The sequence below is a fragment of the Gemmatimonadales bacterium genome (genome assembly GCA_036279355.1).
In the GTDB taxonomy this organism is placed as follows: Bacteria; Gemmatimonadota; Gemmatimonadetes; order Gemmatimonadales; family GWC2-71-9; genus DASQPE01.
Genome location: DASUJH010000020.1, coordinates 56522 through 268066 on the forward strand (window position 1 = coordinate 56522; position 211545 = coordinate 268066).

Sequence of the window (211545 nt, forward strand, 5' to 3'; positions counted from 1 at the left end):
TGATGCCGCACACGAGCCCCAGCGCCGGCATGCTGGCCGACTTGCCGTGCGGAATGGCGACGCCGAAGCCGATGCCGGTGCTCAGCACGTCTTCACGCTCGAGCACGGCCCGCACGACGTCTTCATACGTCCCGCCCGAGCACGCGACCAGATGCTTCGCGAGCTCAGCGATCGCCGCGTTCTTCGCCTCGGCCGCGAGCGGGACAAGCACGCGCTCCGGGGTGACCAGGTCGCTCAGGAGCACGGGGCCGCCGGTTCGGGCATGGTCAAACGTAACCGCCGCCAATCCACGCGACAAGCCATTCGCTTTCATGCATTTAGGTCTGCTTCGCTTGTCCAGATTCTCAAGCGCGGCATCGGGCGTCGTGCGGTTGGCCGCGGGGTTATTTTGTCTCCACGATGGCCAGGTTCAACGCTCGCACCGGCCCTGCAGCCGGACAAGGCACGAGTTTGCTCGACCTCACTCCGAGGGCGGCACTCGCACGCCTCGAAGCATGGGCGGCGGAGCAGGGCCTTCCCGCGTATCGCGCGCGTCAGGTCCACCGGCGGCTCTGGGTGCAGCCGGTCGCGCGCTGGGCCGACGCGAGCGACCTGCCGCTGGCACTTCGCGACGCGCTCGAGCGCGAGCTCCCTCTCCCGCGGCTCGCGCTCGATGCGACACAGCTCTCGGCGGACGGCACCCGGAAGTTTCTCTGGCGCTTGGGCGACGGCGAGGCGGTCGAGACGGTGCTCATCCCCTCCGGCGGGCGCCGGACGCTCTGCATCTCTTCGCAGGCGGGCTGTGCGCTCGGTTGCGTCTTCTGCGCGACGGGCCGGATGGGCTTCCGCCGCAACCTGACCCCGTTCGAGATCGCGGGGCAGGCGCGCGAGATCGCGCTCGCCGATCCGGAAGACCGGCCGACCAACGTGGTGTTCATGGGCATGGGTGAGCCGCTGCTCAACTGGCCGGCGGTGAGCGATGCGCTCACGATCCTCAACGACTCCGAGGGGCTCGGCATCGGCGCTCGCCACATCACCGTGTCGACGGTTGGCATCGTGCCCGGCATGGAGGCACTCGCGCGCCGGCCGGAGCAGTTCCGCCTCGCCATCTCGCTCCACGCGCCGACGCCCGAGCGCCGCCGCGCACTCATGCCGATCGAGAAGAAGTACGACCTGGAGGCAGTGTTGAAGGCGGCTGCGGCATTCCGGAAGCGGATCACGTTCGAGTACGTGCTCATCGCCGGGCGGAACGACACCGATCGGGATGCGGACGCGCTCGCCGCCCTGGCACGCCGCCTCGGTGCACTGGTGAACCTTCTTCCGCTGCATCCGGGCGGTGCACCGGACCTGGCGCCCGCCACCACCGAGCGGATGCGCCGCTTCGCGGATCGGCTGCGCAACCAGGGCATCGAGGCCACCGTGCGGCGGAGCCGCGGGCTCGACATCGACGCCGCCTGCGGCCAGCTCCGCGTTGCCACCGAGCGCCGCCGAAGTCGCGCGGGCGATCTGGCCGCCGCTACCCCGTCGCCCCGAACCCAGCCGCCACACAGTTGATCGAGAGCAGGAGTTGCTGGAGCGCGTCGGCGCGCTCTTCCTCGCTCTCGGCCGCGCGGTAACGCCGCAGCAACTCGATCTGTAGCCGACTCGCCTGATTGATGGCGGGAAGCCGGCGCGCCAGCTTCCGCAGGAAGCGGGGGAACCGCTCGGCGAGCGCCTTCCCTTCAGTCACCCGCAACACAGCCTCCACGGTGCGGTGGTACTCCTCTTCCACCATCGCGAACACGGTATCGCGAACCGCGGCGTCCGGCTGCAGGCCCGCGAACTCGCGGGCGATGTCGAGGTCCACCTGCGTCAGCGTCTTCTCCACCTCGTCCGCAGTCAGTCGGAAAAGCCGCGAATCGCGGAACATCCGCCGGAGCAACGCCTCGCCCCGCGCGCCGCGCACCTCCAGAAACGTCTGGAGCCCGCTCCCCATACCGAACCACCCGGGGATGAGATGGCGATTCTGGGACCACGCGAAGACCCACGGGATGGCCCTGAGATCGGCCAGTGACTGTGCGCCGAATCGACGCGCCGGCCGCGAGCCGAGGTTGAGCAGCGAGATCTCCTCCAGCGGGCTCGCGACCTGGTAGTACTGCAAGAGCATCGGGTGCTCGACGAAGCGCCGGTACGCGGCCATCGAGGCTCCGGCGATCGCCTCCATCGCCTCGTCAAACTCGCCCACGGGGACGAGCGCCTGCTCGCGCGCCGACACGAGCGAGTGCTCCAGCACGGCCGAAGAAAGCAGCTCGAGCTGGTAGGCCGCCGTGCCGCGGTTGGCGTACTTGAACGAGACGACCTCGCCCTGCTCGGTGATGCGGAGCCGCCCATCGATCGAGCCGGCGGGTTGCGCCGCGATGGCGCGGCCGGTGGGCGCGCCGCCCCGGCTCACCGACCCGCCGCGGCCATGGAAGAACGCGATGGGGACGCCCAGCTCCTCCCCCAGCCGGGTCAGCTTGAGCTGCGCCTTGTACAGCTCCCAGTTGGCAGCGAAGAACCCCCCGTCCTTGTTCGAGTCGGAGTAGCCGATCATCACCTCCTGGACGCCGTCCTGCTCGCGCAAGCTCCGGCGGACGACCGGGATGTTGATCAGCTCGCGCATCATCGCGGGCGCGCGGCGGAGATCGTCGATGGTCTCGAACAGCGGCACGATCGGCAGCGTGCACCGCTCGATGCTCGCCGTGTCCGGAAAAAGGCCGCCTTCCTTGGCCAGCAGGTACGCGCCAAGGATGTCGCTTACGGAATGGGTCATGCTCAGCACAAACGCGCCGAACGCCTCGCGGTCGAGCTTGTCGCGCAGTTCGGAGACGAGCCGGAACAGACCGATCGTCTCCGCCGCTTCGGGCGGAAGCGCGGAAAGGCGCAGCTCCTCGTACCGCGGGCGGGCCAGCTCGGCCTGCACCCACCGTCCCCATTCGGGCGAGTGGGGATCCGGCGCGACATCGGCGCTCTCGCCGGTGCGGAGCCGCCAGAGCGCCGCGAGCGCCTTGTTGAGCTTGGTGGTGTTCTCCCGCACGTCGAGCCGCACCGTGCTGAAGCGGAAGACCTCGATCTCCCGGCGCACCGGCCGGACGATGGAGGCCGCGAGCGCCGTGTCCGTCGCCCCGGCCAGCCCGCGCTCGAGCGCCCGGAGATCCGCCGCCAGCTCGTCAGCCGTCGCGTAGCCGCCCGCGGCGGGCGAAAGATCGTACCGTTCGGCCGCCTCGAGCGTCACGTCGAGCCGGCGGATGACGCACGAGAGAAACTGCCGGAACACCTCGCCCGGATTGCGCGCCGCGATGCCCACGCCATCGCCGCTCGCCTCGAGCATCCGGTCGAGCGCCTGGCGGAAGTCATCGGGCACCGTAACCGCGCGCTCGCTGATGCTGAGCACCCGGATGAGGTCCGCCAGGCGCTGGCGGTAGCGCCTGAGCGCGGCAAGCCGATACTCGCCCAGCGACCCGCGGGTGACGTCGTTGGTGACGAACGGGTTGCCGTCGCGGTCGCCGCCCACCCAACTGCCGAACTGGAGGAACGGCGGCACGTCGAGCGCCGCGTCCGGATAAGCCTGCGCCAGCGCGCGCTCCAGCTTGGCGATGAGCGCCGGGACCGCCTCGAACAGCGTTTCGTTGAAGAAGTGGAGTGCCCAGTAGACCTCCTGCTCCACGGTCGGCTTCTCCAGGCGCAGCTCGCCCGTCATCCAGAGCAGCTCGATTTCGTTCCGGATCGACCGAACGAGCTGCGTACGCTCGCGCGGCGTCCAGCGCGGCGATTCCAGCTCGACCAGCAGCCGGTAGATTCGCCGGTGCTTCTCCAGCACGGTGACCCGCTTGGCCTCGGTCGGATGCGCGGTGAGCACCGGGCGCACCCGCAGCTTGCCGAGCAGCGCCTTCCACTCTGCCGGGGTAACCGACGCGGTCGCCGCCTCAGTCACGACCTGCGGCAGCGCGCCGCGCAGCTCTTCGATGCCGCGCTCGGCCTCCACCTGCCGCCGCCGGCGCATGGCGGCGTTCTGCTCCGCGATGCTCAGGAGCTGAAGCCAGATCCCGAGAACCTGCAGCGCGCGCGCCTGCAGCTCGGGCGGACACCGATCCAGCTCGCCGGCGAGCACGGGCTCGAGCTCGGGTTCGCGGCTCCGGACGACATCGAGCAGCTGGCCCAGGAGCAGGTCCGCCACCTCGGTAGCGTACGCCGCCGCATTCTCCGCGGCGGGGTATGCGGACGGCGGAAGCTCGGTGACGAGATACGGCGATTCGGACGAAATGCGGGACGTCACACGACGCGATCGCGAAGCGGCGCTCCGGAGAAGAAGAGCCTGAGGTTTTCGAATGCGCGCATGCCCATGGCCACCCGGGTCTCCTCGGTGGCGCTGCCCAGGTGCGGCAGCAGGACGACGTTTTCCATCGTGAGAAGCGCCGGGGTCACCTGCGGCTCGCGCTCGAAGACGTCGAGGCCGGCGCCGGCGATGATGCCCGCGCGAAGCGCGTCCACCAGCGCCGCCTCGTCCACCACATCGCCGCGGGCGGTGTTGATGAGGTAGGCGCCCCGCTGCATGCGCGCGAAGCGCGCCGCGTTCATGAGATGGCGGGTCTCGGGTGTGGCCGGGCAGTGGAGCGAGACGAAGTCGGCCTCGGCCAGCACGTCCTCCACGGTGGCGCGCCGTTGGGCGCCAAGCGCGGCGGCCTCCGCATCCGATGGCGGATAGGGATCGGTGAAGAGCACCCGCATCCCGAAGCCGTGGTGCGCACGGCGCGCCACCGCGCGCGCGATCCGACCCATGCCGATCAGTCCCAGGGTCTTGCCCGTCACCATGCGACCCTGGAGATGGGTGGGCCGCCAGCCGGTCCAGCGCCCGCTGCGCACTTCGCGCTCGCCCTCGCCCGCACGCCGCGCGGTCATGAGCAGCAGCGTCATGGCCAGGTCGGCCGTCGCGTCGGTGAGCACGTCGGGCGTGTTCGAGACCGCGATGCCGCGCGCTTTGGCCGCCTGCACGTCGATGTTGTTGAACCCGACGCCATAGTTCGCGATGAGCCTGGTGCGGAGCGGATCGGCCGCGAGTACCTCGGCAGTGAGCTTGTCGGTAACCGTCGGCAGCAAGGCGTCCGCGCCTCTCAGCGCGTCCGCCAGGTCGGCCGAGCTCAAGGGTCGGTCCTCCGGGTTCAGGCGCGCGTCGAACTCGCGGGTGAGCGCCTCCTCGACGGCGCCAGGGAGATGTCGGGTGACGACGACAACCGGCCGGCCGGTCACGTGCCCACCGCCACCCGCTTGGCCTTGGCCGAGAGCACCCGCGCCGCGGTTGCACCCAGATCGCCGGGGCTCTGCGCCACCGTGATGCCCGCCTCCTTCATGATCTCGACCTTCTCAGCCGCGCTCTCGCCGAACGCGCGGATGATGGCGCCGGCGTGGCCCATGCGCCGTCCCTTTGGCGCGGAGAGCCCAGCCACGTAGCCGATGACCGGTTTGCTCATCCCTTCGCGGTAATACTTCGCAGCCTCCGCCTCCTGCGGGCCGCCGATTTCGCCGATCATCATCACGGCTTCGGTCTCGGGGTCTTGCTCGAAGAGCTTGAGCATGTCGACGAACGAGCTGCCGTTGATCGGATCGCCGCCGATCCCGACGCTGGTGGAGACTCCGATGCCGAGCGCCTTCATCTGCGAGGCGGCCTCGTACCCGAGGGTGCCCGAGCGGGTCACGAGCCCGACCCCGCCGCGCTGATAGATGTGTCCCGGCATGATGCCGAGCATCGCCTTGCCGGGGCTGATGATGCCGGCGCAGTTGGGCCCCACCAGCACGGGGCGCCGCTCGCGGGCATACCGGTAGAGGTACCGCTTCACCATCATCATGTCCTGCGCCGGAATGCCGTCGGTGATGGCACAGATGAGCCGCACGCCGGCGTCGGCCGCCTCCATGATCGCGTCGGCACAGAACGCCGCGGGCACGAAGATGAGCGTCGCCTTGGCGCCCGTCCCCTGCACCGCATCCTTCACGGTATTGAACACCGGCCGGTCGAGGTGCCGGGTGCCGCCTTTGCCGGGAGTGACACCGCCCACGAGGTTCGTGCCGTAGGCAAGCATTTCCTTCCCATGGAAGGTGCCCTTGTCGCCCGTGAAGCCCTGAATGATGGCGGGCGTCTTTTCGTCGATGAGAATGCTCATGGCTTTCCGTTCCCGGCCTTGGCGCCCGAGGTCTTGAGGACGGCCACGGCGTTCTCGGCCGCCTCGGTGAGGGTATCTGCGGTGGTGAGCGTGAGGCCGCTCTGCTCCAGGATGCGGCGGCCTTCCTCCACGTTGGTGCCCGCCAGCCGGACCACGATAGGCACCGGCGGCTTGAGCTCGCGCACGGCGTTCACCACGCCCTGGGCCACCCAATCGCACCGGTTGATGCCGGCGAAGATGTTCACCAGGATCGCCTTCACCTTGGGGTCGGCGAGCACCAGCCGGAACGCGTTGCACACCTTCTCCGGCGAGGCGCCGCCGCCCACGTCGAGGAAGTTGGCGGGCTGGCTGCCCGCGTGCTGGATGAGATCCATCGTCGCCATGGCGAGCCCCGCGCCGTTCACGATGCAGCCGATCTCCCCGTCGAGCGCGACGTAGTTGATCCCGTACTCGGCCGCCTGCGACTCGCGCGGGTCTTCCTCCGCGTAGTCACGGAGCTCGCTCACATTGGGCCGGCGGAAAAGCGCGTTGTCGTCGAAGGTCATCTTCGCGTCCAGCGCCAGGAGCTGCCCATCCTTGGTGAGCACGAGCGGATTCACCTCGACCATCGTCGCGTCGAGGTCGCGGAAGGCGCGATAACAGCCGAGCAGCGTGGTGACACCGCGGGTCACCTGCGCCGGGTCCAGCCCGAGCGCAAACGCGATCTCGCGCGCCTGGAACGCCGTCATGCCGACCGCGGGCTCGACCACGGAGCGCACGATGGCGTTCGGCGTGGTTCCGGCAATCTCCTCGATCTCCATGCCCCCCTGCGGCGCTGCGACGATCATCACCCGCTCGCTCTTCCGGTCCAGCACGAAGCCGATGTACAGCTCGCGCTCGATCGGCACCGCGGCCTCGACGTAGAGCCGGTGCACGACGCGGCCCTCCGGCCCCGTCTGGTGGGTGACGAGGCGCCGCCCGAGCAGCCCCTTGGCCGCCTGGCGCACCTCGTCCTCGCTGGTGCAGACCTTGATGCCGCCCGCCTTGCCGCGCGCGCCCGAGTGGATCTGCGCCTTCACCGCCCAGCGGGATCCGCCCACCTCGGAGGCGCGATACACCGCCTGCTCGGGGCTGTAGGCAACGCCGCCACGCGGAATGGGGACGCCGAAGCTCGCCAGCAGTTCCTTGGCCTGATACTCGTGGATATCCACCAGTTCCTCTCCTTGCGAAGCCGGCGCCTAGCGGCCGGCGGCTACCGGTTTGTCCGCGATCGCCTCGGCCATGCGCACCACGTTTTCCGCCATGCGGGCCGAGGCGGCATCGATCATCTTGCCGTCGAGCTGCGCGGCGCCCTTCCGTTCCCGCGCCGCCGCGTCGAGCGCGTCGAGAATCCGCCGCGCGCGATCCACTTCCGCCGCAGGCGGCGAGAAGACGTCGTTGGCGAGTCCGATCTGCGAGGGGTGGATAGCCCACTTGCCCTCGAAGCCGAGCGCGGCGCCGCGCCTGGCCGCCGCGAGGAATGCATCGGGATCCCTGAAGTCGCCGAAGGGACCATCGATCGGGCGGAGCCCATACGCGCGGCACGCGACCAGCATGCGGGAGAGCCCGTACTGCCACTGGTCGCCGGGATAATCCGGGTTGAGCCCCCCGATGTTCACGGTGCGGGCGCGGCAGCTCGCGGCGTAATCCGCAACGCCGAAGTGCATCGCCTCGAGCCGGCCGCGTCCGGCCGCGATCGCCTCGACATGAGCCATGCCGAGCGTCGTCTCGATCAGCACCTCGATGCCGATCCGGTGCGGGATGCCCCTGGCCGCCTCGATCTGGGTGAGCAGCGCGTCCACCAGATATACGTCCGCGGGCACGCCGACCTTGGGAATGAGCACGAGGTCGAGCCGGTGCCCCGCCTGCTCGATCACATCCACCACGTCGCGGTACATGTAGTGCGTGTCGAGCCCGTTGATGCGCACGCTCACCGTCTTGCCGTGGCCACGCCAATCGAGCTCGAGCAGGGCCGCGATGACGTTCCGGCGCGCCTGCTCCTTGTCGGCGGGAGCGACCGCGTCTTCCAGGTCCAGAAAGACGACGTCGGCCTCGCTGGCGAGCGCCTTCGGGAACATGCCTGGGTTGGACCCGGGGACCGCCAACGTACTTCGCTGGAGGCGCGGGGTGGCCGGCTCGTAACGGGTATGGCTCATCGAGCCACCGCCGTCGCGGGCCGCGAGGGGGCCGCGCCGGCCGACGCATCGGGCGAGCGCGGCGCCTGCTCCTTCTTGAGCGCCGGCGCGGTGCTGCGCCAGTACTCTTCCGCCGCCGCGACGCCGCTGCCCGGCGTCAGCTTGATGCCCACGTCGCGCATCGCCATTTCAGCACCGGCGAGGGCACCCAGGAGCATGAGCTCGTTGAGGTCGCCCAGATGCCCGATGCGGAAGAGCTTGCCGCCCATGCGCGCGAGGCCGGCGCCGAGCGCCAGGTCGTAGCGGCGGTACGCGACATCGATGACCTCGGCGCCGTTCACGCCTTGTGGCACCATCACGGCGCTCACCGTGTCGGAGTACCATCGGGGTTCCTTGGCGCAGAGCGAGAGGCCCCATGCCTTGACCGCGGCACGGGTCCCTTCGGCCAGCCGGTGATGGCGCGCAAAGACGCTTTCCAGCCCTTCCTCGAACAGAATGGCGAGCGACTCGCGCAGGCCGTAGAGGAGCGGCAGCGATGGCGTGTACGGGAAATAGCCGGTCGCGTTGGCCTTGATCATGTCGGTGAAATCGAAGAAGACCCGATTGAGCTTGGCGGTCTCGGTGCGGGTCATCGCCTTCGGGCTGGCGCAGAGGATGCCGAGGCCGGCCGGCAGCATGAGGCCTTTCTGCGAACCGGTGATGGCGAGGTCGACGCCCCACTCGTCCATCCTGAAGTCGATGCTGCCGATCGAGCTCACGCCGTCGATGTAGAGCAACGCCGGGTGCTTGGCGCGGTCCATCGCCTTTCGGACCGCCGCGACGTCGCTCGTCACGCCGGTGGCGGTTTCGTTGTGGACCACCATCACGCCCTTGAACTCGTGCGCCTTGTCGCGGGTGAGCGCCTCCTCGATCTTCTCGACCGGCGCGCCTTCGCCCCACTCGACGTCGATCACCTCGACGTTGAGGCCGAGCCGCTGGGCCATGTCGATCCAGAGATAGCTGAACTGCCCGTAGCGGGCCGCGAGCACCCGGTCGCCGGGCGACAGGGTGTTGCAGAGCGCGGCTTCCCAGGCGCCGGTCCCGCTCGCGGGGAAGATGAACGCGCGGGCGGAGTCCGTCTTGAAGACCTTCTTTACGTCGCGGAGCACCGGCGTCGCAAGCGCGGGAAAGTCCGGTGAGCGATGATCCTCCATCGCCCGGTGCATCGCGCGGAGAATGCGGTCGGGGGTATTGGTGGGACCCGGCACGAAGAGGAAGTTACGACCCGGCATCTCTCGACCTCGACTCAAGGGGATGAAAAAGAATGACCGTGCGGGAGCGGTTGCTCTCGCCCGTCATGTGCCCGATTAAGCTTGCAACGCCATGTATATTGTGCAAGCACTGCCGTTTGCACCAGCCTCCACTCCACCACTCGGCAGGACTCGTGACGCCGATCGATCTCGACCGCGCTCGCCGCCGCGCCCTCCTCGAGGATCTGTACGCCGCCGCCGTCGCTGCCGCGGCGCCCGGCCCGGCGGTGCGCCGCGCCGTCGATCGCCTGCTCGGCCAGCACCTGCCCGGCGAACGCCACGGCGCGCCTGAGCCCGGCAGGAGCATCTGGCTGCTCGCGCTCGGCAAGGCGGCGCTGCCGATGGCGGACGCGGCGGTCGCCGCGCTCCGAGCCCACGGGCTCGAACCTGCCGGCGGCCTCGCTGTGCCGCCGGCACCGGGCGCTACTCCGCACGCGTCCATGGCGGTGACACCCGGCGACCACCCGGAGCCCGGCGCGAATTCGCTCGCCGCCGCCGATGCGCTGGCGCTCGTCGCCCGGCAGGTAGCGCCGGAAGACGAAGCATGGGTGCTGCTCTCCGGTGGCGCCACCAGCCTGCTCGGCGCTCCGGTGGAGGGCATCGCACCCGGCGAGCTCTCCGCCCTCTACGGCCTCCTGCTCGGGTCGGGCCTCGATATCGCCGCGATGAATCGCATCCGCAAGCGATTCTCCCGCTGGGGCGGCGGCCGGCTCGCCGCGGCCCTCGCGCCGGCGCGGGTACGCGTGCTCGTGGTCTCCGATGTAATCGGCGATGATCTCGCGTCGATTGCCTCGGGCCCCTGCGTCCCCGACCCGACGACGGCCGCCGAGGTCCGCGCCGCGCTCGAATCCGCGCGCCTCTGGCACCGGATGCCGGCCTCGCTTCGATTCGGCGTGGAGGCCACCGAGCGGGGGCAGGCGGGCGAGACCCCCAAGCCGGATCACCCCGCCTTCGCCGCGGTCGAGACGCAGCTCATCGTGAGCAATCGCCTCGCGCTCGAGGCCGCATCGGCGCGCGCCGTCCAGCTGGGCCTGACACCGTCCATCATGCGGCCCGCGCTCGCAGGCGAGGCCGCGGACGCCGGGCGCGTGATTGCCGCCACACTCCAGGCGTACGGCCTAAGCTACCGCGCGGGTCCCCCGACGCAACCGAACGCGTTCAAACCGGCCTGTCTCATCTGGGGGGGTGAAACGACGGTGACGCTCGGCGCTGGTGCCGGACTCGGCGGCCGCTCCCAGGAACTGGCGCTCGCCGCGGCAGAGGTGCTCCACGACGGCGCGGGCGCGCAGGGACCGATGATCCTCGCGGCCGGCACCGATGGCCGGGACGGCCCCACCGACGCTGCGGGCGCGGTGGTAGACGGAGATACCTGGGAGGCGATCCGCGAGACCGGCCGAGACCCGGCGCGCGACCTCGCGCGCCACGACGCCTATCCCGCGCTCGATGCGGCGGGCGCGTTGCTTCGGCCCGGCCTCACCGGCACGAACGTGATGGACGTGGTGTTCGGATTGGCGTAGCTAGGGGTGCAGTGGGCCCCGCGGCTGGTAGTCCTCGCCCACAATCACGCTCACGTCCACCCGGCGAAGCGTATCCGTCCGGAGCAGCACCTTCCCTGCACCGAGCGCACCGGCCACCCGCGCGCCGGCTTTGACCGAGCCCCGCCGCACCAGCACGAGCGAGCTGTCCACCCGTCCCGCCGAATCGGTGGTGCCGAAGAAGACCACGTCGAGCCCGTGCCGGCGCAGCGCCCGGGTGGCCGCGCGGGCGAGACCCGGGCGGTTCGTGCCGTTCAACACCTCGACCAGAACGCGATCATCGGCGGGAGGAACCGGAAAGGCATGGCTGGCAGCCTGCTCGGTGCGGGGACGCAACGCGGCGAGCGCCGCGGCGGTGGCGACGAGCGCGCCGGCGGCAATCAGCGCGACGGCGAGGTGGCGACGAGCGAGTTCCAAAACCGGATGGTGGGTTCGAGGAGTTGCCAGCCCGAGGCGACCTGGTGCGCGAGCCGCCGGCGCGCCACCTCGCGGAGCACGGCGGCCGGCGCCGTGGGAAACCGATTCGCGAGCTCCGCCCTCGCCTCGCGGTCGAACGCGCGCCCTGGCTCGAGAAAGTCGGCGCAGTAGAGCGCCCGCCCGACCATGTCCCACTCCGCGAGCCCAATCGAGTGATACCGGACCGCGTCGAGCACACCGCGGTCCAGCTCTCCATCCGCCTTGGCGTGCGCGGCGCTCGCCGGACCGTGCTTGAGCTCGGCGGGGCCCGGCGTGCCCGGCGCCCAGCGGTCGAGCTCCGCCGGCGGCGCGTCCCGCAGCGCATCGTGCAACCACACGGCCCGAAGCCACCGGTGGCGCTCCGAGTCGGGGACCCCCATCGCCTCCGTCCAGCCGGCCACCAGCTCGGCCACGCGCCCAATATGCCCCAGGCGCTCAGGTGTGCAAACGGCCCACGAAGGTAGCGTGGGCCGCAGGCCGGGCTGGGGGGCGGGAGCCAAGGTCACCGAGCGGACGGGCCGTCAGCTCTCCGCTCGGAGCGGCGGGCGCACGATGCGATTGCGCTCGTCAACGAACACGACGCGCGGCATGTGCCGCGCAGCCTCCGCCTCGCTGAAGCTGCCGTAGGCAATGAGGATCACGAGGTCGCCGGGCAGCCCGAGCCGCGCGGCCGCGCCGTTCAGCTGAACGGCCCCCGATCCTCGCGGGCCCGGGATCACGTACGTCGAGAAGCGGGTGCCGTTGTTCACGTTGACCACCTGAATCTCCTCGTAGGTCGCGAGATCGGCGGCCTCGAGCAACTCCTCGTCCACCGTGAGCGATCCCTCGTAGTGCAGATCGGACGCGGTGATCGCGGCGCGGTGGATCTTGGATTTCATCAGACGGCGCAACATCATCGATAGCCCTCGTGCAGAATCACATTGTCGATGAGCCGGGTGGCGCCGATCCGCACGGCCGCCGCCACGATCGTGCCCGGCTCGGCCACCTCCACCGGCCGCATCGCCTCCGGCTCCGCGACGGCAATATAGTCGACCCTGATCTCGGGTGAAGCAGCCAGCACCCCCTGCACGGTCGCCGTGAGCGCGGACGCCGAGCGCTCGCCGTGGCTCCAGGCATCGCGCGCGGCGAAGAGGGCCCGCGGCAACGCGACCGCCTCGCGCCGCGTCTCGGCGCTCAGGAACACGTTGCGGCTGCTCATCGCGAGCCCGTCGACCTCGCGCACCGTGGGCACCACCGCGATCGCGAGGTGCCAATCCAGATCCCGGACCATCCGTCGCACCAGCGTCACCTGCTGGATGTCCTTCTGGCCGAAGCACGCCACGTCGGGCTGCGCCAGGTGGAAGAGCTTGGCGACCACCGTGAGCACGCCGATGAAGTGGCCCGGCCGCACCGTGCCCTCCCAGCGCAACGCGGCCTCGCCCGGCACGACATGGACCTCGAACCCCGGCGGATAGAGCGCATCCGCGCTCGGCGCAAAGAGCACATCCACCCCGCGGGCCCGGGCCATCGCCTCGTCCCGTTCCAGCTTGCGGGGGTACCGCGCAAGGTCCTCGCCGGGCGCGAACTGAAGCGGGTTCACGAAGAGGCTCAGCACCACGACGTCGGCGCGACGCCGCGCCTCGTCCACCAGCGCGAGGTGGCCCTCGTGCAGCGCACCCATCGTCGGCACCAGCGCGATGCGGCGTCCCGCGGCGCGCTCCGCCTCCACCCGGGCCCGAAGAGCGGATGGCGCGCTCAGCGTGTCCACGCGGAGCCCCGCCTACTCGAAGCTGTGCTCGGGGCCGGGATAGCTGCCCTCGTGCACCTCCGCGGCGAACTGTCGCGCCGCAGCGCGCACCGTCTCGCCAAGCGAGGCGTAGCGCTTGAGAAACTTGGGATTGAACGCCTCGTTGAGACCCAGCATGTCGTGCAGCACGAGCACCTGGCCATCGCACCCGCCCCCGGCGCCGATGCCGACGGTGGGCACGGTGAGGCTCCCGGAGATCCGCGCGGCCACCGTGGCCGGCACCAGCTCCAGCACGACACCGAACGCGCCCGCCGTCTCCAGCGCCCGGGCGTCCTCCAGCATGCGCGCCGCGTGCTCCGGATCGCGGCCCTGCACGCGATAGCCTCCGAGCGCGTGGACGGATTGCGGAAGGAGGCCGAGGTGGCCCAGCACCGGGACGCCCCGCTCGACCAGCGCCCGCACCGTCGGAACCATCGGCGCGCCGCCTTCCAGCTTGACCGCCTGCGCGCCGCTGGCCTGCAGCACGCGGCCGGCGTTCCGGATCGCGTCCTCGATCGAGACCTGATAGCTCAGAAACGGCAGATCCACGACGACGAGCGACCCCGGGCTTCCGCGCCGCACCGCGTCCGCGTGGTAGATCAGTTGCTCGAGCGTGGCACCCAGCGTCGAATCGTGTCCGGCCACGACCTGCTGCACCGAGTCGCCCACCAGCAGCACGTCGACTTCAGGCCCGATGAGCCGCGCAAAGGCCGCGTCGTAGCAGGTGAGCATGGCGATCCTGCGGCGGTCGGCCTTCATCGCCACGAGGTCGAGCACGGTCCGGGGGCGGCGATCAGGGCTCATGCGACCTCAGCTCCGAGAGTTCCCGCCGCCAGAAGTCGCGGTCGGCCAGTCCGGGGTGTGGCACGGTGAGCGCCCCATCGGCGATATGGCGCTCGCCGAAGCATACGATATCGAGGTCCAGCGTGCGGGGAGCCCAGCGCTCCCCGCGCACCCGCCCGCGCTCCCGCTCGATGCGCTGGCATTCCGCGAGCAGCTCGTGGGGCGCGAGTGCCGTCTCGAGCAGCACCATCTGGTTCAGGTACGCGGGCTGCGCCATCCCGCCGAGCGGCGCCGTCTCTTCGGCGCGTGACGCAGCGACGAGCGTGGTGTCCGTGAGCCGCCCGAGCGCCGCACGCGCCGCGGCGAGGTGAGCGGCGCGGTCGCCGAGGTTGCTGCCGAGCGCCACGTAGACTCGCTCGCGCGGCGCGGCCATGCTACGCGCCCACGCTACGCGCCCACGGCGAAGTGGCGCGAGATGCCTTGCAGGTGCGCGGCCACCGACTCGAGCTCGCCAATGGCGCGCTCCAGGTCCACCTGGCCGCGCTCGGCTTCGCTCGCCTGCGCGGCCAGCGCGTCGCTCCGCTCGCGCGCGCGCGACGATTCCGCCGCCACCCGCTCGATGCGCGCGCGCAGCTCGTCGCAGGCGCTCTGCTGCCGCTCCGCCCCCGTGGCGATCTGCTCCGCGCGTGCGCCGGCTTCGCCGGTAGCCTGGAGGATGGCCTCGAGCGCGGCGGCGGCGGCGCTGCCCAGCTCCTCGACGTCGGCCACCGCGCCCTGCCCTTCGGCCATCTGCGCGGAGACGGTCCCCACCTGCGACGCCATCGCCGCAAGCAGCGCCGCGCTCTCCCGGGTCGCATCCAGGGTCTGCGCGGCGAGCTGCCGCACCTCGTCGGCGACCACGGCAAAGCCGCGGCCGTCGCGCCCCGCGCGCGCCGCCTCGATGGCCGCATTGAGCGCGATCAGGTTGGTGAGGTCCGCGATCTCGCGGATGCTGCCGAGAAATCCGGTGACCCGCTGGGCGACGTCACCCAGCGCGCCGACCTGCGCCGAGCTCGCGCCGACGAACCGCTTGAGCTCGACGAGGCGCGCCACGGCGGTCGCGATCACGGCGCGGTTCTCACCGGCCACCGCGGTCGCGCGGCGGCTCGCCTCGGCGGAGCGCCGGCCCTCGTCCGCCATCCCGTGCGAGAGCGCGGCGAGCGCGGTCGTGGCCTCGAGGCCGCTCGCGGCGAAGGCGCTCTGCTCGGCGATCCCGTCCCGCATGGCAAGGGACGCCGCGGCGAGCGCGGCCGCCGTGGTCCGGAGCGACTCGGTGACCCGGGCGAGCTCCGCGATCTGGTTACCGATCTGGTCGACGGTGCTCACCAGCGGGCGGCGGAGCTCCGCGATATGGATCGCGGTGGCGACATGGCCGGCGAGCGTGCCCATCGTGAGCAGGTCGCGCTCGCCGTAGGTCCGCTGCTTGTGGTGCTCCACCTCGAGGGTCCCCAGCGTTTCGTCGCCGAACCGGATCGGATAGACGATCAGGCTCCGCACGCTCGGCACGTTCCCGATGACGCGCTGGTCTCGCTGGGTGTCGCGCACCAGCACGGGATCGCCGCCGGCCAGCACCTTACGCCGGAGCTGCTCCAGCGCGGGCGGCGGCTCCCCGCGCGCGGGCCGGCCGAACTCGCCGCGGTGGGTGAGCGCGGGCCCACCCTCCTCCATGCGGTAGATCCGGAAATCGCCCCAGTCGAGCAGCCGGTGCGCCAGCCGCTCGATCTGGGCGAGCGTATCGGCCAGTCGCAGGTTGCCGAGCATCGTTCGCTCGAGCTGGTGGACCTTGTTGAGGTCCTCCGCCGAGATCGCCTCTTCGACGATGCGTCGCGTGAGCACGCCGAGTGCGAGCAGCACGAGCCCCGCCGCGAGCCACCCGGGCGGATCGAGCAAATGCAGCGCGGCGATCAGCACCACGACGGCGATGAGCGTGAGCAGGTAGGAGATGATTTCCCACCGCAGGATCAACAGTTGCTCCGCCGTCTCCAGCTTGTCCCGCACCAGCAGCGTGAAGTAGAAGAGCGCCCGGCTGGTGAAGAAATACATGCTGACGAACGCGCAGGCCGCGGGCAGGAAGTCGAGCGACAGATCGACCACCCCCGTCGCGCGGTACACCACGGCATAGAAGCCGAATGCCGCGATGAAGGCGAGCACTTCGCGCCCCGCGTTGACCCACCCCGCGCGCCACGGCTTCCGGAGAATGGCCACGTCCGCCATGAGCGTTCCGACGCCGAGCCCGAGGGTCGCCGGCCCGGCGCCCAGGGCGAGCCCGCCGACCAGGGCTGCAACGCCGGTCTGCGTCAGGTAGGAATACTTGCTCAGCCGGATCGGGCGGGCGCGCACCACGACGACGAGCGCGGCGATCGCGAGCACCGCGAGGGGCGCCTGGAGCCAGTGCGGATCGGTCGCGAGGACGAGTACGGCGATGACGGTGCCCCCCCAGGACAGCCAGGCGGCGTACCGGGTCACGAGGCGTGCGATGCCGATCCTCATGAAACCCGCTCCCGCGCATCGATCGCCTCGCGCAGCGAGTGGAGCAGCGCCGCTGCCGAGCGCACCCCGCCGCGGCCCAGCGCGTCGACCAGCGCGCTTCCCACCACGACGCCGTCGGCGAGGGCCGCCACGGTGCTCGCCTGCGCCGGCGTCGAGATCCCGAAGCCCACCGCGACCGGCAGCGTCGTGGCACTCCGCACGCGCGCGATGGAGGCGGGCAACTCGGCGGCGAGCGCGTCGCTCGCGCCCGTCACGCCGAGGCGGCCCACGAGGTACACGAACCCCGCCGCGCCCGCCACCGCGTCGGCGAGGCGCTCGGCGCGCGTGGTGGGCGCCACGAGGCGAATGAGGTCGAGCGGGCTTCGCCGCACCACGCCCTCGATGCCCGGATCGCTGCCCGCGGGAAGGTCGGTGAGGAGGAGGCCCGCGACGCCCAGCGCGTCGGCATCACGCAGGAGTCGCTCGACTCCGTAGCGCAGCACCGGGTTCACGTAGCTGAAGAGCACGACGGGCCGCTCGAGCCCCGCCTCGGCAATGAGGTCGAGCGTCTTCGGTAGCGTCATGCCCTGCGCGAGGGCCTCGAACGTCGATCGCTGGATGGTGGGCCCGTCGGCGAGCGGGTCGCTGAACGGCACACCCACCTCGATGACGTCGGCGCACTCGGCCGCCGCTCTGAGTGCGGCGACGCTCGCCGCAGGCGTGGGGTGGCCGGCGGTGAGATACGGGATGAGCGCCGTGCGGCCGTCGGCGCGCAACGCCGCCCACGCGGCATCGAGACGGGAGTCAGACAAAGTAGTCGCCGACGGTAATGCCGTAGCGGGCGGGCGTCGTGACCTTGACGATCGAGCGCACATAGGCGCCCCCCGCGGTCCGCTCGGCCAGGTTGACCGGCTGGCCCGGCGGCGGTACCGCCGCGCCGTCCGCCGAAACGGCGATCCGCGCGAGCGGCCGGTTGAGCGCGGTGCCCTCGGGGTTGGACGCGGCGACAAGCGCCACCTCGAACGTGTCGAGGATTACGCACGTGCCCACCGGGTAGATGCCGATGAGATTGATCAGCGCCTTCACCAGCACCGTGTCGTAGCCGCGACGCGGGTTCTCCCACATTTCGCGGAGCACCTGGTCGGGCTCGATGGGGACGGTCTGATAGCTGCGCCGCGTGGTGGCCGCATCGAAGCCGTCCGCCACCGCCACGATGCGCGAGAAGAGGCTCAGCTCTCGGTTCCGAATGGCGCGGGGATAGCCCGAGAGATCGCTCTTCATGTGGTGCTCGTACGCCACCAGGATCGATCGGTACGGAATCTCCTCGTAGCCGCGCAGGCCGAAGAGCGTGAGCGCGCCGAGCCAGGGGTGCGCCTGCATCACGTGCCATTCGCGGTCGTCGAGACCGCTGGTCTTGTTGAGGATGTCGATCGGAACCCGCGCCTTGCCGACGTCGTGCAGCAGCGCCGTCATGCCAAGATCGTAGAGCTGCAGCCGGGAAAAGCCGAGCTTCTTGCCCAGCGCGATGGCGAAGATGCACACGTTCACCGAGTGGGTGAAGGTGTACTCGTCGTAGTCGCGGATGGTGGTGAGACCCATGAGCGAGGTCTCGTTGTTGAGCACCTGGTCCACGATCATCTGGACCGCGCGCTTGACCCGCTTCACGCTGGTGGTGCGGCCCAGCCGGACGCCGGTGATCACGTCCTTGGTGACCGCCACGCCCTGCGAGTAGGTGCGGCGCGCCACCTGCCGCGACTCCTCCGACTCCTGCAGGCCCTCCTGGTGCGGCAGCGCGCGGTCAAGCGTGAGGTTGGTCACGCCGCCCGCCGCGAGGCGCTGTTGCAGCTCGGCGAGCTGGTCCTCGCTCGCCACCCGGCCGCCCAGGCTGAGCAGCAGGCTCAGGAAGACCTGCCACTCGCGGCGCTCGATGTCGCGGCCGACCCGGAGCGCGCCGATCTCGAACGCGCGGAAAAGCGCGAGCAGGTGGCTGAACGACGCGTAGTTATCGAGCTCGAGGCGGAGCCGGGTGGCGTTGACGAAGATGAAATCGCCGGCGAGCCGTACCTCGAGCTCACCCTCGGAGGCGATCAGCGCTTCCGCCGAGGCCTGGAGATCGTACAGCGCCTTCTGTACGGTGGCGTTCTCGACCGGGTAGAGCTTGAGGCTGCGTAGCGCCGCATAGAGCTCGAGGAGCAGGCCGCGCCCCGCCTGGCGCAGCCGCGCCTCGGTCGAGGCGTCCGGGGCGCGGGCGGTGCCGCCGTCCGGTTGGGTCACGCCGCCGGCTCGCGCAGCGCGCGGTTCACCGCGTTGCGCACCACGAGGTCCTTGTCGTCCGCGGCGCGGAGCAGGATGTCGCGGGCCTCGGGGCCGCGCATGCGGCCGAGCGCGATGGCGGCGCAGGCGCGGGTTTCCGCCGGCTCCTTGCGCTTGAGCAGCCCGCGCGGCAGCAGAAGCCCCGCGAGCGCGGGCAGCGCCGGCGGCCCGGCAATCGCGCCGTAGGCCTCGAAGAACGCCATCTTTTCGGTCAGGTCCATGTCCTTGACGCCCCGCCCGAGCACGACGGTCTCGACCCGGCGGAGCGCGCCCTTGTAGCCGCGCGCGGCGATGGTCCGGACCGCGGCGAGGCGGACGCCGCGATCGGCATCCTCGACGGCGCGATCGATGTGGATGAGCGCGCCCGGGCTCGCGATCTCGGCCAGCGCCTGCACCGCCGCGAGGCGCACCGCGGGGTCGGCGTGCCCGACCGTCTCGCCGAGGCCCGGCACGGCCTGCTGCACGCGGAGTCGCCCGCAGAGCGCGATCGTGGCGGGGAGCGTTTCGTCGCCGCCCTCGCGCAGCAGACGCAGCACCTCAGTCGGGTGCTGCGTGGCGAGGCGGTCGATGGCCTGCTCCAGGAGCGCGCGCACCGGCGCCGCGCCGAGCTTCGGCACCGCGCCCAAGAGCGTGGCGACCGCCTCGGGGCGCAGCTCACGCAGCACCTCGACCACGTCGTCATCGCCTGCCGCGGGCGCCGCCTCGTCGAGCGCCTGGACGAGTTGCGCCACGATCGCCGGCTGACTCAACTGGGTCTCGAAGTTGTGCAGCCGCTGTCGGTGCTCCGCCGAAAGTTCGGCCGCGCGAGATGCCGCGAGCCGCGTCTCGCGCATCACCGTCGCGACCGTTCGGAACTCGCCCTTGTTGAGCAGGTTGGGGAACAGCATGTCGAGCACGTCCAGTATTTCAGACCGAGCCGCGGCATTGGATTGCAGCTCGAACAGATCGAAGAGGCTGGTGAGCGCCTGCAGCCGGACGTCGCGCGCGTACTCCCGCTCCACCTCGCGGGAGATGTAGTTGATCTCCGCCTCATCCAGGAAGTAGAGCGTCGAGTCGAAATCGTCGATGTCCACCATGCCCTTGGGGCGCGGGGGCGCCTCTTCCCGCACCTGCTCCCGCCGCACCTCCGGCGGCGGCGGCTCGGCGGCGCCCGCGCTTTCCATCGACGCCGCGAGCGCATCGCCCTCGCCGAGGAAGTCGATGAACTGCCCGTGGATGTACTGGAACTCCTGCTCCCACAGCAGCGTCATCAGGTCGTCGCCGGCGTCGGGCGAGAGAAAGCGCACGCGGTTCATCGTCTCCAGGAAGCGTGGCAATTCCTCCGCCTCGGCGCCGCGGCGGATGGTGAGCACGCGCATGCCGTCCTTGTACAGGAGCCAGGCGAGGCATTCGGACTTGCTCAACTGCTCGTAGACGACCTCCTCCTCCCAGCGGAAGTCGGTCTCGCCCACCGCGAGCACCAGCTCATCCACCGCGGCCCACACCGGCTCGAGCGCGGCCTGAACGTTCTGCACCGCGCGCTGATGGATTGGATTGTTCGGGAGATACATCTGGAAGGCGCGCAATGCCTTCACCAGCGTCTGCAGGAGCTCCGCGACCTGGCTCGGCACCAGGAGCGCGGGCGATGGGACGCCCGCCGTCACCGGGGCCCTCCGAGCAGCGCGGCCGCGTGCGCCACGTCCTTGTCGCCCCGGCCGCTCAGGCAGACGAGCACCGGCTCGTCGGCGCCCCAGCGGCCCCGCTCGCGCATGACCCACGCGAATGCGTGCGCGGTCTCGAGCGCGGGGATGATGCCCTCGAGCCGCGCCACGAGCTGAAACGCGTCGAGCGCCTCGCGGTCGCTGGCGGATTCGTAGCGCACGCGGCCGCTGTCGCGCAACCAACTGTGCTCGGGGCCCACGCCGGGGTAGTCGAGTCCCGCGGACACCGAATGCGCCGGCAGCACCTGGCCGTCCGCGTCCTGGAGGAGATAGCTCAGGCTGCCATGGAGCACGCCCGGGCTCCCGGCACTCAGCGTGGCACTGTGGTGCCCGCTCGCTATTCCCTCTCCGGCCGCCTCGACGCCGACCAGCTCGACCGCGCGGTCGTCGAGGAACGCCGAAAAGATCCCCATCGCGTTGGAGCCCCCGCCGACGCAGGCCACGATCGTCCGCGGCAGCCGGTTCGCGCGCTCCAGGAGTTGCGCCCGCGCCTCGCGTCCGATCACCGCCTGAAAGTCGCGTACCATGCGCGGGTAGGGATCCGGCCCCACCACGGAGCCGATGATGTAGTGGGTCGTCGGCACGTTCGTGACCCAGTCGCGGAGCGCTTCGTTGGTCGCATCCTTGAGCGTGCGCGTCCCCGACTCGACGGGCACTACCGTCGCGCCGAGGAGCTGCATCCGGTAGACGTTGAGCCGCTGGCGCGCGACGTCCTCCGCGCCCATATACACCACGCACTCGAGGCCGAAGCGGGCGCACACCGTCGCGGTGGCAACCCCGTGCTGGCCCGCGCCGGTTTCGGCAATGATGCGCCGCTTCCCCATCCGCCGAGCGAGGAGCGCCTGGCCCACGGTGTTGTTGATCTTGTGCGCGCCGGTGTGATTCAGGTCCTCGCGCTTGAGCCACACCGGCGCACCCACCTCTGCGCTCAAGCGAGGCGCGGCCGAGAGCGGCGTCGGACGTCCCACGTACTCGCGCAGCAGCCCGTCGAGCTCGTCCCAGAACGCACGGTCCGTCCGCAGGCCGTCGTAGAGCGCGGCCAGCTCGTCGAGCGCCGCGACCAGCGTCTCGGGGACATACCGCCCTCCGTACGGCCCGAAGCGGCCGCCGACGGCGCGCTCAGGCGAAGGGGCGAGAGCCACGGGCTGCCTCCACGAAGCGGTCCATCTTAAGCGGGTCCTTGATGCCAGGTTGGATTTCAACCCCGGAACTTACATCCACGATATCGGGCGCCACGAGCCCCACCACCTCGCCCACGAGCTCGGCGGTGAGCCCGCCCGCCAGTACCATGCGGCACCCCGCGAGCGCGGCCCGCGCCGCACGGGCGACCGGCAAGCCGAGCTGTACGCCGCTGCCGCCGTCCGCGTGGGCCACTCGCGGCTCAACGAGCACGGCGTCCGCCTCGGCCGCCAGCCCGTCGAGCGCGGCGAGGTCGACCCACGCCGCAACCCGCGCCACGCGCCAGACGAGGAGCCCTTCGCGCCGGAGACGTGCCGCGTCCGCGACCGTGTGCACCCCATGGAGCTGTACTCCGCTCAGCGCCGCGGCATCCCGCAGTCGAAGAATCTCGTCGCCCGAGGCGGCGCCGACGACGCCGAGGACGGGCCGTCCATCCGCCGCCGCGACGATCGCGCGCGCCGCAGCCGGCGTTACGACGCGCGGTCCGCTTGCAAAGACGACGCCGAGATAGCTCGCGCCGCTCGCCGCTGCCGCCGCCGCATCCTGGGGCCGAGTGAGCCCGCAAATCTTCACTTCGACGCTCATGCCGCTCATCCCGGTGCGGCGAGGGTGCGTATCGGAGCGGATGCGCTCACCGCCCACGCCGTGCGATCGCCGTGCACTCAGCCGCGAGCGCCGCCGGGTCCGCTGCCGCCGAGAGCGCGGTCCCGATGAGCACCGCGTCCGCGCCGGCCGCCGCGGCGCGCGCGACGTCCGCGGCGGACGCCATGCCGCTCTCCGCCACGGCGACGAGCTCGGCGGGCACCGCCGCGATGAGCGCCCACGCGGCGGCGACATCGATCCGGAAGGTGTCGAGGTCGCGGCTGTTGATGCCGATGACGGTGGCGCCCGCCGCGAGCGCCCTCTCGAGCTCCGCGCGCGTGTGAACTTCGACCAGCGCGTCGAGACCGTGGTCGCCGGCACATCCGATCAGCGCGGCGAGCCGCGCCGCGGGCAGCGCGCGCACGATGAGCAGCACCGCCGCGGCGCCGCGCGCGCGGGCCTCGAGTACCTGCAACTCGTCGATGATGAAATCCTTCCGGAGCACCGGCACTGCCACTCGGCGCGCGACGGCCGCGAGATCGTCGATCGAGCCGCCGAAGAACGGCTCATCGGTGAGCACCGAGATGGCCGATGCGCCGGCCGCCGCATAGCGCTCGGCCCGCTCCGGCGGTTTGAGGTCCTGTCGGATCACGCCGGCCGAGGGCGATCGCCGCTTGACCTCGGCAACGAGCGCTACCCGCGAGCCGCCCCCGAGCGCAGCCCGGAGCGAAGGGGGCGCCGGCGCCCGTCGCGCCGCAGATTCCAGCTCGCCGCCGCGCGCGTGCAGCCCCGGCAAGCCGCGGCGCGTCGTGGCGAGGATCTCGTCGAGCGTGACCGGCATCTTGTCCTTCGGCTGGTGTTCGGGTACTCTTATTCGGGACCTATTCGGCCGCACCAGCACCCGGAGGCGCCGGCATGCCGCTCACCAAGCGTCAGAGCGAAATCCTCACGTACCTGCAAAGCCACATTCGCGCCGAGGGCTTCGCGCCGAGCTTCGAGGAAATCGCCGAGCAGTTCGGCTTTCAATCGCTCGCCACCGTTCATGAACACCTCACCAACCTCGAGCGGAAGGGCTACATCCGCCGCGCTTACAACGAGAGCCGAGCCATCGAGCTGCTCCCGCCCCGCGGCACCACCGTCGCCACCGAGATTCCGCTGCTCGGCAAGGTGGCCGCCGGCACGCCCATCGAGGCGCTGATGCAGCAGGAAACCCTCGCCGTGCCCGACGCCATGCTCCCCCGCCGCGGGCCCAACTTCGCGCTCAAGGTGGCCGGCAATTCGATGGTCGACGAGCACATCCTCGATGGCGACTTCGTCGTGGTGCACGGTAAGCAGTCCGCCGAAAATGGCGAGCTCGTGATCGCGCTCGTGAACGGCGCCGAGGCCACGGTTAAGAAGTTCTACCGCGAGGCCGGCGGTTGGATCCGGCTCCAGCCGGCCAATGCCACGATGCAGCCGCTCCGCTTCCATGAGCGCGACGTGCTGATCCAGGGCGTTGTGGTCGGCGTCATTCGGAAATACTGACGTCGGCCTCGGCGCGCACCGCGGGGGCAGCTTCGCGCAGCCGCTCGAGTGCCGCCGCCCCCCGCCCGTCATCCAGCGCCGCACCCGCACAGCGCACCGCCTCAAGGAACGAGAGCCCCCGCCCCGCCACATAGAGCGCCGCCGCCGCGTTGAGCTGGACGGCGGCGCGCGCCGGATCAATTCCGCCAGCACGGTGCATGGCGCTCCCTCCGCCGCCTCCGAGCAGGCGCTCGATGCGAATCGCATTCTCAGCCGGCACGCCGCCCGCCAAGGGCGTGAGATCATCGCAGGCGAGTCCGAACGCCGCGGGCTCGATCGTCCACTCGGCGACACGCCCGTCCCGCACCTCCCAGACCAGGGTCACACCGCAGGGACTGATTTCGTCCATGCCCACGAGGCCGTGCACCACGAGCGCATGCGCGGCGCCCAGACTGCGGAGGGCTTCGGCCACGAGCGGCGCTCGCGCCCGGTCCGACACGCCGACGACCTGACGCCGCACCCCGCCAGGATTTGCCAGTGGTCCGACGAGATTCATGATCGTGGGAACGCCCAACTCGCCGCGCGTAGGCGCCACGTGCCGCATTGCCGGGTGATAGCTCGGCGCGAACAGAAAGACGAGCCCCACCTCCCGCAGCACCTCCACCGCGCGCGGCGGAGGCAGCATGATTTCGACGCCGAGAGCTTCCAGTACGTCCGCTGAGCCGGAGCGCGAGGTGTAGCTCCGATTGCCATGCTTTGCCACGGGTACCCCGGTGCCGGCCACCACGAAGGCCGCCGCAGTCGACACGTTGATCGTTCCGATGCTGCCGCCGCCGGTACCGCAGGTATCGACCAGCTCGTCGGCGCGGTCGGTCGCGAACGGCACCATCGCGGTGCGCAGCGCACTGGCAGCGCCGGCAATCTCTTCGGCGCATTCGCCCTTGGCGCGAAGACCCATCAGCAGCGCGGCAACCTGCACCGGCGTCGCCTCGCCGCGCATCACGACGCCGAACGCCGCCGCCGTCTCGACGGCCGTGAGCGACGCGCCGGCGGCCAACTGCCGGAGCGCATGGGCCAACGCGGACTTGGCAGGAAATGAGGCCAGGGTCACGACGCGCGCGGGGTCGGGAGGATGAAGGTGGAATCCGACGGAAAATGGTACCCAGCACCAGCGCCTTTTGTCAATTGTGACAACGATTTGCGCGCCTTGCTCGGGGGCCGCTCGGCGGCTAGATTTCGCCCCGATGCTCCAGACCTTCCTCGCGGTGCTGCACTTCGACGGCGGCCGGTTCGTGGGGTGGCAGCGCCAGCCCTCCGGACGCTCGGTGCAGGCGGAAGTGGAGAAGGCCCTGGAGCAGCTCGCCGGCCAGCCGGTTGAAGCGCACGCATCCGGCCGCACCGATGCCGGTGTGCATTCGATCGGCCTCGGCGTCAGCACCACCCTTTCCTCTGGCTGGACTCCCGACGCGCTCCGGCGCGCGCTCAACGCGCTGCTCCCCTCTGATTGCTGGGTCGAATCGGTCGCGCGAATGCAGCCCGGCTTTCACGCCCGGAAGAGTGCCTCCTTCCGCCGCTACCGTTACGACATCGGAACCGACGACGCCAGCCGCTCGCCGTTTCGGCGCCGGTTCGAGTGGGCCCTCGCGCGGCCGCTCGATCTCGACCTGCTGCGCGCAGCCACCGAGCCCATCCGGGGCGAGCACCAATTCGAGGCCTTCGCGGCCAAGGGCGTTCCCAAGCGGCATTACCGCTGCCGCATCCACCTCGCCGAATGGGAACCCCGCGCCGGAGAGCGCGGCGTCCGGCTCCACATTGAGGCGGACCGCTTCCTCCACCACATGGTGCGCATGCTCGTCGGCACGATGGCCGACGTCGGGCGCGGGCGGCGGCCCCCGAACGATATGGCGGCGCTTCTCGAGCGGCACGACAATCTCGATACCAGCCCACCCGCACCTCCGGAGGGACTCTACTTCGCCGCGGCCACGTATCCGGCCGAGTGGTATGCGGAGCCCCAGGAACTCGGCGCCGAAGCGCGGCGCGTGGTCCGCTCCGCATGAGGCGCCGCGTCCTCGCGATCGCAATCGCCGCCGCGGCGGTGCTCGGCACCGCGGCGCGCAGCGCACCAGCGCGGCAAGCGATCGAACAGGCCCAGGCATCGGCCGCCGCGCCGCCCGCGAAGGCCGCGCTCCCGTCGCCTTCCGGGGCCGTCCCGGCGCAGGCCGCCGTCAGCTCGAGCCGGCGAACCGCGCTGGTCGAGGCGACCGAGAGGGTCGCACCGGCGGTCGTGTCCATCCATGGCTTTTCCCGCCAGCGCGTCGCGCCGCGCACCCCGTGGGACATGTTCTTCGTGCCCGAGGGCGCCGAACGCCTCGTGGAGGACTACGGCACCGGCTTCGTGATCCGTCCGAACGGCATCGTCCTCACCAACCAGCACGTGGTCGCCAATACCGATCGCATCGTCGTCACCCTCGCCGACGGCACCGACCTGCCGGCGCGAGTACTGGGCGAGGATCCGGTCACCGACATCGGTGTGCTCAAGGTGGACCGGAACAATCTTGCCACCGCGCCGCTGGGTCGGAGCACCGACCTCATGATCGGCGAATGGGTGGTGGCGCTCGGCAATCCGTTCGCCTATTTGCTGGGGAACGCGGAGCCGACCGTGACCGTCGGCGTCGTGAGCGCTACGGGTCGCAACATCCTGCCGTCGGGCGAGCAGCCGGGGCTCTACCTCGACATGATCCAGACCGACGCCGCGATCAATCCGGGGAACTCCGGCGGCCCGCTCACCAACGCGCTGGGCGAAGTCGTCGGGGTCAACTCGTCGATTTTTTCGAGCAGCGGCGGCTCCATCGGCCTCGGCTTCGCGATTCCGATCGAGCGCGCGCTGGCCGTGGCGGACGAGATCATTCGAACGGGCAAGGTGCGGCGCGCCTGGACCGGCCTTGACGTGGACGGGCCGAGCGGAATGACCAACTGGAAGAGCGTGGGCGGCGTCACCATCGCGTCGGTAGCGCCGGGCGGACCGGCCGCGAGAGCGGGCCTCCGGCCCGGCGACGTGCTGGTCGACGTCAACGGCCGTCGGCTGCGCAACTACCTCAACTGGGAAGCGGTGAAGCTCGACCTCGCTGTGGGCGACACCGTGGCACTCACGGTGCGAAAGGGGGGCGCGACATCGTCGCGCCGGCTCATCACCGACGACCTCCCGACCGTCACCGCCGAGAAGGTCACCGTTCTGCGTGGTCTTCAGCTCGTAACCGTGACGCCCGCGGTGCAAGCCGAGCGTCGCCTGCAGAGCGAGCATGGTGCGCTCATCTTCGGCATCTCGCCCGCCGCGAGTCGGGCCACCGGGCTCGACGAGGGCGACGTGATCGTCGCGGTGAACCGCACGCTCGTTTCGAGCGCGTCCCAAGCGTCGAGCCTGCTGGGCGCGCGTTCCGGCACGCCGGTGCGGGTCTACTTCGAGCGCGACGGGCAGATCAGTTTCACCGACCTGGTGTTCCGATGAGCGACGAGCGCTGGCGCTCCCCGCTCGGCACTCGCTACGCGTCGCCCGCGATGCAGACGCTCTGGGGTGAAGCGCGCCGGGTGGCTCTCTGGCGCCGGCTCTGGCTGGCGCTCGCGGAGAGCGAGCGCGCACTCGGGCTTCCCATCCCCGACGCTGCGCTCGCCGAGATGCGCGCGCACCTGGACGACGCCGACCTCGCCGCCGCCGCGCGCTACGAGCGCCGCTTCCGCCACGACGTGATGGCACATGTTCACGCATTCGGTGACCAGGCGCCGGCCGCGCGGCCGTATATCCACCTCGGTGCCACCAGCGCGTTCGTTACCGATAATGCGGACCTCCTCGTCATGCGCGAGGGGCTCCGGCTCCTGCTCGGGCGATTGCTCGCGGTGCTTGGCGCCCTGGAGGGATTCGCGCGCCGCTACGCCGCGCTGCCCTGCCTTGCCTACACCCACTTCCAGCCGGCGCAGCTCACGACCGTGGGGAAGCGCGCTACGCTCTGGATGCTGGACTTCGCGACGGATGTGGAAGAGGTGGCCCATCGAATCGAGACGATGCGCTTCCGCGGCTGCAAGGGCACGACGGGCACTCAGGCCTCCTTCCTCGAGCTGTTCCGCGGCGACGGTGCCAAGGTGCGCGAGCTGGACCGGTTGGTTACGTCGAAGCTCGGGTTCGCACACACGGTGCCGGTGACGGGGCAGACGTACGGCCGGAAGCAGGACAGCCTCGTGGTGGATGTGCTGAGCGGCGTCGCACAGTCGGCGGCCAAGATGGCCACCGATCTCCGGCTCCTGCAGCATGAGGGCGAAGTGCTGGAGCCGTTCGAGAGCGAGCAGGTCGGCTCCAGCGCCATGGCCTACAAACGGAATCCGATGCGCGCCGAGCGGATCTGCGGGCTCGCGCGGTTCGTCACCGCGCTCCAGGCGAACGCGGCGCAGACCGCGTCGACCCAGTGGCTCGAGCGCACGCTCGATGATAGCGCCAATCGGCGGCTCACGCTCCCGGAGGCCTTTCTTGCGGCCGACGCGATCCTCATCCTGGCGACGAATGTCGCGGCCGGGCTCGAGGTGCGGGAGCCGGTCATCGCCGCCCACGTCGCTGCCCAGATGCCGTTCATGGCGACAGAGCGCTGGCTCATGCTCGGCGTCGGCGCGGGCGGCGATCGCCAGGCACTCCACGAGGTGATCCGCCGGCACAGCCTTCCGGTGGCCGAGGCCATGGGCCGGGGCGAAGCGAACGACCTGCTCGCGCGCCTGGCTGCCGACCCCGCATTCCGCGCGGTGCCGCACGACGCGCTCCGCGCCGAGCTCGACCCCTCGCGCTACGTCGGCCGCGCGCCCGAGCAGGTGGCGGAGTTCCTGGACGAGCACTTGGCACCGCTCCTGGCGCGCGTCCGTGCGCTCGCCGCGGAGGCCGACACGGCGGAGCTGCGGGTATGACGATGCTCGCGCGGAGCGCGCTCCCCCTGCCCCTCCTCCGGCGCGGCAAGGTGCGCGAAGTGTACGAGGTGGACGCCGCCCATCTGCTGCTCGTGGCGAGCGACCGGGTCAGCGCCTTCGACGTCGTGATGGGGGAGACCATCCCGCACAAGGGTGCGGTGCTCACCCAGCTCAGTGCATTCTGGTTCGAGCGACTGGCCGGTGCGCGCACCGCGCCGGCGGTGCGGTCGCACTACGTGACGGCCGGGGCGGCCGAGATTGTGGCGCGCCTGCCGGCACTCGCCGGCCGCAAGTCCGAGCTGGACGGCCGCGCCATGCTGGTGCGCCGGACCACGCCGATCCCGTTCGAGTGCGTGGTGCGCGGGTATCTGTCGGGCTCCGCGTGGGTCGAGTACTCCCATGACGGCACCCTCGCGGGCGAGCCGCTGCCCGCGGGCCTCGTGCAAAGCGCGCGGCTTCCCGAGCCCATCTTCTCGCCTGCCACCAAGGCCAAGTCGGGCCACGATCAGAACGTGACCGCGTCCTTGGTCGCGAGCGCCGTCGGTGCCGAGCTGGCCCGCCGTCTTCGCGACGCCAGCTTTGCCGTATACATGGCCGGTCGCGATCATGCCGCCACGCACGGCATCATCATTGCCGATACCAAGTTCGAATTCGGCGTCGACGCCGGCGGCGAGCTCCTTCTGATCGACGAGGTGCTCACCCCGGACTCGTCGCGCTTCTGGCCCGCCGACGAGTACGAGCCCGGGCGGCCGCAGCGCAGTTTCGACAAGCAGCCGTTGCGCGACTACCTTGCCTCCCTGCGTGCGACCGGCCGCTGGAACGGCGAGGCGCCGGGCCCGCCGCTGCCGCCCGACGTCGTAGACGCCACGAGCCGGCGCTACCTCGAAGCCTTCCGCCGGCTCACCGGCCGGGAGCTCGAGCGCGGTGCGTGAGCGGCGCATGATCCGCATCGCGCCGGAGGGCCGATGGTTCATCGCCGCAGCATGGGCCATCCTGCTCGTGCTCGCGCTCCTCGGCTGGTGGCTCGCGGCGGTGGTGTGGCTGGTCGTCGCGATCTGGGTCGTGGTGTTCTTTCGCGATCCCGAGCGGCGCTGGGCGTCGCGCCCGGACCTGATCGTGGCGCCGGCGGACGGGCGGGTGGTGAGCGTCATTCGGGTCGAGGAGCCGGCCTTTCTCGCGGCGCCGGCGACGAGGATCTCGATCTTCATGAACGTGTTCGACTGCCATGTCAATCGATATCCCACGGATGGCACCGTGACGTATCGCCAGTACAACGCGGGCAAGTTCATGCATGCGGCGGCGGAGAAATCGAGCGCGGACAACGAGCAGTCCTCGATCGGGCTCGCGACGGCGCATGGCCGGCTGCTGGTCCGCCAGATCGCGGGTTGGGTCGCGCGACGCATCGTCACGGACGATCCTGTCGGAACCCCGGTGCACCAGGGGGAGCGCCTCGGGATGATCCGGTTCGGATCGCGGGTCGATGTCTTTTTCCCCGAGGCGGCCGCCACTCCGCTCGTGCAGGTGGGCGACCGCACGCTGGTCGGTGTGACGCCGGTCGCCCGGTGGAACTGATGCCTCGCCGCCCCGGCGGCATCGCGCGGCCCGACATGCGGCGGGTCGTCATCATCATGCCGAGCGCGTTCACGATCGGCAACCTGTTCTTCGGATTCTGGTCGATCATCTCGGCGTTCAACGGCAACTTCCGCTGGGCGGGCTGGTTCATCGTCTTCGCCGGTATCCTCGACATGCTCGACGGCCGGGTGGCGCGGCTCTCCAAAACCCACAGCCGTTTCGGCGCGGAGCTGGATTCGCTGGTCGACGTGATCTCGTTCGGCGTGGCGCCCGCGCTGCTCATGTATTTCCTCGACTTCGCCGCCGGCGGGCGGTTCGCCTGGCTGCTCTCCTTCATCTACGTCTCGGCGGTCGCGTTGCGCCTCGCGCGGTACAACGTGCTCGCGTCTACCAAGTCGGCGACGCCGGGCTGGTTCACCGGCATGCCCTCGCCGTCGGCGGGCATGACGCTCGCCGTGTACTACCCGTTCAGCCAGACGCCCTGGTACCGGGCGTCGCTCGCCTACCTCGACCTGCAGCACCAGGGCCTCGTCGTCCTCATTCTGCTGCTGTCGGTCCTGATGGTGAGCAACGTCAAATATCCGCGCTTCCCCCCAATCGGCATTCGCAGCGCGCGCGGCTGGTTCGGCATCGCGGTGCATGTCGGCATTCTGGTCGGCGGATTGCTTGCGCCCGACGCGTTTCTGTTCCCGCTCGGCCTTGCCTACATGCTCTTCGGCGTGGTGCGCGCGCTGATTCTGGGCCTCATGGAGCGCGGCGACCTCGAAGCGGAAGGCCCCGACGCCGAGCAGACCGCGGTCCCGCCGCCGGCGGGGCTCGAGCCGGTGCAGCGGCCGCGCGAGCGCCGGCGCATGTGGGGCGACCGGCGCGAGGAGCCGAACGAATGACCTACCGCGTGCACGTGCGCGTGATGCCGCGCGACGGATTGCTCGACCCGCAGGGCCTCGCCGTCGAGCATGCGCTCACGGCGCTGGGCTTTGCCGGCGCCGGCGCCGTCCGCGTGGGCCGGGCCATCGAGCTCGACGTCTCGGCAGGGTCGCGCGCGGAGGCCGAGGCTCGTGCCCGGCTCATGTGCGACCGCCTGCTGGCCAACCCGGTCACCGAGGATTACACCGTGGCTGTCGAGGGGGCCTGATGCAGCGGGTCGCCGTCGTTCGGTTTCCCGGCAGCAACTGCGATGACGATACGCTGCGCGGCGCCGAGGCCGGCGGGAGTTCCGCCTATTTCGTGTGGCACCGCGACGCCGACCTCGGCGGCGCCGACGTGGTGGTGCTCCCCGGCGGCTTCAGCTACGGCGACTACCTGCGCTCCGGTGCCATCGCCCGCTTCAGTCCGATCATGGCGGCCGTGCAGCGCCACGCGGCCGAAGGCGGCGCCGTGCTCGGCATCTGCAACGGGTTCCAGATCCTCTGCGAAGCCGGGCTGCTGCCGGGCGCGCTGGTGCGGAACGCCGGCCTCGCCTTCGTCTCGAGGCCTGTCGACCTCAGGGTGGAGCGCTGCGACACGCCGTGCACCTCGGCGTTCCGGACCGGCGAGGTGATCCGGCTTCCCGTCTCCCACGGCGACGGACGCTTCGTCGCGGATGCACCGACGCTCGATGCGCTCGAGGCCGAAGGGCGTGTCGTGCTGCGCTACGTGGCCTGCGTGCCGGGACGGCCGAATCCGAACGGCTCGGCCCGCGACATCGCGGGAATCTGCAATCCGGCGGCCAATGTGGTGGGCATCATGCCGCACCCCGACCGCGCGTGGGACGACGAGAGGATGGGCCAGTCGGACGGCCGCCGGTTCTTTACGTCGATAGCAGCATGGCGCCGGCCGTCCGCCCTGGAAGAGAGCGTGTCATGAGCGTTGACAAACCCAGTCGCAACGAGAACGAATACTTCGTCCGCCGCGAGGCGGAGCTGATCAAGGCGGCGCACGAGCACGAGATCGCCGAGCGTGAGGCGGCCGCGCGCCACTCCCACTTCATGAAGTGCCCGAAGGACGGCTACGATCTCACGACGCAGGAGTTCCATGGCGTGGACATCGAGACCTGCCCGCACTGCGGTGGCGTGTGGCTCGATGCGGAGGACGTGCACACCTATGCGCACCACCGCGAGCCGGACGTCGTGAGCCGCGTGTTCGCCGAGTTTCTCGCCAATCTGCACTTCACCCCGACGCGCGCGGCCGGCGCGCCGGTCAAGAGCAGCACCCGCCGCCGGTGAGCGGCTCAGCCCACGCATCCGCACCGCCGGCCGGGCTCGCGGCCGAACCGTTTCCCGGCGAGCGGCCGATCACGCCGGAGGTCGTGCGCGAGCACAACCTGACCGAGGCCGAGTTCGCGCGAATCATCGCGCTGCTGGGCCGCCAACCGACCCTCACCGAGCTCGGCATTTTCAGCGCCCTCTGGTCCGAGCACTGCTCCTACAAGCACTCCAAGCCCGTGCTCCGGACGTTCCCGACCACTGGCGCGCAGGTCATCCAGGGGCCGGGTGAAAACGCCGGCGTGCTGCGCCTGCCCGATGGCTGGGCGGTGGCCTTCAAGATCGAATCGCACAACCATCCGTCGGCCGTCGAGCCGTACCAGGGCGCGGCCACCGGCGTCGGCGGCATTCTCCGCGACGTGTTCACCATGGGCGCCCGCCCCGTCGCCGTGCTCAACAGCCTGCGCTTCGGGCCGCTCGACGTGCCGCGCAATCGCTATCTCTTCGCTGGCGTCGTGCGCGGCGTGGGCGATTATGGCAATTGCGTCGGCATCCCGACGCTCGGCGGGGAGGTCGCGTTTGCGCCGGGCTACACCGGCAACCCGCTGGTGAACGCGATGTGCGTGGGATTACTGCGGGAGGACGACCTGGTGCGGGCCCGCGCGCACGGGCCGGGCAACCTTCTCCTTACGATCGGGTCCCGCACCGGCCGCGACGGCATTCACGGCGCCAGCTTCGCCTCCGAGGAGCTGTCCGCCGCGAGCGAAGCGCGCCGCCCGCAGGTGCAGGTCGGCGACCCGTTCACCGAGAAGCTCCTGCTCGAGGCCACCCTCGAGTTGATCCGAGCCGATCTCGTCGTCGCCATCCAGGACATGGGTGCGGCCGGGCTCACCAGCTCGTCGGCCGAGATGGCGGCGCGCGGCGGCGTCGGGGTCGAGCTGGATACGAGCCGCGTGCCCACGCGCGAGCCGGGCATGACGCCGTACGAGATCCTGCTCTCCGAATCACAGGAGCGGATGCTTGCGGTGGCCACGCCGGACAAGGTGCCCGCGATCATCGCCATCTGCGCCAAGTGGGAGCTGGAGGCCACCATCATCGGCCGGGTGACGGACGACGGGATCTACCGCGTGCGACACGAGGGCCGGGTCGTCGCCGCGATTCCGGGGCAGCCGCTGGTGGACGACGCGCCGCTCTATTACCCGCAGGCGCGTGAGAGTGAAGCTGCGCGCGCGCGCCGCAGCTCCGCGCCGCAGACTTCGCCGATTACCGATCTGCATGGCGCCCTGCCCCGTTTGCTCGACGACCCGACCATCGCGAGCAAGCGCTGGGTCTTCGAGCAGTACGACTCGACCGTTCAGGCCGCCACGGTGCTCGGGCCCGGCGGCGACGCCGGCGTCCTCAATGTTCCCGGTACCGACTTCGGGCTCGCCGTCGCGGTGGACGGCAACAGCCGGCTCGTGGCGCTCGATCCGTACGAGGGGGGCAAGGCGGCGGTCGCCGAGGCCGCCCGCAATGTTGCCTGTACCGGTGCGCGGCCGCTCGGCATTACCGACTGCCTCAACTTCGGCAACCCTGAAAAGCCCGAAGTGTTCTTCCAGTTTCGTGAGGCATCGCGCGGGATCGCGGATGCGTGCCGCGCGTTCGGTACCCCGGTCACCGGCGGCAACGTGTCGTTCTACAACGAGAGCCCCACTGGCGCCGTGGACCCGACGCCGGTCATCGGCATGGTGGGGTTGCTCGACCGGATCGCCGAGCGCGTGCCCAGCCATTTTCGTCGCGCCGGCGACACGATCGTGCTGCTCGGTACCACCCACGGCGTGCTCGGCGGCTCCGCCTACTGGGCGAGCGTGTACGGCTTCGTGGGCGGCCGGCCGGCGGCGGTGGATCTCGAGGCCGAGCGCCGCCTGCAGGGGCTGCTCGCGGGCGCCGCCGCTCGGTCGCTGCTGCGCTCGGCCCATGACTGTTCCGATGGTGGCCTCGCGGTGGCCCTCGCAGAGGCGGCGATGGGCGGCCCGTACGCGGACGTGTGTTTGGGGGGAACCGTCGATCTCACCGGCTACGCCCCGGATGCCACCGAGGAGGGGCTGCTCTATGGCGAGGATGGCGCCCGCGTCATCGTCACGACAGCTCCGGAACGCGCCGAGGCGCTCCTGGCCCTGGCGGCCCGCCACGGCGTCCCCGCGCGCGCCGTCGGAGCCGTGGGCGAACCCGGGGCCCCGCTGGAACTTCGGGTGGGCGGCCATTTGTTTTCATGGGTCTCTTCCGAGCTACGAAGGATCTACTTTGATGCGATTCCCCGGCGCATGGCTCACGCCGACGTGGATCGCGCGGCGGGGAGCTGACCATGTGCGGGATCTTCGGCGTCTCGGGCGTACCGGAGGCGGCCAAGCTCACCTACCTCGGGCTCTACGCCTTGCAGCACCGGGGACAGGAGAGCGCGGGCATCGTGACGATCGACCGCGAAGGCCACGCCCATTCGCACCGGGGCATGGGCCTCGTCTCGGAGACCTTCGACGATGCCCTGCTGGCCCGACTCATAGGCGATGTCGCCGTGGGGCACACCCGCTACTCCACCACCGGTAGCACGGTTCTCGCCAACGCCCAGCCGTGCATCATGAACACGCGCTGCGGCCCCCTCGCGATCGCCCTCAACGGCAATCTGGTGAACGCGCCGCTCCTCAAGCGCGAGCTGGTCGATCGCGGCGCGATCTTCACTACCTCGACCGACACCGAAGTGCTGGTGCACCTCATCGCGCGCTCGGAGGCGGAGACGGTGGAGGGCCGGATCCGCGACGCGCTGGAGCAGGCCGAAGGGGCCTACAGCCTCATCATGAGCGTCGGCCGCACCATGTACGCGGTGGTTGACAGTCGCGGTTTCCGCCCGCTCGTGCTCGGCCGCCTCGGCTCGGGCGCCATAGTGGCCTCGGAGACCTGCGCGCTCGACCTCGTGGGCGCCACCCTCGTACGCGAGCTCCAGCCCGGCGACTTCCTCCGCATCGACGATGGCGTCGTCACCGAGCTGCCCCGCCTCTCGCCACGGCCGGTGAGCCGGTGCGTGTTCGAGCTGGTGTACTTCGCGCGGCCGGACAGCCGCGTCTTCGGCGAGTCGGTGGATCGGGTGCGGCGCGAGCTCGGGCGCCAGCTCGCCCGGGAGCAGCCGGCCCCCGAAGGCGACGTCGTATTCAGCGTGCCGGACAGCTCGAACGCGATGGCGCTGGGCTTCTCGGAGGAGTCGGGCATCAAGCTCGAGAACGGGCTCATCCGGAACCATTATATCGGGCGGACGTTCATCAACCCGACCCAGGCGATGCGCGTGGCCAAGGTGCGCATCAAGTTCAATCCGGTGCGCGACGTGATTCAGGGCAAGCGCGTCGTGGTGGTGGACGACAGCCTGGTGCGCGGCAATACGAGCCGCGGTCTCGTGCAGATGATCCGCGCGGCGGGCGCGAAGGAGGTGCATCTCCGGCTCGCCTCGCCGCCCATCACCGGGCCATGCCACTACGGGATTGACACGCCCACCCGGGAGGAGCTGATCGGTGCCACGCACTCGGTCGAGGAGATTCGCCAGTTCCTCGGCGTGGATTCGCTCGGCTATCTCTCGCTCGACGGGATGCTCCGTGCAGCCGGCGATGCGGGCGGCTTCTGCCACGCCTGCTTCTCCGGCCAGTATCCCACGCCGATTCCTGAGGACCTGGTGCAGTTGAGGCACGCCTCACCGCTCGTCGCGACACCCGCATGAGCGGGCCGTTCAGCCAGCCGCTGGTCTTTTTTTTCGGCCAGGGGCGCGCCGACGGCACCGCGGCGATGAAGGACATCCTCGGCGGCAAGGGCGCAGGCCTCGCCGAGATGACGAACCTCGGCATTCCAGTCCCGCCCGGATTCACGATCTCCACCTCCGTCTGCCACACCTACCTCGAAAGCCACCAATTCTCCGGGCGCCTGCGGGCGCAAGTCGAACACGATCTGCAGCGGCTCGAGGCGGCCACCGCCCGGCAGTTCGGGGGCGCGACCCAGCCGCTCCTCGTCTCGGTGCGCTCGGGCGCGCCGGTATCCATGCCCGGGATGATGGAGACGATCCTCAACCTCGGCCTCAACGACGCCACCGTGGAAGGGCTCGCGACGCTGAGCGGCAACCCGGCGTTTGCGTGGGACAGCTATCGGCGCTTCGTGCAGATGTACGCCAGCGTCGTGTTCGACATGGCCCGCGCTCCGTTCGAGCAGAGGCTGGAGGAGCGGAAGCGCGACTGCGGCGCCGCCCGTGACATCGATCTCCCGGTCGCGGCGCTGCAAGGCCTTGTCCGGGGGTTCAAGGAGCTCGTGCGGGCCGAAACCGGCCACCCTTTTCCGGACGAACCACTGGCGCAGCTCTGGGGCGCCATCGCCGCGGTCTTCGAGAGCTGGAACACGCGCCGCGCCATCGATTACCGCCGGCTCCACGGGATCGCCGACTCGATGGGCACCGCGGTCAATGTCGTCACCATGGTCTTCGGAAACCTGGGCGAGGACTCGGGCACCGGCGTCGCTTTCACCCGCGATCCCTCCACCGGCGAGCACCGCCTCTACGGCGAATACCTGCTCAACGCGCAGGGCGAGGACGTCGTGTCCGGCACCCGCACCCCCGAGCCGATCGCCACGCTGGCCGAGTGCCTGCCCCACGCCGCCCGCGAGCTCGAGCGCACCGCGCGCACCCTCGAGCGCCACTTCCGCGACGTGCAGGACCTCGAATTCACCATCGAGCATGGGCATCTCTACATGCTGCAGACGCGGCGCGCGCAGCGCTCGGGCGCCGCGGCCGTGCGGATCGCGTGCGACATGGTGGATGAGGGGCTTATCACCCGCGAGGAAGCGGTGGCGCGCATTCCGCCCAACGATCTCGACCAGTTGCTGCACCCGACGATCGACCCCGCCAGCCATCTCGACCTTCTCGCGGTCGGGCTCCCGGCGTCGCCGGGCGCGGCCTGCGGCACGGTGGTTTTCGACGCCGACCGCGCGGAGCAGCTGGGCCGGAGCGGTCAGCCGGTCATCCTCGTTCGCCGCGAGACCTCGCCGGAAGACTTCCACGGCATGGTCATGGCCAAGGCGGTGCTCACCGCGCGTGGCGGCATGACGAGCCATGCCGCCGTCGTCGCGCGCGGCATGGGCAAGCCGTGCGTCGCCGGGGCGCAGACGATCGACGTGGACGAGCGGCTGGGCCGGTTCACCGCGGATGGCCGCGTGGTGCGTGAGGGCGACTGGATCAGCCTCGATGGTGGCACCGGTCAGGTGTTCGGCGGCCAGGCCCGGCTCGTCGAGCCCACGCTGGGCGAGCCGTTCAAGCGGCTCATGGCCTGGGCCGACGACGTGCGCCAGCTCCGCGTCCGTGTCAACGCGGACACCCCGGCCGACGCACACCGCGGTCGCGACTTCGGCGCGGAAGGGATCGGGCTCTGCCGCACCGAGCACATGTTTTTCGACGGCGACCGCCTCATCGCCATGCGCGAGATGATCCTCGCGCAGGACGAGACCGGGCGCCGCCGCGCGCTCGACAAGCTCCTTCCGATGCAGCGCGCCGACTTCGAGGCGATCTTCCGCGCGATGGAGGGCTATCCGGTTACCGTCCGGCTGCTCGACCCGCCGCTGCACGAATTCCTCCCCAAAGAAGACGCCGAGCTCGAAGCGCTTGCCCGCGACCTCGGACGATCCGCCGCGGACCTCCGCCGGATCGTGCATGCGATGCAGGAGGTGAATCCGATGCTCGGCCTGCGCGGCTGCCGGCTGGGCATTCTGCATCCCGAGATCACGGAGATGCAGGCGCGGGCCCTGTTCGAGGCCGCGTGCACCGTCGCCGCCCGCAAAGGCCGCGTGATGCCCGAGATCATGGTGCCGCTTACGGCGACCGTGGTCGAGCTGCGCAAGCAGGCGATCATCCTCCGCCGCGTCGCCGCCGAAGTGTTTCAGGAGCGCCAGATCACCGTGCCCTACCTCGTCGGCACCATGATCGAGCTGCCGCGCGCCGCCATCACGGCCGACGAGATCGCGCTCGAGGCGCAGTTCTTCTCCTTCGGCACCAACGACCTCACGCAGACGACGTGGGGGCTTTCGCGCGACGACGCGGGCCGCTTCCTGCCCCGCTACATCGAAGAGGGCGTGATCGAGAGCGATCCGTTCCAGGAGCTCGATCTGGGCGGGGTCGGCAAGCTCATGCAGATCGCCTCCGAGCTCGGCCGCAAGTCGCGGCCGGACCTCAAGCTCGGCGTCTGTGGCGAGCACGGCGGCACCCCGGCGGCGGTGGCATTCTGCGATCGCCTCGGCATGAATTACGTCTCCTGCTCGCCGTTCCGGGTGCCGATCGCCCGGCTCGCCGCCGCGCAGTCCGCGCTCGCTGAACGTGGCACGATGGACCGAACCCGGGCCACCGTTTAGGCGGGCGCCTCGCTACGCCGCGCCCGCTGCCGGCACCTACGCTCGCGCGAAGATTTCGGTGAGCTCCTGGTGTGCGGCGTTGAAGTCCGGCCGCGGCCCTGGAAAGGTCCGGTCGAGCACGTCGAGATCCTGGACTTCCGACACGATGAAAGTCCGCCACCCAGGCACCTCGCCTGTCCGGCTGAAGCCGGCCGTCTGGTAGCCCATCAGCACCGCCTCGCCCGCGCCGTGGAGCGCCACCATGTGGGGTTCCACCATGCGCCGGAGCCCGTCGTACATGAACGTCACCACCCGATGCTCCTGGGTCGCGCGCACGAGCTGCTCACCGACCTGTTGCTCGCCGATCTGCTGTTCCGCCATGATTGCCTCCCATCCGTGACTTGCCCGGCCGCCACGCGCCGCCTTAATTCTCCCCCCGTCACCCCATCCACACCCGGAGCCCCCGCGAGGACCTCATGGCGCAGCCGGTCGTAGGAATTGTTATGGGGAGCGACTCCGATTGGGCCGTGATGCAGCACGCCGCGCGGCGGCTCACCGATTTCAGCGTGGAACAGGAGCGGCGCGTCATCTCGGCCCATCGGACGCCTGATCTGCTCTACCAGTACGCGACCGAAGCCGAAGGCCGCGGGCTCCGTTGCATCATCGCCGGCGCGGGCGGCGCCGCCCATCTCCCGGGGATGCTCGCCGCCAAGACGGCGCTTCCGGTGCTCGGCGTTCCCATCCCGAGCCGCCACCTGCAAGGGCTCGACTCCCTCCTTTCGATCGTCCAGATGCCGGCCGGCGTGCCGGTCGCCGCCTTTGCCATCGGCGACGCCGGCGCGGTTAACGCCGCGCTCTACGCTGTCGCGATGATCGCCGGCTCCGACCCGGATCTCGCCCGGCGCCTCGCGGCATTTCGGCGGACGCAAACCGAACGCGTGCTCCAGCTCACACTGCCCGACCCGCCATGATCCTGCCCGGCGCCTGGCTCGGCGTCGTGGGTGGCGGGCAGCTCGGTCGCATGTTCACCATCCGGGCCCGCGAGATGGGGTACCATGTCGCCGTGCTCGACCCCCAGCCCGCGAGCCCGGCTGGCGCGGTCGCCGACCGCCAGATCGAGGCCGCGTACGACGACCCAGCCGCGCTCGCTGAACTAGCCCGCCAGTGCGCCGCCGTCACCGTGGAGTTCGAAAACGTGCCGGCTCACGCACTCGACCTGCTCGCCGAGCGCGTGCCGGTCCGGCCGGCGGCGGCGGCCGTCGCAATCACCCAGCACCGGCTCAGCGAGAAGGAATTCATCCGGGCGCACGGCTTCGCGACGGCTGAGTTCGTGCCCCTGCGCGGTTCCGGGGATGTCGAGCCGGCCTTCGCCGCCATCGGCGCGCCGGCGCTCCTCAAGACGAGCCGATTGGGGTACGACGGCAAGGGCCAGACGCCGGTCGATACCCTCGCCGATGCCGTCGCGGCGTTCGACCGATTCGGCCGCGTCGAATGCCTGCTCGAGCGCCGCCTCACGCTGGAACTCGAGCTCTCGGTCGTGCTGGCACGCGGCGCCGATGGCGAGATTCGCGCGTTCCCGCCGGGGGAGAACTGCCACCGCCGCGGGATCCTCGACACCACGCTCGTGCCCGCGCGCGTGCCGGACGCGCTCGCCCGCGAGGCCGAGGCCGCGGCCGCGGGCGTAGCGCGCGCGCTGGACTATGTCGGCGTGTTGGGGGTCGAGCTGTTCGTCGCCGACCGGGGCCGCATTTTCGTGAATGAGATCGCGCCGCGTCCCCACAACAGCGGGCACTTCACGCTCGACGCATGTATCACCGACCAATTTGAGCAGCAGGTACGCGCGCTCGCGGGGCTTCCGCTCGGCGATCCGGGGCTGCTCACGCCGGTGTGCATGGTGAACGTCCTCGGCGACCTCTGGTCCTGCGGGCCGCCGCACTGGGACGCAGCGCTGGCGCTGCCGGGTGTAAAGCTCCATCTCTACGGTAAGACCACGCCGCGGCCCGGGCGCAAAATGGGTCACCTCAACTGCATCGCGCCCGCGCCTGATGAGGCGCTCGCGCTCGCGCGTCGGGCACATGCCGCGCTCACGTCCGCCCACCCGGAGGATGATTGATATGTTGCTGCTCCTGCAGTTCGTGACCGCGTTCACGCTCGCAGGGCCGGCTCCCGCCCCCGCTCCGGCCTGCATCACGATGAATACGAAGAATCTGCCGCTCGCCACCCGGCAGAGTCCGCTCGATTCGGTATCGTTCCCGGTGGGCGGGCACGTCGTGAAGGTGTGCTATGGCCGACCCTCGCTCCGAGGCCGCACGATGATCGGTGGCGACGCCGTTCCCTTTGGCAAGCTCTGGCGCACCGGCGCCAACGAGCCGACGATGGTGCACGCGACCTCCCCGATCGTGATCGCAGGCCTCGCGGTACCCGCGGGGGCGTATTCGCTCTACACGGTACCGGGGCCCGCGGAGTGGGAGGTGATCGTGAATCGCTCGATCACGCAGTGGGGCGAAGAGTCGAACTACACCGACAAGGTGCGGGCACAGGAGGTGGGCCGGGCGCGCGTGCCCGCGGAAAAGACATCGACTCCGGTCGAGACGTTCACGATCCGTCCCGACCCCGGGAGCGGCGATGCCCGCGCGCTGCTGCTGGAGTGGCAGCAGACCCGGGTGCGCATTCCCCTCGCGCCGGCCAAGTGACCGTGCGTCAGCGCCGGGCCACGCTCTCGATGCCGTCGAGCAGCCGATCGATCTCATCCGGCGTGGTGTAGCAGGCGCACCCGGCGCGCACGACGCCGTCGGTTCCGTAGCCGTACCGCTCGACAACGGTCGGCGCGTAGAAGTCGCCGTGGGACACGAACACGCCCCGCGCCGCAAGGGTCCGCGCAACCGCCTCGGACCGATGCCCCGCCACTGCGAACGAGATGGTGGGCGTCCTGGGCTCGGTCGGCGGTGGCCCCAAGCGGCGCACACCGCGAATGCCGCCCAGCCCTTCCCAGAGCCGCTCGATCAGGTGCTGACCCCGCCCGTGGAGCGCAGCAAATGCCGCAGCCAGCCGGTCGCGGCGCGCTCCGTCCTCACCCGCAACTGACGCGAGAAACTCCACCGCAGCCGCGGCACCCACGATTCCCTCGTGATTCTGCGTGCCGGTCTCGAGGTGCTCCGGCGGCTCGGCCGGCGCGGGATCGAGTTTCGGAGGATCCAGGCTCTCGAGGACTGCCCGCCGCCCCCAGAGCACGCCGACGTGCGGACCGTAGAACTTGTACGCCGAGCATGCGAGCAGGTCCACACCCAGCGCGGCCACGTCGAGCAGGACGTGCGGGGCGTAGTGCACGGCATCCATGAAGGTGAGCGCACCAACGTCGCGCGCGAGCCGAGCGGCCGCCGCGATGTCGTTCACCGTTCCAAGCGCGTTCGATGCACCGCCAATCGCCACGAGCCGCGTGCGGGGTCCGAGGAGTCGTTCCAAGGCGCCCGGCACGAGCTGACCCGTTTCCGGATCCAGCGGAACCGACCGGACGGTGATGCCGCGCTCGCCCGCGAGGCGGCGCCAGGGCGCCACGTTGGCATGGTGGTCCAGCTCGGTCACGACCACCTCGTCGCCCGGGCCCCAGCGCGCGGCGAGGGTGCGAGCGAGGTGGAATGTGAGCGTGGTCATGTTCGCGCCAAACGCGATCTCGTCCGGCCGTCCCCCGACGAAGTCCGCCAGCGCGGCTCGGGCCTCGGTGAGCGCCGCGTCGGTCTCCTGGCTTGTGGGGTAGGACCAGTGCGTATTCGCGTTGTGGTTCACGAGGTAGTCGGCCATCGCGGCGACCACGCGCTCGGGGACCTGCGTGCCGCCGGGCCCGTCGAAGTAGGCAACCGCCTTGCCGACGTGCGAGCGGCTCAGCGCCGGGAACTGGATCCGCAGCTCGTCGACGCTCGTGGGCGGCAGTCCGAACACCTCCTGTCCTGACCTCATAAGTCACCTCATCAAGAAGCGCCTAATGTGTCCTGACGTACTAGCTTACCGCATAGACTCGACAAACGTTGGACAGCTTGGATAGCCTTTGGACCCGGCCCGAGCAGCTGGGCAAGAAAAAGCGGGATACCGTTGCCGGCACCCCGCTCCCGATGGAGGCGGAGGGAATCGAACCCTCGTCCGAGTAAGGCTCCAGAACCGCGTCTACGTGCGTAGGCCCGACTTCTTCCCTTTTCTCCGGACCGGCGCCGAGCCGGCCTGCCCGGAGATCAACCTCTTGCCCAACTCGCTCGACGCGGCGAGGTCTCGCGGCGAGCCAGTCCGGCTTTGCGATTCGGCGGAGGCGCTCCGGACGAGCTCCATCCGCCGAAGGTGCGAGAAGCGAGCGTTAGCTCAGCTTACGCAGCCAGTGCCAGTTCTGAGTTGGCAGTTGAAACGTTCCAGACGGTTTCACCAGGGATCTGGACCTGGGCACGCTACGATTCCTTCATCGAACCCGTCGAAGCCAGTCGCCCCCGGGTCGCCCTTAATATAACAGGCCATGTGGTCGGGGCGGCTCAGACGGCCCGCGCCGCGGCCTCGACGCGGTTTCTCCCGCTGCGCTTGGCCGCCTCGAGCGCGCCTGCCGCCTGAGCGCCCAATTGCTCGACGCTCCGGCCCGTCTCGGGGCACGCCGCGACCCCGAACGAGGCGCTGAGCGGCCAGTGGCGGCCCTTCCAGTCCCATGGGGTGGTGCCGAGCTTGATCCGGATCCGCTCGGCGACGCGGAGGGCTAGCTCGAGCGAGGCGTCAGGCAGCCAGACCGCGAACTCCTCGCCGCCGATGCGCGCCGGGGAGTCCGACCCGCGCACCTGCTCCCGGAGAATGCGCGCCAGGTGCAGCAGCACGGCGTCACCAGCCAGCGAACCGAGCGCATCGTTCAGCACGCGGAAGCGGTCGAGGTCCACAAAGATGAGCGCGCCGGTTGTGCCCGCCTCCCCGTCGCCGCGGCAGAGGAGCGCGTCCAGTCCGCGACGATTGAGGAGTCCCGTGAGCGGATCAAGCACGGCCGCGTTGCGGCTCCGGTCTTCCGCGAACGCGGCGGCGAGCCTGGGGCCCGCCTGCGCCAGCGCCTCGATCAGCTCGGCGCGCGCCGCACCACTTGGTTCGGCCCCGGTCGGGATGTGGATGGCGACCGCACCCACGGTCTCCGCGCCGGCCGGTATCGGCACCAGCAGCATCGCCCCCTGCCGTTCGCGGCGATCCGGTACCACATCGCCGAGCGGGTCGTCACTCACGATATGTTGGCCGGCTGCTCCGGTGGCGACCCGCGCGAGTGCGCTGTCCGGCGGGAGTACGGTGTCGGCCAGCCGGCCGTCGCCCCGTCCCGATACCCCCGCCACCCGGACGCCCCCAACCTCTCGCGCGACCACGACCACCTCGGCCCCGAGCGAGCGCTCGAGCTGATAGGCGAGCCTCAGACCCACGCTTGCCGCCGATTCGAACGCTGCCTCATCGCCCTGCGCCTGCGCCGCCGCCACCGCGTCCGGGCGCCGTCGGAGCCCCGTGACGAGCCCGTCGAGATCGTGGCCCACACGCGCGATTGAAGCCGCGTCGGGCGTGCCAGGCAGGAGCACGCCGGCCGCCACACCGCCGGCGGTCCGGAACACCAGCGTGCCACCATCCATCGGCTCGCTCCCGCCCTCGTCGCTGTCGCGGGCCCGCTCGAGGCGGCGGTCCACGCCCGTAATCTGCGCCACCGAGAGGTGCTCCGCGTCCACCACCCGCTCGGCGCGCGGCCCTTCCTCTCCCGGCGGCAGCTCGCTGATCCACACGCCGAGCCCGCCGCTCGCTCTGAGCAGCCAACCAAGCGCAGGGTCGGGGAGGAAGTATGGAGCGACCCCGCCTCTCTTGACCACCGCACGCCCGCGGCCGGTGCGCGGTTCATTATTTCGGGACGGCCCGGAAGCCCGCGCCAGCCGCATCGCCGCCACCCATCCGATGCCGATGCCGGCGATACCCCCGACAGCCGCGGCAGCCGCCGTTCCCGCCGGAAGCACGATCAGCCCCGCAGGATCCGGCACGCGGCCGCGGCCGCGCCGAATCCGTTGTCGATGTTTACCACGGTGATTCCGGCCGCGCATGAATTGAGCATCGCGAGCAGTGCGGCGAGGCCGCCGAACGAAGCGCCGTACCCGATGCTCGTCGGCACCGCGATGACGGGCGCGGCGACGAGCCCTCCCACCACGCTCGGCAGCGCGCCTTCCATTCCCGCCGCCACGAGGATGACGTCGGCCGCGCGGAGCTGATCGCTCGCGGCAAGGAGCCGGTGCAGCCCGGCGACGCCTACGTCCGGCAAGCGCGCCACCCCGTAGCCGAACGCATCGACCGTGACGGCGGCCTCCTCCGCTACCGGGAGATCGCTCGTGCCCGCCGAGACGACAAGCACGGTGCCCGTGCGCGCAAGGGGCCGCGGCTCGGGAGGCAGGTACACGGTGCGGCCCAGTGCGTTCCACTGGAGCCGCGGATGGCGCTCGGCCAGCGCGGCCGCCATCGGCGCGTTGGCGCGAGTGCCGAGAAAGGCGCCGTCCGCCGCGGCCAGCCGATCGCAGATGGCCGTCACCTGCCCGACGGTCTTCCCCGCGCAGAAGACCACCTCCGGCTGCCCCTGCCGGAGTGAGCGGTGGTGGTCGACCTTGGCGAAGTCGAGATCCTCGAACGGAAGGCGGCTGAGCCGGGTGACGGCTGCCGCCGGGGCGAGTCGGCCAGCGGCGACCTCGGCAAGCAGCGATTCGAGCTCGGCGGCGGTCACGCCACCTTGGCGATCGGCTCGAGGTAGCCGAGGAAGATCGCCTCGGCTTGCGCGATGGACTCGACCTGGAACAAGCGCTGGCGCAATTCGCTCGCGCCATGGAGGCCCCGAGTGTACCAGCCGAGGTGCTTGCGAAACTCGACGACGGTGCGCCGGGTGTCCCCCTGCAGGCGGATCGCAAGGCGCGCATGGTCTAGCGCCACGCGGAACCGCTCGGCGGCGGAGGGAGCCGGCGGCTTGGGACGATCGTCAAGCAGCGCGCGCGCATCGCGAAAGAGCCAGGGATTGCCGAATGACGCGCGCCCCACCATCACGCCGGCACACCCCGTGTGGTCCCGCATGCGCACGATGTCCTCCGGGGTCTGGATGTCCCCGTTGCCGATGACCGGGATGTCGAGCGCTTCCACGACGCGCGCGATCTCGTCCCAGTTGGCCGACCCCGAAAACATCTGGGTGCGGGTACGTGCATGGAGCGTGAACGCACGGGCGCCGGCGTCCTGCATCCGCAGAGCGATGCCCACCGGATCGCGCAGCTCGTCGCTCCAGCCGCTCCGCGTCTTCACCGTGACCGGAAGGTGCGTCGCATCGATCACCGCGCGGATAATGCGCGCGACGAGACCAAGATCGCGCAGGCACCCCGAGCCGCCGTTCCGCTTGACGACTTTCTTCACCGGGCAGCCGAAGTTGATGTCGATGAACTCGGGCCCATAGTGCTCGGTCACGAGCCCCGCAGCCTCCGCCATGGCATCCGGATCGGCGCCATAAATCTGAATGCCGATCGGGCGCTCACATGGCTCGAACTCCGCGCCCTCGAGCGTGGTCCGGATGCGGCGGCGGATGGCCTCTGACGACAGAAATTCGGACAGCACCACGTCGGCGCCCATCCGCCGGCAGAGCTGGCGGAACGGCGCCTCCGACACCCCGGCCATCGGAGCGAGGAGGAGGGGGAACGCGACGCCGGGAGCGTAGGGCAACTGCATGGCGTGAACATACTTGCCCGTGTGAAGCCGGGCAACTCGTTTGACAGTGCGCCCTGCGCGCGGGTAGGTTCGTGCGCCATGCGTCTCGGCGACTATTTCACCGATGGATCGGTACGACTCGCGCTCCGGGGTGCGACACCCGATGCGGTGCTTGCCGAGCTGGTGGGGCTGCTGCATCTCGACGACGACGATGCCGCTGAACTGTTGCGCGTGCTCCAACGCCGCGAGAGTCTGGGCTCGACCGGGGTCGGGCACGGCATCGCCATTCCGCACTCTCGCTCGCTCGCGATCGGCCGACTGCGGCTGGCCTACGGGCGCCGTCCCGAGGGCGTGGAGTACGATGCACTCGACGGGCAACCGGTATATCACTTCTTTCTGATCGTGGCGCCGCCCAGCCAAGGCGGTGCCGAGTATCTGCCGGTGCTCGGGCAGATCGCCCGGTTCGTGAAGGAACCCGGCGTGCCCGAGCGCCTCGCGGGGCTTACGCGGCCCGAGGACTTCCTCGCGCTGCTCGACCAGAAGGGAGTCTAGGAATGGCGGAGGCGCGGCACGAGGTGGCGACGCTCGCAGGTGGATGCTTCTGGTGTGTTGAGGCGGTGTTCGAGCGGCTCGAGGGTGTCGAGCGCGTCGTCTCCGGCTACATCGGCGGGCGGACGCCCAACCCCACTTACGAACAGGTTTGCGGCGGCAACACGGGGCATGCCGAAGCGGTGCAGGTCACCTTCGATCCCGACGTGATCGGCTACCGCGAAATCCTCGAGGTCTTCTTCGCCTTTCACGACCCGACAACGCTCGATCGGCAAGGCGCGGATGTGGGCACGCAGTACCGCTCGGCCATCTTCGTCCACTCACCGGAGCAGGCGGCGACAGCCCGCGAGGTCGTGGCCGAGCTCGAGCGGCAGCATGCCTTCCCCGCCCCGATCGTGACCGAGATCGTGCCGGCCGGCACCTTCTATCCGGCCGAGGGCTATCACCAGAGTTACTACGACCAGAATCCGGAGCGGATGTACTGCCAGGCGGTGATCGCGCCGAAAGTCGCCAAGCTCCGGCAGCACTACGCCGGGCGCCTCAAGGCGGCGACTCACTAGCTCGCTCGGCCGCCGCGCGCTCCAGCGCGGCGCGCTGCTGCCGGAGCGCCACCTCGCGACCCCACGCGGCGTGCAGCTCGCCGAGCAGCCAGTCGACGTCGCGCGTGAGGGCCACGACCGGCCCGGATGCATCGGGCGTGTCGCGGAGGGCGTGGGCCCGGTGTTCGATTTCGCGCTCGCGCGGCGCCAACGCCCTGGTCACCTCAGCCCACAGCCGGTCCTCCTGCTCGCGCGAGAGCGGCACCGGCGGAGGCTGGCCGGTGGATTCCCGGCTCAGCACCTCGTCCACCTTGCGCACTGTCTGCTCCGCCGTGTCGCCCACCCAGCTTGCGCCGGACTCGACCAGCGCCGCGAGTCGCGCGGCCGCATCCGCGATCTCCGAGGGCGTCGCCTTCGGGAGGATCGCGCGGACCAGACGCGTCAGGCCATCGGGCATCGCGTCACTCCCACTCGATCGTGGCGGGCGGTTTCGAGCTCACGTCGTAGACGACCCGATTCACACCGGCGACCTCGTTGGCGATCCGATTCGATGCGCGCGCCAGCACATCGGGCGGGAACGGGAACCAGTCCGCCGTCATGCCGTCGCGGCTGGTGACGGCGCGGAGCGCCACCGCCTGGTCGTAGGTGCGGAAGTCGCCCTGCACACCGACGGACCGGATCGGGAGGAGCACAGCGAACGCCTGCCAGATCTCGTCGTAGAGTCCCGCTGCGCGGATTTCCTCGATGTAGATGTGGTCCGCGCGCCGAAGCACGTCGAGGCTCTCGGCCGTGACCTCGCCCAGGATGCGGATGGCGAGCCCGGGGCCCGGAAACGGATGCCGCCCGACCATTTCCTCCGGCAGGCCCAGCTCGCGCCCCACCCGGCGCACCTCGTCCTTGAACAATTCGCGCAGCGGTTCGAGCAGGGTGAACGGCAGCCGCTCGGGCAGGCCACCCACGTTGTGGTGCGTCTTGATCGTGACCGATGGGCCGCCCCGCGGCGAGAGCGACTCGATGACGTCGGGGTAGAGCGTGCCCTGGACGAGATATTTCACATCCGGGCCCACCTGCCGTGCTTCGCGTTCGAACACCTCGATGAACGTGTGCCCGATCCGGCGCCGCTTCTCCTCCGGATCGGTGACACCCGCGAGGCGCGACAGAAACGCGTCAGCGGCGTCGACCACGCGGAGATCGATGCCCAGGTGGCGCCGGAAAGTGCTCTCGACCTGCTCGCGCTCGTGCAGCCGGAGCAGGCCGTGATCCACGAAGATGCATGTCAACCGCTCGCCGACGGCACGGTGCACCAGCACCGCGGCGACCGACGAATCCACGCCGCCCGAGAGCCCGCAGATGACGCGCTCGCCGGGCCGCACCAGCTGCCGGATGCGCTCGACCTCCGTTTCGACGAAGTGGCCGGGGGTCCAGTCGGGCGTACAGCCACAGATGTCGAACAGGAACGTGTCCAGCACCTCGCCGCCGCGCGGCGTATGGGCGACTTCGGGATGGAATTGCACGCCGAAGAGCGGACGGCTCAGGTGCTCGATCCCGGCGATGAGGCAATTCTCGCTCGACGCGGTGACTGTGTAGCCCGGAGGCGGCGCATCGACGTGATCGCCATGACTCATCCACACCGGCGTCTCCTCCTCGACCGCGAACCCGCGAAAGAGCCGCCCGCCTTCGACCCGTACGATGGCGCGGCCGTATTCCCGCCGCTCCGCCGGCACCACCACGCCGCCCGAAAGATGGGCCATGAGCTGCATGCCGTAACAGAGACCGAGGATCGGCACGGCGAGCTCGAGCAGGGCGGCGTCGGCGGTGGGGACGTCCTCGCCGTAGACCGACGCGGGGCCGCCAGAGAGAATGATGCCCTTGGGGCACCAGTCGCGGATCCAGTCCACCGTGCGCGTGGGCGGGTGGATCTCGCAATACACGTGCGCCTCACGCACCCGGCGCGCGATGAGCTGGGTGTACTGGCTGCCGAAATCGATGATGAGAATGCCGCCGCGCGGCCGCGGCGCGGCGGTCATGGTGTGGCCCTCTCGCCGCGCGCGAGATCGGCGATCGTCTCGCGGGGCCGCGCAACCCACCAGCGACCCCCGTCAATGACGACTTCGGGCGGCCGCGGCCGAGCGTTGTAGTTCGAGGCCATCACGAAGCCGTATGCGCCAGCACCGAGCACCGCCACCCGCTCTCCGGTCGCGAGCGCGGGAAGCGTACGATCGACCGCGAGAAAGTCGCCCGTCTCGCAGACCGGGCCCACTACATCCACTCTGTGCGGTGGGCGCCCCGCCGCCTCCAGCTCCACGATCTCGTGGTGCGCCTGATAGAGACTTGGCCGGATGAGGTCGTTCATGCCCGCGTCGAGCACCACGAAATCCCGACCGGCCGAATGCTTGCGATCGACGACTTCGGCGAGCAGCACGCCGGCCGGGCCTACGACGTAGCGGCCGGGCTCGACCACCACGGTGAGCCCGCTCCCTTGGAGCAGCGGCAGTACGGCGCGGGCGTATTGCGCGGGCTCGAGCACCGGCTCGTCGGCGTAACGGACGCCCAACCCGCCGCCCAGATCGATCGTGTCGAGCGCACGGGCACCGAGCGCACGCACGTCGCGCACGAGCGCGAGCAACCGCTCGAGCCCGCGGACGAACGGCGCCGGCTCGCGGATCTGGCTGCCGAGGTGCATGGCGAGCGCTGTGAGCTCGAGCCGTGGGTGCGCCAGCGCGAATTGCGCCGCGCCCGCCACCTGATCGGTGGGAATGCCGAACTTGAGCCCGCTCCGGCCGGTCGCGATGTAGGGATGGGTATCCGCCGTGACGTCTGGATTCACCCGGATCCCGACGGCGACGTCGTGCCGCTCCTCGGCGGCAACGGCCGCCAGACGCTCGACCTCGGACATCGACTCGACGTTGATCTGCCCTACCCCCGCGCGGACCGCCGCGCGCAGCTCCTCGGCGCGCTTGCCCACGCCGCTGAACACGATGCCCCCTGCGGGAAACCCGGCCGCGAGCGCGCGCGCCAGCTCGCCGGCCGAGACGATGTCCGCGCCCGCACCGACGCGCGCGAGCGCGTGCAGCACCGCGAGGTTGCCGTTCGACTTGATCGCGAAGCAAATCCGGTGGGGCACAGCAGACAGTGCCGCATCGAGCGCGGCGTAGCGCTCGCGCACCGCGTCCAGGTTGTAGACGTACGCCGGCGTGCCTACCGTTTCAGCGATCTCGGAGAGCCGTAGTCCCCCCATGGCGAGCGACGGCCCGACGCGGACAAGACCCGCATCGGCGAAGAGCCCGGGCTCCGTCAGTACGCCTTCGCCCACAGCGCCTCCGCTACGCTCGGCCGTCCGCACCACATGCAGGTGGCCGGCGCCTCGGCGGAACGAAACTCCGCGTCAGGCAGCACCCGCACCGTCGCCTTGGTCTGCTCCTTGACCTCGGCTTCGCAATCCGCGCTCCCGCAGAAGCCGCCGTAGGCGAAGCCGCCGGGCCCTTCCATGAACGCGAGGAACTGTTCCTTGGTGGCGCCCCGGATGGTGTGGGCCTCCTGGCGGCGGCGTGCCGCGGCGAGCATGTCGCGCTGCATGCGGTCCATTTCGGCGTGCAGCCGGTCGGCGAGACCGTCAATCGCCAGCGGCTCCTTCTTGCCGCCGGTGCGCCGGGCGAGCAGCACGGTGCCGGCCGCGACGTCGCGCGGGCCCACCTCGAGCCGGAGCGGCACACCGCGCGCTTCCCATTCGTAGTACTTGGCGCCCGGCTTCATCCCTTCGCGCGCGTCGAGATGCACCCGGATGGCCGCCGCGTGCAGCGCGCCGCGCACGCGCTCAGACGTTTCCATTACCGCGGCGCGCTCCTCGTCGGTGCGGTGGATGGGCACGATCACCACCTGGAACTGCGCGAGGCGTGGTGGGCAGACCAGGCCCGTGTCGTCGCCGTGGCTCATGATGAGCGCGCCGACCAGCCGGGTCGACACGCCCCACGAAGTGTTCCAGACGAAGTCGACGTCGCCGCTCGCCGTCTGGTAGGTGACCTCGAAGGCGCGGGCGAAGTTCTGACCCAGATTGTGGCTCGTGCCGGCCTGCAGGGCGCGGTTGTCCTGCATCAGCGCCTCGCAACTGTACGTCCGCACGGCGCCGGCAAAGCGCTCGCTGTCGGTCTTGCGGCCGGTCACCACCGGCATCGCCATCCACTCTTCCATGAACCGGCGATAGACGCCGAGCATCCGGAGCGTCTCCGCTTCGGCATCCTCATCGGTGGCGTGCGCGGTGTGCCCCTCCTGCCAGAGAAACTCGGTGGTGCGCAGAAACAGCCGGGTGCGGAGCTCCCACCGGACCACGTTCGCCCACTGATTGATGAGCAGCGGCAGGTCGCGGTAGCTCTGGATCCACTTGGCATACATCGAGTAGATGATGGTCTCCGACGTGGGCCGCACCACGAGCGGCTCCTCCAGCTCCTTGCCGCCGCCGTGCGTCACCACGGCGGTTTCCGGCGCGAACCCCTCGACGTGCTCCGCTTCGCGCGAGAGAAAGCTCTGCGGAATGAAGAGCGGGAAGTACGCGTTCTGGTGCCCCGTTTCCTTGAACATCGCGTCGAGCGCGCCCTGCATCTGCTCCCAGATCGCGTAGCCGTTCGGCCGGATCACCATGCAGCCGCGGACCGGGCTGTAGTCGGCCAGCTCGGCGCGCATGATCAACTCATTGTACCAGGCGCTGAAGTCGACCGCGCGCGGCGTGAGTGCCTTGGAATCAGCCATGACGTGCGGCGGCGGGTGAACGGTGGATGGCGGACGACCCTGCCGCGAGCTCGGCGACCACCGCCTCGCGGGCCACCGCCCGCTGCGACCGCGCGGCGAGATCCTTGAGCTGCACTTCACCTCGGGCGCGGTCGTCGGGGCCCACAATCACGGCGGCGCGGGCCCGCCGGGCGTCCGCCTGCTTGAGCTGGCGCGCCACCGGCTGGGGCGTGAGCGCATACTCCACGGCGAGTCCCGCGTCACGCAGCTCGTGCGCGAGCGCCAGCACGTCGGGTATGTCGTCCGGCGTGACGGCCGCGACGTACACGTCGATGCCGGCCGCCGGCGCCGGCACGAGACCGCGCTCACGCAACAGCTCAGCCAGCACGACGTCACCCATGCCGAAGCCGAGCGCGGGCAGCTCGACCCCGCCGAGCGCGCCCAGCAAGTCGTCGTAGCGGCCGCCCCCGCAGATGGCGCGCAGGGTGCGGCCGGCGTCGAAAAGCTCGAACACCGTCCCGGTGTAATACGCGAGCCCGCGCACGATCGAAAAGTCGACCTCCACGAAGTCGCCCAGCCCCATTGCCTCGAGCGCGTCGACGGTCCGGCGGAGCGGCGCCAGCTCCGGATGCGAGGCGCCATCTTCGCCCAGCCGGCCGAACTCCGCGGTGACTGCGGGCAACCCCCGCAGCCCGGCGACGCGAAACACGGCGTCGATGGCCGCCGTGGTGAGCCCGGCTGTCGCGAGCTGCACCGCGAGCGCCTCGCGCGGCATCCGCTCGACCTTGTCAATGGCCTGGTATGCCTCGGAGAGTCGTGCCTCGGGCACACCCGCCGCGAGGAGCAGCGCCGCCAGCGGCCGCCGGTCGGAGAGGCGAACGCGCACGTCGCGCGCGGTGAGGCCGAGCGCGCGCATGATGTCGAGCGCGAGCGCCACGATCTCCGCGTCGGCGAGCGGACTTGCCTCGCCGATCAGATCGCAGTTCAACTGGAAATGCTCGCGGAGTCGGCCACGCTGCTGGCGCTCGTAGCGAAAGAGCTGCGGGATCGCGTACCAGCGGATCGGCTTTCGCATCCCGTTGGCGCGTGCGGCCACCATGCGGGCAAGCGTCGGCGTCATCTCAGGCCGGAGCGAGACACGGCGCCCCCCCTTGTCCTCGAACTCGTAGAGCTGCCCCACGATCTCCGCGCCGCTCTTGGCCGTGTAGAGCTCGAGCGGTTCGAGCGGCGGCCCGTCGTACTCCTCGAAACCGTACCGCGCCGCCACCCCGCGCCAAGCGTCGAAGATATGGGTGCGAAGCGCGAGCTCGTCAGGGTAGAAATCGCGGAAACCCGGCAGGCCCTGGAGTTTCATGGGCGGAACAATAAGGGGGGACCGGTGAACGGCAAACGGCGATCATAGCCCGTCGCGGTCGAGCGTGCACATGCCGAGCGCATGCATGACGTCGCCCACCGTGTGAAAGGAGCCGGTGACGAGCACCGTGCCGGCACCCGCCTCCGCCGCCTCGATCGCCTCGCGGAACTCGGGCACCAGGCTCCACGACGCGCGCGCCGGCGGGCGCGATTCGTCGCGCAGCCACTCGCGCAACCACTCGAGGTTCCAGCCGCGGCCGGCGGCAGTCGGCGCCATCGTGAGCACGCCGCGGTCGATGACGCTGTCGAGGAGCACGAGCATTTCCGGCCACGCCTTATCGCCCAGGATCGAGATCAGCGCGTGCAGCGGGCGTGGTGGCCGCAGCTCGCGGAGGGCCGCGACGAGCGCGCGGATACCGTCGGGGTTATGCGCCACGTCGAACAGCCAGCGGCCACGCCGGTCGAGCCGCCCCGGCACTCGCGCGCGCGCGAACCCGGCGGCGAGCGCGTCGGGTGCCGGCCTGTACGGCGCCGGGAGCGCCATGAGAATGCCGTGCGCCACGCCCGCGTTGCGCCGCTGGTGGGCCCCCGCAAGCGCGAGCGGACCATCCCATTCATAGCCGGCCGGGACGACACGGATGTCCGGGCGCGCCCGGCGGTCGAGCGCGGCGACGTGGCACTTCGCCTCGCGCCGGAGCGCATCGACCAGGTGCGGCCGCGTCTCGCCGATCACGAACGGCGCGCCCGGCTTCGCGATGCCCGCCTTTTCCGCGGCGATCCGCTCGAGCGTGTCGCCGAGGTACTTCATGTGGTCCAGCTCGATCTTGGTCACGGCGCTCACCAGCGGCCGGATCACGTTGGTGCTGTCGAGGCGCCCCCCAAGACCGACTTCGACCACGCCGATCTCGGCGCCCCGCGCGGCGAAGTCGGCCATGGCGATCGCGGTCGTTGCCTCGAAAAAGGTGGCGCCGCGGCGCCGAATGAGCGGCTCGAGCTGGCCGGTCCACATCGCGACGGCATCCTCGCTGATGGGCGCGCCGTCAACCCGGACGCGCTCCCGGAAGGACACGAGATGCGGCGAGGTGTAGAGGCCGACGCGCCATCCCGCCGCCGCGAGCGCCGCCGCCACGAGCGTGCAGACGCTCCCCTTTCCATTGGTGCCGCCGATGTGCACCAGCGGCATCACCTCGTGCGGATTGCCGACCGAGGCCAGCAGCGCGCGCGTCGTGGCGAGCCCGAACTTGATCGTCGTCGTCCGGGGGAAAAGAAATTCGAGCGCGCCGGAATACCCGAGCGTCATGGAGCGATCCGCCTGCGGAGTGACGGTAACACGACGCCCCACCCGGCGGCCGCTCAGGTGGGGCGTCGTCCGACTGGTGCGCGCCGAGTGCCTAGGCGATTTCCTCGACCGGCGGACGCTGCCCCTGCATATGCCGGAGAAGTCGGGCAATCGTCTCGCGGAGGGAACCCCGCGGCACCACGTCATCGATCTGGCCATGCTCGAGCAGGAACTCCGCCGTCTGGAAGCCCTCCGGCAACTCCTGCCCGATGGTCTGCTTGATCACGCGCGGGCCGGCAAACCCGATCACGGCACCCGGCTCCGCCAAGATCACGTCGCCCTGCATGGCGAAGGAAGCGGACACGCCGCCGGTGGTCGGGTCCGTCAACACGGAGATGTAGGGAATCCGGGCCCGCGCGAGTTGCGCCAGCGCCGCCGACGTCTTCGCCATCTGCATGAGCGAGACGACGCCCTCCTGCATCCGGGCGCCGCCGGAGGTGGAGACAATGACGAGCGGAATCTTCTTTTCCAGGGAGCGGCGGGCGAGACGGGTGATCTTCTCGCCGACGACGGAGCCCATGGAGCCGCCCATGAACCCGAAGTTCATCACCCCGAGATTGAAGGGCGTGCCCTCGAGGCGTGCTGTGCCGGTGAAAATCGCGTCGCCCGGGCCCGCCTTCTTGCGGGCGGCGGTGAGTCGCTCGACGTAGTGCTCGAAGTTGAGCGGGTCGGCCGATCGGAGGCTGCCATACAGCTCGCGCCACGTGCCGCCGTCGGTCAGCAGCTCGATGTATTCCTCCGCGGTGAAGCGGCGGTGCCGCCCGCACTCGGGGCAGACGCTGAGCGCCTTCTCGAACTTCTCCCGGATATCAACGTGGCCACAGCTGTCGCATTTTTCCCAGGCATCCGCCGGGATCTCAAGGCGATTGCGCTGGGATGTCCGCGGCTTCCGCTCCTTCTTGAACCATGCCATCACGGCCATAGTGGTGATTGGGGTCGGAGGTTAGAGGGGCGCCGGATCCGAGACAGGCAACTAATTTGCCATCACTGACGGGTTCACGCCAGAGCCACGGTGCTAAGTCATTGTGTAGCATCAGCATAGCCGGCCAGCCTGGCATCCCATGCGACCCGGAACGCGAGACCGAGGCAGATGCAACAGATCACAAAGAACGAGCCGCCATACGAGAAAAACGGCAGCGGAATGCCGGTGATCGGCATGATACTGACCGTCATGCCGACGTTTTCGAAGACGTGCGAGAAGAGCAGCCCGAAAATCCCGAACACCGCGAGGCTGCTGAAGGGGTCCGTGGCGCGGCGGGCGATGCGAACCAGGGTGAGCAGGAGTGCCGCAAAGAGCGCGAGCGCTACGGCCACGCCCACGAACCCGAGCTCCTCGCCCACCACCGAAAAGACGAAATCGGTGTGCTGCTCCGGAAGAAATGCGAGCCGCTTCTGCGGGCCCTCGGTGTAGCCGGTCCCGAACCAGCCGCCCGATCCGATCGCGACCTTCGATTGCAGGGCGTGATAACCGGCGCGCTGCGGGTCCACCTCCGGATTGAGAAAGGTGAGCAGCCTGTCCTGCTGGTAAGGTTTGAGTCGATGCCAGAGCGGCAGCGCCACGCCGCCCATGACGGCACTCAGGAACCAGAACGTGAGGCCATCCCACACGTACGGCCGCCACGCGAAGAGCAGTGCCGTAAACCCGATCATCCAGAACGCCCACGTCACGTTGCTGAACGCGAGCAGCAGGCTCATGCCGGGCGACGCGATCAGGAACAGCAGGCGGAAGCGCACGCCCGCCCAGTAGAGCATGCTGAAGAAAATGCCGATGAAGACGAGGGCGCTGCCCAGGTCGGGCTGCTTCATCACGAGGAGGAACGGCACGCCGACGATAATGGCGGGCCCGGCGAGATCGCGGAGCGAGCGCGGGGGCTCGCGCCGGCTCGAGAGATAGCGGGCGAGCATCAGCACCGTGGCCAGCTTGGCAAGCTCGGCCGGCTGGCCGATCTGGCGGCCGCCGACCGTGAGCCAGGAATGCGTGCCGGCCGCCGTGCCGGCGCCGGTGCCCACCGCCAGCACGATCAGGAGCAGCGCGAGGCTGGTGCCGTAGATCGCCGGCGTGAGCCACTCGATCAATCGGGGCGAGATCCGGAAGGTGCCCCACGCGACGAGGAGCCCGATGCCAAACCACACGAACTGGCGCTGCCACACGCCCGCCCCCGCTGTGGGCACGTCGGTCTGCCCGGCCGAGTAGAGGACCAGGAGACCGTACAGCATGAGCCCGAGGCTTTCGGCCGCGAGCGGCCGATCCACCGCGGCGAGTCTCATGGCGGGGGAAGCGGGGACGGCTCGGGCGGCCGTGGCGGCTCGGCCGCGCGAAGCGATTCAGCAGCGGCCTGTGCGGCCGCCGAATCCGGATCGAGCTCGAGCGTGCGCGGGGCGGTGTCCTCCGGCGCCACCACCTTCATCCTGAGCCGTGCCGCAGCCGGCGCCTCGGGGCCGAGGAGATAGCGGCGCAGCACGCGGACGACGTACGGTGCGACGACGGTGCCGTGCTTGGCGAACTCCATGATGCCGCCCACCACAACCTGCGGATGATCGGCCGGCGCGAAGCCGATGAACCAGCCGTGGTCCTCGCCGTGCGGGTTCTGCGCCGTGCCGGTCTTGCCGGCCACGGCCAGATCGGCCTGCCGGCTCGCGCGCGCCGTGCCCGACTGCACGACGGCAATCAACGCCTGCCTGAGCCCGTCGAGCTGGGCGTCCGTGAGACCGAGGGAGTGCGGTTTGGCATCCTCCGGTGGCCGGACGATGTAGGGCGTCACCTCCTTGCCCGCGCCCGCGAGCGCGTCGTAGAACTGCACCATGTTGATCAGCGTCTGGGTGTTCTCGCCCTGGCCGATCGAGAAGTTGAGCGTGGTCGCCGCAGGGCTCCAGTGCCGGGGCCCGTAGAGCCGATCGAAGTAGGCGGTGGTGGCGGGATAAATCGGCGCTACCTCGTTGCGCAGATCGATGCCGCTCTTGGCGCGGAACCCCATCAGCACGCCGTCATCGATGATCGCGTCGAGGCCGAGCTTGAGTCCGAGCTGATAGAAGTAGACGTCGCAGCTCGCCGCGACGGCACCGATGAGGTCGAGCGAGCCGTGGCCTTCCCGCTTCCAGCAGCGGAACACCCGGTTGCCGATGCGCAGGCCACCGCGGCACGGCACGGGCATGTGGGTGTCGAGCCCGATGATGCCGCGCCGGAGCGCCATGGCCGCGATGGCGAGCTTGAACGGCGATGCTGGCGGATAGCGGGTCTGGACCACGCGATTGAGGAGGGGCCGCGCGGGATCGCTGTTGAGCGCGCGCCAGAGTGCGGACGAGATCCCTCCGACAAACGCATTGGGGTCATAGGATGGCGCCGAGTAGAGCGCCAGCACTTCGCCCTTGGTCGAGAGAGCCACCATCCCGCCGCGCACGTCCGGCGGCCAGATGCTATCGATGAACGTCTGAAGGTCGAGGTCGACGGTCGTGTGGATCGGATACCCGGGCGTGGGCTCGAGCGAGGCGGTGCTGGCCTGCTCGCGCACGAGCCGGCCACGGGCGTTCACCTCGACGTAGCGGACGCCGTCGCTGCCGCGCAGGGTGTCATCGTAGGCGAGCTCCAGGCCGGCCTTGCCGACGATCGATCCGAGGTCGGCGCCCGGGTAGCGGTCCTTGTCGAGATCGGCGGCGGTCACCTCCCCGACGTAGCCCACGAGCTGCGCCACCGCCCGTCCCGCCGGGTAGAGGCGCTTGGGCTCGGATTGGATCACGAGCCCGGGGAGCGCGGCGCGGTGCTCCTCCAGGCGGGAGATGGTCGCAAAGCTCGCGTCGCCGAACACGAGCACCGGCTGGTAGCGCGCGGCGGCATACCGGCGCAGCACATCGGCCGCGTCGGCGCTGTCGAGCGGCACGAGCCGCGCGATGCGCTCGAGCACGCCCTGGAGCCCCGCGCGCGAGGGCGCGAGGAGCTTGACCGAGTAGCCGGGCACATTCTCCGCGATGATTCGGCCGTCGCGGTCGTAGATCGCCCCGCGCGGTGGCGGGAGGGGAATCGGGCGCAGCCGATTGGTCTCGGCCTTGAGCTGAAACTTCTCGTGCTGGATGATCTGGGCGTTGAAGAAAGCGCCGAGCAGCACGGCAAAGGCGCCGGTGACGATCCACCGGGCCACCCGGGCGCGTTCGCCCACGCGATACGAGTCGAATCCGTGCACGTCAGGCGTCGAGCCGCACGGCGAACCATTGGCGGAAGCAGAACAGCACGAGGGCGCCGGCCGCGGCGGTGATGATGCCGCGGAGCGGGCTGTAGACGCCGAGGCCGATCAGGAGCTGGCGCGCATCGGCCCCGCTCGCCACCAGCACGATGAAATCGCGCAGCCAGACGCCCACGGCCACGAAGCCGGCGGTGACGAGCAGGTTGTCGAGAAAGAAGACCGCGCGGCCCCAGGCGGCAGCGTAGCCGACGACCGTGTGCGCGAGCGCCGACGCGCCGAAACGCGCCGGCGTCATTGCGTCGGCCACGAGCCCGACCATGAAGCCCGCGACCGCGGCCGCGCCGGGCCCGCTCCGCATGGCGAACACGACGAGCGCAAAGAGCAGGAAGTCGGGGCCGAGGCGCGGGTCGAAGATGCGGGGCCGGACGTAGAAATGCAGCAGCACGAGGGTCGCGATGACCAGCGCAAGCTGGGCCCGGCCGGCACGAGTGCTCATCGCGCGGGCGCGGCTGCCGGCGGGGACGAAGCCGAGGCGGTCAGGCGCGGGTGCGCCGGGGCGGTATTCGGCGCGGAGTCGGCCGGCAGGCTCACGGCGCCGAGCGAGTCGAGCGGAAAGGCATCGGCGACCGAGGCGTCGCGGGGCGCCAGGAGCACCAGCACGTGCGCCGCCGCGCCCGGGATGGCCGCGGCTCGCATCGTATACACTCGCTCCCAACCGACCTGTTCGCGCTCGATGCGCTCCACGGTGCCGATCGGAATCCCCTTGGGGTAAACGCCGCCGAGCCCGGACGAGAGAACGACGGTGCCGGCGGGGATCGAGTCGCGGTAAGGGACGCCGCGGAATTCCAGCGTCGCATCGCTCGCCGTTCCGCCAGGCGCCGCGGCAACGAGCCCGAAGGCATTGGCCGTGGGCGTGAACGCGCTCACCCGGAAATCGGGGTGCGCCCAGGTCATCGCGACGCTCGTGCTCCGGCCCACGCTCGAGATGACGCCGATGAGCCCTTGCGGCGCAACCACGGGATCGAACGGCTCGACGCCCGATGCGCGCCCTACGCTCAGGAGCAGCGTGCGGCCGTCGGTGGCCTGCGCCTGGTGCAGCACTTCGGCCGCGACGTACCGCGTGTGGAGGCGGTGCCCGAGGCCGAGGAGGCGCCGGAGGCGCTCGTTCTCGGCGAGCAGCGACGGCAGCACCTGCGCCGCCATGGCCGCAGAATCACGCTCGACGGTGACGGCGTCGAGCCGCGCGCGACTCGTGCGGCCCTCCTCCGCACGCTCCTCCAGCCACACAAACGGCCACAGGATGCTCTGCCGGAGACCCGTGGCTACCGCGCCGGTCAGCCGGGGGGGCGCGAACAGCGCGGTGAGGGAGAGGACGAGGCAGAGGGCGAAGAGCGCGGTGTCCCGCCGGCTGACGGTGCGGTCGGACGCGGGGAGCATCCTCAGGCGGATAGCACGCTGCGATACTTCTCGTAGTCGTCGAGGATCCGGCCGGTCCCGCGCACGACGCAGGTGAGCGGGTCTTCGTCGACGTGGATCGGCAGCCCCGTCTCCTGCGAGAGCAGGATGTCGAGCCCGCGGATCAGGGCGCCGCCCCCGGTCATCACGATGCCGCGGTCGACGATGTCGCTGGCCAGCTCGGGCGGGGTGATCTCGAGCGCGCGCCGCACCGCGTCCACCACCTGCTGGATCGGCTCCTGCACCGCTTCGCGGATCTCGCTCGAGTGCACGCGGACTGTCTTCGGAATGCCGGAGACCAGATCGCGGCCCTTCACCTCCATCTCGCGCTCGTCGCCCACCGGCGCCGCCGACCCGATCTTGATCTTAATCGCCTCGGCGGTGGGCTCGCCCACCAGGAGGTTGTAGTTCTTTCGCATGAACTGCACGATGGCCTGATCCAATTCATCACCGCCGGTGCGGATCGACGTGTCAGACACGATGCCGGAGAGCGCGATGACCGCGATCTCCGTCGTGCCGCCGCCGATGTCGATCACCATGTTGCCGGTGGGCGTCTCGACCGGCAGCCCGACCCCGATGGCGGCCGCCATCGGTTCGGCCACCATGAGGACCTGCTTGGCGCCGGCCGTCTGGGCCGAATCGCGCACGGCGCGCCGCTCGACCTCGGTGATCCCCGACGGCACGCAGATGATCACCTTCGGCTTTACGCGGAAGACGTGCTTGTCGATGATCGTCTTGAGGAAATACCGCAGCATCTTCTCGGTGACGTCGAAATCCGCGATGACGCCGTCCTTGAGCGGCCGCACCGCGAGGATGCCGTCGGGCGTGCGGCCGAGCATCCGCTTGGCCTCGAGCCCGATGCCCTTGATCTTGCCGGTGCTCTTCTCGATCGCAACGACGGAAGGCTCGTTCAGCACGATGCCCTCGCCCTTGACGTAGACGAGGGTGTTCGCCGTGCCCAGGTCCACCGCGATTTCATTCGCGGGAAGCCAGGAACCCAGGTTAAGCGACGGGAGCTTCATCGAATGGCCATGAGCCACATGGGCGGGAAGGTAAGTGGGAGGGCGAGGGAGACGGTAGTGGAAGGGAGCAAGGCAGGCTTACCGCCTCCCTTACCACCCAGTCAGAGCACGCTCTCGACCTCCAGCAGCGGCAACTTGAACGCCTCAGCCACACCTGGATACACGACCTTTCCCTCGACCACATTGAGACCCTTGCGGAGCGCCGAGTCCGCGCGGCACGCGGCACGCCAGCCATGGCGGGCGAGCTTGAGCGCGTAGGGCAACGTCGCGTTGGTGAGCGCCAGCGTCGACGTGCGCGGCACGCCGCCCGGCATGTTGGCCACGCCGTAGTGCAGGATCCCGTCCACGAAGTACGTCGGATTCTCGTGCGTCGTGGGATGGATGCTCTCGACGCAGCCGCCCTGGTCCACGGCGACATCGACGATCACGGCGCCCGGCTGCATCAACTTGAGGTCGTCCCGCCGAACGAGATGCGGCGCCCGCGCCCCCGGCAGCAGCACGGCACCGATCACGAGATCCGCCCGCGCGGCCACATCGAGCACACTGTGGCGATTGGAGTACCAGGTGTCGCAGTTGGCGGGGAGCACGTCGTCGAGGTAGCGCAACCGGTCGAGCGACACGTCGAGGATCGTCACGTGGGCGCCGAGGCCAGCGGCCATCTTGGCCGCGTTGATGCCGACGGTGCCGCCGCCCAGGATCATTACCTCCGCCGGCGCCACGCCCGGCACGCCGCCCAGGAGAATGCCGCGGCCGCCGTAAATCTTCTCGAGATACTTGGCGCCCGCCTGCACCGCCATGCGGCCGGCGACCTCGGACATCGGGGTGAGCAGCGGCAGCTCCCCCCGCGGGAGCTGCACCGTCTCGTACGCCACCGCGATCGCGCAGGACTGGATTACCGCGCGGGTGAGCCGTTCGTCGGCCGCGAAGTGGAAGTAGGTGTAGAGCACCTGGCCGGGCCGCATGCGCGGCCACTCCGGCTCGATCGGCTCCTTCACCTTCATGATGAGCTCGGCGCGGCCCCACACCTCGGCCGCATCCGGAGCGAGCTGCGCGCCGGCCGCCGCGTAGGCCTCGTCCACGAAGCCGCTCCCCACACCGGCGCCGCGCTCGACGACGACGGTATGGCCCGCGGCCACCAGCGCCTCCGTGCCGGCCGGCACGAGCGCGACCCGGTTCTCATTGGTCTTGATTTCCCTGGGGACTCCGATGAGCATGGCGCCTCGACGACGTCTAGGGTGTCGGTGCGATCACACGATTCCGTCCGGGCCGAGGCGCACGATGCTCTGGCGCTCGGGGGCAAAAAACTCGGCGGCCACTTCGGCTACGCTCGCCGGCGTCACCGCGTCGATTTCGGCCAGCATCTCGTCCAGCGGGCGATAGCGGTCGCCGTGAAGCGTGAACCCGGCAAGGCGGCCCATCCGGCTCGCCGGGCTCTCGAGGGAGAGCATGATCTGGCCCTTGAGCTGCTGCTTGCCGTCGGCGAGCTCGGCCGCCGGAAGGCCCTCACACGCCAGCCGGCCGAATTCGGCCCGGATTGCCTCGACGGCGCGCGCGGCCGTGGCGGGTTGGGTGCCGACGTATACGCCGAGCTGCCCCGCGCTCTGGTAGAACTGCTTGAACGCGAAGACCGCGTAGGCGAGGCCCAGCTCCTCGCGCACGCGCTGGAAGAGACGGCTCGACATCCCCCCGCCGAAGGCGTTTACCAGGATGGCGAGGGCAAAGCGGCGCGGGTCGCGCAGGGGAAAGGTATCGGTGCCGAAGACGATGTGGCTCTGCGCCGTGTCGCGGACTTCCGCACGATCGGCGCCGCGCACCGCCGGGGCACCGGCCACCGCCGGGCGGGCCGGCTCGCGCGTGGCGCCCTCGAACCAGCCCTCGCGCTCGAGGACGGTGAGGAGCTGGTCATGATTCACGTTGCCGGCGGCCGCGATCACGCAATTGCCCGGATAGTAGCCGGCGCGGTGCAGCCGCCGGACGTCCTCCGCGTCGAGCGCGCCGACCGTTTCGGGGGTGCCGAGAATGGAGTAGCCGTACGGGTGGTCCGGCCAGAGCGTTTCGGCGTGCACCTCGAAGACGAGATCGTCCGGTGTATCGAGCACGCCGTTGATCTCTTCGAGGATGACGTTCCGCTCGGGCCCCAGGTCCTTCGGATCGAGCAGCGGCCGGCGGACGAGATCGGTGAGGATTTCGACCGCGAGCGGCAGATCCGCGTCGAGCACGTGGGCCTGGTAGCTCGTGTAGTCGCGGCCGGTATAGGCGTCGAGACCGCCGCCCCGCACCTCGAGTTCGAGCGCCAGCTGCTTGGCCGAGCGCCGCTCGGTGCCCTTGAAGACCATGTGCTCGAGCAGATGGGAGAGCCCCATCTGCCCGCGGGCCTCGTGCGCGCTCGCCGTGCGCACGTAGATCCCGAGCGCCGCCGACCGCACCCCCGGCAGCGCCTCGGTGAGAACGACGAGCCCGTTGGGTGCCGTGGTGCGGCGCAGGCCCTCGTCCAGTTGAACCGTTTCCATGCAGGCAGGCTACTCCCTCGGCAGCAACGCCTTCCGCGAGAGCTTCATCCGGCCGCGCTCGTCCACCTCGAGCAGCTTGACCTGGACCACGTCGCCCTTCTTCACCACGTCCTCGGTCTTCTCGGTGCGGCCGTGCTGCAGCTCGCTGATGTGCAGCAGGCCCTCCACGCCCGGGAGGATCTCAACGAACGCACCGAATGGTGTCGTGCTCTTGACGGGCCCCTCGTAGATCCGCCCGACCTCGGGCTCGGTGACGATGGCCGCGACCATATCGCGCGCCTTCTGCCCGGCCTCGCCGCCCACCGCGGAGATGGTGATGAGCCCGCTGTCGTCCACGCTGATCTTCGCACCGGTGGCGTCCTGGATGCCGCGGATCGTCTTGCCCTTGGGGCCGATCACGTCGCCGATCTTGTCCGGCTTGATCTGCATCGTGATGATGCGCGGGGCGTACGGCGAGAGCTCGGCCCGCGGGCGCGGCAGCGCCTTTTCCATTTCCTTCAGAATGTGCAGCCGGCCCTTCCGCGCCCGCTCCAGCGCCTCCTTCATGATCTCGAGCGTGAGGCCCGCGATCTTGATGTCCATCTGGATCGAGGTAATGCCGCGGGTAGTGCCCGCCACCTTGAAGTCCATATCGCCCAGCGCGTCCTCGGAGCCGAGGATGTCGGTGAGGACGGCGACCTTGTCGCCCTCCTTCACCAGCCCCATGGCCACGCCGGCGCACGGCGCCTGCACCGGCACGCCCGCATCCATGAGCGCGAGGGACCCGGCGCACACCGTCGCCATCGACGAAGAGCCGTTCGATTCCAGGATTTCCGAGACGATGCGGAGGGTGTAAGGAAACTCCTCGTAGTGCGGCAGCAGCGGCTGGAGCGCCCGCTCCGCCAGCGCCCCGTGGCCGATCTCGCGGCGGCTCGTGCCGCGGATCATCTTCACCTCGCCGGTGGAGTACGGCGGGAAATTGTAGTGCAGCATGAACGACTTGGTCGTCTCGCCTGCCACGTCGATGCTGTCGATCCGCTGCTCGTCGTCCGCGGTCCCCAGCGTCGCCGAGGCGAGCGCCTGCGTCTCGCCCCGCTGGAACAGCGCGGAGCCGTGGGTGCGCGGCAGCACGCCCGCCTCGATCGCGATGGGCCGGATCGTGTCCAGGTCCCGCCCGTCCACCCGCTCACCCTTCTCGAGCACCTGCGCCCGCATCACCCGATACTCGATCTCGTCCAGTTCGGCGGCGATATCCCTGGCCTGCTCGGGGAATTCCTCGGCGAGCTTCTGCGCCACCTCATCGCGCAGCGCGCGGACGCCCGTGGCGCGCGCGGCCTTGTCCCGTGCGTTGATGGCGCGAGCCATGGGCGCTTCGGCCAGCGTACGCACCCGCGCGAGGAGCGCCGGATCAGGCTCCGGCTTGGTCCACGCGAGCTTGGTCACGGGGGCCGCGCCGATCACACGCTGCTCCAGCGCGATGAGGTCGCGGATGCCTCGCTGCGCCACCTTGAGCGCCTCGAGCATCTCGGCCTCGGAAATCTCCAGCGCCCCGCCCTCGACCATGTAGATGGCGTCGGCCGACCCGCTCACCACGAGGTCGATGCTCGACGCTTCGAGCTGCTGAAAAGTGGGGTTGAGAATCCAGTTGCCGTCCACCCGCCCCACGCGCACGGCGGCGAGCGGTCCGTTCCAGGGTACGGTCGAGACGCTGAGCGCCACCGAGGCGGCCACGGCGCCGAGGATGTCGGCGTCGTTCGCCTGGTCGGCCGAGAGGACGGTCACGAAAACCTGGACCTCGTTCTTGAACCCTTCCGGAAAGAGCGGGCGGATGCCACGATCGATGAGCCGGCTCGCCAGGATCTCCTTGTCGGAGGGGCGGCCCTCCCGCTTCAAGAACCCGCCGGGGATCTTGCCGGCGGCGTAGGTCTTTTCGCGGTACTCAACGGTGAGGGGGAAGAACGGCAGGGTGGAGATGTTCGGGGAGACGGTCACGGCGGCGAGGACGACCGTTTCGCCGAACTGCACGAGCGCCGATCCGGCGGCCTGTTTGGCCAGGCGTCCCGTTTCGATCGTGAGGGGTCGGCCGGCGAATTCCTGGTTGATCCGATGTACGGTCACAATGGGTTCCGTTTCAGAGCACACCAATGCGGCGAGGGCGCCCCAACGTGCTCGATCGGGACGCCCTCGTGGACCCGCGTGGCTTAATGCCGGAGACCCAGTTCCTCGATGAGCGCGCGATACGTGGCGAGATCGCTGCGCTTGAGGTACTGGAGGAGGCGGCGGCGTGTGCCGACCATCGAGAGCAGGCCGCGGCGCCCGTGGTGATCCTTGGGGTGCGAGCGGAAATGGTCGGTGAGCGAGTTGATCCGCTCGGTGAGCAGCGCCACCTGCACCCGAGCCGACCCCGTGTCGGTCTCGTGCTGGCGATACTTCGTGACCACGCTCTGCTTGTCGAATGGCATGCTGCGGGTGTCCTCGGGCGACTTTCTCGTTTCAGGTCCGTTTCTCTGTCAGCACGAAAACATAACGGCGCCTCGACCCAGCGTAAAGGCCGCCGTGGACGAGACTTCCCAACCCCTCAAAGCAGGCCCAGGAGGCGCCGGATGTCGTTGGAGAAAGCGAGACCCATGAGGAGCACCACCAGCACGAGTCCCACCGCGATGAGCCGCTCGCGGATGCGGAGCGGTACCGGCCGGCGCATCACCCCCTCCGCCACGAGCAGCAGGAACTGGCCGCCGTCGAGCACCGGCACGGGGAGAAGATTGAGCACCGCGAGATTGACGGAGATGAGCGCCATGAACGCGAGGAAGCTATCGAGGCCGAGCCGGGCCACCTCCCCCGCTTGCTGGGCGATGAGGATCGGGCCGCCGAGCGTGCTCGCGGCCACCCGGCGGGTGAGCAGGCCCTGCACCGTGCGCACGAGGAACGTGCTGGCGCTCACCGTCCGTTCGGTTCCGTCGCGGATGGCGCCGAGCGGGCCGAGCGACTGGGTCGAGTCGGCGACGCGAAACGCGATGCCGACCCGCCCTACGGTGCGGGGCTTTCCGTCGAGTCCCACGCCCGGCTCGCTCGACGAGGTCATGGGAATCGAGACGGTGCGGCCGTTCCGGTCGACCGTGAGCGTCACCGGCCGCGCCGGGCTGGTATCGAGGATCGCGAACACGTCGTAGATCTGCGCGGCGGAATGACCGTTGATCGCGATGATCGAATCGCCCGGGCGCACCCCGGCTGCGCCCGCGGGCCGCCCGCTCACCACCGAATCTACGACCGCCGGCCGGTAGGGGAGGAGCGCGCTGGCTGCGCGGATGCGGGCCCCGACCGCGGTGGGGCCGATGGGTAGCGTCACCACCCGCCCGTCGGCGAGCGCGATGCGCACGGTCGACGCATCAGTGCCCTGGATTTTCTCGACCACGTCCTCCCACGTGTGCACCGAGTCACCGCTCACCGCGACGATCCGATCGCCGGGCTCCAGTTGAGCGAGCGGTGCCGCCTGGTCCGTGGCAAGCTCGGGCACGATGTATCCCACGCGCGTCGTGGGAAGGACCGGGCGCCCGTACGCGGCGGCGACGGCTGTATAGAGCACCCAGGCGAAGACCATGTTCATCGCGACGCCCGCCAGGATGACGACCATGCGCTTCCACACCGGCTTCGCCTCGAACACGCGGTCCGGCGGCACCGGGGCGAGGCCCGCCCCGCCCTCCAGCATGGCGCTCGCCGCATCCTCCTCCCGGCTCGCCATCTTCACGTAGCCCCCAAGCGGCAGCCAGGAGATGGAGTATTCGGTTTCGCCGCGCCGAAAGGTGAGCGCCCGGATGGGCGCGCCGAGCCCGAGGGAGAAGCGGTGCACGTAGATCCCGGCCCACTTGGCGGCCACGAAGTGCCCCGCCTCGTGCACGAACACCAGCACGCCCAACACGACGGCCAGGGCGAGAATACTGATGACGACGTTCACGTCTTCCTCACGAGTTGGCGGGCCCGCGCCCTTGCCCACCGATCGGCGCTCCGCAGCGCATCAAGGTCGGCCGCCGGCGCCGGCGCATGTGCGCCGAGCACGGCCTCGATTACGTCGCTGATCCGGCCGAACGGCAGGCAGCCGTCGAGGAAGCCGGCCACCGCCACCTCGTTGGCGGCGTTGAATACCGCCGGCGCCGTGCCCCCCGCGCGCCCCGCCGCGACGCCGCAATGGAAGGCGCGGAACACGTCGCTGCGCACGGGCTCGAAGGTGAGCGGACCGGCTGCCACCGGATCGAATCGCCGTACGCCCCCGTCGGGCAGCCGCGCCGGATGCGTGAGGGCGTACAGGATCGGCAGCTCCATCGAGGGAAACGCGAGCTGCGCGATGATGCTGCCGTCGCAAAACTCGGCGAAGGCGTGCACGATGCTCTGCGGGTGTATCACGACGTCCAGCGCGTCGTACCCGAGCCCGAAAAGATGGTGGGCCTCGATCACCTCGAGCGCCTTGTTGGCGAGCGTGGCACTGTCCACCGTGATCTTCCGCCCCATGCGCCAGGTCGGGTGGTTGAGCGCCTCGGGCACCGTGGCGCGCGCCACGCGCTCGGGCGCCCAGTCGCGGAACGGTCCGCCGGAGCCGGTGAGAATGAGCCGGGCGACACCCCGATCCGAGCCGGCGATGCACTGGAGCACCGCGCTGTGCTCCGAGTCGATCGGCACCAGCTCACCGCCGCCCTGGCGGGCCGCCGCGGTCACGAGATCGCCCGCCATGACGAGCGTCTCCTTGTTGGCGAGCGCGACCCGCTTGCCGGCGCGGAGCGCCGCGAGCGTGGCGTCGAGCCCCGTCACGCCCACCACGGCGTTCACCACCACATCGACTTCGGGATGCAATGCGGCATCGACCAGCACCGACGGCCCCGACGGGAGCCGCGCGTGGCCTTGCCGCTGCGCGAGACCCGCGAAGGCCGGTCGCCACTCCTCCAGCTGCGCCTCGAGTGCCTCCGCGTTCCGTCCGCCGGTGAGCGCCACCACGCGGAAGTGCGCGCGCTGCCGGCTGAGCACGGCGAGCGCGCTCCGCCCGATCGAGCCGGTGGACCCGAGCACCGCGACGCCGCGCACGCCGCGCACGCCGTTCGTGGAAACGCCCTCGTCCATTCCGCCGCCCATCAGCCCACCCCGAACGCGCGGTAGAGCAGCGCGGCAACGGGAATCACGAAGTAGAGCGAGTCGAGCCGATCGAGCACGCCCCCGTGGCCGGGAATGAGGCCGCTCGAGTCCTTCACCCCCGCACCGCGCTTGAAGAGCGATTCGGCCAGGTCGCCCACCTGACCTACGATCGAAAGCACGAATGCGATGAGGAGAAGCACGAAGAGACCAGCCGCGACCCCGACGGCGGGAAACACGGCGAGGGCGAACACCACCGCGACCGCAAGCCCACCGACCACGCCGGCAATCGCCCCCGCGCGGGTCTTGCCGGGGCTGATCCTGGGCGCAAGCTTGGCGCCGCCGAACGCCCGACCGCCGGCCATCGCCGCCGTATCGACGATCCAGGTGACCACGAGCGGAAAGAAGACCAACCAGGTGCCGGCCCATGAGCGAAGGCCGTGGTGCTCGTGCCGCAAGGCCAGCAGGAACGCCGGGAGCGCACCCGCGTAGCCGGCGCCGAACACAGTGACGGCCACCGCGTCGAGTGGCCGCTCGCCCGGGCTGCGGCGGGCGAGCGCCACGACCATGGTCGCGATGAGCCAGACCGCCGCCGCATAGGGCCACGCGCGCGCAACGATGCCGTCGGGTGTTCCGAGCACGAGATAAACGAGGGGCGGCACCGCTGCCGCACCGAGCAGCCCGACGCCGGCGAGCGCGGCCGTGCCGCCGGACCGCGCGAGCCCGTAGAGCTCACGCGTGCCCAGCACGCTCGTCGCCATCACCAACGCCACCAGCACCCATCCGCCGTACCACACGACGAACAACGCGAGCGGGATGGCGGCCGCCGCGAACCCGATCCGCTGCGCCAGATTGCGGTCCATCCGTTCAGACCTCCATGATCTCCGCTTCTTTGGCGTGGATCAGCTGGTCGATCTGCTTCACATGCTCGTCGTGAGCCTTCTGGACCTCTTTCTCGGCCCGGGTCTTGTCGTCCTCCGACGTGTGCTCGAGCTTCTTGAGCCGCATGATCGCGTCGGTGCGCGCGTGTCGCACTGCAATCCGCCCCTCCTCCGCCAGCTTGTGCACCACCTTGACCAGCTCCTTGCGCCGCTCCTGCGACAGCGGCGGCAGCGGAATGCGGATCAGGTTGCCTTGAGTGGACGGATTGAGCCCGAGGTCGGACTCGCGGAGGGCCTTCTCGATGGCGGGTGCGAGCGACTTGTCGAACGGCTGGACCGTGAGCAACCGCGGCTCGGGGGCCGAGACGAGGCCGATCTGGTTGAGCGGGGTCGGCGTGCCGTACGCCTCGACCCGCACGAGGTCGAGCAACGACGTGCTGGCTTTGCCGCTCCGGATGGTGGAGAACTCGCGCTTGGTGCTCTCGACCGCCTTGTGCATCGCCTCGCGGGCGTGCTTCGTCAACTCCTGAATGGTGCTCATCGGACGATGGTCCCGACCCGCTCGCCCTGAAGCACCCGGGCGATGGCGCGGGGCTGGTTGATGTTGAACACGACGATCGGAAGCTGGTTGGCCTTGCAGAGCCCGAACGCATTGCCGTCCATCACGGCGTAGTTGTTGACGATTGCGTCCTGATAGGTGAGCTCGGGGATGAGCGTGGCCGCTGGGTCGCGCCTGGGGTCCGCGGTGTAGATCCCGTCCACGTTCGTCGCCTTGAGGATGACCTCCGCCTCGACCTCGAGCGCGCGCAGCACGCCGGCCGTATCGGTCGAGAAGAACGGATTCCCGGTGCCCGCCGCGAAGATCACGAGACGCCCCTTCTCCAGGTGGCGAATGGCGCGGCGGCGAATGTACGGCTCGGCCACGGATTCCATCCTGATGGCCGTCATGACCCGGGTATCGACGCCGATCTTCTCGAGCACGTCCTGAAACGCAAGCGCGTTGATCACGGTGGCGAGCATGCCCATGTAATCGCCGGTCACGCGGTCGAGCCCCTCGCGGCTGGCGGCAGCGCCCCGGACGATGTTGCCGCCGCCCACCACGAGACAGAGCTTCACGCCGAGGGCATGCACCGCCTTGATCTCCTGGGCAAATGCCTCCACGACACGGTAGTCGATGCCCACGCCCCGTTCACCGCCCAGCGCTTCGCCTGAGAGCTTGAGCAGCGCACGGGAGTAGGCGAGGGCCATCAAACGTCCCCGATGCGGAATCGCGCGAACCGCCGCACCTGCACGGCTTCGCCCAGCGTGCCCGAAGCTTCCTTGATGAGCTGGCCGACGGTGCGGCTGTCGTCCTTCACGTAGGGCTGCTCGACGAGGGTGCGCTCGGCGATGAACTTCTTCACCTTGCCCTCGACGATCTTGGGCCGGATCTGCTCGGGCTTGCCCTCGGCGGCGACCTGTTCCTCCGCGATCCGCCGCTCCCGATCGATGAGCTCCGCCGGAATGTCGTCCGCGGTCACCGCGATCGGGTCGGCCGAGGCGATGTGGAGCGCGAGATCGCGCGCGAGCTGCTGGAACGCGTCCGTCCGGGCGACGAAATCGGTTTCGCAGTCGAGCTCGAGCAGGACGCCCACCTGCTGGTTGTGATGGATGTAACTCACCACGATGCCCTGCGCGGCGCTCCGCCCGGCCCGCTTCTCGGCCTTGGCGATGCCCCGCGCGCGGAGGAGCTCGGCCGCGCGGTCCATGTCGCCGCCGGCCTCCTCCAGGGCCCGCTTGCAGTCCATCATGCCCGCGCTGGTGCGCGCGCGAAGCTCACTCACTTGCTTGGGGGAAATCGTCACGCTTGCCATGGCCGTCAGTGCTCGCTCGATCCTCGGTGATGCCGGGGTCCGCGACGATGATTCGCGGCACCCGGTGGTGAATAGTAAGACCGCCGCTCGCGGCCCGCGCGGACCAGGAGCGGCGGCACGTGCGGCGGTCCGGCCGGAATGTTACACGCCCGCGTCGCCGGCCCCGGCCGGCGCGGGGGTCTCGGCGACACCGCCCATGTCTGTCTTGAGCCGCGCGGCAATGGCCTCGGGCTTGGGCCGCCGCTTGCGACGGGGGCGCCGGCGCCGGCGCTCCGCATCGGCATCGCCTTCGCTCCCCGCGTCGGTGCTGTAGGTTTCCGCCTCGAGGTCCTCGGACGCCTCTCGGATCGGCATCTGCGCCCGCGCCTCGGAGATGACGTCGGCCAGCGCGGCGGTGATGAGCGAGACCGACCGGATGGCGTCGTCGTTGCCGGGAATCGGCACGGTAATCACGTCGGGGTCGGCGTTGGTGTCCACGATGGCCACGACCGGGATGCCGAGCTTGTTTGCCTCGGCGATGGCGATCTTCTCTTTCTTGGCGTCGACGATGAAGAGCGCCCCGGGCAGCCGGCCCATCTGCTTGATGCCTTCGAGATTGCGGGCCAGCTTCTCGCGCTCGCGCTCGAAGAGCAGCTTTTCCTTCTTGGTGTAGTTCTCGAAGTCACCGTCGGCCGCGCCCTGCTCCAGCTCCCGCAGCCGCCGGATCTGCTTCTTCATCGTCTGGAAGTTCGTGAGCGTGCCGCCGAGCCACCGCTCGGTCACGTAGAACGCCCCGCAGCGCTGCGCCTCGATCTGCACGATGGCCTTGAGCTGCTTCTTGGTGCAGACGAAGAGGACCCCCTCGCCCTTGAGCACGATGCTCCGGAGCAGCTCCTGGGCGGCGTGAATCTGCCGCAGCGTTTTCTGGAGATCGATGATGTAGATGCCGGACCGTTCGGCGAAGATGAACCGGCGCATCTTCGGGTTCCAGCGGCGCGTCTGGTGGCCGAAGTGGACGCCCGCCTCGAGCAGGTCCTGCAGTTGCGGCTGTGCCATGCGACGATGCTGTTCCTTCCTCGTAAGGGTTGTTCGTCCACCGCCTTCGTCTCCGGGCTCGACCCCACGGGGCACCCCGAGCGCGGATCCGGCGATGTGCGTAGTGGGGCGCGCTCCGCGCGCCCGCTGGTTTAGCGCTTCGAGAACTGGAAGCGCTTGCGTGCGCCGGGACGGCCCGGCTTCTTGCGCTCGACGGCCCGTGGATCGCGGGTGAGAAATCCGCCGCTGCGCAACTTGGTCCGATGCTGCCCGTCGGCCGAGACCAGGGCCCGCGCCACCGCAAGGCGCAGGGCGCCCGCCTGCCCCGACTGGCCGCCGCCATCCACGTGCGCCCGCACGTCGAAGGCGCCGAGCGTGTCGGTCGCCGTGAACGGCAACTGGATGTGCTGCACCAGTGACGACCGCGGGAAATAGTCTCCCAGGGTCCGGCCATTGATGTCCCACTTGCCCGTGCCGGGCGTGAGATATACGCGGGCGACGCTGGTCTTGCGCCTGCCCACTGCCTGCCACCGAAACGCGGGCGTTGCGGTCATGCGGTCACCTTGGAGCTGCGAATGGGATACGCCTTCGGTTGCTGGGCGGTGTGCGGATGATCGGCGCCGGGATATACCTTGAGCTTGCCCCGGAGCTTTTGCCGGGCGAGCGAGGTCTTGGGCAGCATGCCGAAGACGGCCTTCTCGATGACTCGATCCGGATGCTTGGCGAGGAGGTCCCGCGCCTCGGTGAACCGCTCGTGCCCCATGTATCCGGTGTGGCGGAAGTACACCTTGTTGCTGGCCTTCCGTCCGGTGAGCCGGACCTTGGATGCATTCACCACCACGACGAAGTCGCCGCCGTCCATATGCGGCGTGTAGGTCGGCTTGTGCTTGCCCCGGATGAGCTGCGCCACCACGCTCGCCAACCGGCCGAGCGGAATGCCCTCGGCGTCGACCAGATGCCAATCGTGCTCGATGTCGGCGGGCGTGGCCGTGAAGGTTTTCATCGGTAGCGCGAACCCCGGTGTCGTCAATGCCATAACAAGGTCAATTGCAAAGCGAAACAGACCCGAAAGATAGCGCGAGCCGGCGGAGCGGGTCAAGCCGCGTCAATAGATCTCGACGCGGTAGAGGATGAGGAAAATGAAATAGAGGCCGTAGCAGATGAGGCCGGCGGCCACCACCCCGAGGGCCCAACGACCGTACCGCAGGTCGGCGAGAAACCCGAGGGCCTGGCCCCAGCCGCGGGCCTGAGTCGGGTCGTAGAGCAGTGCCACGCGGATAAGGAAATACCCGATGATCAGGGAGATTACGCCGAGCGCCAGGTAGCCGGCACCACCGATGAGCGCCACGGCGGTGCGGGCGGTGGCCCCCATTTCATCCAGCCGCAGGACGTGCCGAAAGCCGGCGGTGAGGCCGAACCGGATCTGAAGTACTCCCGAGACAACGATGATCACGCCGACAAGCCCCGTGGCCCATCGGCCCACGTGCGGCGTGAGCAGGAGGGCCGCGAGCTCCTGGGGGCTCGTCGTTCCGGCGACTCGATAACCGAAGAGGAGCTGCACCGCCGCGATGCCCAGCGCCGCGTATCCGAGCGCGGTGACGAAAAAGGCGATGCGCTCGGCGAGGGCAGTGAGACTCGTGCCCTTCCGCTCCGGATCGAGCAGCGCCTGGGCCAATTTCCAGAGGGCGTGCGCCCACAGCCCGAGGGCGATCACCGCCAAGATGAACCAGCCGAACGGCTGAGAGAAGAATTCCCGGAGTGCGTCGCCCGGACCGGCGAGGTCGCCGCCGCCGCTCCCGAGCGCGAGCCGGAGAGCAAGCGCGCCGATCATGATGGCGACGAGTCCCTTGGCGGCGAAGCCGAGCTGGGCGACCCGGTTCACGGCGGAGCTCGCCCTGCGCGCTGCGTCCTCGATGGACCGTCTGGTCGACTCGAGGGACATCACCGCACCGATCCGGCCAGCCTCAGTCGAACTCGGCCAGTACCTGGCCCTTTTCGACGGTCTGCCCGGGCTTCACGTGGATGGCCCGCACCACACCGGCCGCGGCGGCACGGAGCTCGTTCTCCATCTTCATGGCTTCGAGCACCAGCACCCCACCACCGGCGGGCACTTCCTGGCCCGGCTCGACGCGCACCCGGACGACGAGGCCCGGCATCGGCGCCTTGAGCACGCCGCCGCGCGCCTGCCGAGTCGCGCCGGTGAGGGCGCGCAGGTGCCGGGCGCGCTCGTCGGTCACTTCGACCTCGAGGCTTTCGCCGTCGGCGCCGAGACGCCAGCGACCGCGCGCGACCGGCTCGACCGCGAGGGTCCGGCGCCGGTCCCCGATGAGCAGTTGACGAAGCGGGGTGCCGGCGACGGCGCTCAGGGTCGCGACGAACATCTCGCCGCCCACGGTGACGCGGTCGCCGTCGACCTCGACCTCGACTTGGCGGCCGCCCAGCTCGACCAGGTACCTCATGTCCGCGAGAGCACCGCCACCGCTTCGACATGGGCGGTTTGGGGAAAGAGATCGAAGGCGTGCACGGAACGAAGCTCGAAGCCGGGGCCCAGGCGCGCCACGTCGCGAGCGAGCGTGGCGGGATCGCACGACACGTACACTACGCGCCGGGGAGCGTGGCGCGCAATCGCGGCGGTGACGCGCGGGTCCATCCCGGTGCGCGGCGGATTGGTGATGACGAGCTCAGGAAGCTCGAGGGCGTCGACCGTGGCTTCGGCGGCAGCAGCGTGCCGCCGCGCCGGTGGGCCGCTGGCCTCGGCATGGGCGACGGCGCGGCGGTCGATCTCCACGCTCTCCACCCGCCCGCCGGCCGCCGCGAGCGCGGCGGTGGTTTCGCCGATGCCGGCGTAGAGGTCCCACACCGCGCGGCCGCGCACGTCGCCGAGCGCCGCGACGGCGTAGGCGCGGGCGCGGTCGCCCATCGCTGGGTGGACCTGCTCGAAGACGGTGACGTGCGGCGACTCGAAACGGCGGCCCGCCACGACCCGCGCCGCGCCGCCTTCCGGGTGCCACCAGATCATGGCCGGCTGCCCGGCGCGCGCCAGCTCGCCGGCGAGCTCGCCGGCGCGGGGCCAGCCATCGCTGCCCCGCACGGCGACTACGAGATGGCGCTCGCCGGCCCGGTCGAGCCGGAGCACGACGCGATCGAGCCGTGGCGGCAGCAAATCGCGCCGCGCCCGCACCGCCTGCCAGAGCTCCATCAATGCGGAATCGGTGATGTGGCACCAGGCGAGATCGAACAGGTCGTCCGGGCGGCCATAGCGGCGGAGCCCGATCCGACGGCCGTCCGCCGCCGCATGCAGCGTCAGCTTGGCGCGATAGCCGAACTGGCTTGGCGAAGGCTCGATCGGCGGGTCCGCCACGTCGAGGCGGCCGAGGCGGCGGAGCGCATCGCCCACGAAGCCGCGGCGGCCCGCGAGCTGGGCGTCGTAGGAGAGATGCTGGAGCTGGCACCCGCCGCATTCATCGACGACGTAGTGGGGGCAGCGAGGTTCGGCCCGGTCCGGGGAAGGTTCGACGAGCTGGTCCAACCGCGCCCGGGCAAACCGGCGCGCCAATCGCACATTGCGCAGCGTTACGAGGTCGCCGGGAGCCGTGCGGGGCACGAACACGGCGCGTCCGTCAGCCAGCGTGCCGACGCCGTCGCCGCCAGCGGCGAGGCGTCGGACGCGCAGCGCAGTCATGGCGAAGCTGGCGCGGATGCCCGCGGCTCCGCGGGCGGCTGGAACTCCGGCTGGCCGAGCTGCCAGAAGAGAAAGGCGTACTCGTCGGCCGTCTCGGCCACGGCCTGCGCTCTGGTCGAGCCGATTCCGTGTCCGGCGTCGTAGTCCACCCGAAGGAGGATCGGCTTGGGGCCGGCGGTTGCCGCCTGGAGGCGAGCCGCCATCTTCGCGACCTGCCACGATGGAACCCGCGGGTCGTTGATGCCGGTGGTGAGCAGCACGGCGGGATAGGAGGTGCCGTCCTTCACGTGGTGATAGGCGCTCATGGCCAGCAGCCCCTTGAACCCGTCCTCGGTTGCGACGCTACCGAACTCGGCGATGTTGGTGGGGCCGTTCACGCCCCGCTCGATGCGCAGCATGTCCGACGCGCCTACGTTGTCGATTGCAGCCCCGAAAAGGTCGGGCCGCTGGGTGATGGCCCCGCCGATCGTGATCCCACCGGCGCTTCCGCCCTGTCCGGCGAGGTGGCGGGGCGAGGTATAGCCCCGGCTGACCAGATACTCGGCGCAGGCGATGAAGTCGCCGATCGTATTCTGCTTGGTGAGCTTCTGCCCCGCCTGGTGCCACGCTTCGCCGTATTCGCCGCCGCCGCGCACGTGCGCCACCGCGTACACGCCGCCTCGCTCGAGCCACGCGAGGAGCAGCGGATTGAAGCCGGGATCGAGCGTGATGCCGTACGAGCCGTACCCCTCGAGCAACGTGGGGTGCGAGCCGTCCATTTCCAGGCCCTTCCGATGTACGATCGAGAGCGGAACCAGCGTGCCGTCGGCGGCGGCGACCTTCACCTCGTGCGATTCGATGTTCGAGTAGTCCACCGGCGATCGAGGCCGGATGCGGGTATCGGTAAAGCGCCGGGTCCGCGGGTCGTAGCGGTACCAGAGCTGCGGCTCGGTCCACGAGGTCAGCTTGACCAGCACGCCGGGCTCGCGCGGATCGGTGATGAACTCTCCGATGGCGCCGTCGAAGGGCAGCGCAACCGGCTCCGGCTTGCCGCCCCATGGCACGCGCACCAGGCGCCCGAGGCCGCCGTCGAGCAACTGCACGTAGAGGCCGTCCTGCGCGGCGCCGAGATTGGTGATCACGGCTTCCGACTCCGGCACGACGACGTCCGCCGTTGCGAGATCCGGCCGGGCGATGCTGGTGCGGACCACCTTGTAGCGCGGCGCGTCCTTGTGGGTCAACAAATAGAGCGCGTCGCCGTGGACGGCGTAGCGGGTGGCGTCGTCGTCGTACCCGGCGAGCTTGTGCCACACGGGCCGGCCTCCCACCACCGCAGCCGCGCGAGCGGCGTAGAGCGTCACCTCGTTCTTGACGAACTGGGTGACGACGCCGAGCACCCACGGGGAGCCCGCGGAATAAGCGGCAAACGGCCCCTCGAGGCTGTCCACCGGCACTGCGCCGACCCCGAACCCGATGAGCGGCACGTCGCGCTCGGCGGAGGTGCCGACGACGTGGCGGTACACCCGGCTCTTGAGGTACGTCTGCGACCGGTCGGCGCCCGGGGCCATCGGCTGGAGCCGGTTGAACAGGAACGACCGGCCATCGGCGAGCCAGCTCGGAGACCCGAACTGCGCGCGGTCGATCTCGTCCGGCAACACTCGCGCGGTGGCGGTCTCAACGACCCGCAGCACCGCCTTTTCCGAGCCGCCGGCCGAGACACCAAACGCCACATGCCGGCCGTCGGGTGCGGGCGCGTAGTAGCTCAGCGAGACGTGCGCCTGGCCGCTCCGAAACCGGTCGGGATCGACGAGCAGGCGCTCGGCACCGGCAAAGCCGCGGCGCACATAGAGGCGGGCCACCTCGTCGCCCTTGGCGATCTTCTGGTAGAACACCTCACCTGATGCGAGCTGCACGTCATAGACGATCGTGCCCGCATCGAGTAACTGTTGCAGGCGCGCGACCAGCGTCGCGCGACTGGGAATCCGATCGAGCACACCGCGGGTATAGACGGCCTGTGCTTTCAACCAGGTGTCGAGCTCGGGGTTCTCGGGGCCTTCCATCCAGCGATACGGGTCGTGGACGGCCACGCCGTAGTAGGTGTCGACCACTTCGCGCACGGGAGCGGCGGGCGGCGCGCCGACGGTCTGGGCTACGAGCGCACGCGACGGCATGCCGAACGCGAGCGCGCCCAGGATGATGGCGGGCGTGGTCAACAGCTTGCGCATGTGAGTACGGTGAGGCACGGTGCGACCCTCGCGAGTGAAGGAGCTGATCGGCGGAGGTCCGGCAGCGGTCACGAAGTCATCCGACCGCATCGAGCCGCGCCTGGCGAGTCCACGCGCTCTGGCCAGACGCGCCGTCCAACGCCGCGGGGCGCCGCGCGTGGCGAACCGCGTCCTCGGCAAGTGCAGCGGCGATGGCCAGCTCGACGTCGCGCGCGGCATCGGCGGCGGGCATGAGCAGATCGGGCCGGCGCTCGAGCAGCTGGATGTCGATATCGCCCCGCGCGAACGCGGGGTCGGAGAGCAGGCGGCGAAGAAACATCTGGTTGGTCGAGATGCCGACGACGACCAATTCATCGAGCGCGCGCCTCATGCGGGAGAGCGCGGCACCCCGGTCTGGTGCCCAGACGATGAGCTTGGCGAGCAGCGAGTCGTAGTAGAGCGTGACTTCGTCGCCGATGCCGACGCCGGCATCCCAGCGCACGCCCGGGCCCGCCGGCACCTGGAGATAGGCGATGCGGCCGGTGGACGGCAGAAAGCCGTTCGCCGGATCTTCGCTCGTGATCCGGCACTCGATGGCCCAGCCGCGCGGCGCGAGCGGACCCTGGGGCACGCGCATCGGGAGCCCGCGCGCAATGCGAAGCTGCTCGCGCACGAGGTCCACCCCGTACACGAGCTCGGTCACGGGGTGCTCCACCTGGATGCGGGTGTTCATTTCCAGGAAGTAGAACGCGCCATCCGAGGCAAGCAGGAACTCGCAGGTACCGGCGCCGCGATAGTTCACGGCACGCGCCGCGGCCACGGCCGCCGCACCCATGGCCGCGCGCAGCGCGGGGGTCACGGCCACCGAAGGCGCCTCCTCAACCACCTTCTGGTGCCTCCGCTGGATCGAGCACTCGCGCTCCCCCAGATGCACGGTGCGCTCGGCGTCGGCCAACACCTGGATCTCGACGTGGCGCGGCGCGACGACGTACTTCTCCAGGTACACGGCGGGGTCGCCGAACGCCTTTGCCGCTTCCGAGCTCGCGGCCTCGAGCGCACCGGCGAGCTCGGACGCTTCCCGCACCACCCGCATCCCACGGCCACCGCCGCCAGCCGCCGCCTTCACCATCACCGGATAGCCGAGGTCGTGCGCCAGCGTGCGCGCGGCCGCCTCATCCGTCACCGGCGCCATGGCGCCGGGCACGGTGGGCACGCCGGCCGCCTGCATACAGCGGCGGGCCGCCGTCTTGTCGCCCATGGCGCGGATGGCCTCGGCCGGCGGGCCGATGAATACGAGACCCGCCGCGTCGACCGCTTCGGCGAACGCGGCGCGCTCGGCCAGAAAGCCGTAGCCCGGATGCACGGCATCGGCGCCCGCACGCGCGGCCGCATCAAGCAGCCGGTCGATGTTGAGATAGCTCTCGGTCGCCGGCGGCGGGCCGATCGGGACGGCGAGATCGGCCGCGCGCACGTAGGGGCTCGTGCGGTCGGCCGCCGAGTACACGGCCACGGCCTCGAGACCGTCCTCGTGACACGCGCGGATGATGCGGAGGGCGATCTCGCCGCGATTGGCAATCAGGACGCGCTTCACAGCGGCAGGTTTCCGTGCTTCTTGGGCGGGTTGCGGTCGCGCTTGGTGGTGAGTGTACGGAGGGCGTCGATGAGCCGCGGCCGGGTGTCGCGCGGATCGATCACGTCGTCGACGTAGCCGCGGCTCGCGGCGGCGTACGGGGTGGCGAACTTGGCGGTGTAGTCGTCGGTGAAGCTGGCGAGCGCCGCCGCCGGATCGGCAGCGCCGGCGATCTCGTCCTTGAACAGAATTTCCACCGCGCCCTTGGCGCCCATGACGGCGATCTCGGCCGTGGGCCATGCGAGATTCACGTCCCCGCGGATGTGTTTGGAGCTCATCACGTCATAGGCGCCACCGTAGGCCTTGCGAGTGATCACGGTGAGCTTGGACACCGTGGCCTCGCAGTAGGCGTAGAGCAGCTGCGCGCCGTGGCGGATGATGCCGCCATGCTCCTGCCCCACGCCGGGCAGGAACCCCGGGACGTCGACGAAGGTGAGCACCGGCATGTTGAAGCAGTCGCAGAACCGGATGAAGCGCGCGGCCTTGCCTGAGGCGCTGATGTCGAGCACGCCGGCGAGCACGGCCGGCTGGTTCGCCACCACGCCCACCGGATGTCCGCCGAGCCGCGCGAAACCGACCACAATGTTGTCGGCGAAGCCGCGGTGCACCTCGAGGAAGTGGCCGTCGTCCACGACCCGGCGCACCACCTCGTGCATGTCGTACGGCGTGCTCGAGCTCGCCGGCACCAGGTCGAGTAACGCGTCGTCACGGCGGTCATCGGGGTCGGCCGTGACGCGGCGCGGCGGGTCGTCGACGTTGTTGAGCGGGAGAAAGCCGACCAGCTCGCGAATGGCGGCGAGGCACTCGGGCTCCGAGTCGCAGGTGAAGTGCGACACGCCCGAAGTGCCGCCGTGCACGTCGGCGCCCCCGAGTTGCTCGAAGGTGACCTCTTCGTGGGTGACCGTCTTCACCACGTTGGGGCCGGTCACGAACATGTAGCTCACGCCGCGCACCATGAAGATGAAGTCGGTGATGGCGGGGCTATACACGGCGCCGCCCGCGCAGGGGCCCAGGATGGCGCTGATCTGCGGCACCACGCCCGAGGCGAGCGTGTTGCGGAGGAAAATGTCGGCGTAGCCGCCGAGCGACGCCACGCCTTCCTGGATTCGGGCGCCGCCCGAATCATTGAGCCCGATGATCGGCGCGCCGTTTCGCACGGCGAGATCCATCACCTTGCAGATTTTTTCCGCGTGCGCCTCGGAGAGCGAGCCACCGAACACGGTGAAGTCCTGGGAGAACGCGTACACCAGCCTGCCATCGATGCGGCCGTAGCCGGTCACCACGCCGTCGCCCGGCACGAGCTGGTCGGCGAGTCCGAAATCCGTGGCGCGATGGGTGACGAACCGATCGAGCTCGACGAAGCTTCCCTCATCGAGCAGCAGGTCGAGCCGCTCGCGCGCGGTGAGCTTGCCCCGCGCGTGCTGGCGCGCGACGCGATCCGCGCCGCCGCCCTCTTGGGCGACCAATTGCCGCTGGTGGAGTTGGTCGAGGAGCTGTCGTGGATCGGGCATGAGCCAATAACATAGCGGCGCGGGGGACCGGCGGTAGGCCTGTGCGCGCGCGGCACGTGCGACCGCGCAATCACTGAGCGCGCGCTGCGAGGGCGCGGCTGCGAGGGCGCGGCTGCGCACGCGCGTTCGAAGGGGCCGCCCGGCCGAAAAATGATGCTGTCGCGCCGCGCGGCGGCGCTACCGTGAGAGGTCCGCCTTTCCGGAGCCCGCGTGACCGGTCCCCTGGTGCGGCACGAACGCGTGAACCTGCTCGCGCGCGGCGTGATTGACGCCGCGGTCGAGGTCCACCGCTGCCTCGGCCCCGGATTGCTCGAGGCGGCGTATGCCGAATGCCTGTGTCACGAGCTGCGCATGCGGGGTCTCGTATTCGATCGCGCACCTTCGCTCCCGCTCCGCTACAAGGGCCACCCGATCGTGTGCGAATGCCGGCACGACCTCGTGGTGGGCGGATGCGTCGTCGTGGAGGTCGAGGCCGGGCACACCGCGGTGCCGCTGCACGCGGCCCGCCTCGCGACTGGGCTCCGGCTCCGTGCACTGCCTCTCGGCCTCCTCATCAACTTCAACGTGCCGGACCTTCGCTCCGGCGTTCTGCGGCTCGCCGGGCCTGCCGCGTGCGTTGTCGGCAGCCGCGTCAGACTCCACTTGGCCGCGGCGGCGCGGGGTTCTGGCGCGGCGCGGGCGACGATATGATAGGGAACCGCGTCACGAAGGAGGCTCATGCATTCGCGGTTCACTGCTGTCGCCGCGGCGCTTATCGCCTCGGCGCTGGTCTCGTTTCGTTCGCTCGCAGCGCAACAGCCGGACACCGCCAGCGGTCTCTCGATCACGGCCAACGTGGGTCTGGTCGACGCAACCGGAAACACCGATCTCACCACCCTCAGCACCATCGAGCGCGCGGATCTCCGGCCGGCGGGCTCACCCTGGCAGCTCACGCAGACGTTCGAGTGGGTGTTTGGCAACGCGAACGGGCAGACCTCGGCGAATCTGCTCAACCTGGGCGGCCGGGCGGCGTACGGCATCTCGTCCCGCATCCAGGTGTTCGTCGGGGTCGCGTACGGACGCGACCGGTTCGGCGGCATCGCGCGGCAATTTGAGGAGCAGGCCGGCGTCACCCTTCTCGCGCTCGATACGCCGGTCAACCGCCTGCAGCTCGAGGCGGGTGGCGCTATCACGCGGCAGCGTACCACGCTCGGCATGGACGATAACTTCGTCGCCCTGCGCGCGGCCGGCGACTACGTCCACTATCTCGCAAAGTCGACCTACCTGGAGCAGAGCGTCGAGCTCCTGCCCGACGTCGACGACGCCGCGGACGTCCGCATCAACTCGACCAGCGCCCTGGTGGCGCCGCTCTCGCAGCGGTTCGCGCTCAAGGTGTCGTACGTAATCCGGTTCGACAACGTGCCGCCGCCCGGCTTCAAGAAGACCGACCGCGTGCTGACATCGGGATTGCAGGTCACCTGGTGAGCTGGACCCCAACTAAAGAAGCGGCAGCCGGATCTCCGGCTGCCGCTTTGCCGTTGGTGGTACACCCGATTGGCTACGCCGGCGGCACCGCCGACTCTTCGTACACCGGCCGCACCGGCGGAATGATCGGCTCGTCGGGGTAGTTGGTCACCATGAGCACGATCCGGTGGTGGATCGGATCCACCTCGAGGACCTTGAGGTCCACCGCCTGGCCCTCTTTCACCGCGTCGCCCGGATTCTCCAGGTTCGCAATGCCGAGCTGCGACATCGGAACGAAGCCCTCGATGTCGTTGCCGATATCCACGACCACGCCCTTGTCCATGAGGCGGAGCACGCGGCCCCGGAGCTCCATGTTGATCGGGTAGGTCTCCCCGATGCGGAGCCAGGGATCGTCCTGCGCCTGCTTCAATCCGAGCGAAATCCGCTTGTTCTCGGCGTCGATGTTGAGGATGACGACGTCGACCGAGTCGCCCTTCTTCACCACCTCGGAGGGGTGCTGCACCCGCTTGGTCCAGCTCATGTCCGAGATGTGGATCAGGCCATCGATGCCGGGCTCGATCTCGACGAACGCGCCGAAGCTCGTCAGGTTGCGCACTTTGCCCTGGAGCCGGGTGCCTACCGGGTACTTGAGGGGCAGCACCATCCACGGGTCCTGCTCGGTCTGCTTCATGCCGAGGGAAATTTTCTCCTCGGCCTCGTCGACCTTGAGCACCACGGCCTCGATGGTCTCGCCGATGGAGACGATCTTCGACGGATGGCGGACGTTGCGGGTCCAGCTCATCTCCGAGATGTGGACCAGCCCCTCGATGCCCGGCTCGATCTCGACGAACGCGCCGTAGTTGGTGATCGACACCACCTTGCCCTGCACCCGCGTCCCCACCGGGTACTTGGCCGCGACATCCTTCCAGGGATACTGCTGGAGCTGCTTCATGCCGAGGCTGATGCGCTCGCGCTGCCAATCGATGTCGAGGATCTTGACCTCGACCTCGCTGCCGATTTGAAGCATTTCGGTGGGGTGGGACACGCGGCCATACGACATGTCGGTGATGTGGAGCAACCCATCCACGCCGCCCAGGTCGATGAACGCGCCAAAGTCGGTGATGTTCTTGACGATGCCCTTCCGGATCTGGCCGACGGCCAGCTCCTTCATCAGGTGCTCGCGCTTGTGGGCGCGCTCGTTCTCCAGGATCACCCGGCGGCTCACCACGATATTCCGCCGCCGCTTGTTGAGCTTGATGATCTTGAACTCGTAGGTGTGACCGAGCAGCTCGTCGATGTTGGGCACGCGGCGAAGCGCGATCTGGCTGCCGGGGAGAAACGCGTCCACGCCCATGAGGTTCACCACGACGCCGCCCTTGATCTTCTTGATGAGCGTGCCCTCGACCGGCTGGTCGCTCTCGTGGGCGACGCGGATCTTCTCCCAGACCCGCATGAAGTCGGCCTTCTTCTTGGAGAGCACGACGGCGCCCTCCTGGTCTTCCAGGTGCTCGAGGAAGACCTCGACCTCTTCACCTTCCTTGGGCGGCTCCTTGAACTCGTCGAGGGCTACCGACCCCTCCGACTTGAACCCCACGTCGAGGATGACGGCGTTCTCGGTGACGCGAAGGACCTTCGACTTGACGATCTCCCCCTCGGCGATCTGCGACATGGTGCCCTCGTACATCGAGAGCATCTGTTCATAGTCCTGCTCGGAGTATTCCTCGTCGTAGAGATCGGGGCGAACGCGGAGGCCGGTTGGCAACGCGATCTGGGTGGGAGTGGTGTCGCGGGCCTGATCGAGCATAGGCAAGTCTGCTGGTCCTTTGAGATGCCGCGCCCAGGGTCGCGGGCTGGGGTCAAGTGCCGCCGCGGCAGAGGCGCCCCGGCGGAAGCCTGCAATGATAGCCGCAGACTCGCTCTGCCGCAAGGCTAAGTGGCCGTCAATCAGGACTTTGGATCGGAAAGGCCGAGTCTCGGGCGGGCCAATGCGACAATCAGGGCCACCTGCTCGCCGAAATCGAGGTTGGTGGTATCGACATCAACGGCGTCGGTGGCACGGCGGAGAGGGGCCACGGCGCGGGTGGAGTCCGCATGGTCGCGAGCGGAAAGGAGAGCCGCCTCGCGTTCCACGTAGCCCGCGCCGGCCGGCAGGCCGCGCTCGGTGAGACGGCGCCCGGCCCGGGCCCGGACCGTGGCCGTGAGATAGACTTTGAGCTCGGCGTCGGGAAAGACGACCGTGCCGATGTCCCGCCCGTCCACCACCACGTGCATGCCGGCGCGCACCATCGCGCGGAGCCGCGAGTTCACCCACTCCCTCACGACCGGCACGGCCGAGATGGCCGAGACGTGCGCCGTCACCTCGGGGCCGCGGATGGCGTCGTCTACAGGCTCGCCCTGAAGGTACGCGGCAAAGCCGTGGCCGTCCGGGTGGAGGCGAAGGCCCCATTCCTCGGCGGTGCGGAGGATCGTTTCAGGATCTACCGCTTCGAGCGGCGGGCCGCCCGCGCGGCCGACGTGTTCGGCCTCGCGAAGCGCGACCAGCGTCACGCCTCGATACAGCGCGCCCGAATCGAGGTGGGCAAACCCGAGCCTCTCGGCCACCGCGCGGGCCGTCGTGGACTTGCCCGACGCCGAGGGGCCGTCGATGGCGATGACGCTCCCGGTCACCTCGACTCCCGCCGGCGAATGCTCCGGAGTGTCTCGGGAAAGCCGGGGAAGCTCACGTCGGCACACGCCAGATCGTCGATCCTCACGCGGGAGCCGGGAAGCGTACCGAGCACGGCGAAGGCCATGGCGAGGCGATGGTCGCCTGCCGTGCGGACGGCGCCGCGGGGCGGTGCCATGCCACCCTCAACCACGAGATCGTCGCCGGCCGCCTCGGCCCGGGCGCCCACCGCGCGCAGATTGGCGGCAATGAGCCCAAGGCGATCGCTCTCCTTGACCCGCAGCTCGCCCACCTCATGAAAGGTCGTGCGGCCCACGGCGCGGGACGCGAGCACCGCCAGGAGCGGGATTTCGTCGATCAGCCCGGGAATCTCCCCCGCTCCGACGTCGGTGGCGCGGAGTGCCGCCGGGCCGGCTATGAGATCGCCCACAGGCTCGTCGAAGGGTTCGGTCACATCGCCGACGCGGACAGCCGCGCCCATGCGGTCGAGCACGCGCAGGTAGCCGGTGCGGGTCGGGTTCTGGCCCACTCCGGCAATCCGGAGCTCGCCAGCCTCGGCGAGAATGGCAGCACCCACCAGAAATGCGGCCGAGGAGGGATCGCCCGGCACTTGCATCTCGAAGGGTTCGATCCGGCCCGTGGGCGCGAACTCGATCCAGCCATCCGGCTCCGCGACGTGATACCCGAAGGCACGCAACAGGCGCTCGGTGTGATCGCGCGACCGGCCATGGGGCTCACGGAGCGCCACTTCGGCTCCGGCCGTGACACCGGCGAGCAGGAGCGCGCTCTTGATCTGCGCGCTCGAGACCGGCATCTCGTAGCGCAGCGGCGCGAGCGGGCCGCCATGCACGGTGAGCGGAAGCCCGTCGCGGCCCTCCAGCTCGGTGAACTCGGCCCCCATCCGGCCGAGCGGATCGGTGACGCGACGCATCGGGCGGCGCCGGAGCGACGCGTCGCCGGTGAGCGTCGTGGCGAAGCGATGCGCGGCGAGAATGCCGAGCAGCAGGCGCGTGGTGGTGCCCGAGTTGCCGCAGTCGAGCGGATCAGTGGCACGGTGAAGACGACCATGGCCGCGCACGCGCACGACGGCGCCCGGCCGGAGCGGCGATATGTCGACACCGAGCGCGCGCAGCACACGGGCGGTGGACCGGGCATCGAGGGATGTAAGCGCACCGCCCACGTAGCTCGCGCCCCGCGCCAGCGCCGCGAGCAGGAGCGCGCGATGGGTGAGGCTCTTGTCACCCGGAACGTGCACCGTGCCGCCGACGATCATCGCTCGAGCCCCCGCCGGAAGTCGGCCGCGACCTGCAGGTATGCGCGGAGCCCGGCAGCGTCGCGGGCCTCGACGAGTCGCCGGAGGCTCGCGAGCTGACCCTCGGCTTCGCCCAGGGCCTCCAGTATCGGCTCCTGGTTCTGCAGGAAAATATCGATCCAGAGATCCGGGCTGCTGGCGGCGAGGCGCGTCGTGTCGCGCGCGCCGCTGCCGAACGACACCGGCCCGAGCCGGCGGTCGGCGAGGAGCTTCGCAAGCAGATACGCGACAGCCTGCGGCAGGTGACTGGTCCATGCGAGCTGCCGGTCGTGCGCGGCGGGATCGATGAGCACGGGCGCCGCCTCGAGCGTATCACGCCAGAAGCCCATGACGCCACGTGCCGCGTTGTCCCCGGCGGCGCTTCCGGACGCGCACACGTAGACGACGCAGCCGCGCAGCCGGTCGGGGCGCGCATGAGCAAACCCGGATCCGTGGGTGCCGGCGAGCGGGTGCGCGCCGGCGAAGCGATCGGCGAGCCCGGCCGCCACCGCGCGGCGGACCACGGCTGCCTTGATGCTGGCCACGTCCGAGAGCAGCGCGCCGGCATCGAGCCGCGGCGCCAACCGGTCAATGAGCTCGAGCGTACTGGCGGGAGGCGTTGCCAGAATCACGAGCGCGGCGCCGCGCGCGGCGCGCTCCGGCGAGTCGGCGAGCTCGGTCACGGCCGCGGCGCGCACCGCGGCCACGCCTTCGCGCCGCTCGGGAGAGTAGCCAACGACTCGGCGTACGCCGGCAAGCCGCGCCTGCCACGCCACCGATCCACCGATCGCGCCGAGGCCGATGACGGCGAGCGACTCAGGGCGCACGGCGGCCGGCATGAGCGGTGGAGAGGCGAGCGCTGTGCATGGTCCGGGGCAAGCGGGAATCGTAGCGTTGTGCGATTGGGTTCTCAACGGCGGCCCCGCCAGCCCGCACGCATCGAGCGCGGACGCGCGCCGCCAACCCGGAGCGTGCGCTTGGCTTAGCCGCATCCGGGGCGGTCGGAACGGAGGCTGTCCATGCTGGCCTGAGTCTTGCCCTTCGGCGCGGTTCAATTTGTGCCCGCGGATCAACTCCATGGCCAGACAGATGACCCGACCCGCTCCCGTCACATCGCCCAAGCAGGCGCTCTACGATGCGGTCGGCGACGTGATGCGCCACCAGGCCGAAGAGCGCGATGCGGAGCAAGCCGCCGAGCGGGTGCGCCGGGAGCGTGGGCCGATCTCGCCCGTGCTGGGCGCCTGCCTGCTCGTCCTGGTATCGGTCGGCGCCTACGTCGCCGTCGAGCGCCCCGCGTGGCTCTTTCCACCGCCGGTGCACGTCGAAAGCCACGCGGAGCTCGAGGCGAGTCTCCGGATCAGTATCGCCTCGGCCGCCCGGCGCGTCGAGCGGTTTCGCGAGCGGCACGGCCGGTTGCCGGCCTCGCTCGGTGAAGCGGGATCAGACGTGAGCGGCGTCCGGTTCCAGCCGGTGGACGGGGGACGATACGTGCTCACCGGCAGCAACGGCGACCTGTCGCTCACGTATCAATCCACCGATTCGCTGGGTGGCTTCGTCGGCGAAAGCTTCCGGACGCTGGCCGAACGAGTGCGCCGGTGAGCGGCCGCAATCGCAGCGGGTTCACCCTGCTCGAACTGCTCGTCGTCATGATCGTGATGGGCATCCTTGCGACGCTTGCCACGTTCCGGTTCACCGACGCGAAGAATCGGGCGATCGCCGCGCAGGCCACGTCCGACATGGAAACGGTGCGCCTCTCGGCGTATAGCCGGTACTACGAAACCGGGGTGTGGCCGAGCGACGCCCCGCCGGGCACGGTGCCGGCCGAGCTCACGCCGTACCTGGTGAACGGGTTCCCGTTCAACCGGCCGGACTACACGCTGCAGTTCGAGAACAACCTGCCCGGGAACACCCCGTACGAGGTGGCTGTCCGGCTCACCACCACGAACCAGCGGCTGCTCAACACGCTCATCAACGGCGTGGGAAAACGGCAGCCCTACATCGTCGAGGGGAACGCGCTCGTCGTGGTACTGGTGGGGCCCGACGGCCAGACCTGACCGCCCGACTCAGTCCTTTCTCAGTATGGCGCGGAGCTGCCGCGCCTCGGCACCCACGGCCGGATACCTCGGGTTCAACCGATCGAGCGTATCGCGCACCACCTCAGCCACGAGCATGTCGCGGACCGGCTTCCGGTCGGCTGGCACCACATACCAGGGGGCCCATGCGGTGTTGGTGAGCCGGAGCGCGTCGGCGTAGGCCCGCACGTAGTCCGTCCAGCGATCTCTCTCCTTCAAGTCGCCTGCGTTGAACTTCCAGTTCTTCTCGGGATCGTCGAGTCGTGCGAGCAGCCGCTCGCGCTGTTCCTCACGCGAGATGTGCAGGCAGAACTTGAGGACCGTGGTACCGGTCTCGGTGAGGTAGCGCTCGAAGCCGTTGATCATGTCGAACCGCGCGCGCCAGACCGGCTCCGGCGCGAGCCGATGCACCCGGACCACGAGCACGTCCTCGTAATGCGAACGGTTGAAGATGCCGATCATGCCCTTGGCGGGTATGGCCAGATGCACCCGCCAGAGGAAGTCGTGCGCCGCCTCGATGGGCGTCGGCACCTTGAAGCTTGTGATCTGGACACCCATCGGATTGAGCGGCCCGAAGACGTGGCGGATGGTGCCGTCCTTGCCGCTCGTGTCGAGCCCCTGCAAGACGATCAGCAGCGCGCGCTTCCCCTCGGCGAAGAGCGCGGTCTGGCGGGCGGCGATCCGGTCGACGATGCCGGCGAGGCGCTTGCGGAGATCCCTCTTCGGGACGTCGGCGAGTGCCGCGGGCGGCGCGGCGGAAGCATCGGTGAGCGCGGGCCGCGCGCCGCGCCGCAGCGGCTTCAGGTGCATCGACCGGTCCGGGCGACGGGTGAGCGGGATGTGCGGCGGCTCAGACGGACGCCCCGCCGAGGAGCAGCGCGACCGGCAAGCTACCCAATGCGGAGGCGACGTCCAGACTGCGCGGCCCGAGCGCGATCCGCTCGCCGGTGAGAGCCGAGAGCCAGGGACCGTCGGGCAGGTCCGGGGGGAGGATGAGGCGAGTGCCGGCCCACCAGTCGGCGGGCGGCGGTGCGTAGGCCGGAGATTGGACCGCTCCGGTGATGAGCCGCGGCACCAGCGTGATTGCCGCGGCTCCCGCTCCGGCGGCGCCGTCCACGTCCCCCGCGGTGCGGCGGAGAAACGCGAACACGTGGCCTGCGCGCGGCCCCGCCGCCGTGAGCGGCTCATAGCCCGCGTCGGCGAAGAGCGCGGGTGCCCACCGGCGTGCCTCCAGCGCGCGCCACGTCACGTGCAACTTGATCCGCCCATCCTCCGGGCCGGCCATCATTTCTCGCAGTAGCCCATCCCGCTCGTCATGCTGCTCGAAGCGCGCCGCGAGCCCATCCAGCAGCCCACGTCGCAGGGCAAAATCCACCGGCCGGCGGTTGTCCGGATCCACCAGCAGAAAGTTCCACAGCTCGTCGCCCTGATAGAGATCGGGGTTGCCGGGTGCGGTGAGCTGGATGAGCGTGCGGGCGAGACCGATCCACATCGCGGGCCGCGCCACCCGGCGCACAAAGTGCACGAGATCCGGCAGGAACGTGCCGGGGCCCTGGTCGGATCGCGAGGGAGAGAGCATGCCCTCGATGTACCGGTCGAGCGCCGCCTCGTATTCCGGGTCCGGCTCGACCCAGCTCGTATGCGTCTTCGCCTCGCGCGCGGCCTTGCGCGCGTAGTCGGCGATGCGACCGCGAAACTCCGCGAGCGCACGGGGGTCGGGTGTGGCCACCGCATCGAATCCGTGCGGCACCGGGGGCAACAGCTCGAGCGGCCACGCGCCGACCAGCGTCTGGTAGAGCAGCCACTCGGTATTGGCGTCGGGCAGGAGCTGGCCCGCCCCCATCGCGCGGAGCGGCCGGTTCCAGCGCCGCCACCGATAGACGCATTCCTCCCACTCCTCCGCGATCTCGGTGAGCACGTCGAGCCGCGCGCGCACGTCGGCGGACCGTTTGGTGTCGTGGGTGGTCGCGACATTCATCGTGCCCGGCCAACAATGGGCGTGGTGCAGGTTCGCGGCGTGGAGCGCCGCGGCGGCACCCGCGACCGGCGAATCGGGGTCGCCGCCCACCTCGTTGCGGGAGAGGAGCGGCACGTATTCGTAGAACGCGGTATCCTCGACGCCCTTTGCCGCGGCCGGACCGCTCACCTGCTGAAAGCGCTGCACGAATCGGCGGCGCAGACCCTCGTGCTCCGGCGTGCGCATGGCGGGCTCGGTGGCGAGCAGCGCGCCTGCGAGCACCGCGAACGCGGCGGCGGATGCTCGCCCGCGCGCACGCGCCGCGGCCAGCGCCTGCTCGAGCAACGCCAGGTCCTCGCCGGCCGGAACCGGATGTCGCTCGTCGATGTACGTCCGGTACACCGGCAGATAGACGATCGTGTCCACGACGGCGCGGGTCAGCTCGTGCACGGGCACCCGCCCGAGCGGGCGGGCGATGGCCGCGAGGCGGTGCAGCCGCTGGGCGAGTCGGCGCACGCCGGCGGACAGTCCGGACTCGAGCACATGGCGCTTGGCTTCGTGCGCCACTGCCGTGAAGCTCGCATGCCGGCGCACGACGCGGCGGTAGTCGCGCTCGATCTGCGCCGCCCCGTCCGCGTCCAGGAAGAGCGCCTCGAGCTCGTTCAGGTTGCGGTATCCGGTGGTGCCCGCCACCGGCCAGTTGTCGCGCAGCCGCTCGCCGGGCGAGAGGATCTTCTCGACGAAGATCGGCGGATGGCCGGGCCCGTAGTCCGGAAAGGCATGCGCAGCGAGGCGCTCGAGGTAGCCGAGCGGATCGAGCAGCCCGTCCGGGTGATCGATCCGGAATCCGTCGACATATCCGCTGCGGCGCCAGTCGAGCACGAGCGCGTGGGTCTGGGTGAAGACCTGCGGGTCCTCCATGTGGAGCGCGACCAGGTCGTTCACGTCGAAGAAGCGGCGATAATTGATCTCACGCGCCGCACGCCGCCAGTAGACCAGGCGATAGCCCTGTGCCTCGAGCAAGCGGACCATGCGCGCGCCGCCCTCGTCTCCCAGTCCCATCCGCGCGGCGGCGCGCTCGATCCGCCGGCGGACCTCGGGGACGAGCGCGCAGAGTTTCCGCAGGCGCCGGAGCCCCTCCCCGCTCTGCCGGCGCCGGCGGGCGCGGGCCCGTGAGCCGCGCGCGGTGCGGCGCGGGAGCCGGCGCAAGAGCGCGATGATGGCCGCAAGCTCGATCGTGCCGCGGTTGGCAGGACCGAGCTCCGCCTCGCAGGCCTCGAGCGCCGGCTCGAGCACGAGCGGAAAGGTGGACGGATCGAGCGGAAAGCTGTGCTCGAAGTACGTGAGCCGGAGCTCACCGCCACGGAGCGCCACCCGCAACTCGCCGCGCTCGATCACACGCGCGCGCAGATCGCCAAGCACCGGGAGCAGGACCCGGCTGTGCAGCGCGCGCTCGCCCACGCGCCACTCGATGTCGAACCAGCGCGCGTACGGCGACGCGGGTCCGTGCGCGAGCACATGCTCCCAGCGCCAGTTCTCGCTGCTCGCGGCCATGTGGTTGGGCACGATGTCGAGCACCAGTCCCATCGCCCGGTCATGCAGCGCGGCCACCAGCGACTCGAGATCGGCCTCTGCGCCGAGCTCCGGGTCGAGCGCGCCGGGGTCGACCACGTCGTAGCCGTGGGCGCTGCCGGCGCGCGCGTGCAGGATGGGCGACGCGTGGATGTGGGTGACGCCGAGCCGGTCGAGGTAGTCCACCAGCGCGGTGGCCGCGGCGAGCGGGAAGTCAGCCTGGAGCTGGAGCCGGTAGGTCGCGAGGATGCGCGACGGTCCCGGCGCGCGGGTCACCCGGCCTCCCCGTGCCGGAGCAGCATGAGCGAATGCGCGATGAGCATCACCGTTCCGCGCTCTGGCCGGCCGGCACGCCCCGTGGTAAGCACCCCGATCCAGCTGCCGGGCCGCTCAAGCTGCGGCACCGCGAATGGGCGTGAGCGCCCCCCGCCGTTTACGAGAAGGAGGACGGTCTCGCCGGTGAAGAGGCGGCCGTGCTCGTCCAGCTCGTCGGTGGCATGGCCCCGGATCAGCATGCCGAGCAGGTGATTGTGCGGATGCTCCCAATCGGCCTGCGCCATCTCCCGCCCGTCGGGGCGGAGCCAGGTGAGGTCGCGCCCGCGGCCGCCGGCCAGCGGCTCGTGCCGAAAGAACGTGCGCCGGCGGAGGACCGGATTGGCGGCGCGAAGGGCAAGCACCCGGCGGGTGAAGGCGATCAGATCGCGCTCGGCGGACGTGAGGGTCCAGTCGACCCACGTGATTGGGTTGTCCTGACAGTAGGCGTTGTTGTTCCCGCGCTGGGTGCGCCCCAGCTCGTCGCCATGGGACAGCATGGGGACGCCCTGCGAGAAGGCGAGCGTCGCGATCAGGCTGCGGGCCACGCGATCGCGCAGCCGCAGGATCTCGGGCGACTCCGTCGGGCCCTCGACGCCCCAGTTGCGACTCAGGTTGTGATCGGTGCCGTCGCGGTTGTCCTCGCCGTTGGCCTCATTGTGCTTGTCCTCGTAGCTCACGAGGTCGCGCAGCGTGAAGCCGTCGTGGCAGGTGATGAAGTTGACGCTGGCCTGGGGGGAGCGCTGACTCGAGGCATAGAGCTCGCTACTGCCGGCCAGCCGGCTCGCCAGCTCGGGCACCTGGCCCGGGTCGCCGCGCCAGAACGCGCGCGTCGTATCCCGATACTTCCCGTTCCACTCGGACCAGCCGATCGGAAAGCGGCCGATCTGGTACCCGCCGGGCCCGAGATCCCATGGCTCGGCGATGAGCTTCACCTGCGCGAGCACCGGATCCTGGCGCACCACGTCGAAGAACTTGCCGAACGGGTTGAAGTCGTCCGCGTCACGGCCAAGGACCGGGGCCAGGTCGAAGCGGAAGCCGTCGACGTGCATCTCCTGCACCCAATAGCGCAGACTATCCATGACGAGCTGCATGGTGCGCGAATGCTGGAGGTTCAAGGTGTTGCCGCACCCGGTGAAATCGACGTAGCGGCGGGGATTGGCCGGATCCAGCCGGTAATAGGCGAGATTGTCGATGCCACGGAAGCAGAGCGTCGGGCCAAGCTCGTTGCCCTCGGCGGTGTGGTTGTAAACCACGTCGAGCAGCACCTCGATTCCGGCGCGGTGGAACCGCTTCACCATGGACTTGAACTCTGCGACCTGCTGGCCCGCCCGCGCCGTGGCGTAGCGCACGTCGGGCGCGAAGTAGCCGATCGGGTTGTAGCCCCAGTAGTTGGTGAGCCCACGCTCGACCAGCGAGCGTTCCGACACGAAGTGCTGGATCGGAAGCAGGTCCACCGCGGTGATGCCGAGTCCGACGAGATGCTCGACGATCGGGTCGGTGGCGAGCCCGAGATAGGTGCCGCGCAGTTGCTCGGGCACATCCGGGTGCCGCATGCTCATGCCTTTCACATGGCACTCGTAGATTACAGTCCGGTTCCATGGCGTGCGGAGGGGCACGTCCTCGCCCCAGCTGAAGGCCGACTCGATCACCGCGCACTTGGGCATGCCACCGGCGCTGTCGCGGCCGTCGGGCACGAGGTCGGTCTCGGACTGGCCGATGACGTAGCCCGAGAGCGCGTCGCTCCAGCGGATCGTGCCCGCGATGGCGCGCGCATAGGGATCGAGCAGCAGCTTGGCCGGATTGAAGCGGTGACCCCGTTCCGGGTCGTACGGACCGTGGATGCGGTAGCCATAGAGCTGGCCCGGCCGCACGTCGGGGAGATAGGCGTGCCAGACCTGGTCGGTACGCTCGAGCAGCCCGATCCGCTGGGTTTCGCGCGCGTCGTCGGGCTCGGCGAAGAGGCAGAGCTCGACGGCGGTCGCGTGCTCGGAGAAGATGGCGAAGTTGGTGCCCTCGCCGTCCCAGTGGGCACCGAGGACGGAGGGCGAACCGGGCCAGACGCGGATCATGCGGGGGGGACGGCGGCGCGGTGTGATCGCGATTTCACGGGGCGGCATGCCTCCGGGCAACACGGGAGGGGTGGCGCATCGCGGGCGGCATCGGCCGAGCGGGAACAACGTAACGCGATGCCCGGGGAGAGACTCGAACTCTCACGCCGCTTGCGCGACCCGGGATTTTAAGTCCCGTGCGTCTGCCGGTTCCGCCACCCGGGCTCGCCCCAATATACTTCCTGCCGTCCCTTGCAAACCTCGCATCCACCGCGCCCGGAGGTAGCACGATGCCTCGGTTGACGATCGTTGCCGCCCTGCTGCTTGCCGCCCCGTGTGCGCCCCTCCCGGCACAGAACAAGGCCGCCAAGCACGACCGCAGCATCATCGCGGCGGACGAGATCGCCGCGGCGCAGGTGAGCAACGCATACGACGCCGTCGCCAGGCTGCGTCCCTACTTCCTGCGCCGGGGCGAGCGCGCGATCACGGCGGGCGGCAGCAACCGCCCTCGTGGAGAACAGATGTACAGCGATGGCGATCCCACGTCCGGCTCGTCGGACAACGTCGGGGTCCGGGTGCTCGTCGACGGCAACGACGTCGGCGGCCCGGAAGAGCTCAAGCGCATGGCCGCGAACACGGTCGGCGAGATCCGCTATATCAGTGGCCCCGACGCTGAGCAGCGCTACGGCTCGCGATTCGCGGCGGGCGCCATCGAAGTCAGATTCAAGTAGCAGCCGTGCGACTTACCCTCCTCACTGCAGCGTTGCTCGCGGCGCCCCTCGCCGCGTGCGGCGCCCAGGGCGCGCCCGGGTCGGCCGCGCCTGAGTCGGCGCCTCCCGCGCCGCTCGCCGCGCTGGCCGAACGCTTCTGGGCGTGGCGCGCCGATGCGCAACCGATCACCGGCGACGACATCCCCCGCATCGACCGCTCGCCCGATTGGTTGCCCGACTGGTCGGGCCCCGCGGTGGCCGCGCGGCGCGATTCGGCGCGCGTGTTCGAGGGCGAATGGCGCCGGATCGATACGGCCGGATGGAGCCGCCACGCGCAGGTCGACTACCGGCTCATGGGCTCGGCGCTCGCGCGGGTGGGATGGGAGCTGGACATCAACCGCGGCTGGCAGCGGAATCCGGTCTTCTACCTGGAGCAGACGATCGGCTCCCTCCATGACCTGCTGCGCGCGCCGCCACCATTCGATTCGGTGCGCACCCGCGCAATTGTGCGCCGGGTCGAGCGCATCCCGCAAACCCTCACCGAAGGCCGAGCCAACCTCACGCAGGCGGTGCGGCCCTTCGCCCAGCTTGCCATCGATGCGTTGGCCGACGTCCGGCCCAGCCTCGAAACGGTCGAGCGCGAGCTGGCACCGCAGCTCACCGGCCCCGATGCGGCGCGCTGGCACGCGGCCGTCGCGGCGGCCATCCCGGCGCTCGAGGCGTATCGGGCATGGCTCCAGCAGCGTGCGCCCACGATGTCGGAGCAGACCGCCGTCGGCCGCGAGGCATACATCGGGTTCCTGCGCCTCGTCGCGGTCGTGCCGTACACGCCGGAACAACTGATCGCGATGGGGCGGCGCGACTGGGAGCGCGCCGCCTCCTTCGAGACCTACGAGCGCGAGCGGAACCGCGGCCTGCCGGAGCTGCCGTTGTACCCCGACGCCGCCGCACAGATGGCGGCCGAAGCGGCCGACGAGGCGCGGGCGCGCCAGTTCGTGAGCGTCCACGGCATTCTCACCGTGCCGGCGTGGCTCGAGCACTACCGCGTGATGCCAATGCCGTCGTACCTGGCGCCGCTCGCGGACTGGGGCGTGGACGACGATCTCACCTCGCCCACGCGACTAGACCAGGACGGCGTGAGCTACCGGCCGCCCCCCTCACCGGCGCTCGGGTACTTCTATCTTGCCTCCGCCAAGGACCCGCGGCCGCTGCTGGTGCACGAGGGCATTCCGGGCCACTACATGCAGCTCGCCCTCTCGGGGAAGAACGACGACCCGCTCCGGCGCCACTACTACGACTCGAACTCGAACGAGGGAATCGGCTTCTACGCGGAAGAGATGATGCTGCAGGCGGGATTCTTCGACGACCGGCCGCGGGTGCGCGAAATCATCTACAACTTCATGCGGCTCCGGGCGCTTCGCGTCGAGGTGGACGTGAAGCTCGCGCTGGGCCAGTTCACCATCGCCGATGGCGCGCGCTACCTCGAGACCATGGTGCCGATGGATCACGCCACCGCGCTCTCGGAGGCCGCCTCGTTCGCGGCGACGCCGGGCCAGGGCATCACCTACGACGTGGGCAAGACCCAGATTCTGGGCTTCCTGGCGGACGCGCGGGCAAAGCAGGGCTCGGCGTTCTCGCTTCGCGCCTTCCACGACTATCTCTGGACGAACGGGAACGTGCCGATCGCGCTCCAGCGGTGGGAGATGCTCGGGCTCGACGACGAGGTCGCGGCGCTCGGGCGCTAGCTCGCGCGCCCGCGCCCGGCGCCGCCACTTCCGGCGCCGCGCAGCATCGCCTGCGCATGGCGGCGCGCCGTGTCGCCGTCGGTGTCGCCCAGCATGCGCGCCAGCTCGGCCACGCGGTCCTCACCGTGGATCGTGGCCACGTCGCTCGTGGCGATTCCGCGGCGCGCCTCCTTCGATACGACGAGATGATGGTCCGCCCGCGCGGCGATCTGCGGCAGGTGCGTGATGACCAGGACCTGGTGGCGCGCCGCAACCTCGGCGAGCGCGCTGCCCACCTGCGCCCCGACCTCGCCACCGATGCCCTGATCCACCTCATCGAACACGAGCGTCGCGATGGCGTCGTGCTTCGCGAGTACGACCTTGAGCGCCAGCATGAGGCGCGACAGCTCGCCGCCGGAGGCCACGCGGGCGAGCGGCTTTGCATCGAGCCCCACGTTGAGCTGCACGGTGAGGACGACCGACTCGGCGCCCAGGCGCTCGGGCGCCGGCAGCGGCGTGAGCTCCACGGCGATCCGCCCACCCGGGAGGCCGAGCCGCGGGAGCAACCGGTTCACGGCGCGCGCGAGCTGATCGGCGCCGGCGCGGCGCCGCGCGGTGAGCGCGGAAGCCGCAGCGGTGAGCCCGGCCTGAGCGGCGGCGCGGCGCGCGGCGAGCGCGCGGAGATCGGTGTCCGCGGTGTCGAGCAGGTCCAGCTCGGCGGCGGCTTCGCGGCCGGTCTCGAGCACGGCCTCGAGCGAGGCGCCGTACTTCTGCATCAGCCGGGACAGCACGTCCCGGCGGCGCTCGATTTCGGCCAGGCGCTCCGGATCTTCGTGCGCAGCGTCGGCGTACGCGCCCGCGGTCCGCGCCAGCTCGCTCAGGTTCGCGTACGCGGCATCGAGCATCTCTCGCCACTCACTCGCGACCGGGTCCAGCCGCTCGAGTGCCGCGAGCGCACGATCCGCGGCCGCCACGCGCTCGAGCGCCGATCCATCGCTTTCCTCCAGCGCCTCGGCGATCTGTCGGGCGTGCTCGCCGATGACGCCGGCCTGGCTCAGGCGGCGGGCTTCGAGCCCAAGCGCCTCGTCTTCTCCGGGCCGGAGCCGCGCCGCGTCGATCTCGCGCACGACGTGGCGCAGGTAGTCCGCCCGCCGCCGCACCTCGTCGCGCCGCGCGGCCAGCTCGCTTTCCTGCCGCGTGAGCTCGGCCAGGGCCGCGTACGCCTCCGCGGTAGCGGCGCGCTCCGCCTCGGCATGCGCGAAGGCATCCAGGATGTCCCGCTGCGCATCCGCGTGCAGGAGCGACTGGGTCTCGTGTTGTCCGTGCAGATCCACCAGCAGGGCGCCCAGTCGCCCAAGCACCGTCGCCGTGGTCGGGCTTCCGTTCACCCACGCGCGCGAGCGCCCTTCGGCCGACACCTCGCGCCGCACGATCACCCGGCCGTCCTCCACGTCGAGCCCCAGCTCCTCGACGCCCCGCCGAGCCGCCGAGTCGAGCGCGTCGAACGCGCCTTCGATGACCGCCTTCGCCGCACCGGGACGCACGCTCGACGGATCGGCACGCTCGCCGAGCAACAGGGCCAGCGCGTCGACCAGCATGGACTTGCCCGCGCCGGTCTCCCCGGTGAGCACGTTGAGGCCGGGGCCGAGCTGAAGCGTCACGTCGGCGATGGTGGCGAGGTCGCGCACGCGCAGCTCCGCAATCACCGCGGCGCACTCCTCACCGCTGCACCTCGCGCTCCGACAGGTCGCCCCAGTGCAGCTTCTGCCGCATGCGCGCGAAGAAGCCGTCATGGCTCAGCCGCACGAGGTGGATCGGCTCGTCGGCCCGGCTCACCCGCACCGATTCGCCGCCCGCGAGCGTGCTCCCGGTCTGGCCGTCGAAAGACACGAGCAGATCGTCGCCCCAGCCGTCGATTGGCTCGACCACGATGGTGTACGAGGCGGGCACCACGAGCGGCCGCACGGCGAGGGTATGCGCGCAGATCGGCGTCACCAGCATCGCCTTGACGCCGGGCACCACGATCGGGCCGCCGGCGCTCAGGCTGTACGCCGTCGAGCCGGTCGGCGTCGCGACCACGATGCCGTCGCCGCTGTACGGCCCGACGTTCTCGCCCTCGATGAAGACGTTGACCCGGATGACGCGCGCCACGCCGCCCTTGTGGATGGCCACGTCGTTGAGCGCCGGCTGCGCAGCGCGCACTTCGCCGTCGCGCGCGAGGATCTGCGCCGTGAGGCCCTGCCGCGGCTCGATGATGTAATCGCCGGAAACGAGCGCCGCGAGCGCCTGGTCGAGCGTGGCGAGCGTGGCGGTGGTGAGAAAGCCGACCCGGCCAAGGTTCACGCCGAGGACGCAGGTGCTTCGCGTCCGGAGCATGCGCGCGCCCCGGAGGAGCGTGCCGTCGCCGCCGAACGTGAGCAGGGCGTGGAGCGGCGGCTCTGTGGGCGCTTCGTCGATGTGCGGCAGCGGGCAGGGCCAGAACGGATCCAGCCGCGCCTCGGTGAAGAGCGTGATCCCCCGTGCCGGCGCCTCGCGCGCAACGTGCGCCAGCACCGCGCCGAGGTCGGCGTAGCGCGGGTTGCCGACGACGCCGACGTTCATGGCCCCCCCGCGGTCATCGCGCCTCGAAACTTTCCTCGTGGTGCAGCGCCGTAACCCGCCGCGCGATCCCTTCCGCCGTGAGCCCGAACGCCTCGAGCTGCTCCGCGCGCGGCGCCTGCTCCACCAGGCGGTCGGGCACGCCGAGCGCCACGACGCGCACCTCCGGATGGGTGGTCTGCAACGTCTCGGCAAGGTAGGCGCCGAACCCGTTCACGACGGTGCCTTCTTCGATCGTCACGAGAATCCGGTAGCGCTGCACCAGCGCCTCGAGCATCGCGTCGTCCATCGGCTTCATGAATCGGCAATTGACGACCGCGCAGTCGAGTCCCTCGCCGGCGAGAATGCCGGCCGCGCCGAGTGCAGACCGCACCATCGTGCCGACGGCGAGCAGGGCCACGTCGCTGCCGGTCCGGAGCTGCTCCCAAGTGCCATAGGGCACTGCCGGCACCTCGGCCACCGGGGCCGGTTCGGCGGGCGCCTTGTCGCGGGGATACCGGGTGCAGAAGGGGCCACCCTCATGCGCGAGCGCCGTCTTGAGCAGGGCGATCAGCTCGTCGCCGTCCTTGGGTGCGGTGACCGTCATCCCCGGAATCGCGAGCATGTACGCGATGTCGTAGAGCCCCATGTGGGTCTGGCCGTCTTCACCCACGAGGCCGGCGCGGTCGAGCGCAAAGATCACCGGGAGCTGCTGCACCGCTACGTCGTGGATCACGTTGTCGTACGCGCGCTGGAGAAACGTGCTGTAGATGGCGCAGACGGGGCGCATCCCTTCCGCGGCGAGCCCCCCGGCAAAGGTCACCGCGTGCCCCTCCGCGATACCCACGTCGAAGAAGCGCGCGGGCCACCGCTTCTCGAATACGCTGGTGCCCGTGCCGCTCGGCATCGCCGCGGTGATAGCGACGAGCTCGGGGTGCTCGGCACCGAGCGCCGTGATCGCGTCGCCGAACACCTGGGTCCAGGTGGGCGGACCGCTCGACTTCTTGCGCGCCTCGCCCGTGACCGGGTCGTAGGCCGCGAGCCCGTGCCACTTCTCCCGGTTCGACTCGGCGAAGGCGAACCCCTTGCCCTTCTCCGTGATGACGTGGACCAGGCGCGGGCCGGTCATTCCGCGCACGAACGCGAGCGTCTGGCAAAGTTTGGTCAGGTCGTGGCCGTCGATGGGTCCGAAGTAGCGGAGCCCCAGCTCCTCGAACAGCATCCCCTGCGAGAAGAGATTCTTGGCGCTCTCCTCCACATTCTTGGCGAAGTCGACGACGCCTTCGCCGAGCACGTTGCCGAGGGCGAAGGTGAGGTGCTTCACGTGCTCGCGCAGCGCGTTGGTGCGCGGGTTGGCCACGATACCGCCGAGCATGCGCGCGATTCCGCCCACGTTGGGAGAAATCGACATGCCATTGTCGTTGAGCACGATGATGACATCGCGCGCCGAGTGCCCCGCGTTGTTCATTCCCTCGTAGGAAAGCCCGCAGGTGAGCGCACCGTCGCCCAGGACGGCGACCACCTTGTGAGTCTGCCCCCGGAGATCGCGCGCCGCCGCCATGCCGAGTGCGGCCGAAACCGCGGTGCCGGCGTGGCCCGCGCCGAATTGGTCATGCGGGCTTTCGGCGCGCTTGAGGAAGCCGGAGATCCCGCCCGGCTGGCGCAGCGTGGGAAATTCCGCGTTGCGGCCGGTGAGCAGCTTCCAGGCGTACGCCTGGTGGCCTACATCCCAGACGATGCGGTCGGCGGGCGAGTCGAACTCGTAGAGCAGCGCAACGGCGAGCTCGACCACGCCGAGACTGGCGCCGATGTGGCCGCCGGTGAGCGAGCAGCACTCGATGAGCCGCTCCCGGATCTCGCGCGCAAGCTGTGGGAGCTGCTCCCGCTTGAGGCGTTTGAGGTCCTCCGGATCCCGGATGCCGGCGAGCAAGGACATGGCTCTTCTCCCCTTACGAGCTTCTCGTGACAATATACTGCGCCAGTGAGGCGAGGGAGCCCGCCGCAAGAGCGCCGTCGACCCCCGCGGCGCTGCTGGCACCGAGGCGCGCGAGCGCCCGCTGCACCAGGGACGCCGCTTCCGCGCGCGCGGCGTCCACGCCAAGCAGGCCGACGTAGGTGGACTTGTTCAGCGCGGCGTCACGCCCCGCGGTCTTGCCCAGCGCGTCGCTCGTACCGGTGGCGTCGAGCACGTCGTCGGCGATCTGAAAGGCGAGACCGATGTCCTCGCCGAATCGGCCGAGCGCCGCGAGCGTGGGCGGCGGCGCGGCGGCGGCGAGGCCGCCGAGCATGCACGCCGCGCGGATGAGCGCGCCGGTCTTGCCGCGATGGATGGCCGTGAGCTCCGCGAGATCGAGCGCCCGCCCCTCCGCCGCGAGGTCGCGCCACTGGCCACCCACCATGCCCTCGATGCCGCCGGCCTCGAACAGCTCGACGGCCATGCGCCCAAGGACTTCCTCTCCGAGCCCCAGCTCATCCGCCGCCTCGGCCAGTACGCACGCGGCGACCGGCACGAGGAGATAGCCCGCCCGGGTCGCGACCGGCACGCCGAAGACGCGGTGCGTGGTCGGGCGACCGCGGCGAAGATCGTCGTCGTCCATGCACGGGAGATCGTCGTGCACCAGTGAGTAGGCGTGCACGGTCTCGGCGGCGGCAGCAACGCCCGCCGGGTCGGAGCGCCCACCCGCCGCCCGATACGCACCCAGGACGAGCGCCGCGCGGACCCGCTTGCCCGGGCTCCGAAGCGCGTACGCCACCGCAGCAGCCCCGGGGCCCGGCGCCATGAGCTCGATGCGCGCGGCCCAGCGCTCGAGCCGTGCGTCGGTCGCGGCGCGGGCCTCGGCGAGCAATGCGGTCGCCGGGTCCGTCGCCACCTCAGCCATCGAGATCGGTGAATCGGAGCGAGCCGTCGGCGTCCTCGAGGACCGTGCGGACGGTGAGCTCGGCCGCGGCGAGGCGGGCCCGCGCCTCGCGCAGGCAGGCGACGCCTTCCTCGAAAAGTGCCAGCGCCGCGTCCAGGTCCAGCTCTTCGATCTCGAGCCGGCGCACGATCACCTCGAGACGCGCCAACTGCTCCGCGAGCGAGGGCGGCGGGGGTGGCGCGGTCACGGCCCTATTCGGCCCGCGCCGCGACATCGCCATCGGCGACGCGCAGGCGGAAGGGCCGGGCCGGCGTGAACTCGGCCCTGCGACGGAGCACGCGGCCGTCGGCGCCGAGCGGCACCGCGTATCCGCGGGCGAGCACGCGCAGCGGGCTCAACGCATCGAGTTGTGCGGCGAGGCGGTCGACGCGGTAGCGCTGGCGCTCGAGCGCCTGCTCCGCCGCCGCTTGCAGCCGATCGCCGGTGCGCGCGAGCCGCTCGGCGGCAAAGCGGGTGCGGCGGTCGAGTCCGGCGCTCATGCGGGCGCTCAGGTCAGCCACCTGGCGCGTGACCTCTCGGGCATCGGCCCACGCGAGCTCCGCTGCCGCGGATGGTGTGGCGGCGCGCACGTCGGCAACGAGATCGGCGAGGGTGACATCGATCTCGTGCCCGACTGCCGAGATGGTGGGGACGCACACCGCTGCGAGGGCGCGGCAGACCCGCTCGTCGTTGAAGGCGGCAAGATCGTCCCGCGCGCCGCCGCCGCGGCCCACGATGCAGAGATCGATATCGTCGAGCCGGTTCACGATGCCGAGGGCCGCCACCAGCTCGTCGGCGGCCCCGTCGCCCTGCACGCGCGAGCCCACCACGACGAGCGCGGCGCCCGGCCACCGCTTGCGGGTAACCGTGATGATGTCGCGGAGCGCCGCGCCATCGAGGCTCGTCACCACGGCGGCGGCTCCGGCGAGCGGCGGTACCGGGCGCTTGCGCGCGCGGTCGAATAATCCATCGGCCGCGAGCGCCATGCGGGTGCGCTCGAGCGCGCGCTGCTGCTCGCCCACCGTCGAGGTCGGGATCATCCGGGTGACGACGAGCTGGAACTCCCCCTTTGCCTCGTACATCCCGGGCGCGCCGTAGGCGAACACCTCGGTGCCGTCCGCGGGCGGGCGCCCCGCGCGGGCCGCGTGTGCCCGCCACATGCAGCAGCGCACCTGCGCCCCCGCGTCCCGCAGGGTGAAGTACCAGTGTCCGCTGCTCCACACGCGGCACTGCACGATCTCGCCCCGGACCCAGAGCGGACCCATCTGGCCCTCGATCAAGCCCTTCACCATCGCGGTGAGATCGCCGACCGATAGAACTTCGTCGGCCGGCGTCGCCGCCGGGATCGGCAGTTGCAGCGTCACGCGGCCCGCTGTTGTTGCTGCTGCTCGAATGCCTGCAGCGTATTCTGGAGCAGCATGGCGATGGTCATCCGGCCCACGCCACCCGGCACCGGCGTGATGGCGGAGGCGACCTCGGCCACCGGCGCGAAGGCCACGTCGCCCACGATGCGGTAGCCCCTGGGCTGGCTCGCGTCCTCCACCCGGTTGATGCCCACGTCGATCACGACGGCCCCGGGGCGCACCATGTCGCGGGTGACGAACTCCGGCTTGCCGATGGCGACGATCAGGATGTCGGCCGAGCGGCAGATGGCGGGGAGGTCGCGCGACTTGGAATGGCAGACGGTGACCGTCGCATCCCCGCCCCGGCCCGGCTGAATGAGGAGATTGGCCATCGGCTTGCCCACGATGTTGGAGCGGCCGACGATCACCACATTGGCGCCCTTCGGGTCGATCCCCGAACGGAGCAGCATCTGCTGCACGCCGTAGGGCGTGGCGGGGCGGAGCGCGGTCGGGTCGCCGATCACGAGCTTTCCGGCATTTACCGGATGGAAACCGTCGACGTCCTTGAGGGGGTTCACCCGATTCAGCACCCGCTCGCCATCGATGTGCTTGGGGAGCGGGAGCTGGACCAGGAAGCCGTTGATCCTGGGGTCGGTGTTGAGCCGGTCCACCACGGCGAGCAGCTCGGCCTCGCTCGCGGTCTCAGGCAGCCGCACGGTCTCCGAGTGCATGCCGGCCTCGTCGCACGCCTTGCCTTTGGAGCGGACGTAGACCTGGCTCGCCGCATTCTCGCCCACGAGCACCACGGCAAGCCCGGGCTGGTGCCCGGCAGCGCGGTGCTTCGCCACGGCCGCGGCGACCTCGGCGCGGATGGCGTCGGCGATGGGAACGCCATCGAGAACGCGGGCGGTCATCGGGCAAAATCCACGGCTCGGGTTTCCCGGATCACCACGACCCGGATCTGACCCGGATACTGCAACTCATTCTCGATGCGGCGGGCAATGGCATCCGAGAGCTGCGCGGCCGCGGCATCGTCCACCCGGTCGGGGGTCACGACGACGCGCACCTCGCGCCCCGCCTGGATCACGTTGCTCTTCTCGACGCCAGGAAATCCATTGGCGATTTCTTCGAGGCGAGTGAGCCGCTTCACGTAGCTCTCGAACGCCTCGCGCCGTGCCCCCGGGCGCGAGCCGCTGATCGCGTCTGCCGCCTGGACCAGCACCGACTCCGTGCTCTCGTGCGGCACGTCGTCGTGGTGGGCCTCGATGCAGTTGATCACGGCGGCGCTCTCACCGTACTTGCGGGCGATCTCGACGCCCAGCTCCACGTGGGTGCCTTCGCTGTCGTGCGTGAGCACCTTGCCCACGTCGTGCAGCAGGCCGCCGCGCTTGGCGAGCGCTACGTCGGCGTGCAGCTCCGCCGCCATCATTCCGGCGAGCCATGCGACTTCCTTCGAGTGGTCGAGGATGTTCTGCCCGTACGACGTACGGTAACGCATCCGGCCGATCATGACGATGAGCTCGGGGTGGAGGCCGTGGATGCCGGTGTCGTACGCCGCCTGCTCGCCGAGCTCGACGAGCTGCACCTCCAGCTCGCGGCGGCACCGGGCGACGATCTCCTCGATCCGGCCCGGGTGGATCCTGCCGTCGGTGATGAGCGCCTCGAGCGCGCGGCGCGCCACCTCTCGTCGGATCGGGTCGAAGCAGGAAACGATGACGGTGTCCGGCGTGTCGTCGATGATCACGTCGACGCCGGTCGCGGTTTCGAACGCGCGGATGTTCCGGCCTTCGCGTCCGATGATCCGGCCCTTCATCTCGTCACTCGGGAGCGCCACGGCCGCCACGGTGCTCTCCGCCGTGTGCTCGGCGGCAATCCGCTGGATCGACATGGCGATGATCCGCTTCGCGTCGCGCTCCGCCGTACGGCGGGCCTGCTCCTTGATGTCGCGCACCAGCGCCGCGGCGCCGGCCCGGGCCTCGTCTTCCACCCGCTGCATGATCTCGCGCCGCGCATCGTCGGCCGTGAGCCCCGCAATCCGCTCGAGCCGGGTGCGCTGCTCCTGAACCAGCCGCTCGCTCTCGGCCTCGCGCCCGCGCAGCTCGTGCTCCCGCGCGGCGAGCGCCTGCTCCTGGACCCGGAGCCCGCGCTCCTGGCCCGCCACCTCCTCCAGCTTCCGCTCGAGCGCGCGGCCGCGGTCTTCCACCCGACGCTCGGCCCGCTCCCATTCCTCGCGACGCCGCGCCACTTCGCGGTCAAGCTCTTCGCGCACCTTGAGCGCGTCCATCTTGCCCGCCATGATGCCGGACTGCCGCGCCGCTTCCGCCTGGCGCTCGGCGTCGCGCTCCGCGTCGCCGCGGAGCCGCGCCGCGTTGGCCTCCGCCGCCGCGACGATCGCGGCCGCTTCGCGCCGCCGCCGATTCACGTGCGCGGCGCCGAGCGCGGCCGCGACCGCGAGCCCCACGACAAGGCCAATCGCGCCGAGCAGCAGCGGGTTCACTCGGCCGCCGCCACCGAGCCGCTGGCGCGGCTCCCTCGTTTGGCCGGCGGGAGCAGCCGCACCAGGTCATCGGCAATGCCGGAGATCCGCTGCGCGATGTCCCGGTCGCCCCGGCGCGCCTGGAACAGTTCGTCGGTGATGGCGAGCGCGGCGAGGATGGCGGCCTTGTGGGTCTCGACGCTCGGCAGCATGTCCCGCACCCGCTTGAGCGCCGCGTCGAGATAGGCCGCGACCTCCCTGGTGTACTCGGGCGGCAGTTCGGAGCGTACGGTGAATTCCTCGCCGCCGATCGTCACCTTGACCGCGTTCTTGGCTCCGGTCACGAGGGCGAGCCTCCCTGCTCGAGAAAGGCGAGCCGCGCGGCAAGCGCGCGCACCCGCTCCTTGGCCGCGTCGATCCGGTCGCGCAGCGCCTGATTCTCCCGCTCCAGCTCGGCCACGCGCTGGCGCGCGCCGCTCAGCTCGGGGCCCTGATACACCCCGCCGCGCGCACGGACCTCCTGCAGCTCCGCCTCCGCCTTGAGCGATCGCCGCCGCCACCCGGCCACCTCGGTGCCCAGGTTGCGCAGCAACTCCTCCAGCTCGGTCAACGCCTTCAAGTCGGGTCGCTCGTAGGTGTAGGCCACGGTCAGTCTCCCGGGGAGGGCATCGAGGCCGCATCGCGCCGCCGCACGCCGAGCCGCTGCTCGAGGACGCCAAGCAACTGCCGCTCGGCCGCATCCACCTCGCTGTCGCGCAGCGTGCGGTCAGCCGCGCGGAAGGTCAACCGGAACGCCACGCTGCGCAACGCGGCTGCCCCCTGCGGCCGGTACTCGTCGCGCACCGCCACGTGCGCCAGCAGCGGATTGCCCACGCCCTCGAGGACGCGGCGCACCGCCTCGGCCGTGACGGTGTCGGGAAGCAACAGCGCGAAATCGCGCGCGGACGACGGGGTGGACGGCAGGCTGCGGAAACGGGTCGGCGCGCGAGCCGTCGGGTCGAGCTCGATCTCGAGCCCGAAGACCGGTGCTGCCCACGGCGGCGCATCCGCCTCGAGCGCCGCGGCGCGCCCCACGACCCGACCATCACCGGCCACCGCAACCCATGAGTCGCCCTCAACTTGTATCGAGGCCACGGGATTTGCCAGAGCGGCTGCGGCCTCGAAGAGACCTTTGAGATCCCAGCGGTCGTAGTCGTCGCGTCCCGTGCCGGTCCAGTGCCTCGGCGCTCGCGCGCCGGTCACGATAGCCGCGACGTGCCGCGACTCGATCGGACGCCCCGCGGCAGCGCGGAACACGGTGCCCACCTCGAAGAGGCGGACGTCGCGGGCGTGGCAAGCCCAGTTGGCTTCCACGGCGCGCACGAGCCCGGGCAGCAGCGCCTGGCGCAGGTGCGCGTCCGTGGCGGAAAGCGGATTGCGGAGCCGCACAGCGTCCGGGCCCCTGTCGGGCACCATGGGCAGACCCATGGTTTCGAGCAGCCCCTGGGCGGCGAGCCCGCGGCGCACGTGCGAGGCGGCCCGCTCGATCGGTGCGTCGGCCAGCGAGCCCACGCGGAAGCGCCGCAGCTCGACGGGGAAGTTGTCGTACCCGTGGAGGCGGGCGATCTCCTCGATGAGGTCGATCTCCTCGCGCAGATCCGGGCGCCACCCGGGCACCTCGACGGCGAGGCGGCCGTCCTCCGGCTTGGCAAGCGCCGTGGCGCCGACGGCGCCGAGATGGCGCTCGATCGCGCTCCAGGGAAGCTCGACGCCCAGCACCTGCGCCACGCGCGCGGGGCGGAGAAAGATGCGCGGCGGATGAGACGGTTCCGGCCAGAGGTCCACGGGCGCGTCGGCCAGGGTGCCGCCCGCCGTTGCGAGCACCAGCTCGATGCAGCGGCGCATCGCTTCGGCGCCGCCCCAGAGATCGACCCCCCGCTCGAAGCGGTAGCTCGCCTCGCTGGCGAGGCCAAGCACCCCACGGGTGCGGCGAATGCGCGCGGGCGTCCACCACGCCGCCTCCAGCAGCACCTCGGTGGTTTCCGCCCGCACCTCCGTCCCGGCGCCACCCATCACCCCCGCGATACCGATCGGCTCCGCGGCGTCGGCGATGATCGTCATCTCGGCGTCGAGCGCGCGGCGCTGGCCATCCAGCGTCACCAGCGCCTCGCCGGGCGACGCGCGCCGCACGGTGAGTGCGGGCCCGGCGACGCGCGCCGCATCGTACGCGTGCATCGGATGGCCCAGCTCGAGCATGACGTAGTTGGTGGCGTCGACCACGTTGTTGATCGCGCGCACGCCCACCGCCTCCAGCCGCTGCGCGAGCCATGAGGGCGACGGCGCGATGCGGACGCCACGGATGAGTGCCGCGTGGAACCGCCGGCAGCCCTCGAGATCTTCGAGAGACACGGACACGCCGCGCTCATTCCGAGCGGCGCCCAGGGAACCCACGGCTCCGACTCGGCGCGCGGGCGGAATGTCGAGCGTCTCGGCGCCGGGCACGAGCGGCAGCCGGAACGGCGTACCGTACGCGGCGGCCAACTCGCGGGCGATGCCCTTGTGGCCCAGCAGGTCCGGGCGGTTCGGGGAGACGTCCACCACCAGCCGATCGTCGCCGATCGGAAGCGCCTCGAGGAGCGCCGTTCCCGGCGCCGCCGCCGTCTCCAGCTCCAGCAGACCGTCGTGATCCTGACCCAGACCCAGCTCGCGCGCCGAGCACAGCATCCCTTCGGACAGCTCGCCGCGGATCCTGGCGCGCTCGAGCCGCATGGGGGCGCCACCCTTGCCGGCCGGCACCGTCGCTCCCACCGGCGCGAACGGATACTTTTTCCCCGCCGTCACGTTCGGCGCGCCGCACACCACGGTGCGCCGCTCCGGCGAGCCGTCGTTCACGACGCAGAGCCGGAGCCGGTCAGCGTTCGGATGCGGGCGCACCGCCTCGACCAGCGCGACGCGAATGTCGCGCAGCCCGCCGCCGAGGGTCTCGATGGCATCGACCGGCGCGCCGAGCATGGCGAGCCGGCTCGCCACGTCCTGCGCCGCCAGCGGGCGCCGCAGGAACTCCTCGAGCCACCGCCGCGACACGTTCACGCGCCGCCCTGCCCCGTGCCCGCGGCCACGAACTGCTCGAGGAACCGCATGTCGCCCTCGTAGAGCAGCCTGATGTCGGGCACGTCGTACCGAAGCAGCGCGATCCGCTGCGGCCCCATGCCGAAGGCGAAGCCGGTGTACCGCTCGGCGTCGAGCCCCGCGTTCCGCAGCACCGCGGGATGCACCATGCCGCAGCCGAGGATCTCCATCCACCCCGTGCCCTTGCAGGTGGGGCAGCCCGCCCCATGGCAGAGCTGGCACTCGACATCCATCTCGGCCGAGGGCTCGGTGAATGGGAAGTACGAGGGCCGGAACCGCACGGCGGTCGAGGACGAGAAGAAACGCTGGGCGAAATGCGCCAGCGTCGCCTTGAGATCCACGAACGAGATGCCGTCGTCCACCGCGAGGCCCTCGATCTGGAGGAACGCCGGTGCGTGCGACGGATCGAACGGATCGTTGCGGTAGACGACGCCGGGCATCACCACCCGGATGGGCGGCGCGCTCGCAAGCATCGTCCGGATCTGGACCGGCGACGTGTGCGTGCGAAGGAGCAGCCGACCGCCCGCCGGCGACTCTTCGACCGGAGGCGCGTCGAGATAGAGCGTATCGTGCAGGTCCATCGCCGGATGGTCTGCCGGGAAATTGAGCGCACCGAAGTTGTACCAGTCGGTCTCGACTTCGGGCCCCACGACGACGGCAAAACCCAGCGCGCGGAAAATGGCGAGGATTTCGTCCACCACGGCGGTGACGGGGTGCTCGGCCCCGATCCAGCGATGGCGCGCGGGCATTGTGAGGTCGGCGGCGGCAGCGGGCGCGGCGCCGGCCGCCAGGGCTGCGCTCCGCGCCGCGATGGCGGCCTCGGCCTCCGCCTTGAGCCGATTCACCGCAGCGCCGTACTGCTTCCGCTCCTCGATCGGGAGCGATGGCAGCGTCTGGAGCAGCCGGTTGAACGCGCCCGCTTTCCGGCCGAGGAGCGAAATCTTCTCGGCCTCGAGCTCGGCGGCGTCGAGGGCGGCGATCCGCTCGAGCCTGGGCACGAGCGCGTCGAGCTCGGGGTGTCGGGACTGGTCGGCCATGGATATCCGAAAATAAGGGTCGCCCGCACCGGTGCGAGCGACCCCGCGTGACGTTGGGGTGGCTGACTGCGGGCGGCAGCCGCCGCCCGGAGCGTGCCCGCTAGACGCCCGCGTGTTCCTGCGTCTTGGCGATCTCCGCGATCCGGCCGAACGCCTCCGGGTCGCGCACCGCGAGGTCGGCCAGCACCTTCCGATTGATCTCGACGCCCGCGCGCCGGAGGCCGGCCATGAGCCGGCTGTAGGTCAGGCCATGGAGGCGGGCGGCGGCGTTGATGCGGGTGATCCAGAGCGCGCGAAACTCGCCCTTCCGCTTGCGCCGGTCGCGGTAGGCGTAGCGCATGCCGCGCTCCACCGTCTCCTTGGCCGACTTGTACAGCTTGCTCCGGGCGCCGCGGGCGCCCTTGGCGGCTTCCATGTACTTCTTCTTGCGCGCGTGATGCGCGACGCCGTTCTTGACACGCGGCATGGTATCCTCAGGCCTGAAGGAGGCGGTTGACGCGGCGAAAGTCCGCGGAGCTCACCAGCGCTTCCTTCTTAAGCTTGTTCTTCCGCTTCCGCGACTTCTTGGTCAGGATGTGCGTGTGGTTGGCATGCCCGCGCAGGAGCTTGCCTGACCCTGTCCTGGTAAACCGCTTCATGGCGGCACGTTTGGTCTTTTGCTTTGGCATCTGCATTCCCGTTGAGAGGGCGGCGCCCTTTACTTTGGCGCGAGAACCATCGTCATGTTGCGCCCTTCGAGCTTGGCGTCACTCTCCACCTTGCCCACGTCCGCCAACTCCGCTGCCACCCTGTCCAGCACCGCCCGGCCCAGCTCCGTGTGCGCCATCTGCCGGCCGCGAAACATCATGGTCACCTTGACCTTGTTGCCGTCGCCCAGGAACTCGCGGGCATGGCGCGTTTTGAAATCGAAGTCGTGGTCGTCGATGCCCGGGCGGTATTTCACTTCCTTGAGCTGGATGACGTGCTGCTTCTTCTTGGCCGCGCGCGCCGCCTTGGCCTCTTCGAACTTGAATTTCCCGTAGTCCATGATCTTGACCACGGGAGGGCGAGCCATCGGCGCCACTTCCACGAGATCGAGGCCGCGCTCCTGCGCCGCCGCGAGGGCCTCGTCCACCGGCATCACCCCCAACTGCTCGCCCCCGGACCCGATGACCCGCACTGGACTGATGCGGATCTGCCGGTTGACACGGACTCTCTTTTCGCGCTCGTTCGTGGACAGTGGCTGAGCCTCCCCGCGTAGTTGACACAGAAAAACGGACGCCCCGTGCACCGGGCGTCCGTAGCATGTATGGAGCGCGACCCGCTGCCGCCGGCGGCGGCCCATCGCGCCATGCCTGGACCCGGTTGCGCCGCGACTACCTCCGCGGGCTCAGGGTGTGGGGCATACGCCCCAGCTTTCAGGACGGCAACCTACCCGCGCCCCCTCGGAGTGTCAACGGACCGGGGCCGTATCGCCGACCGTCGTCACGTCACGCAGTCCGAGACCCCGCGCCCCCGGGTCGAGGCGCGCCGTCGCAACCCGCGGATCGTGCTCGAAGACGAGCAGCCAGTCGCCCGCAAGCGCCTCTGCGTAGAGCGCGCGCTTCGATTCGAGGGTGCGGAGCGGCTCCACGTCGTACCCCATGATCCAGGCGAGCGGGACGTGCGCCGTCGTCGGTACGACGTCACCCAGGAAAATTGCAGTCTCGCCCGCACTCCGCACCACGACCGACTGATGAAATGGCACGTGGCCCGGCGTGACTCTGAGCGAGATGCCGGGCAGAAACCCGGCGTCACCCTCGACCAGTTGCCAGCGTCCTGCCCGGTCCACCGGCTCGAAGTTGTCCGGCAGGTAGCTCGCGCGGTTGCGCTCGTTGGCCAGCCGGGCGAACGCCAGCTCGCCGCGCTGCACGACGTACGTCGCGTTCGGAAATGCCAGGTCCAGCATGCCAGCAGCCGACCGCACGGTATCGCCTCCCGCATGATCGAAGTGCAGATGCGTGTTGAGCACCCAGCGCACCTCATCTGCCGCATGTCCCACCTCGGCCAGCGCATCGTCGAGTTGCGTGCGCCCCAGAACGCCGCGGTTTTCGATCCCGTAGATGCCGCGGAACTTCTCGTCGTCCTTGTCGCCGATACCGGTGTCCACCAGCACGAGGCCGCCGGGATGCTCGATAAGCAGGCAGCGCAGCGCGAGCTGGATGCGATGGCGCGCGTCCGGCGTGGCCCGGCGCTCCCACAGCGGGCGCGGCACCACCCCAAACATCGCGCCGCCATCGAGGCGCTGGATGCCACCTTCGAGCGTGTGGCAGCGCAGCTCGCCGACGGTGAAAGTGTGCGTGAGGCTCACGCGCGGCCTTCCAGGCAGGAATCCCCGCGCGGCTCGGTGGGCATGGCCGCGCGGCGGCGGCGCGGGGCGCGGCTCGAGCGCGCCTCGAGCGCCGCCAGGTCCTGCAGCGTCCGCGCCCCCGCCTCGCGCGCGAGCTCCAGCAGCCGCGCCAGCAGCTGGGCGGTGACCATGGCATCGCCCGCGGCCCGATGGCGGGCGGCATTCGCGAATCCGAAATGGTGCGTGAGGCTGTCGAGCCCGCAGGAACCCACGCCGCGGACGAGCTTTCGCGCGAGCCGGACGGTGCAGAGCCGCGGCCCGTCGAGCGCGAGATCCCGCGCCCGGCGCAGCTCGGCGCCCACAAAGCCCCAGTCGAACCGAGCGTTGTGCGCGACGAACACGCGCCCGCCGAGCGCCGCGAGCACCTGATCCGCAAGCTCGGCGAAGGTCGGCGCGCCGCGCACCATCGCGTCGGTGATGCCCGTGATCGACGCCACCACCGACGGGATCCGCCGCTCCGGATTCACCAGCGACTCGAAGACGACCTCGCGCCGCCTGCCGTGCAGCACGGCGACGGCGATCTCGGTCACCCGGTCGCCCCCCGACGCGCGCATGCCGGTCGTCTCTACGTCCACGACCGCGAAGGCGCACTCCTCCAGCAGTGGCGAGCCCTGCACCTCCGCCACGAGCGCCCAGCGCCCGTCGGCAAGCCGGTGGATGCGCGGATCCGCGCCGAGGAGCGCCACCGCGAGCCGCTCGGCCACGGAGCTCGGCGCGTCCGCGAGACCGAATACCGCCGCGCAGAGCACCGCCGACGTCTCAGGACCTTCGGCGAGCCGATCCAACACCCGCGCGGCCAAGGTGGCGGCCGGATGCGGTGCCAGGCCTGTCATCGGCACGCCGTCCGGCCTCCGCTCAAGGCTCCGCGCGCCGGAGCGGCAGCGTCATGCAACGCGGGCCGCCACCGCCGCGCGCGAGCTCGCTCCCGTCCACCGTCACCACGATGCGCTGCCGCGAATCGATCCAGTCGTCGAACGCAAGGAAGTCGGACGACGGCACCTGGCGGAATCCCGCGCCCTTGAGCGCATCCAGCGTGGCGTAGTTGCGCTTGTAGCTCACGATCATCCCCGGCCGGAGCGCCAGGAAATTACAGGCCGAGCTCCACTGCTCGCGGTCCTGCGCGGTGCGCACGCTCCCGCCCGCGAACACCGGCTCGAGCGGCAGCCCCACCTCGTCGAGCGCCGCGAAAAACGTCGGCATCTCGCGCACCGTGTCCGTCCCCTTCCGCCGGTGCAGGATCGGCAACCGCTCCGGGCCGACGAAGTAAGGCGGGTACACCACGCAAAGGTCGCGATCGACGTGGGTGAAGATCATGTCGAGGTGAATGGCGGTCGGCGCCTTGGGCATGACGACGACGATGACATCGGTGATCGCGCCCCGGGAAAACACCACCTCGCAGAGCTGGTCGAGCGCCGCCGGCGACGTTCGCTCGCTGAACCCCACGACGAGCAGGTCGGGACGGAGCTGGTGGACGTCCCCGCCCTCGAGCGTGTAGTTGCTGCGCTGCTCCTCCGACCCGTCGTAGAGCAGCCCCGCGTTGGAGAGCATCGGATGGAACCGGAAGAGCGCCTTCACCAGCAGCTCTTCGGTCCACCGGACGCCGTAGCGCATTGACCCCACGACCGCGTGCTCGCCGATCACCATGCCGATATCGCGTGGGAAGAAGAGATTGGGCAGCGGCGGCAGGGCGAAGCCGCCTTCGTTGAGCGCCCGCGCGATGGGCCCCGCGGACTCCTCGGTGCCCTCGATCAGCATCCGGACGATCTCTTCCGGCGCGAGCGCGGCGAGCCGCTGCGCGAGGTGGTCGGACGGCACGACGTCGAGCGTCTCCGAGATCAGGAACTCCCGTGCCTCGGGCGCCTCGAGCACCTCGGCCAGGAGCTTTCGCACCTGGTGGATGGTCGCGACCCGGGAGAGCACCGCGGCAAACTGGCGATGCTCCCGCTGCGCTGTTTCGAGATCGATGATGTCGTCGTAGAGAAAATCTTCGCGGGTGCCCGGCGTCACCGCCTGCAGCTCGGGGCCGGGCGTGTGCACCAGCACTGCCTGCAGCGGACCGATCTCGGACGAGACGTGGAGGCAGGACATGCCCACAACGTAAACGAGGCGCTAGCGGTTGGTCAGTGCGTAGCTCAGCGTCTCGAGCTCGAGTGCCAGATTCACTGTCTTCACCACGACGTCATCGGGCACGGCCAGCTGCAGCGGCGCGAAGTTGAGCAGCGCCTTCACACCGAGCCGCACGAGCCGGTCGGTCACCGCCTGGGCGGCGTCGGGGGGTGTCACGACCACCGCCATCTCGACCGGCTGGGCGGTGAGCTCCCGCTCCAGGTCCGCGATGTCCCGCACGGTAAGCCCGTTCCACTGGTGGCCGATCTTGGCCGGATCGACGTCGAAGATCGCGGCGATGTCAAACCCGCGCTGCCGGAACCCGCGATACTGCGCGAGCGCGCCGCCGATCTTCCCCGCCCCGATCATCGCCACGCGATAGCGGCGCTCGAGTCCCAGGATTTCTCGCAGCCGGCCGAGCAACTCCGGCACCGGGTAACCCAGCCCGCGCTTGCCGAACGAGCCGAAGAACGAGAGGTCCTTGCGCACTTGCGCCGACGTGGTGCCGCCGCGCGAGGCGAGCGCCTCGGAGCTGATGGTGGCGAGTCCCTCCTCGTCGAACTCCTCCAGGAACCGCAGGTACAGGGAGAGGCGACGCACCGTGCTCTCCGCGACTTTGCGCATGTCGCCCTATTGTGAAATGTTTCACAACGCTAGCCGCCTCGCCATCCTTCGTCAACGAGCGCCGCGTACAGCGCCGCGAATGCCGCCGGCGAAAGCGTCTCCGGGCGCAGCTCGGCGGCGATGCCGGCGCCCGCCAGAGATGCCGCGACGATTTCCGCTGACCAGCCCGTAAGCTCCCGCAGCCCCCGCACGAGCTGCTTCCGCCGGAGCCCGAACAGGCCGACCACGAGCCGGCGAAACGACGTGCGCGCCGAGTCGGCCACGAGCGGGAATGGGCGTGGGGTGAGCCGCACGAGCATCGAATCCACCTTGGGCCTCGGTGTGAACGCCCCCGCGGGCACGCGAAAGAGCAGCTCCACCGCGGCCACCGCCTGTACCCCCACGCTGAGCGCACCGTACGCGGCGCGCCCGGGCGCGGCCGCCACCCGCTCCGCGACTTCGCGCTGCATGAGGTACACGGCGCGCGCGGGTCGCGGCGGTTCGAGCGCCTTTTCGATGAGCGGCGACGTGATGTTATAGGGGATGTTGCCGGCGACGATCCACCGGCCCCCGTGCCCGGGTCCGGCGAGCGCATGCCAATCCGCAGTCAGCGCGTCGCCTTCCACCACGGCCACGTTCGGCCAGCGGCCCGCGAGCGCCTGAGCGAGTACCACGTCCCGCTCGATTGCCACCACCCGCCCCGCGCGCGCGGCGAGCTGGCCGGTGAGCCCACCCGGGCCCGGTCCGATCTCGAGCACCGTGTCGGCCGGCGTGGCTTCGACCGCGTCGGCGATGCGGGCGAGAATCCGGGGATCGCTGAGAAAATGCTGGCCCAGCCGCTTTTTGGCGCGCACGCGGCGGCTGCTAGAGCCGGAGCAGGAGCAGCGTGCGATCATCCGCCGGTTTGGCGCAGAAGGCGTCGGCCTCGGCGTAGACGGCGTCGAGGATGCGCTCGACCGGCTCGGCGCGGCGGGCGCTCACGAGATCCAGGAGCCGCCGCTCGCCGAACCGCTCGCCCTCCTCGTTTCGCGCGTCGACCAGGCCGTCGGTCCAGAGCACGAGCAGGTCGTTCTCGTTGGACCAGGGGAGCTGCCGGCGCTGGATGTCGCTCGCCGCCGCGAGGCCAATGGGCGGCGCGGTCGCCGCCAGGCGTTCGGGCTGGCCGAAGCGCGGCACCCGGAAGGCGTACGGATGACCCGCGTTGGCGTACGTGAGCCGGCCGGTGAGCGGGTCGAGCACGCCGTAGAACACGGCCACATACATCTCGGTCGTGCGCAGCTCTGTGCCGAGGCTTTCGAGCAGCGCGCTCAGCGTCTCGTCCGGCGTGACGGAAGCCGCGACGTGAATGCCTGCCGCGGCGAGCACGAGCGCCATCACGAGCGCCGCGGAGAAGCCGTGCGACGCCACGTCGCCCAGCATCACGCCCACGCGGCCGCGGCCCAGACGCGTGAAGGTATAAAAGTCGCCGCCCACCGAATCGGCCGGCACGCAGCGCGCGGCCACGTGGGCGTCACCCTGCAGTACCGACGGGTGCGGCAGCAGCTTGAGCTGGAGATCGTGCGCCAGCTCCAGCTCGTGGTGCAGCCGCTGCCGCGCGAGGTCGCGGGCGACGAGCCGCGCGTTTTCCACTGCCGCGCCGATCTGATTGGCAACCGCGCTCACGAGCTTGCGGTCGCCCACGGTGAAGCGGTCGCCCCCGACGCGGTCGGTAAGATTGATGACGCCGACGCACCGGACGCTCCCGCCCGGCGCCGCATAGCTGATCGGCACGCTGAGATACGCATGGCCGCGGTACCCACGCCCGTCGGACGGCTGCTCCAGCTCGGCCGGCGTGGGATCGTGTGCCAGCACCCGGCCTTCGCGGAACACCCGCGCCGCGACCGACCCGGCATCGCCCAGCGGCACGGGCCGCATGCCCGCCGCGTCGAATCCGCGCGCCGCCACGGTGCGGAGAAGCCCTACGGCCTCGTCGTAGACCATGATCGACGCCCGCCGCGCGCCCACGACGGCGCTCACCTCGCGGACGATCGTCTGCGCGGCTTCCTCCAGCCGCGTGGTGCGGCCGAGAATTTCGCTGATGGCATAGAGGAGATCGATCTCTTCGTAGCGGCTCGCCAGCTCGTCCGCCAGGAATGCCCGCTGGCGCTCCGCATCGATAAGCGCGGCGATGATCGGCCCGAGGCGTGCGGCCGCTTCATGGTCCACGCTGAGCTCGAGCCAGTAGCCGGGCGCCTCGGGCACGGCCTCGAGCCGCACCGGGCCCGCCGGTGTCGAGAACGTACCGGCCGTGGGCGGCATCGGCGGCGTCCAGCCCGACGCCGGGCCGCCCGCGAGCGCGAGCCCACGCCCATCGAAGCGCCACAGGCGCACCCGTCCCCCGACGAGCGCGCCCAGACGATCGAGGATGTCGTCGAGCCGCGCTACCGGCGGCGCAGCGTCATGCAGATGGAGTTTCCTTGCTCGTTGAAGGCGAGCTCATCGACGAGCTTTCGGATGAGAAAGAGACCCCGCCCACAGGTGTCGAATACCTGCTCCGGCCGAGTCGGCTCGGGGACCTGCGCGGGATCGAAGCCCTCGCCTTCGTCGGTGACCGTCACCCGGATGATCCCTGGCGACAGCTCGGCTTCGACATCGACCCACTTGGCGGGATCCTGCCCGTTGCCGCAGATCACGGCGTTGGCGAGCGCTTCGGCCAGCACCACCTGCAGCCGGAAGCGCAGCCGGTCGCTCGCCGGCGTGCCCGAGAGGCAGTGGCGCGTCACGAGGCTCACCGCCTGCTCGATGCACGCCACGTCGCTCGGCACCCGAAGCCGGATGCTGGCGCCGAACGCGCCGATGTCGGGCGATGGCGACCGGCGAACGCAGAGCTGCAGAGGAGCGGCCATCGACGGCCCCTCAGAATCCCGCCAACGCCTGGTCGGGCGTGTCGGCGATGGCGAAGAGCGTGTCGAGCTTGGTCAGCTCGAAGAGGGAGCGCAGGTCCTCGTTGAGCCCCGACAACCTGAGCTCGCCGCCCAGCTCACGGGCCCGCTTGGATAACGACACCAGGGCGCCCAGGCCCGAAGAGTCGATGTAGCCCGCACCGCTGAAATCGAGCAGAAACTTGCGGGCGCCTTCGTCCAGCGCGTGGTTCACCAGGTCCTTGAGCTCCTGGCGGTTGCTCACGACGAGCTGGCCCTCGATGCGAATGACGGTCACCCCGTTCGGGCCTTCAGACTCGGCAACGCTCATGCGCCTCTCCGTCAGGTCGGGGTCGGTTCCCGCTGCAGCGCGACCATCGCCGCTACTTCGACAATATCATCGGTGCTCGCCCCGCGGGAGAGGTCGGCCATGGGCCGGCCGAGCCCCTGGAGGATGGGACCGAGGGCGACGGCGCCGGCGAGCTGCTGCACCAGCTTGTAGGCGATGTTGCCGGCATCGAGATCGGGGAACACCAGCACGTTGGCCCGGCCGGCGAGCGGCGAGCCCGGCGCCTTGCGCTGGGCAATCTCGGCCACGAGCGCCGCGTCGCCCTGCAGCTCGCCGTCGGCGAGTATTCCGGGCGCCACCGTGCGGAGCCGGGCCGCCGCCTCGCGTACCCGGTCCACGCGCGGCCCGGCAGCGCTGCCCTTGGTGCTGTAGGAGAGAAAGGCGACCCGTGCCGCATCGCCCACGAGCCGCGGCCGGTCGCGCGCCGCCGCGAGCGCGATCTCGGCCAGCTCGGCGGACGTGGGCTCGGGCACGACGGCGCAGTCGCAGAACGTGAGCACCCGATCGTCGGGCAGCACCATGTAGAACGACGAGCTCGCGATGCTCACGCCCGGCGCCGTACCGAGGGCCCAGAGAGCGGCGCGGATCACCGCCGCGGTGGGCGCCACCGCGCCGGCCACGCAGCCGTCCGCTTCGCCCAGCGCCACGAGACCCGCCGCGAAGTTGAGCGGCTCGGCGGCCAGCTCGAGCGCGTGCACGCCGTCGCGCACGCGGTCGGGGCGGCGGCTGCGGAGATGGGTGGCAACGCGGGAGAGACGCGGGTCGTTGGCGGGATTGACATCCGCGCCGACGAGCACGGGTACGGCGATAGCCTCGGCGCGCATCCGCTCCGCGGCGCGCTGCACCCGCGGGTCGTCGCCTTCGGGGAGCACGAGGCGCACGCCCATACCGGCGGCGCGCCGCAGCAGCTCGCCGCGAAAGCTCACCGGGCCGCCGCTTCCCTGGCGGGGCCGCCGCCCGGCTCACCCGCGTCGCGCGCGAATCTGCGTGCGAGCGCCGCCGCCACCGCGGGATGCACCAGCCCGCTCACATCTCCGCCGAACCGCGCCACCTCACGCACGAGGCTCGAGCTCAGATAGGTGAGATCCACCGCGGGCACCAGGAACACCGTCTCCAGTGACGGGTGAAGCTGCCGGTTCATCAGCGCCATCTGAAACTCGTACTCGAAGTCGCTCACGGCGCGCAGTCCCCGCACCACCATGGTGGCGCCGACCCGTCTTGCATAATCGGCCAGCAAACCGTCGAAGGCCTCGAAGCTCACCCGCGGGTCGCCGCCGCACGCCTCGCGCAGGAGCTGGAGCCGTTCGGCCACGCTGAAGAGCGGCTGCTTGGCGCCGTTCACTGCGACAGCCACGATGAGCCGGTCGCAGAGCGCGAGGCTCCGCCGCACGAGATCCTCGTGCCCGCGCGTCGGAGGGTCGAACGACCCCGGATAGACCGCGATGCGTGTCATGTGCCGAAGCAGAAGGTGAGAGCGGTGTCGCCGTAGCGGCGGGTGTCATCGCCGGCGAGCGGCGCGTCGGCCGAGTGCTCGATGGAAAGGATGCGCGCGAACGGGGTCCGCCGGAAGAGTGCGACCAGCCGCTCGGCCAGATCGCCGGCGTATGGCGGGTCGGCAAACACCATGTCGTACGCGCCGGGCGCAAGGCGAGAGACAAAGCGCAGCGCGTCGCCTCGGCGGATCGTGGCGGCGGATTCAAGCCCGAGCGCAGCGACGTTGGCCCGGAGTGCCGCGAGCGAGGTCGGCGCCAGCTCGACGAAGTCCGCCGACGCCGCGCCGCGCGAGAGCGCCTCGAGACCGAGCGCGCCGCTTCCGGCAAAGAGATCGGCCACCCGCGCGCCGGGGAGCGCCGGCGCCACGATGCTCATCCACGCTTCGCGCACCCGATCGGCGGTGGGCCGCACCCGCGCATCGTTCGGCATCACGAGCCGCCGGCCGCGCAAGCTGCCGCCGACGATGCGCACCTCACCCGGCGCGGTGCGGGGCGAGCGCGCAGATCCGCGCCTGCAGCGTGGTACGCCCCTGCCACTCGTTGGTTTCGAGCCGGAATGCGACGTCCACCGGCCCATCGCCGAGCCCGGCCGCGCGGTCGGCCCAATGGAAGCCGATCGCGGGAAGCTCCGCGTCGCCCGACTGGAGCACGCCCTTGAGATGTCCATTGCCGACCAGGGTTCGGCGGACGAATCGCACGCCGCGCACGCCGTATACCGGCGCCGGATTCCCCGCGCCGCACGGCTCGAGGTAGCGCGCGAGATGCTCCAGCTCCCGCGTCGCCTCGGCCGGCTCGATCTCGAGATCGACCCGCTGCTCGGGCACGAGATCGTCCGGGCCGAGCGCGGCGCGCGCCGCCTCCGCGAAGCGCGTGCGGAAAGCGTCGAGCTGCGCGCGGCGGATGGTCACGCCGGCCGCCATCTGGTGGCCGCCGTAGCGCTCGAGCAGATCGCCGCAGGCGGTGAGCGCGGCGTGCAGGTCGAAGCGCGAGATGCTCCGCCCGGAGCCCTTGCCAATGTCGCCGTCGAATGCGATGAGCAGCGTCGGCCGGCCGAAGCGTTCCACCACGCGCGAGGCGACGATGCCCACGACGCCCGGGTGCCACCCGTCGCCGTGGAGCACGAGGCCGGACTCGAGTCCGGCGTCGACGCGATCCTCGACCTGCTTCAACGCCTCGTCGAGCGTGCGCTGGTCGAGCTGCTGGCGTTCGGCGTTGAGCGCCTCGAGCCGGTGCGCGAGCAGAGCGGCTTCCGCCGGATCATCGGTGAGCAGGAGCCGCAGGCCGTCCACCGCGTCGCCGATGCGGCCGGCCGCGTTGAGCCGGGGTCCGAGGATGTAGCCCAGATGCCCCGTGCGGATCGGCTTGCCGGCGAGCCCGCTCGCGGCAATCAGCGCGCGGACGCCGGGCCAGCGGCTCTCGGCGAGCAGCTTGAGCCCGTGCTTCACGAGGATCCGGTTCTCCCCCACGAGCGGCACCACGTCCGCGACGGTGGCGAGCGCCACGAGGTCGAGCAGGTGAAGCGGCAGCGCGGGCGGGAGCCCGAGTGCAGGGGTGAGCGCCTGCGCGAGCTTGAACGCGAGTCCGGTGCCGCAGAGCATCGCGAGCCCGGAGGTGTCGTCGGCGCGCTGCGGATCGACCACGGCGTCCGCCGGCGGGAGCACGGCGCCCGGAAGATGGTGATCGGTGACGACCACGCGAAGGCCGGCCGCGCGGGCGGCCGCCACCGTATCCACCGCCGTGATGCCGCAGTCGCACGTGATGACGAGGCCGGCGCCCCGTGCGGCCGCTTCCACCAGCCCCGCGGGTCCGAAGTCGTAGCCGTCACGCAGCCGGTGGGGGACGAACGCGCTCGCGTCGGCGCCGGCGGCGCGGAGCACCCGCGTGAGGAGCGCGGCGGCACACTGACCGTCGACGTCGTAGTCGCCGTGGACCAGGATCGGTACTCGGCTCCGCACGGCGTCGCGAATGACCACCACCGCGCGAGCCATGTCGGTGAGCGCGAGCGGATCCGCCAGATCCGTGAGCCGCGGCCGGAGAAAGCGTCGCGCGGCGTCCGGCGTGCCGTACCCGCGCTGCACCAGGATCGCCGCGAGCGGCAGGGGCAGCGACAGTTCGGCGGCGAGCACGCGCATCAGGCCGGGGTCGGGCGGCGGCACCACCACCCATCGAAGCGGATGCGCCGCCAGCACGCTCACGGCTCGGCCGCGTAAAGGATGACGCCGCAGGCCTCGCACGCTTCGAGCAACACGCCCGACCGGATCTGGCTCCGGCGGTTGCGCGGCACCGCCGTAAAGCAGGCGCCGCAGGCATCCCCGTTGAGCGGCACCACCACCGCGCTCGTGCGCGCCCGGCGCAGCCTGTCGTATTGGGTGCGAAGCGGCCGCTCGATCAGGCTGGCGCTCGCCTCGCGCTCGCCCTGCATGGCCGCGCGCTCCCGCTCCACGTCGCTCCGCCGGGCGGCAATGGCGGCGCGCGCGGGCACCTGTTCCTGTTCGAGCCGCACGGCCTTCTCCTGCTGTTCGACCACCTGCGCCTCGAGGGCGGTAACGGTATCGGCCGAGCGAACCCAGTCACCTTCCTCCTTCACCAGCACCGAGCGACCCAGTTCCATCTCCGCCATCAAGGTGGATGCGTCCTTCGGGTTGCGCACGAACTCGAGGCGCTGGCGCCGCCGTTCCTGCAGGGTGCGGAAGCTCTCGATCTTCGATTCCAGCTCGTCGCGCCGGCGGCGGCCCTCGTCGGCGGCGCGGCACGCGGCGTCGATCGCCTCGTGGGCGCGCTGGCGGTCGCGGTCGAGCGCACGCGCCTCGTCATCGATCGCCGCGAGGCGCCGGTCGACTTCGGCAATGGCGGAGTCTTTCGCTTGCAGGTCGAGCAGCTTGGACAGGTCGGGATGCATGAATCTCCTTGCAGAGCGTAAGCGTGATCAGCGCCGCCGCTGGCGCGCCGCACGAACGTACTGACGCTTGGGTGTGAACTCCGGGTAACGCCGATCCAGCTCGTCAAGCCGCCGCTGCTTCTCGCCCGGGTCAGTGAGCTTCGCGATCTCTCGATATTCAGGCCGGGCAGCGAGCGTCTGATGTGCGCGCACGTAGGCCGGGTCCAGGTCGTCCTCGCCGAGTTGCACCGCCAATTTTCGCAGCTCGCTCCAAAGCGCCTCCACCGGCGCGGAAAGGTCCTCCGGCATCTGATCGGCGGCCCCGGCCATATGGCAAAGTGTCTCGAACAGTTCGCGATGCTCCGGCAGCTCGAACAGCTCGGGCGCCACTTCCACACGAGCGCGTTCGCGCCATTCCGCCGAAGCGACGAGCACCTGGAGAAGTTGCCGCTCCGCTGACGCGCCGAACATCCGTGCTCCGCCTGGCCGCGCTGAAAATGGCGCCCCGCGCATCGATGCGTCGCGCGGTGCAGCATCGCGCGGCCAGCCGCCGGGCGCTCCAGGCGCCGCGGCCCGGGGAGGCGCCGCCTTTGCTTCGGCGGCGATTACCTCGCGCGGCACGCCGACCCGCTCAGCAGCTCGGCTCGTATACAACTCGCGCGTCACCGGATCGGCCGCCGCACGGATGGTCGGGAGCAATCGGTCGAGCGCATCGCGCCGGTGCTCCACCCCCTCGAACCATCCTCGCCGCTCAAGCAACTGCACCTTGCGCTCCAGCACATCGATTGCATCGGCCAGAACGGGCTCCAGCGCCTCCGCCCCCCCTGCGCGCACCAGCGAATCGGGATCTTCGCCCGGCGGCAGCGTCGCCACGCGCACGCGGACACCGTGGCGCAGAAGCTCGTCGCCCGCGCGGAACGTGGCGCGGAGGCCGGCGCTGTCGCTGTCGTACAGCAGCACGACCGCGGGTGCCACCCGCCGGGCAAGCGCCGCCTGCTCCGGGGTGAGCCCGGTGCCGAGCGGGGCGACGACGTGCGCGATGCCGGCGAGCGCGAGGCGCAGCACGTCGAAGTAGCCCTCGACCAGCACCAGCGCATCCTCGCGCCGGGCCGCGCCGCGCGCGTCGTGGAGATTGTACAGGAGCCCGCCCTTATGGAAAAGGGCGCTCTCGGGCGAGTTCAGATATTTCGGCTCGCCCAACCCGAGCAGGCGGCCGCCGAATCCGACGACGCGTCCGCGCAAGTCGTGGATCGGAAAGAGGAGCCGGCCCCGAAATCGCGGCACGAAGCTGCCGTCCTCGCGCGCGAAGACGAGGCCGCTCTCGATCAGCACCGCGGGCGAAAGTCCGAGCGCCTGCATCGCCCCGAGAAACGCACTGCTCTTCGGCGCCCAACCGAGGCCGTGCTGGGCCGCGTCGTCGAGCGTCACCTCGCGGCTCGCGAGATAGTCGCGGGCCGGCTTGCCGCCCGCCGCGTCGGCTAGTTGGCGGGTGAACCAGTCGTGCGCGGCGGCCACGGCACCGAACAGCGGCTCGCGCGGATCGGGGCCTCCGCGCCCCTGCTCCGGGATCGCGATGCCGCTCCGCCGCGCCACCTCGCGCACGGCGGTCGGATAGTCCATGCCGAATTTCTTCATGAAGAAGGAGAACACGTCACCGGCGGCGTGGCACACATAGCAGTAATACAGCCCCTTCTTCGGGACCACGGCGAAATTCCGATGGGTGCCGCCGTGGAAAGGGCACGCTCCCCGGTAGTCGGAGCCGGAGCGCTTGAGCTCCACCGACTCCCCGACGATGCCGACGAGATCCGCAGCATCGCGCACCTGCTCGATGATCTCGTCCGGAATCGCGCTCACGCCGTGAACTCCACGATGGTGACCCCAGCCCCCCCCTGATTCCGCGGGGCCAGCGCAAAGTTTGCCACCCGCCGGTCGCCCCGCACGGCGCCGTGCACCCGCTCCCGCAGCACTCCCGTACCCATGCCGTGAATGATGCGAAGAAACGGGTTTGCCGCCAGCACCGCGGCGTCGATCGCGGCGACCGTGGCCGCCACCGCCTCATCTCCGGTCATCCCACGCAAATCGATTTCGAGCGCGGCCTCGACGACCTCGTCGCCGCGCCCGCCGGTGGCACGCGCCGCGTCGCGGGCCACCGCCTCCGCGGCGCGGCGGTCCTCGCGTCCACGGAGCGGCACCACGTGTTGCGGCTCGACGACCATGCGCATCGCTCCCGCGAGGACGACGAGCCGCCCGTCCGCCCGGATCTCCACCACCTCGCCGACCGGCCCCGCGCCGACGCGCACCTGGCCGCCTACCTCGACGCGTGCCACCGCGCCGGCTGGGTCCGACGCCGCCGGGCCCGCACCTTCCTCCAGCGCCGCGAGCGCCTCGCCCTCCGCCTTCACGCGCTCCTCCAGGAGCCGGCGTGCCGCGCGGGCCCGCTCGTCGTCCGCCGCCTCGCGCGCCCGGCCCAACGCCTCCTCGACCCGCTCGCGCGCGTCGAGCAAGAATGCGCGTGCCTGCTCGCGCGCGCGGCGCTCGGTATCGCGCTCCCGGCGCGCCAGCTCCACGGCACGCGCCGTCTGCGCCTCCGCATCCGCTGCCAGCTGCGCGGCGAGCGACTCGGTCTCGGCCCGCAGCGCGGCCAGCTCGGTCTGGGCCGTTTCGAGCGTGCGCGCCCGCGCCTCTACGCTTGCCAGCAGCTCGTCAAGCGCTCGCTCACCCGCGGGTACCCGGCGCTCGGCGTCTGCCAAGACCTCGTCATCGATGCCGAGCCGCCGCGCGATCGCCAGACCGTAGGAACGCCCGGGCACGCCTTTCCGAAGCCGGTAGGTGGGCCGGAGCGTCGCGCCGTCGAATTCGAGCGAGGCGTTGACCACACCCGGCATCTGCGTCGCGAGATGCTTGAGCGCGCCGAGGTGTGTGGTGGCGAGGGTGAGCGTGCCGCGCCGCGTGAGTGCCGCAAGCGTCGCCGCGGCGAGTGCGCCTCCCTCCGCCGGGTCGGTGCCGCTCCCCACCTCGTCGAGCAGCACCAGCGTGGCGTCGTCCGCCTCGTGGAGGATGCGCCTCAGCAGGCTCACGTGCGCGCTGAACGTCGAGAGGCTCGCGGCGATCGACTGCCGATCGCCGATGTCGGCGTAGAACCGGCCGAACACCGGCAACGCGCTCTCCGCGCCCACTGGAGGCAGGATGCCGCTCTGCGCCAGCACGCATGCGAGCGCCACCGCTTTGAGCAGGACCGTCTTGCCGCCGGTGTTGGGACCGCTCACGAGCAGCGTGCGCTCCTCGGCGTTCAATTCGAGATCGAACGGGACCACCGGCTCAGTCCCCGCGAACAGCAGCGGATGCCGGCCGTTCCGGATTGCGAGCGGCGCCGGCGCCGCGGCCACTTCCGGCACCTCGCCCGCCGCGGCCACGGCCCAGCGTGCTCGTGCCACGAGGTCGTCGACCGCGATACACATCTCGTAGGCGTCGCGGATCAAGAGCCGGATCGGGCGAAGGAGTCCCGTGAGGTCGCGCAACACGCGGAGCTCCTCGCGCTCCTCGGCCACGGTCGCCTCGCGCAGCGCGTTGCCCAGCTCGATCGTCTCTGCCGGCTCCACGAAGAGCGTGCCCGCGCTCCCGGATTCGTCGTGCACGATCCCGCCGGGCCGCGCGCGCGAATCGCGCCGGACCGGGATCACGTAGCGCCCGTTGCGCACCGTGACCGCGGCATCGTGCGAGCCGGCGCCGGCATCCAACCCGCGCAGTATGGCCTCCAGCCGGCGGACCAGGCGCTCCCGGGCCGCCTGCACCTCACGTCGCGCCGCGGCGAGTCGCGGACTCGCCGTGTCGAGCAGCGTACCATCGGCATCGAGCGAAAGCTCGAGGCGCCGCACGACGGCGCCGTCGGGAATCGGGCGCAGCAGCGCCGCGGCGCGGGGCGCGCTCTCTGCCACGCGCGACAGGTCCGCGTGCACGAGGCCCGCTGCCGCGAGCGCGCGTCCAATGTCCAGCAACTCGCGGCCGTCCAGCACGCTCCCCTCCACCCGGAGCCGAGCGAGCGCGAGCCCCACGTCCGGCACCGGCTCCGCCGCGAGCGCGTCACCCCGGCGGAAGAGGCCTGCGACCTCCCCCACCCGGGCCAGCTCTTGGCGAATCCACGCGACGTCGTCGGTGGGCCGGCGCGCCCTCACCCGTGCGGCGCCGAGCGGACCCGCGGCGTGCGCCCCGACAAGCTCCAGCACCGCCGCCAGCTCCATCGTCTCCAGCGCCTCGGCCGTTCCGTCGCCGCCCAAAGGCAACGGGGTGCCGGCGACTTCGCTCGCCGGCACCCCGGTATCGACTTCCTGCGTCCCTCGCGCAGTCATCCCGCCTTGAGCTCCTCGCGCACGATGCGGCTGATCACCTGCCCTTCGGCGCGCCCCCTGAACGCCGGCAGCACGACGCCCATCACCCGACCCATGTCAGCCGCGCCGCCCGCGATTGCCGCGCGCACCGCCGAGCGGATTTCTTCCGGATCTACCTCGGGCGGGAGAAACTCCTCGAGCACCGCGATCTGGCCGCGCTCGGCCTCGGCCAAATCGTCGCGCTTGGCCGCCGCGTACTGGTCGGCTGCTTCGCGACGCAGCTTGATGCCCTTCCGGAGCACGTCCGCGACCTCGGCGTCGGTCGGCTCACGTCTCAGGTCGAGCGCGCGGTTCTTGAGGTTGGCCAGAATGGTCCCGAGCACGAGTGTCCGATCCTTCGACTGCGCCTTCCGCGACGCGACGAGCGCCGCCTGCAACCTGTCCGCGAGACTAGCCACGGGCCACGCGCGGTCCCCGCCGGGTCTTCCGCATCGCGGCGCTCAGCTTCCTCTTGCGGCGCTCGCTCGGCTTCTCATAATGGCGGTGCTTGCGGAGGTCGGAGAGGATCCCCGCCTTCTCGCACTTCTTCTTGAACCGCTTGAGCGCGCGCTCGAAGTTTTCGTCGTCGTGGATGATCACTTCGGACATTCAGGTCGTCACCCCTCTCGGGCCCGGGCCGGGCCGGACAAGGTCCAAGGGCGCAAATCTAGACCCCAAGCCAGCTTACGGCAAGACGGCCGGACGTTAACCCGGCGGCCAGGTAAGCTTCCGGCCACCGAGGAGGTGCAGGTGCAGGTGGTTCACGCTCTGGCCTGCATCGGGCCCCGTGTTGGTCACGATTCGATACCCGCCCGCGTCGAGCCCGAGTTCGGTCGCGACCTCTGCCGTGAAGGCGAGGAGTCTGCCCAGCAGTGCGCGGCCCTCGGCACCCTTCGCATCTCGCACCGCGCCAACGTGGCGCGTCGGGATGACGAGGACATGGGTGGGCGCCACCGGGCGCGTGTCGCGAAAGGCGACCGCGTCGTCCGAGCGCTTCACCACGGCGGCATTTATTTCTCCCGATGCGATCTTGCAGAAGATGCAGTCATCCATGTGGCACCCCTCCCGGTGATACCCCACCCACGCGCACGGCGGCGATGTGGGCCGCCACCGCAAGCGCTGCCGTCTCGAACCTGAGCGTCTCTGCGCCGAGGCGGACCGGGCGATACCCCGCCGCACGTGCGGCCGCGCGCTCCGCGTCGGTGAGACCGCCTTCCGGACCGACGATCACGGTGACGGTGCCATCGACACGCGGAGTGGCGGCGCCCTCCGCGTCGGCCAGCCAGCGCGCGCCGCCCGGCGCATCCGACAAGAACGTCGCGAGCGGCAGAGGGGCGTGAATCGCGGGCGCCCATGCCGCGCCGCATTGCTTCACGGCTTCGAGCGCGCGCCGCTCGAGCCGTGTGACGCCCGCAGCCCGGAGCCGGCTCGCCACGGTCATCGCGCGCTCGGTCTCGAGCGGCACGATGTCGGTGACGCCGAGCTCGGTCGCCTTTTCCACCATCCATGCGAAGCGGTCGCGGTCGCCGGCGCCGACCGCAAGTCGGAGCGGCGGCGGCGGGGCCACACGTTCCGCAATGTCAACTTCGACTACGGTCCGGCGCCCCGCGAATCGCAGTGTGCCCTTTGCCACGAGCCCGCGTCCGTCGCGCACATCAACCCGCACATCGCCGTCTGCCCGCCGCACGCGCAGGTGATGCGTTTCGTCCGGGTCCAGCTCGATCGTTAAGCCCGGCGCCGCCGCAGCACCGGCCGCGACGAGCACGATCACGCGAGGCGGGCGGCGACCGCCCACCAGCCGGCGTCGGTCACCTCGGCCTCGGCGCGGAACCCGCGCTCCGCAAGCGCGGGCCGGAACAGCTCGGCCTCGCATGCTTCCATGCCGGCGAAGATTGCGAGTCCGGCCCGGGGGGATCCGCCCGGCGCCAGCGCGGCGGAGACGGCTGGCAGAAGCGCGACGTTTGCGGTGCGCAGAATGTTGGCGACGATCAGATCGGCGGGCCCGAGCAGAGGCGCGAGGTCGCCCGCATCGCCCTCGACGAACCGCGTCCGCCCGGCGACGCCGTTCCGCGCCGCATTCCGCTCCGCGACCTCGTTCGCATCGGGATCACAATCGATGCCGATGGCGGACGCGGCGCCAAGCACGGCCGACGCGATGGCGAGAATGCCGCTTCCGCTCCCCAGGTCGAGCACCCGCGCGCCCGGATCCAGATGCCGATCCAGGAGCGCAAGCGCACTCCGCGTCGATCCGTGCTCTCCGCTGCCGAACGCGCTCTCCGGATCGATCACCACGAGAGGCCGCTCCCCGTTCAGGCCCCGCGCGGAGGGCGCCGAAGCGGCGGCGGCGAGCCATGATGGTGAAACGGTGAGCCGCCCGATCTGCCGGACGCCGAGCCCCTCGCGCCAGCGCGTGCTCCAGTCCACCACGTCGAGCGCCCGCCAGCTCGCCCCGGCGGCGCCTGTCTCCGCGCCGACTTCCGCTGCGAGACGCACCGCCGTGGACTCATCCGCCGCGAACGCCACCATCACGCCGTCGTCGCGTTCCTCGACCGCGTGGCCGGTACGCGCGACCAGCCACGTGCAGACCGCGCCCCGGCGCTCGGGCGCGGTCTGCACGTCCACAGCCCACCAGGTCATGCGCCCAGTGCTTCCTTGAGCTTCGACCAGAACCCCGCCGACCGTTTGGGCGGCTCCCCCTCGAGCTTCGACAGCTCGCGGAAGATCCGGTCCTGCTCGTCCGTGAGTTTTTCCGGTGTCCAGACGTGGACCCGGATCTTGAGATCTCCGACGCCATCGGTCCCGAGCGCCGGCAGTCCTTTGCCTCTGAGCCGAAGGATCGTGTTCGTCTGGATTCCCGCCGGCACCCGGACCCGCTCGTCGCCGTAGGGCGTCGGCACCATGAACTCGGCCCCGAGCGCCGCCTGGGAGAACGACACCGCGAGGTCGTGCACCAGATCGTTCCCCTGCCGCTCGAACCGATCGTCGTTCTTTACGTCGAGCATCACGAGCAGATCGCCGCTCGGCCCGTTGCGGAGGCCGGCGGCGCCCTGGCCACGCAGGGTGAGATAGTTGTTGCCCGAAACGCCTGGTGGAATCTCGACCGTGACGGTCCGGTCGCCCCGGAGCCGCCCCTCGCCGCGGCAATCCTCGCACGCGTCGAGGACCACCTGTCCGTCGCCCGCGCAGGTGGGACAGGGCGATACCGAGACGAACTGCCCGAACATGCTCCGCGCAGCCCGCCGCACCTCACCTGTCCCGCCGCAGGTCGCGCAGGTGCTCGGCCGCGTCCCGGGACGGGCGCCGGTGCCCTCGCAGGTCGCACACCGCTCGAGCGTCTTGAGCCGCACTGCTTTCTTGGCGCCGGTCGCGACTTCGTTGAGCGTCAGCTTGACCGTCACCCGAATGTCCTGCCCCCGCCGCGCCTCGGTACGCTGGCGGCCGCCGAAGATCGAGTCCAGCCCGCCCATCGCGCCGAAGTCGCGCATGAAGATGCTGAGCGCTTCCGCCAGGTCCACATGGTGGAATCCGAACCCGCCGCCCGCGGCACCGCCGACGCCCGCGGGGCCGTAGCGGTCGTAGAGGGCGCGCTTCTCGGGATCGCGCAGCACCTCGTACGCCTCCGCCATTTCCTTGAAGCGAGCTTCGGCGTCGGGCGACCGGTTCCGGTCGGGGTGGTACTCCATCGCAAGCTTTCGGTAGGCCTTCTTGATTTCGGCCTCCGACGCACTGCGCGTCACCCCCAGCAGCTCGTAGTAGTCGCTCACTCCAGCAGTCCTTCCAGCAATCGGCTGGTGTGCTCCACCAGCCCGATGATCTTGTCATATGGCATGCGCGTCGGCCCCATGACGCCGATCACGCCGCGCAGTCCCCCGGCGTCGTATGACGAGGTGACGAGAGTGAACCCGCTGAGCCGGGCGTCGACATTTTCACCGCCGATCGTGATCGAAAGCCCTGCGTTGCGCCGGCCCTCGAGCGCGCGGCGCAGCAGGTCGTGGCGCTCGGTCAATTCAAGCAGTCCCCGCATACCGCTGTTCGAGGCAAACTCCGGCTGCTCGGCCAGCATCTGCGCGCTGCCGAGCAGCACCCGCTCGCCGTTGGCATTGAGATCGAAGATTCCGTCGCGCTCTGCAATGAAGATGTTGAGGAGCTCGCGGCCGCCGGGCGGCGTGTCGGCATCGCGAAGGCGCTCGATCAGCGAGTCGCGCACTTCACGCAGCGTGAGCCCGGCCAGCCGGTCGTTGAGAATCTGCGTGACCCGCTGGATCGAGGCCGCCGGGAGCGACGCCGGCACCTGCACGAAGATCGTGCGCACGATGCCGCCCTGCAGGTTGAACACCAGCAGCAGCCGCTCGGAGGAAACCGCCACCAGCTCCAGCCGATCGAGCACGATGTAGTCGAATGCGGGAGCCACCGCGACGCCGAGCTCCTGCGTCAGAACGCCCAGCACCTGCGCCGCCCGCCGCAGGATCTCCTCCAGCGTGCTCCGCGCGCGCTGGGCCATCTCTTGCCGGATGGTCGCACGCTCTTCATCCGACGGCGGCGCCAGCCGCATGAGCCCATCCACGTACACCCGGTAGGCCCGGTCGGTCGGTACCCGACCGGCGGATGTGTGAGGATGAAAGAGGTATCCCTTATCCTCGAGGTCGCTCATGGTGCCGCGGATGGTGGCCGGAGACACGCCGAGCCCGAACCGGCGGGCAATGGTCTGGCTGCCCGCCGGTTCCGCGGTTTCGATGTACGTTTGCACGACGGCCTCGAGCACCCGGCGCTCGCGCTCGGTCAATTGTTCCGCGGGCGGCATGCGTGAAATCTAGACAGTCCCGCGACCGGTGGGAGTGGCCGCGACGAGCGCATCGAGTCGAAGCCACCCCTCGGCGGTGAGCCGGAGCCGATCGCCTTCGCGCACCGCCCAACCCGCCTCGACCCAAGCCGCCGCGTCGTCGGCTGCGATCCGGTTGGTGCTGATTCCCTCGCGCGTGCGCAGGCCCAGGTATAACTCCTCCAGCCGTACCGCGGCGGGGTCGAGCGACTCCCGACCGGCAACGGCGCTCTCGCCGCGGCCCAGCGCCGCCGCGTAGGCTGCCCACTCGCGCACGTTCCACCACCGCTCCGCGCCGATGCCGCTGTGCGCCGATGGCCCGAGGCCAACATACGGCGCGCGCCGCCAGTATGCACTGTTGTGCCGGGCCCGGTGGCCCGGGCGGCCGGCGCTCGAGACCTCGTAATGATCCCAGCCCCTCGCCACCAGTGTCGAGTGCGCGGCGAGGTACTCGGCCGCGTAACTCTCGTCATCTGTAGGTCGCACCTGGCCGCGCGCCGTCCAGTGGGCGAGCGGCGTGCCGCCCTCGATGGTGAGGCCGTAGAGCGACAGATGATCGGGCGCGAGCGCCAGCGCGGCATCGAGATCGCGGGCCCAGTCGCGCGTGAGCGAGGCCGGCAGGCCGAAGATGAGATCCAGCGAGAGCTCACCGATGCCTTGCCCGCGCAGCACGCCGACCGCATCCGCCACCTGCCCCGCCGTGTGGGTGCGGTGCATCCAACGAAGCACCGCAGAATCGAATGACTGCGCGCCGAGCGAGACCCGCGTGATTCCGGCCTGCCGCCACGCGGCGGCGCGCTCCCGCGTCACATCATCCGGGTTCGCCTCGAGCGTGACCTCGGCGCCGGCATCGAGTCCGCGATCTGCGCGCACGCGAGCGAGGATGCGCGCGACGGCCCCGGGGTCGAGACGCGACGGCGTCCCGCCACCGAAGTAGATCGTCTGAACCCCGGGCGCCTCGGCCCACGCCGAATGCGCCCGGACGCTTTCCCACTCGACGAGCACCGCGTCGGCGTACGCCTCCGACGGTACGGTGCGCCGCACCGCGATGGCGAAGTCGCAGTAGCTGCACCGGCGCGCGCAGAACGGAATGTGAAAGTAGAGGTGCATGAGCGAAGCGGTGGCCCGATCAGACCCGGCGGAAGAGTCCTCCGGACTCCCGCGCGACGACACCCGCGAGCTCGAGCGTCGAAAGCTGCACGAGCAGCTCGGCCACGGGCCGGCGGAGCCGCGCCGCCAGATCGTCGACGTACGCCGGCGCGGCGCCGAGCGACCCAGCGAGCGCGCGCTCGCCCTCGGTGAGCCCATCCGGCAGCGATGGCCGCCCCGGCTCCGTTTCGGGCGGCAGCACGAGCTCGGGCAGGTACTGCATCACGTCCGTGGCTTCGAGCAACGGCGTGGCGCCGTCGCGAATCAGCCGGTTGCAGCCTTCCGACGTGCGGCTCGTGATCGGCCCCGGCACCGCCACGACCTCACGACCCTGATCGAGCGCCGAGCCGGCCGTGATCAGCGCACCCGACCCCACCGCCGCTTCGACCACGACGACCGCGCGCGCCAGACCGCTGATGATGCGGTTGCGCCGCGGAAAGCTCCCAGCGTGCGGTCGCTCGCCCGGCGGAAACTCGGTCAGCAGCAGTCCCGCGGTTGCGACGCTCGCGTACAGCGCCTCGTTGGCGGCCGGATAGACGACACCGAGCCCGTTGCCAAGAACGCCGATCGTGGCACCGCCCGCATCGAGCGCAGCCTGGTGGGCCACAGCATCGAGGCCCCGCGCCATCCCGCTCACGACGACCGCCCCGGCGCGCGCCACGACGCGCGCCACCGCACGGCATACCTCGGCGCCGTACCGGCTGTGATCGCGGCTTCCGACAATCGCGACGGCCGCTCGCGCGAGCAGCTCGATCCGGCCGAGTGCGAAGAGCATGAGCGGCGGTTCGGGAATGTTGCGCAGCGGAAAGGGATACTCCGCGTCGCTGGGTAGAATGGCGCGCCCGCCGAGTCGTGCTGCCGCGGCAAGCGCCGCCTCGCCCAGCTCGGGCCGCTGCCCCGCGATGGCCGTGGCAAGCGCTGGCGACACGCCCGCGATGCGGACCAGCTCGGCGCGCGGCGCTCGTCGCGCCGCGCGAGCGCTCCCGCACGCGCCGAGAAGCGCATGCATCCGTGCCGCACCGACGCCCGGCGTCAGAGCAAGGGCGACGTAGGCGGCGCGCTCGTCTCGGTCCCCGACTCTGCGGTCCGTGCCTCGCTCACGAAGCTCCACAGGCGCTCCTTGAGATTCTCGATCCCGCTTCCGGTGGCGCTGGAGATGGCGAGCGCTCCCGATGCATCCGGTGCCGCAATCTCCGGCAGTGGCGCGCCACCCGGCAGCAGATCCCGCTTGGTGAGCACCACGAGATGCGGTCGCTCGGCGAGCGCCACGCCGTATTGCTCGATCTCGCGCCGGAGTCGGCTGTATGCGTCCTGCGGGTCAGGGCTGTCGAGCGGCAGGAGAAAGGCGAGCACCCGCGTGCGCTCGACGTGCTGCAGAAAGCGGAGCCCGAGGCCCTTGCCCTCGTGCGCGCCTTCAACGATGCCCGGAATGTCCGCCACGACAAACGTGCGATGGTCCGGGAGCGCCGCGACGCCAAGGTTCGGCTCGAGCGTGGTGAACGGGTAGTCGGCAATCTTGGGCCGCGCGGCTGAAAGGACGGAAAGCAAGGTGCTCTTCCCGGCGTTCGGCTCCCCGACCAAGCCGACGTCGGCGATGAGCTTGAGCACCAGTTCGATCTCGCGGTCTTCACCTTCTTCGCCCGGCTCCCATTCGCGCGGCGCCTGGTGCGTGGGCGTGGCGAACCTGGCGTTGCCGCGCCCGCCGCGGCCGCCGCGGGCCACGAGCAGCCGGTCGCCCGCCCGGAGCACTTCGCCGAGGAGCACCCCGTCATCCGCCCGGTGCACCTCGGTGCCCGGCGGCACCGGCAATTCGACGTCCGGCGCGGAGCGCCCCGTCTGCGTCTTGCCCTTGCCGTGCTCGCCCCGCTCGGCGCGCCAGATCGTTCGATAGCGGTAGTCGAGCAGCGTCGTAAGATTGGCATCGCCCCGCACCCAAACGCTCCCGCCTCGGCCGCCGTCGCCGCCGTCGGGTCCGCCCTTCGGCTTGTACTTGAAACGCGCGAACGAGCTTGCCCCCGAGCCTCCCGCCCCCCCGACCACCCGCACCACCGCACGATCGGCGAACACTATTGGCCCGGCCCCCAGCCTTCCCGCACCGTTTGCCAGAGCTGCTTCACCTTCTTCCACTGGTCGAACGAGAGCAGCGGGTTCACGATCGAAAGCGCGCCCTCGATCTGGCCGAAGGTGGCGCCGGCATTGAGCGCGCCGCGGAGATGCGAGTGCAATTGGCGGGGAGTCTCGAGCACCGCCGTTTGCGCTACCGTGCAGAGCTCCCGCCGCATGGGATCGAGTCCGGGACGCGAAAGCGTGCGGCCGTATCCCTCGACGATCATCCACTGATCGAGCGCCGGGTGGAGCGCCCGCACGCTGTCCCGGAGCTTGCGGTAATTCTCACCGTACACGACCGCGCAGCTCTCCTCGCCGCGGCGGCGCCAATCCGCAACATCGCCGTACTCCGATGACGCGTCCTCCGCCGGCACCGGCGCGCCGCCGAGCTTGCGCCAGATCGTGAACGCAACGAGCGCGCGCGGGTAGCCGCACATGAGCACCGACTGCAGCAGCAGCTCCTCGACCCACGGCGCCGGCACCTGCGCTGTCCGCAGCGCACCGATCCGCTCGCGCAGCTCCGGCTCGTACCCCTGCGCGACGGCGGCGGCGAACTGCACCAGGGCGCGGGTTCCAGGATCGAGGCTGTCCTGTTTCGCCATGCAAGCTACTCCGCGGAAGTCACCGGGCCGTACCCCTCGCACGCGGTGCCACGCCCGAAAAACGCAATCCGCCGACCGCGCGGAGCACGCCGACGGCTGCGCCGCGCGTGTTGAGAATTGCCGGACCGGCATGCCCCCCGAGCCCGGCGGGCAGCGGAGCCTGATCGGCTTCCGCGGCTGGCCCGTGTCCGAGCAGCTCGCGCAGCACGGCAATGAGCGCCACCGGCGCAGCGCTGCCGTCGCCGTCTTCCACCTTGAGCGCGAGGCCAAGGCCGAGTCCGGGGAGCGCGGCGCCGTAGACACCGTCGGCACCCGCCTTGGCGAGCACCTCGCCCGGCCACGCGCGCATCACGTCGGTACAGGGCCGCCCCGAGCCCGCGACCACGTCGGGATGGGCCAGCATTGCGGCGCGCACCCGCGCGGCCGCACCGTCGCGCGCCGCACCGAGCCGCGCGTACGCCGTCGCCATGGCGCGAAGCGGCAGGGCAAACGAGATCGCCGTGCAGCCGTCCACGCCGAGCCCGATGCATGCCTGGGCGACATCGGTCCAGCACGATACTGAGGCGAGGATCCGCCGTTGAGCCGGATGCCCGACGCCGGTGTATCCGGCCGAAGGCCACCCATGGTGGCGGCACAGCGCAAGCATGCCTGCGTGCTTGCCCGAGCAGTTGTTCCAGCGCGGCGTCATCGCAATGCCCTCGCGTGCCACCCGATCGGCCACCGCGGGTGAGAGCGGCACGTGGGGACCGCAGGCCAGCTCCTCCTCCCCCACGGCAATGCGCGCGAGCAATCGTTCGGCGAGAGCGAGGTGCAGCGGTTCGCTCGAGTGTGACGCGCAGCAGAGCGCCAGTTCATCGTCGGGTATGTCGAACCGGTCCGCTGCACCGTCGGCCACGAGCGGCATCGCCTGGAACGGCTTCGCGGCCGAGCGCCAGAAGGTCACAAGCGCGGGGTTGCCGGTCGCGGCGACCGTCCGCCCCTGCCCATCGACGACGGCGGCCGACACCCGATGGACCGATTCGACCAGGTCGCCGCGCGTGGACTCGATCCGGAGACCGGACATGCGCGCAATATACTCGGGGGTTGGTTAGCTTATCGGGCGATGCCCTTACACATGAGAGCGCGGTTCCGCGCGACGCCCGTCGCGCGAGCCGCTGTGTGCGCGCTCGCGTGCGTCATCGGGTGCGCCGCGACCCGTCCGGCGGCCGCCCAGGCGTCTCCCTATCTGCCCCTCGACGATTCGCGCGTGCCGCTGCTCGAGCACCTGATCACCCGCGGCGACGTCGACGACCCGTCCCCCATGCTGCGCCCGTTCCGCTTCGCCGACGCGGCCCGTGTGCTCGCCGCGGCCGACACCGCGCCCGCCACCGGCACCGGCGCCGAGATTCACCGGCTGCGCCTCGCCTTCACCGAAGACACGGCCCCATCGCGGTGGGAGGCGGAAGTGAGTGCCGGAGGGCAGGCGTTCACGCAGCGGCGGCGCGACGTCTTTCACCTGGGCGGGAACGGCGGGGTGGAACCGTACGGAGAGATCGGAGCGCGCGGCGCGATCGGACCGGTCGCCTACGCCTCACGCGTTGCCGTCGAGCCGCGGCTATTTGGCGATCCGGATTGGCCCAACGGCCCGCGCCCCGGGCGCGAGCACGAGCACGTCGTTGCCCGGCTTGCCGACGGATACCTGTCCGCGCAGTTCAAGTTCGGGTCGCTCGAGTATGGGCAACTGCTTCGGAATTGGGGGCCGGTCGGGCTACCCGGCATCTCGCTCAGCGACTATGGCTACCAGCGCCAGGGCCTGGCGCTCCACCTCGGTGCCGGCCCGGTGCGGCTCGACGCCATAGCGTCCGACCTCCGCAGCGGGCTCGACAGCACGGGCTCGGTGATCAACCGCTATCTCATCGTCCACCGCCTGGAGGGGCGGCTAACCCACAAATTCCGGCTCGCGCTCTGGGAGGCGATCATCATCGCCGGCCGAGGCCGAGTGCTGGAGACGCCGTTCGCCAATCCACTCTCGCCCAGCGTCCTGGCGAACACGTTTGGCATCGACGACTTGAACAGCAACGACATGATCGGTGCCGATCTGCACTGGCGTGCCGACCGGCGCCTGACGATCGAGGCGCAGCTCGCGCTCGACGACTTTCAGTTCAACAACCGCAATCTCACGCCCGACCGATGGGCATTCACCGTGGGCGCCTCCGGCCCACTGGGCGGCCGGCTGGCCTGGCGCGCCCTTTATACCCAGGTCTCGAGCCTGGCGCTCCGCACCGCCGACTCGACCGAGAATTTCACCGATGCCGGCGTTGGCACCGGTCGGACGTTCACCGACCTGGATCTCGCCCTCGTCTCGGTGAGTGTGCCGGTGGCGGGCAGCTTCCTCGTTTCGCCAGAGCTGGCACTGCTACGCCAGGGTGAGGGGCGCATCAACGATCCCTTTCCCGCGCGGAACGCCGCCGGTGAGGTGACCGTCCCCGGGCTTTTCATCGGCACCGTCGCGCACACCTATCGGGCCGGGCTCCGCGTCTCCGGGCGCCGCGGCCCCTTCGACCTCGCCGCCGATGCCGGCCTCAACCACGTCACCAACGACCAGAATCAGCCCGGCGTCACCGCGAACCGGTTCGTGGCGCACGTGCAGGCGACGCTGGCCTGGCGACGGCGAGGACGGTTCTAGCCGAGACATCCCTCGGCGCATTCGGGCAACCCGCGGCGGCCGCCGCGAGCAGCCTCCCGTCCCGGCTCGCGCGCTCGAGCGCATGATCCACCGAGTAGCACGCGGTGCCTTCATGGCGCTGGTCGTCCACACCGATTGCGGCGCACGGCGCCCCTTCCTGCCAGTTCACGCCCGGAAATGGCCCGAGCACGCCGATATCGGTGCAGCAGCTTCGGGCGTAACCGGTCGTGTCCATCGGCCCGATCGTGAGCGGGCTGGGCGCTCCGTAGCACGCGCCGCCGACGTGCCGTACGCCCGCCGTGTCGACCGCGGAACAGCGCTCACCGGCCGTGACCATGCCGTTGTAGAAGGGGCCGAACCGGCCGGCGGGGGTGCAGCAATATTGAGGATAGCCTGTCTGAGTGTAGGCCGGCGCTTGGGCGTTGAGAGCGACCGGCGTCGCGAGTAGGAGCGAAAGGGGAAGGAAGGCGTAGCGCATGGCACCTCCAACGCAGGTGGCACAACGACGTAGCCCCGCTATCGCGGGGCGACGGCGGGGCCAGCGTGGCGTGACATGGGCGATGAGGGGCTCGAACCCCCGACCTCGCGCATGTGAGGCGCGCGCTCTAACCAGCTGAGCTAATCGCCCGAAGCGAGGAGGCGGCATAGTAACGAGCGGCCGGGAGGCGGGCAAGGCCGACCACGCGGAAACCTTGGTGATGAGGGCTGTTGCCGGCGATCCACATCTGCCGATGCATTGAAGCCCATGTGCTGTGTGGCGATGCATGCTTTTGCGCGCTCGGCGCGCCCGGATAATTCATATAAACGTCTCAGCGATAGCCACTTAGTAATCCGGGCGACAGCGCGTCCGAGGCTGGCCTGTGAGTTGCTTCCAAGCCGCCCGCCGGTCCCGTCCCTCACAGAGGAAGTGTCTATGCGAAGCTGGTCTACTGTCGGAGCGGTCGCCCTGGCCCTCGCGCTTGGCGCGGGGAGCGCGGCCGCGGAAACGGTGCCCATCGGCGGCTCAGGTGCCACCCCGGGGGATTGGCTTTCGGCCTACACGGCCAGCACCCATCTCGGGTCCCTCGGCACCAGCAACGCGCTCTTCAAGCTCGCGGTCCAGGGAAGCGAGACCAGTCGCGACGCCCGCGATGGTGAGGAGCAGTCGGACTCGAGCAAGAGCAAGCTCGGGACCTACGCCATCATTGGCGGCAGTGCCGTCGGCCTCGGCGTCTTCATCGCGGCGGTGTCAGGTGGGTCGGGCGATGCGCTCTCGACTCCGACCAACACGGGCAACAACCCGCCCCCGGGTGACCTGAATCCTCCGGGTGGCACCACCGGCGGAACCAACGGGAACACCGGCGGGATCACCGACCCTCCGTCGGGTGACAATGGCAATCCTGGCGGTGAGTGGACCGACGACAACGGTCCGACCACCGTCACTCCGGAGCCGGCCTCGATGGCGCTGCTCGCAACCGGCCTCGCCGGAATGGGCGGGATTCAGCTCCGCCGCAACCGGAAGCGGACGCTCGACAAGTAGGTTCGCGCAGTTTGGATGGACGGGAGACGCGCCCTCCGCGAGGGGGGCGCGTTTGTTATGACTGCCCGACGGAGTGCCGGGGATGGGCCCTCCAGGATTCGAACCTGGGACCGACGGATTATGAGTCCGCTGCTCTAACCACCTGAGCTAAGGGCCCGAAACTGCGACCGAATCAAAACAGGATCGCTTCGATTTGTCCCGGCGCCCCGGCGCTGCCTACTCCGCCTCACCGCCCCTCCAGGTCCCGCTCGCCGATCACATGCCGGCTGTCGCGGCCCTGTCCAGGATGGAGTCGCGCGTCGTAAAACCGCTCGCCCTTGAGTCTCAGCTCCACGATCAGTGCCTCGAACTCGCGCGGCGCCATCTCGCCCGCCAGACTCGGCACGAGGCCCTTGAGCAGCGTCAGCCGGTCGGCCACCGGCAGGGCGTTAGTCTCGTTCACCAACCGGCGGAGGGCGGGGTGGTCCAGTTCGTCGGTTTCGCGGCTCGTCGTCATGATGCTGTGGTCTCCGGAAGCAATGGGCGAGCGATCCAGCCTGGATTTAGGGGTGTCCGCCGGAGGACCCGGGTGGCGGAGGGCCCGGCTGCGCTGCTTGGTCAAGATACGCGCCGTAGTGCTCGGCCCCGCATTCAGGGCAGAACGTGTGCGAAAATCGGGCTTCGGAATGTTCGCTGATGAAGGGCTCCAGCCGCTCCCAGATATCCCCGTTCCGAATCCGCTTGCAGAAGCCGCAGATGGGGAGCATGCCCTCGAGGACGCGAAGGGTACGCGCCTGCCGGCGCAGGTGCAAAATGAGGAGCGAGACGGCGACAGAACACAGGATGAGAACCGCCGTGTCGAGCACGGCCAGGACGGCCGGCGCGGGCCAACTCCACAGGCGGAAAATGAGCATCCGCAGCGGCGGGAGCGCGATGGCGAGCGGGATACTCCAGCGGCGAGCATCGCTCCACGCGGCCATGGCTGGGGGAATCGCATACAGCATTACGATCGAGTCGAGGTATGGCCCGGTGAAGAAATCGAGGACAAGGATCGCGACGCTTGCGAGCAGCCAATGCGCCGGCGTGAACGGCGATGGCGAGCGCAATGCGAAGCGCCACGGCTTGATGCGAAAACCGTCGGCCAACATGGGCGCTACTGTTTCCTTCCGAGAATCCGCTCGTAGAGCGCCACGTGCCGCTCCGCCATTGCTGTCTGGGTGAACTGTTCCGCCACCCGGCGCTGACCGGCCTGGCCCAAGCGACCGCGCAATCCGCGATCGTGGCCGAGCGTCTCGAGCGCCTGCGCCAGCGCGCCAACGTCCCGGAGCGGCACCTCGAGCCCCGTTGTTCCCGGCACGTTTACCTCGCGGACGGCGCTTGGTAAGGCGGTGGTGATCACCGGCCGGCCCGCCGCCATCGCCTCCAGCACGACGAGCCCGAACATCTCCTCCACCGTGACCGACGGCAGCACCAGAAAGTCCGCATCGGCCATGCGGCGGGGCAAGTCGTCGTCGGGATACTCCCCCCACCAGCGCACCCGGTCGCTCACGGCGAGTGCCTGCGCCAAGGTCCTGAGCCGGGGCATTTCGGGTCCCGTGCCCACGACGTCGAGCTTGAGATCCGGCACTCGCTCGAGCGCACGGAGGAGCACATCCACGCCCTTGTAGGGCACGAGCCGCCCGATGAAGATCGCGCGCGGCGCGGCGTCCGGCGGCGGCGGCGGAACGAACGTCCACCGCCGCTCGTCGATGCCGAACGGGATCACCTCGACTTTTCCCTCGAACCCGGTGAGCTCCCGCGAGAGCGCCACGTGTGCGCGGCTCGGCACCACGACCGCGCGGGCGCGCTTCAGCACGAACCGGATCCACGGGCGATAGATCCCGCGGCGCGCATCGGCGTGATGGGTGACCACGACCGGCGTGCGCCGCGCCCGGAGCAGGCACGCCATGTCGGCCAGCGGATGCGGGTGGTGGACGTGGATGATGTCGGCGCGACGCCAGGCGGCAGTGAGATAGCCCGGCGCCACTTCCTGGGAGCCGAGCGCGCCGAAGGAGTAGGCGCTGGTCAGGCTGGCGCGGCGCCGGCCCGACGCGTCGCGCCGCGGGCCGAGCGTCTGTTGCACGGCGACGACCTCCACCTCGTGTCCCAACGCCGCCGCGCCTTCGGCGAGTCCCTGGACAACGCGCTCCATGCCGCCGGACCGCGGCCAGTAGTATTTGGCGAGATGCAGAATGCGCATGGGCTCCGTGCACCGCTCGGGAATGGCGCGTCGTACCGTCTATATTGCCGGAAGTTCCCCCAAGTTGCCCAGGACTGCACATGGCCGTCAACTCGTGAGCGACGCGAGTCGCGCGGGCGCGCTGCGCGCCGTCGTCGTGGGGCGCGCATACGCCGATCCCGCGGCGCGTGGCAAGCTTCGCGCCCTAACGGGCCTCGGCTGCGCCGTCGGCGCCGTCGTGCCCGCTGAATGGCGCTCCCCTTCCGACGGACGGCTGCACAAGCCCGAGACCGGCGATGACGGGGGTACCCGCATCCTGGCCATCCCGGCGCGCCGCGGGGCGGAATCGCGCTGGGACGGCACTGCTCTTCGGCGCGCGCTCGCGGAGTTTCGACCCGACGTGGTGCAGCTCGAGGAAGAACCGGGAACGCGCGCGGCGGCGCAGGTCAGGCGCGCCGCGGCACGGCTGGGTATTGCGCTGGTGGCGTGCAGCTCGGAAGGCCGGCACCGCATTGCGCGCCCTCTCCAGTCCCGCATGCGCCGCCGCCGTGTGCTGCGGGAGGCGCGAGGCCTCGTGGGGAGTAACCGCCTCGCCCTCGAATCGCTCGCGGATGGCCGCGCGTCCGTTCCGCACTCGGTCATTCCGCCGCTGGGCATCACCCCGCCGCTCACGCCGGTCGCGCCGCCGTCGGAAGGGTCGGACGACCGACTGGTGATCGGCTTCGTCGGCCGCCTGCGCCCTGAGAAAGGGGTCGACCTCCTCCTTCGGGCGGCGGCATGGCTGCGCAGCACCTGGTCGATGGAAATCGTCGGCACCGGGCCGGCCCTGGAGGAGCTTGAGACGCTCGTGACGAGGCTCGGCATCGCGGGGCGCGTCACCTGGCACGGCGCGCTGCCGGCGTCGGCGCTCGCCGAGTGCTGGCGCGGCTTCGATTGCCTCGTGCTTCCGTCCCGCACCACCGAACACTGGATCGAGGACCGGGGCCGCACGGTGCTCGAGGCAATGGCCCACGGCCTCCCGGTGGTGACATCCGATTCCGGCGTGCTTCCCGAGCTCGTGGGCGAGGCGGGCATCGTGGTGCCGGAAGGTGATGTCGATGCGCTCGCCGTCGCGCTCCACCGGCTCCTGGCGCAATCCGCGCTTCGCGCCCGCTTGGGTGCGGACGCGCGGCGCCGCGTGCTGGCGGATTTCAGCGATGCCGCGGTCGCCCGGCGAACGCTCGAGTTCTGGCACGCGGTGCTCGCGCCGCGTGCTTGACGCCGATTCTTCCACGGGTGATTATCTGCACCTCATGCCGATAAACCTGACCCGCCGCCCGCGGCTCGCCCTCGGGTGCGCGCTCGTGTTCGCCGCCCTTCTCACGCGACCGGTGTCGGCGCAGGTTCCCGGACAGATCCCCGGCTTTCCACCCGGCGTCCGCCCCACGCCCGAGCAGGTGCGCGACATCCTGCAATCGCGGCCCGAGCTGGTCCAGCAGCTCCGTGAACGCTTGCAGGCCTCCGGGCTCACACCTGACCAGGTACATGCGAGGCTCCGCGCCGAAGGATATCCGGAGGATCTGCTCGACCCCTACCTCCCCGGCGCCGACACGACCCGATCATTTACCCCGGCGCCCAACACGCTCGACGCCGTGCGGTCGCTCGGCGTGGTTTCCACCGCCGGTATCGATTCGCTGCTCAGACTCGATTCGACCCGCGTTGTTTCCGACTCGGCGCGGCGCGTCGTCGATTCGATTCTCGCGGCACGAGTCGATTCGCTCCGGCTCGACTCCCTCTCGGACACGCTGGCCGCGAGGCGCGGCCTCAAGCTGTTCGGCTACGAGGTGTTCCGCCATTACACCACGGCGTTCGAGCCGGTCCAGGTGGGTCCGGTGGACGAGAACTACCGGCTCGGCCCGGGAGACGTGCTGGTTCTCATCGTGACGGGCGATGTCGAGCGCAGCGAAACGCTGGAGGTGACCCGCGAGGGTTTCGTGGTGATCTCGCAGGTGGGCCAGGTCTACGTCGCCAATCTCACCCTCAAGCAGCTCGAGGACGTGCTCTACACCCGGCTGGGCCGCGTGTACTCGGGCGTGCGGCGCGGACCCAATGCACGCACGAAGTTCTACGTGACCGTGAGTCGCCTCCGCAACATCGAGGTCTACGTCACCGGCGACGTGTTGCGAGCGGGCGCGTACCAGATCTCGGCGTCCGGCACCGTGCTCACGGCATTGTATCAGGCTGGAGGGCCGACCCAGGCCGGCAGCTTCCGCCGGATCGATGTGCGGCGCGGCCCAACGCTCGTCGACTCGGTCGACATCTATGATTACCTCCTCCGCGGCATCAACCACTCGGACGTGCGTCTCCAATCGGGCGATGTGATCTTCGTGCCGCCCCGCGGCGGCTTGGTGAAAGTGACCGGGCGGGTGCTGCGCCCCGCGATCTACGAGATCACGCCGAACGAAACGCTGCGCGACGCAATCGCGGCGGCCGGCGGGTACGAGCCGAATGCAATCCAGGGCAGGGTTCAGATCCACCGCGTCCTCCCACCCGCGGCCCGGGGGCCGGGCGGGCGCGACCGGGTCGTGATCGACGTGACCGACCAGCAAGTGGCGAGCGGGGTGGCGCCGGCCTTTCCGCTCGTGCCGGGCGATTCGATTACGGTGTTCGCTGCGGCGGCGCCCCTTCGCGACTTCGTGAGCGTCCGCGGTGATGTCTACGTCCAGGGGCGAGTCGGATATACCGAGGGCATGAAGCTGAGCGAGGCCATCCGGCTCGCCGGCGGCCCGAAGCCGGATGTTTACCTGGACCGAATCCTCATCTCTCGGATCCGGAGCGATTCGAGCAAAGTGCAGCTCCGCTCCGGCTTCACTGACTCGACCGGCACGATCGCCGATGACATCGTGCTGGAGCGGGAGGACGACATCCAGGTGTTCTCGCGGGCCGCATTCCGCACGGAGCCGTACGTGAGCGTCGTCGGCGCGGTGCGCCGCTCGGGCCGCGTGCCGTACCGCGAAGGAATGACGCTCAGAGATCTCGTGCTCATTGCCGGCGGGCTCACGGAGGACGCCTCGCTCGATCACGCTGAGATTGCGCGGCTCCCCACCGCCCGTCCCACCGGTGCGCTGGCGCAGACGGTCCGGGTGCCGCTCGACTCGAGCTATCTCTTCGGACGAGGCGGCGGGGCACCGGGCGCTCCCGCCGCCGGCCGTGACCCCGCAGCGCCCCCTCTCGAACCGTACGACAACGTGCTCATCCCGCGGCAGCCGGGGTGGGCCTTGCAACGGCTCGTTTATGTCACGGGCGAGGTCAAGTACCCCGGCCGTTACGCGCTCACCAGCAAGACCGAACGGCTTGCCGACGTAATCGCACGCGCGGGCGGGCTCACCGACGAGGCGTACGCGGGCGGCGTCGCGTTCTTCCGTCGGGCCGACCCTTCGTTTCCCGCACCGCCGCGCGCGCCGGTCGAAGCCTCGGAGCGGGTGCAGCCGCTGCCCCCGGGATTCAAGGAGCGGGTGGGCATCGACCTGCCTCAGGTGCTCAAGAACGCGGATGATCGGGACAATCTGATCTTGGCGGCGGGCGACTCGATCGACGTCCCCGAATACGACCCGATCGTGACGGTTGCGGGCGCAGTCAATGCACCTGGACCGGTGGCGTACGCGCCGGGGAAAAACCTCGACTGGTACGTCGATGCGGCCGGCGGCTATGCGCCGACCGGAGACCGGGACCGGGTATACGTCACCCAGCCCGATGGCAAGAAGGGTACGGTGAAGCGGCGTTTTCTCCTGAGCGATACACAGCCGAAACCGGGGCCCGGCGCGTCGATCTACGTGCCGGCAAAGGCGGGCGGGTCCAAGTCCGGCAACGCGGCCGCGGTGCTTGGCGTCGTGGCCTCGCTCATCGCGAGTCTCACGACGATCGTGGTTGTATTGCGGCGCTGAGGCGTGCAGCCGCTCCGATAAGGCAGGGTGCGCCCCGCGCGCGGGCGGCGACTGTTACGCGGCGCCGACCGAGGTGCGTGCAGGTCCCTGCGCGGCGGCGGCATCCGTGAGGGCGGGGGCGTAGTCCGGCACCAAGCGAGTAACGAGCATCCGAAGGTCGTGCTCCGGCGCTCCGCCCTGTGCAGCGTCGATAAGCCGCTCGATCGTCTGAGAGGCGCCAAACGGCACAGTTCGAGTGAGCGCCCGGCGCACTCTCGGATGCGAAGTCGGCACTGTGCGCTCATGATCGAGCAGGATCTGCTCGTCCAGCCGCTCGCCGGGGCGAATGCCGGTGAAGCGGATTTCGATTGGATTGCCGGTGTCACGCCCGTGGAGGCGGATGAGCGCCGCCGCCAGATCAAGAATCCGCACCGGCTCCCCTGCATCGAGCACCAGCACCTCGCCCCCCCGCGCCGCGGCAGCCGCTTCCAGCAGCAGCGTGCTCGCGTCCCGGAGCAGGACGAAGTGGCGCCGCATCTGGGGATGGGTGACGGTCACCGGCCCGCCGCCCGCAATCTGGCTCAAGAACGTAGGCAGCACGCTGCTGCGGCTCCCCAGCACGTTGGAGAGGCGGATGGCGGCGAACCGCCGCCCGTCGTGAGTCGGCACGCCCTGCACCACCAGCTCCGCCACCCGTTTCGCGGCTCCCATCACGCTGGTCGGACGGACGGCCTTGATGGTCGAGATAAGCACAAGATGCTGCGCGCCGTATTCATCGGCGAGGCTCACCACGTTCCGGGTGCCGAGCACGTTGCTCGTCACCGCCTCCCGGATGCTGTCCTCGAGCAACGGCAGGTGCTTGTGGCCCGCGGCATGGAAGACCGAGTGGGGACGGTGCTCTTCGAAGACCTGGCGCATGCGCTCGACGTCACGCACGTCGGCGATGACCGGCTGCACGTCGGCGCTGGGAAACGTCTGCGCGAATTCGCCCAGCAACTCCGCGATCGAGTTTTCGCCGTGCCCGAGAGCGACGATGCGCCTCGGCGCCGCGCGCGCGAGCTGGCGGCAGAGCTCGCTTCCGATCGAGCCACCGGCCCCGGTCACCATCACCGTTTCACCGCACGCGAGCGGACGGATGGCCTCGAGGTCGAGCTCGACGGGCTCCCGCCGCAGCAGGCGTCTCAGGTGCGCCTCCTCGATGGCGCTTGCCGCGGCGCCGGCCACGTGCAGGCGCGGGGCCGCGCGCCGGGCTTCGGCCGCGAGTGCGTGCTGGGGTATGGGGTTCGGCGCGAGCAGATATTCCGGCAGATCGGCGACGCCGAGTCCCCACGGGACGAAGATGAGGTGATGGTCGGGGGTTTCCGACCAGGCCAGGCGGGTACTCAGGAGGACGGTTGCCGTCTGAAACAGGATGGCGAGATCCGTCTTGAGACTGCACGCCTCGGCATATGCAACGCGAAGCCAGGATTTTTCCGGCCGCACCTGGGTTTCGTAATACCCTTCCCAGTCGTCGTGCGCGCTCCCGAGGATCTGCTCCTCGTTGTGAAAGCGGACGGAGGCCCAGTCGGTGATGCCGGGACGGACGTTGAGGGCGCGGCGCTCCCAGTCCGCGTAGCGCGCGACCTCTTCCTCGAACATCGGACGGGGGCCCACGAGGCTCATCTCGCCGCGAAGCACGTTGATGAGCTGGGGCAACTCATCGAGCTTGGTGGCGCGAAGGACGCGGCCGATGCGGGTGATGCGTTCGTCGTTGCAGGTGGTCTTGGGCCCGCCGAGCTGCTCCGCGTCAGCGACCATGGTGCGGAACTTCACCTGATGAAAGCGGCGCCCCTTGTAACCGGAGCGGGCGCCGCGGTAGAGGACGGCGCCCGGTGAATCGAGCAGGACGAGGATCGAAATGATCGCCATGGCCGGCGCAAAGAGGACCAGGCCGATGGCGCTGAAGACGATGTCGAGGATTCGCTTACCGCGCTTGTTGTATACGGGGTGGCGCACCCTGATCCTCTACCGCTGAAGTGTGGTCCGTCGAACATCAGCACACTCGATCGGTGCCGCGAACGATCAAACCCGCCCTGAACCGTCGCTCCCCCCACCCGTCGCTGCCACTTCAGCTGATCGCCTGACCGCGCTCAGTGCACGTCCGCGCCGCCGGCCGGACAGTCTCGGTGCCACAAGTTCGCCGGGGCCAGCCGACCCGCTGTCCCCCATGCAGGCCGGCCGGCGCGTCCCCATACGCCTCGGATGGGGCCGCGCCGAGCCCCGGCGAACGGGCGTAAGTCCCTCTAGTGTCGCAAACTCCGACTTACCCGTCAACTGACTGCAAACCTAAGCGGGCCCGGGACAAGCAGGAAGTATGCTCGCCCGCCCCACCGCTGCGGCCGCTGGCCTAAGCCTCGACACGGGCGAACCTCGACTGCAAATCCGCGTCCCGCCCCGGCAAGAAGCGTGTCAGCGTGAGACGAGGCTAGCGGGCGCCGGCAAGGAATAACCGGCGCATATCGGCCTCGACGGACTCCAGCGTGCCCGACATGAGATAGGTGTTGAAACGTGACGTGCCCGCGGGGAGCCCGAGGCCGTGCAAGGCATTGATCTTGGAGACCGAGCGCGAGGTCGCGTCATATGTGGTTTCGGCCGGCGTCGCGCTCCGCATGTACTGGAATCCCCCGCGGGTCACGGAGCCCCCGTGGTCTGCGCTCACGCCGTAGAGCCCGAACGCTTCACCGCCATCAGGCGTGGCCACGATGAGGCCGCCGAACCCTGAGGGCGGCCGGGTCCCGCCAGTGCGCACCTTGACGTCGAGCAGCGGCGCCAGCGCCTGGTCTCCGGCGTCGTAGCGGTAGAACCGCGAGAGCCGCGCGTTGACGTACACCGCGGGGATCTCGAGGCTCGCCCGGGGCAGCGCCGCCGCCAGGGTGACCACGGTAGTGTACCGGGCGACCGGTCCCATCCCTGCGTAATCGAGCGTGATTTCTTTTCCCAGCTGGGTTCCCCGCCAGACGATCGCGTGCGTCGTGTCGCCGCCGAAGAATTCGGGCTGCCACTCGAGCGGCGCAGCACGGGTGGACTGGGTCGTGGCGGACGAGTTAACCATGGAGAGACACGGCGACCCCTGGCGCGTCGCCGGATCGGGAAGCCAGAGCGGCTCCGAGTGCACGCTCCCCGCCTCGGTCGGATTGCCCCTCGTGAGATCGTGCGCATCCACCACGAACGCCGCCTGGATCTCGCGGCCGTAGTCGCGCACGTTCACAAACTCGGCGCCCTTCCATTTCCACGACCAGAGCGCGCAGCCGGCGACGGGGTTGGACGTGATCGTGACGCCGCCGGCGGAGAGAGCGAGCATCGCGGTATCCCTCGCACCCGGCCCCGCCGGAAGTAATGCCGGCTCGCCGCCGGCGCCCGCCGACGTGAGCCACGACCGCCGTGCGCTCGACCAGCCCAGGTCCGACCGCATCCCGCCGGGCACACCGGTACCGGGCACGCCGGCGCCCGTCGAGCAGGCGAGCGCAAGCAACGCGGCGACCAGCGTACGGCGGCGCGTCACCGGTGCGTCACGCTGATCCGAGACCCGATTTGGCGAGCACGACGAGACCGGCGATCATCGCGGCGACGAGCGCCACCGCGGGCACCTTGAGCAGGAGCCAGCGGGGGTCGGGTCGAGGCGGGACGATCGGCGGGTCCAGCACGGTGAAGACGGGTGTGTCGCGAACCTCGTCCACCCGCGCCTGCTCATAGGACTGAGTAAGAGATTGGTAAAGCTGCTGGTAGAGCTGCACCCGCCGCTGCAGGCGGTCGTGGACGACGCCGAGCAGAGGCGAGTCCTCGAACTGGCGGTTCTTGGCTAGGAACGTTGCCAGGGCCGATTCGGCCGCATCGAGGCTGTCCTTCGCATCCTGCTGGCGCGATTCGGCGAACGCACGCTCTGCCTTTGCGCGCGATTGGCGCCGCGTCGTGTTGAATTCGGTCAGGCTCCGCAGAACGCGGTCGGCCACCGCGTGCGAGAGCGCCGGAAAGCCGGTCACCACCGTGAACTCGACGGTGCCGGTGGCGTCGTCCGTCGTCACGGTCATGTGGTCGCGGAGCTTTCGGAGCGCCTTGTCCTCGCGGATCGCCGGCGTGTCGCCCTTCACGTCGAGTGCCTGCGTCAGCGTGCCGGACCGCCGCTCGTCATCGTCGGTCCATTGGTAGTGGTCGCGGAGCACGGGCGTAAGCACCGAGCGGGCGCGCAGCAGGCTCGCATAGAGCTCGGGCGAATCGGACTGCGCCTCCGCGGGCAGCGCGACACCGAACTGGGCAGCGAGCCCGGCAATATTGCCGAGACCGCCGAACGACCCCTCCGCCTGCTGCGGCATGATGATCGTTTTCGCCGTGAAATCCCGCGGCAGCAGGAGCAGAATCACGAGCGCGATGGCGGCCGACGCAGCCGCGACGAGCAGAATCTGGCGCCACTCCGCGCCGAGCACGCGCAGGGCATCCTGAAGCCGGATTTCTCCCTCGGGGCCGGCGGCGCGGGGCGCGCGCTCGGGCTCGGGGCGCGCGTCGCGCTTCGGGCCGGGGGCCCGCTCAGGCGGCGGTGGGGCCTTGCCGGTGATCAGATCGGATTCAGGCAAGGCGCCATCCATGCGCGCGGAAGAAGGTCACGGCCGATCTCGTGAAGAGGCACACATGCCACCAACCCTTCCTGGCGGCATTGCCGCCGTGGTGCACGATGCGCATGGCCGGCAGATAGGCCAGCGCGCCGTGCTGCCGCATTCTGAGACTCAGGTCGGAATCCTCGAAGTAGAGGAAGAATCGCGGGGAGAAGCCCCCCGCCGCAATGAACGCATCCGATCGGACGAGCAGGAAGCAGCCGCTCGCCAGGAAGTCGGCGCGCACCGGCGTGGCCGCGGCAAAGAGATGTCGCATCTCGTACTGGCCCAGCCGCGCGTCCCAGCGAGCCCGGACGCACCGTGGCGCAAAGCCCCGGAGTGCCAGCACGAGTACGCTCGGATACCGCTTGCAGAGATGGAGCGGCACCCCATGCGGACTCACGGCGCAGGGGGCGGCCAGCACGACGTCGGGATTCTCGCGAAGGAACCGGAGTCCCGCCGCGAGGGCGCCCTCCACCAACTCGACGTCCGGGTTGAGCACGAGGTGGTAGCGGCCGAGGCCGCGTTGGGCCGCGATGTTGTGTCCCCGGCCGTACCCCACGTTGCCATGCCCGCGCAGAAGCGTCCAGGCGAACCATGGAGCGGCGCGCAGCTCTTCCGCGAGAAGGGTGTCGAGCGCAACCGCAGGTGAACCGTTGTCCACCACCACGAGCTGCACCGACGCGACCTCCCGTGCGGCGACCGCGCGCTCGGCCTCGCGGCGGAACGTACGAAGCGTGGTGCGCAACTCGTCGGACGAAGGCCGGTAGACCACGACGCTCGCGCTGAGCGCGGGGGCGGCCCGCTCGTCGGGGGTACCCGCGCCGCTCACCCGTCGGCGCCCCGGGCGGGTGGTGGGCCTGCGACCAGAGATGCCCACTGGATTACGAGGCATCCGATGATCGTCATGCCGACGAAATTGATCATGAGCGGATTCGTAAGCGACGACGCGAGCACGGCAACCAGCGCGCCCGCAAACACGGCGGTGTCGAGCGGCTGCCGCCGCCCCGCGAGCGCCACAGCCGTCGCCATCAGGGCAATGAAAAACGACCAGAACACGAGCGAACCGATGAGCCCCAGCTTGGCGAGAAGCGCGGCCGGCGTGTACTCGTAGCTGAACGGCGCGTGCACGTCGCGCACGTGCTGCACGGCGTACGCGCCGTACCCGTTGCCGAAAATCGGGCTCTTGTCCCACAAATCGAGCAGGTACGGTAGCTGCCGCAGGCGCTCCGACACGCTCACGTCCTGGCTGTTGAACGCCGAAGTCAGCCGGATGGAAACCTGGTCCCAGCCCGCGGCGGCGGCGAGTGCCGTGATGCCGGCCGCACCGACCACCACCCGGCGCACGAGCCGCGCCGGCGCGGGAATGGTGCCGGCGAGGCGGGTCCGAAGCACGAGAAACGTGATCCCGCCAAGACCGGTCGCGAGCCAGAGCCCGCGGGAATAACTCACCAGCAATCCGGCGCTCAGGATGAGGGCGCGGAGCCCGCGCGCCCGCACCTCACCGCGCAGGCTGGGCAGCCAGAAGAGCGCGACCATCTCCCACAGCGTGCAGATCCAGAAGACCCGGTAGAACCCGTCGGGCATGTGCCCGATGTACATCGACTGGTAGCGATAGAGCCATCCCAGGCCAAATCGAATCACGAGCTGTGCGGCGGGCGCCAGGGTGCCGGCGGCCCAGATCACGACCTGCAACGTCGCGAGCACGGTCGCCCCGCCAATCACGATCCGCTGCATCGTGCGCACGGGCGCATCGCCCGCGTCGGTCGCGGCGATGAAGAATACGACCGGCACGAGCACCAGGATGGCGCGGATCTCGGCCAACGCCGTGAAGAGGTCCTCGCCGTGCACCGTCGGGATCGCGGTCGCCCACGCAAGATTGAAAGCGAGAAATCCGAGCACGGCGAGCAGCGCGCGCAGCACGCGGGGGCGAACCCGCCCCCGCCGCAGCGCGAGTAGCGTGAGGCTCAGGACCGTGGCGAAGAAGAGGATGTAGCGGGAGGGCGCGGCGCGGAGGCCCGCCGGGCCGCCCAGGATGGTTTCGACAACGAAGGCCGCGGGGAAGAACCAGAGCACGCGCCGGAGCGGCTGCGCTCGCGTCGCGGCACCGTGCGCGCGGACCGCCGGGGCCGTCGCCGTTTCTGCCGTCATGCGAGCGCCACGCGCCACCAGAAGAGCGCGCGCCGGCTCATGCCTTCGGGCCGCACGCCGAGCCCGGCCACGGTGGCGAGACGCCGGAGGCGGCCTCGCGGGCCGTCGAAGGCGCGCGCGTACTCCCGCACCAGCGCGCGCGCGTCCGCTCGTCCCGACCCCCGCTCGGTGAGGCGCGCCTCGAGCGCCGCGGCCTGTCGGATGCCGCCGCGAAAGATCGCAAGGCGAGCGCTCCACCAGTTTACCGCATCGCTGGCGGCGCGAACCGCCAGCCCCCACTGACCGGGTGCTCCGACGGTGTTCCGCCCGTGTTGCCGGTAGTCGACCAGGGCGTCGGGCTCGAACCTGAGCTCGCCGGCCGCTGCGGCACAGAGCGCGATCCACCAATCGTGCATCACGGCGGATTCGGGAAACGGCGCTGCCAGCAAGGCGAGCGGCCGGTTGAACGCGGCCGCGCACGCCGTCACGAAGTTCTGCGCCAGGAGCGTGCGCAGCGGATCGGCGGATGGTTGGCGAAGGCCCTGGTACCGGAGGAACGAGGGATGGCGGGGGCGCAACTCGGCATCCACGACGCGCAGATCCGAATGGACGAGGATGGGGGTCTCAGAGCCGAGCTCGCGCTCGGCGCCGGCAAGCGCCGCGAGCTGCCGGGCGACTTTGTCGCGGTGCCACACGTCGTCCTGGTCCGCGAGCAGAAAGCGGCGGCCGCCCAGCGCCACACCGCGTTCCAGCAGCACGCCGAAGCTGCCGGCCGGGCCGACGTTGCCGGGCACGTGGTCGGTCACGACGCGCACGCGAGAGTCCGCAGCCGCGGCCTCGGCGAGCAGTGACGGCGTGCCGTCGCGCGACCCGTCGTCACGGACGAGCAGGACCCAATCCGGCTCGGTCTGCGCCACGAGGCTGTCCAGTTGAGGCCGCAGGAACGCGGCGCCGTTGTACGTGCTGAGCAGGATGAGGTTCACGCTGCTCCGGTCCTCTTGCGGCTCATGGATCGATCACACGTCGTCCGGAGCGAGCTCCAGATCCCGGAGAAATCTCCTCCGCAGATACCGCTCCGTGAATTGCTCGGGAAGTCCATACGCGGGCTCGCGCTCGGCGCATGCGGCGAGAAAGGCGCTCAGCACGGGCGAGGAATGCTCGGGGCGAAGATAGTCGGTCAGAAACACCTGTGGTATTTGCCGGCAGAGCCGCCAGAGCGCGCCGGTCGGGCTCGCGGCTGCTAGGATCGGACGACCGGCGGGGATGTACTCGAAGAGCTTGCTCGGCACGGCGGACTCCGAGGCCGAAAGGAGCAGCAGTCCGCTCGCGCGGCGCAAACGGGCCAGGATCGCGGCCCGCGGCACGGGCGCATGGGTACGCACGCTCCAGCCCGCCTCCTCGAATCGCGGGCTCCAAGCCGCGATTTCCGTCACGTCCTCGCCGCTCAGATGACCGACGAGATCGATGCAGGCGGCCCGCCCGCCCTTGCGCGCGGCGAGCCAAAGCGGCTCCAGGAGCAGCCTGGGGTGCTGCGTGCTCCGCGACTGGGTAAACTGGCCGGCATAACAGAGCTCGAGCGTGTTCCGCTCGTCGGCGTGCGCCGCCGATTCGCCAGGGACAGCACCCGGGCCGTCCGGCGGGTACCCATTGGTGAGTAGCCCTACCTTGCCGACCGCGCCGGGATATCGTTGCGCCAACTGCTGCCGCCAGCCCTCCGAGGTCACGAAGATGCGATGCGCCTGCGAGATGATGCGGCGCTCGAGCCGGCGCTCCCGCCACCGGTGGAAGCGCGAGGTTTGCACGAGCGACCGGAGGGGTTCGTCGAGCCAGCCGTCGCGCAGATCGACGACGAGCTTGGCACCCACGCGCGCGGCGAGCGCGGCGGCTCCGACGTGCACCGACTCTGGCGGGCTCGACGCGATCACCCACCGCGCACCGGCCGCGTGCTCGAGGACAGTGGGGTGGCGGGCCGCGCGCCGCGCCCAGAGGATCAACGGATCGGGCGTCAGCACTGCCATTGCCGCGAGCCGGCGAAGGCGATTGGGCCGGCGGCGCCATGCCGGCAGAGGCGGGCCGCCCGGCTCGCGGTAGAGCGACACGGGGTCGCGCATCGAGATCTCCGTGCCCCACGGGGTCTGCTCGACGAAGTCGCGGGACGAGGCGCGCACGAGGACCACGTCCACGCCTTCGCCCTGAAGCCACCGCACGAAGCGCTCCACGCGATAGACCGCGACGTGCGACGGCAATCGCCAGAAAGGCGCGAGTACCACCGCCTTGCCGTTGGGCTGCATCATGCGCCGGGGGAGTCGGCTGCCGCATCGCAGAGCAGCCGTTCCAGTCGTTCGATCTGGCCGGCCAGGTCGAATGCGGCGATCCGCTCGCGGGCGGCCTGCCCCATCCGACACCTGAGCGCCGGGTCGGCCGCGAGCCGCAGCATGTGCGCGCCCATCGCCTGCCAATCACCCTCGTCGCACAGCAATCCGGACGACTCGTGCGCGACCTGCTCGGGAATGCTCGCGTGGCGCGTTGCGACGATGGGGAGACCACTCGCGGCTGCCTCGGCGATTGCGACCGGCCAGCCCTCCATGTCTCCGTTCGACGCCACCATCGAATGCTGCACGAAGACGTCGGCGGCCTCCATGGCCTCACGCACCCGTTGCGGCGGCTCGGAGCCGAGCATCGTGACGCGATTGGCCAGTCCGCCCTGGGCGGCGAGCTCCCGCACGGATGCGAAGAGCTCGCCGCCTCCGATGATGGTAAGATGCGCATCGGCGTCGGCGCGAGCCACGAGCTCGAACGCCCGGAGCGAAAGATCGGGGCGCTTCTTCTCGGTCAGGCGACCGACCATGAGAAATCGGCACGGACTGCGACCGCGCGCCATGGCGGGGAACTCTTCGAGGGGCACCCCATAGGGAATGCGCTCGATCCGATCCCGCTCCGCGCCGAGACGCGTCAGCGCGTCGCGCATGTATTCGGCCACGACCACGAAGCGAGTGACGCGTGGAATCGCAACGCGCAACGACCTGCGGTAGTGGGCGGAGCGCAGCATCGCGGAGAGGTCGACGCCGTGAAAGTGCACCACCAGCGGAATGCGTTCCGCCGCAGCCGCGGGCGCGATGCGTATGCCCGTCGGTCCGTACTGCGCGAGGATCACACTGGGGCGCCGCTGCCCGATCGCGGCGCGAAACCAGGCCATCTCGCCGCGCGTGCTGCCGGGGCGACCCAGCGCAAGGCTCAGGGCGCCGCGCACCCTCCGGCGCCATCGCCCCCCCGGAGGCGCAAACGGAGTCGGCACCTGAGTCACCTCGCACGGACCAGCGGGGAACTGCTCCGCGTCCCGCTCGTTCCAGGTGATGACGCGGACGCGGTGCCTGCGCATGCCGGTGGCCTGGCGGTAGAGCCATACCTCGCTCGCGGCGCCGAACTCGGGACACACGACCCACGCCACGGCTCCTGGCTCGGTGCCGCGCGTCGCAACGGCGCTACCGAGGCCGGGCAATCAGAAAATACCCGAAGGGAAACTGTGCGGCGGTCGAGGTCGACATCCAGCGTCCCGGCTTCGTGCGCACCCACCAGCCGGCAACCGCCTGCGCCGAACCCGCGAGGGAGGGGCCCGCGATCCGCATCCGCAGGAACAGCTTCGAGACGAGATCGACCAGCACCTCGGGCGCGCCGCCAATCGACTCGAGCGCGACCGCCTCCAGGCTGGCGTCGCCGAGCATCCGCTCGAGCGCAAAGCGCGTGTACCGATAATAGTCGTGCGGCTGCTCGTGGATCGGGTACATGAATGGCAGGTTCATCAGCAGCGTCCCCTCCGGGCGCAGCACGCGCCTGATCTCCTCAAGCGCCTGCTGAGGACGGTAGAGATGCTCCATCACGTCAGAGAAGATGATCGTGTCGAAGGATGCATCCGGGAACGGGATCGGCTCGTTCAAGTCGCAGAGTACGTCGGCATGACGCACGTCGTGCTCGGAATCCGCCCAATCCACGCAGGTAATTGTCCCGGCGAAGTGGCGATAGAGTCCGTAGAGCGGCGCCCGGCCACATCCCAGGTCCAGCACGTCGCCGCGGCAGTGGAGCGGGATCGCCGCCGTGTAGCGCGCCGCGATCGCGTCCACCATGAGGCGGGACCCGATGCTCACGATGCGCGGGTCCGCCGCGGCGCGGAGGCGGTCGTCGCGAATGACGTACTTGGTCGGGGTCCACGCGGCGGCACTCAGCATCGGCATGCCACGCGACGCGCTGTCGCGGCCCAGCTCAGGGGCGTGTCGATCACAGCTCGGCGGACGTTGGCGCGATCATCGCCCGCCCCGTGCCCGAGCCTCCCGGCAGGAATCGGCGAAGCTCCGCGTACAGCCCCGGCGTGAGCGCTCGGAGCGCGACGAGGTAAACCAGCACCGCCCCCGCGATCTGAATCGCGAGCACCGCGGCGTCGTTCCAGGGCACGAGCGAGCCGAGCAGGTACATCGGAAGCGTCGCCATGAGCGCGAGAGCCAGCGGAGTCGCGACGGCGCCCAGGTACTCCCGGCCGCAGTCGCCGGCAGTCGGCCGTACGAGCACCGGATATCCGAGCGCACCAAGAACGACCTGCGTCGCGAGGAGCATGACGGCAACGCCGAGCGCTCCCCCATAGCGCACGCCGACGACGAGCGCGGGCACGTTGAGCGCGAGGAGGAGCACGTTCCACCAGAACCCCAGATCCACCCGCCCGCGCGCGAGGAGCAGGCTGCCCTTCAAGTTGCCGATGCAGCGTCCGAGCCCGACGAGGGCGAGCACCTGCACGAGGGGGATGGCGGCGGCCCACTTGGCGCCAAACACGACGACGATGAACCACGGCGCCACTGCGGCGAGCCCGAGCAGGAGCGGCGCGTTGATGGCCGTGACCAGTTCAAGCATCTTCACGAATCCCCGCCGCAGCCGCACCGGCTCGTCCTGCACCCGACAGAAGAGTGGAAACGCCACCTTGGTCACGACCGGATTGATCCGGTTGACCGGCTGCGAGATCAGGTTGAGCGCGAAGCTGTAGAAGCCGAGCGCCTCGGCGCCGAGCATACTCCCCACGAGAAATTGGTCGAGCCGCTGGCCAATGTAGCTGATGGTCCGTTCGCCCATCTGGTAGAGGCCGAACCCGACCAATCCGCGCACGTCGGACCACCGGAAGTGCAACGCCGGGCGATGCAGGCGCAGTCCTTCCGATGCGACGAGCACCGCGCGCGCGACCGCGGTAACGAGCGTGCCGAGCACGAGCGCCCAGACGCCGAGGCCGCCCAGCGCCCCGGCGATCGCGGCGACGGCTCCGCTCGCCGCCCCAAACAGGTCCTGGCGGGCAAGAACGTCGAACCGGAGGTCCCGCTGCAGGATCGCCTCGAACTGTCTGCCGATCGGCTGGATCAGGAACACGATTCCCGTGACCTGCACCAGCGGCACGAGACGCGGCTCGTGGAACAGGGCGCTCGCCAGTGGAGCCGCGAGCCACAGGGCGCCGAATAGCAGCGCGCCAACCAGCATATTCAACCAGTAGAGCGACGAGAGCTGGGCGCGACTGAGGCCCTGGTGGTAGACGATGGCCGCGCTGATGCCGACGTCGGCGTACGCCTGCGTCAGCCCGAGCACGACCACCACCATGCCCATGAGTCCGAAGTCCTCCGGCCGGAGGACGCGCGCCACGACGACGAGTTGCAGCAGCTGTGCGATGATCTGGCCGCCGGCGGCGAAGGCGGTCCACCGGACACCTGATCTGGCTTCGGCGTGGAGGCTCACGCAATCGCCCGCATCACGACAAGGTCCTGCACCCCGATGTTGACCCGATCGACCACCTCGAAGAACTGCCCCCACCGGCGGACGATGTAATCCCAGCCATGGTACGTGTTCTGGTAGAAGTCGGGAAAAATTCGGTGCATCACGCCCGATCTCGCATGATAGAGGCCCGTCTTGTCCAGCTGGTTGCGCTGCACGCGAGGGAGCGCCTCGATCTCACGCTGCGCGTAGATCGAGAGCAGCACGTATGCGCGCGGGCGCGCCACGCGCGCGAGCTCGGCAAGCCATGCCGCGGCGAGGTCCTCGCTCAGGTGGGTGAAAACGGAAATGCTGAAGATGAGATCGAACGAGCCGGCGTCGAACGGCAGCGGCGGTCGCGGGCTTCCCACGAGGAAGTGGCCGAATCGGAGATGCCGCTCGTTCCAGCCGATGCATTCCCGATCGAGGTCCACGCCGGTGTAGGCAAGTTCGGGTCGATGCTTGCGAAACCAGAGCGCAGTGCGCCCGCAGCCGCATCCGAAGTCCAGCACGCGAGCGGCATCCTGTCCCCCGGGGCCGTGCGGGCACGCCGACGCCTCGATGGTGCGGTAGTGCCGCTCACCCTCCTTCAGGAAGGAGGGCAGATCGGGCGAGCCGTGGGTGCGATGGCGGAGATTCGGAGGCGGCGCCACATCGATGCCGTGCGCATCGAGGTATTCCGCGTCGTTCCGGGCGCTGCGGGCGTACGTCGCCGGCATGATGAGATCGTGGTACACCTTCCGCATCGCGAAGTACACGGGAAACGGAAGGATTGCCTTGATTGGGCGTTTGTAGGCGGCGACCAGGTTCATCGGATCTCCAATCCAGCGCCGAGCGACGGACGGCCCGATCCAGCCGGCCACCAGAGAATGTAACGCGACGCCGAAGGCCGCCCCATCCGGACCGCGCGCCGACCCGCGGCCACTGGCGCCTCGGAAGGGCGCTCACTATAATGTGAAATAATTCACAATCGCCGGGCCGCTGCTCCATCTGCCCGGCGTGGTTGTTTGCACCCTTGTGGAGGCCCTCATGGCGACTGTCGCTGCTCCCAGCTCCCCGCACAGCACCTACCCGGCTCACGAGGTCGCCAAGCTCTTTGCGCCGCCCGAGGCCGAGGTCCCGGCCTTGAAGCTCCGCCGCCTCCTCAAGGAGGCTCAGACCCGGAAGAGCTATATCCACACCGCTGGCGCGTACGACGCGTTCACCGCGGCCATCATGACCCGTCTCGGATTCAAGGCGCTCTATGGGAGCGGGTGGCAGCTCGCCGCGACCAAGAGCCTGTACCCCGACATCGGCATCTACTCGTCTCACCAGATGGTCGAGCTGGTGCTCGAGATGAAGAAGGGCATCGAGGGCGCGCGGAATACCTGCTGGTACGATTCGGAGGGCAAGGAGCTGATCGACGCGCCACCCGCGTTCGTCGACATGGAGGCCGGCTTCGGCGGCCCCACCCAGACGTTCACCCTCGCCACCGAGCTCATCCGGGTGGGCACCGCAGGCGTCCACCTCGAGAACCAGGACCCGACCAACCGCACCTGCGGCCACATCGTGAACGTCGGCAAGGCCAAGCGCGACAAGGTGCTGGTGCCCAGGAAGGACTGGCTCGCCAAGCTCAAGGCGATCAAGGCGGCGGCCGAGGTCACTGGCGTCGACGTCGTCATTATCGCGCGCACCGACTCGATCGATGGCGCGCTTCCCGGCCAATCGTCGGGTGGCGTCAAAATGGCGGTCGAAGACGCGTGGGAGGCGGCCGAGCTCGGCGTTGACGTGATCTGGCCGGAGTTCAACAACGCCGACATCGACCAACCCGCCGAATTTTCCGAAGGGGTGCGCAAGCACTACCCCAAACAGATGCTGGGCTTCAATCTGTCGCCGTCGCTCTACTTCGGCCGCGCGAAAAAGGCCGGCAAGCTCATCACCAATCAGCAGCTCGCTGATCTGGGGTTCATCCTGCAGTTCTCGACGCTCTTCAACTTCCGTACGGCGGGCATGGCGCTCGAGAAGGGCCTGCGCAAGTTTCTCCACTCCGGGATAGACGCCCTCGCCGACCTCCAGATCGAGGAAGACGAGATGTCGCCGCCGCCCATCACCAAGATGCACCAGAAGTTTGCCGGGATGAATCGCTGGCTCATCCTGGAACAGGTGCTGAGCGGGAAAGAGTAGCCGTAACGCCGAGGTGCTGCGTGCCACGAGCGGGGGCTTCGGCGTTTGCCGGGGCCCCAGTTCATTGTGGGGCGTTGCCGGTGTACCATCCATGCCTGCCATGCCACTCGACCCCGGGAGCATCGTCGGATGACGCGAGGGATCATCCTGGCCGGAGGTGCGGGCACCCGCCTGCTGCCGGCTACGCGCGTGCTGAGCAAGCAGTTGATCCCGATCTACGACAAGCCGATGATCTACTACCCGCTCACGACGCTGATGCTCGCCGGCATCCGCGACATCCTGCTCATCAGCACGCCGGAGGACCTGCCCCGCTTCGGGGCACTCCTTGGAGACGGCGCGGCGCTCGGCCTCTCGATCCGCTATGCCGAGCAGCCCCGGCCGGAGGGACTCGCGCAGGCGTTCCTCATCGGCGCGGATTTTATCGCCGGCGACCCCGTGGCGCTCATCCTGGGGGACAATCTCTTCTTCGGGCAGGGGATGTCGCAGCAGCTGCAACGGGTGGCGGCGCGCACGTCGGGCGCCACCGTGTTCGCCTACCGCGTGCGCGACCCCGAGCGCTACGGCGTGGTGAGCTTCGACGTGGCCGGACGCGCGGTGAGCATCGAGGAAAAGCCGGCGCAGCCGCGCTCGTCGTACGCCGTCGTGGGCCTCTACTTCTATGATCGCGACGTGGTGCCGCTCGCGCGCGGGCTCCGGCCCTCGTCCCGCGGCGAGCTCGAGATCACCGATCTCAACCGGCTCTACCTCGAGCGCGGCGCACTGAACGTGGAGCTGCTGGGCCGCGGCGTCGCCTGGCTCGACACCGGCACGCACGAGGCGCTGCTGGCGGCGTCGCACTTCGTGAGCGTAGTGGAGGAGCGGCAGGGTTTGAAGATCGGCGCGCCCGAGGAGGCCGCCTATCGGATGGGCTTCATCGATGCGGCCGGTCTGGAGCGTGCCGCCCAGCCGCTCGCGAAGACGCCGTACGGCCAGTACCTGCTCTCGCTCCTGCGCGAGCCCGAGGCGCGCCTGGCGGCCCGATGATCGTCGAGGTGACCGCGCTCCCCGGCGTGCTGCTGCTCGTTCCGCGGGTCTTCGGCGACCCGCGCGGGTACTTTCTCGAATCGTTCAATCGCCGCGTGTTCCAGGAGGCGGGCCTGCCGGTCGAGTTCGTGCAGGACAACCACAGCCGCTCGCGCGCGGGCGTGTTACGCGGGTTGCATTACCAGCTCCCCCACCCGCAGGGCAAGCTGGTCCGCGTCGCGCGCGGGCGCGTCTTCGACGTGGCCGCCGATATCCGGGTAGGCTCGCCGACGTTCGGGCGCTGGGTGGGCGTCGAGCTGAGCGACGAGAACGCGCGGATGCTCTGGGTTCCACCCGGATTCGCGCACGGCTTCTGCGCCCTCTCCGACCCGGCCGACGTGGCGTACAAGTGCACCGAGCTGTATCACCCGGAGGGTGAGCGCGGCGTGCGCTGGGACGACCCGGACCTCGCCATCGAGTGGCCGGTCCACGATCCGCTCCTCTCGCCCAAGGACGCCGCCTACTTGCCGCTCGGCGCCGCGCGCGACGATCTTCCGCGATACGCGGAGCGACACGGCGAGTGATGGCGCGGCGGCACCCGGACGGCACGTGATGCGGATGCTGGTGACCGGCGCGGGCGGCATGCTGGGTCGCGCCGTCTCCGAACGCGCGACGGACAGGGGCTGGAAGGTCGTCGCGCATCCGCGCGCGGCGCTCGACGTGGGCGACCGTGGCGCCGTGCGCCGCGCCGTCGCCGACGCGCGGCCCGACGTGGTGGTGAACGCCGCGGGGTACACTCGAGTCGATGCCGCCGAGTCCGACCCTGCGACCGCGTGGCGAGCCAACGCGGATGGCGCAGCAGCGGTCGCCCAGGCATGCGCGGAGCACGGCGCCGCACTCATCCACCTCTCCACCGACTATGTCTTCGATGGGCGTGCCACGACTCCCTATGCTCCCGACGCGCCGACCAATCCGCTCGGCGTGTACGGCGCCTCGAAGCTCGCGGGCGAGCAGGCCGTGCGCGCGGCGCTCGAGCGCCACGTCATCCTGCGCACCTCGTGGGTGTTCGCGCCCCGCGGCCACAACTTCGTGCTGACGATGGCGCGGCTGGCCCGCGAGCGGGAGGAGCTCCGTATCGTGGCCGACCAGACCGGCGCCCCGACGTCGGCCGGCGATCTGGCGGAGGCCGTGCTCGAGGCCGCGGCACGCGCCGCACGGACGGAACGCGGCGGCGCGCGGGGTGCGGATCAACCCGGGAAAGCTGCGCCCTGGGGCACGCATCACTTCCGCAACGCCGGCCAGACGACGTGGCACGGGCTCGCGTGCGCCGTGGTGGACGGCCTAGCGGGGCGCGCCGGCGTGATCTGCCGACGCGTCGTTCCCATCGCGACCGCCGACTATCCGACGCCGGCCGCACGGCCCGCGTACTCGGTGCTCGACATGACGACCTGGTCCGAAAGGTTCGCGCTGGCGCCGCGGCCCTGGGAAGCGGCGCTCCACGATGTGCTGGCCGAGGTGCCCTGATGCCGGCCCCGCACGTCCCAGGGCGCGTGCTCGTCACCGGCGGCGCCGGTTTCATCGGCAGCAATTTCGTGCGCCACCTGCTCGCGAGCGACGGGTCGGTGCGCGTCGTCACGTTGGATGCGATGACTTACGCGGGCCGCCGTGAGAACCTCGGCGCCGCCGCCGGCGACGCGCGGCACACGCTGCTCGAAGGCGACATCTGCGATGCCGCGCTGGTGCGCGCGCTGTTTGCCGAGCACCGCATTGATACGGTCGTCCATTTCGCGGCCGAGTCGCACGTCGATCGCTCGATCACGGGACCCGCCGCGTTCGTCACCACCAACCTGGTCGGCACGTTTACACTGCTCGAGGCGGCGCGCGACGCGTGGCGCGCCGGCGCACAGGGCGCGCCGCGTTCGGTGCGCTTTCATCACGTGTCGACCGACGAGGTGTTCGGCAGCCTCGGAGAAGCCGATCCCGCGTTCACGGAAGAGACGCCCTACGCGCCCAATTCACCCTATTCCGCGAGCAAAGCCGGGTCCGATCACCTGGTGCGCGCGTACCACCACACCTACGGCCTGCCCGTCACGACGACCAACTGCTCCAACAACTACGGGCCCTGCCAGCACGCGGAGAAGTTCATCCCCACCGTGATCCGTTCATGTCTCGCGGGCGTGCCGGTGCCGGTGTACGGCACGGGGATGAACGTGCGCGACTGGCTCTATGTGGACGATCACTGCCGTGCGGTGGACCTGGTGATGCGCTGCGGCGCACCGGGCGCGCTCTATCTGGTGGGCGGCCGCAACGAGCACCGGAACCTCGACATCGCACGCCTCCTCTGCCGGGTCTTGGCCGAGGCGACGGGGGTGCCGCCGGAGCGCTACCTGGAGCTGATCCGGCTCGTCACCGATCGGCCGGGACACGACTTCCGCTACGCGATTGATGCCGGGCGCCTCACGCGGGAGCTGGGCTGGCAGCCACTGGAGAGCTTCGAGTCGGGGTTACGCAAGACCGTTGCATGGTATCTGCAGAACCCGTGGTGCCTCACTGTCGCAGTGTGATGCCCGCCCGCGCCAGGGTGGCGCACGGGGGGACAAATTGCTCCCTGATCTTTTCTGGCTCTCGTTTTCTCGCCGTACCCGCCCCGGTACGGTCGGTGCACGGCTCTTGCAAGCAGGCCGTCCTAGGGGTCCGCCGAGCGTCCGCACTCTCGGGAGTTGCAATGAAGATCGCAATCATGATGCGTCCCATTGACCACGACAGCGGATTCCGCGCATACGTCGAGGGATTGGTGGATGCCATGCTGCGAATCGACCAGTCCAATCGATACCTGCTGCTCTACCGCACCAAGAAGTGGTTCGGCCGCTTCGCCTCGTTCCCCCAGGCCAGGGAAGTGCTGGTGGACCGGCCCCAGAATACGCTGCTCTGGGACCAGGTCGCGATGCCCTACTGGGCGTGGCGCGAGCGGGCCGACGTCATCTTCAACCCCAAGTTCAGCGTGCCGCTTTTGAGCCCCTGTCCCCCGACCATGGGACTGCAGGAGCCGGCGCCCTGGGTCGAGCCCGAGCACTACGAGCGCCTCGACGTGCTGTACGAGCGGATCATGCTGCCACTCTACTGCCGCCGCGCCGCACACATTTTTCCGATGGCGCACTGGATCCTCGAGGAGAATCGCAAGCACCTCGGCCTGCCCTTCCCGCGCACGACGGTCACGTGGCCGGCGCCGCAGGAGCATCTGCGTCCGGTCACCGACCGCGCCGCGCTCGACGAATTCCGCGCACGTTACCATTTGCCCGAGCAATTCATCGTGGCCGTGACCCGGGTGGACCATCCCGGTCTCGCGGGCTCGACCAGCTTCTATCCCGGCAAGAATCCCCACACGACCCTGCGGGCGTTCCTCGAGATCCGCGACCGGATCCCGCACGGTCTTGTCATTGCCGGACGGCGCGTCCGCGACTACCTGCTGTACATGGGATTCACCGACGCGGATTTCGAGCGGGTGCGGTTCGTCGATTTCATTCCGTTCGACGAGCTGCCGAAGCTCTACAGCCTCGCCGATCTCGGGGTTTTCCCGGCGTTCTACGAGGGGTTCGGGTTTTCGCTGCTGGGTGCGATGGCGTGCGGGTGTCCGGTGATCGCCTCGAAGACGGGCGCCTGCCCCGAGGTCGTTGCCGGTGGCGCGCCGCTGGTGGACCCGCGCGACCCGCACGACGTCGCACGTGTGATGCTCGAGGTGCTGGGCGACCCGGCGCTTCGGCAGCGTATCCGCGCCCGGGGCCTCGCGCGCGCGGCCGAGCTCTCGTGGGAGGAGACCGCCCGGCTTACGCTCAAGGGACTCGCGATGGCTGCGGGGCGTCGGGGAGAGCCGTCGACGCCAAAGCAGGTGCCTCGGGCAGCGCGGGAGCTGGCCGAACACCGCTGAGCGCGTCCGCGGCGGTTGTGGCGCGCCGCTACCCGGTCGCCTGCCGCCGCTCCCCCAATCCGGCGCGCTCCACCTCGCGCCCCTGCTCGCGTAGCCGCTCGGCCTTCCATGTCTCCATCCGCACCGTGATCTCGTGTCGCCCGTCGCGCTGAGCGAGGCCGAGGACTTCGCCGTCGCGGTAGAGCGCGGCCAGACCCGCCCCGTCCGTCATCGGCAGCCGCACGACCACCGTCACCTGCCCCGCGCGCGACAGCTCGCGAAGCCGCGCCTTGAGCGCGGAGAGGCCGTCCGTACGCATCGTCGTGGCCATCACCGCCCCCGGATAGAGCGCGCGAACGCGCAGCGCAAACGCGGTGGGGTCCGCCAGGAGATCGAGCTTGTTGAAGACGGGAATCAGCGGCCGGTCGGCGAGACCGAGCTCGGCCAGCACGCGATCGACCACGTGCATCTGGCCCTCCCAGTCGGGATGGCTCGCGTCCACCACGTGGAGAAGCACGTCGCCCATGCGCGCCTCCTCGAGGGTGGCACGAAAGCTCGCGACCAGGTGGTGCGGCAGCTTGCGGATGAAGCCCACCGTATCGGTGATGCGCGCGCGGATGCCCTCGCCCAGGTCGACCTCACGGGTCAGCGTATCGAGCGTTGCGAACAGGCGATCTTCCACCACGATCTCGTGCTCGCCCGACAGCGCGCGCAGGATGCTCGACTTGCCGGCGTTGGTGTAGCCCACGAGCGCCATGCTCAGCAGCGGGTCGCGCCCCGCGCGCAGATTCTCGCGGTGCCGCTCGACGCCCTGCAGCTTACCCTTGAGCGCGCGGATCCGGCGGCGGATGATCCGCCGGTCGGTCTCTAGCTGGGTCTCCCCCGGGCCGCGGAGCCCGATGCCACCGCGGATCCGCGAGAGGTGAGTCCACATGCGGGTGAGGCGCGGGAGCAGGTATTCGAGCTGCGCCAGCTCGACTTGCAAGCGGGCCTCGTGACTCCGCGCACGGGTGGCGAAGATGTCGAGAATCACCTCGGCGCGATCCATCACCCGCACGTCGAGCTCGCGCTCGAGATTGGCGCCCTGGGCCGGCGCCAGCTCCTCGTCGAAGATGACAAGCGTGGCGCCCGCCTCGGTCACCGCGGCGCGCACCTCCTCCACCTTGCCTTCGCCTATGAGCGTGGCCGGATTGGGGGCCACGACCTGCTGGGAAATCTTGCCCGCCACCTCCGCGCCCGCCGTGTCGACCAGGCGGGCCAGCTCGTCGAGGTGGTCGACGAGGTGACGGGCATCGTTCGAGCCCTTGCGGGGCGCGGCCACCAGGATGGCGCGCTCCACCGGCTCGCGGATGGAAATCAATTCTCGGATAGGGTCCGTGCCTCCATGCTCCAAATATAGGTGGGCCGGGCCGTGAGCCCGGTCACGAATCGCCGGTCGCGTCGGGCGCTCTGCCGCCGCCCGCCTCGCGCTGCCGGGCCCACCACTCGAGCCGCTCGGCGATCTTCTTCTCGTAGCCCATGTCTCCCGGCCGGTAGAGCGTGGTGCCGCGCAGCGCCTCGGGGAGGTATTCCTGCGGCAAGTAACCCGTGGGCGAGTCGTGCGCGTAGCGGTACCCGGCGCCGTAGCCCAGCTCTTTCATGAGGCCCGTCGGCGCATTCCGGATGTGGAGCGGAACCGGCTCCGCGGGTGTCTCGCGGGCCGCCGCGAGCGCCGCGTCGAGCGCCACCTTTGCGCGGTTCGACTTGGGCGCGGTCGCGAGATAGATCGTCATCTCGGCCAGCGGGAGATAGCCCTCGGGCGCGCCGAGCATGTGGAAGGCGTCGCGGGCGGCCACGGCCACGACCAGCGCGTGCGGGTCGGCCAGGCCCACGTCCTCGGCCGCCATCGCGATGGCCCGGCGGAAGAGCGTCATCGGATCTTCGCCGCCGTCGAGCATCCGCGCCATCCAGTAGAGCGCGCCCTGCGGATCGCTGCCCCTGAGCGACTTGTGATAGGCGGAAAGCAGGTTGAAGTGCTCCTCCCCCGCCTTGTCGTAACGAGCAAAGCGGCGCTGCATCGCCTCGCGCGCAACGTCGATCGTAATCCTCCCGCCGGTGCCCACGTGCATCGCCGCCGCCTCGAGCACCGTGAGCGCGCGGCGCGCGTCGCCATCGGCCTCCTCCGCGATGAACTCGAGCGCGTCCGGCTCCGCCGCGAGCCGCATGGCGCCGAGACCGCGCTCGGCGTCGTCGCGGGCGCGACCCAGAAGCACGAGCAGGTCCGCCGGCGTGAGCGGCTCGAGCACGAAGACCCGGGTGCGCGAGAGCAGCGCCCCGTTCACCTCGAAGCTCGGGTTCTCCGTGGTGGCGCCGATCAGCGTGATCGTACCGTCTTCGGCGGCAGGAAGGAGGCTGTCCTGCTGCGCCTTGTTGAGCCGGTGGATCTCGTCCACGAAGAGGATCGTCTGCGCGCCGCCCGCGGTGAGCCGCTCGCGCGCCTCGCCGATGATTTCGCGAATCCGGGGAACGCCTTCGCTCACCGCACTGAATGGCACGAACACCCGCGCCGTGGCGCTCGCGATCAGATGGCCAAGCGTGGTCTTGCCGGTGCCGGGCGGCCCCCAGAAAATGAGCGAGCCCGGCGTCCCGCGTTCGATGATGACGCGGAGCGGCCGGCCCGGCCCGAGGATCTTTTCCTGGCCGGCGAACTCGTTCAGCGTGCGCGGCCGCATGCGCGCCGCGAGCGGTTCGGCGGCGCGCGCGGAGGGAAAGAGAGAGGTTACCGAAGCCGGCGTACGCTTGCGCGGAGGCATGGACGAAAGATAGACAGGCCGCGCCCGGCTCAACGCGGCGTCACCCGAGCCAGAGGCCGATGAGCCAATCGCTCACTGCATACGCGCCGAGTCCACCGAAGAAGGCGAGCGCGATTGCGGCGCCGCGCCGGCTCTGGAACTCGGGTACGAGATTGCTGGCGGCGACGTAGAGCGTGACGCCCGCCGAGAGCGCAAGCCCATGCCGCGCGAGCGGAGCGATGCCTTCGGTCAGGACGACGCCGAGCAGCGTGGCCACGCCGAGCCACACGCCGGACCACACCGCACTTGCCTTGCTCTGCCCGCCCGCGAGCATGATGCTCGCGATGGTGACGCCCTCGGGCAGCTTGTGGACCAACACCGCCAGAAAGAGCAACAGCCCGAGCCGGCCCGAGACGAGAAACCCGCTCGCGATCGCGACGCCGTCGAAGAAGGTGTGGAGCGAGAGGCCGAAGAGCGCGGTGATGCCGGTGAAACCGCTCACGCGGTGCGTCTCTTCGCCGAAATGGAAATGGGGGATGACGACGTGCTGCGCGAGGTGCACGGCGAGATAGCCGGCGAGCACGTACACGGCGCCACGCGGATTGGCCTGGAAGACTACGGGCAGCACGCCAAGCACGGCCACCGCGAGCATGAACCCCGCGCCAAAGGCGATGCCGAGCTCGATGATCGTGAGCTCGCGCCGATGGTGGCGCACCACGGCCATCGCGCCAAGCAGGTTGCCGGCCGCGGCGGCCGCGGCCAGGGCCAATGCGGCCGGCGAGACGGAAATCACTCGGGCGCCGCCGCGATAGTGCGGGCAAGCTCGGTGAGACGCTCGCGCGTATTGAGTGATGGATCGGCAAGCACGCGGTCGAGAAGCCGGTCGAGCACCGCACCGATCCTGGGGCCGGGCGGAATGCCGAGCGCCTGCACGTCCCGACCGTCGATGGCGAGCTGGCCGCGGATGACCGCGTCTCCCCGGGCGCGAATCTCGGCCACGGTCGTGGCCCATGGAGCTTCGCTGCGGTGCCGAAGTCGCCAGATCGCGGTCAGATCATCGGCCGCACCGCCGGGCGCCGCGCCCACGACAGCGAGCCACCGGCGCACCGCCTCGGCTCCGCCGCCCGGCTCGGCCGGGCCGCGCGCGATCGCCTCCGCGCGCGCGATCTCGGCTCGCGAGGCGCGAAGCCGCTCCAGTACGGCCGCAGGGTCGTCGCAGAGAAATGCGGTGAGCAGCACCGGGTCGCGCGGCTCGCGATCTACCTCCGTGCTCGCGTAATCCCCCCCGGGCGGTCGCGCGTAAGCGAGCTCGGGGAGCCAGCGCTGAGCCGCGCCGCTCTCCAGCCACAGCTGGACCAGCCGCGCGACCGAGCGCGCGGTGCGCAGTCCCTTGAACCATTCGTCCCGGACGCGCTCAGCCGAGAGCCGCTCGAGCCCGGGCGCCGCCGCGCGCGCAGCGTCCCACGTCGCCGGCTCGATGCGGAACTCGAACCGCGCTGCGAAACGGAGCGCCCGGAGAATGCGCAGGTAGTCTTCGCGGAATCGCTCGGCAGGCCGGCCAACCGCCCGGATCACACCGGCCGCGAGATCGGCCGCGCCGCCGAACGGATCGCGCCACTCGTGGCGCAGCGGGTGGTATGCGATCGCGTTGATGGTAAAATCGCGGCGCGCGAGGTCCTCCTCGAGCGACACGCCGTAAGCTACCACCGCGTGGCGCCCGTCGGTTTCCACGTCGCGGCGGAAGGTGGTCACCTCGTGCAGCACCCGTTGGCGGTCGAGCACGCCGATGGTGCCGTGTTTGAGCCCGACCGGCACGGTGCGCCGGAAAAGCGCCTGCACTTCTTCCGGGGTCGCGGACGTCGTGAAGTCGACCTCGGCCGCACCAGCGCCCGCGTGCTCGGCATCGATCCGCTCGGCGCGCGCTGCCGTGCCGCTCGGCGCCGCGCCGAGCAATGCGTCTCGCACGGCGCCGCCTACGCACCAGACCTCGAACCCGGCGTCGTGCAGGGTGCGCGCGATCGCGAGGGCCTCGTCGCCCAAATCCAGCCGGTTGGGGAAGGCTCGCGCGGCCACGGGTTCCGCCTCAGTCCGACCCGTAGGGGGCGCGGGCCGAAAGCGCGATCGTGAGCTCCATTCGCGCCTGCGACGGCGTCCTCGGCCCCGCGGGTATGGCGCCGAGCCGCACGAGTTGCGCGCCGCCGCCGTCGAACGCGTACGCGGGCGTCACGACGCCGCGGGGGCAGCGGCTCGAGAGCACCACCGGTTTGCCTTCGTCGAGCCAGCGCCGCATGGCGGGCACCGCGCCGGGCGGCATGTTGCCGCTCCCGAACGCGACGATGACGACACCGTCGTGACCGGGCCGCGCAAGGTCGAGCAGCGCGCCGTCGTCGCCGATCACGAGCGGGAGGAGCGCGACACGAGCGCGCAGCGCCTTGGGGCGCAGAACGCCGCCGGACCTCCTGGTGTCGGGCTGGGCGGCGTAGCGCACCGCGCCCTCCACCACAGTTCCGAGCGGCGCCCCGTGCGGCGCGGCGAACGCCTCGAGCGCCATCGTGTCCACCTTGACCGCCTCGCGCCCTGCAAAGATCCGCCCGGCAAAGACCACCATCGCGCCCCGGCCGGCGCTCGCCGGACTCGCGGCCACCGCTGCGGCATCGGTGAGATTGCGCGGGCCGTCCCACGCCTCGTCGCTCGAGGTGCGCATCGCGCCGGTGACCGCCACGGGCACGGCGGGATCGAGCGTGCGCGCGAGGAGATACGCGGTCTCCTCCAGGATGTCGGTGCCGTGGGTGACGACGACACCGTTTGGGCGCTCGGCCGCGGCCGGATCGGGGCCCTCGACCAGCTCGCGCACGCGCTCCCGGAGCGCCCACAGCCGATCGGGGCCCATATGACACGCGGGCACCCGGGCCCAGTCTTCGACGCGAAACGGCGCGATCCGCTCGAGCCCCGGTGCGAAAGCCACGAGCGCGGCGCCGCCGTGCGCCGGCATGTTGCCGCCCGCGACGGCGTCGCGCCGCATGGAGATCGTGCCGCCGGTGAAGAGCAGATGGATCATCCGCAGAGCACGCTGCCGCCGTTGACGTTGAGGATTTCTCCGGTGATGTGCCGTGCGAGGTCGCTGCAGAGGAACAGGATCGGTCCGGCAACGTCCTCCGGCGTCGCCACCCGGCCGAGGGGAATCGTGGCCGCGATGCGCGCCTCGCCCCCGGCGGCAAAGGCCGGCGCGCACATCTCCGTGTCGACCCAGCCGGGCGCGACGCAGTTCACCGTGATCTCCGGCGCGCACTCCACAGCGAGCGATTTCACGAGCGCGATCATCGCGCCTTTCGTCGCCGCGTAATCGGCGTGATACGGCTCGCCTCGCTGGCCGGCCGTGCTGCCCACGAGCACCACGCGGCCTCCCGCGCGCATGAGCCGGAGCGCCGCGCGCGTGGTGAGAAAAATGGTGTCGAGATTGGCCGCGAGCATCTCGCGCCAGCGCGCGGCCGGCACGTCGCGGAGCGGCACGTCTTCGGGCGGCCAGATGCCCGCGTTGCCGACGAAAATGTCGAGCCCACCGAAGCGCGTCGCCGCCTCGGCTAGGCGGTCGACGACCGCCGAATCCGCCAGATCGCCGCCGAACACGTCGGCCCGGCGGCCGAGCTCGGTAACCTCACCGGCGACGGCGACCGCCTCCGGCGCGCGGGTGCGATAGGTGAGCAGCACGTCGGCGCCGGCCCGGGCAAGGAGCCGCACCGTGGCGCGGCCGATGCCGCGGCCGCCGCCCGTCACGAGCGCGGTCTTGCCCTCGAGATCGATCACGCGCCGCGCCCGCTCACGGGCCCCCCATCACGCGTCGGCCGAGAGCCAGAGGCGGCGGATCCGGTCGAGCAGCGAGGTGCGGATCGGCAGCGGCGGCACATCGTCGGTCAGCTTGTCGGCGAGGATCGCCGCCGGATTCCGCGTGGTGAGCAACTGCGCCTGGGCGGTGCCGCCGTGTTCCTCGAGCATCTGCCAGCCGGCGAGCAGCATGCGGCTGTCGCCGTGGTTGTCGGCGGCGATGATGTCCGCGAGCCCCTCCGAGACGAGCCGGCGCGCGCGGTCGCCGCGGGCCTGGCTCGCGAGCAGCGTCGTCGCGTCCACCTGCATGAGGGCCCCGAGCGTGCGCCACTGCCGCACCGAATCGACAGAGCACGAGCTGTAGCGCTCGGGGTGGGCCAGCACCGGCACGAGTCCGGTGGCCGCGACGTGCCCCAATGCATTGCGCACGGCGTCCGACGAGACGAGCCGGGGGAACTCCACGAGGATGTACCGCGTGCCGCCGAGCCGCACGCCCGGCTGCGCCGCTGCCCTTTCCGAGAGCGGCCGGTCGAGCATCACCTCGGCGCCCCGGTGCAGCCGGGGCGACTCCGGCGCCGCGGCCGACAGCGCGGCAAAGGCGGCGTCGTGGTTGGGCGGCGGCCCGGCGCCGGCGCGGCTGGCCGGCAGATGCGGCGTGAGACACAGGTCCGTGATGCCGTTGTGTGCCATCGCCCGGAGCGTCCGGACCGCCTGCTCCAGCGTCCGGGCCCCGTCGTCCACCGCGGGGAGAAGGTGCGAGTGGAGGTCGATCACGCGCTCGGCGCACTCATGGCGAGGCCCGCCCGAATGAGCCCGTCGGCGAATTGGGCCAGCTCCGCGGGAGCCTGTTGTGCCTGTGCGAGGAGTGCCAGCGTAACGAGCGCGTCGGCGGCGAGGAGATCGAGGGCGGCGGAGCGGTCGCCCGGGTGTGCCAGAACGCGCGCGAGCGCCTCAGATGCCGCATGCGCGAGCAGCGCAGGCAGCGCGCGCGGCTCCGCGGTGCCGCCCGGCTTGCCACCCGCTGCGTTCTCGCTTGCCGCACCGGCAAAGACCCGAATCCGGGCGCCGAGCGGCGCCGGGGCGCGCGCAGAGTGCCGATCGAGCCACGCGCCCAGCGCCGTGGGGGCCGGCTCGCGCGAGCTCACCCGCCGTTCCCGAGCCAGCCCGCGACGAGCGCGGGGGTCGCCTCGCGTGCCGCGCCGAGACGCGAGGGATCGCCCGCGCCGGCGGAGGCGAAGTGCGGCCGGCCACCGCCCCGGCCGCCGCTCACCGCTGCAATGCGATTCACCAGATCTCCCGCCCGATGTCCGCCGCTCACGAGGTCGTCGGTCACGGCAACATGAATTGCGCCGCGGCCGCCGGTGCCGAAGAGCACCAGCACTGCGCGCCGCTTCCCCTCACGGAAGCGGTCGGCCACCTGGCCCAACTCGGTGCGGTCCTCCGATGGCGTCTCGTCGAGCGTCACGGCGACGCCCGACACGTTGAGCGTCTCGCCCGTGGGTGCGGCGCCGTTGGCGCCCTGTTTCATCAAGTCGCTGATGCGCGACTCGAGCCGGGCCCGCTCCTCCAGCAGCTGATCGACCTTGCGCGCAACGTGCTCGGGCTGCGCCTTGAGGCGCTCGGCCACCTGCTCGATCCGGCCTTCCAACTCGCGCAGCGCCGCGTACGCCACCGGACCCGTGACCGCCTCGATGCGGCGCACGCCGGCCGCGACGCCGCCCTGACCCGTGAGCCGGAACAGTCCGATCTGGCCGGTGCTTCGCACGTGGGTGCCGCCGCACAGCTCCATCGACTCGCCCATCTGCACCACGCGCACCCGATCGCCGTACTTCTCCGAGAAGAAGGCCATCGCGCCGAGCGCGATCGCATCGGGGTACGGCATCTCGCGGGTGACGGTGTCCGCGTTGGCCCAGATTTGCTCGTTCACGTCGCGCTCGATGGCGCGCAACAGATCCGGCTCGATCGGGCGCTGGTGGGTGAAGTCGAAGCGCAGCCGGTCGGGCTCGACCAGCGAGCCCGCCTGCCGAGCATGCGCGCCCAGGTGCCGGCGGAGTGCCAGATGCACCAAGTGGGTGGCGCTGTGGTTCCGCTCGATGTCACGGCGGCGGGGTGCATCCACCACCGCCCGCACCACCGACGGTTCGAATTCCTCGGCGAGCGTCCCGCCTATGGCCGTCCCCTTGCCCGGTTCCTTGTGCACTGCGTCGATCGCCAGCGACCAGCCCGGCCCGGCCACCGCGCCGACATCGCTCACCTGACCGCCTGATTCGGCGTAGAACGGGTTTTCCCGGAGCAGCAGCTCGACCCGATCGCCCGCCTGGCGGAAAGCGAGCACGTCGGACTCGGCCTCGGTGCGATCGTAGCCGACGAAGCGCTGCTTGCCGCGCCGCACCGTGCGCCACTTGCCGGGCTCCCGCACGATGATGCCGGGCGCACCGGTCCTGGCGCCCGCCGGACCCGCTTCTGCGAGCCGCGCCGCGCCGTGCGCCGCGCGTGAGCGCTCGCGCTGGGCATCGAGCGCGCGCTCGAATCCATTGAGGTCGACTTCGAGGCCGCGCTCGCCCGCAATGATCTGGGTAAGATCGATCGGAAAACCGAAGGTGTCATACAGCTTGAACGCCTCGTCGCCCGACACCGTCGTGACACCTGACGCGAAGATCTCTTCCAGCCGCCGGAGCCCGCCCTCGATCGTCTCGAGGAAGCGCTGCTCTTCGGCCTCGGTGGTTTCGCGGATGTGCGCCTGCTTCCCCACGAGCTCCGGATAGACCGCGCCCATCTCGCGCACCACGACATCGGTGAGCGGCGCCAGCGTCGGCTCGCGGCGGCCGAGCAGCCACGCATGCCGCACCGCGCGGCGGAGAATGCGGCGGAGCACGTACCCCCGCCCCTCGTTGCCCGGATACACGCCGTCGGCGAGCAGAAAGCTCACCGCGCGGGCGTGGTCGGCCAGTACGCGGTACGACGCGCGGTCGGGGCTCTCCTTGTCGTACGGACGCCCGACCAGCTCGCCGACCCGCGCGATGAGCGGCAGAAAGAGATCGGTGTGGAAATTGTCGTCTTCGCCCTGCATGACCGCGGCGATGCGCTCGAGGCCAGCACCCGTGTCTACCGACGGCCGCGGGAGCGGGGTCAGCGTTCCGTCCGCCGCACGGTCGTACTGCATGAACACGAGGTTCCAGATCTCGAGGAAGCGACCTTCTTCGGCCAGCCGCTCAAACGCTTCACGCGGGATCACCTCGTCATGCCGGGCACGGCCCGCGTCCGGCGTCGACTCGAGATCGACGTAGATCTCGGAGCAGGGCCCGCACGGACCGGTGTCGCCCATCTGCCAGAAGTTGTCTGCGTCGCCGAGGCCATAGATCCGGTGGTCGGGCAGCCCGGCAACCTCGCGCCAGAGCGTGCGCGCCTCCGTATCGGAGTGGTGAACGCTCACGCGGAGCCGCGCGGGCGCAATGCCGAGATACTCGGGGCTCGTAACGAATTCCCACGCGTAGGCGATCGCGTCGCGCTTGAAGTAGTCGCCGAACGAGAAGTTGCCGAGCATCTCGAAGAAGGTGTGGTGCCGCCGGGTGTGGCCCACCTGCTCGAGATCGTTGTGCTTGCCGCCGGCGCGCACGCACTTCTGGCAGGTCGTGGCGCGCACGTAATCGCGCCGCTCCTGGCCCAGGAAAACGCGCTTGAACTGCACCATGCCGGCGTTGGTGAAGAGCAGCGTCGGATCGCTCTTCGGGGCCAGGGACGAAGAAGGCACCTCGCGGTGCCCCCTGGCGACGAAGAAGTCGAGGAAGAGTCGTCGGATCTCGCCGGAGCGCATGGGAGGAATATAGGAAGGCCCCTGCCTCCCGGCCACGAAATGCGGAACCACGCGTCTGCGCACCCGCGAGTATTATCCGGCGACCTCGCGCACCGCATCGAGCGCCTCGCGTCCGCTGAAGCCGCGCCGCGCGAGATAAGCGAGCAGACGCCGCCGGAGCACCGGCCGCGGGAGACCGCCGAGCTGCCCCGCGCGGCGGGCGGCGAGCGCGCGCGGCATGGCCGCGCGATCGGTGTCGGGCGGCCACTCGTCGGCGATAGCGCGATCGATGGTGGCGCGCGCAAGGCCGAGCAGCATGAGATCTCGCGCGATGCGGGCCGGCCCGCGGCCGCGCGCCGCGCGCGTCTGGACGTAATGCGTGGTGAAGCGGACATCGTCCACGAGCCCGGCCGCGGCGGCGCGGTCGAGCGCCGCCTCCACGGCTTCCCGCGGATGCCCGCGGCGCACGAGCCGACGCCCGAGATCGACCCGGGCGTAGGCGCGCCGCTCGAGCGCGCGCACCACGCTCCGGAACGCCGCCTCCGCATCCGCCGCGGCATCGAGCCGCGCCAGCAGCGCCGGGTCGAGCGGGCGATCCAGCGCGAGCCCCGCGGCCACGCTCTCGGGCACTGTGCAGTAGGGCTGGCCGTCCGCATAGACGCGGATGCAGCCCGGGCGCCGCGGGTCGGGCTCGAGCGCGGTGATGCGCTCGGGCCCCGTCATGCTAGTCGTCGCCCTCATCATCCGCCGGGACCGTCACCGCCGGCTTCATGCCGAGGACCTCCTTCACCTTGCCCTCGATCTCGGCCATGAGCGCCGGATTGTCGCGCACGAAGAGCTTGGCGTTCTCGCGGCCCTGGCCGATGCGCTGATCTCCGTAGGAGTACCAGGCGCCCGACTTCTGGATGATGTTGGATTCCGCCGCGAGGTCGACGAGAAGCGCGGTGTGGCTGATGCCCTCGTCGAACATGATATCGAACTCGGCCTGGCGGAACGGCGGCGCCACCTTGTTTTTCACGACCTTGACGCGCACGTGATTGCCGATGACCACCTCGCGCTCCTTGACCGGGCCGATGCGGCGGATGTCGAGCCGGAGCGACGCGTAGAACTTGAGCGCCTTGCCGCCCGTGGTGGTCTCGGGATTGCCGAACATCACGCCGATCTTCTCGCGCAGCTGATTGATGAAGACCACCGACGTGTTCGAGCGGTTGATGGCGCCGGCGAGCTTCCGGAGCGCCTGGCTCATGAGCCGCGCCTGCACGCCCATGACCGAGTCGCCCATCTCGCCCTCGATCTCGGCCTTGGGCACGAGCGCCGCGACCGAATCGATGACCACGAGATCCACGGCGCCCGACCGCACCAGGATGTCGACGATTTCGAGCCCCTGCTCGCCGGTGTCGGGCTGGGAGACGAGCAGGTTCTCGATGTCCACGCCGAGCTTCTTGGCGTAGTCCACGTCGAGGGCGTGCTCCGCGTCCACGTAGGCGGCCACCCCGCCGGCCCGCTGCACGCTGGCAACGAGGTGGAGGCAGAGCGTGGTCTTGCCCGACGCCTCCGGGCCGTAGATCTCGGTGATGCGGCCCCGCGGCACGCCACCGATGCCGGTGGCGGCGTCGAGGTTGATGGCGCCGGTCGGGATGGCGGCCACCCGGACCCGGGGCGCGTCGCCGCCCATGCGCATGATGGAGCCCTTTCCCAGTTGCTTTTCGATTTGGGAGATGGCGAGGCCCAGCGCCTTGCGGCGATCGGACTCGAGGCGGGATTCGTCGGCCATGGTGACCTCGGTCTTAGTGTGACTGCTTTTGCAACACGGAACAAGCGGGGCGAAGATAATGCCGAATACTTCCCGAAACAAGGGTATAAATGTGACTTGTTTTCGGTCACATCAACAACCGAACCTCAAAGCCGCCACGCATCCACCAGGTGCTCCACCGCCATGGCACCCGCCGCATCCTCCACAACCCCGATCACGTCGAATCGATAGATGTCGCGCGGGCGCCCCCATCGAAGACGCCAGCACTCCGCCACCCGGGCCAGGATGGCCCGCTTCCGCCGCCCCACTGCCTCGGCCGGCGCCCCGAAGGCCGCGCCGCGCCGAGTCTTGACTTCGACGAACGCCACGACCCGGCCCTGGCGCGCCACCAAGTCGAGATCGTGCCGGCCCAGACGGAAGCGGTGGGCTTCGATCTCATAGCCGCGGGCGGCGAGGAATGCGAGCGCAACCCGCTCGCCCCGGAGTCCGCGCAGGTGGCGGGGATCGGTCCATTCGGATGGGGGCACGGGGTGCGCGCGCATGGGGGAATGGTAGTGCGCGCCGGACGGGGAGCTGTACCCAATCCGGGCGGGCGCCATCGAAACGACGCGAAGCATGCGATACGCCCGGCTCAGGCCAGACGTTCGGCGCCGCGCATCGCCGCGACCTGGTCGAATCGCGTCCCCGGCTGCCCCTCAACGAAGGGCTTATCGAGCACGATGGCGAGCGAGGCAGGGAGATCGCCTCGCCCCGGCCGCGTCGGCGAGCCGGGCCCGCATCATTCCCCCCGCTCCGCGCCGACGGGATTGCCCTCACCCGATTCCCGCCCCCTGCGCGTCTCACTCTGCACGTGGGCGGGCGCCGCAATGGCCGACAGGAACGCGCGCGCGTCCTGCACGGTCGCGAGCTGCACGTCAGCCACCGTGGGGCCCGCGCCCACATGCACGCTGATGCCGCCTTCCGGCATGGCGGCGAAGAGTTGTTCGTCGGTGCGGTCGTCGCCCATGGCGATCGCGAGCGTGCCTGACGGGAGCGTGCCGAGGACCCGCGCCGCGACTCGCCCTTTGTTGATGCCAGATGGCCGCACCTCGAGCACGCAGGAGCCTTCCAGCAGCTCGACCGAGCCGTCGGGGACGATGCCTCCGATCATCGCGCGGATCACGTGCAAGGCCTCCGCGGCCGCCGCCGGATCGGCGAGTCGATAATGCCAGGCGACACCCACGGTTTTCTGCTCCACGAGCGCGCCCGGCACCCGGACGGCGCAGGTCTCCAGCAGCGACACGATCTCTGCCCTCCGCGGGAGCACGCCGGCGGCCGTGCGCTGCCATTCGCCCCCCTCCGGCGGACGCCACCACAGCCCGTGCTCGGCGTACAGCCCCACGCCCAGATCGCCGAGCCAGGCGGCAAGTGTATCGCGGTCGCGCCCGCTCACGATGTGCACCGTCGTGCGAGGCCGCCGGGCGAGCGCCGACAACAGCGCGCGCAGTTCGCGATCCGGGGTGGCGGCGGCCGGCGTCCGGGCGATGGGCACGAGCGTGCCGTCGTAGTCCAACAGGAGCACCAGCTCGCGCGCGGCACGGGCGCGGGCGATCAGCTGCTGCGCCTGGGCCGCGCCGGCGTGCGGGCCGCCGGGCAGCACGGCGGCGAGCGCCGGCGGGGCCGCGGCGCCCCCCGGCGCGCTCGCCGCGCGCAGCGCCGCGAGGAAGTTTTGCGCCCATCGGTGCACGTCCGACGAGCGCACGGCGTCGCGTAGCGCGCGCATCCGGGCCCGGCGTTCGCCCGGTTCCATGTTGAGCGCGCGGGACAGGGCGCGCGCGGTGCGGTCGATATCGTACGGGTTCACCAGAAGCGCATCGCCCAACTCCGCCGCCGCCCCGGCGAACTCGCTCAGCACGAGGACGCCATCCTCGTCGGTGCGGCTCGCGACGAACTCCTTTGCGACGAGATTCATTCCGTCGCGGAGCGGCGTGACCACCATGACATCGCTCGCGCGGTACAGCGCGATCAGCTCGTCTTCCTCCAGGCTGCGCGCGATGTAATGGATCGGCGTCCAGGTCGGCGTCCCCAAGCTGCCGTTGATTCGACCGACCAGCCCGTCGATCTGCTCGCGGACGCGCCGATACGCCGGCACGTCGCCCCGGCTCGGCACACCGAGCTGTACCAGCCTCACTTCGCCCCGCAGCTCGGGATGCATCTGCAAGAGGCGCTCGAACGCGAGTAACCGGCGCGGGATGCCCTTGGTGTAGTCGAGCCGATCCACGCCGAGGAGGATGCGGCTGCGCTCGGCGCCGAGATACCGCGCGCTGTGCTGCGCCACCGCCGGCGTGCCCGCCACTCGGCAGAATCGCTCGACGTCGATGCCCATCGGGAAGACGCCGAGGCGCACCTCGCGCGATCCGAGCGCGACCCCACCCCGCCGCACGACGTCGCGCTCCACCGAGGCGCCAAGCACCCGGGAGATGGCCGCGGCGAAATTGTCGCGGTAGGCCTTCGTGTGAAATCCGATCAGGTCCGCGCCGAGCAGCCCCCCGAGCACCTCCACCCGTTCGGGGAGCGCGGAGAAGATCTCCGCCGGTGGAAAGGGGATGTGAAGGAAGAAGCCGATCCGCGCGTGCGGGTCCAGGCGGCGGAGGAAGAGCGGCACTCGCATCAGCTGATAGTCGTGGATCCAGACGAGATCGTCCGGCGCGAGCTGGGCGTGGATCGCATCGGCGAAGCGCTCGTTGATGCGCTCGTAGACGCCCCAGGGCCCGGGCCGGAGTGGCAAGCGGTCGATCTGCGAGTGGAAGAGGGGCCAGATGACGCCGTTCGAATAGTCCCGGTAATGCGCCGTCACCTCCTCGCCGGAAAGCGGGACGGGTACGCACCCATGGCGGCGCCAGAGCTCGGCCAGCGCGGGGCCGCCGGCGACCTCGTCCGCCAAGCCGGACCAGCCGAACCAGAGATCGTGCGCCGGATCGTGCACGCCCGTGAGTCCGGTCGCCAGCCCGCCGGCGCTCGGGCGCAGCACGATCCCGCCCGCACCGGCGGCCGCCGCCTCGGCGTCCTCTTGCACCGCGGTAAGCGGCAGTCGATTGGCGGCGATCAGGGTACGCGCCATGGCGGACATCCGGGGTGAGGGCGGCTGAACCTGCCGTCGGGACCTACTCGTCGGCGAAGAAGAATCGGGCGTCGATGTCGTGGGCTTCCATGGCGCCGACCAGGCGCGCGACCGCGGCGTCGATCCGTTCGCGTTCTCCCGCGGGCATCCGCCGGAGCGCGTGGAGCAAGCGACCCTGCGCGGCCTCCGGGGCACGCTCGGCCAGCGTGACGCCGCGCGGCGTGAGTGCCACCCGCACGACGCGGCGGTCGGCGCGGTCGCGGGAGCGGCGCACCAGTCCCCGCGCTTCCAGTCGGTGGAGCAGCGCCGAAAGGCTGCTCTGATGCACCACCAGCACCTGAGCCAATGCGCCGGCCGCGAGCGGTCCCTTGCGCGCGAGCACCTTGAGCGCCCAGAGCTGCGGGCCGGTGAGACCATAGGCCCGCTGCACTTCCTTCGAGTACACCTCCAGGGCTTTGACGATGCGGCGGAGCCCATGCACGATGCGCGCGACGTCCTGTTCGCTGCCGTCACGCGCCACGAGCGCCACTCCGGTGGCATCCGGCGCACCGGGTACTCGCGCTGCGGACTGGCGCGCCGATCCCGCCATAGCCTGCTCCCGGAAATGCTTTGATATCAATGTATAGCGGCGCAGGCCCGCGGCGCCATCCTCATGCCGCACGGCGCCCTTGCCCCCGGCCCCCGTCCGGTCCAAGTTGCGCCGAGGTCGACTACCCCCAATGCCTCCGCTCGTTGCCCCTCCTCGGCGCCTGGCCGCTCTCGCGGCGGTCGCCGCCGCGATCCTCGTCGGCGGCGCCTTGGCACGGCCCACCCGGCGAGTGCCGCCCGTGCAGGTGAGCGGCAGCTCGTCGGCCCATCTGGTCGTGCTGTCGCAGTCAGCCGCAGCGGACGCGCTGGCCCGCGCGTTCGGCGACCAGATCGCCGCGAGCGCACGTCACATCGTGCCGCTCCCGCCCGATTCGGCGGGCGGGCGGAGCGTCAGCGGCGTTCGCTGGCGGCCCGACGGGACCATCCTGCGCGCGACCGACTCGGCGTCCGCCGCGCTTGTGACGCTCGCGGATGGGCCTTCGCCGGCCGGCGGCGCGGCGCGCGCGGCGCGCGCGACGATCGATTCGGCAAACGCGGTGAAGCGGCCGTTCGCACAGCCCGGCACCGGTTGGGTGGTCATCGTCGGGCGGACCGGTCGCGACACCGCGTCGGCCGTGGCATGGAGCGGCGGCACCCGCGGTATTGTGTGCGACGGACGAAGGGTCGAGGCGCTCACCCTGAGCGCCTCGTTCGGTACCGGACTCCTCGGCGCCGGCGTGTTCGATCTTGACGACAACCTGGTGGGCGTCGTGCTGCGCTGCGGCGCCGAGCTCGAGGCGATCACGCCGCGCGCTGTGGCCGGGTTGCTCAAGCGGGGCCGCGAACCCGCTGCCCGCCTCTGGGCGCGCGCCGGGCTGCGGCTCGCGGTGGCTGACTCGGTGCTCGGCGCGTCCGCCCCCGACACTCTCATCGCGGTGGCGGCGCTCCGCCGCGGCGGTCCGCTCGACCTGGCCGGCCTGCGTCCGGGCGACGTGCTGCTCTCGATGGGAGGGCGCCCACCGCCGAAGCTGGACGCCGCGGTGGCTCTACTCGCCGACTCGGACGCGCTGGTGCAGGCGGGATCCCTCACCGTCTCCCGGCGCGGTGTCGACCGGCAGATTCGCATCGGCGCAGCGGCGAGCGGTCTGGCGCCCGAGCCCCTCGGCCTCACGCTCGCCCGCGGCGTGCCGTTGCTCGCCGTGTCTCCCGGGAGCGCGGCGGCGCGCGCGGGGCTCCGGGCGGGCGATCGGCTGCTCGAGGTGGACGGCCGCGCCGTGCGCGCGGAGTCGGACGTCGCCTCGCTCCTTCGCCGCGCCGCGCGGCGGCCGGTGCTGCTCGTCTACGAGCGCGACGGCGTGCTTCGGGGCGCGCCATTCGGCCCGACGCAGTGAGCGGCGCCCGCGAGCGGAGCGCCGGCGCATGAACGCGCTCACTGCCATCGGCGTCATTCTGCTGCTCGCGCTTCTGGCCGGCCACGCCGCCAAGCTCGTTCGCGTGCCCGAGGTGACCGGCTACATCCTGGCCGGGATTCTCGTCGGACCCTCGGCGCTCGGCCTCATTACCCACGAAAACCTGCAGGGACTCAGCGTGTTCAGCGAAATCGCGCTGGGCATGATCCTGTTCTCGATCGGTGCAGTGTTCGATCTCTCCGGCATCGGGCGCCTGGGCCGCGGGGTGCTCCGGCTCACGATCATCGAATCGACCCTGGCTTCCGTCATCGTCGCTGCCGGCGCAAAGATCGCGGGCCAGCCCTGGCCGGTGGCGTTGCTGCTCGGGGCCATTTCGATCGAAACTGCGGCCGCCTCCACCCTGATGGTGATTCGCGAGTACAACGCATCGGGGCCGCTCACCGACACGCTGATCGGTGTCATCGCCATCGACAACATCATCTGTCTGGTCAGCTTCAGCCTGATCGCCGCAGGACTCGACCTACACACGAGCGCGCTTACGGGCCGGGGCGCGCTTGCGGCGTGGGGCACCACGCTCTTCACGCTTGCGTGGCAGCTTGTGGGGTCGGTGGCGCTCGGCTATCTGGTGGGGCTACTGCTCGCGCAGTGGGCCTCGCGCGCGGTGGAGCACGGCGAGACCTTGATCCTGCTCTCCGGCTGCATCCTGCTCACCGTGGGGGTGGCGAGCGCGATCGATCTGTTTCCGCTGGTGGCGAGTCTCGCCGTCGGCGCGACGATGGTGAACCTCACGGACCGGAGCCGCAGCCTTTTCGCCGCAGTTGGGCGCACCGATCCGCCGCTCTACGCAATCTTCTTCGTGATTGCCGGCGCCGATCTCCGGCTCGGGCTGCTCAAATCACTTGGCCTGGTGGGCGTGATCTACGTGGTGGGCCGTGCGGTGGGCAAGCTCACGGGCGTGCGGCTTGCTGCCGGACGGATCGATGCCCCGCCGCACGTACGCGAGCTGCTCGGCTACTCGATGCTCTCGCAGGCGGGGCTCGCCATCGGCCTCGTGCTCACGACCCGCGAGCGTTTCCCCGCCCTCGCGCCCACGATCACCGCGGTCGTGCTGGGGGCGATCACGATCTTCGAGCTGGTCGGCCCGCTGGCCGCGCGCGCGGCGCTCATGCGGGCGAAGGAGACGTATCCGGACGAAGCGGAGGGGGTAGCGGGGTGAGCGCGGCAGCCTAGGCGCAGTACTCGTCCACCTGCTCGATGCCCACCCGCACGTCGCGCGGCTTGCTCCCATTGGCGGGCCCCAGAATCCCGGCGTCCTCGAGCTGGTCCATGATCCGGGCCGCCCGGCCGTAGCCGATGCCGAGCTTGCGCTGCAGGAGCGAGGTAGAGCCACCCTGGTTCTGCACGCAGGCCACGGCCGCCTCCTTGAAGAGCGGGTCGCGGTCGCCGGCCTCGGCGCCGGTGCCGTCGATCTGCCCGTCCGTCTCGCCGTCGGGCACCTCGTCCAGAATGTTGCTCTCGACGGCAGGCACCGCCCCGCGCTCGGCCCGCGCGGCCGCCCACGTGCGGTAGCGCTCCATGATGCGCTCGGATTCCTCGGTCGAGATGTAGGCGCCCTGCAGCCGCATCGGCTCGCTCTTGCCCGGTTCCAGGAAGAGCATGTCGCCCTTGCCCAGCAATGCCTCGGCGCCGTTGCCGTCGAGGATGGTGCGGCTGTCGACCTTCGACGCCACGCGGAAGGCGATCCGGCTCGGAAAGTTCGCCTTGATGAGTCCGGTGATGACGTTCACGCTCGGGCGCTGGGTGGCGAGGATGAGGTGCAACCCCACCGCGCGCGCCTTCTGCGCCAGCCGGGCGAGCGGCGTCTCGACGTCCGCCTGCACGGTCATCATGAGGTCGGCCAGCTCGTCCACCACCACGACGATGAGCGGAAGCTTCCCGCCGGTGTACGCCTCCTCGGCCGGCCCAGGCGGCGGGGTGTCGGGTGCCTCGGCGGCAATGTCGGTGAGCGTGATTCGCCGGGGCGCCGGGGTCCGGAGCGGCCTGCCCTCGAGAAGCTTGCGGTTGAAGTCGGCCGCGTTGCGCGCGCCGTTGGCCTCGAGCAGCGCGTAGCGCCGCTCCATCTCGCCCACCGCCCACTTGAGCACCCGCGCCGCTTCCTTGTTGTTGGTGACGACCGGATGCCGGAGATGGGGCAAGTCCTTGTACATCGACAGCTCGACCATCTTGGGATCGATCATCAGGAAGCGCAGGTCCTCCTTGTGCTGGTACTGGTAGATGAGCGACGTGATGATGGCGTTGATGCCCACCGACTTGCCGGTGCCGGTGGCGCCGGCGATGAGCAGGTGCGGCATCTTCGCGAGATCGGCGATGACGGGGCGCCCCTCGAGGTCGAGGCCGAGGGTGACGGGCAGGAGCCGCTCCTCACCGCTCCACTGCTCGTCCTCCAGCAGCTCGCGCAGCATCACGACCCGCGACTTGGGGTTCGGCACCTCGACGCCCACCATGTCGCGCCCGGGAATCCGCGCCACGCGGATGGAGCGCGCGCTCATCTTGAGGGCGAGGTCGTCGGCGAGCGTCACCAGCCGGATCATCTTGACGCCCGGCCGGAGCCGCACGCCATATTGGGTGACGACCGGACCGGTGGTACGTCCCGCCACGTCGCCTTCGACCTTGAACTCGGCCAGCGTCGCCTCGAGCCGCTCCTGCAAGTCGTCCAGCTCGGCCTCGCCCGCGTCGATGGCCGTGGTGCGCGGCGCGTCGAGCAGGTCGACCTCCCAGACGGGACCGAGATCCTCCGCGCCCGCTCCGCGGCGGGATTCCTGACGCTTGGGCGGCTTCGCCTTGCCACCCTTCGCCTTCGTGGCCGAGTCGCGGGCGGCGGACGCATTTGTGGTTGCCTCGGCGGCGTCGGCGGTGGGGGCCAGCACCTCAGCCGCCAGCGACCGCCTCGACGCACCCGCGCGCGGCGATCGCGCGGCGCCTGCCGGCTTCCGCTCGAGCCGATGCAGCGGATGCCATGCAAACGTCACCAGCGTAAGCGCCGAGAGGGCGAGAAAACCGAGCAGCACCGCGCCCGCCATCCCGACGCGGCCCGCGATGAGCTCGGCGAAGAACCCCGGCACCAGTCCCACGAGGCGAGCCGACAACGCGCGCTGCGCCACGTCGGGATCGAGCTCGGCCGGCGTCACCCGCGCGAACACGCCGGCGAGGTACGGCAGCAGCAGGCTCAGGCCGACAATGAGCACGGCCGCGCGCTTCATGTCGAGACCGCCCAACCGCTCGAACCCGGCGAGCGCGAGGCCGAGGCCCAGCACCGGCAGGCCCACCGCGCCGACGCCGAGCAGTTGCCAGAGCGCGTGTCCGACGGCGCGCCCCACCGGCCCCGTGACCGGCAGGGGCAGCAGCGTGAGTCCCATGAAGAGGCCCACGACGAGCGCGGTGAGCGCTCCGAGACGGCGGCGGGCGTCGGGGGTCATGCGGCGGGTGGGGCGACGGCGGGTGCTGCGACCGTGACCCGCCGTTCGTGGAAGTGCGGCAGCACCGGGTATGCATCCAGCCGCGCGGCGTCGCGGACGTCGTTCTGGAAGCCGAGCCGGATGAGCTCACGTCCTGCGCGGCTCCGGGCGAGGGGCCGCTCCCAGCGCTCGCCGTAGCGGCGGACCAGATCAAGGCTCGCGAGCGCCGCATCGTTCACCCCCCGGCGCGGGGTGCGGCCGCCGAGCGCGCCGGCCGCGAGCCGTCCGGCGGTGTACGCATCGTCGAGCCCGAAGGCGCCCTCGCGGCCCGCGCAGACGATCAGCACGTCGCGTCCCTGGGCCAGCGCGTCGCGGGCGCGTTCGGCCGCGGCGCTGAGATTGGCGGCGGCGGCGAGGTAGACGGCCGCAGCACCCTGCGCCGCGAGCAGCGCTTTGGTTCCGTTCGTCGTCGTAACGATGATTGTCCGCCCGCGCACTGCGTTCTCCGTCATCTCGAGCGGGCTGTTGCCCAGTGCGAATCCAGGAATCCGCACGCAGCGCGTTTCGCCGGCAAGGAGCACGTCCGCGCTGCCGATGGTCTGCGCGAGCCGAAGCGCCTCTTCGGTCGATGCGACCGGAATGATCGCCCTGGCGCCGTGGGTGAGCGCCGCGCACATCGCGGTGGTGGCACGCAGGATGTCGATCACGAACACCACACGGCCCTGCACCTCCTGCGGCGCGAGACCGGCGGGAGAGAACGCGACGTCGAGCCTCATGCGCCGGACTTGAACAGATGCGGCTGGCGCTCGAGGAACCGGGTGTCCACCCGCCCGGCGACGAAATCGGGGTGGCGGATGACGCGGGCGAGGAATGGGATCGTGGTGGTGATGCCCTCGAGGATGAAACTGTCGAGCGCCTGCCCCATCCGGGCGAGCGCCTCCGTGCGGGAATTGCCGTGCACGATGACCTTGGCGAGCAGCGAATCGTAGTACGGCGGCACCGTGTACCCGGCGTAGACATGCGTGTCGACCCGCACGCCGGGCCCGCCCGGCGGATGGTAGGCCGTGATGACCCCGGGAGACGGCTGAAAGTTCCGGTACGGGTCCTCGGCGTTGATGCGGCACTCGATGGCGTGGCCCCGCAGGTGATTGCCGTCGCCGCGGTAGCTGAGCGGCTCGCCGGCCGCGATGCGGATCTGGTCCTTCACGAGGTCGAAGCTCGTGACCATCTCGGTCACCGGGTGCTCGACCTGGATGCGGGTGTTCATCTCCATGAAGTAGAACCGCCCGTCGGTGTCGAGCAGGAACTCGATGGTGCCGGCGCCCTGGTAGCCGATGCGCGAGGCGAGCGCTACCGCCGCCTCGCCCATGCGGCAGCGCAGCTCGGCATCGAGCGCGGGGCTCGGGCTCTCCTCGATCAGCTTCTGGTGGCGGCGCTGCACCGAGCAGTCGCGCTCGCCCAAGTGCACTACGCGGCCCAGGGTGTCGCCCAGCACTTGGAGCTCGATGTGACGCGGATGCTCGAGGTATGTCTCGACATAGACGGCGCCGTTGCCAAACGCCGCCAGCGCCTCGTTCTGCGCCAGGCGGAACAGCTCGACGAACTGCTCGGCGTCGGTGGCGATCCGCATCCCTTTCCCGCCCCCGCCTGCCGTCGCCTTGATGATGACCGGAAAGCCGATCCCCTCGGCAAAGGCGAGCGCTTCGTCCGGCTCGTCAATGGTGCCGGGCGACCCGGGAATCGTGGGCACGCCCGCTTCCTGCGCCAGGCGGCGCGCAGTCGCCTTGTCGCCCATCTGGCGGATCTGATCGCCGGTGGGCCCGATGAAGGTGATGTTAGAGGCCCGGCAGGTATCGGCGAACTCGGCGTTCTCGGCCAGGAAGCCGTAGCCCGGGTGGATGGCGTCGGCGCCGGTGATCTCGGCCGCGGCGATGAGCGCCGGAATCTTGAGGTAGGAGCTGCGCGCGGGGGGCGGGCCGATGCAGACGTCGTCGTCGGCAAACCGCACGTGCAACGCCTCGCGGTCGGCTTCGCTGTATACGGCCACCGTCTGCAAGCCGAGCTCGCGGCAGGCGCGGATGACCCGCAGGGCAATCTCCCCGCGGTTCGCGATCAGCACCTTCCTGAACATCAGGGCGTGAGGTCGAGCGAACGTGCCGCGTCCGGCTCGCCGGTCACCTCGCTGAAGGTCCGGTCGGAGGCCGAGTCCACGCCCGAGACGCGCAGCGCGAACTCGCTCGGGTTCGACGAATAGAAGAGCGCGCTCTCGTACGTGACCATTCCCTCCTTGTACCACTTCATGAGCGATTGGTCGAACGACTGCATCCCGTAGCTCACGGTGCCTTCCGCGATCAGGTCGGGAATGTTGAGCGCCTTCTCAATGTCGCGGATGTTGTCGGCCACCGCCGCCGTATTGATGAGCACCTCTGCCGCGGGCACGCGACCCCGGCCGTCCTTGCGTGGCACCAGCCGCAGACACACCACGGCCGCGAGGGCCGTTGAGAGAAGCGAGCGGATCTCCTGATGCTGGTGCGGCGGATAGAAGGAGATGACGCGGTTGATGGTCTGGGTCGCGTCGGTAGTATGCAGCGTGGAGAAAACGAGGTGGCCGGTGTCCGCCGCCTTGAGCGCCGTGTCGAGCGTTTCCATGTCGCGGATCTCGCCGATCAGGATCACGTCCGGGTCCTGCCGGAGCACGTGGCGCAGCGCGGTGTCGAACGCGAGCGTATCGCTCCCCACTTCGCGCTGCGAGATGTTGGACATCACGTCGCGATGGAGGAATTCGATCGGGTCTTCGATCGTGATGATGTTGCAGCGGCGGTGCTGGTTCACATGGTGGATCATCGCCGCGAGCGCGGTGGACTTGCCGGACCCCGTGATGCCGGTGACCAGCACCAGTCCCCGCGGCTTGAGCGAGATCTCCTCGAGCACCTGAGGCAGGTTGAGCTCCCGGGTGGTCTTCACCTCGTAGGGAATGGCGCGGAAGGCGAACGCCAGCGTGCCCCGCTGCTGGTAGATGTTGGTGCGGAACCGCCCCACGCCCGGGACGCCGATGGCGAAGTCCGCCTCCTTCTTCTCGGCGAACTCCTTCACCTGGCGCGGCGTCATCACCTGCTCGGCCAGGCTCTTCAGGTCCTCCGGGCGGAGCGGCGCCATTTCAAGCGTCGCCAAGTCGCCATTCACCCGCACGGTGGGCGAGCGCCCTACCTTGAGCAGCAGGTCCGACGCGTTGCGCTGCACCATCTGCGCGATGGCCTGCTTGAAGTTGAACGGCGGCGAGGCCGCGCCCGCGGTCGGCTCAGCCATTGGGGTCGACCCTGAAGAGCACCTGTCCGAACTCCACCGGCTGCGCATCGTCCACCGCGACCTCGCGCACGACACCGGCCACCTCGGCTTCGATCTCGTTCATGATCTTCATTGCCTCGATGATGCACACCGTCTGGCCCGGGGTGACGCGGGCGCCCACGCTCACGTACGGTTCGGCGCCGGGCTCCGGCGCGCGATAGAACGTCCCCACCATCGGCGAACGCACTTCCTTGAGCCCGGACGGGGGACTCTGGATCGCTCCGGAACCCTCCGCGCCGCCCCTTGGAAGCGCGGCGGGTGCGGCCGGCGCCGCCGCGTGCGCGACCGGCGGCAACGCAGCGCCCGGCGGGATTCCGGGGATTGCGACGATCGACGGGCCCGCGGCCGCCGCCGTCCGGGTGATCACGACGCCGGTGCCGAACCAGCCCTTCACCTCGATCGACCCGATCTCCGGCGACTCGCGCAGGAGCTGTGCGAGCCGCCGAACGTCCTTCAGGTCGATGGACTTGATGCCCGGGACCGTCTGGAGCAGCTCGGCGAGCTGCTGCATCTCTTGTGGGGTCATAGTCGGGTGCTAGGGATTTGGGGCCGCCGGCTCAGGTCAACTCCACCAGCTGCGTCCGGTTGTCCGACAGGCACTCCGGGCCGTCAGGACCGAGATAGACATCGTCCTCCAGCCGGACGCCACCCCAGCCGGAAAGATAGATCCCCGGCTCGATGGTGACTACGGCGTGCCGGGGCAGTGGCGTGTCTGCCATCGGCGACAGGCGCGGAGCTTCGTGGACCTCGAGCCCGAGCCCATGTCCGAGCGAGTGTCCGAACGCCTCGCCGAACCCGCGCGCGGCGATCGCGTCCCGGGCGAGCGCATCCGCCTCGCGGCCCGTCATCCCCGGCCGGAGGCCCTCCATCGCGCGGCGCTGGGCCGTACGCACCAGCTCGTAGACCGCGCGCTGGCGCTCATCGGCCGGCGCGCCCACCACGATCGTTCGAGTAAGATCGGCGCAGTATCCGTCCACCTGCGCGCCGAAGTCAAGCAGCAGCCACTCGCCGCGCTCGACCGCCCGGGTGCTGCTCCGGGCGTGGGGCAGCGCCGACCGCGGTCCGGAGGCCACGATCGTGGGGAACGGGTGCCACTCGCTCCCCCGCCGCCGGAGCGCTGCTTCCAGCGCGGCCGCGATGTCCAGCTCGCGCTGTCCGGGGCGCACGGTCGGCAGCACTTCGGCAAGCGCGGCCTCGGCCAGCTCGGCCGCGGCGCGGATCGCCGCCACTTCGCCGGGGTCCTTGGCCGCGCGCAGCCCCTCAACCAGGCCGTTGGTGGGCACCGGGCGCCCGCGGGCGCCGTCACCGATCCGCTCGGCATCTCGGAGCGTGAGCGACTCCGCCTCGATGCCCAACGTGGTGAGATCGCCGTCGCCCAGTACGCGATTGAGCCGCTGCCACACGCTTGACGTATCGACCTCGACCAGGGCAGCGGCTCCCACTTCCGCCGGCGCCTGTTCGGCATATCTGAAATCGGTGATCAGAGTGGTATCTGCCGCCCGGACGAGAAGCAGCGCCGCCGATCCGGTGAACCCGGTCAGATATCGGACGTTCGGGAGATGGGTGACGAGCAGCGCGCACAGCCCCTCGCGCTCGAGCACGGCGCGGAGCGCGGCTTGGCGCTCCGGCCGATAGTCATGCCGCACGCAGCCGGCCCACCAGCGCGCGCAAGGCGAGCGGATAGCTCTGCGCGCCGAACCCGGTCACGACGCCGAGCGCAAGATCGCCCAGCAACGAGCGGTGCCGATCAGGCTCATTTCGGGCGAACAGGTTCGACAGATGACACTCGACGAACGGCACGCGCACGGCGAGGAAGGCATCGCGGAGTGCCAGGCTCGTGTGGGTGAACGCGGCCGCGTTGACGACCGCCCCGTCCGCCCTCCCGGCTAGCCGCTGCACGGCCTCCACCAACTCGCCCTCGTGATTGGTCTGCATCCAGTCGACGTCGACGCCGAGCTCGGCCGCCTCGCGCCGGATCAGCCGCTCGACGTCGGCGAACGCGGTCCGGCCGTAGATCTCCGGCTCACGCGTCCCCACCAGGTTGAGGTTGGGGCCGTTGAGGACGGCGATCAACATTCAGCGCTTGAGGCTTTGAAGCCAGGCGTGGAACTGATCGAGGTCGTCATCGCCGGCGCGCGCCGCGCCGGGCCGCGGGGTGCCGCCACTGCGCGCCGGACCGGCGGCTCGCTCGGGTGTCGCGGATGCACGGCCGCCAAAGAAATCGTCGAACGAGACGGCTGCGCCGGCGCCCCTCGCATCGGCCGGGTGAGGAACGGCTGGCGCGCTCGCCGGGGGGGCGTCGCCGAAGAGTGAATCGAGCGAGAGCGGATCGCCTGCGGGCCGCGTGGGCGCGCCCTCGACCGCAGACGACGCCGCCGAATCGACATGCCCCGACGGACGCTCGGCCGGCGCAGCCTGCGACGGCGGCGGGGGCCGGCGCGGCGCCGCCACGTGCGGCGGACGAGCCGCGAGCAGGGCGCGAAACAGCTCAGCCACCGACTGGCCACCGGTCTCGCGCGCGGCGTAGGTCGGGCGATGCTGCTGTGGCGGCGTCTCCCGTTCCGACAGCTCGGCGACGCGTTGGCGGAGGGCGGCGTCGTCCGGTCGCCGGCGCGCAAGCTCGCGGTAGATCACCAGCGCGTCGCCGGCGTGGCCCTGCCGAAGGTAGATCTCCGCCATCGTCTCGGTGATCACGAGCGCCGGTGCGGGTTCCTCGACAAACGCCGCGCTGTCGCCCGCGGCGACCGCGGACGGCGGCGCTGACGAGGGCGCCGCTTCGGGCGCGGTCGCTTCCGGAGCCGCCGCGACGGAAGGCGCCGCTTCCGGCGATGGCGCCTCGGTGCTCGAGCTTTCCACCGCCTGAGCCACTGCGGGCTCCCTATCGGGGCGCGGCTCGCCGTCCGCCTGTTGCTCCTCAACACCCTCGGCGTCGGTGCGCGCATCGGGAGGCGCCGCGCCGAATGCGTCGGCGCTGAGCGCCGTCGGGTCCTGTCCGTACCCGCCGATCAGGTCTTCGACCGCATTCGGCACCTGAAATTCCGATCCGCCGCCCGCGCTGAGCATGATGTCCTCGCTCCGCTCGACCCGCTCGAAAGCGAGATCATCGGAGCCGGCTTGCACCGTGGGTTCGAGCGTCTCCAGCCCCTCGGCCGCGGCGGAGGTCGTCGCGGCCAGCCCGGCGTCGGAGCCCGAAAGCTCGATCTCATTATGCTCGATTTCGGCGTGTTCCACCCCGGGCATGAACGGCTGCGACGACCACCCAGCTGCCGCGGCCATCGGCTCCTCGAGCGCAAGGGGCTCTGCGGCCGATTCCGGCACCGTTCCCTGCGCCTCACTCACCGCGGGCTCGGCCGCGAGCGGCTCAACGGCGGCGGCCTGCTCCGCTCCGGAATCGGCGGGATCGGCCGCGTGGTCGGCCGGCGCGGCCTCGACCGCCGCCGCGCCGGCGGCGAGCGGCTCCAGAGTGCCGCTCGCCTCGGCCGCCGGCGCGCGCGCCTGCGTCCGCAACCGCGCGAGCTGTTCGCGCGCATCGTCGTTGCTACGATCCACGACCAGCACGCGCTCGAGCCATGTCTCGGCTTCGTTGTAGCGCGTCTGGCGCTCCGCGATGTCGGCGAGCGCCCGGAGTGCGATCACATTTTCGCCATCCAGCTCGAGGACATGGTTGAAGGCTTGCTCAGCCGCCGCGAGGTCGTTCAGGTCCCAGTGGCAGCGCCCGAGAACGATGTTGGCGGGGATGTAATCGGGATGGCGTTCGAGCCCCGGTCGCAGAATTTCCAACGCGCGTTCCGGGTCTTTGAGCTTGCGGTGGGCCTCCGCGAGGGGAGCAAAGGTGAGGCCCTGAGGATTCTCTCGCCAACGGCTCTCGAGCTTCGCGATCTCGGTAGTCGACATCCCGGTCCCGGGCTGAGGAGTGGCGGTGGAAACAGAGGGTCTAAGTCGTTGCGGGGCTTACGGTGAGAGTAGCGAGCGGAAGTCGGCCTGTCAACTGGCCGCGGGGCTCGGCGCGCTTGAGGTTCGGCGTTGTGGCGCTTAAGCTTATGCCCCTATGATCAAATGGTTCCGGAGCGGGATCGCGCTCAAGATTGCCGGCGTGGTATTCGCCGGCCTCATGCTCATCTTCATGCTGACGGCGGTGGACTGGAGCAAGCTCACCACCGGGACGTCGGTCGGGTCGGTCAACGGTCACGCGATCGACGCGCGAGTGTACAGCCGCGCCGTGCAGCAGGCCACCGAACAGCGCCAACGGCAGACTCAGCAGAGCCTCGGCATCGACGATGACCGGGCCATCCGCAACGACGTCTGGGAAAAATTCATCACCAACGATCTCTTGCAGTCCGAGTACGCCCGCCGCGGAATTCGGGTCACGAACGACGAGATCTTCGACGCGATCCGGACCCAGCCGCTGCCGGAGTTCTATGAATTGCCCGAGTTCCAGACGGACAGCCAGTTCGACATGGCGAAGTATCAGAAGTGGCTCAGCTCCAGCGTGGCGCAGCAGTTCGTGCCCTCGATGGAAGCGCAGTATCGCGACGAGATCGAGCGCTCCAAGCTTTTCCGGGCGGTCACGGCCGACGTCTTCCTGTCCAACGCCGCGCTCTGGCAGCGCTACCGGGACCTGCACGAAACGGTGACGATCGATCTTGCCGCCATCGTGCCGCGCCAGGTGATTTCCGACTCGGCGGTGTCGGTCACGCCGGCCGAGGTCGAAGCGTACTACAAGGCGCACCAGGCGGAGCTCGCGCAGCCGCGCACCATTTTCACGAGCTATCTCGCGATCCCGCGGCTGCCCGACGCCAGCGACACCGCCGCCGCCCGCGCCCGTGCGGAAGAGCTGCGCAAGGAAATCCAGGGCGGCGCGCCGTTCGCCGATGTCGCCAAACGCGAGTCGGCTGACAGCGCATCGGCCGCGAAGGGCGGCGAGTTGGGCGAGTGGACCCGCGGGCGCTTCGACCCGAAGTTCGACTCGGTGGCGTTCTCGCTGCCGATCGGCGCGCTCTCGGAGCCGGTGCTCACCCGGTTCGGGCTCCACATCATCCAGATCGAAAGCCGCAAGGGGAACAAGGCCAAGGGCCGGCACATCCTCATCCCGATCGAGATTACCGGCGCGCACCGTGACCGGCTGGATGCCGAGGCGGACACGCTCGATCGCCTTGCGGCGGATCGGGTTGACGCCGCCGCGCTCGACACGGCGGCGCGAGCTCTGCACCTCCGCATCGGCACCTCCAAGCCGCTCACCGAGGGCGACAAGATGCGGATCGGCGTGCTTACGCTGCCGGACGCGGGCGCGTGGGCCGAGCGCGCGAAGGTGGGCCAGATCAGTCCCATCATCGAGACGCCGTTTGCGCTCTACCTCTTCCGCGTGGACAGCACCAGGCCGCCGGGCCTGCCCCGGCTGGCCCAGATCCGGGACGAGGTCACCCAGGCCGCGCGCAACCAGAAGAAACTGGGTGGCGCGCGCAAGATCGCGGACGAGTTGGTCCAGCGCATCGACCACGGCGCCACGCTGGCCCAGGCGGCTGACTCAATGAAATTGCCGCACGAGGTGATTGGACCGTTCACGCGGGTGACCTCTCCGGTGCACGATCCGGTGGTTGTGGGAACGGCGTTCGGGCTGGAGAAGGGCAAGCACAGCGGCGTCATCGCCGCCAAGGATGGGCTCTACGTGCTGCGCGTGCTGGACCACGCCAAGGCCGACTCGGCCACGTTCGTAAAGGATCTCGACAAGTTCCGGCAGCAGGCCCAGGTCGAGGCCCGCCAGGAACGGGTGCAGGTCTTCCTCGCGGGCCTTCGCAGCAAGGCGAACATCGTGGACAAGCGCGCCAAGGTCTTGCAGACGGCGCCGGGCGCCGCCGGCCCGGGCGCCTGATCCCGCCTACTGCGAAAGCCGCTTCGGCTCCCCTTGGGCTGTCGTGGGCGGCGCCTGCTGCGCCGCGCTATCGTCGAGCTGCCTCGGCGCGGTGGGCCGCTGGTCGTCCGGCGTGCCGAGCAGCGCTTCCTGGGTGTCGGTCAGACTGCGCTTGAACTCTCGGATCCCTTTGCCGATGGATGATCCGACCTCCGGCAGTCGCTTGGCTCCGAACAGGAGCAGCACGACTACCAGGATGAGCATGATTTCGGTGAAGCCGAGATTTCCCATCGGGAACTCCCCTCAAAAGAGCGATCGCGCGATCAGATAGGCCACCAGTACGCCCACCAGGCTCAGCAGCGATACGTGGAGCCCTACCGGGCCCAGCGTGAAGTTTACCACCAGCAGATCGACCGAGACAGGGCCAAACGTCGGCGTGGCCGTGCTGGTGAAAAAGCTCTTCGCCGCGCTGTCCGGCAGCCATTGTCGAAAGAATGCGGTGAGAAATCCGCCGGCGATGAAGCCGGCCACCAGGACGCCCAGGTAGAATCCCGGCCGATGGGGACCGGTGGCCATCAGCGCCGGCGCTCCAGCACGTAGCTGATGCTCGCGCGGAGCGCCTCGCGGCCGGGCGATTCGGGCAGCGCATCCAGCTCCGCATCGGCGCGCTCGCCCAACGCCTCGGCACGCCCGCGCGCGTACTCGAGGCCGCCGGCGTCGGCCACGGCCGCGATCACCTCCGCGATGAGCGGATCGGGCGGATCGGGCTCGTGGAGGAGCCGGGCCACCGAGCGGCGCGCGCGCTCGTCCATGCGCGGCAGGGCGGCGATGAGCGGCAGCGTGACCTTGTGCTCCCGAAGGTCTGACCCCGTGGGCTTTCCCATCACGGCCTCCTCCTCGGTGTAGTCGAGCAGGTCGTCCACGATCTGGAATGCCATCCCGAGTAACTCGCCGAATCGGCGGAGCGCGTCGCGCTGGGCCGCCGGCGCCCCGAGAGCACCCACCTCGGCGGCGCCGGAGAGGAGCGACGCGGTCTTGGCGCGGATGAGCAGGTCGTACTGCGGCTCGCTGAACGCGAGCGGATCGTGCGCCAGCAGTTGCCGCATCTCGCCCACCGTCATCTCGTTGGTCACCCGGCTCAGTACCCTGAGCGGCTCGAGATCGTCGAGGCGGACCAGCTCGATCACCGCCCTCGAATACAGGTAGTCGCCCATGATGACCGACACCTGATGGCTGAAGAGCGAGTTGAGCGTCGGCATGCCGCGGCGGAGCACGGAGTGGTCCACCGAGTCGTCGTGCACCAGCGTGGCGAGATGGATCAGCTCGATGACGGCCGCGAGCGTGGTAGCGTGGGGCGAGGGAACCGTCGCCGCGTCGGCCAGGAGGAGGATCGTAGGCCGGAACAGCTTGCCCTGCATCCGGAGCAGATGGGAGTTGACCTCGCGGATAAGCTCGAATTCGGCCTCGACGATCCGCCGGAGCTCGCGCTCCACCCGCTCGAGCCCCGGGCGAACGGGGGCCTGCAGCGCCGCGAGCGACGCCGGCGCCACGTGGGAGCTCACGCCCGCGCCACCCGGAGCTGCCGGACGCGGGTGTCGACGTCCATGAAGCGGATATCGACGGCGAGCGCGCGCTCGTACGCAATCAGCGCGTCGGGCGCCCGCCCCAACTCCTCGGCGGCCCGGCCGAGCCAGTAGAGCAGCCCGATCTTCGCGTCGTCCGCGCCATCGAGCGTGTCGACGGCGCGGCGAAGGACGGTTTCGGCGATGGCGAACTGCCCTTTCTCGAAGAAGGCGGTGCCGAGCGCCTCCGAGGTACGGAGCCGCCCCTCCGGCGCGCGGAGCGCCTTCTGGAATTCGGCGATGGCTTCGTCCAGCAGCCCCATCTCCTTGAAGGCGACGCCCAGATCGTAGTGGGCCTGGTAGTCGTCGGCCGCGAGGTTGCGCTCGATGCCGCGCTTGAATTCGGCCAGGGCTTCCTCGAACGCCCGCTGCTCGTCCTCGATCGGCTGGCGGCCCTCGACCCGCATGCGGGTGTCGCGCGGCTTCGCGTGCTCGTCGAGCACGAGCGAGCCCAGATCCACGAATGCACTGCCCGGTTCGGGGCCGGGCGGAGGCGCTGCAACGGCATCGGGCGGCGCGCCGGCCGGAGACGCGGCGGCGCGGCCACCGGCCCGCGCAGAGACCCGCGCATCGAGCGCAGCCAACGCCGAAAGCGCGTGCGCGTTGGCGGCGTCGTGATCGAGCACCCGGCCATAGACCGCTCGCGCCTTCTCGGTGTCGCCCCAGGTCACCAGCACATCGGCGAGGCGGAGGTATGCCTCGATGAGCCGGCCCCGGTCTCCCGAGCGGAACGCCAGCTCTACCAGCTTCTGGTAATGACCCATCACGTCGGGCTCGAGAGCGATGATCCGCTCGACGGTGTCGCTCGCCTGGTCCCACGCTTCGCGCCCCTCGTATCCCTGCGCCGCGATGCGGAACTCGTACACCGCTTCCCCCGTCGCGCCCGACTGCACCAGCGCCTCAGCGAGCGCGCGATGCGGCGCGGGGTCGTCGGGGCGGTCCGCCACCGCACGCTCGAGCGCGACGATGTCGGCGGTGCCGCCGGCCGCTGGCTCGGTCGGCGCGGAAACCGCGGGCTCGTCCGTCGCGGGCACCTCGATGAAAGTCAGATCGACGGCCCCGCCTCCGGCGACGAGCGGCTCGGCCGGAGTCTTACCGGTCGCGCCGAACTCGACCGGCTCGATCCGCTCGAACTCCGCTGCGGTTGCGGGATTGAGCTCGCCGATCGGGTCGGGCGAATCCTGCACCACCGCGGGGTCGAGCCACGGTGTGCCGAGCCCCTCGTGGTCGGGTGCCAGAGGCTCTGAATCGAGCAGCACCGGCTCCGGCTCGAGCCCGGTCGGGTCGAGCACCGTCGCTTCGAATCCGCCCAGCTCCGGCACTGATATGTCGGCCCCGGCGACCATGAGCCCATCGGGCACGAGCGGCTCCAAAGGCGTCTCGTCGACGATCCGGTCCGTCGATCGCACCGGTTCCGACGGCAGCCCGAAACCCGTATCGAGGAACACCAGACCGTTCCCCCGCGACTCGCCGGGCTCGGGCCTGCCACGGGTGTCGGCGTCAGCGGCTGCAGCACCGTGCTCGGCGCGACTGCCGGGGCCACCACCCAGCGCCTCGAGCGAGCTGGAAAGCTTTTCGAGCTGCTCCCGCGCTTCGTCGCTGCGCGATGCCGCGCGGAGCAGCTCGATCAGCATCACTCGGATGTCCTGGCTGCCGGAAAACTGATCGGCAAAGGTCTTCACCGCCGCAAACGCTTCGTCGAGCTGTCCCTGCGCGTTCATCCGCTCGATGAACTCAAGCAGATTCCGCTTGGCCTCGATGACGACGTTCTTGCGGGCGTGCAGCCGCGCCAGGTTGAGGTACGTGACCGTGCGGCCCGGGTTCACCCGGAGAATCTTGCCGCAGAGCGCGATGGCGTTGTTGAAGAAGCCCTGATCCGCGTAGAGGTCGACCGCGCGGTCGTAGTGACGCACGGCGGACGCCGTGTCGCCCACTTTGAGGTAGAGATCGCCGACCCGGTTGTAGAGCGAGAGGTCCGGCGCGGATTCCTTGCCGGCTTCGATCTGCTGAATGGCCTTGAGGTAGACGTCGATGGCCCGCCGCCAGTCCTCCTTCTGCTCAAACTTCCGCGCCGTGTCCTTAAGCTTTTCCAGAGTCATGCGGCTCGGGCTGAAAGAGGAAAAGGGGCGTGGGAATTGAACTTAGAAACATACGAACGGGTCCGGGGAGGGGCAAGCAGAGCGGCCGTCTGGGCCGCGCCCGCCCCTATCCCGGATCGAGCGTGCCCCGAGCGACGGCTGCGGCCAAGCGCTCCAGGTCGGGCCCCGGGGGCCGGTCCTCGCCGAGCGGCGTCACGGGCGGCGTGAGGCGCCGGAGCCGCTCGTAGATGCGTGCCACGCCTTCGCCAGGCGCGAGCGGCTTGAGGAACTCGAGCCCCTGCGCTGCGCACAGCAGCTCTGCCGCGACGACCAGTTGCGCGTTGGTCAGGATCCGCCGCGCCTTCACCGCGGCGGCCATGCCCATCGGCACGAAGTCCTCCTGATTCGCATCCGTCGGGATCGAGCCGATGCTCGCCGGCATGGCGAGCGCACGCGACTCGGCCACCAGCGACGCCGCCGTGATCTGCACCATCATGTAGCCGGAGCTCAGGCCCGGATCACGGGTGAGGAACGCGGGCAGGCCTTGCGAGAGGTCGGGGTTCACCAACCGCTCCACCCGCCGCTCGGCGAGCGCTTGCAGCGTCGTGAGGGCGATCGCCAAGAAATCGAGCGCCTGCGCCACCGGCTGACCGTGAAAGTTGCCGCCGGAGATTACCTCGCCATCCTCGAAGACGAGCGGGTTGTCGGTCGAGGCGTTGAGCTCGATCGTGGCGGTCGCATGGGCAAACCGGATCGCGTCGGCCACGGCGCCGAGCACCTGCGGCGCGCAACGCACGCTGTAGGCGTCCTGCACCCGCGGATCGTTCTCCCGATGGGACTCGCGGATCTCGCTCCGCTCGAGCAGCCGTCGCATGAGCGCCGCGGCGGCGCGCTGGCCCTCGTGCGGCCGGGCATCATGGATCCGCGGGTCGAGCGGCGCCGGGGTGCCGCGGAGCGCTTCGAGACTCATCGCCGCGGCCCCGACCGCCGTTCTCCAGAGCACGCCTGCGTCGTGCACCAGCAGCGCGAGCATCGACGTCTGGGCCTGCGTGCCATTGATGAACGCCAGTCCCTCCTTCGGGGCAAATCGGAACGGCGCAAGCCCGGCGGCGGCCAGCGCGGGTCCGGACGGCTGCCGACTCTGCCCCGGGCCCAGCACCTGCCACTCGCCCATCAGCGCGAGCGCCACGTGGCTGAGCGGTGCCAGATCTCCGCTCGCACCCACGCTCCCCTGCTCCGGCACCACGGGAAGGAGCCCGGCATTGAGCATCGCAACGAGCGCGTCCACCAGCGCGGGCCGCACACCGCTCGTGGGACGGAGCAGCACGTTGGCGCGCAGCAGCATTAGGCCCCGCACCACGTCGGCCGGTAACGGTGCGCCCACGCCCGCGGCGTGGCTCCGGATCAGATTCGCCTGGAGCTGGTCGAGCTGGTCGCCGGGAATTCGGACGTTGGCGAGCTTGCCGAAGCCGGTATTGATGCCGTACATCGTGCGGCCGCTCGCGATGGAGCGCTCCACCACGGCGCGGCTTTGGTCGAGGCGTGCCCGCGCCGGGGGGTCCACGGAAATGCGGACGGCCGGATCGCGGGCCACGCGCACGACATCGTCGAGGCCGAGGGAGCGGCCATCGAGCAGGCAGATTGGGTCCGGCATGGCCCGAATCTCCCCGGGTCCCCGCCCGGGCACAAGGCGGGCGCCGCGCGTCAGTGCGATTTCGCGACGGTGCGTAGCTCCGGGTCGCCGGGATCGGTCTGGAACGACCAGTCCATGATGAGAAAAGTCTGGCCCACGTGCGTCGTCCGCACCGCGCCGAAGCGGGCAAAGGCGTCGGGCCCGGCCATCTGGAAGACGTAGCCGAAACCGGGCAGCGCCTGGAGGCCGCCGCGCGCGAAGCCGCTGACGGGAGCAACGTCGATGCTCGTGAGATCCGCGACCGGCATGCTCGAGTAGAGGGCGACGGTCGTGGTCGGGATCACGGGGGTGAGGAAGAGCGCGCCCGTGCCGTCCCGCTCTACCGAGAAGTCGATCGCGGGGTCCGAGCCGTTGCGCACGAGGCCCAGCTCGGCCGGCTGCACGATGCCATCACCGTTCTGATCGTCCCAGAACCGGAACCCGCTCCCCGCGTCCTGGGCCTGGCGGGCGAAGAGCGCGACATTGCGCGCGTCCGGTCGCGGCGTGTCATTGCGGGGCGCCGAGCGGGCGCTTTCCGCCTGTCCCACGCTCACGGACGACACCGAGAAGCAGAGCGGAACGCCGTTGGCCAGCGCGCCGACGAGGAACTCGGGTGCGACGGTGCTGCCCTCGAACTGCCACTGGGTGCCGCACACCAGGTTGTCGAGGTCGAATCCGGTGCTGTAGATCCGGTAGTTCTGGAACTGGTTCGGGTTGGCGGCGAACGCGTTGTCATCCCACATGAGGGCCACCTGCCCGTCGAGCGAGGTGCTCACGAGGCCGGTCGGCACCGGCGGTGCGGCGCCGTTCGGGCCCGTCCCGCCGTTGTTCGATGAGCACGCCGACGCGACGATCGCTCCGGCAAGAAGCCACCAGCCACGCATAAGCAACTCCTGACCATGAGGGAAGACGGCAGCCGCGCGCCGGATTGCACGGGCCGTGCCAGCCCGCGGCATCAGCGCTCGATGGTCGCCTGGTTGTAGTCGAACTTGAGCTCCGGCAGAGCCACGAGGAAGATCGAAAAGTAGAGCGCCACGTTCCCGTTGGCGTTCCGGGTGAAGTTGAACGCCGCCCGCCAGTCGTGCAGCTCGCGCTGGAGCTGGATGGTGTTCGACTCGAATCGGTGGTCGGTAAGATTATACTGCGCCGCCCACGCAAGCGACCAGAACCGGGTGGGCGAAAACGCGGTGCTGAAGCCGAGATTCTTGGTTGACACCGGATTGGGGTTGAGCGTCGTCGGCCGGGTCCGATTGAGCGTAAAGTGGAACTGGATGGCGAAAGGCTGATGGCTCAGATCGGTCTGATTCGCGCTGAAAAACGTCGTGGTGCGATTGCCCTCACTCTGGTACACCTCCTGACCCGGCGTCACCGGCCCGTACCCCGATTCAGGCGCGTGGCGCCGGCCCAGCCCGAAGATCGAGCCGATCGCGCGGAACGTGCCGCCCGAGAGGGTAAAGTTGGTCTGCAGGCTCGTGAGGAACGGATCGAACGTCGCGGTGTCGCTCGATGCGGCGCCGCGCCAGAGATCGTGGGTGATGAGCAGGCTGAAATTGGGCAGCAGATCGGTGAGGAAGCTGTTGGTGATCGACTGCGTGGTCCAACCGCGGAATCCCGGCTTCTTGGCCTGCTCGAAATCGTAGGAGATCGGGCTCGTGGTGATGGTGAGCAGCCGGAGTTTGCGCGCGCTGGTGCCGCTCGTGTCGCCCGGCGACGGCTTGGTCTTGCCCTCGAACGTATTCGCCATCCCGAAGCTCACCGTCTCGACCGGGTCCACCCGAAGCTGCAGCGGCTGGCCCGGAAGCGCGATGGCCCGCGCGAACTCCTCCGAGACCGTGGCCGCGGGCGAATAGCTGAATGAAATGCTCGGCGCGAAGCTGTGCCGGATACGCTGCAGCGGACCGAAGCCGGGGTAGAACGCGAACAGCGTGGGCGTCGAGCTGAGGGCGAAATTGAGCTTTTTGCCCTGCGCGACGAACGCGCCGCCCGTGTTCCGGTTCCGGACGGCGAACGCCTGCCCCGTCTTGTTCGTGATGTTGACGCTCGGCACCACGCGCCAGCTACGGGGAAAGAGCACTGGCAGCGAGAAGCCGGTCTGCCAGTCGAAGGTGGTGGAGAAGTCGCCGGGGAACACGCGGGAGATGGTGACCGAGTCGCCCGACGCGGGCGCCAGGGGGTCGGGGTTCACGAAGCGAACCGCCTGGCGGCCGGTTGTGCGCTGGTCCACGAAGATCACACTGTTGTCCAGATTGAATGAGCCGATCCGGAACGGCGTCGTGAAGTTGATCGACGTCATCCGGCTCGAGCCGAGCTGCGGTATGGCCTGGATGCCGCCGGCGCCGGCCACCTGGAGGTCGGCGAGCGGCGTGTTGGCGGTGAGGTCGTTCTTGAGCGTGAATCCCGGCGACCAGGTGATGTTGCTCCCGATGTCGAGCGGTTGGGGCGAGATCGTGAGCGCCGGCAGCTCGGTGCTCGAGCTGTTGTTCGAGAGGTCCTGGCGACGGTTACCGCCAAGATTGACCTTACCCCATCGATAGCTCTTGGTGAAATTGAACGAGCTGCTGATCTGCTGCGTGTTCCGCAGCGGGTCGAGCGCGTTGTCCCGCACGACGAACGAGTTGCTCACGTAGTTTGCGTTGAAGTTGAGGCTCGTCGTCAGATTGAACTGCTGCTGGTGACTCCAGCTCAGGTTGGTCGCGGCGCCGCCGCCGTTCTGCAGCTGCCGGCTCACCTCGAAGGAGCCCGACAGGAACCGGTCGAGCACGTTGTAGTTCGTGCTCACGCCGAACTGCACGTACCGATGGGAAAACCAGTCGAGCCGCGCGGTGACGTCGAGGTAGTCGTTCGTGGCCCAGTAATAGCCGATGTTGGAGATCTGGCGGTTGTACGACCGCGATGGCCGGACGATGTCACTGAACCCGAACTGCGGCACCAGAATGCCGGAATGGCGCCCGGGGCGGATATCCTGGTAGATGAAGGGCAGCCAGAGGATCGGCACGTCACGGATGTAGAGCACGATCGAGCGCGCGGCAAGGCTCTTGTCGGCGACCCACTTGATCTTCCGGGCGGCGAAATGATAATGCGGCGTCGGAAGATCGCAGCTCGTGAGCTCGCTCTTCGCCGCGTAGATCCGCCGGGCGCTCGAGTCAGCCGCGACGTTGCCGCGGAGAAACCAGACGGTCGATCCCGTCGAGAACGTGGTGCGCGCGCCCTTGATGATGCCGCGCCGGGTGCACGTGTTGTAGGCGATGCCGCCGCCCACCAGCACCTGCCCCTTGGCGAACAGCTTCGGCTCGCCGGAAGCCTCGAGCACGCAGCTCCCCTGGGTATAGGTGATCGTGTCGGCCTCGAGCGTGATGTCCCGCTGCTCGGCGAGCGCCTTGCCGATGAGCTCGATCCGGTGCTCGTCCGGGTGGAGCACGGCCGAGTCGGCGGCAAAGCGGGTGGCCTTGTAGCCGGAGCGTTGCAGCAACTGCGAAAGCACGGAATCGGGTGTGGGAAACGAGCGCGAGGGCCCGGTGGGGAGCCCCAGTATGCGGGCGGTGGCGGTGTCGAGCGGCTGCGCGGGCCCCACCTGCCCGACGCTGAGACCTCGGCCAGGCTGCGCGCCCGGAATCAACCCGCCAAGGCCGCCGCCGGGCTGCTGCGGCACCTGGGCCCACGCAGCCGAAGCGGCGACCGCCAGCGCGATCACCGCCCCAAGGCCTCCCCGCGTGCGGCCCTTCATTGCGCCGGCAGCGGCGCCGGGCTCAGCGCCCGAGCGCCTTCAGTCGATCGCGCGCGAGCGCGGCTTCATCGGACCGCGGATACTTCTGGATCACCCGCTGATACGCGTCCCGGGCCGCGCCATTGTCTTTCCGGCGCTCCGCGAGGAGGCCCAGGTTGTACAGCGCCGCGGAGGCCCGCGGCGACTGCGGGTGGCTCTGAACGACAAGGTTGTAGTAGTACGCGGCCGAATCCGGATTTTCCGCCGCAAAGCTCTGGCCCATGAAGTAGAGCGCGTCGGGCACCCGCTCGCTGGTTGGATACGACTGGAGCAACTGGCGCAACCCGGTGCGGGCCGTCGCCGTGCTGCCCCGGCGGAGCTGCGCCACCGACGCCTCGTACATCTGGTCGGCCGAGGCAGCCGTCGCGGCGCCGCCGGGGGCAGTCGGCTGGGTGCTGTCGGTCGGGGCGCCCGTTGCGCCCGGCGGGGCGCCGGCCTTCGACGCGGCGATCTGGTCGGCGCGCTGGTCGAGTTGCGTGCGCAGCTCGGTGAGCCGCCGCTGGCTCTGGCCGGTGAGCTCCTGGAGCTGGAGCAACTGCTGCTGCACGTTGTAGAGGTCCTGCTGCGTGTCACCCTTGAGGGTCCGCACCGCCATCCGTGTGGCCTCGAGCGAGTCCATGATCCGCTGTTGCGTTCGGATGATTTCGGAGAGCCGCGCCGCCCGCGCCGAGTCCTGACGCGCGGTCTGCGCGCGGAGCTGCGCCACCTCGTCCTGCACCTGCCGCACGTCGCTCGGAGAGGCGCAGGCCGCTCCGGCGACGATGACGGCAAGCAGCGCCCAACCAGCGCGCATTACTGCGGCGCCACCAGTTGGTCGCCGCCCGCGGTGACCTCGAAGTCGTCGCGGCGATTCTTGGCCCATGCGTCCTCCGTGTGGCCCGGATCGAGCGGCCGCTCTTCGCCGTACGAAACGACGTCGAGGCGCGCACCGTCCACGCCCTTGCTCGTGAGATAGCGTTTGGCGGCCGCCGCACGGCGATTGCCGAGCGCAAGGTTGTACTCGTCGCTGCCGCGCTCGTCGGCGTTGCCCGCGATGCGCAGGGTGAGACCCGGATTCGCGGCGAGGATCGCGGCCTTCCGGTCGAGGTTGGACTGGTCCGCCGGGCGGATGTCGGCCTTGTCAAAGTCGAAGTTGATCGTCGACGTGACGTCGGCCCGAAGCGCCCGCATCCGCTCCATCGCCTCATTCGCCATCCGTGCGGAGTCGGCGTTCGGGCCGGGCGGAGGCGGCGGCGGCGGTGTCGGCGCGGGGGCCGGAGCCGGGGCCGGCTCGGGTGCGGGCTGCTCCGGCGCGGGCTTCTTACCGCAGGCGGCCAGGACACCAGCCGCGACCAGGACGCTCAACAACGAGGAGACGCGCATCGTCACTCCTGCATCAGGGTTTGGGGGCGAGCGCGGCCCCGGCCAGCCGGCGGGACCACGAAGGGAGCCGGGCGCGGCCCGGCGTTTTCAGTTGGCGCACTCGGCCGGTTTCGCTGTCGATCACCCAGAGTTGCCGTTGGCCGCTCCGGTCGGAAACGAAGGCGACGTGTCGTGCGTCGGGCGCCCAGGTCGGATCCTCGTTGCGGCCCGACGACGTGAGCTGCCGCAGATTGCGCCCGGCAACCGTGAGCACGAAGAGCTGGGGGGTGCCCGAAACTTCGCGATGAAAGACTACCGATGACCCATCGGGGGACCATTCGGGCGCGTTCGAGCTCCCGGAGGACCCGAAGTCGAACGGTGCGAACAGCTCCTGATCCGTGCCGTCGGCCGCCATCACGTACACCTGCGGCGGCCCCGATCGGGTGGAGATGAAGGCGATCCGTTGCCCGTCTGGAGAAAAGGTCGGACTTAAGTTGTCCGCGAAGCCCCCCACGGTCAAGCGCTGCGCACAGCAGTGCTTGGCCACGTCGGCGACGAACACGTTCGTCCCCCGCTCGTCGGAATGGGCGTACGCCACCGATCGGCCGTCGGGCGAGAACGCTGGCGTGATGTTGAGCGCCGTCTCGGTGCCGGGCACCTGCACCGCCTCGCCCGTCGCAATCGTCTGCACGAACACGCCGCCGCGCCCGCCGGCAAACCGGGTGTACGCGAAGCTCCGGTTGTCGGGCGACCAGACTGGCGAGAGCGCGGTACGCCCCTCGGGAGTGAGTGGGCGCATGCCAAACCCGTCGCTGTCGACCTGGTAAACCCGGCCGTTCATGACGAGGAGGATGCGCGTCGCCGCGATGCCGGGGATACCGGTTGCCCAACGCGCAACCTCGTCACTCAGCACGTGCACCGCGAGGCGGAAGTTGGCGTCGGACGGCGGCGGCAGCGTGACGCTCGTCTGGTTGCGGAGCGTGGAGCTGGCGACGTCGTGCAGCCGGGCGGTGACCCGGGTGCCTTCGTCCACCAGCTCGAGGGCAAACGTGGCGCCGAGCGTCTTGTACAGCCCGTAGTTGAGCGGACCCGCCGGCGCCGCATCGCCTGCGGTGCCCGGCGTCCCGAGATTGATCATCTCGAACCGATCGCTGAAATCCAGGTCGCGCTGCACGATGGCCCGCACCGAATCGATGCCCGTCCCGGGAACCACCACGAGACCGGGCCGCGTGCCCGGCGTGTAGTTGATCCCCACCCGGACACCTTCCCTCGCCTGCGTCGTGTCCTGCGCGGCGGCGGGGGCAGGGAGCGCAAGCGCTGCCACCCAGCAAGCGGTCACCGCCGCGCCGATGGCCGTCGTGCGTCGCGTTGTCACTCGTGTCATTGAGGCCTTGGCGTGAAGTAGAAATCAACCGGCAGCACGTCCGCCGGATAGCCGTCGGGGAGCGGGCCGAACGCCTTGGCGTTGCCCGCCGCCTCGATCGCGCCCTGGGCGTCGAGGTCAAAGGCGAAGTTGCCGGACGATCGGATGAACTTGATTTCGCGCACCGATCCGTCCCGGAGAATGAGGAAGCTCACCTCCGCCGTGAGCGCCGCGCTCCCGGAGGGGCGCTCCCATCGCCGATACACCTGGCCCACGATGTTGCGCAGGTACTCGGGGTAGGCGAACTCGAGCCCCGGCGTCTTCACCGTCGCCACGTCGGTGCCGGTGCTCGGCGTCTCGCCGGGGAGCGGCGGCTCGGGCGCGCGGGTCTTGGGCGGCGGCTCCTGCTTTTCCTTTGGCGGTTCAGGCGGCGGCTTGGGCTCGAGCTTCGGTGCCTTCACCTTCTTCTCTGGCGCCTTGAGCGGAACCGCCTTTTCCGCGGGGGGCGTAGGAATGGCTTCCGGCGCGGCCCGCTTGAGCTGCGGGTCGGGTGCCGGCGCGGCGACCAGCTCCACCGCATAGGCCGGCGGCAACGCCTCCGGCGGTTTCGCCGCGCCGACGAGCGCGGCGATCAGCGCCGCGTGCAGCGCCGCCGTACCGACCAGCCCCACCGCTACGCCCGGCCGATCCTTCCTGACGGGCGTCCGCGTCCTCACGGTTCCGACTCGTCCGCCGCGACGAGCCCGACGTTCTGCACGCCGGAAGTTCGAATCACGGCGAGCACGCGGACGACATCACCGTACGGGACCCGGGTGTCCGCCTGCAGATACACGCCGCTCGGCTTCCGCGTCGCGACCAGCGCGCGGAAGGTGGTGCGAAAGTCACGGTACGACACCGCCGTGTTGTCCACGTAGATCTTACCGTCGCGGCTCACGGAGATGACCATGCCTTCCTTGGCCGTGAGGGGGCGGGCTTCGGCGCGCGGCAGCTCCACTTCGACGCCGCCCTGCATGATGGGCGCAGCGATCATGAAGATGATCAGCAGCACGAAGGCGACGTCGACCAGCGAGGTGACGTTGATGTCGGCGTTGAGCGGCAGCTCGCCGCGCTGGCTGCCGAGTCCGCCCCCCAGGCTTGCCGCCATTTAGACCAGCCCCTCGCGCGCCATGGTCCCGACCAGCTCGTTGGCAAACCCTTCGAGCTCGCCGGCGAAGAGCCGCACCCGGTTCACGTAGAGGTTGTATGCGATCACCGCCGGGATTGCCGCCGCGAGGCCGGCCACCGTCGTGACCAGCGCCTCCGCCACGCCCGGGGCCACGGCCGAAATGTTGCCCGAGCCACGCGAGGCGATCCCGATGAACGCGTCCATCACACCGAGCACGGTGCCGAGGAGGCCCAGGAGCGGGCTCACCGACCCGATGGTGGCGAGCCATGGCACGAAGTGTCCCATGAGGTCGCGTTCAGCCGCGACCTCCTTCCCGAGCACCATCTTGAGCGCCTCGAGCTGGGTGCCTGTCAACGCATGCTGCTGACCGGCGCGGTCGTCCCGGAGCGCGCCGGGACGCAGCTCGGAGTAGAAGGTCACCGCCTCGCGGAAGAGCCGCGTGTAGGGCGAGGGCGGCTGCTTCATGACCGCGTGATAGGCCTCCTGCAGTCGGGTCGACCGTTCCATTTCGGAGAAGAAACGATCGGCCTGCCGGTTGAGCCGCCGGAACTGCCACCATTTCGCGATGATGATGAACCATGACACCAGCGAGAAGAGCGCGGTGATGGCGAGGACGATCTTCGTTTCCGTGCTCGAGACAAGAACCAGGTCCCACGATGAGCGGGGGATCGAGAGTGGAGCTTGCAGCATCACCGCGGGACCTCCTTGAACCACTCGACGAGTTGCATGAGGCCGTCCTCGAACCGGTATTCGGGCCGCCAGCCGAGCCCCCGGCCCGCCTTGGTCACATCGAGCACGCTCCGGAGCAGCTCACCGGGGCGCGCGGCGGCGAACTCGAGCGGCACCCGCCGCCCCATCACGCCCATCACCGACTCGGCCAGCTCGAGCACGTTGCGCTCGCGCGTGGTGGCGACGTTGAACGCGCGCGCATCGATGCCGTCGCCGGCGGGGACCGGACAGGTGCTCGCGAGCACGTTGGCGCGCGCCACGTCGCGCACGAAGACGTAGTCGCGGGTCTGCAGACCGTCGCCGAACACGGTGAGCGGCTTACCATCGAGAATGCGCGACACGAAGATCGACACCACCCCGGCCTCGGACTTGGGGTCCTGGCGCGGTCCGAACACGTTCGAGTATCGCATCGCGATCCCGTCGAACCCGCGGAGCGCACCGAGCGCGCGCAGGTAGTGCTCGCCGGCAAGCTTGCTCACCCCGTAGGGGGACACCGGCCGCTTGCCGTCGGTTTCGGGCGTCGGAAACACGTTGGTCTCGCCGTACACCACGCCGCCGCTCGACGCGAACACGACCCGGCGCACGCCGCCCTCGCTCGCGCCCTCGAGCAGGTTCACGAAGCCGACGAGATTGATGTGGGCGTCGTACGCGGGGCGGTCCACCGAAATGCGGACGTCGATCTGCGCGGCATGGTGGTTGAGCACGTCGAACCGCCCCTCGGCCAGCGTGCGGCGCGCCTCGGGCGATCGGATGTCGGCGCGGACGAAGCACACCCCCTTCGGCACGTTGCGCTCGTGCCCGCGGGAGAGGTCGTCGAGCACCGTGACCTCCCACCCGTCTGCGAGGTACGCCTCGGCGATGTGCGATCCGATGAACCCGGCACC

195 protein-coding genes, 3 tRNA genes, 1 other RNA gene and 2 pseudogenes (1 of these 201 running past the window's edge) are annotated in these 211545 nt (G+C 70.3%); 40 read left to right on the plus strand and 161 right to left on the minus strand.

All coding sequences use genetic code 11. The features are described 5' to 3' along the window. Positions 1 to 244: the 5' portion of a PTS sugar transporter subunit IIA gene (locus tag VFW66_04580; protein ID HEX5385956.1), read on the minus strand. The gene continues 212 nt to the left of window position 1, outside the view; the window shows 244 of its 456 coding nt (coding positions 1–244); it begins with the start codon at positions 242 to 244; its stop codon lies off the left edge, out of view. 155 nt (positions 245 to 399) lie between these two features. Here VFW66_04580 and rlmN point away from each other — a divergent pair, with 155 nt between their 5' ends. Continuing rightward, complete coding sequence (rlmN, locus tag VFW66_04585; protein ID HEX5385957.1) at positions 400 to 1533, plus strand: 23S rRNA (adenine(2503)-C(2))-methyltransferase RlmN; 1134 nt, start codon at positions 400 to 402, stop codon at positions 1531 to 1533. On the opposite strand, the gene VFW66_04590 is transcribed toward rlmN, so the two are convergent. From VFW66_04590 to VFW66_04615, 6 genes are read right to left on the minus strand one after another with little or no spacing between them, the layout of a single operon-like run. Further along, positions 1496 to 4273: a phosphoenolpyruvate carboxylase gene (locus VFW66_04590; protein HEX5385958.1), complete on the minus strand. Its 2778-nt coding sequence runs from the start codon at positions 4271 to 4273 to the stop codon at positions 1496 to 1498. The genes rlmN and VFW66_04590 overlap by 38 nt on opposite strands. After that, positions 4270 to 5244 (minus strand): D-glycerate dehydrogenase, encoded by a 975-nt coding sequence (locus tag VFW66_04595; protein ID HEX5385959.1) that lies wholly within the window; start codon positions 5242 to 5244, stop codon positions 4270 to 4272. The genes VFW66_04590 and VFW66_04595 overlap by 4 nt, the downstream gene beginning before the upstream one ends. Then, positions 5241 to 6152, minus strand: coding sequence for a succinate--CoA ligase subunit alpha (sucD, locus tag VFW66_04600; protein ID HEX5385960.1), 912 nt, complete (start codon positions 6150 to 6152; stop codon positions 5241 to 5243). The genes VFW66_04595 and sucD overlap by 4 nt, the downstream gene beginning before the upstream one ends. Next, positions 6149 to 7342, minus strand: a complete 1194-nt coding sequence (locus tag VFW66_04605; GenBank protein HEX5385961.1) for a malate--CoA ligase subunit beta — start codon at positions 7340 to 7342, stop codon at positions 6149 to 6151. Before VFW66_04605 ends, sucD begins: the two co-directional genes overlap by 4 nt. Before the next feature lie 27 nt (positions 7343 to 7369). Continuing rightward, positions 7370 to 8326 (minus strand): CoA ester lyase, encoded by a 957-nt coding sequence (locus tag VFW66_04610; GenBank protein ID HEX5385962.1) that lies wholly within the window; start codon positions 8324 to 8326, stop codon positions 7370 to 7372. Continuing rightward, a complete protein-coding gene (locus tag VFW66_04615) occupies positions 8323 to 9576 on the minus strand; it encodes an alanine--glyoxylate aminotransferase family protein (protein ID HEX5385963.1) in 1254 nt (417 codons plus the stop codon). The genes VFW66_04610 and VFW66_04615 overlap by 4 nt, the downstream gene beginning before the upstream one ends. 152 nt (positions 9577 to 9728) lie before the next feature. Between VFW66_04615 and VFW66_04620 the strand changes: the two genes are divergently transcribed. Beyond that, positions 9729 to 11111 carry a DUF4147 domain-containing protein gene (locus tag VFW66_04620; GenBank protein ID HEX5385964.1) on the plus strand — a complete coding sequence of 461 codons (1383 nt, stop codon included), beginning with the start codon at positions 9729 to 9731 and terminating at the stop codon, positions 11109 to 11111. Here the strand turns inward: VFW66_04620 and VFW66_04625 are convergent, their stop codons facing one another. Genes VFW66_04625 through trpC form a run of 13 tightly spaced genes read right to left on the minus strand, consistent with a single transcriptional unit; the run spans position 11112 to position 23256 of the window. Further along, entirely contained in the window at positions 11112 to 11546 is a 435-nt protein-coding gene (locus tag VFW66_04625; protein HEX5385965.1) for a LytR C-terminal domain-containing protein, read from the minus strand. After that, entirely contained in the window at positions 11510 to 12091 is a 582-nt protein-coding gene (locus VFW66_04630) for an HD domain-containing protein (GenBank protein HEX5385966.1), read from the minus strand. The genes VFW66_04625 and VFW66_04630 overlap by 37 nt, the downstream gene beginning before the upstream one ends. A gap of 15 nt (positions 12092 to 12106) precedes the next feature. Beyond that, a complete protein-coding gene (panD, locus tag VFW66_04635) occupies positions 12107 to 12481 on the minus strand; it encodes an aspartate 1-decarboxylase (GenBank protein HEX5385967.1) in 375 nt (124 codons plus the stop codon). Next, complete coding sequence (gene panC, locus VFW66_04640; protein HEX5385968.1) at positions 12478 to 13332, minus strand: pantoate--beta-alanine ligase; 855 nt, start codon at positions 13330 to 13332, stop codon at positions 12478 to 12480. Before panC ends, panD begins: the two co-directional genes overlap by 4 nt. A gap of 12 nt (positions 13333 to 13344) precedes the next feature. Next, the gene (gene panB, locus VFW66_04645) at positions 13345 to 14154 is read right to left on the minus strand and encodes a 3-methyl-2-oxobutanoate hydroxymethyltransferase (protein HEX5385969.1); all 810 of its coding nucleotides are present in this window, start codon (positions 14152 to 14154) and stop codon (positions 13345 to 13347) included. Continuing rightward, positions 14144 to 14566: a 2-amino-4-hydroxy-6-hydroxymethyldihydropteridine diphosphokinase gene (folK, locus tag VFW66_04650; GenBank protein HEX5385970.1), complete on the minus strand. Its 423-nt coding sequence runs from the start codon at positions 14564 to 14566 to the stop codon at positions 14144 to 14146. The genes panB and folK overlap by 11 nt, the downstream gene beginning before the upstream one ends. A gap of 14 nt (positions 14567 to 14580) precedes the next feature. Beyond that, positions 14581 to 16662 (minus strand): methyl-accepting chemotaxis protein, encoded by a 2082-nt coding sequence (locus VFW66_04655; GenBank protein HEX5385971.1) that lies wholly within the window; start codon positions 16660 to 16662, stop codon positions 14581 to 14583. Continuing rightward, positions 16659 to 17453, minus strand: a complete 795-nt coding sequence (trpA, locus tag VFW66_04660) for a tryptophan synthase subunit alpha (protein ID HEX5385972.1) — start codon at positions 17451 to 17453, stop codon at positions 16659 to 16661. Before trpA ends, VFW66_04655 begins: the two co-directional genes overlap by 4 nt. Beyond that, a complete protein-coding gene (locus VFW66_04665) occupies positions 17446 to 18915 on the minus strand; it encodes an HD domain-containing phosphohydrolase (GenBank protein HEX5385973.1) in 1470 nt (489 codons plus the stop codon). Before VFW66_04665 ends, trpA begins: the two co-directional genes overlap by 8 nt. Further along, a complete protein-coding gene (locus tag VFW66_04670) occupies positions 18912 to 20597 on the minus strand; it encodes a HEAT repeat domain-containing protein (protein HEX5385974.1) in 1686 nt (561 codons plus the stop codon). The genes VFW66_04665 and VFW66_04670 overlap by 4 nt, the downstream gene beginning before the upstream one ends. Beyond that, the gene (gene trpB, locus VFW66_04675; protein ID HEX5385975.1) at positions 20594 to 21796 is read right to left on the minus strand and encodes a tryptophan synthase subunit beta; all 1203 of its coding nucleotides are present in this window, start codon (positions 21794 to 21796) and stop codon (positions 20594 to 20596) included. Before trpB ends, VFW66_04670 begins: the two co-directional genes overlap by 4 nt. Beyond that, positions 21774 to 22418, minus strand: a complete 645-nt coding sequence (locus tag VFW66_04680; protein HEX5385976.1) for a hypothetical protein — start codon at positions 22416 to 22418, stop codon at positions 21774 to 21776. The genes trpB and VFW66_04680 overlap by 23 nt, the downstream gene beginning before the upstream one ends. A 46-nt stretch (positions 22419 to 22464) precedes the next feature. Continuing rightward, positions 22465 to 23256: an indole-3-glycerol phosphate synthase TrpC gene (gene trpC / locus VFW66_04685; GenBank protein HEX5385977.1), complete on the minus strand. Its 792-nt coding sequence runs from the start codon at positions 23254 to 23256 to the stop codon at positions 22465 to 22467. Positions 23257 to 23330: 74 nt separating this feature from the next. Here trpC and lexA point away from each other — a divergent pair, with 74 nt between their 5' ends. Then, positions 23331 to 23939 (plus strand): transcriptional repressor LexA, encoded by a 609-nt coding sequence (lexA, locus tag VFW66_04690; GenBank protein HEX5385978.1) that lies wholly within the window; start codon positions 23331 to 23333, stop codon positions 23937 to 23939. On the opposite strand, the gene trpD is transcribed toward lexA, so the two are convergent. Then, complete coding sequence (trpD, locus tag VFW66_04695) at positions 23923 to 25029, minus strand: anthranilate phosphoribosyltransferase (protein HEX5385979.1); 1107 nt, start codon at positions 25027 to 25029, stop codon at positions 23923 to 23925. The two genes, lexA and trpD, sit on opposite strands and share 17 nt — an antisense overlap. Positions 25030 to 25162: 133 nt before the next feature. Between trpD and truA the strand changes: the two genes are divergently transcribed. From truA to ppdK, 12 genes are read left to right on the plus strand one after another with little or no spacing between them, the layout of a single operon-like run. Continuing rightward, positions 25163 to 25975, plus strand: coding sequence for a tRNA pseudouridine(38-40) synthase TruA (truA, locus tag VFW66_04700; protein ID HEX5385980.1), 813 nt, complete (start codon positions 25163 to 25165; stop codon positions 25973 to 25975). Then, positions 25972 to 27423, plus strand: a complete 1452-nt coding sequence (locus tag VFW66_04705; protein HEX5385981.1) for a trypsin-like peptidase domain-containing protein — start codon at positions 25972 to 25974, stop codon at positions 27421 to 27423. The genes truA and VFW66_04705 overlap by 4 nt, the downstream gene beginning before the upstream one ends. Continuing rightward, entirely contained in the window at positions 27420 to 28859 is a 1440-nt protein-coding gene (purB, locus tag VFW66_04710) for an adenylosuccinate lyase (GenBank protein ID HEX5385982.1), read from the plus strand. The genes VFW66_04705 and purB overlap by 4 nt, the downstream gene beginning before the upstream one ends. Next, positions 28856 to 29791, plus strand: coding sequence for a phosphoribosylaminoimidazolesuccinocarboxamide synthase (locus VFW66_04715; protein ID HEX5385983.1), 936 nt, complete (start codon positions 28856 to 28858; stop codon positions 29789 to 29791). Before purB ends, VFW66_04715 begins: the two co-directional genes overlap by 4 nt. A gap of 7 nt (positions 29792 to 29798) precedes the next feature. After that, positions 29799 to 30431, plus strand: a complete 633-nt coding sequence (locus tag VFW66_04720) for a phosphatidylserine decarboxylase family protein (GenBank protein ID HEX5385984.1) — start codon at positions 29799 to 29801, stop codon at positions 30429 to 30431. Then, entirely contained in the window at positions 30431 to 31318 is an 888-nt protein-coding gene (gene pssA / locus VFW66_04725) for a CDP-diacylglycerol--serine O-phosphatidyltransferase (protein ID HEX5385985.1), read from the plus strand. Before VFW66_04720 ends, pssA begins: the two co-directional genes overlap by 1 nt. Further along, positions 31315 to 31566, plus strand: a complete 252-nt coding sequence (purS, locus tag VFW66_04730) for a phosphoribosylformylglycinamidine synthase subunit PurS (protein HEX5385986.1) — start codon at positions 31315 to 31317, stop codon at positions 31564 to 31566. Before pssA ends, purS begins: the two co-directional genes overlap by 4 nt. Further along, entirely contained in the window at positions 31566 to 32276 is a 711-nt protein-coding gene (gene purQ / locus VFW66_04735; GenBank protein ID HEX5385987.1) for a phosphoribosylformylglycinamidine synthase subunit PurQ, read from the plus strand. The genes purS and purQ overlap by 1 nt, the downstream gene beginning before the upstream one ends. After that, a complete protein-coding gene (locus VFW66_04740; GenBank protein HEX5385988.1) occupies positions 32273 to 32635 on the plus strand; it encodes a zf-TFIIB domain-containing protein in 363 nt (120 codons plus the stop codon). Before purQ ends, VFW66_04740 begins: the two co-directional genes overlap by 4 nt. Beyond that, positions 32632 to 34956, plus strand: coding sequence for a phosphoribosylformylglycinamidine synthase subunit PurL (gene purL, locus VFW66_04745; protein ID HEX5385989.1), 2325 nt, complete (start codon positions 32632 to 32634; stop codon positions 34954 to 34956). Before VFW66_04740 ends, purL begins: the two co-directional genes overlap by 4 nt. 2 nt (positions 34957 to 34958) lie before the next feature. Continuing rightward, positions 34959 to 36353, plus strand: a complete 1395-nt coding sequence (gene purF, locus VFW66_04750) for an amidophosphoribosyltransferase (protein HEX5385990.1) — start codon at positions 34959 to 34961, stop codon at positions 36351 to 36353. Then, the gene (ppdK, locus tag VFW66_04755; protein HEX5385991.1) at positions 36350 to 39016 is read left to right on the plus strand and encodes a pyruvate, phosphate dikinase; all 2667 of its coding nucleotides are present in this window, start codon (positions 36350 to 36352) and stop codon (positions 39014 to 39016) included. Before purF ends, ppdK begins: the two co-directional genes overlap by 4 nt. Positions 39017 to 39052: 36 nt before the next feature. Here ppdK and VFW66_04760 read toward each other — a convergent pair whose 3' ends face one another. After that, on the minus strand, positions 39053 to 39376 hold the full coding sequence (locus tag VFW66_04760) for a WYL domain-containing protein (protein HEX5385992.1): 324 nt from the start codon (positions 39374 to 39376) through the stop codon (positions 39053 to 39055). Between the two features lie 95 nt (positions 39377 to 39471). On the opposite strand from VFW66_04760, the gene purE reads away from it, so the two are divergent. The 3 genes from purE to VFW66_04775 are packed head-to-tail and all read left to right on the plus strand — an operon-like array spanning position 39472 to position 41688. Continuing rightward, positions 39472 to 39966, plus strand: a complete 495-nt coding sequence (gene purE / locus VFW66_04765) for a 5-(carboxyamino)imidazole ribonucleotide mutase (protein ID HEX5385993.1) — start codon at positions 39472 to 39474, stop codon at positions 39964 to 39966. Then, complete coding sequence (locus VFW66_04770; GenBank protein ID HEX5385994.1) at positions 39963 to 41108, plus strand: 5-(carboxyamino)imidazole ribonucleotide synthase; 1146 nt, start codon at positions 39963 to 39965, stop codon at positions 41106 to 41108. The genes purE and VFW66_04770 overlap by 4 nt, the downstream gene beginning before the upstream one ends. A gap of 1 nt (position 41109) precedes the next feature. Then, the gene (locus VFW66_04775) at positions 41110 to 41688 is read left to right on the plus strand and encodes a DUF2911 domain-containing protein (protein ID HEX5385995.1); all 579 of its coding nucleotides are present in this window, start codon (positions 41110 to 41112) and stop codon (positions 41686 to 41688) included. Positions 41689 to 41695: 7 nt separating this feature from the next. On the opposite strand, the gene VFW66_04780 is transcribed toward VFW66_04775, so the two are convergent. The 5 genes from VFW66_04780 to dusB form a co-directional block, all read right to left on the minus strand. Next, the gene (locus VFW66_04780; GenBank protein ID HEX5385996.1) at positions 41696 to 42949 is read right to left on the minus strand and encodes a cysteine desulfurase-like protein; all 1254 of its coding nucleotides are present in this window, start codon (positions 42947 to 42949) and stop codon (positions 41696 to 41698) included. A 150-nt stretch (positions 42950 to 43099) separates the two neighbouring features. Further along, positions 43100 to 43466, minus strand: a transfer-messenger RNA (tmRNA) gene (gene ssrA, locus VFW66_04785). Between the two features lie 40 nt (positions 43467 to 43506). Then, entirely contained in the window at positions 43507 to 44847 is a 1341-nt protein-coding gene (locus tag VFW66_04790) for a GGDEF domain-containing protein (protein HEX5385997.1), read from the minus strand. Positions 44848 to 44990: 143 nt separating this feature from the next. Next, positions 44991 to 45740 carry a nickel pincer cofactor biosynthesis protein LarB gene (larB, locus tag VFW66_04795; protein HEX5385998.1) on the minus strand — a complete coding sequence of 250 codons (750 nt, stop codon included), beginning with the start codon at positions 45738 to 45740 and terminating at the stop codon, positions 44991 to 44993. Then, positions 45737 to 46720 (minus strand): tRNA dihydrouridine synthase DusB, encoded by a 984-nt coding sequence (dusB, locus tag VFW66_04800; protein ID HEX5385999.1) that lies wholly within the window; start codon positions 46718 to 46720, stop codon positions 45737 to 45739. The genes larB and dusB overlap by 4 nt, the downstream gene beginning before the upstream one ends. A gap of 78 nt (positions 46721 to 46798) precedes the next feature. Here dusB and VFW66_04805 point away from each other — a divergent pair, with 78 nt between their 5' ends. Then, positions 46799 to 47251 carry a PTS sugar transporter subunit IIA gene (locus tag VFW66_04805; GenBank protein ID HEX5386000.1) on the plus strand — a complete coding sequence of 151 codons (453 nt, stop codon included), beginning with the start codon at positions 46799 to 46801 and terminating at the stop codon, positions 47249 to 47251. Positions 47252 to 47253: 2 nt separating this feature from the next. Beyond that, positions 47254 to 47808: a peptide-methionine (S)-S-oxide reductase MsrA gene (gene msrA / locus VFW66_04810; GenBank protein HEX5386001.1), complete on the plus strand. Its 555-nt coding sequence runs from the start codon at positions 47254 to 47256 to the stop codon at positions 47806 to 47808. Here the strand turns inward: msrA and VFW66_04815 are convergent. The 31 genes from VFW66_04815 to VFW66_04965 form a co-directional block, all read right to left on the minus strand. Further along, the gene (locus VFW66_04815; protein HEX5386002.1) at positions 47789 to 48244 is read right to left on the minus strand and encodes a hypothetical protein; all 456 of its coding nucleotides are present in this window, start codon (positions 48242 to 48244) and stop codon (positions 47789 to 47791) included. The genes msrA and VFW66_04815 overlap by 20 nt on opposite strands. Positions 48245 to 48248: 4 nt before the next feature. Beyond that, entirely contained in the window at positions 48249 to 49814 is a 1566-nt protein-coding gene (gene guaA, locus VFW66_04820) for a glutamine-hydrolyzing GMP synthase (protein HEX5386003.1), read from the minus strand. After that, positions 49811 to 51100, minus strand: a complete 1290-nt coding sequence (gene lysA, locus VFW66_04825) for a diaminopimelate decarboxylase (GenBank protein ID HEX5386004.1) — start codon at positions 51098 to 51100, stop codon at positions 49811 to 49813. The genes guaA and lysA overlap by 4 nt, the downstream gene beginning before the upstream one ends. Beyond that, positions 51082 to 52530 (minus strand): proline--tRNA ligase, encoded by a 1449-nt coding sequence (gene proS / locus VFW66_04830; GenBank protein ID HEX5386005.1) that lies wholly within the window; start codon positions 52528 to 52530, stop codon positions 51082 to 51084. Before proS ends, lysA begins: the two co-directional genes overlap by 19 nt. Continuing rightward, positions 52523 to 53863, minus strand: coding sequence for a histidine--tRNA ligase (gene hisS / locus VFW66_04835; GenBank protein HEX5386006.1), 1341 nt, complete (start codon positions 53861 to 53863; stop codon positions 52523 to 52525). The genes proS and hisS overlap by 8 nt, the downstream gene beginning before the upstream one ends. 42 nt (positions 53864 to 53905) lie before the next feature. Beyond that, positions 53906 to 55162: a Mur ligase family protein gene (locus VFW66_04840; GenBank protein HEX5386007.1), complete on the minus strand. Its 1257-nt coding sequence runs from the start codon at positions 55160 to 55162 to the stop codon at positions 53906 to 53908. A 91-nt stretch (positions 55163 to 55253) separates the two neighbouring features. Beyond that, complete coding sequence (accD, locus tag VFW66_04845) at positions 55254 to 56114, minus strand: acetyl-CoA carboxylase, carboxyltransferase subunit beta (GenBank protein HEX5386008.1); 861 nt, start codon at positions 56112 to 56114, stop codon at positions 55254 to 55256. A gap of 107 nt (positions 56115 to 56221) precedes the next feature. Beyond that, complete coding sequence (rodA, locus tag VFW66_04850; protein HEX5386009.1) at positions 56222 to 57469, minus strand: rod shape-determining protein RodA; 1248 nt, start codon at positions 57467 to 57469, stop codon at positions 56222 to 56224. Beyond that, positions 57466 to 59376 carry a penicillin-binding protein 2 gene (gene mrdA, locus VFW66_04855; GenBank protein HEX5386010.1) on the minus strand — a complete coding sequence of 637 codons (1911 nt, stop codon included), beginning with the start codon at positions 59374 to 59376 and terminating at the stop codon, positions 57466 to 57468. The genes rodA and mrdA overlap by 4 nt, the downstream gene beginning before the upstream one ends. Before the next feature lies 1 nt (position 59377). After that, complete coding sequence (gene mreD / locus VFW66_04860) at positions 59378 to 59872, minus strand: rod shape-determining protein MreD (GenBank protein HEX5386011.1); 495 nt, start codon at positions 59870 to 59872, stop codon at positions 59378 to 59380. Continuing rightward, entirely contained in the window at positions 59869 to 60813 is a 945-nt protein-coding gene (gene mreC / locus VFW66_04865; GenBank protein ID HEX5386012.1) for a rod shape-determining protein MreC, read from the minus strand. The genes mreD and mreC overlap by 4 nt, the downstream gene beginning before the upstream one ends. A gap of 2 nt (positions 60814 to 60815) precedes the next feature. Further along, positions 60816 to 61853: a rod shape-determining protein gene (locus tag VFW66_04870; protein ID HEX5386013.1), complete on the minus strand. Its 1038-nt coding sequence runs from the start codon at positions 61851 to 61853 to the stop codon at positions 60816 to 60818. Between the two features lie 101 nt (positions 61854 to 61954). Further along, the gene (gene ald / locus VFW66_04875; GenBank protein HEX5386014.1) at positions 61955 to 63067 is read right to left on the minus strand and encodes an alanine dehydrogenase; all 1113 of its coding nucleotides are present in this window, start codon (positions 63065 to 63067) and stop codon (positions 61955 to 61957) included. 33 nt (positions 63068 to 63100) lie between these two features. Beyond that, positions 63101 to 64363 (minus strand): pitrilysin family protein, encoded by a 1263-nt coding sequence (locus VFW66_04880; protein ID HEX5386015.1) that lies wholly within the window; start codon positions 64361 to 64363, stop codon positions 63101 to 63103. A gap of 9 nt (positions 64364 to 64372) precedes the next feature. After that, positions 64373 to 66460 (minus strand): polyribonucleotide nucleotidyltransferase, encoded by a 2088-nt coding sequence (pnp, locus tag VFW66_04885; GenBank protein ID HEX5386016.1) that lies wholly within the window; start codon positions 66458 to 66460, stop codon positions 64373 to 64375. A gap of 83 nt (positions 66461 to 66543) precedes the next feature. Next, positions 66544 to 66804, minus strand: coding sequence for a 30S ribosomal protein S15 (gene rpsO / locus VFW66_04890; GenBank protein ID HEX5386017.1), 261 nt, complete (start codon positions 66802 to 66804; stop codon positions 66544 to 66546). 116 nt (positions 66805 to 66920) lie between these two features. Beyond that, positions 66921 to 68294: an RIP metalloprotease RseP gene (rseP, locus tag VFW66_04895; GenBank protein HEX5386018.1), complete on the minus strand. Its 1374-nt coding sequence runs from the start codon at positions 68292 to 68294 to the stop codon at positions 66921 to 66923. Beyond that, positions 68291 to 69448 carry a 1-deoxy-D-xylulose-5-phosphate reductoisomerase gene (gene dxr / locus VFW66_04900; GenBank protein HEX5386019.1) on the minus strand — a complete coding sequence of 386 codons (1158 nt, stop codon included), beginning with the start codon at positions 69446 to 69448 and terminating at the stop codon, positions 68291 to 68293. Before dxr ends, rseP begins: the two co-directional genes overlap by 4 nt. An 11-nt stretch (positions 69449 to 69459) precedes the next feature. Next, positions 69460 to 70320: a phosphatidate cytidylyltransferase gene (locus VFW66_04905; protein ID HEX5386020.1), complete on the minus strand. Its 861-nt coding sequence runs from the start codon at positions 70318 to 70320 to the stop codon at positions 69460 to 69462. A gap of 4 nt (positions 70321 to 70324) precedes the next feature. Further along, positions 70325 to 70879 (minus strand): ribosome recycling factor, encoded by a 555-nt coding sequence (frr, locus tag VFW66_04910; protein HEX5386021.1) that lies wholly within the window; start codon positions 70877 to 70879, stop codon positions 70325 to 70327. Beyond that, positions 70876 to 71586 (minus strand): UMP kinase, encoded by a 711-nt coding sequence (gene pyrH / locus VFW66_04915; GenBank protein ID HEX5386022.1) that lies wholly within the window; start codon positions 71584 to 71586, stop codon positions 70876 to 70878. The genes frr and pyrH overlap by 4 nt, the downstream gene beginning before the upstream one ends. Further along, the gene (tsf, locus tag VFW66_04920) at positions 71586 to 72191 is read right to left on the minus strand and encodes a translation elongation factor Ts (GenBank protein ID HEX5386023.1); all 606 of its coding nucleotides are present in this window, start codon (positions 72189 to 72191) and stop codon (positions 71586 to 71588) included. Before tsf ends, pyrH begins: the two co-directional genes overlap by 1 nt. Before the next feature lie 141 nt (positions 72192 to 72332). Then, positions 72333 to 73226 carry a 30S ribosomal protein S2 gene (gene rpsB, locus VFW66_04925; protein HEX5386024.1) on the minus strand — a complete coding sequence of 298 codons (894 nt, stop codon included), beginning with the start codon at positions 73224 to 73226 and terminating at the stop codon, positions 72333 to 72335. A 131-nt stretch (positions 73227 to 73357) separates the two neighbouring features. Then, on the minus strand, positions 73358 to 73759 hold the full coding sequence (gene rpsI / locus VFW66_04930) for a 30S ribosomal protein S9 (protein ID HEX5386025.1): 402 nt from the start codon (positions 73757 to 73759) through the stop codon (positions 73358 to 73360). Continuing rightward, positions 73756 to 74208, minus strand: a complete 453-nt coding sequence (gene rplM, locus VFW66_04935; protein HEX5386026.1) for a 50S ribosomal protein L13 — start codon at positions 74206 to 74208, stop codon at positions 73756 to 73758. The genes rpsI and rplM overlap by 4 nt, the downstream gene beginning before the upstream one ends. Before the next feature lie 102 nt (positions 74209 to 74310). Then, the gene (locus VFW66_04940; protein HEX5386027.1) at positions 74311 to 75087 is read right to left on the minus strand and encodes a DUF1206 domain-containing protein; all 777 of its coding nucleotides are present in this window, start codon (positions 75085 to 75087) and stop codon (positions 74311 to 74313) included. Positions 75088 to 75169: 82 nt separating this feature from the next. Next, positions 75170 to 75664, minus strand: a complete 495-nt coding sequence (locus VFW66_04945) for a biotin/lipoyl-containing protein (protein ID HEX5386028.1) — start codon at positions 75662 to 75664, stop codon at positions 75170 to 75172. Beyond that, positions 75661 to 76887, minus strand: coding sequence for a hypothetical protein (locus VFW66_04950; protein HEX5386029.1), 1227 nt, complete (start codon positions 76885 to 76887; stop codon positions 75661 to 75663). The genes VFW66_04945 and VFW66_04950 overlap by 4 nt, the downstream gene beginning before the upstream one ends. Continuing rightward, positions 76884 to 79091, minus strand: coding sequence for a prolyl oligopeptidase family serine peptidase (locus VFW66_04955; GenBank protein ID HEX5386030.1), 2208 nt, complete (start codon positions 79089 to 79091; stop codon positions 76884 to 76886). Before VFW66_04955 ends, VFW66_04950 begins: the two co-directional genes overlap by 4 nt. Positions 79092 to 79167: 76 nt before the next feature. Beyond that, the gene (locus tag VFW66_04960) at positions 79168 to 80661 is read right to left on the minus strand and encodes an acetyl-CoA carboxylase biotin carboxylase subunit (GenBank protein ID HEX5386031.1); all 1494 of its coding nucleotides are present in this window, start codon (positions 80659 to 80661) and stop codon (positions 79168 to 79170) included. Further along, entirely contained in the window at positions 80658 to 82211 is a 1554-nt protein-coding gene (locus VFW66_04965) for an acyl-CoA carboxylase subunit beta (GenBank protein HEX5386032.1), read from the minus strand. Before VFW66_04965 ends, VFW66_04960 begins: the two co-directional genes overlap by 4 nt. A 210-nt stretch (positions 82212 to 82421) precedes the next feature. Between VFW66_04965 and VFW66_04970 the strand changes: the two genes are divergently transcribed. Together VFW66_04970 and VFW66_04975 are read left to right on the plus strand one after the other, a co-directional pair. After that, a complete protein-coding gene (locus tag VFW66_04970; protein ID HEX5386033.1) occupies positions 82422 to 82901 on the plus strand; it encodes a GxxExxY protein in 480 nt (159 codons plus the stop codon). Between the two features lie 27 nt (positions 82902 to 82928). Then, the gene (locus VFW66_04975) at positions 82929 to 83675 is read left to right on the plus strand and encodes a DUF481 domain-containing protein (protein ID HEX5386034.1); all 747 of its coding nucleotides are present in this window, start codon (positions 82929 to 82931) and stop codon (positions 83673 to 83675) included. A 73-nt stretch (positions 83676 to 83748) separates the two neighbouring features. Here VFW66_04975 and VFW66_04980 read toward each other — a convergent pair whose 3' ends face one another. The 4 genes from VFW66_04980 to VFW66_04995 form a co-directional block, all read right to left on the minus strand. Next, a complete protein-coding gene (locus tag VFW66_04980) occupies positions 83749 to 85458 on the minus strand; it encodes a 30S ribosomal protein S1 (GenBank protein ID HEX5386035.1) in 1710 nt (569 codons plus the stop codon). A gap of 140 nt (positions 85459 to 85598) precedes the next feature. Further along, positions 85599 to 86321, minus strand: coding sequence for a (d)CMP kinase (gene cmk, locus VFW66_04985; protein ID HEX5386036.1), 723 nt, complete (start codon positions 86319 to 86321; stop codon positions 85599 to 85601). Further along, positions 86318 to 87592 (minus strand): 3-phosphoshikimate 1-carboxyvinyltransferase, encoded by a 1275-nt coding sequence (gene aroA, locus VFW66_04990; protein HEX5386037.1) that lies wholly within the window; start codon positions 87590 to 87592, stop codon positions 86318 to 86320. Before aroA ends, cmk begins: the two co-directional genes overlap by 4 nt. After that, positions 87589 to 88449, minus strand: coding sequence for a prephenate dehydrogenase (locus tag VFW66_04995; protein ID HEX5386038.1), 861 nt, complete (start codon positions 88447 to 88449; stop codon positions 87589 to 87591). The genes aroA and VFW66_04995 overlap by 4 nt, the downstream gene beginning before the upstream one ends. A 238-nt stretch (positions 88450 to 88687) precedes the next feature. On the opposite strand from VFW66_04995, the gene VFW66_05000 reads away from it, so the two are divergent. Then, a complete protein-coding gene (locus tag VFW66_05000; protein ID HEX5386039.1) occupies positions 88688 to 89209 on the plus strand; it encodes a hypothetical protein in 522 nt (173 codons plus the stop codon). Beyond that, positions 89206 to 89664: a type II secretion system protein gene (locus VFW66_05005; protein ID HEX5386040.1), complete on the plus strand. Its 459-nt coding sequence runs from the start codon at positions 89206 to 89208 to the stop codon at positions 89662 to 89664. Before VFW66_05000 ends, VFW66_05005 begins: the two co-directional genes overlap by 4 nt. Positions 89665 to 89673: 9 nt before the next feature. Here VFW66_05005 and VFW66_05010 read toward each other — a convergent pair whose 3' ends face one another. The 4 genes from VFW66_05010 to VFW66_05025 all read right to left on the minus strand — a co-directional run bounded on the left by VFW66_05010 (position 89674) and on the right by VFW66_05025 (position 95799). Further along, positions 89674 to 90492: a PPK2 family polyphosphate kinase gene (locus VFW66_05010; GenBank protein HEX5386041.1), complete on the minus strand. Its 819-nt coding sequence runs from the start codon at positions 90490 to 90492 to the stop codon at positions 89674 to 89676. A gap of 40 nt (positions 90493 to 90532) precedes the next feature. Then, entirely contained in the window at positions 90533 to 93487 is a 2955-nt protein-coding gene (gene treY, locus VFW66_05015) for a malto-oligosyltrehalose synthase (protein HEX5386042.1), read from the minus strand. Further along, the gene (glgX, locus tag VFW66_05020; GenBank protein ID HEX5386043.1) at positions 93484 to 95595 is read right to left on the minus strand and encodes a glycogen debranching protein GlgX; all 2112 of its coding nucleotides are present in this window, start codon (positions 95593 to 95595) and stop codon (positions 93484 to 93486) included. Before glgX ends, treY begins: the two co-directional genes overlap by 4 nt. A 118-nt stretch (positions 95596 to 95713) precedes the next feature. Beyond that, positions 95714 to 95799, minus strand: a tRNA-Leu gene (locus VFW66_05025). A 65-nt stretch (positions 95800 to 95864) separates the two neighbouring features. On the opposite strand from VFW66_05025, the gene VFW66_05030 reads away from it, so the two are divergent. Together VFW66_05030 and VFW66_05035 are read left to right on the plus strand one after the other, a co-directional pair. Further along, positions 95865 to 96305 carry a hypothetical protein gene (locus VFW66_05030; protein ID HEX5386044.1) on the plus strand — a complete coding sequence of 147 codons (441 nt, stop codon included), beginning with the start codon at positions 95865 to 95867 and terminating at the stop codon, positions 96303 to 96305. 5 nt (positions 96306 to 96310) lie between these two features. Then, on the plus strand, positions 96311 to 98029 hold the full coding sequence (locus VFW66_05035; GenBank protein ID HEX5386045.1) for a DUF885 family protein: 1719 nt from the start codon (positions 96311 to 96313) through the stop codon (positions 98027 to 98029). Here the strand turns inward: VFW66_05035 and recN are convergent. The 42 genes from recN to VFW66_05245 form a co-directional block, all read right to left on the minus strand. After that, positions 98026 to 99714, minus strand: coding sequence for a DNA repair protein RecN (recN, locus tag VFW66_05040; GenBank protein ID HEX5386046.1), 1689 nt, complete (start codon positions 99712 to 99714; stop codon positions 98026 to 98028). The two genes, VFW66_05035 and recN, sit on opposite strands and share 4 nt — an antisense overlap. A gap of 13 nt (positions 99715 to 99727) precedes the next feature. Continuing rightward, a complete protein-coding gene (locus tag VFW66_05045; GenBank protein ID HEX5386047.1) occupies positions 99728 to 100609 on the minus strand; it encodes an NAD(+)/NADH kinase in 882 nt (293 codons plus the stop codon). 13 nt (positions 100610 to 100622) lie between these two features. Continuing rightward, positions 100623 to 102521, minus strand: coding sequence for a 1-deoxy-D-xylulose-5-phosphate synthase (gene dxs, locus VFW66_05050; GenBank protein HEX5386048.1), 1899 nt, complete (start codon positions 102519 to 102521; stop codon positions 100623 to 100625). A gap of 13 nt (positions 102522 to 102534) precedes the next feature. Then, positions 102535 to 103464: a polyprenyl synthetase family protein gene (locus VFW66_05055; protein ID HEX5386049.1), complete on the minus strand. Its 930-nt coding sequence runs from the start codon at positions 103462 to 103464 to the stop codon at positions 102535 to 102537. Next, positions 103457 to 103690: an exodeoxyribonuclease VII small subunit gene (xseB, locus tag VFW66_05060; protein HEX5386050.1), complete on the minus strand. Its 234-nt coding sequence runs from the start codon at positions 103688 to 103690 to the stop codon at positions 103457 to 103459. The genes VFW66_05055 and xseB overlap by 8 nt, the downstream gene beginning before the upstream one ends. 4 nt (positions 103691 to 103694) lie before the next feature. Next, positions 103695 to 104846: an exodeoxyribonuclease VII large subunit gene (xseA, locus tag VFW66_05065; protein ID HEX5386051.1), complete on the minus strand. Its 1152-nt coding sequence runs from the start codon at positions 104844 to 104846 to the stop codon at positions 103695 to 103697. Next, positions 104843 to 105739, minus strand: a complete 897-nt coding sequence (gene folD / locus VFW66_05070) for a bifunctional methylenetetrahydrofolate dehydrogenase/methenyltetrahydrofolate cyclohydrolase FolD (protein HEX5386052.1) — start codon at positions 105737 to 105739, stop codon at positions 104843 to 104845. Before folD ends, xseA begins: the two co-directional genes overlap by 4 nt. Beyond that, the gene (gene rny / locus VFW66_05075) at positions 105736 to 107322 is read right to left on the minus strand and encodes a ribonuclease Y (GenBank protein ID HEX5386053.1); all 1587 of its coding nucleotides are present in this window, start codon (positions 107320 to 107322) and stop codon (positions 105736 to 105738) included. The genes folD and rny overlap by 4 nt, the downstream gene beginning before the upstream one ends. Continuing rightward, positions 107319 to 107645 carry a cell division protein ZapA gene (locus VFW66_05080; protein ID HEX5386054.1) on the minus strand — a complete coding sequence of 109 codons (327 nt, stop codon included), beginning with the start codon at positions 107643 to 107645 and terminating at the stop codon, positions 107319 to 107321. Before VFW66_05080 ends, rny begins: the two co-directional genes overlap by 4 nt. Continuing rightward, positions 107642 to 107947, minus strand: a complete 306-nt coding sequence (locus tag VFW66_05085; protein ID HEX5386055.1) for a hypothetical protein — start codon at positions 107945 to 107947, stop codon at positions 107642 to 107644. The genes VFW66_05080 and VFW66_05085 overlap by 4 nt, the downstream gene beginning before the upstream one ends. 2 nt (positions 107948 to 107949) lie before the next feature. Then, entirely contained in the window at positions 107950 to 110370 is a 2421-nt protein-coding gene (gene pheT / locus VFW66_05090) for a phenylalanine--tRNA ligase subunit beta (GenBank protein HEX5386056.1), read from the minus strand. Then, positions 110367 to 111446 (minus strand): phenylalanine--tRNA ligase subunit alpha, encoded by a 1080-nt coding sequence (gene pheS / locus VFW66_05095; GenBank protein HEX5386057.1) that lies wholly within the window; start codon positions 111444 to 111446, stop codon positions 110367 to 110369. The genes pheT and pheS overlap by 4 nt, the downstream gene beginning before the upstream one ends. A gap of 100 nt (positions 111447 to 111546) precedes the next feature. Continuing rightward, the gene (gene rplT, locus VFW66_05100) at positions 111547 to 111912 is read right to left on the minus strand and encodes a 50S ribosomal protein L20 (GenBank protein HEX5386058.1); all 366 of its coding nucleotides are present in this window, start codon (positions 111910 to 111912) and stop codon (positions 111547 to 111549) included. A gap of 7 nt (positions 111913 to 111919) precedes the next feature. Beyond that, positions 111920 to 112114 carry a 50S ribosomal protein L35 gene (gene rpmI / locus VFW66_05105; GenBank protein HEX5386059.1) on the minus strand — a complete coding sequence of 65 codons (195 nt, stop codon included), beginning with the start codon at positions 112112 to 112114 and terminating at the stop codon, positions 111920 to 111922. 29 nt (positions 112115 to 112143) lie between these two features. Next, the gene (infC, locus tag VFW66_05110) at positions 112144 to 112605 is read right to left on the minus strand and encodes a translation initiation factor IF-3 (protein ID HEX5386060.1); all 462 of its coding nucleotides are present in this window, start codon (positions 112603 to 112605) and stop codon (positions 112144 to 112146) included. 273 nt (positions 112606 to 112878) lie between these two features. Next, positions 112879 to 113775 carry an MBL fold metallo-hydrolase gene (locus VFW66_05115; protein HEX5386061.1) on the minus strand — a complete coding sequence of 299 codons (897 nt, stop codon included), beginning with the start codon at positions 113773 to 113775 and terminating at the stop codon, positions 112879 to 112881. Continuing rightward, complete coding sequence (locus VFW66_05120) at positions 113772 to 114647, minus strand: 3'-5' exonuclease (GenBank protein ID HEX5386062.1); 876 nt, start codon at positions 114645 to 114647, stop codon at positions 113772 to 113774. Before VFW66_05120 ends, VFW66_05115 begins: the two co-directional genes overlap by 4 nt. Before the next feature lie 22 nt (positions 114648 to 114669). After that, the gene (locus tag VFW66_05125) at positions 114670 to 115902 is read right to left on the minus strand and encodes an arginine deiminase family protein (GenBank protein ID HEX5386063.1); all 1233 of its coding nucleotides are present in this window, start codon (positions 115900 to 115902) and stop codon (positions 114670 to 114672) included. A gap of 21 nt (positions 115903 to 115923) precedes the next feature. Next, positions 115924 to 116544 carry a redox-sensing transcriptional repressor Rex gene (locus VFW66_05130; protein ID HEX5386064.1) on the minus strand — a complete coding sequence of 207 codons (621 nt, stop codon included), beginning with the start codon at positions 116542 to 116544 and terminating at the stop codon, positions 115924 to 115926. Positions 116545 to 116573: 29 nt separating this feature from the next. Further along, a complete protein-coding gene (gene rsmA / locus VFW66_05135; GenBank protein HEX5386065.1) occupies positions 116574 to 117377 on the minus strand; it encodes a 16S rRNA (adenine(1518)-N(6)/adenine(1519)-N(6))-dimethyltransferase RsmA in 804 nt (267 codons plus the stop codon). Positions 117378 to 117387: 10 nt separating this feature from the next. Further along, entirely contained in the window at positions 117388 to 118893 is a 1506-nt protein-coding gene (locus VFW66_05140) for a SpoIIE family protein phosphatase (GenBank protein ID HEX5386066.1), read from the minus strand. Positions 118894 to 118943: 50 nt separating this feature from the next. Then, positions 118944 to 119408 carry an ATP-binding protein gene (locus VFW66_05145; GenBank protein ID HEX5386067.1) on the minus strand — a complete coding sequence of 155 codons (465 nt, stop codon included), beginning with the start codon at positions 119406 to 119408 and terminating at the stop codon, positions 118944 to 118946. Positions 119409 to 119418: 10 nt separating this feature from the next. Further along, positions 119419 to 119754 (minus strand): STAS domain-containing protein, encoded by a 336-nt coding sequence (locus VFW66_05150; protein ID HEX5386068.1) that lies wholly within the window; start codon positions 119752 to 119754, stop codon positions 119419 to 119421. Between the two features lie 11 nt (positions 119755 to 119765). Beyond that, positions 119766 to 120698: a phosphate acyltransferase gene (locus VFW66_05155; protein ID HEX5386069.1), complete on the minus strand. Its 933-nt coding sequence runs from the start codon at positions 120696 to 120698 to the stop codon at positions 119766 to 119768. Next, positions 120695 to 121225 carry a pantetheine-phosphate adenylyltransferase gene (coaD, locus tag VFW66_05160; GenBank protein HEX5386070.1) on the minus strand — a complete coding sequence of 177 codons (531 nt, stop codon included), beginning with the start codon at positions 121223 to 121225 and terminating at the stop codon, positions 120695 to 120697. Before coaD ends, VFW66_05155 begins: the two co-directional genes overlap by 4 nt. Then, on the minus strand, positions 121222 to 121737 hold the full coding sequence (gene rsmD / locus VFW66_05165; protein ID HEX5386071.1) for a 16S rRNA (guanine(966)-N(2))-methyltransferase RsmD: 516 nt from the start codon (positions 121735 to 121737) through the stop codon (positions 121222 to 121224). The genes coaD and rsmD overlap by 4 nt, the downstream gene beginning before the upstream one ends. Position 121738: 1 nt before the next feature. Continuing rightward, positions 121739 to 123460 (minus strand): single-stranded-DNA-specific exonuclease RecJ, encoded by a 1722-nt coding sequence (gene recJ, locus VFW66_05170; protein HEX5386072.1) that lies wholly within the window; start codon positions 123458 to 123460, stop codon positions 121739 to 121741. Further along, the gene (locus VFW66_05175; protein ID HEX5386073.1) at positions 123457 to 124164 is read right to left on the minus strand and encodes a hypothetical protein; all 708 of its coding nucleotides are present in this window, start codon (positions 124162 to 124164) and stop codon (positions 123457 to 123459) included. The genes recJ and VFW66_05175 overlap by 4 nt, the downstream gene beginning before the upstream one ends. Before the next feature lie 27 nt (positions 124165 to 124191). Continuing rightward, on the minus strand, positions 124192 to 125997 hold the full coding sequence (gene dnaG / locus VFW66_05180; protein HEX5386074.1) for a DNA primase: 1806 nt from the start codon (positions 125995 to 125997) through the stop codon (positions 124192 to 124194). Further along, complete coding sequence (locus VFW66_05185) at positions 125994 to 128489, minus strand: Smr/MutS family protein (protein HEX5386075.1); 2496 nt, start codon at positions 128487 to 128489, stop codon at positions 125994 to 125996. The genes dnaG and VFW66_05185 overlap by 4 nt, the downstream gene beginning before the upstream one ends. Beyond that, on the minus strand, positions 128486 to 128926 hold the full coding sequence (locus VFW66_05190) for a GatB/YqeY domain-containing protein (protein HEX5386076.1): 441 nt from the start codon (positions 128924 to 128926) through the stop codon (positions 128486 to 128488). Before VFW66_05190 ends, VFW66_05185 begins: the two co-directional genes overlap by 4 nt. After that, entirely contained in the window at positions 128919 to 129116 is a 198-nt protein-coding gene (gene rpsU / locus VFW66_05195) for a 30S ribosomal protein S21 (GenBank protein ID HEX5386077.1), read from the minus strand. Before rpsU ends, VFW66_05190 begins: the two co-directional genes overlap by 8 nt. 96 nt (positions 129117 to 129212) lie before the next feature. Beyond that, positions 129213 to 129560 carry a histidine triad nucleotide-binding protein gene (locus tag VFW66_05200; GenBank protein HEX5386078.1) on the minus strand — a complete coding sequence of 116 codons (348 nt, stop codon included), beginning with the start codon at positions 129558 to 129560 and terminating at the stop codon, positions 129213 to 129215. After that, complete coding sequence (locus VFW66_05205) at positions 129553 to 130278, minus strand: RsmE family RNA methyltransferase (protein HEX5386079.1); 726 nt, start codon at positions 130276 to 130278, stop codon at positions 129553 to 129555. Before VFW66_05205 ends, VFW66_05200 begins: the two co-directional genes overlap by 8 nt. Next, positions 130275 to 131144 carry a 50S ribosomal protein L11 methyltransferase gene (locus VFW66_05210; protein ID HEX5386080.1) on the minus strand — a complete coding sequence of 290 codons (870 nt, stop codon included), beginning with the start codon at positions 131142 to 131144 and terminating at the stop codon, positions 130275 to 130277. Before VFW66_05210 ends, VFW66_05205 begins: the two co-directional genes overlap by 4 nt. Beyond that, complete coding sequence (gene dnaJ, locus VFW66_05215) at positions 131141 to 132271, minus strand: molecular chaperone DnaJ (GenBank protein ID HEX5386081.1); 1131 nt, start codon at positions 132269 to 132271, stop codon at positions 131141 to 131143. The genes VFW66_05210 and dnaJ overlap by 4 nt, the downstream gene beginning before the upstream one ends. Further along, positions 132268 to 133308, minus strand: coding sequence for a heat-inducible transcriptional repressor HrcA (gene hrcA, locus VFW66_05220; protein HEX5386082.1), 1041 nt, complete (start codon positions 133306 to 133308; stop codon positions 132268 to 132270). Before hrcA ends, dnaJ begins: the two co-directional genes overlap by 4 nt. Before the next feature lie 9 nt (positions 133309 to 133317). After that, positions 133318 to 134436, minus strand: coding sequence for a radical SAM family heme chaperone HemW (gene hemW, locus VFW66_05225; GenBank protein HEX5386083.1), 1119 nt, complete (start codon positions 134434 to 134436; stop codon positions 133318 to 133320). Positions 134437 to 134455: 19 nt separating this feature from the next. Beyond that, on the minus strand, positions 134456 to 135484 hold the full coding sequence (gene dprA / locus VFW66_05230) for a DNA-processing protein DprA (GenBank protein ID HEX5386084.1): 1029 nt from the start codon (positions 135482 to 135484) through the stop codon (positions 134456 to 134458). A gap of 23 nt (positions 135485 to 135507) precedes the next feature. Beyond that, positions 135508 to 136542 (minus strand): GTPase ObgE, encoded by a 1035-nt coding sequence (gene obgE / locus VFW66_05235; GenBank protein ID HEX5386085.1) that lies wholly within the window; start codon positions 136540 to 136542, stop codon positions 135508 to 135510. Continuing rightward, a complete protein-coding gene (locus VFW66_05240; GenBank protein HEX5386086.1) occupies positions 136542 to 137183 on the minus strand; it encodes a carboxymuconolactone decarboxylase family protein in 642 nt (213 codons plus the stop codon). Before VFW66_05240 ends, obgE begins: the two co-directional genes overlap by 1 nt. A gap of 19 nt (positions 137184 to 137202) precedes the next feature. After that, positions 137203 to 138246: an asparaginase gene (locus tag VFW66_05245; GenBank protein ID HEX5386087.1), complete on the minus strand. Its 1044-nt coding sequence runs from the start codon at positions 138244 to 138246 to the stop codon at positions 137203 to 137205. Between the two features lie 51 nt (positions 138247 to 138297). On the opposite strand from VFW66_05245, the gene VFW66_05250 reads away from it, so the two are divergent. Next, on the plus strand, positions 138298 to 139848 hold the full coding sequence (locus tag VFW66_05250; protein HEX5386088.1) for a hypothetical protein: 1551 nt from the start codon (positions 138298 to 138300) through the stop codon (positions 139846 to 139848). Here VFW66_05250 and VFW66_05255 read toward each other — a convergent pair. Beyond that, positions 139781 to 140326 (minus strand): hypothetical protein, encoded by a 546-nt coding sequence (locus VFW66_05255; GenBank protein ID HEX5386089.1) that lies wholly within the window; start codon positions 140324 to 140326, stop codon positions 139781 to 139783. The two genes, VFW66_05250 and VFW66_05255, sit on opposite strands and share 68 nt — an antisense overlap. A gap of 76 nt (positions 140327 to 140402) precedes the next feature. Next, positions 140403 to 140476: transfer RNA gene (locus VFW66_05260), tRNA-Val, on the minus strand. Between the two features lie 285 nt (positions 140477 to 140761). On the opposite strand from VFW66_05260, the gene VFW66_05265 reads away from it, so the two are divergent. Then, positions 140762 to 141367 (plus strand): PEP-CTERM sorting domain-containing protein, encoded by a 606-nt coding sequence (locus tag VFW66_05265; GenBank protein ID HEX5386090.1) that lies wholly within the window; start codon positions 140762 to 140764, stop codon positions 141365 to 141367. An 83-nt stretch (positions 141368 to 141450) separates the two neighbouring features. On the opposite strand, the gene VFW66_05270 is transcribed toward VFW66_05265, so the two are convergent. From VFW66_05270 to VFW66_05285, 4 genes are all read right to left on the minus strand, one after another. After that, a tRNA-Ile gene (locus tag VFW66_05270) sits at positions 141451 to 141524 on the minus strand. Between the two features lie 69 nt (positions 141525 to 141593). After that, entirely contained in the window at positions 141594 to 141863 is a 270-nt protein-coding gene (locus VFW66_05275; GenBank protein HEX5386091.1) for a hypothetical protein, read from the minus strand. A 46-nt stretch (positions 141864 to 141909) separates the two neighbouring features. Next, positions 141910 to 142494 (minus strand): hypothetical protein, encoded by a 585-nt coding sequence (locus tag VFW66_05280; protein ID HEX5386092.1) that lies wholly within the window; start codon positions 142492 to 142494, stop codon positions 141910 to 141912. A 5-nt stretch (positions 142495 to 142499) separates the two neighbouring features. Beyond that, positions 142500 to 143585: a glycosyltransferase gene (locus VFW66_05285; protein ID HEX5386093.1), complete on the minus strand. Its 1086-nt coding sequence runs from the start codon at positions 143583 to 143585 to the stop codon at positions 142500 to 142502. A gap of 94 nt (positions 143586 to 143679) precedes the next feature. Here VFW66_05285 and VFW66_05290 point away from each other — a divergent pair, with 94 nt between their 5' ends. Both VFW66_05290 and VFW66_05295 read left to right on the plus strand, forming a co-directional pair. Continuing rightward, positions 143680 to 144822, plus strand: a complete 1143-nt coding sequence (locus VFW66_05290; protein ID HEX5386094.1) for a glycosyltransferase — start codon at positions 143680 to 143682, stop codon at positions 144820 to 144822. 34 nt (positions 144823 to 144856) lie between these two features. Beyond that, entirely contained in the window at positions 144857 to 147487 is a 2631-nt protein-coding gene (locus VFW66_05295; GenBank protein ID HEX5386095.1) for an SLBB domain-containing protein, read from the plus strand. Positions 147488 to 147541: 54 nt separating this feature from the next. Here VFW66_05295 and VFW66_05300 read toward each other — a convergent pair whose 3' ends face one another. The 11 genes from VFW66_05300 to VFW66_05350 form a co-directional block, all read right to left on the minus strand. Next, positions 147542 to 149461, minus strand: coding sequence for an SDR family NAD(P)-dependent oxidoreductase (locus tag VFW66_05300; protein ID HEX5386096.1), 1920 nt, complete (start codon positions 149459 to 149461; stop codon positions 147542 to 147544). A gap of 469 nt (positions 149462 to 149930) precedes the next feature. Continuing rightward, positions 149931 to 151007 (minus strand): hypothetical protein, encoded by a 1077-nt coding sequence (locus VFW66_05305; protein HEX5386097.1) that lies wholly within the window; start codon positions 151005 to 151007, stop codon positions 149931 to 149933. A gap of 7 nt (positions 151008 to 151014) precedes the next feature. Then, positions 151015 to 152073 carry a Wzz/FepE/Etk N-terminal domain-containing protein gene (locus tag VFW66_05310; protein ID HEX5386098.1) on the minus strand — a complete coding sequence of 353 codons (1059 nt, stop codon included), beginning with the start codon at positions 152071 to 152073 and terminating at the stop codon, positions 151015 to 151017. Further along, positions 152066 to 152923, minus strand: a complete 858-nt coding sequence (locus VFW66_05315; protein HEX5386099.1) for a glycosyltransferase family 2 protein — start codon at positions 152921 to 152923, stop codon at positions 152066 to 152068. The genes VFW66_05310 and VFW66_05315 overlap by 8 nt, the downstream gene beginning before the upstream one ends. Beyond that, the gene (locus VFW66_05320; protein ID HEX5386100.1) at positions 152920 to 154242 is read right to left on the minus strand and encodes an O-antigen ligase family protein; all 1323 of its coding nucleotides are present in this window, start codon (positions 154240 to 154242) and stop codon (positions 152920 to 152922) included. Before VFW66_05320 ends, VFW66_05315 begins: the two co-directional genes overlap by 4 nt. Continuing rightward, positions 154239 to 155204, minus strand: coding sequence for a glycosyltransferase family 2 protein (locus tag VFW66_05325; protein ID HEX5386101.1), 966 nt, complete (start codon positions 155202 to 155204; stop codon positions 154239 to 154241). The genes VFW66_05320 and VFW66_05325 overlap by 4 nt, the downstream gene beginning before the upstream one ends. A gap of 33 nt (positions 155205 to 155237) precedes the next feature. After that, positions 155238 to 156515 (minus strand): glycosyltransferase, encoded by a 1278-nt coding sequence (locus tag VFW66_05330; GenBank protein ID HEX5386102.1) that lies wholly within the window; start codon positions 156513 to 156515, stop codon positions 155238 to 155240. Continuing rightward, positions 156512 to 157669 (minus strand): glycosyltransferase family 4 protein, encoded by a 1158-nt coding sequence (locus VFW66_05335; protein HEX5386103.1) that lies wholly within the window; start codon positions 157667 to 157669, stop codon positions 156512 to 156514. The genes VFW66_05330 and VFW66_05335 overlap by 4 nt, the downstream gene beginning before the upstream one ends. Before the next feature lie 34 nt (positions 157670 to 157703). Then, positions 157704 to 158450 carry a class I SAM-dependent methyltransferase gene (locus VFW66_05340; GenBank protein ID HEX5386104.1) on the minus strand — a complete coding sequence of 249 codons (747 nt, stop codon included), beginning with the start codon at positions 158448 to 158450 and terminating at the stop codon, positions 157704 to 157706. Between the two features lie 43 nt (positions 158451 to 158493). Beyond that, complete coding sequence (locus VFW66_05345) at positions 158494 to 159981, minus strand: MOP flippase family protein (protein HEX5386105.1); 1488 nt, start codon at positions 159979 to 159981, stop codon at positions 158494 to 158496. After that, a complete protein-coding gene (locus tag VFW66_05350) occupies positions 159978 to 160808 on the minus strand; it encodes a class I SAM-dependent methyltransferase (GenBank protein HEX5386106.1) in 831 nt (276 codons plus the stop codon). Before VFW66_05350 ends, VFW66_05345 begins: the two co-directional genes overlap by 4 nt. 217 nt (positions 160809 to 161025) lie before the next feature. Between VFW66_05350 and VFW66_05355 the strand changes: the two genes are divergently transcribed. From VFW66_05355 to VFW66_05380, 6 genes are all read left to right on the plus strand, one after another. Continuing rightward, a complete protein-coding gene (locus VFW66_05355; GenBank protein ID HEX5386107.1) occupies positions 161026 to 162159 on the plus strand; it encodes an isocitrate lyase/phosphoenolpyruvate mutase family protein in 1134 nt (377 codons plus the stop codon). A 129-nt stretch (positions 162160 to 162288) separates the two neighbouring features. Beyond that, on the plus strand, positions 162289 to 163182 hold the full coding sequence (rfbA, locus tag VFW66_05360) for a glucose-1-phosphate thymidylyltransferase RfbA (protein ID HEX5386108.1): 894 nt from the start codon (positions 162289 to 162291) through the stop codon (positions 163180 to 163182). After that, positions 163179 to 163745 carry a dTDP-4-dehydrorhamnose 3,5-epimerase gene (gene rfbC / locus VFW66_05365; GenBank protein HEX5386109.1) on the plus strand — a complete coding sequence of 189 codons (567 nt, stop codon included), beginning with the start codon at positions 163179 to 163181 and terminating at the stop codon, positions 163743 to 163745. The genes rfbA and rfbC overlap by 4 nt, the downstream gene beginning before the upstream one ends. Before the next feature lie 28 nt (positions 163746 to 163773). Continuing rightward, a complete protein-coding gene (rfbD, locus tag VFW66_05370; protein ID HEX5386110.1) occupies positions 163774 to 164685 on the plus strand; it encodes a dTDP-4-dehydrorhamnose reductase in 912 nt (303 codons plus the stop codon). Beyond that, a complete protein-coding gene (gene rfbB / locus VFW66_05375; GenBank protein HEX5386111.1) occupies positions 164685 to 165725 on the plus strand; it encodes a dTDP-glucose 4,6-dehydratase in 1041 nt (346 codons plus the stop codon). Before rfbD ends, rfbB begins: the two co-directional genes overlap by 1 nt. A 176-nt stretch (positions 165726 to 165901) precedes the next feature. Next, positions 165902 to 167086: a glycosyltransferase family 1 protein gene (locus VFW66_05380; protein ID HEX5386112.1), complete on the plus strand. Its 1185-nt coding sequence runs from the start codon at positions 165902 to 165904 to the stop codon at positions 167084 to 167086. 28 nt (positions 167087 to 167114) lie between these two features. On the opposite strand, the gene hflX is transcribed toward VFW66_05380, so the two are convergent. The 14 genes from hflX to VFW66_05450 all read right to left on the minus strand — a co-directional run bounded on the left by hflX (position 167115) and on the right by VFW66_05450 (position 182893). Next, positions 167115 to 168425 (minus strand): GTPase HflX, encoded by a 1311-nt coding sequence (hflX, locus tag VFW66_05385; protein HEX5386113.1) that lies wholly within the window; start codon positions 168423 to 168425, stop codon positions 167115 to 167117. Positions 168426 to 168486: 61 nt separating this feature from the next. Continuing rightward, positions 168487 to 169857 (minus strand): replication-associated recombination protein A, encoded by a 1371-nt coding sequence (locus VFW66_05390; GenBank protein ID HEX5386114.1) that lies wholly within the window; start codon positions 169855 to 169857, stop codon positions 168487 to 168489. A gap of 40 nt (positions 169858 to 169897) precedes the next feature. After that, the gene (locus tag VFW66_05395; protein ID HEX5386115.1) at positions 169898 to 170629 is read right to left on the minus strand and encodes a ZIP family metal transporter; all 732 of its coding nucleotides are present in this window, start codon (positions 170627 to 170629) and stop codon (positions 169898 to 169900) included. Next, complete coding sequence (locus tag VFW66_05400; protein HEX5386116.1) at positions 170626 to 171909, minus strand: CCA tRNA nucleotidyltransferase; 1284 nt, start codon at positions 171907 to 171909, stop codon at positions 170626 to 170628. Before VFW66_05400 ends, VFW66_05395 begins: the two co-directional genes overlap by 4 nt. Positions 171910 to 171919: 10 nt before the next feature. After that, positions 171920 to 172894 (minus strand): asparaginase, encoded by a 975-nt coding sequence (locus tag VFW66_05405; GenBank protein ID HEX5386117.1) that lies wholly within the window; start codon positions 172892 to 172894, stop codon positions 171920 to 171922. After that, positions 172891 to 173640: an SDR family NAD(P)-dependent oxidoreductase gene (locus VFW66_05410; GenBank protein HEX5386118.1), complete on the minus strand. Its 750-nt coding sequence runs from the start codon at positions 173638 to 173640 to the stop codon at positions 172891 to 172893. Before VFW66_05410 ends, VFW66_05405 begins: the two co-directional genes overlap by 4 nt. Positions 173641 to 173667: 27 nt before the next feature. Next, positions 173668 to 174432, minus strand: coding sequence for a CpsB/CapC family capsule biosynthesis tyrosine phosphatase (locus VFW66_05415; GenBank protein HEX5386119.1), 765 nt, complete (start codon positions 174430 to 174432; stop codon positions 173668 to 173670). Further along, the gene (locus VFW66_05420; GenBank protein HEX5386120.1) at positions 174429 to 174803 is read right to left on the minus strand and encodes a hypothetical protein; all 375 of its coding nucleotides are present in this window, start codon (positions 174801 to 174803) and stop codon (positions 174429 to 174431) included. Before VFW66_05420 ends, VFW66_05415 begins: the two co-directional genes overlap by 4 nt. Further along, positions 174800 to 177472 carry an alanine--tRNA ligase gene (alaS, locus tag VFW66_05425; protein HEX5386121.1) on the minus strand — a complete coding sequence of 891 codons (2673 nt, stop codon included), beginning with the start codon at positions 177470 to 177472 and terminating at the stop codon, positions 174800 to 174802. Before alaS ends, VFW66_05420 begins: the two co-directional genes overlap by 4 nt. 72 nt (positions 177473 to 177544) lie before the next feature. Next, positions 177545 to 178174: a regulatory protein RecX gene (locus tag VFW66_05430; GenBank protein HEX5386122.1), complete on the minus strand. Its 630-nt coding sequence runs from the start codon at positions 178172 to 178174 to the stop codon at positions 177545 to 177547. Position 178175: 1 nt separating this feature from the next. After that, positions 178176 to 179225 (minus strand): recombinase RecA, encoded by a 1050-nt coding sequence (gene recA, locus VFW66_05435; protein HEX5386123.1) that lies wholly within the window; start codon positions 179223 to 179225, stop codon positions 178176 to 178178. 125 nt (positions 179226 to 179350) lie between these two features. Continuing rightward, complete coding sequence (locus tag VFW66_05440) at positions 179351 to 179746, minus strand: YraN family protein (GenBank protein HEX5386124.1); 396 nt, start codon at positions 179744 to 179746, stop codon at positions 179351 to 179353. Positions 179747 to 179982: 236 nt separating this feature from the next. Beyond that, positions 179983 to 182304 carry a bifunctional alpha,alpha-trehalose-phosphate synthase (UDP-forming)/trehalose-phosphatase gene (locus VFW66_05445; protein ID HEX5386125.1) on the minus strand — a complete coding sequence of 774 codons (2322 nt, stop codon included), beginning with the start codon at positions 182302 to 182304 and terminating at the stop codon, positions 179983 to 179985. Positions 182305 to 182347: 43 nt separating this feature from the next. Further along, on the minus strand, positions 182348 to 182893 hold the full coding sequence (locus VFW66_05450; GenBank protein ID HEX5386126.1) for a MarR family transcriptional regulator: 546 nt from the start codon (positions 182891 to 182893) through the stop codon (positions 182348 to 182350). A gap of 130 nt (positions 182894 to 183023) precedes the next feature. On the opposite strand from VFW66_05450, the pseudogene VFW66_05455 reads away from it, so the two are divergent. The 3 genes and pseudogenes from VFW66_05455 (at position 183024) to VFW66_05465 (ending at position 185496) form a co-directional block, all read left to right on the plus strand. After that, a pseudogene (locus VFW66_05455) lies at positions 183024 to 183920 on the plus strand (S1C family serine protease). A gap of 21 nt (positions 183921 to 183941) precedes the next feature. Beyond that, positions 183942 to 184262: a PDZ domain-containing protein gene (locus VFW66_05460; GenBank protein HEX5386127.1), complete on the plus strand. Its 321-nt coding sequence runs from the start codon at positions 183942 to 183944 to the stop codon at positions 184260 to 184262. A 28-nt stretch (positions 184263 to 184290) separates the two neighbouring features. Further along, positions 184291 to 185496 carry a cation:proton antiporter gene (locus VFW66_05465; protein ID HEX5386128.1) on the plus strand — a complete coding sequence of 402 codons (1206 nt, stop codon included), beginning with the start codon at positions 184291 to 184293 and terminating at the stop codon, positions 185494 to 185496. A gap of 10 nt (positions 185497 to 185506) precedes the next feature. Here VFW66_05465 and VFW66_05470 read toward each other — a convergent pair whose 3' ends face one another. Genes VFW66_05470 through VFW66_05505 form a run of 8 tightly spaced genes read right to left on the minus strand, consistent with a single transcriptional unit; the run spans position 185507 to position 194974 of the window. Further along, positions 185507 to 187756 (minus strand): DNA translocase FtsK, encoded by a 2250-nt coding sequence (locus tag VFW66_05470; protein ID HEX5386129.1) that lies wholly within the window; start codon positions 187754 to 187756, stop codon positions 185507 to 185509. Then, complete coding sequence (locus VFW66_05475) at positions 187753 to 188511, minus strand: 2-phosphosulfolactate phosphatase (protein ID HEX5386130.1); 759 nt, start codon at positions 188509 to 188511, stop codon at positions 187753 to 187755. The genes VFW66_05470 and VFW66_05475 overlap by 4 nt, the downstream gene beginning before the upstream one ends. Further along, positions 188508 to 189866, minus strand: a complete 1359-nt coding sequence (gene accC, locus VFW66_05480; GenBank protein ID HEX5386131.1) for an acetyl-CoA carboxylase biotin carboxylase subunit — start codon at positions 189864 to 189866, stop codon at positions 188508 to 188510. Before accC ends, VFW66_05475 begins: the two co-directional genes overlap by 4 nt. Continuing rightward, positions 189866 to 191041: a PilT/PilU family type 4a pilus ATPase gene (locus VFW66_05485; protein ID HEX5386132.1), complete on the minus strand. Its 1176-nt coding sequence runs from the start codon at positions 191039 to 191041 to the stop codon at positions 189866 to 189868. Before VFW66_05485 ends, accC begins: the two co-directional genes overlap by 1 nt. Then, positions 191034 to 191606: an acetyl-CoA carboxylase biotin carboxyl carrier protein gene (gene accB / locus VFW66_05490; protein HEX5386133.1), complete on the minus strand. Its 573-nt coding sequence runs from the start codon at positions 191604 to 191606 to the stop codon at positions 191034 to 191036. The genes VFW66_05485 and accB overlap by 8 nt, the downstream gene beginning before the upstream one ends. Before the next feature lie 31 nt (positions 191607 to 191637). Continuing rightward, positions 191638 to 192726: an aminopeptidase P family protein gene (locus VFW66_05495; protein HEX5386134.1), complete on the minus strand. Its 1089-nt coding sequence runs from the start codon at positions 192724 to 192726 to the stop codon at positions 191638 to 191640. After that, positions 192716 to 193156, minus strand: a complete 441-nt coding sequence (locus tag VFW66_05500; GenBank protein HEX5386135.1) for a type II 3-dehydroquinate dehydratase — start codon at positions 193154 to 193156, stop codon at positions 192716 to 192718. The genes VFW66_05495 and VFW66_05500 overlap by 11 nt, the downstream gene beginning before the upstream one ends. Beyond that, positions 193157 to 194974, minus strand: a complete 1818-nt coding sequence (locus VFW66_05505) for a tetratricopeptide repeat protein (protein ID HEX5386136.1) — start codon at positions 194972 to 194974, stop codon at positions 193157 to 193159. A gap of 154 nt (positions 194975 to 195128) precedes the next feature. On the opposite strand from VFW66_05505, the gene VFW66_05510 reads away from it, so the two are divergent. Next, complete coding sequence (locus VFW66_05510; GenBank protein ID HEX5386137.1) at positions 195129 to 196949, plus strand: peptidylprolyl isomerase; 1821 nt, start codon at positions 195129 to 195131, stop codon at positions 196947 to 196949. A gap of 123 nt (positions 196950 to 197072) precedes the next feature. Here the strand turns inward: VFW66_05510 and VFW66_05515 are convergent. The 14 genes and pseudogenes from VFW66_05515 to VFW66_05580 all read right to left on the minus strand — a co-directional run. After that, positions 197073 to 197219 (minus strand): annotated as a pseudogene (locus VFW66_05515) (twin-arginine translocase TatA/TatE family subunit). 12 nt (positions 197220 to 197231) lie between these two features. Further along, positions 197232 to 197504, minus strand: coding sequence for a DUF4321 domain-containing protein (locus VFW66_05520; protein ID HEX5386138.1), 273 nt, complete (start codon positions 197502 to 197504; stop codon positions 197232 to 197234). After that, positions 197504 to 198490 (minus strand): polyprenyl synthetase family protein, encoded by a 987-nt coding sequence (locus VFW66_05525; protein HEX5386139.1) that lies wholly within the window; start codon positions 198488 to 198490, stop codon positions 197504 to 197506. Before VFW66_05525 ends, VFW66_05520 begins: the two co-directional genes overlap by 1 nt. Then, on the minus strand, positions 198487 to 200649 hold the full coding sequence (locus tag VFW66_05530) for a tetratricopeptide repeat protein (protein ID HEX5386140.1): 2163 nt from the start codon (positions 200647 to 200649) through the stop codon (positions 198487 to 198489). The genes VFW66_05525 and VFW66_05530 overlap by 4 nt, the downstream gene beginning before the upstream one ends. A gap of 106 nt (positions 200650 to 200755) precedes the next feature. Next, positions 200756 to 202282, minus strand: coding sequence for a histidine ammonia-lyase (gene hutH / locus VFW66_05535; protein ID HEX5386141.1), 1527 nt, complete (start codon positions 202280 to 202282; stop codon positions 200756 to 200758). A 50-nt stretch (positions 202283 to 202332) separates the two neighbouring features. Continuing rightward, on the minus strand, positions 202333 to 203184 hold the full coding sequence (locus tag VFW66_05540; GenBank protein ID HEX5386142.1) for a hypothetical protein: 852 nt from the start codon (positions 203182 to 203184) through the stop codon (positions 202333 to 202335). A 71-nt stretch (positions 203185 to 203255) separates the two neighbouring features. After that, positions 203256 to 205991: a putative LPS assembly protein LptD gene (locus VFW66_05545; GenBank protein HEX5386143.1), complete on the minus strand. Its 2736-nt coding sequence runs from the start codon at positions 205989 to 205991 to the stop codon at positions 203256 to 203258. 55 nt (positions 205992 to 206046) lie between these two features. Continuing rightward, positions 206047 to 206856, minus strand: a complete 810-nt coding sequence (locus VFW66_05550) for a tetratricopeptide repeat protein (GenBank protein ID HEX5386144.1) — start codon at positions 206854 to 206856, stop codon at positions 206047 to 206049. Then, on the minus strand, positions 206856 to 207425 hold the full coding sequence (pal, locus tag VFW66_05555) for a peptidoglycan-associated lipoprotein Pal (GenBank protein ID HEX5386145.1): 570 nt from the start codon (positions 207423 to 207425) through the stop codon (positions 206856 to 206858). Before pal ends, VFW66_05550 begins: the two co-directional genes overlap by 1 nt. A 13-nt stretch (positions 207426 to 207438) precedes the next feature. Then, positions 207439 to 208788: a hypothetical protein gene (locus VFW66_05560; GenBank protein ID HEX5386146.1), complete on the minus strand. Its 1350-nt coding sequence runs from the start codon at positions 208786 to 208788 to the stop codon at positions 207439 to 207441. After that, the gene (locus tag VFW66_05565) at positions 208785 to 209483 is read right to left on the minus strand and encodes a TonB C-terminal domain-containing protein (protein ID HEX5386147.1); all 699 of its coding nucleotides are present in this window, start codon (positions 209481 to 209483) and stop codon (positions 208785 to 208787) included. Before VFW66_05565 ends, VFW66_05560 begins: the two co-directional genes overlap by 4 nt. Next, positions 209480 to 209911, minus strand: coding sequence for a biopolymer transporter ExbD (locus tag VFW66_05570; GenBank protein HEX5386148.1), 432 nt, complete (start codon positions 209909 to 209911; stop codon positions 209480 to 209482). Before VFW66_05570 ends, VFW66_05565 begins: the two co-directional genes overlap by 4 nt. Then, positions 209912 to 210622 (minus strand): MotA/TolQ/ExbB proton channel family protein, encoded by a 711-nt coding sequence (locus tag VFW66_05575; GenBank protein ID HEX5386149.1) that lies wholly within the window; start codon positions 210620 to 210622, stop codon positions 209912 to 209914. Then, positions 210622 to 211545, minus strand: a 924-nt coding sequence (locus tag VFW66_05580; GenBank protein ID HEX5386150.1) for an NAD-dependent epimerase/dehydratase family protein, incomplete at its 5' end; no start/stop codon positions are given. The genes VFW66_05575 and VFW66_05580, both read right to left, overlap by 1 nt.

Coding starts and splice junctions, on each gene's coding strand:
- rfbD (HEX5386110.1), top strand. CDS start 163,774: ATGCGGATGCTGGTGACCGGCGCGGGCGGCATGCTGGGTCGCGCCGTC.
- VFW66_05450 (HEX5386126.1), bottom strand. CDS start 182,893: ATGGCGGGATCGGCGCGCCAGTCCGCAGCGCGAGTACCCGGTGCGCCG.
- VFW66_04945 (HEX5386028.1), bottom strand. CDS start 75,664: ATGAGGTACCTGGTCGAGCTGGGCGGCCGCCAAGTCGAGGTCGAGGTC.
- sucD (HEX5385960.1), bottom strand. CDS start 6,152: ATGAGCATTCTCATCGACGAAAAGACGCCCGCCATCATTCAGGGCTTC.
- purS (HEX5385986.1), top strand. CDS start 31,315: ATGACCTACCGCGTGCACGTGCGCGTGATGCCGCGCGACGGATTGCTC.
- VFW66_04705 (HEX5385981.1), top strand. CDS start 25,972: ATGAGGCGCCGCGTCCTCGCGATCGCAATCGCCGCCGCGGCGGTGCTC.
- VFW66_05405 (HEX5386117.1), bottom strand. CDS start 172,894: ATGATCCATCTGCTCTTCACCGGCGGCACGATCTCCATGCGGCGCGAC.
- VFW66_05295 (HEX5386095.1), top strand. CDS start 144,857: ATGCCGATAAACCTGACCCGCCGCCCGCGGCTCGCCCTCGGGTGCGCG.
- VFW66_05285 (HEX5386093.1), bottom strand. CDS start 143,585: ATGCGCATTCTGCATCTCGCCAAATACTACTGGCCGCGGTCCGGCGGC.
- VFW66_04775 (HEX5385995.1), top strand. CDS start 41,110: ATGTTGCTGCTCCTGCAGTTCGTGACCGCGTTCACGCTCGCAGGGCCG.
- VFW66_05320 (HEX5386100.1), bottom strand. CDS start 154,242: ATGACGGCAGAAACGGCGACGGCCCCGGCGGTCCGCGCGCACGGTGCC.
- rpsI (HEX5386025.1), bottom strand. CDS start 73,759: ATGACCGCAACGCCCGCGTTTCGGTGGCAGGCAGTGGGCAGGCGCAAG.
- VFW66_05560 (HEX5386146.1), bottom strand. CDS start 208,788: ATGACACGAGTGACAACGCGACGCACGACGGCCATCGGCGCGGCGGTG.
- rpmI (HEX5386059.1), bottom strand. CDS start 112,114: ATGCCAAAGCAAAAGACCAAACGTGCCGCCATGAAGCGGTTTACCAGG.
- mreC (HEX5386012.1), bottom strand. CDS start 60,813: ATGCTCCCCGCGTCCGACCGCACCGTCAGCCGGCGGGACACCGCGCTC.
- VFW66_05185 (HEX5386075.1), bottom strand. CDS start 128,489: ATGACTGCGCGAGGGACGCAGGAAGTCGATACCGGGGTGCCGGCGAGC.
- VFW66_04740 (HEX5385988.1), top strand. CDS start 32,273: ATGAGCGTTGACAAACCCAGTCGCAACGAGAACGAATACTTCGTCCGC.
- hrcA (HEX5386082.1), bottom strand. CDS start 133,308: ATGCCGCCCGCGGAACAATTGACCGAGCGCGAGCGCCGGGTGCTCGAG.
- pssA (HEX5385985.1), top strand. CDS start 30,431: ATGCCTCGCCGCCCCGGCGGCATCGCGCGGCCCGACATGCGGCGGGTC.
- panD (HEX5385967.1), bottom strand. CDS start 12,481: ATGATGTTGCGCCGTCTGATGAAATCCAAGATCCACCGCGCCGCGATC.
- VFW66_05010 (HEX5386041.1), bottom strand. CDS start 90,492: ATGCACCTGAAGCCGCTGCGGCGCGGCGCGCGGCCCGCGCTCACCGAT.
- VFW66_05355 (HEX5386107.1), top strand. CDS start 161,026: ATGGCGACTGTCGCTGCTCCCAGCTCCCCGCACAGCACCTACCCGGCT.
- VFW66_04965 (HEX5386032.1), bottom strand. CDS start 82,211: ATGCCCGATCCACGACAGCTCCTCGACCAACTCCACCAGCGGCAATTG.
- rlmN (HEX5385957.1), top strand. CDS start 400: ATGGCCAGGTTCAACGCTCGCACCGGCCCTGCAGCCGGACAAGGCACG.
- VFW66_04760 (HEX5385992.1), bottom strand. CDS start 39,376: ATGGCGGAACAGCAGATCGGCGAGCAACAGGTCGGTGAGCAGCTCGTG.
- VFW66_05130 (HEX5386064.1), bottom strand. CDS start 116,544: ATGCGCAAAGTCGCGGAGAGCACGGTGCGTCGCCTCTCCCTGTACCTG.
- VFW66_05200 (HEX5386078.1), bottom strand. CDS start 129,560: ATGGATGACTGCATCTTCTGCAAGATCGCATCGGGAGAAATAAATGCC.
- VFW66_05510 (HEX5386137.1), top strand. CDS start 195,129: ATGATCAAATGGTTCCGGAGCGGGATCGCGCTCAAGATTGCCGGCGTG.
- VFW66_05340 (HEX5386104.1), bottom strand. CDS start 158,450: ATGCCGATGCTGAGTGCCGCCGCGTGGACCCCGACCAAGTACGTCATT.
- VFW66_05445 (HEX5386125.1), bottom strand. CDS start 182,304: ATGGCGCGTACCCTGATCGCCGCCAATCGACTGCCGCTTACCGCGGTG.
- dxr (HEX5386019.1), bottom strand. CDS start 69,448: ATGGACGAGGGCGTTTCCACGAACGGCGTGCGCGGCGTGCGCGGCGTC.
- VFW66_05055 (HEX5386049.1), bottom strand. CDS start 103,464: ATGGCTGAGGTGGCGACGGACCCGGCGACCGCATTGCTCGCCGAGGCC.
- VFW66_05175 (HEX5386073.1), bottom strand. CDS start 124,164: ATGCATCCCGACCTGTCCAAGCTGCTCGACCTGCAAGCGAAAGACTCC.
- VFW66_05505 (HEX5386136.1), bottom strand. CDS start 194,974: ATGTCGACTACCGAGATCGCGAAGCTCGAGAGCCGTTGGCGAGAGAAT.
- VFW66_04615 (HEX5385963.1), bottom strand. CDS start 9,576: ATGCCGGGTCGTAACTTCCTCTTCGTGCCGGGTCCCACCAATACCCCC.
- VFW66_05250 (HEX5386088.1), top strand. CDS start 138,298: ATGAGAGCGCGGTTCCGCGCGACGCCCGTCGCGCGAGCCGCTGTGTGC.
- dusB (HEX5385999.1), bottom strand. CDS start 46,720: ATGCAGTTGCCCTACGCTCCCGGCGTCGCGTTCCCCCTCCTCCTCGCT.
- VFW66_05380 (HEX5386112.1), top strand. CDS start 165,902: ATGATGCGTCCCATTGACCACGACAGCGGATTCCGCGCATACGTCGAG.
- VFW66_05520 (HEX5386138.1), bottom strand. CDS start 197,504: ATGGCCACCGGTCCCCATCGGCCGGGATTCTACCTGGGCGTCCTGGTG.
- folK (HEX5385970.1), bottom strand. CDS start 14,566: ATGGCCGCGCCGCGCGAGCGAGTCTACGTGGCGCTCGGCAGCAACCTC.
- glgX (HEX5386043.1), bottom strand. CDS start 95,595: ATGATCCGCGTCTGGCCCGGTTCGCCCTCCGTCCTCGGTGCCCACTGG.
- rodA (HEX5386009.1), bottom strand. CDS start 57,469: ATGAGACTCGCCGCGGTGGATCGGCCGCTCGCGGCCGAAAGCCTCGGG.
- VFW66_05475 (HEX5386130.1), bottom strand. CDS start 188,511: ATGAGGCTCGACGTCGCGTTCTCTCCCGCCGGTCTCGCGCCGCAGGAG.
- VFW66_05570 (HEX5386148.1), bottom strand. CDS start 209,911: ATGGCGGCAAGCCTGGGGGGCGGACTCGGCAGCCAGCGCGGCGAGCTG.
- VFW66_05330 (HEX5386102.1), bottom strand. CDS start 156,515: ATGATGCAGCCCAACGGCAAGGCGGTGGTACTCGCGCCTTTCTGGCGA.
- hemW (HEX5386083.1), bottom strand. CDS start 134,436: ATGCACCTCTACTTTCACATTCCGTTCTGCGCGCGCCGGTGCAGCTAC.
- rfbA (HEX5386108.1), top strand. CDS start 162,289: ATGACGCGAGGGATCATCCTGGCCGGAGGTGCGGGCACCCGCCTGCTG.
- VFW66_04955 (HEX5386030.1), bottom strand. CDS start 79,091: ATGCGCAAGCTGTTGACCACGCCCGCCATCATCCTGGGCGCGCTCGCG.
- VFW66_04880 (HEX5386015.1), bottom strand. CDS start 64,363: ATGGAAACGGTTCAACTGGACGAGGGCCTGCGCCGCACCACGGCACCC.
- VFW66_05255 (HEX5386089.1), bottom strand. CDS start 140,326: ATGCGCTACGCCTTCCTTCCCCTTTCGCTCCTACTCGCGACGCCGGTC.
- ppdK (HEX5385991.1), top strand. CDS start 36,350: ATGAGCGGGCCGTTCAGCCAGCCGCTGGTCTTTTTTTTCGGCCAGGGG.
- tsf (HEX5386023.1), bottom strand. CDS start 72,191: ATGGCAAGCGTGACGATTTCCCCCAAGCAAGTGAGTGAGCTTCGCGCG.
- coaD (HEX5386070.1), bottom strand. CDS start 121,225: ATGACACGCATCGCGGTCTATCCGGGGTCGTTCGACCCTCCGACGCGC.
- rpsU (HEX5386077.1), bottom strand. CDS start 129,116: ATGTCCGAAGTGATCATCCACGACGACGAAAACTTCGAGCGCGCGCTC.
- aroA (HEX5386037.1), bottom strand. CDS start 87,592: ATGATCGTCGGCGGCACGGTGCACGTTCCGGGTGACAAGAGCCTCACC.
- purB (HEX5385982.1), top strand. CDS start 27,420: ATGAGCGACGAGCGCTGGCGCTCCCCGCTCGGCACTCGCTACGCGTCG.
- VFW66_05440 (HEX5386124.1), bottom strand. CDS start 179,746: ATGCGCGCGCACCCCGTGCCCCCATCCGAATGGACCGATCCCCGCCAC.
- VFW66_04905 (HEX5386020.1), bottom strand. CDS start 70,320: ATGGACCGCAATCTGGCGCAGCGGATCGGGTTCGCGGCGGCCGCCATC.
- rplM (HEX5386026.1), bottom strand. CDS start 74,208: ATGAAAACCTTCACGGCCACGCCCGCCGACATCGAGCACGATTGGCAT.
- VFW66_05390 (HEX5386114.1), bottom strand. CDS start 169,857: ATGCCTCCGCGCAAGCGTACGCCGGCTTCGGTAACCTCTCTCTTTCCC.
- VFW66_04805 (HEX5386000.1), top strand. CDS start 46,799: ATGCGTCTCGGCGACTATTTCACCGATGGATCGGTACGACTCGCGCTC.
- proS (HEX5386005.1), bottom strand. CDS start 52,530: ATGGCTGATTCCAAGGCACTCACGCCGCGCGCGGTCGACTTCAGCGCC.
- recA (HEX5386123.1), bottom strand. CDS start 179,225: ATGGCCGACGAATCCCGCCTCGAGTCCGATCGCCGCAAGGCGCTGGGC.
- msrA (HEX5386001.1), top strand. CDS start 47,254: ATGGCGGAGGCGCGGCACGAGGTGGCGACGCTCGCAGGTGGATGCTTC.
- VFW66_04870 (HEX5386013.1), bottom strand. CDS start 61,853: ATGAAGCTCCCGTCGCTTAACCTGGGTTCCTGGCTTCCCGCGAATGAA.
- folD (HEX5386052.1), bottom strand. CDS start 105,739: ATGACCGCCCGCGTTCTCGATGGCGTTCCCATCGCCGACGCCATCCGC.
- VFW66_04720 (HEX5385984.1), top strand. CDS start 29,799: ATGATCCGCATCGCGCCGGAGGGCCGATGGTTCATCGCCGCAGCATGG.
- pheS (HEX5386057.1), bottom strand. CDS start 111,446: ATGGCCGACCAGTCCCGACACCCCGAGCTCGACGCGCTCGTGCCCAGG.
- panB (HEX5385969.1), bottom strand. CDS start 14,154: ATGAGCCCTGATCGCCGCCCCCGGACCGTGCTCGACCTCGTGGCGATG.
- VFW66_04840 (HEX5386007.1), bottom strand. CDS start 55,162: ATGACGCTCGGGTATTCCGGCGCGCTCGAATTTCTTTTCCCCCGGACG.
- purF (HEX5385990.1), top strand. CDS start 34,959: ATGTGCGGGATCTTCGGCGTCTCGGGCGTACCGGAGGCGGCCAAGCTC.
- VFW66_05470 (HEX5386129.1), bottom strand. CDS start 187,756: ATGACCCCCGACGCCCGCCGCCGTCTCGGAGCGCTCACCGCGCTCGTC.
- VFW66_05275 (HEX5386091.1), bottom strand. CDS start 141,863: ATGACGACGAGCCGCGAAACCGACGAACTGGACCACCCCGCCCTCCGC.
- hisS (HEX5386006.1), bottom strand. CDS start 53,863: ATGAAACTCCAGGGCCTGCCGGGTTTCCGCGATTTCTACCCTGACGAG.
- pyrH (HEX5386022.1), bottom strand. CDS start 71,586: ATGGCCCTCGCCTACTCCCGTGCGCTGCTCAAGCTCTCAGGCGAAGCG.
- VFW66_04995 (HEX5386038.1), bottom strand. CDS start 88,449: ATGCCGGCCGCCGTGCGCCCTGAGTCGCTCGCCGTCATCGGCCTCGGC.
- VFW66_05350 (HEX5386106.1), bottom strand. CDS start 160,808: ATGAACCTGGTCGCCGCCTACAAACGCCCAATCAAGGCAATCCTTCCG.
- VFW66_04780 (HEX5385996.1), bottom strand. CDS start 42,949: ATGAGGTCAGGACAGGAGGTGTTCGGACTGCCGCCCACGAGCGTCGAC.
- VFW66_05465 (HEX5386128.1), top strand. CDS start 184,291: ATGAACGCGCTCACTGCCATCGGCGTCATTCTGCTGCTCGCGCTTCTG.
- rfbC (HEX5386109.1), top strand. CDS start 163,179: ATGATCGTCGAGGTGACCGCGCTCCCCGGCGTGCTGCTGCTCGTTCCG.
- VFW66_04655 (HEX5385971.1), bottom strand. CDS start 16,662: ATGAGGATCGGCATCGCACGCCTCGTGACCCGGTACGCCGCCTGGCTG.
- VFW66_05210 (HEX5386080.1), bottom strand. CDS start 131,144: ATGACCTGGTGGGCTGTGGACGTGCAGACCGCGCCCGAGCGCCGGGGC.
- VFW66_04715 (HEX5385983.1), top strand. CDS start 28,856: ATGACGATGCTCGCGCGGAGCGCGCTCCCCCTGCCCCTCCTCCGGCGC.
- VFW66_05280 (HEX5386092.1), bottom strand. CDS start 142,494: ATGTTGGCCGACGGTTTTCGCATCAAGCCGTGGCGCTTCGCATTGCGC.
- truA (HEX5385980.1), top strand. CDS start 25,163: ATGCTCCAGACCTTCCTCGCGGTGCTGCACTTCGACGGCGGCCGGTTC.
- rfbB (HEX5386111.1), top strand. CDS start 164,685: ATGCCGGCCCCGCACGTCCCAGGGCGCGTGCTCGTCACCGGCGGCGCC.
- VFW66_05430 (HEX5386122.1), bottom strand. CDS start 178,174: ATGACGGGGCCCGAGCGCATCACCGCGCTCGAGCCCGACCCGCGGCGC.
- lexA (HEX5385978.1), top strand. CDS start 23,331: ATGCCGCTCACCAAGCGTCAGAGCGAAATCCTCACGTACCTGCAAAGC.
- VFW66_05120 (HEX5386062.1), bottom strand. CDS start 114,647: ATGACAGGCCTGGCACCGCATCCGGCCGCCACCTTGGCCGCGCGGGTG.
- purE (HEX5385993.1), top strand. CDS start 39,472: ATGGCGCAGCCGGTCGTAGGAATTGTTATGGGGAGCGACTCCGATTGG.
- VFW66_04815 (HEX5386002.1), bottom strand. CDS start 48,244: ATGCCCGATGGCCTGACGCGTCTGGTCCGCGCGATCCTCCCGAAGGCG.
- dprA (HEX5386084.1), bottom strand. CDS start 135,484: ATGCATGCGCTTCTCGGCGCGTGCGGGAGCGCTCGCGCGGCGCGACGA.
- VFW66_05500 (HEX5386135.1), bottom strand. CDS start 193,156: ATGTTGATCGCCGTCCTCAACGGCCCCAACCTCAACCTGGTGGGGACG.
- VFW66_05125 (HEX5386063.1), bottom strand. CDS start 115,902: ATGTCCTGCCTCCACGTCTCGTCCGAGATCGGTCCGCTGCAGGCAGTG.
- VFW66_04950 (HEX5386029.1), bottom strand. CDS start 76,887: ATGACTGCGCTGCGCGTCCGACGCCTCGCCGCTGGCGGCGACGGCGTC.
- accB (HEX5386133.1), bottom strand. CDS start 191,606: ATGACCCCACAAGAGATGCAGCAGCTCGCCGAGCTGCTCCAGACGGTC.
- VFW66_04610 (HEX5385962.1), bottom strand. CDS start 8,326: ATGAGCCATACCCGTTACGAGCCGGCCACCCCGCGCCTCCAGCGAAGT.
- guaA (HEX5386003.1), bottom strand. CDS start 49,814: ATGACCGCCGCGCCGCGGCCGCGCGGCGGCATTCTCATCATCGATTTC.
- VFW66_05240 (HEX5386086.1), bottom strand. CDS start 137,183: ATGGCGAAACAGGACAGCCTCGATCCTGGAACCCGCGCCCTGGTGCAG.
- pal (HEX5386145.1), bottom strand. CDS start 207,425: ATGCGCGTCTCCTCGTTGTTGAGCGTCCTGGTCGCGGCTGGTGTCCTG.
- hutH (HEX5386141.1), bottom strand. CDS start 202,282: ATGCCGGACCCAATCTGCCTGCTCGATGGCCGCTCCCTCGGCCTCGAC.
- VFW66_04975 (HEX5386034.1), top strand. CDS start 82,929: ATGCATTCGCGGTTCACTGCTGTCGCCGCGGCGCTTATCGCCTCGGCG.
- VFW66_05030 (HEX5386044.1), top strand. CDS start 95,865: ATGCCTCGGTTGACGATCGTTGCCGCCCTGCTGCTTGCCGCCCCGTGT.
- VFW66_05045 (HEX5386047.1), bottom strand. CDS start 100,609: ATGAACGTCGGCGTCGTCGGCAACCCGCGCTACGCCGACCTCGGCGCG.
- rpsO (HEX5386017.1), bottom strand. CDS start 66,804: ATGCCATTCGACAAGCAGAGCGTGGTCACGAAGTATCGCCAGCACGAG.
- rpsB (HEX5386024.1), bottom strand. CDS start 73,226: ATGGCACAGCCGCAACTGCAGGACCTGCTCGAGGCGGGCGTCCACTTC.
- VFW66_05150 (HEX5386068.1), bottom strand. CDS start 119,754: ATGAGCGTTGCCGAGTCTGAAGGCCCGAACGGGGTGACCGTCATTCGC.
- ald (HEX5386014.1), bottom strand. CDS start 63,067: ATGCTCATCGGAGTCCCCAGGGAAATCAAGACCAATGAGAACCGGGTC.
- VFW66_04680 (HEX5385976.1), bottom strand. CDS start 22,418: ATGAGCGTCGAAGTGAAGATTTGCGGGCTCACTCGGCCCCAGGATGCG.
- trpC (HEX5385977.1), bottom strand. CDS start 23,256: ATGCCGGTCACGCTCGACGAGATCCTCGCCACGACGCGCCGCGGCTTG.
- VFW66_05540 (HEX5386142.1), bottom strand. CDS start 203,184: ATGCGTGGCTGGTGGCTTCTTGCCGGAGCGATCGTCGCGTCGGCGTGC.
- VFW66_05550 (HEX5386144.1), bottom strand. CDS start 206,856: ATGCGCGCTGGTTGGGCGCTGCTTGCCGTCATCGTCGCCGGAGCGGCC.
- VFW66_05145 (HEX5386067.1), bottom strand. CDS start 119,408: ATGGCCGCTCCTCTGCAGCTCTGCGTTCGCCGGTCGCCATCGCCCGAC.
- dxs (HEX5386048.1), bottom strand. CDS start 102,521: ATGTCCTTGCTCGCCGGCATCCGGGATCCGGAGGACCTCAAACGCCTC.
- VFW66_04980 (HEX5386035.1), bottom strand. CDS start 85,458: ATGCTCGATCAGGCCCGCGACACCACTCCCACCCAGATCGCGTTGCCA.
- VFW66_05530 (HEX5386140.1), bottom strand. CDS start 200,649: ATGACTCTGGAAAAGCTTAAGGACACGGCGCGGAAGTTTGAGCAGAAG.
- VFW66_05000 (HEX5386039.1), top strand. CDS start 88,688: ATGGCCAGACAGATGACCCGACCCGCTCCCGTCACATCGCCCAAGCAG.
- rplT (HEX5386058.1), bottom strand. CDS start 111,912: ATGCCGCGTGTCAAGAACGGCGTCGCGCATCACGCGCGCAAGAAGAAG.
- mreD (HEX5386011.1), bottom strand. CDS start 59,872: ATGAGCACTCGTGCCGGCCGGGCCCAGCTTGCGCTGGTCATCGCGACC.
- accC (HEX5386131.1), bottom strand. CDS start 189,866: ATGTTCAGGAAGGTGCTGATCGCGAACCGCGGGGAGATTGCCCTGCGG.
- frr (HEX5386021.1), bottom strand. CDS start 70,879: ATGAGCACCATTCAGGAGTTGACGAAGCACGCCCGCGAGGCGATGCAC.
- VFW66_05265 (HEX5386090.1), top strand. CDS start 140,762: ATGCGAAGCTGGTCTACTGTCGGAGCGGTCGCCCTGGCCCTCGCGCTT.
- VFW66_05245 (HEX5386087.1), bottom strand. CDS start 138,246: ATGTCCGGTCTCCGGATCGAGTCCACGCGCGGCGACCTGGTCGAATCG.
- alaS (HEX5386121.1), bottom strand. CDS start 177,472: ATGCGCTCCGGCGAGATCCGACGACTCTTCCTCGACTTCTTCGTCGCC.
- accD (HEX5386008.1), bottom strand. CDS start 56,114: ATGGCATGGTTCAAGAAGGAGCGGAAGCCGCGGACATCCCAGCGCAAT.
- purQ (HEX5385987.1), top strand. CDS start 31,566: ATGCAGCGGGTCGCCGTCGTTCGGTTTCCCGGCAGCAACTGCGATGAC.
- VFW66_05575 (HEX5386149.1), bottom strand. CDS start 210,622: ATGCTGCAAGCTCCACTCTCGATCCCCCGCTCATCGTGGGACCTGGTT.
- VFW66_04770 (HEX5385994.1), top strand. CDS start 39,963: ATGATCCTGCCCGGCGCCTGGCTCGGCGTCGTGGGTGGCGGGCAGCTC.
- VFW66_05485 (HEX5386132.1), bottom strand. CDS start 191,041: ATGGCTGAGCCGACCGCGGGCGCGGCCTCGCCGCCGTTCAACTTCAAG.